A 223,353-nucleotide genomic window follows, 5' to 3' on the forward strand; every position below is an offset into this window, starting at 1 on the left:
ACCTTCCACAAGACGGACGGCACGCTGATCGGCGATCTCGACGATCTGCCGTTCAATCAGCTCACCGATCTGACGACGGTCTGGGACGCCGTGGCGCAGAACAGCGAGAGCTGGGTCTGGGACGTCACGCTCGACCCGGTCTCCGGCCACCCGGTCGCGACCTTCGCGACCTTCTCCAAGCCGGACCCCGCACATACCGATCATTTCTACCGTCAGGGTCGCTGGAACGGCTCGGCCTGGGTGGTCAAGCTGATCGCGGCTGGAGGCGGCTCGCTCTATCCGCTCGACTCCGTGCCATACGAGTATTCATATTCGGGCGGTGCGGTGAGCAATCCGGCCGATCCCAACGTCGTCATCTGTTCGCGTGAGGTTAATAGCGCCGGCGCCGTCGTCACCAATGATCAGGGTGTTCACCACCTCTTCAAGGCGGTGACGGCTGATGGTGGCGACAACTGGACCCTGACGCAGCTCACCTTCGGCTCGGCCAAGCATTTTCGGCCGTTCATCCCCGAGGGCAGCAGCAGGGCGTTCTTCTGCCGCGATCGTCTCCCGGGCGGTTACATCGGCTGGGAAGAGTACGGGACGGTGATCGACAGCATGCCGATCGCGGGGGCTTGATCATGACGAAACGGCGCTGCGCCTCGCGCACCGACTCGATCGACTTTGGTTATGGGGACACGTTCTCCGTCACCTCTGACGCAGACGGAAAAGTCAGCAAGGGCGGCTCGCAAGGCCTACTGCGCGCGATCCGCAATAACGCGATGGAGGTCGGGTGATGATTACTGATACTAAAATGGAGGGGTACACCCCCCTCCATCCAGATTGGGCCGCAGATTGTCCTGGCGTGGCGTCTCGTCGTATCCGGGATGAGTCCCATTTCCAGGACGTGATTCCGCCAAGGCATCCGCTTCCAGCCGCGGTCGATGATGCTGCGGCAGCCCTAGTTGGCGTTGAACTACACGCCTTCTACCAGAACGATGGAGTTGTCCGTCAGCGGTTGACCTGATTATCTAGATAATATTTTAAAACAATATTCTAAATTCATTTGAGGCCGAACATGCTTTACGATCCTGATGATCCGAAGATGGCGGGCTATGTTCCGCTTCAGGCTTTCCGCGATATGGACGCCTCGAAATCGAGTCGGCGCATCCGTGAGAAGAGCGATGTCAGCCCTGTTTCGATGCTTAAGATCAAAGAGCTTTTTGAGGATCTTAATAATTTTGCGGACGACACAGCAGCTGCCATCGGCGGCATCGATATTGGTGAGCTCTACCGGACTGACTCAATCGTGAAAGTGCGTGTCGACTAATAACTCTACATTTATTTTTGATAATATTTTTAGGTGTTTCATGAGATTCATTGATAATGCGAAGGAAGCCCTAATCAAGGGCTATGTCGCCTGGCTTGTCTATATTGGAACTGCGGCGCAGCTCATCTTCGAGTTCGGATTGAACCAGAGCCTACCCAGTTGGACTGTGGTCCTGCTCCTGGTTCTGATTCTGATCGGACGCACCGTGAAGCAGGAAAGCGTCTCGGGCCCGGCTGCGCCGGAAGTCGAGTTCACCGGGGAGCATGCCGGATGAACCCGTTCAAGGCACTCCAGCGCTTCCTGGAATTGTTTTTCAGCAATAAGCCGGAGACCCAGGCTCCCGCTCCAGCATCCAAGCCGAAGCCGGCCAACCAGGTCACGCCGATGACGATCTGCGCCTCTAGTTACCCGTTGGCTGCGTCTGTTTTGTAGGCTAATGTCGGCCGACATGGGCAAGATCTGGGTCAAGGAATTTACGGGCGGTCTGGACGCCCGCCGGCTCGAGGAAACGACGGCCGGCGGTGTGCTGATCCTCGCTCGTGATGGGCACATCAACCGCGGCGGCGAGTTCGAGCAGCGCGCCGCGTTCAAGAAGGTCTACATGCTCCCGGCCGGCGCGACGAAGGGCCTGGCCGCCACCGCGGACAGTCTCTACGTGTTCGGACCCTCGGCGGCACCGGCCGGCATGCCTTCCGGCGTGGCCTACCAGCAGATCGCAGCGCCAGACAGCGCCGACCTGACGAAGGTTCTCTCGGCCACGCTGTTCGAGGGGAAGCTGTTCGTAGCCGCGCGTTACGCCGACGGCGACGTCTTCAATTTCTTCAACGGCGCGCAAGTGACGGCGCTTAAGGCGGGCACGACGCCCGGCGTCTTCGCGTTGACTGTGAAACAGAAGGTCTATGTGGCGTCCGGCGCCAACCTGTTGTTCTCGGCGATCGCCAACGCCACGGATTTCGATACCGGCACGGGCGCTGGCTTTATCGACATGTCCACGCAGGCCCGCGGCTCGGAACAGCTGACCTCGCTTGCGGCCTACCAGCAGTACATCGCCGTCTTCGCAGGCCGGACGATCCAGATCGAGTTCGTCGACCCCGACCCCGCCAACAACCGGCAGGTCCAGGTGCTCAACAACACGGGCACGCTGGCGTCACGGTCGGTCATCCAGTTCGGCGACAACGACGTCTACTATCTCGACCGCTCCGGCATCCGCTCGCTGCGCGCCCGGCAGACGATCAACATCGCCGTGTCGTCCGACACCGGCAACCCGATCGACGACCTCATCATCGCCAAGCTGAAGACGCTGACGGAGGCCGAACGCTCCAACGCGATCAGCGTGATCGAGCCGGACGACGGCCGTCTGTGGGTCGCGCTGAAGGATGAAATCTACGTCTTCAGCTTCTTCACGGGGTCCAAGGTCAGCGCATGGACGACGTACTCGCCGGGCTTCAACATCGACGACATGGTCGAGTTCGATGGTCGCATCTACCTGCGATCTGGCGACGACATCTACGCATATGGCGGCATCGGCGACACCCTCGAATACGACGACAGCGTCGAGGCTGAAGCCTGGTTGCCGTTCCTCGACGCGAACGAACCGACGCAGAAGAAGCGGTTCGATGGCGTCGACGCGGCCTGCCGCGGCACATGGGAAATCCGCGCCAGCTTCGACCCGCAAAACGGCGCGTCCGACAAGGCCGCGACGATCGTCAACACGACCTACGGCGAAGACCGCATCCCCATCGTTGGCGAAGCGACGCATATCGGCCTGCGCTTCAAGGCCAAGGGCCGCGCCGCCGATGGCGGGCCGGCGGTTCTCGGCTCGGTCGTCATCCATCACGACATGTCCGATGATGAAGATTGAACCCGCGACGGCCAGGGACGTCTGGCAAGTCGCCGTGAAGATGCGCAGCGCCGACTACGAAGAGTTCTCGGCCGTCTCGTTCTCTCGCAGCCGCGCCGAGCTCGCCGAGGATCTGGCCGCCCGCTACGGCGACAGGCACGACGTCCTGGTCGCGTACCGGGGCGAGACGCCGGCCTGCATTGGCGGCTTCATCATGGCACGGCCGAACGTCGTCACGCTGTTGTTTTTCGCGACAGACGAGTTCCCCCATATCGGCCTCGGCATCACGCGCTTCATCCGCCAGAACCTGTTCCCCAAGCTCGAACAGGAGGGCGTGCATCGCTTCGAGGCCGTTTCGCTGGCGACGCATAGCGAGGCCCATAAGTGGCTCGGCGTGCTCGGGCTGACGGCAGAGACAGGGCCGATGCTCGACTACGGCCGGGACGGCGAAGCGTTCATCCAGTTCGCCAAGGTGCGCGATGTCCAAGATCACCGATAAGGACGTGTTCGCTGCAACAGCAAACGGCGATGGGACCTACAACGGCTTCAAGCTGGCGCAGTGGCTTTACGAAGCCACTACCGGGAAGCCACTGAGCGACGAAGACGCCAAGAAGCTGGTTGCCGAAGCGCAGGAGAAAGCCAAAGCGAGGCGCGATGTTCGTTCGCCTGGCTCTTGAAGAGGACATCCCGGCGATCGTCGAGCTCGCGCGCCAGAACTGCGAGCTGTCGACGCCCTACCTGACATTTGCCCCGGATCGCGTCGTCGAGACATGCCAGCAATATCTGAACACGGCCAATCCGACGATCTTCGTGTGTGAGGATAAGCGGAAAGTCATTGGGATGCTGGTCGCGACGATCAGCCAGTACCGGCAAGCCGAGGGTTTGTACACGACGCAGGAAGTGCTATACGTGGATCGCGCGCATCAAGGCAGTCGCGCCGCCGTAGTCCTGACAAAGCATCTCATCGCATGGAGCGAACGGCTCGGAGCGATAGAGATCACAGGTGGGAACGACAACGACTACAAATCCGAGCGGACGGCCAGGTTCCTCTCGCACTTCGGATTTGAGCGTGTCGGCTTCTTCATGCGGCGGATGATGTAGATGGGCAAGAAGGGCGGCAACAACGAGGCGGCGCAAGCGCGGGCCGACGAGCAGGAACGCCAAAACCGCATTCGTCAGGGCACGTCCAAGATCAACGAGATCTTCAGCGGCCGCACGATCGGCGACGGCCAGCTCGGCGCCGACGCAGTCTACGATCCGACCAAGACCTATTACCTGTCGGACGGCTCGACTTGGAGCCCAAAGCCGACGAGCGCGTCGACCGGCAGTGCCACGACGCTTACCGGCATGTTCGGATCCGGCGGTGCCGCGCAGGGCGGCGCGCAGGCTGGCAACCCCGCGCACAGCAGCGGTGCATTGGACCGCCCCGAAGAGAGCACCCTATCGGCCGCTGACCAATTTCGGCAGTCGCTCGGCGGCGGGTTGTATTCGGGCGTGAAGCAAACGTCCGGCTTCAACGATGACTACTTCGACAAGCAGAAGCAGTCGTTCCTCGACTACGCGACCCCGCAGCTCGAGGATCAGTACGGCGACGCGCAGAAGCAGCTCACCTTCTCGCTGGCGCGCTCCGGCCTGCTGGACAGCTCCGTTCGCGCCGAGAAGTCGGCCGAGCTCCAGAAGAAGTACGATCTGAACAAGCAACAGATCGCCGACCAGGCGCTCTCCTATTCGACCGACGCGCGCAACAATGTCGAGAAGGCCCGCTCCGACCTCATCACCATGTTGAACGCGACGGGCGACGCGGAAGGCGCGGCCAACTCGGCCATGGCGCGCTCGCAGGCCCTGTCGCAGCCGCAGGCTTTCAGCCCGCTCACGCAGCTCTTCGCCGACTTCACGTCCGGCCTCGGGCAGCAGGCGGCATTCGAGCGCGCGAACTCCATGTCGCAGCAGTACAACCCCGGCGGGCCGCAGATCGGGCGCTACAACACCGGCCTGTTCGGCAACACCAAATCCGTGGTCGTGGGCAAGTAGGGAGGCTGACTTGTGCGATCCGCTCACCATTGCAGGCGTCGTCCTCACCGGAGCCTCGGCCGCGGCGAACTCGGCTGCGCAGTCCAGCGTCCAGAAGGCGCGCGACGACGCGATGGCGGCCGAGCGCATCCGGCAGAAGGGCTTCGACCGCGAGGCCGACGCCACGAACGCGCACGCGCAGAATCAGTACGAGGATTTCGGCGGAAAACAGGACGAACGCGCGGCGAAGCTGGCTGACTACTTCAAGGGCCAGACCGCGGCACCCGTGACCGACGCCGGCCCTGTCGCCATGCCGGCCTCGTCTAGCAATGTGACGAACATCGCCACCGAGAAGGCGTCGTCTGACGCCAGGGCGTTCACGGACAGGCAGGGCGCCTCGCTCGGCCAGCTCCGTTCGTTCGGCGACCTGCTCGGCGAGTACGGCCGCGGCACGGCGCGCGACGCGATCACGATCGGCCAGATCGGCGGGTTCAAGAAGGGCTCGTCCGCGGTGCTGCCGTATGAGCTCGAGGCGGCCAACGGCAAGGGCGGCGGCATGAAGACCTTCGGCGACGTGCTGGGCGGCCTCGGCAAGATCGGCGTGAGCGCCGGCCTTAGCGGCGCATCGCTGCCCGGCCTCGGGGGTGGGGCGACAACCGGCGCCAATTTCGTATCCAACACGGCGTCGCCCTTCGCCTTCGGCTCCGGCGGCTACACTGGCTTCGGCCCTTTCATGAACCCCGGCGCGCAGTCGACCGGCGGCCTCTTCTCCTTGTTCCGGTAGGTGACGAATGGCGTCCCGCAATAACCCGTACCAGCGCGATCCGGCCCTTGCTCAGGCGTTCAACAATATCGCCAGCATGTTCGGGCCGCCGAGCGGCAGTGACGCAGCGGGCTTTGCTGCGGCCGGGCTCAATTCTGCCAAGCGCCAGCAGCTCCAGTGGCTCTTCGAGAACTCGGCCGATCCGACTGCGGCGGCGCGCTCGGCGCTGACCGGCGTCCAGACCTACGGCAACACGCCGGAGGGCTTCATGAAGAGCGACGCAACCACGCGACGCGGCCAGGACGTCAGCGCCTCCACTGCGCGCGAGAACAACATCCGCGACAACGCGCGGGCGATGGCAACGACGCGCTACGGCGCGATTTCGGCAGACCAATACCTGCCGGAGATGCCCGGTTCCGTGGCAAGCATGTACGGGCTGCCGGGAAGCCCCGCGCAGCGCGGCATTGTCAAACTTAACCAGAACCAGATCGCCGTTGGTCCCGACGGCTCGACGGTTTCCGGCATCAACCGGCCGCAGACGATGGACGAGTGGCAGGCGCAGCAGGCCGAACGCATGCGCACGGAGGGCGCGCTGCCCGACACCACGCTGGTCGACATCATTCGCGGCAAGCAGACGCCGGCCTTCACGGTTGGGCCTGACGGCAAGACGCCCGTCTATGTGGATCCCGGCCGGGCCATGCGTGAAGGACTTCCGGCTGTTGCGGCGCCGTCGAGCGCCACGGCGAAGCGCGATACCGGCACGGCGTTCCTGCCCGATGGCCGGCAGGTGCCCGTCACACGCTCGCCGGACGGCATGCAGTGGGTCGACCAGAGCGGCGCGCCCGTGCCGCCGGAAGCCAAGATCACGAACATGGCCACGCCGCAGGGCTCGCTCGACCAGGTCGGTGCGACCACGGCCAACAATTCGGAGGCCAACAAGCGCGGCGCCGAGGTCACGCGGACGCTCAACCTGCTCGACAGCTACGAGAAGCTGATCGACGAGAACCCCGGCGTGAACGGTATTGTCGGTCTTGTCCGCGGCACGGCGCAGAACGCGGCGCAAACCATCGCCGATCTGACGAATGCCTTCGGCAAGGACCAGCAGGGCGTGCAGGAGTTTGCGTCCGAACTGCGCGGCGGCCTCCAGCAGGTCGCGCCCGGCTTGTTCGACCCCAAGATCCCCGAGGCCGACTTCTACAAGGGCGCTCTCGCCTATGCGCTGGCCCGCACGGAGAACCCGAGCGGCGAGGTCAGCCGCCAGGCTTACGAGCGTGCCTTCGAGCGGCTTCAGGGCGGCGGCCTGCTGGCCAACCAGCAGAGCGCGAAGGCGCAGATCGGCGCGTTCCGCAACGTGCTGAAGCAGGAGCTCTCCGGCATCGGCGCGCTTCGCAATCCTGGTCAGGCGCGCACCGACACATCGAACCCGAACGGTGCAGCGGCTCCGACAGAGCGATGGGTTCGCGACGCAAACGGCAACCTGGTCAAGGCGCAGTAAATGGCCGAGCGCATCGTCGAATTTGAAGGTCGACGCATCTCGGTTCCGGCCGACGCAACCGACGCCGAGGTCGCGCAGATCCTGTCGGCGCAGGGCGGCGCGCCCGGCGCGCAGCAGTCCGCGCTACCGACGCCGGCCCCGCAGATCACGCAACCGCCCGCCCCAGCGGCTCCCGGCATCATGGACCGGGCTGGCAGCGCCATGCAGGCCGTTCGCCAGAACCCCGTCGTGGACGCAACGATCCAGGTGCCGTTCGGCGCGGCAAAGGGCGCCGCCGAAGTGGCGATGCTGCCGTTGACCGTGCCGCAGCTCGCGAAGGAAGGCGCCGACTACGGCTTCAAGCCCATCGTCGGCGCCGGCCTCGATGCGGGCGAGAACCTGGTGCGAAGCATCTTCGGCATGCAGCCGCTCGGCCCCGAAGAGCAGGCGCGCCGGCAGCAAGCGGCCGACGAAGCGCAGAAGCGCGTCGACGCGATCAACCCGGTCGTCCAGATCCCGAACGCCGTCCGCGGGCTTATCGAAATGCTGACGCCGAAGGCGCAGACGCCGTCCGGTCGCATCTCAAACCGCGTCGCGCAGGAAGTCGGCGCGATGGCCGTGCCCGTGGGCTATGGCATCAACAAGGCCAAGGTCGGCATCGAAGCGCTGCGCGAAGCCCCGACGGTGCTGTCGCGCATGTTCGCCGAGCCCGCAGCGGTCGGAGGCGCGAAGGCGCTGCTCCAGCGCGAGCTGCCGATCGCAACCGGCGCAGGTGCCGGCGCCGCGGCCACCAACGCTTTCGTTGGCACGGTCAACAAGGACACGGGCCAGTACGAGCCCGGCTGGGCCGATCTGTTCGGCGCGCTCGGCGGGGCCGGCGCGACCGGCCTGACGCGCTCGATCGCTGGCCCCGTCGGCACGGCCGCGAGCGCCGTGATGGGAAAGCCGAAATTCATCGACGGCGTCGTTCGCGACGTCTCGGTCGACGAGATCGCGCGCTCGGCCGGTTTGCAGGCCGACGTCCGCGGCGTCATTGACACCGCTCCGCTCGCGGACGGGATCGACGCCGGCCGCCGCGTTTCGGACGTCGTGCCGGGCTTCCAGGAGAGCCTGGCCGATCGCACCAAGAACGCCGGCCTCGCCGCGCTCGAGTACAGCCGGCAGAGCGGCGACAACGCCGGCCTGTTCACGAACCTGCGCAACGCCAACACCAAGGCCGTCGACACGGCGCTGCTGGACGTCAAGCCGCAGGGCCAGCCCGGCGCGATGCGCGAGACGCTGGAGGCCGAGCGCAACCGGCAGCTCACCGACATCATCATGCAGGCGCAGAAGGCCAGCGACAACGCCGCTGCCGCCGCCCGCGCCGCGCAGCCGGGAATGGCCGACGCCACGACCCGCGGTTCCGTGGCGCGCTCGGCACTTCAGGACGCCGCCGACGCCGCCAAGAGCAAAGTCGACGAGGCGTACCGCCCGATCAACGAAGCGACCGTTCCGGTCGACGTGGCGCCGCTGGCGCAACGCTTCGGCGCTGTAACGGAGAACCTGCCGGTCAACGATCGGCAGCGCTTCCTGCCGAGCGAAGCCCGCGTGCCGCAGCAGCTCGTCGAGCCGGCCGTCCCGCCGACGCCGAGCCCGATCCTCGGCCCCGACGGCGCGCCGATCATGCGCGAGGGCGCCCCGGCGTCGAGCGAAGTGCCGCTGAAGGAGATCACGTCGATCCGCTCCGGCCTGTCGCAGGACCAGCGCATGGCGCAGGCCGCCGGAGAGGCGCAGCGCGGCCGTGTCGCCGGCCAGTTCCAAGGCGAGGTCAACAAGTTCCTCGACGACGCCATGCCGCCGGAGCTGCGCAAGCAGTATGAGGACGCGAACGCCGCGCGCCGCGACTTCGCCGATCGTTTCGAGCGGCCGGGCACGGCGCTCCAGCGCGTGCTCCAGCGCCGCGAGGGCGGCGGCTATCAGCTCGACGACAGCGGCGTCACGCGCAACTTCACGCCGACCGATCAGGGCAACCTGACGGACTTCCGCGACGCGCTGCGGGAGGCCGGCAAGGACACGCGGATGCGCAGCGCCATCGCCGACGAGGTCGCGTCTGAAGCACAGCGCATGGGCATCATGGATCGCCCCGACGCGATGCGGCAGTTCCTGTCGGAGCGCTCGATCGTGCTCAACGAGTTCCCCGAGCTGCGCACCCGGCTCGGCGCAGTGGCCGACACCACGGAGAAGGCCGGCGCGGCGCGAGCGGCGCAGGGCGAGTTCGAGCGCGGCTACGGCACGCCGGAGAAGCCTGGCTCTAACAACGTCGGCCGGTATCTCCAGTACAGTGACGCGAAGTCCGACAGCGCCATGACGGAGATCCTGCGCGCCAAGGATCCCGCCAAGGCCGCCGACGAAATCATGAACTTCGCCAGGAACGACCCGAAGGCGGTCGAGGGCATCCGCACGTCGTTCTGGAGCCGCATGGAGGGCCAGTCGCGCCGCTCGGGCGAGACGACGGCCACGCTCGACGGCACCCAGCCGTGGATGCCGGGCAAGCTGAAGCAGTTCCTCGACGACCCGGCGAACGCAGCCGTGGCCGAGCGCCTGTACCGCGACAACCCGGAACACCTGAAGCGCATCCGCGAGATCGCCGACGCGATCCAGGGCGTCGACGTGCGCAACGCGGCCAAGGCGCCGAACTCGTCTGGCACGCCGCAGGGTCTCCAGTCCGGCCATCTGCCGTCCGGCGAGACGCTGGCGTCGCGCATCTTCGCCGTCGAGCGCGGCGTGGTCTCCCCGGCCTTCGCGGCGCTCAACATCGCCGGCATCATGGCGCGCAAGGCGACCAAGAGCGCGCAGATGAAGGCCGTCAACATGGCCATCGACCGCGCGCTGACCGACCCCGATTGGGCCGCCGCGCTGCTGCGCGAGAATAACCCGGCCAACCGCGCAGCGCTGCGGCAGGGCGCGAAGGGCTGGATGGGCAACGAGGCTTCGACGCTCGTCGATCTGCTCACGTCGGGCGGCGAGGACGACGAGGTCAAGGCGACGATCATGCGCGACGCGCCGCCACGCGGCGAGAAGCCGAAGACGCGGGACGCGACCTATGGCCAGTGAAATTCTGCGCCGCTACGCCGTCGGGGGCGCCACGCGCCCCGATAGCTTCTCCGGCCTGACGCAAGAGTTAACCGGCTCGCTCGCGGGCCTCTTCCAGGGCGCACCGCCCGAAATCCAGAACGTCCTGCGCATCTCGTCGGGATATCGCTCGCCGCAACGCCAGGCCGAGCTCTGGCAGGGCGCGCTGGCGAAGTACGGCTCCGAGGCCGTCGCGCGCAAATGGGTCGCACCGCCCGGCCGCTCGAACCACAACCACGGCCAGGCCGTCGACCTGAAGTACCTCGACCCGTCGGCCCTCGCTTGGGTGCGCCAGAACGCGAGCAAGTACGGTCTGCATTTCCCGCTCTCGAACGAGAACTGGCACATCGAGCCGATCGGTGCCCGCGGCGGTCAGGGCGTGCAGCCAGGATCGGCCGTCCCGATGATGGCGCAGGCCGGCGCCCCGCAGCCGGTCACGCCGGGCTTCCAGATGGACGCCGCGCCGGCCGCTATGCCGGGGCCGGTCTCGCCGCTCGCCGGCATGTTCGCCGCGCAAGCCATCGATCTGGAGCAACAGAAGCGGCGCGAGGAAGAGCAGGCCGCCGAGACACAACGCCGCGCTGCCCTGTTCGGCGGGCCGTCTCCGTTCGGCTAGAGGCCGAGCGTCCGCAGCAGGAAGGCGATGAAAGTCGCCAGATCGTCTCGAAAATAGATCGCCAGCAGAATGGCTGGCGCCGCCAGCGCCAGGCCCTGCAAAACGTAACCTGCTGACATCAGCGCGATTAATAGAACCGAGGCGCGCTTGCCCGAAGTATCAGTCTGCATTGAACCGCCCCTCCAAGAGTGCTCCAAATAGTGCTCCATAGGCCACCATACGGACAAAATTTAGGTCGGCGCCAGAGGAAATTCCTCAATGATTTGATGGTGCTGCGAGAGAGGATTGAACTCTCGACCTCTCCATTACCAATGGAGTGCTCTACCACTGAGCTACCGCAGCCCTTCGTTCTCCAGATAGCTACCCCGGAAGTTACCCCGGCGCAAGCGGGTTCTGGAAAAACCCTTTATTCTCAATCTCGTCGCCCAGCGGAGCCGCTCCTTACCAATGGAGTGCTCTACCACTGAGCTACCGCAGCAGGATCGTGCCGTCTGCGCCCGGCCCTTGAAGGGCTTGCCGGCGCCGCGTCGTTCCGAAGCGGCGTCCTGATGCCACAAGCCCCGCCCCGACGCAACCTGTTCCGCGCATATCCCTGTGTCTGAATTTGAGGGGCTGTGGAATCTTGCCGGTGAGGAGGGGTTCTCTGTCCGCAGATCGCAGCGTGCCGCGCCGCCGCGCGCCTTCAATCGGGCAGCAGCAGGCGCTGGTCGATGCGGAAGAGGCGGCCATCGCCGAGGATATGGGCGCAAAGCCCGAGGCCGAACAGCGGCCGGAAGGCCGCGTCGCGGACATTGAGGCCGCCGGCATAGGCGCCCATCGCCGGCATCACGCAGCGCGTTGCGGAGAGCACGAAGCACCGCCGGCGCAGCGCCCGGCCGCGCATCCGGACCTTGGCGGCGGGATGCAGATGCCCGGCGATTTCCGGAAGCATTGCCGCGTGGCTCGGCTCGTGCCGGAGCGCGACGCCGGAGATTTCGAGTTCGTCCAGCACCGTGCCGCCCATCGCGGCCGAGATCTGAGGATCGTGATTGCCGCTGATCCAGAGCCAGTCGCGGCCGGCCTGGAGGGCGCGCAGGCTCGCAAGGCAGCTGTCGTCGATCCGCGCTTCGGCGCCGCGATCATGGAAGCTGTCGCCGAGCGCGATCACGCGCGCCGGCTGGTAGCGCGCAATCGCCGCACCCAGCAAAGCGAGCGTCGCGGCCGAATCATAGGGCGGCAGCAGGACGCCGCGGGCGGCATAGGCCGAGCCCTTCTCCAGATGCAGGTCGGCGACGACGAGGGTGCGCTCATCCGGCAGGTAGAGCGCGCCGGAGAGATCGGGGACGAGCGCGAGCCGGCCGAGCATGGAGGCCTCGGCCGCGGCGCCCGTCATCTCTCTCGTCGCCAGGTTCACGCCATCGCCTCTTCGAGCATGCTTGCTTCCGCCTCGGCCAGGATCTCGTCGGCCGCCTCGCCACTGACCGCCTCGCGCCCGATCTCGAGCATGACCGAGACCGAGAGCGGCGAGACGTGATCGAGCGGCTGATGCACGATTCGCCCGCTGATCCGTGTCAGCATCTGACCGAGACGGCCGATATCGAGCAAGCCGGTCGCGGCGTCGGCACGCGCGGCGCGCAGCAGGACATGGTCGGGCTGGTGCCGGCGCAGCACATCATAGACCAGGTCGGTCGAGATCGTGACCTGCCGCCCGCTCTTCTCCTGGCCGGGGAAACGCCGCTCGATCAGGCCGCCGATCACGGCGCAGGAGCGGAAGGTGCGCTTCATCAGCGCCGATTCCGCCAGCCATTCCTCGAGATCGTCGCCGAGCATGTCCTGCGAAAAGAGCTCGTCCAGCGAGAGCGCTCCACGCGCGATCGCCGCCGCCATATCGCCGAGCGTCCAGACGGCGATGCCATAGTCGTTGCAGACGAAGCCGAGCGGCTTCAGTCGCGCCCGTTCCAGCCGCCGCGTCAGCAGCATGCCGAGCGTCTGGTGGGCGAGACGGCCCTCGAAGGGATAGGCGACGAGGAAGAAGCGCCCGGTGCGCGGAAAGCTCTCGACCAGCAATTCGCCCGGCTTCGGCAGGCGCGATTTCAGGCGCTGCGCATGCAGCCAGGACGAGACCTCGTCCGGCAGCTTCGCCCATTCCTTCGGCGTCGCCAGGATGGTGCGCACGCGCGCGGCGAGAAAGGTCGAGAGCGGGAACTTGCCGCCGGCATAGGAGGGGATTTTCGGATCGGTGCCGGCGGCGGTGCGCGAGCAGACCACCTCGTTCTCGACGATCCCTTCGAAGCGCAGCACCTCGCCGGCGAAGATGAAGGTGTCGCCGGGCGTCATCGTCTCGGCGAAATACTCCTCGAGTTCGCCGAGAACGCGTCCGCCGCGGCTGAGCATCTGCTGGCCGCCGGGGCGCGCCGGGCGCGAGCGCCCGAGCCGGACCTTGAGCATGGTCGATTCGACGATGGTGCCGACATTCATCCGGTATTGCTGGATGGTCTGGGCGTTGCTCGCCCGGTAGAGCCCGTCCTTGCCACGGCGTAGCTTGGCGAAGCGCTCATAGCTCTTCAGCGCATAGCCGCCGGTCGCGACGAAATCGACGACGGCGTCGAAATCGGCGCGGTTGAGATCGGCATAGGGCGAGGCCGTCAGGACCTCCCGATAGAGCGCGTCCGGCTCGAAGCCGTCGGAGCAGGCGACCCCGAGCACATGCTGGGCGAGCACGTCGAGCGCGCCGATGCGCGGCTCCGGCGTGTCCTGCGCCGCCTCCGCCACCGCATCGAGCGCGGCGCGGCATTCGAGCAGTTCGAAGCGGTTCGACGGTACGAGGAGCGCCTGCGAGGGCTCGTCCATGCGGTGGTTGGAGCGGCCGATGCGCTGCATCAGCCGGCTCGCGCCCTTGGGCGCGCCGACATTGATGACGAGGTCGACATCGCCCCAGTCGATGCCGAGATCGAGCGTCGCCGTACAGACGACTGCTTTCAGCTTCCCGGCCGCCATCGCCGCCTCGACCTTGCGGCGCTGGCCGACATCGAGCGAGCCGTGATGCAGTGCGATCGGCAGCGTCTCCTCGTTCACGCGCCACAGCGCCTGGAACATGAATTCGGCCTGCATGCGGGTGTTGACGAAGACCAAAGTCAGCCTGTGCGCGCGGATCGCGGCATAGATGTCGTCGACGGCATGGGCGGTGATGTGGCCGGCGAGCGGTAGCCGGCGGCTGGTCGCCATGATGCCGATCTGCGCCTTCGCGCCGCCCTGGACGGTGACGAGGCCGGACGGCGTGCCCGAGCCGCCGAGATAGGCCTGGAGATCGGCGGGCTCGCGCACCGTCGCCGAGAGGCCGACCGCGCTCATCTTCGGCGCGAGGCCGCGCAGGCGGGCGAGGTCGAGCGAGAGCAGGTCGCCGCGCTTGGAGGTCACCAGCGCGTGCAGCTCGTCGAGCACGACCCGGCGTAAGGATGCGAAGAACGGTTTCGCATCGCGATGCGAGACCAGGAGCGCGAGTTGCTCGGGCGTCGTCAGCAGGATGTCGGGCGGGCGTTCGATCTGGCGGGCGCGCTTGGCCGGCGAGGTGTCGCCGGTGCGGGTCTCGACCTTGACCGAGAGCCCCATCTCGCGGATCGGCGCCCCGAGATTGCGGGCGATGTCGACGGCGAGCGCCTTCAGCGGCGAGACATAGAGCGTGTGCAGCCCATCGCGCACGCCGCCGCGCTCGGTCAGCTCGACCAGCGAGGGCAGGAAGCCGGCGAGCGTCTTGCCGGCGCCGGTCGGTGCGACCAGCAAGGTCGAGCGCCCGGCCCGAGCCTCTTCCAGCAGCGCGAGCTGATGTGGCCGCACGTTCCAGCCGCGGCTGGCGAACCAAGCCGAGAAGGCAGGGGGAAGGGGGGAGGCGACCGCGTCCATGCGCCGACAGAGATAGGCCTTTTCGAACGAAAAGGGAACGGTAGGCTCGCCTCATTCTGGGGCGATGCGCAGTGACGGCCCGACAATCTCGTGAGGACGTCGGCCTCAGCGCTCCGCGACGACGATCAGCCCCGGCACAGGTTCGCCGCGGTCCATGCGGACGCTCTGTGGCTCGACCAGCATGGGTCTCAGCCGGGCCTGGCTGAGCGCTTCCCTGATCCAGCCTTCGGCATGGGCGAAACGACGATCCCGGCCGACAATGATGCCGGCGCCCTGATGACTCTGCACCGTGAAGGCAAGGAGGCCGCCCGTTTTGAGCACGCGCGCGCTCTGATGGAAACTCGGAGCAAGGTCTCCGAGATAGATGAAGACGTCGGTGGAGACGATGAGATCGGCCGATGCGTCGGGCCGGCTCGCCAGGAAGGCGGTCAGGTCCGCAGTGGCGAGCTTGTCGTAGAGCGGGCTGCCATCGGCGCGCCTCTTGGCTTGCGCTTTGGCGATCATTCGGGGTGAGAGGTCGCAGCCGGCGAGGAACCCTGTCTCGGCGCGGATGGCTTCGCCCATCAGGCCGGTGCCGCAGCCGAGATCGAGGGCGCTTCCGAACTGGAAGGGCCCGCTGGCCTGTGCGCAATGGCGCACCAGCGCCTGCTTCAGCAATGCCGGGCCCTGATATTGCAACTTGCCGACGAGGTGGCTGTCGAAGCGCTCGGCATAACCGTCGAACAGCGCGCCTGAAAAACACTCCGAGGTCGCCTGCTCGGCGGCGAGCGCGCCGATGCGGGCGAGGTCGAGCCTGGCGCCGAGACGGTCGCTCGGATCGAGGTCGAGATATTGCCGCCAGGCGGTCGCGGCCTCCTCATTGTGCCCGAGCGCCTCCTGGGCCAGGCCATAGAGATGCCAGGCAGCGGTGAAACCGTAGTTCTCGGCGAGCGTTTGATCGAGGATGTCAAGCGCCGCCTGCGGATCGCCGGCCTTCAAGGCCTTCTCGGCCCAGGCATAGCGGCGGTCGAGACGATCGTCGCCGGAACTGGCGGAGTACACGCTGCTGCCCTTTTCGATCATGCTGCGGGTTTAACGGAGGTGCATGACACAGGCCAGATGATGAAGCCTTCCGATCTGCTGATTCCGACACCGGCCGGGCTCTACTGCCCGCTGGCCGATATCCATATCGACCCCGTTCGTCCGGTGGCGCGGGCACTGATCACCCATGGCCATTCCGATCATGCGCGCGCCGGCCATGGCGCGGTCCTGGCGACATCAGAGACGTTGGCGATCATGGCGCTGCGCTATGGCGAGGCGTTCACCGGCTCGCGGCAGGTGGCGGCGCCCGGCGAAACCACTCGCATCGGGGAGGTCGATTTCCGCTTCGTCCCGGCCGGCCATGTCCTCGGTTCGGCGCAGATCGTGGTCGAGCACAAAGGTCTGCGCATCGTCGTCTCCGGTGATTATAAGCGCGAGCGCGACCCGACCTGCGCGCCCTTCGAGCCGGTCATCTGCGACGTCTTCATCACCGAGGCGACCTTCGGCCTGCCGGTGTTCCGCCACCCGCCGGCGAGCGCCGAGACCGCCAAGCTGCTCGATTCCGTCCGGCTCTTTCCCGAGCGCACGCACATCGTCGGCGCCTATTCGCTGGGGAAGGCGCAGCGATTGATGGCGCTGATCCGCGAGGCCGGCTACGAGCGGCCGCTCTTCATCCATGGCGCGGTCGAGAAGATCACCGAGCTCTACCAGGCCGAGGGCATCCCGCTCGGCGATGTCAGAAAGATCGAGCCCGGCGACCGCAAGGCCGAGGGACGCAAGGCATTTGCCGGGGAGATCGTCATCTGCCCGCCGAGTGCCATCCAGGACCTCTGGTCGCGCCGCTTCCCCGATCCCGTCACCGCCTTCGCCTCGGGCTGGATGCGGATCAGGGCCCGCGCCCGCCAGAAAGGCGTCGAATTGCCGTTGATCATCTCCGACCATGCCGATTGGGACGATCTCCAGGCGACGATCCGGGAGGTGCAGGCCGGCGAGATCTGGATCACCCATGGCGAGGCCGAGGCGCTGGCGCATTGGTGCGGCACTGTCGGGCTCAAGGGCATGCCGCTGCATCTCGTCGGCTATGGCGACGAGGGCGAGGCCGAGCCGGAGGGAAAGCCGGCGGAGGCGTCCGCATGAACCGCTTCGCCTGGCTGCTCGACCGCCTCGCCTATGAGCCGCGCCGCAACGGCAAGCTCGCGCTGATCGCGGACTATCTGCGCACCACGCCCGATCCCGATCGCGGCTATGCGCTGGCGGCGATGACCGGCGGGCTGGTCTTCCAGAACGCCAAGCCCGGCCTGATCCGCGCGCTGATCGCCGAGCGCACCGATCCTGTCCTTTTCGCGCTCTCCTACGACTATGTCGGCGATCTCTCCGAGACGGTCGCGCTGATGTGGCCGGCTCGGCATGGCGCCAACGACGTGCCGCATCTGCCCGATGTCGTCGCCGGACTGCAAAAGTCCGGCAAGACCGAGATGCCGCGCCTGATCGCCTCCTGGCTCGATGCGCTCGACGAGACCGGGCGCTGGGCCCTGCTCAAGCTGATCACCGGCGCCCTGCGCATCGGCGTCTCGGCCCGCCTTGCCAAGACCGCCGCCGCGAGCCTCGGCGGCATTCCCGCCGACGAGGTCGAGCAGGTCTGGCATGGGCTGGAGCCGCCCTATACCGCGCTCTTCGCCTGGCTGGAGGGCAGGGGCCCACGCCCGGAAGCGAGTGACCCCGCGCCATTCCGCCCGGTCATGCTCTCGCATGCCATCGAGGACGGCGATTTCGACAAGTTCGACGCGGCCGAATTCGCGGCCGAATGGAAATGGGACGGCATCCGCGTCCAGGCCGTTGCCGGCACGAGACCCGATGGCGGCCGCACCGTTCGTCTCTATTCCCGCACCGGCGAGGAGATCGGCGCAGCGTTCCCGGATCTCACCGAGGCGCTGACGCAGGACGGCGCGCTCGACGGCGAATTGCTGGTGATGCGCGATGGCACCGTCCAGAGTTTCAACACCCTGCAGCAGCGGCTCAACCGCAAGCAGGTCACCGCGAAGATGCTCGCCGGGTTCCCGGCCCATATCCGCGTCTATGACCTTCTCGCCGAGGGCGACGAGGATCTGCGTGAGCTGAGCTATGTGGAGCGGCGCGTCCGGCTCGAAGCTTTCCTCGGCAGGCTGGGGAGTACGCGCTTCGATCTTTCGCCGCGCATTCCGTTCGCCAGCTGGGAAGAGCTGACGGTGGCCCGCGCCGATCCTGCTTCCGCCGGAGCTGGAGGCGATGCGGAGGCCGTCGAGGGCTGCATGCTCAAGCGGCTTGATTCGCCCTATCTGCCGGGCAGGCCGAAGGGCTACTGGTACAAGTGGAAGCGCGATGCGCGGCTCGTCGACTGCGTGCTGATGTATGCCCAGCGCGGCCACGGCAAGCGCTCCTCCTTCTATTCCGACTATACTTTCGGCGTCTGGCGGGTCGGCGAGACAGGCGCGGACGAGCTCGTTCCTGTGGGAAAGGCCTATTTCGGCTTCACCGACGAGGAGCTGATCGAGATCGACCGCTATGTCCGCAAGAACACGGAGAATCGTTTCGGTCCGGTGCGCGAGGTCACGCACACGGCTGTGAGCGGCCTCGTCTTCGAAGTGGCCTTCGAGGGGTTGCAGCGCTCGACGCGGCACAAATCCGGTCTCGCCATGCGCTTTCCCCGGATCAGCCGCATCCGCTGGGACAAGCCGCCGGGCGAGGCCGACCGGATCGAGACGCTGGAGGCGCTGCTGCCGGGCTAGATCGCCGCGCGTCCGTTCGGACGCAGTCACGGTGATCTATCTCAGTGCTATCGCATCGGAGTTTTCCGAAAAGCGAAATCCACTTTTCGGTCCGATGCTATAAGTCGTCCGGAGCTTCTCCGGCGTTCCCGGGCGGCGCCAGATCGGGCCTGGAAGGCGACGAATCCGTCGAGTTTCGGGCTCCGGCCATCCTTGCTGACCATTGGCCATTGACAGCTTGGAGTTGCGGGCCTTGAACGTTCTGGGGGAATCGCGCCGGCATCTCGCCGGGCTTCGGCGCGTGGAGGGCATGATGAGCGGGCATCCGACACGGATCGTGATCGCGGACGACCACCCGCTGTTTCGCGGCGCGTTGCGCCAGGCGGTTTCGCATGCATTGGCGGGGGCCGAGGTCAGCGAGGTCGGCTCGCTCGAGGCGTTGGGCCAGGCATTGGCCGAGGCCGCCGATCTCGACCTGATCCTGCTCGACCTGACCATGCCCGGCGTGCAGGGCTTCTCCGGCCTGCTCTTCCTGCGCGCGGCCCATCCCGAGATTCCGGTCATCGTCGTCTCGGCCAATGACGATCCGGCGGTGATCCGCCGCTGCATCGAGTTCGGGGCGCTGGGTTTCCTGCCGAAGACCGCCGAGGTCGCACAGATGGGCGAGGCGATCCGCGCCGTGCTCGATGGCGGGGTCTGGACCCCGCCGGGCGTCGATCTCTCCGCGCCGGTCGATCACGAGACCGCCGACATGGTCCGGCGCCTGGCGACTCTGACGCCGCAGCAGGTGCGCGTCCTGATGATGCTGTCCGAGGGGCTGCTCAACAAGCAGATCGCCTATGAGCTCGGGGTTTCCGAGGCGACGGTCAAGGCGCATGTCTCGGCGATCCTGACCAAGCTCGATGTCGACAGCCGCACCCAGGCGGTGATCGCGGCCGCGAAGATCGCCGGCGCCGGCTGGGCCGCCGCCGGCGCTTCCGCGACGAGCTGACGCCGCGCTTGCGGGGGACGCACGCTGTCGCTACCTGCAAAGGCAGGAGAGGCGCCGTTCAGGCTTGGTTCAAGCGGTGAATGGCTGGTCTCGGCCTCACTTTTCAAGAGGATTTCGGCATGGCCAATGGCGGCATCGAGCGCTTTCTCGGCGGCTCCGTTCTCAGCGTCCTGGTGCGCCTGCTCTTCATCTCGCTCCTGGTCGGCGCGGCGATGGCCTTTCTTGGCCTGTCGCCGACCGGGCTCTATGAGAGTGCGTTGCGCTTCGTGCGCTCGCTCGGCAATCTCGGCTTCGGCGCGGTGCGCGAGGTCGGCGGCTGGGCGGTGGCCGGCGCGCTGATCGTCATACCGCTCTGGTTGATCAGCCGGCTCTTCGCCTCGCGGCGCTAGGCGGGGGTGACCGGAGGTTCTGCGACCTCCGGTCGATCGTCGCAGGTCACGGCAGCACGGCGAGCTTTGCCGTCATGCCGGGGTGGAAGCGACAGATGATATCGACGGCGCCGGCCCTGGTGACCGTGCAGCGGCCTTCGGTACTGGCCGGAAGATCGACATCGAAGGACTTGTCGCGCGCCGTCGCCGTGTGCCGGACGGGGTCGCGATTGATCCAGGAGATGCTGTCGCCGACTCGGACCTCGCTCGGCATCGGCCCGAATTTCATCTTGTCGATCAGAACCGCGTGGCTGCGTGGCTCGGCCCGCGCCGGCCGTACCAGTGCGATGATGGTACCGCCGATCGTCAGCAATGCGCTGCGCCGGGAAGGAAGGGGCGCCATCACTTCACCGTCTGCGCGAGATGCTCGGCATGCGTCTGATGCGCCGTGAACAGCGCCAATCCGCTTTCGAGCAGCGCCTTGAGCTCGCCATTATGCGCGCCCGGGATCAGCGCCGTGCTGAGGGCCTGGTTGACCGTACGGTGATAGGCGATTTCGTTGGCGACATAGGCGCGATCGAAAGCCGCCCCCGAAAGCTTCCTGAGACGCTTTTCGGCCTGCGCCGCCTGCTTGGTCAGGCCCGCGCTGGTCCCATTCGCCTCCGGCTTCACATTGAGACGCTTGACGAGGGACAGGGCCTTCTCGTTGACCGCGGCATGGTCGCGGGCCATCAGCTCGGCGAAATCCCGGACTTCGGCATTTTTCGTCTTCGCCAGCGCGAGTTTGGCGGCGTCGACATCGATCTGCCCGGCCGTATAGGCGATATGGGCGATCTGGGGATCGCTGAGCTGCGAATCATGGGCGAAGGCCGCGCCGGTCGTGATCGCGAGGGCGGCGGCAAGAACGAGCAGTCTGGACATGGTGTGGCTCCGTGGCTTGCCGGGGCATCGATCGCCCCGGCAAGCCATTCGATGGCGCAGCGCAACCAAGGTTCCCGCAGGCGGCGCTCAGTGGTCGAGCGCCTCCAACACCTCGCGCCGTGCCCCGGGGGCGGTGTAGAGGCCGCGGAAGGCGCGGGTGACGAGCGCGCTGCCATGCTTGCGCACGCCGCGCGAGGACATGCAGGCATGGCTCGCCTGCAGCACGACGGCGACGCCTCGCGGCTCGAGTTCGGCCTCGATCGCGTCGGCGATCTCGGCCGTCAGTCGCTCCTGGATCTGCAGACGATGCGCCAGCGCATCGACCAGCCGCGCGAGCTTGGAGATGCCGACGACGCGCTCGCGCGGCAGATAGGCGATATGCGCGACCCCGCTGATCGCCGCCATATGATGCTCGCAGACCGATTCAAGCGGGATGTCGCGCAGCAGGACCAGCTCGTCATAACCGCCGGTCTCGCCGAATGTCCGTCGTAGGATCGCCCCGGGATCCTGCGCATAGCCGGCGAACCATTCCTCATATGCCCGCACCACGCGGGCGGGCGTTTCGAGCAGGCCTTCGCGCGCCGGATCGTCTCCGGCCCAGGAGATCAGAGTGCGTATCGCGGCTTCTGCTTCGGCGCGGGTCGCGCGCTGCGGCGAAAATCCCGGCGGCCGCGAGCAGGAGCACGCCTCCTCCGAAGCCGGAACAGGTGATAGAAGGGATCGAACGGTCACGCTTGGCTCCTCCGAATGCTTGTCGATCCCCGTTCGATGCGCCGGGGCGAAAGAAGTTCCCGGCCCGGAGCCCCCCGGGAACCTTTGTGCGCCGCGCGCATCCAATCGCCGTTTGCAGGAGAACGGCTCATGCTGGAAGTTCCGAGGAGCAGGCCGCTCGCCTGCGAGGCGATGAGCGAGGCGGAACTCGTCGCTCGCGCTCGTCGGCGCGAGCGCGGCGCCTTCCGAGTCATCATGCAGCGGCACAATCAGGGCCTGTTCCGGGTTGCGCGCAGCATCGTCGCCGACGAGGCCGAGGCCGAGGATATCCTCCAGGAAAGCTATGTCCGGGCCTTCGCGGCGCTCGATGGCTTCCGCGGCGCGTCCAGCCTGCTGACCTGGCTGACGCGGATCGTCATCAACGAGGCGCGCGGCAGGCTGCGCCGCCGCCGGCGTGCCACGGTCGAACTCGATCAGGTCGAAACAGCGCAGGCGGCGGGGGCCGCCGTCGTCGCCTTTCCCGGAGGACAAGCGATGGACGATCCGGAAGCCGCCATGGCCCGGGCTCAGATCCGCCTGCTGATCGAACGGGCGATCGACGCTCTGCCCGAGCCGTTCCGGCTCGTCTTCATTTTGCGCGAGGTGCAGGAATGCTCGGTCGAGGAGACGGCCGAGCTGACCGGAATTCGCCCCGAGACGGTCAAGACGCGACTCCATCGCGCACGCCGCCTATTGCGCCTCGCCTTGAACGAAACCCTGGCCTCGACCATGCACGAGACCTTTCCTTTTCTCGGCCGGTGCTGCGAGAGGATCACCGCCGCCGTCCTCGACAGGCTGGCGCCGCTTCAGGGCTGGGAGCCCGGGCCGGGCTGAGCCCGGCCGCCTTTCAGAGCGTCTCGCCGCGTGCGATCTCGGCAGCGTCGCGCCCGACCAGCGCGCTGAGGCGCGGCAGTCCGGCCTTGCGCGCCTCCGTGGCGAGGCCCTGCTTGATCTCGCAGACCAGGCCCGGCCCCTTGAACACCATCGCCGAATAGAACTGCACTAGGCTCGCCCCGGCCCGGACCTTGGCGAAGGCGGTCCGGGCGGAATCGATGCCGCCGACGCCGACCAGCGGGAAGCGCCCCTCGACGCGCAGGAAGGTTTCGGCGAGGAGCCTGGTCGAGGGCGCATAGAGCGGCTTGCCCGAAAGCCCGCCGGTCTCGGCCTTCGCCGCGTTGCGCAGGCTGTCGGGGCGCGCCACCGTGGTGTTGGAGACGATCATGCCGTCGATGCGACGCTTCAGTGCGACGGATACCATGCTGTCGAGCTCGGGTAGGCTGAGATCGGGCGCGATCTTGAGCAGGATCGGCGTCGCCCGCCCTTGCGCACGGACTTCATCGCGCGCCGCGAGCACGCGTGCGATCAGGTCGTCGAGCGCGCTTTCGGCCTGCAGGTCGCGCAGGCCGGGCGTGTTCGGCGAGGAGATGTTGACGGTCAGGAAATCCGCCAGCGGCGCCAGCCGGCGCGTCAGCACCGCATAATCGGCGCTGCGGTCGGCCGAATCCTTGTTGGCGCCGAGATTGACCCCGACGATGCCGCCACGGCGCCGGCGCGCGGCCAGCCGCGCCGCCACCGCCTCCATGCCTTCGCTGTTGAGGCCGTAGCGGTTGATCACGGCCTCGTCCTCCGGCAGGCGGAAGACGCGTGGGCGGGCATTGCCCGGCTGGGGCAGCGGCGTCACGCCACCGACCTCGACGAAGCCGAAGCCGAGGCCGAGCGTGCCGTCGATCGCCTCGGCATGCTTGTCGAAGCCGGCCGCGAGTCCGACCGGGTTCGGGAAGCGCAGGCCGAAGGCATCGACCGCGAGTGCCGGATCGTCGGCGGCCGGGCGCAGCGCCGGCGCCTTGGCCAGAGCCGCCACGGCGAGCTTGTGCGCCGTCTCGGCATCGAGTTTGTGGATCAGCGGCCGTGCGAGGCCGAACAGCGTGCCGATCACCTGATATCCTCCGGAAAGAGATGGCCCGCTGCACCGAGCGGCAATGGCGCGATCCAGCGCGCCTGCTTCGGGTCGAGCATGGCATAGAGATGCGGGAACAGCGCCCCACCGCGCGAGGGCTCATAGCGCAGCCTGTCGCCGAGCCTGGTCGGGTCGACGGCGATCAGCAATAGCCCTGCCTGCCCGGCGAAATGCCTGGCGGCGGTTTCGCGGGCCTGAGCGCCGGTCGAGAAATGGATATAGCCATCAGCGAGGTCGATGGGGGCGCCGGCGAAGACACCGGCGCGTTCAGCCTCGCGCCAGAGTGCCTCGGGGCAGATCTTGTAGATCAGCGAAGGGGGGGAGAGCAGCATGCCCGAGGGCATATCCCCTGTGCTCACCCGGTAAAAGCCCAAACCGGGAGCGTCCGCAAAAACATCGCAGGTGACTGCGGCCGGCTGGAAATCCCGATGCTCCGTCCATATCGGGCTTTGGCCGTTTCGCGACGGACGGCGGTGCGAGGCGGCGATGAAAACGGCAAAAATCAGATTGCAGTCTTATGCGATAGGGGATATTTCCTATGGTATTCCCATGCCGACCATGACAAGGCAGTTTCACCGACCCGGCCGTCGCGACCTCGTCGGATGCGGCGCCGGCCCGTCGATGCCGCCAGGAAAGTGACATTGGCCATGCTGTCCCATGACCAGATCTGGAGCGCGATCGATCAGCTCGCCCAGCGCTATGGCCTGACGCCATCGGGGCTCGCCCGCAAGGCCGGCCTCGACGCGACGACCTTCAACCGCTCCAAGCGCGTCGGTTCCGACGGGCGCGAGCGCTGGCCTTCGACCGAATCGATCGCCAAGATTCTCGCTGCGACCGGAGCGAGCTTCGATCAGTTCATGAACGCGGTCCGGCGCGGCGCGGCACCCACCCACACCATCCCGTTGATCGGCTTCGCCCAGGCCGGATCCGGCGGTTTCTTCGACGATGGCGGCTTCCCGGCGGGAACCGGATGGGACGAGGTCGCCTTTCCCGGTATCGCCGACGAGAAGGCCTATGCGCTGGAGATCGCCGGGGATTCGATGCTGCCGCTCTATCGCGACGGCGATACCATCATCGTCTCCCCGGCCGCGGCGGTCCGGCGCGGCGACCGGGTGGTGGTCAAGACCGTCGATGGCGAGGTCCTGGCCAAGCAGCTCAGGCGGCAGACGGCAAAGACGGTCGAGCTGGCCTCGCTGAACCCCGACCATCCCGACCGGGTGCTGGCGCTCTCCGAGATCGCCTTCATGGCGCGGGTTATCTGGGCGAGCCAATAGGCCGGGGCTCGGCCGGGCGTCGGCCCCGGGGGGAGATGTTCAGGGGCGGGCCTTGTGCCCGGGCAAGGACACCTTGAACACGGCGCCGAGCTCGGACGGCTCGAGATGGATCATGCCGCCATGCAGCCGCACGAGTTCGGCAGCGATGGCGAGGCCGAGCCCGGTGCCGCCCGGGGTGACCGAGCCGCGAAAGGCCTGGAACAGGTTCTGGCGCGCCCGTGCCGGGACGCCGGGGCCGTTATCGGCGACGCGCAGCACGAGTTCGCTGCCCTCGTAGCCGCCGCTGATCACCAGCGACGGTGCCCGACCATCCTCCAACGTGCCGTCCTCCAACGCGCGGATCGCGTTGCGCATCAGGTTGGAGAGCACGCGCGCCATCTGGTCGGGGTCGACATTGGCGACGAGCTCTGCCGGCACCTGGTTGACGAAGCCGATCTTGCCGTTCTCGCTCAGCCCGAGCAATTCGGCCTGTTCGGCGACGAGCTGGCGCAAGACCACCTCGCGCAACTGCGGGGTCGCCTCCGCCGCGCGGCCATAGGCCAGCGTCGCCTGGCAGAACTCGATCGCCCGGTCGAGCGTCGCGATCAGCCGAGGCGCGAAGCTGCGAATCTTGGTGTCGCGGGTTTCGGTCAGGCGGTCAGACATGAGCTGCGCCGCCGCCAGCATATTGCGCAGATCATGGTTGATCTTGCTGACCGCCAGCCCGAGCTCGGCGAGGTGCTTCTTGGCGCGCAGATCACTGGCCAGCGTCGCCTGCATGCGGGCCAGGGCCCGTTCGGCCTCGCCGACCTCGTCGACCCGGTTCGACGGGGTGATGATCCGGTAGGGGTTCTCCGGATCGTTCTCGAACTCCATGACATTGGCGGCGAGATGCCGGATCGGCGTCACGATAAGCCAGTTCAGCGCGAAATAGATCACCCCGGCGCTCAGTGCCGAAATCAGCAGCGAGATCAGCAGCAGGTTCCACGAGAATTTCAGCATCGCCCGGCGCAACGGTGCCTCGTCGATCACCAGCTCGACGAAATCGGCGGCGCCGACGGCTTGCCCGACCACGCGGATCGGCAACTTATGGGCCGGCCGCAGCAGCATGGAGACCGCTTCCATGATCGAGCCCATTCGGCTCAGATTGCGCAGGTCGACCGTCTGCGCGACTTCGGGCGGCATCGCGTCGAGGCTGAGCAGACGGCGTGCTCCGCCGACGCGCGCGGCGATCGCCCGTGCGCCGACGCCGGCGAGGAGCCGTTCCTCGCTGCCCTCCGGCAAGCCGTTATTCGGCGCGCCCTCGAGCACGAGCACGGCGATCTGCGCCGCGGCGAGCCGGTCATTCAGCCAGGAGCGACGGAAGGTCGCGACGGAGGGCAGATAGATCAGCACCTCGGCCAGCATCACGAAGAGCGTCGTCAGGACCAGCAGCTTGGCCGACAGGCCGAGGCGCGTCAGTCCTCGTGGAAGGCTGATCGACAGGTTACGGTGATCGAACTCTCTCTCCGGCATATGGCGCAGTCTATCCGAAGCGCCGCAGGAAGCCGATCAGGCGGCGCAGGCCGGGCCGCGAGGCGAGGGGAGTGTGAACTGACAGCGCGGCGCGCTTCGAGATCTCCGACAATGTCGGCGCGGGCAGGGCGAGATCGGCGACATCCCTGACGTTGAGGCGCTGGCGCACCGCCAGGCTCCAGAGCCCGATCAGTTCGCCTGCCTGCGCGCCGACGATGGTCACGCCGAGAATATGCCCCCTTCGGTCGGTCACGACCTTGATCAACCCCTCGCTGCGGCCTTCGGCCCTGGCCCGCTCGTTCTCGGCATAGGGCCAGCGCAACACCCCGATCGTGCCCTGTAGGCGCGCCTCGGCTTCGGAAAGGCCAAGGCTCGCCAGTTCGGGCTGGCTGAGAGTCAGCCGTGGGAGAGCGGCGCGCGTGGCGTTGACCGGCAGGCGAAACAGCGCGTTGCGCACCACGAGGCCGGCATGGTGCTCGCCAGCATGCCCGCAGGGGGGGGGGCCGGCGATGCGGGCGCAGTCGCCGATGGCGAAGATGCGACGGTTGGCGGTGCGCAGGCCTCGGTCGACCGTAATGCCGCTGTCGTCGGCGCGGATGCCGGCGAGGTCGAGATCGAGCCCGGCGAGCCGTGGCTTGCGGCCGTTCGCGAGCAGCAGATGCGTCCCCTCCACCGCAGTTTCGGCGGCGTTCTCCTCCCGCGGCGCGAGAACGAGGCGAGGGCGGTGGCGGGCGCTCTCTGCCCGTAGCAATTCACGGCCCTCGTGCAGGACGACGCCGTCGCGCAGCAAGGCGCGCCGGATGAGGTCGCAAGCCTCCGGGTCTTCCTGCGGCAGCAGGCCCTCCGGCAGGATCAGCACGACTTCGCTGCCGAGCCGACGCATCGCCTGGGCGATCTCGACGCCCGCCGGTTCGCCGCCGAGGACGAGCAGCCTCTCCGGCCAGCGCGGCGCCACCATGAGCGTCTCGACGGTCAGGAAGGGCAGTTCGGCAAGGCCGGGCACGGAGGGCGCGGCCGGCTGCGCGCCGAGCGCTATGACGAAGCGCCGTGCCCTGATCCGGTGCTCGCCGGCCGCGAGGGTGTGGCGATTGAGGAAATGGGGCTCGCCCCGCAGCTGGACGATGCCGAGCGCAGCCAGGCGCTCGGCCGAGCCGTTCAGCGCCAGCGTGTCGGCGAGCCGCTCGGCCTGTCCGCGCAATTGCGCCGCGTCGACCTGCGGCTCGCCGAGAGACAGGCCGAAGCGGCCGGCTTCGCGGAGCGCCGAAAGTCTCTGCGCGGCAGCGGCGAGCGCGACGCATGCGCTGGAGCCGGTGACGGGTTGTTCGGCGCCGTCGGTGGCGGGTGGCGTCACCAGCACGACGGAGACGCCGAACAGCGCCGCGGTGGTCGCGACCGTGAGCGCCCCGGGGCCGGTGCCGACGACGCAGATGTCTGGGGTCATCGGCCCGGGCCTGGCCAATGCGTGGGCGGTTTCGGTCAACGCCACCTCTCCGGGCTCGCTTTCCTGCTTCTGCTGATGCGTTGCCGGCCCAGCTGAATCAAGGCGCCACGCCGATCTCGGGCAGGAGAGGCCCGGTTGCGGCGGCGGTGGGGGCTATCTGGTCATCGCCACGGACAACAGCAAGGGGTGCCGAGGGCAACTTGCCCTCGAGCACGGGGCCGGCCAGGTCAGGCCCGCTTGCGGGATTCACTCTTGACGAATTCCGAGACCGGCTCGGGACGGCCGAAGAGATAGCCCTGCGCCCGCTGGGCGCCGAGCAGTTGCACCGCCATGCGTTGCGCTTCGGTCTCGATGCCCTCGACCACGACGTTCATCGAAAGGCGGCGGGCCAGCTGGCAGACCGCTTCGATGATCGCCTTGGAGGCTTCGTCGGCGTTGACGTTGCGGCTGAAACTCTGGTCGATCTTCACCTGCGAGAACGGATAGGTGGAGAGATAGGCGAGCGAGGAATAGCCGGTGCCGAAATCGTCGAGCGCGAACTTGATGCCGATGGTGCGCAGTTCGTTGATCAGCTCGAGCGTCGCCTTGTTGTCCTCGATCAGCAGCGATTCGGTCACCTCCAGCGTCAACCGGCCCGGCGCGAGGCCGGCAGCGAGCAGGGCGTCCTTGACGGTCTGAACCAGGCGCACCGGCTCGCGAAACTGCAGCGGCGAGACATTGACCGAGACGCCCACGCCATCGGGCCATTTCGCCGCGTCGAGGCAGGCCTGCGCGATCGCCCAGTCGCCCATCCCGGCGATCAGACCGGATTGCTCGGCTATCGGGATGAAGACGCCGGGTGGCACCATGCCGCGCGTCGGATGCGGCCAGCGCATCAGCGCCTCGCGCGTGACGACCTGCTGGGTGCGAAGATCGATGATCGGCTGGTAGTAGAGCTGAAGCGCGCCTTCCGCGGTGGCCTGGCGCAGATCGACCTCGATCTCGTGGCGGTCGAGCATCTCCTCGGCCATGGCGGGGTCGAAGAAGGTCGCGGTGTTGCGGCCCGCCGACTTGGCTTTGTAGAGCGCGGTGTCGGCATGGCGCAGCAGGTCGGCCGGGTTCGCGCCGTCGGTCGGCGCGAGAGCGATGCCGATGCTCGCGGTGACATAGACGGTCTTGGTATCGAGTTCGAAGGCGCGCCCCATCGCCTCGATCATGCGTTGTGCGATGATGCGGACCGTGTCGACATCGGCGGCAGGCAAGATCAGCACGAATTCGTCGCCGCCGAAGCGCGCCAGCATGTCGCTCTGCCGGATCGCGGCCTTCAGCCTGGCGGCGGTCTGCACCAGCACCTTGTCGCCGATGTCGTGGCCGAGATTGTCGTTGACCTGCTTGAAGCCGTCGAGGTCGATATAGAGCAGTGCGAAGGCCTGGCCGGTCCGCTCCTGCTTCTTGAAGGCCTCGGCGAGCTGGCCATTGAACTCGAAACGATTGGCGAGGCCGGTCAGCTCGTCGAAGCGCGCCATCTGCTCGATCAGCGCCTCGGTCGCCTTCCGCTCGGTCGCATCCTCGGTGAGCATCAGCACGCCGCCTTCGGCGGCTGGCGCGATGGTGACGACCAGCATCCGGCCGTTGCGCGACTGGAATTCGTAGACCGCCGCCTGCTGCATCGCCTGGACCCGGTCCAGCGCGGCCTTGATGGCGCGGACCTGCTCGGCGCTGGCGATCTGCCGCTCGACGAGAAAACGCGCGACGGCGGTGATCGGGGTGCCCGGCAGGGTCAAGGTCTCCGGCATCCCGTAGAGGGCGGCATGCGGGGCGTTGGAGACGGCGAGCTCGAGCTTGCGATCGAACATCGCCAGCCCATGGATCATGGTGTTGAGCGCAGCGTCGAGGGTCAGGTTCTGCGAGTGCAGGGCCGTGGCCAGTGCCTTGGACTGCTTGGTCGCGTCGCTCAGCGCCAGCAGGTTGCGATGCAGCGAGTTGGTGATCGCGATGTTCGCCGCCACGTACAGGAAGGCGAAATAGCCGATATAGTGATAATAGGGATTGTGCGCCTGGATCAGGCCCAGTGCCATCGGCACGCAAAAGGTCAGCAGCTGGACCGTGACGAATTTGGGACGTCCGGCATTGCGCGCGACATAGCCGGAGGCCAGCGCGATCGTCGAGGCGACGGAGGTTATGTGAGCGGCCGGATCATCGGTGTTGGCCAGCGCCACATAGCAGCTGTAGCCGAGCACGGCGCTGAAGACGGTCGCGCCGGCGAAGTACTCGCGATCCCAGCGCCGCGTCTCCTCAAAGCTGTCCTCGGAATGATCGAGCCTGCGGTAGCGGATCACCGTCAGGATGCGTAGCACGACCACCAGCGCGACCGACAGCGTCAGCGTCATGAAGATCTGCGCGCCGGTCGAGAGCCAGCAGAGATAGGGCGTCAGGATGCCGGCGATGCCGCCGGGAATGATCGAGCCCGGCGAAGAGAACAGTGAGGAGACCAGCAGTCTGTAGTCGGCGAGGTCGACCTCGCCGACGCCGCCATGTGCAATGGCAGGTAGCTCCGTCGTCTCGCTGCGCACTGCGAGCGTGCGCTGCCGGTTCGGCGCTCCCGCCATATACTCCTGCCCTTCGACAGCCTCGGGAAGGCGGCAACAGCTCAGTCGTTCGCCCCGTATTTAAACCCGTTTAGACCGGAAAGGTAAAAGTTCCGTGAGATTTACGCGACCGAGTCGCGGGATCGATCGGGGGGGGCCGCCGCCAGGGAAGCGCCCGGCCGGGCGGCCTCAGTGATGTCCGGGGCTACGAGCCTCGGGCTCATCCTGGCGCTGATAGACCCGCGCGAGCATGCGATCCTGCGTCTGGGCGATGCGCTGCAGCTTGGAAATGGCGGCAGGGTGCAGACGCAGCATGCAGTCCGTCCAGATTTCACCGAGATGCTCGAGTTCCTCGCGCAAATCGCCGGCGCGACGGTTGAAGGCCGAGAACAGCGCCGTCTTGGCTGCATGCATCGGCAGGGAGTCGGCAGCGTATTTGCGGATCCAGTCCTCGCCGGTGCCCGTCGGCACCACCGCTTCCAGCCCGCCTGCGGCCATGAATTCCTCCGCGCTCAGCTCCTCAGCCGACAACAGCATCCGCTCGGCGGCACGTGCGCCCATGCGGCGCGACAGGATCGCCACGGCGGTGATCGGGAAATGGTTGAACTTGATCTCGGGGTAGACGAACGAGGCCTGCTGCTCGGCGATCATGATATTGCATGAGCGCGGCGCGTCGATGCCGCCGCCGATCGCCTTGGCGTGGATCGTCGACAGCGTCACCACCAGCCCGTTGAGGCCGCTGGCGTTGCGCACGGCCCCTTCGATCGACAGCCGGGCATATTCGGCCAGCGCGGCCCGGTCGTTCTTGGCCAGGCAGTCCAGATAGAAATCGAGATCGCCGCCGAGCGTGAAGAACGGTCCGGTGCCGCGGAAGGCGAGGAAACGCACGGGCGCGGCGTGATAATCCTCCGGCGCGCCCCAGAGATCCATGATCGCCTGCTGCACCTTACCCAGGCTGTCGAGCAGTTGCAGCGTGAAGACCGGCTTCAGCTCCGGTTTGATCGTGACCCAGAGCGTCCGGATCTCCGCCTCGTAGGCCAGCTGCACCTCCGGCAGGAAGCCGGCGCGGTGCCGGATCGCCTCGATGACCTCCTTGCCTGTCAGTCCCCGAGCCGGCGCGCCGCCGATCGCCGCTGCATAGCTCTGGAACATCCCAACTCTCCTCGTCACTCAACCCGCCGAAAAGGTACGCGAAGTTAATAATGTGTAAACGAAAACTGGCAGAAATGGTTAATTTCATTAAGATTTGTGAGCCCCCTAAGCAGTTCGGGCCGCCCGGCGCCGAGGCGCCGAGGAGGTCGATTTCGAATGGGTCGGAGGCTTTTCGTTCGTCACGCCATGGTTGTGCTGCCGCCGTGTTCGCTACGGTCGCTTGCGCTCGGAACAGTGGGGAATGCCTTCGGCGCGGCCTTCTCGGAGACGAGTTTTCCTGCCGCGAGGCCTGTTCGGAGAGGAAACTGCTCGGCGAAGGAGTGGAGCTGCTGCCTCGCAAAGGCGGCTATTGGCTCAGTCCTCGGCGGGTTCGGCCGCAGTTGTGCCGCAATCGGTCGGCCATGACGGAGCGCGTTTGGTGCGCCGGCGGCTTGTCCGCCGTCGCCCGAGCGGCTAACCATTCACCCACCCGCCGCCTCGCCGTGACGGGGCACTTCCGACGAGCTGACGCCTTGAGCCGCCAGACCGAAGCCGACGAGCAGAAAAGGGCGCGCCTCGCCGCCGCCCTGCGCGAGAACCTGAAACGCCGCAAGGCGCAGGCGCGCGCGCGGCGGACGGCCGAGACGGAAGCGACAGACGAAACGCCGCCCGCCCAGGCCGAAACCTCACGGTCCTGACCAAATCCCTCCCGCCGGCGCTCCCCTGCCGGCCGCGCCAGCAGGACGAGCCAGATGGACCGTATCCGCATCACCGGCGGTCAACGCCTCGACGGCGTCATCCCGATCTCGGGCGCCAAGAACGCGGCCCTGCCGCTGATGATCGCCAGCCTTTTGACCGACGAGACGTTGACGCTCGCCAATGTGCCGCGCCTCTCGGATGTCAGCGCGCTCTCCCGCATCCTCTCCAATCACGGTGTCGATCGCTCGATCGCCGGCAAGCGTGTCGGCCAGACCTCGGAAACCGGCCAGACCTTCGCGCTGACCGCACGCCAGATCGTCGACACCTGCGCCCCCTACGAGCTGGTCTCGACCATGCGCGCCAGCTTCTGGGTGATCGCGCCGATCCTCGCCCGCATGGGTGAGGCGAAGGTCTCGCTGCCCGGCGGCTGCGCCATCGGCACGCGCCCGGTCGATCTCCTGCTGATGGCGCTCGAGCGCCTCGGCGCCAAGATCGATATCGAGAACGGCTATGCGCTGGCGCGGGCGCCGAAGGGCCTTAAGGGCGGCGATATCGTCTTCCCGAAGGTCACGGTCGGCGGCACCCATACCGCCCTGATGGCGGCCGTGCTCGCTGACGGCGTCACCACCATCGAAAACGCCGCGCGCGAGCCCGAAGTCGTCGACCTCGCCGACTGCCTCAACAAGATGGGCGCCAAGATTGAAGGCGCCGGCACCTCCACCATTACCATTCGCGGCGTCGGGCGGCTTGGCGGCACGCATCATGCCGTGCTGCCGGACCGGATCGAGACCGGGACCTACGCGATGGCGGTGGCGATGACCGGCGGCGACGTGCTGCTCGAAGGCGCCCGCGCCGACCTGCTCCAGGCCGCGCTCGACGTGATGGTCGAGGCCGGCGTCGAGGTCTCCACCAGCAATGAAGGCGTCCGCATTCGCCGCAACGGCGCGGCGCTGGAGCCGGTCGACGTCACCACCGACCCGTTCCCCGGCTTTCCAACCGACCTGCAGGCGCAGCTCATGGCGCTGATGACGCGCGCCAACGGCACCTCGCGCATTCGCGAGACGATCTTCGAGAACCGCTTCATGCACGTGCAGGAGCTCGCCCGGCTCGGTGCGAAGATCAGGCTCGACGGCGACGCGGCCTATGTCGACGGTGTCGAGAAGCTGACTGGCGCCCCGGTGATGGCGACGGATCTGCGTGCCTCGGTCTCGCTGGTGATCGGCGGGCTGGTCGCCGAGGGCGACACCATGATCAACCGCGTCTACCATCTCGATCGTGGCTTCGAGGCGCTGGAGGCCAAGCTCGGCCGCTGCGGCGCCCAGATCGAGCGCATCAGCGGTTGACGCCGGCTGGCGTCCCCGCCAGATAGGATGGATGTCCGATCCCGCCGCCGAGCCCCTGAAGCTGATCGCCCTCGACGCCGAGGATCTCGCGGTCGTCTCGGCGCATCTGCAGGATGCGGTGGTGCGCAAGGGCGACATCGCCTGGCTCCCGGCCGAGCAGCGTTTCGCGCTCGCCTTGCGCCGCTTCGACTGGGAAGGTGCTGAGCGCGGCCAGAAGCGCCGTCGCCTCGCGGCGCTGCATTTCGAGCGTGTCACCAGCGCGCGCAGCGTCAAGATCGAGCCCGGCGCCAAGGATGCCGTCTTCAGCCTGCTGGCGGTGACCTTCGCCGAGGCGCAGAGCCCGGCGGGCGAGGTCACCCTGCATTTCTCCGACGGGGCCGCGATCCGGCTCGGCGTCGAATGCATCGAGGCCCAGATGAAGGATCTCGGGCCGATCTGGGAGGCCGCGGCCACCCCGGCCCATCCCGATCCGGGCTGAACTCCTCCTCCGTCCAGGACTTTCCATGCCGATCAGGCTTGATGCACGTGATGCCGGTTTCGAGCAGGGCTTTGCCGCCCTGCTCGCGACCAAGCGCGAGGTTTCCGAGGATGTCGACCAGGTCGCTGCGGCGATCATCGCCGAGGTGCGGACGCGCGGCGACGCGGCGCTGCTCGATTATACCGCACGCTTCGACAAGCTGGAGCTGACGCCGGCGACCTTGCGCGTCACCGAGGCCGAGATCGAGGCCGCTGTCGCCGCCTGCACGCCCGAGCAGCTTGCGGCGCTCGAGACGGCGCGCTCGCGCATCGAGGCCTATCATCTGCGCCAGAAGCCGGCCGATTCCTGGTCGCGCGACGCACTCGGCGTCGAAAGCGGCTGGCGCTGGAGCGCGATCGAGGCCGTCGGCCTCTATGTGCCCGGCGGCACGGCGAGCTACCCGTCCTCGGTGCTGATGAACGCCGTTCCGGCCAAGGTCGCCGGCGTCGAGCGCCTCGTCATGGTCGCCCCGACCCCGCGCGGCGAGAGCAACCCGCTGGTGCTGGCTGCGGCGCGGCTCGCCGGCATCGACGAGATCTACCGCATCGGCGGGGCGCAGGCGGTGGCCGCGCTCGCCTATGGCACGCAGACCATCGCCCCCGTCGCCAAGATCGTCGGCCCCGGCAACGCCTATGTCGCGGCAGCCAAGCGCCGCGTCTTCGGTACCGTCGGCATCGACATGATCGCCGGCCCTTCCGAGGTTCTGGTCCTCGCCGATGCCAGCGCCAATCCCGACTGGATCGCGGCCGACCTGCTGGCCCAGGCGGAGCACGACACCGCCTCGCAATCGATCCTGATCACCGATGACGCGGAACTCGCCACCGAGGTCGAGCGCGCGGTCGCAAGTCAGCTCAAGACGCTGCCGCGCGCCGAGATCGCGGCCGCGAGCTGGGCCGATTTCGGCGCCGTCATCCTGGTCGAGACATTGGAGGCGGCGATCCCGCTTGTCGACCGGCTGGCCCCGGAGCATCTCGAGATCGTCACCGGCAATCCGGAGCGCCTTGCCGAACGCATCCGCAATGCCGGGGCCATCTTCCTCGGCGGTCACACGCCGGAGGCGATCGGCGACTATGTCGGCGGTTCCAACCACGTCCTGCCGACGGCGCGCTCGGCGCGCTTCTCCTCCGGGCTCGGCGTGCCGGATTTCATGAAGCGGACCTCGCTGCTGAAATGCGATGCCGGTGCCTTGCGGGCGCTCGCCGGCGCGGCGGTCGAACTCGCCGAAGCCGAGGGCTTGCAGGCCCATGGCCGTTCCGTGACGATCAGGCTGAACTGAGGCGCCGATCGCGATCGCGCAGATTCGGCGCCGGCAGGGGAGGGCACATGTCCGAAACCAACCGCCTGGTCGGCGTCACGCTCGATGAAGCTTCGCTCGGGCGTGGCGCGCCGGATCAGGAGCATGAACGCGCCATCGCGATCTACGACCTGATCGAGCGCAACAGCTTCGCCCTGCCGGGATTCGATGGCGGGCCCTATGCGGTGCATCTGGCGCTGGTCGAGCGCCGCCTCGCCTTCGAGGTGCGCAGTGCCGACGGGGCGGCGCTCGTCACCCACCATCTCTCGCTGACGCCGCTGAAGCGGCTGATCAAGGACTACGAGATGGTCTGCGAGAGCTATTATGCGGCGATACGGACTGCGACACCGGCGCAGATCGAGGCGATCGACATGGGCCGGCGCGGCCTGCATGACGAGGCCGCGGTCATCCTGGTCGAGCGTCTCGCCGGCAAGGTCGTGCTCGACCGTGAGACGGCGCGGCGCTTCTTCACCCTGATCTACGCGCTGCACTGGAAGGGCTGAACGCTTGGAGCCGGCCCCGCGCAAGCTCCAGAGTGTGCTCTTCATGTGCGCGCTGAACGCGGTCCGCTCGCCGATGGCGGAGGCGATGGCCAAGCATTTCTTCGGCAGGTCGATCTATGTCCAGTCGGCCGGCGCGAAGAAGGGCGAGACCGATCCGTTCGCGCTCGCCGTTCTCGACGAGATCGGCATCGATGCCCGCAAGCACCGGCCGAAATCGATCGAGGAGCTGGAAGAGTGGGAGGGGCTCAACTTCGACCTGATCGTCACATTGTCGCCGGAGGCTCACCACAAGGCGCTCGACCTGACCCGGACCACCGCTGCCGAAGTCGAGTACTGGCCGACGGCCGATCCCTCCGCCGTGCAGGGTTCGCGCGAGCAGGTGCTCGATGCCTATCGTGAGGTCCGCGACGGGTTGATGCGCAGGATCAAGGCGCGGTTGAAAAGCTGAAGCCGAATGCCGGCGCAGAAGCGATGGCCATGCGGCCTGGCGGTGATCCACCGAGCGCCATGGCCGCAGCCGAGGACGGCGTCACGAATAGGTGTCCGGAACCGGGTACACGAGATTGCAGCTGGCATAAGCGCCTTCGCACGTCGCCGAATGGCTAAATGATGCAGGAGGAAATGGCGTCACAATCCATGATGTTCTACAATAAGTTGTAATATTGTGGAGTGCTAAAAACGTTTAATGATTAGTTAATGCATGAATATCATCTGCTTAATAAAAAATCAATACAGCGCCTTCAAGTCATGCATTCGTATCTTATGCCTAGGCGCGCCGAAAGACTGCAACGATATGCGGCAGAACCCTATCCCCTCATGCACTCGATCCGAGGGGCGTGGACGACTGCGCGACGGTCTGGCGATCGCAGCCCTCATCATTTCCTCCGGCCTCATCGCCATGACCGGTCTGCCCGGACGGAGCGACACGCCTAGCCAGGAACTGGCGGCGGTGTTCCCGCCCTGGACCAGCAGCCGCGAGGCCGCGGCGCGCAGCCTCGCGGCGGGCATGCGGGTTCTGCGCAGCGGCGCCCTGCCTTTCGTGATGATCGTCGCAGCGAGCGAGCAAGAGGCCGTCAGACCGGACGGCGCCTTGCTGCTGCTGCGGCTCGAAGGGCTGGCAGGCTGTCTTTCCGGCGGAGCCGCTTCATGATCCTGACCTTGCCCGGCCTGCGTGATCTGACGGCGCGCTGCCTGATCGGCCTTGCCTTCGTCCATGTGCCACTTCTGGCGGCCACGGCGACGATCCTGGGCAATCTCGCCTTCGCCCCTGGTGCCGGCGGCTTCGTACTGGCGGCTGCCGCCCTGTTGGCCTATCGCACGCGCGGAGCCACGACCGCGACCCAGCTCGTCATCGCGACGGCGCTGATCGGGCAGGTCTCGATCTTCGTCGCGAGCTTCGCCGGCCATCCCTGGCAGCCCGACAGCCACATGTATTATTTCGCCGTGCTCGCGCTGCTGGCCGGCTTCTGCGACTGGCGGCCCATCCTCATGGGCGCAGGGCTCACTGCAGCGCATCACCTGGTTCTGCAATATGTCCTGCCCGCGGCCGTGTTCTATCAGGGCGGCAGCCTGGCCCGTGTGCTGCTGCACGCCGTCATCGTCGTGGTCGAGACCACCTTCCTCACTGCCATCGCGGTGATCACCGCCCGCATCCTCGCCGAGAACGACGCCAATCTGCGCCGGGCGGAAGAACTCGTCATGCGCGAGCGCCGCGCCAGCGAGCTCGAGAAGAGGAATGCCGAAGAGATCGACGCACGCTCCCAGGCGATCCGCGAGATCGTCGGTGGCTTCCACCGCGAGATGGAGCATGCCATGGCCGTGCTCGACCGGGCGGCGGAGGCCATGCAGGTGAATGCCCGCGAGCTGACGGGCGCTTCCGAGCAGGCGCGCCAGCAGAGCAGCGTCGTCGCCCATTCCTCCGGCGAGACGACGCGCAGCATCGATCAGACCGCCGCAGCAGCCCAGGAACTGGCGAGCTCGATCGCCGAGATCGGCCGCAGCGTCACGCATTCCGCCGATAGTTCGAAGGCGGCGGCGGCGCTTGCCCGCACCGCGAGCGCCGAGATCGAGGCCCTGGCCCAGACCAGCGAGAGCGTCGGGGCCGTCGTCGAGATCATCCGCGGCGTCGCGGCGCAGACCAGCATGCTCGCGCTGAATGCGACCATCGAAGCGGCCCGCGCCGGCGCGATGGGCAAGGGCTTCGCGGTCGTCGCCAGCGAGGTCAAGACCCTCTCGACCCAGACCGCCAACGCTACCGAGGAGGTGGCGCGCTCGATCGGCGCCATCCAGACCGCATCGCAGCGCTCGCTAAAGTCGATCCGCGCGATCGTCTCGGCGATCGGCGAGGTCGAGACGGTCTCGGTCGCGATCGCCCATGCGGTCGAGGAGCAGAACCGCGCCACGAACGAGATCGCCCATGAGGTGCAGATCTCCTCCGACGGGGCCAATCGCAGCGCCGAGGCGCTCGGCGGCTTCCGGACGGTGACGGCACGCACCCATGACGCGGCCGCGGAGTTGCAGCAATCCTCGGACGATCTGGCACAGCAGGCCTCTAAGATTCGCCGCGAGGTCGCCGAGTTCTGCGAGAAGGTCGCGGCCGCCTGAGGCCGTCTGCCTACCAGCTCCGTCCAGGCCCGACGGTGCCGATGCCGAGCCAGGTGCCGAGCGTGGCGGCGATGTCGGCAAAGCTCTCGCGCCGCCCGATCGGCCCGGCCGCGACGCCAGCTCCGAAGGCGAGCACAGGCACGTGCTCGCGGGTATGGTCGGTGCCCGGCCAGCTCGGATCATTGCCGTGATCGGCGGTGATCACGGCCAGGTCGCCGGGTCTCAGCCTCGCCTCGAGCCTCGGCAGGTCGCGATCGAAGGCTTCGAGCGCCGCCGCATAGCCGGGGATGTCGCGGCGGTGGCCATATTCGGTGTCGAAATCGACGAGGTTGACGAAACAGAAGCCGCCATCCGGCAATGTCTCGACCGCTTCGAGCGCGGCCGAGAACATCGCCGCATTGCCGAAGGGCTTGATCTCCAGCGCCGTGTTGCGATGAGCAAAGATGTCGCCGATCTTGCCGACGGTGACGATGGCACGGCTCTGCTGCGCCAGCCGATCCAGAATCGTTTCGTCCGGTGGCGGTATGGAGAAGTCCTTGCGGTTGCCGGTGCGGGTAAAACCGGACTCGGCCGTGCCGATGAAGGGGCGGGCGATGACGCGGCCGATCCTGAGCGGGTCGACCAGAATCCGGACCTTGCGGCAAAGCTCGTAGAGTCGCTCCAGCCCGAAATGCTCCTCATGCGCCGCGATCTGCAGGACAGAGTCGACCGAGGTGTAGCAGATCGGCTTGCCGGTCGAGATATGCTCCTCGGCCAGCTCGTCGATGATCGCCGTGCCGGAGGCGTGCTTGTTGCCGAGGATGCCGGGCAAGACTCCTTCGCGGATGATGGCGGCGACGAGGTCGGGCGGGAAGGAGTTCTCCAGCGCGGTGAAATAGCCCCATTCGAACGGTACGGGGCAGCCGGCGATTTCCCAGTGGCCGGATGGCGTATCCTTGCCCTGGCTGACCTCGACGCCATAGCCGTACTGGCCCTGCGGCGCTTCCGGTCGCGCGACACCGGCCAGCGGCTTGCCGGTCGAGGCTTGGCAGGCATGGCTCAGCCCCAGCCGGGCAAGATTGGGAATAGCGAGCGGCCCGCTGCGTAGTCCTTCGCGGTCGCCGCGGCCCTCGGCGCAAGCCTGGGCGATATGGCCGAGCGTGTCCGCACCGGTATCGCCATAGCGGGCCGCATCCTCCGCCCCGCCACAGCCGACGGAGTCGAGCACGATCAGGATGGCGCGCGTCATCGTCAGTCCCGCACCGCGGCCGTTTCGGCCGGTTCGAGGTTGAGGGCGGCGGCGAGCAGGGCCCTGGTATAGGGCTCGCGCGGCCGGGCGAAGACCTCCTCGGCCGGGCCTTCCTCGACGACCTTGCCGTTCTGCATGACCAGAACCCGGTGCGACAGCGCCCGTACGACCTTGAGGTCGTGGCTGATGAAGAGATAGCCGAGCTTGCGCCGTGTCTGGAGCGCGCGCAGCAGCTCGACGATCTGAGCTTGCACCGACATGTCGAGCGCCGAGGTCGGCTCGTCGAGCACGACGAATTTCGGATCGAGGGCCATGGCGCGGGCGATCGCGATGCGCTGGCGCTGGCCGCCGGAGAATTCGTGCGGATAGCGGTCCATGGTCGCCGGATCGAGTCCGACATCGGCGAGCGCCTGCGCCACGATCTCGCGCTGGCGCTGATAGCTCAGCCCCTTCTGCTGAACGGTCAGCCCCTCCGCTACGATATCGGCGACCGACATGCGCGGCGAGAGCGAGCCATAGGGGTCCTGGAAGACGACCTGCAGGTCCTTGCGCTTCGGCCGGACGGCGGCGGCCTTGAGCCCGTCGATCCGGTCGCCGAGAAACAGGATCGGCCCTTCCGAGGAAATCAGCCTGAGGATGGCGAGCCCTAGCGTCGTCTTGCCCGAGCCGGACTCGCCGACGACGCCGAGCGTCTCGCCCTCGCGGACTTGCACAGAGATGCCGTCGACGGCCTTCACATGGCTGGTCGTGCGCCGCAGCAGGCCGGTCTTGATCGGGAACCAGACCTTGATCGGTCCGGCTTCGAGCAGCGTTACGGCGCTCTCCGCCACCGGCTCCGGTCGGCCCTTGGGCTCGGCTGCAAGCAGCCGCCTCGTATACTCGTGCTGTGGTCGCGCAAATATCTCCGCTACCGGGCCCTGCTCGACGATCCTGCCCTTCAGCATCACGCAGACCCGGTCGGCGATGCGCCGGACGATGCCGAGATCGTGGGTGATGAATAGCACGGCCATGCCGAGCCTTGTCTGCAATTCCTTGAGCAGGGTCAGGATCTGCGCCTGGACGGTGACGTCGAGCGCCGTGGTGGGCTCGTCGGCGATCAGGAGGTCGGGCTCGTTGGCGAGCGCCATCGCGATCATCACGCGCTGGCGCTGGCCGCCGGAAAGCTGGTGCGGATAGGCGTCGAGCCGGCTTTCGGCATCGCGGATGCCGACGAGGCTGAGCAGTTCGAGCGTCCTTGCGCGCGCCTTGTCGCCGCGCAGCCCCTTGTGCAGTTCTAGGATCTCGCCGATCTGCCGCGCGATTGTGTGCAGCGGGTTGAGCGAGGTCATCGGCTCCTGGAACACCATGGTGATGTCGTTGCCGCGCACCTTGCGCATCGCGTCCTCATCGGCCGCGATCAGATCCTGGCCGTTGAACAGCACCTTGCCGGAGGGGTGATGCGCTGCCGGATAGTTCAGCAGCTTCAGGATCGACAGCGCCGAGACCGATTTCCCCGAGCCGGACTCGCCGACCAGCGCCAGCGTCTCGCCCCTGGCGATCTGGAAGGAGACCTTGTCGACGGCGAGCGTCTCCTGCCCGCCCTGGCGGAAGGCGACGGAGAGGTCCTGGACGGAGAGGAGGGGAGCGGTCACGCGAAGGTCTTCCTGGGGTCGAAAGCATCGCGGACCGCCTCACCGATGAAGATCAGCAGCGACAGCATCATGGCGATCACCACGAAGCCGGCGAGGCCGAGCCAGGGCGCCTGCAGGTTGGCCTTGCCCTGCGCGAGCAGTTCGCCGAGCGAGGGCGAGCCGGGCGGCAGGCCGAAGCCGAGGAAGTCGAGCGAGGTCAGGGTGGTGATCGAGCCGTTGAGGATGAAGGGCAGGAAGGTCAGGGTCGCGACCATGGCGTTCGGCAGGAGGTGCTTGACCATGATGGCGCGGTCGGTGAGCCCGAGCGCCCGGGCGGCGCGCACATATTCGAAATTGCGTGCGCGCAGGAACTCGGCCCTGACCACGCCGACCAGTGCCACCCAGGAGAACAGCAGCAGGATGCCGAGCAGGACGAAGAAGCTCGGCGTGATGATCGCGGCGACGATGATCAGGAGGTAGAGCGCCGGGATCGAGGTCCAGATCTCGATGAAGCGCTGGAAGATCAGGTCGGTCCAGCCGCCAAAATAACCCTGCACCGCCCCGGCGGCGATGCCGATCACCGAGGAGACCGAGGCCAGGATCAGCCCGAACAGGATCGAGATGCGGAAGCCGTAGATCAGCCTCGCGACGACGTCGCGGCCCTGGTCGTCGGTGCCGAGCCAGTTCCATTCGAGGTCGCGGCAGGTCGCGCCGCCCGTGCGCTCGGCGATCGGGCGGCATTGCTCGTCCTTCAGCATCCAGGTTGGCGGGGCAGGGGCCGGCACCGGCAGGTCGAGATTATGCGTGCGGTAGGAATAGCGGATCGGCGGCCAGAGCACCCAGCCATGCGCCGCGATCTCCCTGGCGATCACCGGGTCGCGGTAATCGGTGGTGGCGAGGAAGCCGCCGAACTTCTCCTCGGGATAGTTTACCGCGACCGGGAACAGCGTCTCGCCCTTGTAGCGGACGAGCAGCGGCCGGTCGTTGGCGATGAACTCGGCGAAGAGCGAAAGCACGAACAGCGTCAGGAAAATCCACAGCGACCACCAGCCGCGCTTGTTGGCCTTGAAGCTGTTGAGGCGGCGCCGGTTGATCGGTGAAAGCCTGAGCCAGCCCTGGCGCGCCGCAATCGGCGCGCTTGCAGGGGTGGCGGCGCGCAGGGCCGGCGGCGGGACGTCGAGCAGCGTGTCGCCCATCTCAGGCCTCCCGCGATTCGAAGTCGATGCGCGGGTCGACCCAGGCATAGGTCAGGTCGGTGATCAGGTGCACGACGAGGCCGATCAGCGAGAAGATGTAGAGATTGGCGAAGACCACCGGGTAGTCGCGATTGACGATCGCTTCGAAGGAGAGCAACCCGAGCCCATCGAGCGAGAAGATCGTTTCGATCAGCAGGGAGCCGGCGAAGAGCGCGTGCACGAAGGCGCCGGGAAAGCCGGCGATGACGATCAGCATCGCATTGCGGAAGACATGGCCGTAGAGCACGCTGCGCTCGGACAGCCCCTTCATCCGGGCGGTCAGCACATATTGCTTCCTGATCTCGTCGAGAAAGGAGTTCTTGGTCAAAAGCGTCGAGGTCGCGAAGGCGCCGAGCGCCATCGCCGTCACCGGCAGCGCGATATGCCAGAGATAGTCGAGAACCTTGTCGAGCGGGCCGAGCTGCGCCCAGTTCTCCGAGGTCAGGCCGCGCAAGGGGAAGATCTGCCAGAACGAGCCGCCGGCGAAGAGCACGATCAGGAGGATCGCGAACAGGAAGCCGGGGATGGCGTAGCCGACGATGACGACAGCGCTCGTCCAGGTGTCGAAGCGCGAGCCGTCCTTGACCGCCTTGCGGATGCCGAGCGGGATCGAGATCGCATAGGAGAGCAGGGTCATCCACAGCCCGAGCGTGATCGAGACCGGCAGCTTCTCCTTGATCAATTGCAGCACCGGCGCGTCGCGGAAATAGCTGCGGCCGAAATCGAATGTCGCATAGTCCTTCAGCATCTTCAGGAAGCGCTCATGCGCCGGCTTGTCGAAGCCGAACTGCTTCTCCAGCTCCTTGATGAAGGCCGGGTCGAGCCCTTGTGCGCCGCGATAGGCCGAGCCCGAATCCATGGCCTGCGTCCCAGCATCGCCGCCTGCGCCGCCACCGACGCGGTCGGCCGCGCCACCGCTGTTCGGGTTCTGGAGCTGCGAGATCACGCGCTCGACCGGCCCGCCCGGCGCGAACTGCACGATGACGAAAGAGATCAGCAGGATACCGAACAGGGTCGGCACCATCAGCGCCAGGCGCCGGGCGATGTAAGCCAGCATCAGCGGCAAAGCTCAGGTCGAGAGAAGACGAAACGCGGCATGGACGAGGTGGCGCGCAGTTCGCGGTGAATAGTGTTCATGACTCGCTCTCCGCTGCCATAATGATTGCCGGGAGGTGAGCGAGCAATGCGGGCAATGCCGTTCGTGCCGTCTCCCAGACAATGACGAGATTGATGTCGAAATAGCCGTGCGCGATACGATTGCGCATCCCCTTCATGCTTTTCCAGGGCACATCCGGGTAGCAGTCGAGGAAATCGGCATGGCTTTGCAGCAATCTGGTCGCAGCTTCACCGATGATCACGAGGTTCAGGATAACGGCCTGTTGCGTGCGCTCGTCGGCCAGAAAGTCGGCTTTCTCCATGCCCTCGATATAGCTTCCCGTCTTGCGCGCCGCGTCGGCCATATGCCGTAGATAATCGGCCAGTCTCTGGCGATCGCTCATACCGGCTGCGCCTCGGCCAGCACGTGATGGCGGAAGCTGGGCGGCAAATCTTCGGCGGTCAGAACATCCACGCTGACGCCAAGCAGTTCCTCCAGCGCGACCTGCAAGCCGCCGAGATCGAACAGGGTTGCCCCTGGGAGAGGGTCGATCAGGATGTCCAGATCGCTGTCCTGTCGATCCGTGCCACGCAGGACAGAGCCGAAGATGCGAGGATTGCTGGCGCGGAAACGGCTCATTGCCTCGCGCACCGCGTCGCGGTTCAGAGCAAGAGCGGTCGATGGCTTCATGGCAGCTTCTTACCTGCTTCGTCGTCCGGCGGCACACCCTGCAATCAGCTAGCCCTTCCCGATCCGCTTCGCCTTTTTAGGATCGTACCACCAGATCGCCGGGGCACCGGAGGAGAATTTCGGCTTGGTCTGGGGCCGATCGTACATGTCCCAGAAGGCCAGCCATTCGCTGGCGTTCCACCACATCGGGATCCAGTAGCGTCCGGCCCGCAGCAGCCGGTCGAGGCATTTGGCCGCGACGACGACCTTGGCGTAGCTGTCGGCTTGGCCGATCTTGTCGAGCATCGCGTCGATCGCCGGGCTCGAAATGCCGCCGACATTGCGCGAGCCGCGCGTCTTGGCCGCCTCCGAGCCGTACACGACGCGCAGCGAGTCGCTGGGTATCGCGCTGCCGCTCATCGCGCGGCTGATGATGTCGAAGTCGAACTCGTCGAGCCGGCGCTGATATTGTGCGCCATCGACGATGCGCGAGGTCGCATTGATGCCGAGCCGCTTGAGATTGGCCTGGAAAGGCTGGGTATGCGGCTGCAGCGACGGCGTCGAATCGAGGAACTCGATCTCGAAAGGCTGGCCGTTCGGCAGCTTCAGCACATTGCCGTCGCGCTTGCAGCCGGCGGCGCGCAGCATCTCGTCGGCGCGGCGCAGCAAGGCGCGGTCGCTACCGGAGCCGTCCGAAACCGGCGGCAGGAAAGGCTCGCCGAAGACCTCGTCCGGAACCTTGCCGCGGAAGGGCTCGAGCAAGGCGAGTTCCTCCGGCGAGGGCATGCCCACCGCCTTCGAATCCGAATTCTCGAAATAGGAGGTCGCCCGCGAGAAGGACGAGAACATGATGTTCTTGTTGGTCCACTCGAAATCGAACGCGAGGCCGAGCGCCTCGCGAATGCGCGGATCGGCGAATTTTTCGCGCCGGAGGTTGTAGATCCAGCCCTGCGAGCCGATCGGTTCGGTCTTCGGCAGGGCTTCCTTCTTGACCTTGCCTTCCTTGATCGCCGGGAAATCGTAGCCCGTCGCCCAGATCCGCGAGGTGAACTCCTCCTGGAAGGTGATCACGCCGCTCTTGAACGCCTCGAAAGCGACCTGCCGGTCGCGGAAATACTCCCAGCGCACCCGGTCGAAATTGTTCGTACCGATATTCACCGGCAGATCCTTCGCCCAGTAATCGGGGACCCGGTCGAATTCGATGAAGCGGCCCTGCTCGAAGCGCCCGACCTTGTAGGCGCCGGAGCCGAGCGGCGGCTCCAGCGTCGAGGCCTCGAAATTGCGGGTCGACCAGTACTTCTCCGAGAACACCGGCAGGCCGGCGACGATCAGGTGCAGGTCGCGGCTGCGCTTTGGCGAGAGCTTGACGACGATGAAGCCGTTACCCTCGGCGGTGGCCGATTCCATCTCGTTCAGGATCAGCCGGTAGCTCGGATGGCCCTTGGTCTTGAGGATGTTCAGGCTGAAGGCGACGTCGCCGGCGGTGACCTGCGAGCCATCGTGGAATCTCGCCTCGGGCCGCAGGCGGAAGCGGTAGGTCAGCTTGTCCTGGGAGACGGCGACGCTCTTCGCCAGCAGGCCGTAGAGCGAGCCGGGTTCGTCGCCCGAGCCGGCCATCAGGCTGTCGAAGCAGGCATCCATGCCGGCTGCGCCATCCCCCTGCAGCACATAGGTGTTGAGGGTGTTGAAGGTGTCGAAGCTCTGGTTGCCGCCAGCGCGCTTGATCTGGACGGTGATCGAGCCGCCCTTGGGCGCCTGCGGATTGACATAGGCGAAATGCGGGAAGTCGGGCGGTAGCGCCAGTTCGCCGAAGGTGGACAGGCCATGGATTTCGGCATCCTGCGCCAGGGCCAGCCCGCCCGGCAGGCCCGCGGCCCCGACCAGGGCGCCACCGGCCTCCAGCAGCCCGCGACGAGTGATCCGCACAGCCATTCCGTTCCCCTTGCGATTCGTGCCCTGAATATCCCGTTGGAGCGGGCCAAGGCCAGCACCATGCGCATAGGCCGGCATGGTGACGGCATTTGCATGGCGACCACAAGCAAAAGCCGGGCTTTCGGCCCGGCTTGCAAAGTCACATCGGTAGGAAGGCTGCTGCCGCCCTCACTCCTTCGGCAGCGGCTTGGGCGCGTCGGCCAGCGAGTTGAGATAGGCGACGACGTCGGCGCGCTGATCCGGCTTGCTCAGGCCGGCGAAGGCCATTGTCGTGCCCGGCATATAGGCCTTCGGATTCTTCAGGAAGCCGTCGAGCTGCTCGGCCTCCCACTTCTCCGAAGCCTTGCCCTTCATCGCCGAGGAATAGCCGAAGCCTTCGATGGAGGCCTTGTTGCGGCCATAGACGTCGAACAGATGCGGGCCGACCTTGTTGGCGCCGCCCTTCTCGAAGGTGTGGCAGGCCTTGCAGGCGCCGACGGCCTTTTCGCCCTTGGCCGGATCGGCCTTGGCGAGGCGCACCGCGATCGGCTCCTCGGCCGCTGCGGCCGGGGCCGCAGCGCCGCCGGCGGCCGCCGGCTCCAGGCTCGGCAGGTCGAAGCCGGGGATGGCCGGCTTCTTCGGGGCGAAGACGATGCCGGCGCCCATGTTCAGAGCCATTACGACGAGCAGCGTCGAGAGGCCCGCGCCGGCGATCTTGTTCAGTTCGATATTCATCGTCTCGGGACTCCCGGCCTCGCCGCGCGCGAAGCAAGATAGCGCTCTGGCCGGAGGCTCGCGCACTCCGGCACTCGCAGGCTGCTTAACCGCTTTGCGCGCTGCATTGCAACTCGTATAAGCACGCACCGCTTTGAGACCATTTGACGCTTCCGCCGAGCAAGCCCGCCACGATGCCAAATCCGCTGATCCTGATCCCCGCCCGCATGCAGGCGACGCGCCTGCCCGGCAAGCCGCTGGCCGACATATTGGGCGAGCCGATGATCGTCCGCGTCTGGCGCCGGGCGGTGGAATCGGGGGTCGGCGAGGTCGTGGTCGCGACCGACGAGGCCCGTATCGTCGCGGCGATCGAGCAGGCTGGCGGCCGGGCGGTGATGACCAGCCCCGCGCACCAGACCGGCTCGGACCGCATTAAGGAAGCCGCCGACATCGTCGATCCCGAGCGCCGGCACGACATCATCGTCAATGTCCAGGGCGATTTTCCGACCCTGGCGCCGACCGCCATCGCCGCGGCGGTCGAGCCGCTCGCCGATCCCGCCGTCGATATCGCGACGCTGGCCGGCGAGATCACCGATGAGGAAGAGAAGACGGCGCCGAGCGTCGTCAAGCTGATCGGCAGCGAGGTTTCCCCCGGCCGCATGCGCGCGCTCTACTTCACCCGCGCGACGGCGCCCTATGGCGACGGGCCGCTCTATCACCATGTCGGCCTCTACGCCTATCGCCGCGCGGCCCTCGACCGCTTCGTCAGCCTGCCGCAATCGCCGCTCGAATTGCGCGAGAAGCTCGAGCAGCTGCGGGCCCTCGAGGACGGCATGCGCATCGACGCGATGATCATCGATCACGTCCCGCGCGGCGTCGACACCCCCCCCGACTTGGACCGCGCCCGCGCGTTCCTGACACCAAGCGCCGGAGCCTGAAGACCATGTCTGTCGTCGTATCCTACCAGGGCGAGCCCGGCGCTTTCTCGTCGCAAGCTGCCCTGCAGGCCTTCCCGGATTGCGAACTCCTGCCGTGTCCGACCTTCGAGGATGCGCTCGCCGCCGTCTCCGAGGGCAAGGCGCGCTATGGCATGATCCCGATCGACAATTCGATCGCCGGTCGTGTCGCCGACATCCACCATCTCCTGCCGCGCTCGGGGCTGCACATCATCGGCGAGCATTTCTTGCCGATCCGCTTCCACCTGATGGCGGTCGAGGGCGCGACGCTCGCGACCCTGAAGACGGTGCAGAGCCACATCCATGCGCTCGGCCAGTGCCGCAAGATCATCCGCAAGCTCGGCCTCAAGGCCGAGGTCGCGGCAGATACGGCAGGCTCGGCGAGGCAGGTTGCGGAAGCCGGTGATCTCACCCGCGCCGCGATCGCCCCGCACATCGCCGCCGATGTCTACGGCCTCAACATCCTGATGGAGGATATCGAGGACGAGAAGCACAACACCACCCGCTTCGTGATCCTCTCGAAATATCCCGAGTTCGCCCGTCACGGCTCCGGCAAGACGGTCACGACGCTGATCTTCCAGGTCCGCAACATCCCCGCAGCCCTCTACAAGGCGCTCGGCGGCTTCGCCACCAACGGCATCAACATGACCAAGCTGGAAAGCTACATGGTCGACGGCCATTTCTCGGCGACGATGTTCTACAGCGATGTCGAGGGCCATCCCGACGATCCCGAGCTGAAGCGCGCGCTCGACGAACTCTCCTATTTCTCCAAGGAGATGAAGGTCCTTGGCGTCTATCCGGCGCATCCCTTCCGCGACACCTTCCCGGAGGCCGGAGAGTAACGCCGGCGCCCGCCCCGGGCAGTCGGGACGGCGAATACGGTATCCCAGCGGGTCGCGCTTGCGCCGGCCCCTGGGTCATAGCCTAGGACTTGCTGCAGGAGGCAAGTCATGGCGAAGAAGACGCAGGGCGCCGTCGAGCACGAATGGCTCGCGGCGCATGAATGTGCCAGCCGGATCGGCCTGACGGTACGGGCGCTGCGGCTCTACGAGCAGCGCGGGCTGATCCGACCGCGGCGCACGGACAAGGGCTGGCGGCTCTACGGAGCCGGGGAGATCGCCCGTCTCCACGAAATCCTCGCCCTCAAGCGGCTCGGCTTGTGTCTCAGCAGCATCGTGGCGCTGCTGCAGGGCAAGGCGATCGACCTCGAACGAATCCTGACACTGCAATCGCAGGCGCTGTCGCGGCATCGCGTCCAGGCCGAGCGCGGGCTCGCGCTCGTCGAGACTGCGCGGGCGACGCTCGCTGCCGGCCACACGCTCTCGATCGAGGATCTCATCACGCTCGCAAAGGAGACCAATATGACGGAGCTGACACCAGACAGCGTCGCGCGGCGACGCTATGAGCAGGCGAGGCCGCGCACGGCGGTCAGGCTCGATCCCGCGCTGTTCGAGCGCTATGTCGGCCATTACCGGCACCCGTCGGGCGCGATCATCGCGGTCGAGAGGCGCGGCGACAGCCTGTTCGGCCAGCTTACCGGCCAGCCGGCGCTCGAATTGTTCGCCGAGGCCGAGGACGCGTTCTTTCTGAAGGCCATAGCCGCACAGATCGCCTTCGCGGCGTCCCGCGGCGGGGCCGCGCCATCCCTCACTTTGAGTCAGGAGGGCTTCGACGTCGTCGCATCGCGGATCGACACCGATGAGGCGGCCGCCCAGGAAGCCGCAATCGCCGCCAGGGTCCGTAACAGGACGCCCCATCCGGGCAGCGAGGCAGCGCTGCGCGCCATCATCGTCGAGCAGCGGGAAGGGCGCACCGGCGAGGAGCGGATGAGCCGGGAACTCGCCATCGTCGTCGGCGAACAGTTCCCGTTCGTGCAGGCGGAACTCGCCGCAAAGGGGGATCTGCGCCAGCTGATCTTCAAGGGCGTCGAGCCGTCGGGGCCAGCCGACATCTACGAGGCGCAGTTCGCCAACGGCAAGCTGGAATGGGGCATCGGCCTGGCCGATGACGGCAAGGTCCATGCGCTCTGGCTGACGCCGTCGCGCTGACGGCGGTGCATATCGCCGTCAGGCGCTGGATGTCGGCATCTCGCCGTCGATGGCCCAGGCCTTGAGGATCGTGCTGGCGATCGCGATGTGCTGCGGGCAGCTCAGCCCGTCCGGATGCCGCCCGTCGATCATCAGCAGCGCTTCCTCTCGACTGAACCAGCGCCCGTCCTCGAGCTCGGTGCCGTCGAGCACGATGTCGTCGTTCAGCGCCTCGGCGATGCAGCCGATCATCAGCGAGCTCGGGAAAGGCCAGGGCTGCGAGGCGATGTAGCGCACCGCCCCGGTGCGCAGGCCCGCCTCTTCCCAGGTCTCGCGGCGTACCGCGTCCTCGAGCGTCTCGCCGGGCTCGAGGAAGCCGGCGATGCAGGAATACATCTTCGGCGCGAAACGCGCCTGGCGGGCGAGCAGGCATTTGTCGCCGCGTACGGCCAGCATGATCACGACCGGGTCGGTGCGCGGAAAATGCAGCGCGCCGCATTGCGCGCATTCGCGCCGCCAGCCGCCGCTGACCATCAGCGCCGGGCCGCCGCAATTGGCGCAGAAGCGGTGCCGCGCATGCCAGTCGAGTATCGCCTTGGCCTCGCCGAGCGGCCCGACCTCCTCGGCCGGAACCAGGCGCTTCAGCGCGACGCTGCGCAGATCGCTGACCACCAGGTCCTCGCGCTCGCGTAGCGGGTCGGTGAGCTGGCGCTCGATCAGCCGCCCGAAGCAGGCCTGGCCTTCCGGATGGATGCCGAGAAAGACCTCGTCGAGCGCTTTGCCGACGCCGTCCGCCTGCGCTTCGTCGAACCAGATCGTCAGGTCTTCCGGCCCGATTCGCCGCAGGATCGGCGTCTCGCCCGCGACGATGGCATGGCGCGTGCCTGGACTGGCGCGATAGCGCGCGACCGCATCGGGCTGGTCGCGCTGGTCGCCGCGTCGGTCGAGCGGGTTGGTGGCGAAGCCGGTGAGGGCGGAGCGTTCGCGGGGGCGGAAGGCGTCGTTCATGACACCTGTCCTAGCGCGCTTTCGAATCTTCCGGAACGGCCGAAAGCGAAGAATTCGTATGCGCGCAAATGATCCCCCGGGCGCGCCGCTACTGCCCCTCGCGACCGCGCAGCAGATGGATGATGCCGGAGAAGTCGGTGCCGCCTTCGCCCCAGGCATTGTGGAGGGCGTAGAGCTGCGCCGCAGCAGCGCCGAGCGGCGTCGAGGCGCCCGCCGCCTGGGCCGCCTCCTGCGACAGCTTCAGGTCCTTCAGCATCAGCGCGGAGGCGAAGCCCGGCTTGTATTCGTTGTTGGCCGGCGAGGTCGGCACCGGGCCGGGCACCGGGCAATAGGTGGTCAGCGACCAGCACTGGCCGGACGAGCTCGAGGCGACGTCGAACAGCGCCTGATGCGACAGGCCGAGCTTCTCGGCCAGCACGAAGGCCTCCGAGACGCCGATCATCGAGATGCCGAGGATCATATTGTTGCAGATCTTCGCCGCCTGGCCGTTGCCGGCATCGCCGCAATGCACGACGCGCCGACCCATGGCCGAGAGGATCGGCTCGCCCTTGGCGAAAGCCTCGTCGCTGCCGCCGACCATGAAGGTCAGGGTCGCGCCCTTGGCGCCGCCGACGCCGCCCGAGACCGGCGCGTCGAGCGAGAGGCAGCCGCGCTCGGCGGCGCGCGCATGCGCCTTGCGGGCGCTCTCGACGTCGATGGTCGAGGAATCGATCACCAGCGTCCCCGGCGCCACGGCGGTCAGGATGTCGGCCCAGACGCCGAGCACATGCTTGCCGGCGGGCAGCATGGTGACGACGACCTCCGCCCCTGCCACCGCATCCTTGGCAGAGGCGGCGATGCCGACTCCGAGCTCGGCGGCTGCGTCCTTGGAGGCCTGCGACAGGTCGAAGGCTTTGACCGTATGCCCCGCCTTGACGAGGTTGCCGGCCATCGGCCCGCCCATATTGCCGAGCCCGATGAAGGCGATCGTGGTCATGGTCGTTCTCTCCCTGCCTGTATTTCGGGTCGTCATCCCGGCCGCAGCGAAGCGGAGAGCCGGGATCCATGCCTGAACCGTTCCGGAATGGATCCCGGGTCGGACTATGTCCGCCCGGGATGACCCGGGTTTGCTAGTTCCCCTTGGCCCGTCCGACCAGCGAACGCGCCACGATCATCCGCATCACCTCGTTGGTACCTTCGAGGATCTGGTGGACCCTGAGGTCGCGCACGATCTTCTCGATCCCGTAATCGGCGAGATAGCCGTAGCCGCCATGAATCTGCAGCGCCTGGTTGGCGACCTCGAAGCCGGTATCGGTCGCGACGCGCTTGGCCATGGCGCAGAGCCTGGTCGCATCCGGCGCCTTATCGTCGAGCGCCGCGGCGGCCCGCCAGAGGAAGGTCCGGGCGGCCTCGAGCTCGGTCGCCATGTCGGCGAGCTTGAACTGCAGCGCCTGGAAGTCGGCGATGCGGGTGCCGAAGGCCTTGCGCTCCTGGGCATAGGCGAGCGCCCTGTCGAGCGCGCCCTGCGCCCCGCCGATCGAGCAGGCGCCAATATTGAGTCGCCCGCCATCGAGCCCGGCCATGGCGATCTTGAAGCCGATGCCTTCCGGACCGATCCGATTCGCCACCGGTACGCGGCAGTTCTCGAAGATCACGGCGCGCGTCGGCTGGGCGTTCCAGCCCATCTTCTTCTCATTGGCGCCGAAGGAGAGGCCGGCCGTGTCCTTCTCGACGACGATCGTCGAGATGCCGGAGGCGCCGGCCTCGCCGGTGCGCACCATCACGACATAGATGTCGGAGACGCCGGCGCCGGAGATGAACTGTTTCTGGCCGTCGAGCACGTAATGATCGCCGTCGCGCACCGCCTTGGTCTTCAGCGCCGCGGCGTCCGAGCCGGCGCCGGGCTCGGTCAGGCAATAGCTCGCCAGATGCTCCATGCTGCAAAGCTTCGGCAGGTACTTCTGCCGCTGCTCGTCCGAGCCATAGCGGTCGATCATCCAGGCGCACATGTTGTGGATCGAGATATAGGCCGCGACCGTCGGGCAGCCCGTCGAGAGCGCCTCGAAGATCAGCGCCGCGTCGAGACGCGACAGGCCGGAGCCGCCGACATCGTCGCGGATATAGATGCCGCCCATGCCGAGCGCCGCGGCGGCACGCATCTCCTCGATCGGAAAATGCTTTTCCTCGTCCCAGCGCACGGCATGGGGGGCGAGCGTCTCGGCGGCGAAGGAGGCCGCCATGTCGCGGATGGCGATCTGGTCTTCGGTGAGGGAGAAGGCGGTCATGGCTCGTCATCCAAAACGATGACATAAGCGCCGGCGAAGTCCTCACGAGGGAGAGCTGCGCCGCGCGCGATTATGTCGAGGATGTAGTCGCTCACGCCTCTGCCCATGAGCTCGGCGCGCCGGCGGAAATCCGCGATCAGCGCATCGTCGATATCCGGGATAAGGATATCGTTCGGGCCGAGCTCGATTTCGCTGAGTTTCGGCATGGCGACATCCCCTCCCTTTTGGGCGACCGTACTACCCCATCGTCGGGATGACGAAGCTGGCGCCGTCCTTGATGCCGGAAGGCCAGCGCGCCGTCACCGTCTTGGTCTTGGTGTAGAAGCGGATCGAATCCGGGCCATGCTGGTTGAGGTCGCCGAAGGCGGAGCGCTTCCAGCCGCCGAAGGTGTAGTAGGCGAGCGGAACCGGGATCGGCACGTTGATGCCGACCATGCCGACCTGGACCTTCGAGGCGAAGTCGCGGGCGGCGTCGCCATCGCGGGTGTAGATCGCGGTGCCGTTGCCGTATTCGTGATCGTTGGTGAGCTTCAGCGCTTCGTCATAGCTCTCGGCGCGCAGCACGGAGAGGACGGGGCCGAAGATCTCCTCCTTGTAGATCCGCATGTCCTTGGTGACGCCATCGAACAGGCAGCCGCCGACATAGAAGCCGTTCTCGTAGCCCTGCATCTTGAAGTTGCGCCCGTCGACGAGGAGCTTGGCGCCTTCCTTCACGCCGATGTCGACATAGGACTTGATCTTCTCCATCGCAGCCTTGGTGACGACCGGGCCGTAATCGGCCGAGGTGTCGGTCGAGGGGCCGATCTTCAGGCTTTCCACGCGGGGGATCAGCCGCTTCACCAGCTCGTCGGCGGTCGCCTTGCCGACCGGGACAGCGACAGAGATCGCCATGCAGCGCTCGCCGGCCGAGCCGTAGCCGGCACCGATCAGCGCATCGACCGCCTGGTCCATGTCGGCGTCGGGCATGATGATCATGTGGTTCTTGGCGCCGCCGAAGCACTGCACGCGCTTACCATTGGCACAGCCACGCGAGTAGATGTACTCGGCGATCGGCGTCGAGCCGACGAAGCCGACGGCCTTGATGTCATGGTCGTCGAGGATGGCGTCGACCGCTTCCTTGTCGCCGTTGACGACGTTGAGGATGCCGGGCGGGCCGCCAGCCTCGATGAAGAGCTCGGCAAGGCGCATCGGCACGCCGGGATCGCGCTCGGACGGCTTCAGGATGAAGGCGTTGCCGCAGGCGATGGCGGGGCCGAGCTTCCAGAGCGGGATCATCGCCGGGAAGTTGAACGGGGTGATGCCGGCGACGACGCCTAGCGGCTGGCGCAGCGAATAGATGTCGATACCGGGGCCGGCGCCGTCGGTGAACTCGCCCTTCATCAGACCGGGAACGCCGAGGGAATATTCGACGACCTCGACGCCGCGCTGGATGTCGCCCTTGGCGTCGGGGATCGTCTTGCCGTGCTCGCGGGCGAGCAGCTCGGCGAGCTCGTCATTGTTCTGCGCGATCAGGTCGATGAACTTCATCAGCACGCGGGCGCGGCGCTGCGGATTGACCGCCGCCCATTTCGGCTGCGCCTCCAGCGCGTTCTCGACCGCGGCGCGCAGCTCCTTCTGCGAGGCGAGGGCGACCTGGCCGATCACCGAGCCATCCATCGGCTGATAGATGTCGGCCGTGCGGCCAGAAGTTCCCGCGACATGCTTGCCGCCGATGAAGTGCCCGACCTGACGCATGGCGTCCTCCCGATTGTGCTGCGAAAATTCTGCTTGCGCTTACCCCTACCATTATCGTTTGCGCACGACTATAGGGAGATTAAGCCGCCTGCCGTGCACAAAAGCAGATATGGAGGGAGCGTCATGGAACGGTTCGACTGGGATGATCTGCGCTTCTTCCTCGCCGTCGCCCGCTCCGGCCGCCTGACGGCCGCCGCCCGACGGCTCGGTGCCGATCACGCCACCGTCTCGCGCCGCATCACCTCGCTGGAGGAATCGCTCAAGGCCAAGCTGTTCGAGCGCCGGCCTCAGGGCTACGCGCTGACCGGCCATGGCGAGCAGTTGCTGGCCAAGGCGGAGAGCATGGAGACCGAGGCGCTCGCCATCCAGAGCGAGATCGGTGGTGCCGACATGGCGCTGTCCGGCACGGTCAGGATCGGCGCGCCCGACGGCTTCGGCGCCTCCTTCCTGGCGCCGCGCCTGTCGTCACTGGCCAAGGCCTATCCGGGACTGGAACTCCAGCTGATCGCCATGCCGCGGCTGCTCTCGCTGTCGAAGCGCGAAGCCGATGTCGCGATCACGCTGGCGCCGCCCAAGGAGGGCAAGGTCGTGGCGCGCAAGCTCTGCGACTACCGGCTCGGCCTCTACGCCTCCCGCGACTATCTCGACTCAATGCCGCCGATCACGACGCCCGAGGATCTCTTCGCCCATCGCATCATCGGCTATATAGACGATCTGATCTTCACGCCCGAGCTCGACTATCTCGACGAGGTCGCCAAAGGCCTGCGGGCTCAGATCCAGAGCTCGAGCGTGCTCGCCCAGATGAACGCTGTCGCAGCGGGGGCGGGCATAGGCGTCATCCACCATTTCATGGTGCCGTCCGAGCCGGGCCTCGTGCCGGTTCTTCCCGAAACCGTCTCGATCACGCGCTCCTTCTGGCTGCTCGTCCATGCCGATCTGAAGGAGGTCGCCCGCGTCAGGGCGATCGTCGACTTCATCGTGCGGGAGGCGAAGGCCTCGCGCAGCCTGCTGATGGGGGAGGCGAAGCCGGAGCAGCAGCCGGCGGCGTAGTCGCCGGCTCGTCGGGGTGAGCTTCCGTCAGAACTGCATGGAGGCGCCGAGCACCGGCCCGTGCTGCGTCACGTTCCACAGGAAGCCGCCTTCACGATAGTCCTGATACAGCGCCCGGTAGCCGGCGCGCAGCATGGTCGGCCGGCCGAACAGGGTGGTGCGGTAGCCGAGATAAGCCTGCGCGTTGTAGGTGATCCGCGAGCCGACGCCGAAGCCGCCGATATCGGCCTCGGCGGTCAGGTTCCAGCGCTCGTCGAGGTCGAGTGTCGCGCGCGCGCCGACATAGGGATCGAGCCAGCTTTCGCTTTCCGACCGGCCGAAGCCGGCGACCCGGATGCTGCCGGTCAGACGCGTCCAGCGGACGCCGACGAGCGGATCGAGCGCGAACACCCGCGGTGCTCCGTGAAGCGTGCTGCCGCCCAGCGGGCTTTCGAGGATGCGGTAGAAGGCGCCTGCCGCCAATACGGTCATCCTCGAGCCGATGCCGATATCGAGCCGCCGAAAATTGTCCTGGCTCTCGATGTCGGCATATTGGCCGTTCACATAGAAGCCGAGCTTGCCGCGCTGGATCTCGACGGCTCCCATGAAGCCGAATTTGAGGTCCTTGACGGTGTCGCGGAAGGGTATGTCGACCGCGCGCTTGTGGCCGAGCACCGCGGCATCGCCGTCGAGACTGGTCGCCCAGAGATAAGGCGAGACCGTGATCGCCCACTCCGGCGCGGCCGCCGCCGGCGCTGTCATCGTCGGCGAGGTCATGTCCGCAGCGCCGACCGCCGAGGCGGAGGGGAGCCAGGAGACGAGGCTGAGCGAGGCTGCTCCGAAGAACCGTCCGAAGCGGCTGTGCAAGCGCGCTGATGCCATGATGTCGAGGCCCCCGGCCGAAATAGCTTCTGGTGCGGCGGGCGGTCTGCACAGCTCCGCTGTAGGATTAAACGCCTGCCCCGTTCAGCGCTTCGGGAACGCCAGGGCGGGAGCGGCCATGCCCGGCTTGAGCTCGGCGCTGACGATGGCGTTGGCGTCGAGGTCGAAGCTCTTGAAGTCGATCGCGCGCAGGACAGGATCGGTGTAGGTCTTAACATAGAAGACGCGGTTGGTCAGATCCGCCACCGTTGACCATTGCGTGTATTCCAGCGGCTCCCCGCCTGCCTTGATCCAGCCCTTGGGGATGTCGAAATTGTTGACGATATGCTCGGCGAGTCGAACGCTCTCGATGCCGCTCGGCTTGCGTTCGACGGAGAGCGTGTAGCCGAGTGCGCGCAGGAAACGGGAAGGCGGGGTGGGGTCGCCGGGGATGCCGAGCATGCCCGAGCCCTCGCCGAGCGGCGAAAAGCTCTGCGAGCCGATCTTCAGGGGCGGTGCGTTGTGGGGCGAGAGCTTCACATAGTTGCGCAGATTGGTCAGGTGCCAGTCGAAGGGCGGCGCGTTGGTCATCACGCCCAGCGGATTGTCGTAGAGCTTGAGCTTCCCGTCGATCGGCTCGATCACCAGCGAGGCGCCCGAGGCATCGTGCAGCGTGTAGTGCACCGGTGGCACCATCTTCATCTGCTGCTGCTCGACGCCGATCACCGCCATGCCTTCCAGCGCGGCCTTGACCTCGGCGATGGTGGCGAAGTTCGTCAGCGCCCAGGTCAGCACATCCCAGGGTGCAAGCGACTTCGCCGGGTCGGACTTGCCCGCATCGGCATAGCCGGCAAAGCCTGGAAAGTAGAGAATTCCCCCGACAAGCCCCTTCTCGTTCATGCCGTCGACCAGCGCCGTGACGCCAAGCGCGTTCAGGCCGACGGCGGCATATTTGCTGGTCCAGCTGGCGGCCGGCTTGCCGTCAGCGCCGCTGCTGGCGAGCTTGTAATTTCGCGGGATCATCATGGCACGCGATTCGAGCTCGAAGCCGAACTCCATGGTCCGGCCATAGACGGCGCCATTATCCGAGGTCGGAATCAGGAAGCTCGTGCAGGCCGATGCGGCCTGGGAGGTGAGCATGCTGGCCGCGAGCAAGAGCGTGCCGAGAGAGCGCAGCCGCTGTGCTGGTGACCGCGCCGATCTGGCAGAGTCTTCGATCATGGACGGCATCCCCCGAATCGTAAGCTGAGCCGAAGGTGGCATGCCGCCGCTTGCCCCGGAAGCGACGGGCGACGATGTCGGCATGCCGTCAGCGCAAAGCAGGCGGCGCTGGCCCGGAGCTGTGGGATGAGCTTGCGAAGGGAAGGGCGGATGCTAGCCCCAGACCTGCCTGCTCCTGCCGCATGCCTCGATGGTGAGCCGCAGAAGCGAGGCGTCAGGCGGCCTGAACGCAGACTCGGTTGCGGCCTTCGCGCTTGGCGGCGTAGAGCGCGCGGTCGGCGGCGACCAGCGCCTGGTCGAAGCTGACATTCTCGTCGATCTCGGCGACGCCGATCGAGGCGGTGAGGGCGACTTGATGCTCGCCGAGCGTCACCGTTTCATGGGAGACGTCGAGCCGGACATGGTCGGCCCGGCGCATCGCGGCCTTGGCGTCGAGGCCGGGAAACAGGATGGCGAATTCCTCGCCGCCAATCCGGGCGAGGAGGCTGTTGCTCCCCTCGATCGACTGCGAAAGACAGCGCGCCACGCCGGCCAGGGCGCGGTCGCCGAGGTCATGGCCGTGGCTGTCGTTCAGCTGCTTGAAGTCGTCGATGTCGAGGATGGCGACCGCGCTTTTCTGCCAGCGCGCGCGCGCTTCGGCGATCAGGGCCGGCGCATGCTCGAAGAAATGGCGGCGGTTGAACAGACCGGTCAGGGCGTCGCGCGAGGCGAGATTGCGCAGTTGCTCGATCTGCTCCTGTGTCTCGGCGTTGCTTGCGATCCGGCACTGCAGCTCTTCGGGCACGAAGGGCATCGAGATGAAGTCATGGGCGCCGGCCTTCAGGAAGCCGACGGAGACCATGCGGTCATTGGACGAGGAGACGCCGATCACGCGCAGGCCGCTGGCGGAGAAGCGGCGCCGGATATGGCGGGTCAACGCATACCCGTCCATGCCCGGCATGTTGTAGTCGGTGACGACGAGGCGGACATCGGGGTTGGCTTCCAGATACGCAAGCGCCTCGGCGCCGGAGCTGGCCTCGACGACGTCGTATTGCTGCACGGTCAGCATCCGGGCGAGCAGGCCGCGGGTCGCCTTGACGTCGTCGACGACCAGGATCCGGGTTCGCCGGTTGGCCAGTGCCCGCCTGACGGTGCGGACCACGGTCTCGAGGGCGAACTCGCTGTCCTTCGGGACATAGTCGATGACGTCGCGCTCCATGATGCGGTTGCGCGTCTCGAAATCGAAGGTGCCGGTGTGGACGATGGTCGGGATGCCGCGCTGGACCGTGAAGTCGATCGCCTCGCCCCGCGGCGCGTCCGGCAGGTTCAGGTCGACGACCGCCAGGGTATAGGCCGCGATGTTCTCGGTGACGGCCTCATGCAGTTCGTTGAGCGAGCGGCAGGCGACCAATTCTAGGCCGATCTCTTCGGTCAGGCGGCGACAGAGGGCGATCGAGTAGGTCTTGGAATCCTCGACCACGAGGATCTTCCGGTCGTCTGCGGTGGCCTCTTGCGGGAGGCGGTCGGTGGCGCGGTAGGCCATTGGGCTCGGGCGTCCTTGATCGAAGCCGTCTGCTGGTAACGGCGTCGACCCTAATCCAGGCGGCGGAAGGCGAATGCCATCGCGGTAAACATCCGGCGGGCATGTTAATTTCCGCTTAACTAACGCGGTCCGCGCGCAGAAATCCAGCGCTGAGCCTCCCGCCTCTCGGTTTCGGTGCCGGGCTCAGATCCGCCAGGGCAGGATCTGAGCCGGCAGGCGCCGTCCGGCGAGATCGAGCCCGAGCATCGCCAGGAGGATCACGGCCGAGGCGCTGATCGCAATGGCGGCGGCCTCGCCGGCGAGACCCGCCTCCTTCAGGCTGAACAGCACGACGCCAAGCGTCTCCGTGCCGGACGACCAGAGCAGCGCCGAGACGGTGAGCTCGTTGAAGGCGACGAGGAAGACCATCAGCGCGCTCACCGTCGCGGCCGGCGCCAGGATCGGCGCGACGATGAAGCGCAGCATCTGCCAGGCGCTCACGCCGTCGAGTTTGGCCGCTTCCTCGTGATGGGCCTCGATCTGGGCCATCGCCGCGACCGGCGCCTTCAGCGCCAGCGGCAGGAAGCGGGCGAGATAGGCGAACAGGATGATGAAGGGCGTGGCGTAGAGGCTGAAGCCGACCAGGGGCAAAGGTCTCAGGAACAGCAGGATGCAGGCGATGGCGAGCACCACGCCGGGCAGCGCATAGGGCAGCTCGATCACCAGCTCGACGGCTCGCCTGAACCGACCGAGCCGCCGCTCGAGCGTATAGGCGAAGGCGATCGAAAGCAGCGCCAGCAGAAGCGCGGCCGTCCCGGCGAACAGGAAGGAGTTGCGGAAGGCGCGCACCGTCACATCCTGCCGCAGCAGCACCTCGGCGAATTTGTCGAAGGTCAGGCTCTGCCAGGAGAGAGCCACGCCCAGCGCCGGCGTCAGCGCCTCGCCGAGCAGGGCGAGCAGCGGCAGGCCGAGCTTGAGTGCGAGCAGCAGCCAGAGGCCGCCTGCGACGAAGGGGCGGGCACGGCCGAGCTGCCAGAAGGGCTGCAGCGGCCGCTCGATCTCGACCTTCCCGCCGCCCTGACGCATCGCCAGCATGCCGGCGAGGATGCCGAGCCCGGCGAGCAGCGCGACCAGGAGCGAGAGCGCTGCCGCATCCGGCAGGCCCTCCGGCCCGAAGCTCGAGAGCCGGCGATAGATCAGCGTCGGCAGGGTGAGATAGTTGACCGGCAGGCCGAGCAGGGCCGGAATTCCGAAGTTCCCGATGCCGGCGACGAAGGCGAGCAGGGCGGCGGCGACGATCTGTGGCCGCAGGACCGGGATGAGGATCCGCGTCGCGATCACCCGCGAGGAAGCGCCTTCCATCTGGGCGGCCTCGACCAGCGAATGCGGCACGCTGCGCAGCCCGGTCCAGAGCGTGATCGCAACCAGCGGCGCATGGTGGAGCGCCATGACCAGGATGATGCCGCCGCGGCCGAGCAGCGGGTTCGGCGTGCCGGGCGAAGGCGACAGGCCGATGAGGGCCAGGAGCGGCGAATGCGGAGCGAGCAGGCTCAGGAAGGCGAGAGCCGCCACCTGCGGCGCGATCATCATCGAGAAGACCAGCCCGAAGGCGAGCGGGCGCTTGCCGCGCAGATCGGTGACGGCGAGCAGCAGGGCGAAGCAGCCGCCGACCAGCAGCGCGCCGAACGCCGAGAAGGCCGCCGTCTCGAGGCTGTGCAGGGTCGCATTGACCGCGGCGCGGCCGCCGATCGCCTCCAGCACGGCGCCCGGCGCGAACTGGCCGCCGGGGGCGAAGGCCGCGAAGGCGAGGCGCAGGAAGGGCAGGGCGCCGAGCAGCACGGCGACCAGCGTGATCGCGGCGGGCAGGCCAAGCCCGGCCGGGAGGCGCAGCCTCGGCCGGGCGAGACGCAAACGGCTCTGCCGCAGCCGGGGCCGCGGCAGAGCGGATGAAGGGGCGGCGAGCGTCATGCGCGCGCGCCCCGGTCCGTTACGCGGCAGGGCTTCACTCGAAGATCGCGCTGAACCGCTTGCGGGCGGCCGGCTCCTCGGCGAGCGCCTTGGCGGCGTCGAAGGGCATGAGCTTGATCGCATCGCGGGCGGGATAGCCGGCCGGGAGGGCAATCTGCGGATGGGCGGCGACATAGCCCTGCTTCAGCGCGAGCTCCTGCCCCTCCTTCGAGATCAGGAAGTCGACGAAGGCCTTGGCGGCGTCCGGGTTCTTGCTGGCTTTCAGGATCGCGACCGGCTCGCTCACCGCGGAGACGCCCTCCTTCGGGAAGACGAAGGCGACCGGGGCGCCCTTGGCCTTCTCGCGGATCGGCATGAAGTCGACGATCATGCCGTAGAGCTTCTCGCCGGTGGCGACCTGCCGCAGAATGTCGCCATTGGCGCCCGCCGCGAGCGCGCCGTTCTTCTGCAGGTTCTCGTAGAAGCCCCAGCCGCCGGGCAGGTTGCCGGTGAGGGTGATGGTGTGGATCATCGCCGCGCCCGAATTCAGCGGGCTCGGCATCGCCAGCAGGTTCTTCGCCTCCGGCTTGGCGAGATCGAGCCAGCTCTCCGGCTTCATCGTCGCCTTGGTGTTGTAGACGATGCCGGTGGTGATCAGCTTGGTGGCGAACCAGAACTTGGCGGGGTCGTGCATGCCGGCCGGGTAGGCGGCGGTGTCGGCCTTGTCATGGGCGAGCAGCCGGCCCTCCTTCTTGAGGCCTTCCATCGTCACCGCATCGGCGATCAGCAGCAGGTCGGCCTGTGGTGCTCCGGCTTCGAACTCGGCCCGGAGCTTGGCCATGACCCGCGGCGTTCCGTCGCGCACGAAGCTGATCTCGACCTTGGGGTATTTGGCCTTGAAGGCGTCGATCGTCTGCTGCGCATCGGTGTTGGGCTGGCTGGTATAGAGCACGAGCTTGCCCTCGACGGCGCCTGCCTGCGTGGCGGGAAGGGCGAGGCCGAGCGCGAGCGCGGCGGCGAGTGCGAATGAGCGCATGGAAGTCTCCGTGGGCCTTGGGAGGGAGGACCTGAGGGTGGAAGGCTTGCGTCCGCGCTCCGCCTTGCGGTGTCGGAGCCTTCTTGGCCTGCCGGTTAAGCCGCTTAGACGACACATCTGTGACAACGCCGCGAGCGCCCGGGGAAGAACGGCGGGAAAGCGGCGCGGGCAAGCCGTCACGGCGGCTTCCACCTTGTCGGAAATGCGCGAATTTCACTCATCTGGACGGCTTGTTTATCGGGGGGCTTTTCGACTAGGCTCCGGCCGAAGGCGCCCATAATCGCCTAATCTAAACGTTTTAAATGGGAGGTTTCCGATGAGAACGATGCGTAATCTGGTGAGTGGAGCCGCTCTGGCCGCGCTCGCCGTCGGCTGGTCCGGAGCCGCCCTCTCGCAGGAGACGGTGACGGTCTGGTTCACCAAGGGTTTCTACAAGGGCGAGGACGACGCGCTGCTCGCCGTCGTCGACAAGTTCCAGAAGGCGACGGGCGTCAAGGTCGACCTATCACTCTACGCGACCGAGGATTGCGTGACCAAGTCGGTCGGCGCGGTCCAGGCCGGCACGCCGCCAGATGTCGGCTTCTGCACGACCTATGATTTCCGCACCACCGGCCAGTGGGCCTTCGAAGGCAAGCTCGAGGACGTCACCGACGTCATCGAGCCGATGAAGAAGGAATTCCAGCCGCAGGCGCTCGCCACCACCTTCCTGATGAACGGCAAGACCAACAAGAAGGCCTATTACGCCTTCCCGGTCGAGCAGCAGATGATGCACATCACCTATTGGAAGGACATGCTCGAGGAGTTCGGGTTCAAGGAAAGCGATATTCCGAAGACCTGGAACGGCTATTGGGACTTCTGGTGCGACAAGGTTCAGGGCGCGGCGCGTGCCAAGGGCAAGCGGATCTATGGCATCGGCCACCCGCTCGGCGTCGCCGCTTCCGACACCTTCTATTCCTTCCTGACCTTCGCCAACGCCTATGGCGCGCAGGTCGTCGACGAGAGCGGCAAGATCGTTCTGGACGAGCCGAAGAACCGGGCCGCGATGATCGAGGCGGTGAAGTCCTATGCCAACATCATGCAGCGCGGCTGCACGCCGCCCTCCTCGGTGAATTGGCTCGACCCGGACAACAACGTCGCCTTCCATAACCGCACGACGATCGCGACCCATAACGCGACGATCTCGATCGCCGGCAAGCATATGGACGACATGAACAACCCGGCGCTGACCCAGGAACAGCGCGACGCGGCCAAGAAGAACTATTACGACAATATCCGCACCGCCGAGTTCCCCAAGAAGCCCGACGGCAGCAACATGACCAACCTCGCGGCGGTCAAGACCGCGGTGGTCTTCGCCGATGGCAAGAACAAGAAGCGTGGCAAGGAGTTCATGGCCTTCCTGATGAAGGACGAGAATCTGCGTCCCTTCGTCGAGGGCTCGGCGGGGCGCTGGGTCTCGACCACGCTCGCCGGCATCGAGGCGCCGTTCTGGTCGGATGGCAAGGACCCGCATCGCGCGGTGGTCTACAAGCAGTACAAGGACGGCACCGTGCCGTTCCAGTTCGTCTACAACTACAAGTTCACGGCGGTGAATGCCGAGAACGTCTGGGCCAAGGCCGTCAACCGCGTGCTGGTCGACAAGGTCTCGCCCGAACAGGCCACCGACGAGATGATCGCGCGCATCAAGCAGATCGCCGGCTGAAGACTGGCCTCGCTGCCTGACAGACAAGGCATCCCGCGGCGATCAGGGCCGCGGGATGCCGACGCGTTTCAAACGGCCGGAGCGCAGAGGGAGACAAGAAGATGACCGCCGCAACGATGGCAACCTCCACCCCGGCTTCGGCCGACGCGACCTCGGGACAGGCGCGCGACCGCGTCTTCTGGGGCGTGCTCATGCTCGCGCCCTATATCCTCGTCTTCGCCGTGATGGTGGCCTACCCGGTCGCCTACGGCCTGTGGATCGGCCTGAATTTCGAATCCTACAAGGCACTGTTCGCCGATCCGATCTTCCTCCGGACGGTGGTCAACACCATCATCTTCCTGTTCGTGGCGGTGAACCTGAAGTTCCTGATCGCGCTGTTCCTGTCGGGCTTCTTCGTCCAGCAGCGCGCCTGGGTCCGCTTCATGCTGGTGCTCTTCATCCTGCCCTGGGCGGTGCCCTCGATTCCGACCATCCTGTCTTTCCGGGTGATGCTGAATCCCGAGAACGGCATGATCAACCAGCAGCTTTTCCAGTGGTTCGGCATCATGGAGGGGCCGGGCTGGCTGACCGATCCGACGCTCGCCTTCGCCTCGTCGATCCTCGTCCATATCTGGAAGTCGCTGCCGTTCTGGACGCTGATCCTGGTCACCGGCCGGCTCGCCATCGCGCAGGATCTCTACGAGGCCGCCAGTGTCGACGGCGCCAATAAATGGCAGCAGTTTCGCTTCATCACCTGGCCGTCGCTGGCAACGCTCTACGTCACCTCGACGCTGCTCTCGATGATCTGGACGCTGGGGGATTTCAACAGCGTCTACCTGCTCACCGGTGGCGGGCCCGGCGACCTCAACCACGTCCTGGCGACGCTCGGCATCCGCTATATGCGCAACAATAATCTCGACCTCGGCATCGCCTCGATCATCGTCGCCATGCCGCTGATCCTGCCCATGGTCTGGTTCATGGTGAAGCGTCTCTCGAAGGGAGCCGAATGATGAAAAGGCTCCTCGACGAGGGCAAGCTGATCCTGATCGCGATTCCCGTGCTGATCTGGACGCTGCTGCCGATCTACCATCTCTTCGTGCTGTCGATCTCCAACCAGGAATCGATGCTGGCCGGCAAGCTCTGGCCCGACCAGCCGACGCTGCAGAACTTCCAGATCGTCTTCAAGCAGCAGCACTACTACCTGACCAATTTCTGGCTGCAGCTGTTCAACAGCTTCCTGATCGCGATCACGACCGGATTGCTCACGCTGTTCATCGCGACCTGCGCCGCCTTCGCGATCTCGCGGCTGAAGGCGCCGGGCGGCCGCTCGATCATGAATTTCGCGCTCGCGACCTATCTGATCCCGGCCGCCTTCCTCGCCATCCCGATGTACAAGGCGATGGGGACCTTCGGACTGCTGAACACGCGCACGGCCCTGATCCTCGCCATGGTGGCGCTGGCTTCACCCTATGCGATCTGGGTGCTGAAGCAGGCTTCCGACAAGCTGCCGAAGGAACTCGACGAAGCCGCGATCATGGACGGCGCGACCTCGCTCCAGCTCTTCCGCATGGTCTACCTGCCGCTGATGAAGCCATCCATGGTGGTGATCGGCATCTATGCGCTGCTGCTCGCCTGGAACGAGTATCTCTACGCTTTCCTGCTGCTTTCCAGCGAGAAGGAGTTGCCGCTCGCCGTCGGCCTCGGCCTGTTCCTCTCGGCCGACGACGCGCCCTGGAACCTCTTGATGACGGCCGGTCTGATCTACGCCATCCCGCCGGCGGTGATCTATTACGGCTTCCGCAACAACATGGTCTCTGGGTTGACCGCCGGGGCGGTGAAGAGCTGAGCCTTGTCCGCTCAGTGCGGGCCGACGAGACCTGCGGAGCGATCCAGCCGACCTGACGCAGGGCTGGATTGCTTCGCTTGTGCTCGCAATGACGCGCGGCAGGCGCCATATTGGCGGGGAATCCGGCCGCATATCCCGAGGGTAGAGAGATGACCGCTTCCAAGCTCGAACAGCTCCGCGCCATGACCACCGTCGTCGCCGACACCGGCGACATTGAGGCGGTGCGGCGGCTGAAGCCGGTGGATTGCACCACCAATCCGACGCTGATTCTGAAGGCGGTCGAGACACCGGCCTATGCCGGCCTCGTCGACGAGGCGATCGCCTGGGGCAAGCGGCAGGGCGGCGCAGGCGCGGTCGAGGCGGTCTGCGACCGGCTCGCCGTCACCTTCGGCACCGAATTGACCAAGATCGTTCCCGGCCGCGTCTCGACCGAGGTCGATGCCGACCTCTCCTTCGACACCAAGGCGACGATCGAGAAGGCGCGTGCCATCATCGCGGCCTATCAGGAGCGCGGCGTCGGCCGCGAGCGCATCCTGATCAAGATCGCCTCGACCTGGGAGGGCATCCAGGCGGCACGCGTGCTGCAGGCCGAGGGCATCGACTGCAACCTGACCCTGCTCTTCGCCTTGCCGCAGGCGGTCGCCTGCGCCGATGCCAAGGCCTTCCTGATCTCGCCCTTCGTCGGCCGGATCCTCGACTGGCACGTCAAGGCCGGTGGCGGCCCCTACACGGCCGAGACCGATCCGGGCGTCGTCTCCGTCCGCAGCATCTACAGCTACTACAAGGCCCATGGCATCGACACGGTGGTGATGGGCGCCTCCTTCCGCAACACCGGCGAGATCGAGGCGCTGGCCGGCTGCGATCGGCTGACCATCGGCCCCGGTCTGCTCGACGAGCTCCAGGCCGCGACCGGCGAATTGCCGCGCAAGCTCTCGCCCGAAACCGTCGGCAAGGCGCCGGAACGCCTCGTCCTCGACGAGAAGGCCTTCCGCTTCGCCCTGAACGAGGACGCGATGGCGACCGAGAAACTGGCCGAGGGCATTCGCGGCTTCGTCAAGGACCTGCGTGGCCTGCGCAAGCTCGTCGCGGCCAAGCTCGAACAGGCCAAGGCGGCGTGAGCGCAGAAGCTCTCGCCAAGGTCGCCGTCGTCACCGGCGGCGCCAAGGGCATCGGCCGCGCGGTCTGCGAGCGGCTCGCCGATGACGGCCTTCTGCCGGTCGTGTGGGATCTGGCGGAAGGCGAGGGCGGCCATGGCTTCGTCGCCTGCGACGTCGCCGACGAGGCGCAGGTCGCTGCCGCTCTGGCACGGACGGAAAGCGAGCATGGGCCGGTCGCCGTGCTCGTCAACAATGCCGGGCTGACCGGCCCCTCGACCACGGTGGCGCAGACGCCGCTGGCGCAATGGCAGAAGGTCCAGGCGGTCAACCTGACCGGCACCTTCCTATGTTCGCGGGCGGTTGCGGCCGCGATGGCGCCGCGCGGCTATGGCCGTATCGTCAACATCGCCTCGCTCGCCGGCAAGGAGGGCACTCCGACGCTGTCCGCCTACAGCGCCGCCAAGGCCGGGGTGATCGCCCTGACCAAGGCGCAGGGCAAGGAACTCGCCGGCAGTGGCGTGCTGGTCAATGCGGTCGCGCCGGCGGCGATCGAGACCGAGCTGCTGCAGCAGATGAGCGAAGAGACGGTCGCGACCATGATCGGCAAGAGCCCGCTCCGGCGGCTCGGCACGGTCGAGGAACTGGCCGAGCTCGTCGCCTGGCTTGCCAGCGAGAAATGCAGCTTCTCGACCGGTGCGGTCTTCGATCTATCGGGCGGCCGCGCGACCTACTGAGCCTGCGAGATCGCGTTCTCGACATTGACCTTCTGCACCAGCGCGGCGGGGCTGGCCGGGCCGTCATGGCGGAAATAGGCCCGCCCGCCGGCCGCTGCCGCCTGCAGCACCTGCTGCTGGGCCTTCGGCAGCCGCTTGGTGTCGCCAAGCGCCGTGAAGGCTTCCGGCGAATGCTGCGATCCGCTGCGTCCGTCGAAGACGACGACGCCCGCACGCGTCACGATGATGTCGCCTTTGCGCAGCGTCGGGTCGTGCAGATACCAGTAGGGATCGGTCGCCGGATCGAGCTTGACCGCTGGCTCCGCCGGCCTGGTCGACGCCGCCACTGCGCGCGGCTTCTGCCGTTTCGGTTTCACCGTCACCTCGAAGGGATCGCCGCCGCCGATCATGGCCGGCGGTGTCGGGCGCGCGCCGAAGATGCGCGCCAGATCGTCGAAGAAGCCGGCAGCCTGTGCCTGGGGCACCATGGCAAGGCCCATGGCCCCCGCCATTCCCATCGCCAGTACCATCCGCCGTGACATTGTCGTTACTCCCTGCCTGCTCCTTGAAACGAAGTGCGAGCCGAAAGGTTCAATGGCACCGGCAGTCGCGTTCTCGCGGCGACGCTTCTGTCTGGAGATGCAGAAGCCAGATGGAACGCCGCTGCTGCTCGCTGGCGGCCCGGTATCCGCCTGTCCGGCGGCTGACGATGCGGCCGATCTCCCGGAACTGTCGATTTCAACTCTTCGTGTGAGGTGGCGTCTGCCACCGCCACGCCATGTTTCGGGCAGTCCGTCGCGCGATGACCCGACTTGCTGTGTCCATGCTCGCGCTCTTGGCGGCCGGTGCGGTGGTCGCCCAGACCTCCCTGTCGCTGCGGCCAGGAGCAAGCGAGGTCGGCTTCGTCGCGCGCCGTTTCGGCGTGCCGACCGCCTCGGGCCAGTTCGAGCATTATGACGGCGTCGTGGCGCTCGATTTCGCGCGGCCGGAGCGCAGCCGCATCCGCATCACCATCGAGACCGCGTCGCTGCACACAGGCACGGCCCTCGTCGACGATTTCATCAAGGGCGACAGCATGCTCGACGCCGCCCATCACCCGCTCGCCAGCTTCACCTCGGACAGCGTGACCCGGACAGGCGAGCGCAGCCTGACGATCCAGGGGCGGCTGACCATCCGCGCAGTCACCCATCCGGTCGCGGCGACCGCCGTCGCCGAGGACGATGTCGGGATGGCCGAGCGCAGCGGGCGCCTGCAGTTTCGGGCCAGCGCTGCCTTCTCGCGCTCGGCCTTCGGCATCGGCCGCGAGGTCAATGTCGTCGACGATCAGGTCGAGATCGCGATCAAGGGGCGGCTCGGGCAATGACCGCGGCGGTCGCGAGGCCGCCGCGCTGGCATCCGGTTCTCGTTGTCCTGCACTGGCTGACGCTGGCGCTCATCGTGGCCCAGTATAGCCTCGCCCGCCTGATGGGCGATGAGAGCCGGGATTTGCTCGGCCGGTTCGTCCTGTATCAGTGGCATAAATCGATCGGGCTGACTGTCGCCCTGTTCGTCGTGATGCGGCTGAGCCTGCGGCTCGTCATCCCGGATCCGGAGCCGTTGCCGGCCAGCGCCTGGCTGCGCCGGGCGGCGCTGGCCGTGCATGCCGGACTCTATCTGTGCCTGCTGGTGTTGCCCGTGACCGGTCTGCTGACGGTCGCGGCTGCGCCGATCCAGATCCCGACCCTGTATTTCGGGTGGCTCGCGATCCCTCATCCCATCGGCCCGGACAAGGCGACCTATGAGCTGATGCGCAGCCTGCACGGGCTGGTTTTCGACAGCCTCGTCGTGCTGGGGCTGATCCATCTCGGCGCAGCGCTGGTCCACCAGTTCGCGTGGCGGGACCGGCTGCTGCGCCGGATGTGGTTCGGCCGGGCCGGCTCAGGCCTGCCCTGAGCCTTGCGCCGCGATCGCCTCGGCCCGGATCATCGACAGCGTCTTCGCCGGCGTGATCGCCTCGGGGTCGAGCAGGCAATGGATGATCGCCGGCTTGCCCGAGCTCACTGCCCGCTCGAAGGCCGGCGCGAACTGCTCGGTCGTCTCGACGCGCTCGCCATGGCCGCCGAAGGCCTTGGCATAGGCGGCGAAGTCCGGGTTCTTCAGCGTCGTCGCCGAGATGCGGCCGGGATAGTGCTTTTCCTGGTGCATACGGATGGTGCCGTACATGCCGTTGTCGACGACGATGACGATCACCGGCAGCTCGTATTGCACGGCGGTCGCGAAATCCTGGCCGTTCATCAGGAAGCAGCCATCGCCGGCGAAGGCGACGACGGTGCGCTCCGGAAAGAGCCGCTTGGCGCCGATCGCCGCCGGCACGCCATAGCCCATCGAGCCGGAGGTCGGGGCGAGCTGCGTCGCGAATTTGGTGAAGCGGTGGAAGCGGTGCACCCAGGTCGCGTAATTGCCGGCGCCATTGCACATGATCGCATCGGCCGGGAGGTTGCGGCGCAGCCAGGTCACCATCTCGCCGGGGTGGAACTTGCCCGGCACCGGCGCCGGCTGCTCGCTCCAGGCGAGATAGGCCTCATGCGCTTCGGCGGCAGCGCCGGCCCACGGAATCTCCTGCGGCGGGTGCACCGTCTCGAGCGCGGCGCAGAAGGCGGTCGGCGTCGCATTGATCGCGAGCGATGGGCGGTAGACCCGGCCGAGCTCTTCGGGATCGGGATGGACATGGACCAGCGGCCGGCCCGGATTGGGGATGCCGAACAGGGTGTAGGACTGGCTCGGCATTTCCGAGAGGCGCCCGCCGACCAGCAGGACGAGGTCGCTCTCCTGGATGCGCTTCAACAGCTTCGGATTGGGGCCGATACCGAGATCGCCGCCGAAATTCGGATGGTCGGCCGGGAACAGCATCTGCCGGCGGAAGGAGACGAAGACCGGCAGGTCGAAGCGCTCGGCGAAGCGCTGGAAGCGCTCGATCGCCTGCGGGTTCCAGCGCGAGCCGCCGAGGATCGCGACCGGCTTCTTCGCCGCCCAGAGCCGCTTCTGCAGGTCGATCGTCTGCAGCAGGGAGGGATGCGTCTCGGTGACCTGATAAGGCTCGGCATCGGCGACGTCGGCGAGGTCGGTCAGCACGTCCTCGGGTAGCGCGATCACCACCGGGCCGGGCCGTCCGGAGGTCGCGACATGGAAGGCGCGGCTGATGATCTCGGGGATGCGCGCGGCATCGTCGATCTCGGTCGCCCATTTCGTCATCGTGCCGAAGACGGCGCGGTAATCGAGCTCCTGGAAGGCCTCGCGCTCGCGCATGCCGCGCTCGATCTGGCCGACGAACAGGATCATCGGCGTCGAGTCCTGGTCGGCGATATGGATGCCGGGCGAGGCGTTGGTGGCGCCCGGCCCGCGCGTCACGAAGCAGATGCCGGGCTTGCCGGTCAGCTTGCCGGCGGCTTCCGCCATCATCGCCGCGCCGCCCTCGGCTCGGCAGATCGTGACCTTGAGATTGGCGTCGTGCAGCGCGTCGAGCACGGCGAGATAGCTCTCGCCCGGCACGCAGAATGCGTCCGTCGCGCCATGAATCAGCAATTGATCGACGAGGATCTGCCCGCCGCTCCGTTCAGCCATGTCGTCCACTCCAGGTGGGGTCGTTGAGGATTTCGTCCTTGTGCTCGCCGAGCCGCGGGCTCGGCCGGCCGGCGACCTGTCGCACGCCGTCGATCACGATCGGCGAGGCGACGGTCGGGATCGCACCGGCCTTGGCGGCGGCGCTCGGCAGCTCGGCCTTGATGCCGCGTGCGATCACCTGCGGATCGGCGAAGACCTCGCCGATATCATTGATCGGCCCGGCCGGGACGCCGGCGGCTTCCAGCGCCGTGAGCAGCTCGCTTTTCTGCCGCTGGGCGGTGAGCGAGGCCAGGAGCGGGATCAGCACGGCGCGGCCGGTGACGCGGCCCTTATTGTCGGCATAGGCGGGATCAGTGCCAAGATCGGCCTGCCCCAGCACCTCGCAGAGCCGGCGATATTGCCCGTCATTGCCGGTGGCGATGATGATGTGCCCATCCGCGACGGGGAAGACTTCGTAAGGCACGATATTCGGATGGGCGTTGCCGAGCCGAGCGGGCGGCTTGCCCGAGACCAGATAGTTCAGCGCCTGGTTGCCGAGCACCGCGACCTGCGTGTCCATCAGGGCAAGATCGATCGTCGCACCTTCGCCGTTCTGGTCGCGCCGGCGCAGCGCGGCGAGAATGCCGACCGTGGCGTAGAGCCCGGTGAAGATATCGGTCTTGGCGTAGCCGGCCTTTGTCGGCTGGCCGTCGGGCTGGCCGGTGATCGACATCGAGCCGGCCATGCCCTGGATCAGGAAGTCGTAGCCGGCGCGCTCGGCATAGGGCCCGTCCTGGCCGAAGCCGGTGATCGAGCAATAGATCAGGCTGGGATGGAGCTTGCGCAGGCTTTCGGCATCGAGCCCGTATTTGGCGAGCCCGCCGACCTTGAAGTTCTCGATCACGATATCGGCGTGACCGGCGAGCTGGCGCACCAGAGCCCGGCCTTCCTCGCTGCGGAAATCGGCGGTGATCGAGCGCTTGCCGCGATTGCAGGAATGGAAATAGGCGGCCGAGAGATGCTCGTCGCCGACGCCCTCGACGAAGGGCGGGCCCCAACTGCGGGTGTCGTCGCCTTCCGGGCTCTCGACCTTGACGACGTCGGCGCCGAGATCGGCAAGCAGCTGGCCGATCCAGGGGCCGGCGAGGATGCGCGCGAGCTCGAGGACGCGCAGGCCGGCGAGGGGAGGGGTGTTGGACATCGCTGCCATCCTGAACGCCGTCATCCCGGGCGGCCGAAGGTCGTCCCGGGATCCATCGAAGGGCATTGCGCTCTACGATGGATCCCGGAGCTGCGCTTCGCTCCGTCCGGGGTGACGGGGGAGCGTGTGGATCAGAAGAACGCCTGCAGACCGGTGACAGCCCGGCCGAGGATCAGCGCATGGACGTCATGCGTGCCCTCATAGGTGTTGACCGTCTCGAGGTTCGCCGCATGGCGCATGACATGGTACTCGATCGAGATGCCGTTGCCGCCGTGCATGTCGCGGGCCTGACGGGCGATGTCGAGCGCCTTGCCGCAATTATTGCGCTTCACCAGGGAGATCATCTCCGGCGCCATCTTGCCCTCGTCGAGCAGGCGGCCGACGCGCAACGAACCCTGCAGGCCGAGCGTGATCTCGGTCACCATGTCGGCGAGCTTCTTCTGGTAGAGCTGTGTCTGGGCGAGCGGCTTATTGAACTGCTTGCGGTCGAGCCCGTATTGGCGGGCGCGCTGGAAGCAGTCTTCGGCGGCGCCCATCGCGCCCCAGGAGATGCCGTAGCGGGCGCGGTTGAGGCAGCCGAACGGCCCCTTCAGCCCCGAGACGTTCGGCAGCAGGTTCTCTTCCGGTACGATCACGCCGTCCATGACGACTTCGCCGGTGATCGAGGCGCGCAAGGAAAGCTTGCCGCCGACCTTCGGGGCCGAAAGACCCTTCATGCCCTTTTCGAGGATGAAGCCGCGGATCTGGTTGTCATGCGCGGCCGACTTCGCCCAGATGACGAAGACATCGGCGATCGGCGAGTTCGAGATCCACATCTTGGAGCCCGTCAGCTTGTAGCCGTCGGCGACCTTCTCGGCCCGGGTCTTCATACCCGCCGGGTCGGAGCCAGCATCGGGCTCGGTCAGGCCGAAGCAGCCGACCCATTCGCCTGAGCCGAGCTTGGGCAGGTACTTCTTGCGCTGGTTCTCGTCGCCATAGGCGTAGATCGGGTACATCACCAGCGAGGATTGCACCGACATCATCGAGCGGTAGCCGGAGTCGACGCGCTCGACCTCGCGGGCGACGAGGCCATAGGAGACGTAGTTGGCGCCGGCGCAGCCATATTCCTCGGGAACGGTGACGCCGAGCAGGCCGAGCTCGCCCATCTCGTTGAAGATGCCGCGCTCGGTCTTCTCCTCGAGATAGGCCTCGGCGACGCGCGGCTGCAGCTTCTCCTGCGCGTATTGGCGGGCGGTGTCGCGGATCAGGCGCTCATCCTCGCTGAGCTGCTCGTCGAGCAGAAAGGGGTCTTCCCAGCTGAATTGTGCGAGCTTGTGGCTTGCCATGTCTTTCTTCCTTCCCCGTCCTGTTCATACGATCGTCATGGCCGGGCTTGACCCGGCCATCTCGGAAACCAGTTGGCTGGTCACGAGATTCCCGGGTCTGCGCTTGGCTTCGCCAGGAAATGACGCCTAGTCCTCACGCGTCCACGTCGAAGCTGACGCCCTGCGCCAGCGGCAAGGTGGTGCCGTAGTTCAGCGTGTTGGTGGCGCGGCGCATATAGGCCTTCCAGGCGTCCGAGCCGGCCTCGCGGCCACCGCCGGTCTCCTTCTCGCCACCGAAGGCGCCGCCGATCTCGGCGCCGGACGGGCCGATATTGACGTTGGCAATGCCGCAATCCGAGCCCTCATCGGAGACGAAGATCTCGGCCTCGCGCATGTTCAGCGTGAAGATCGAGGAGGACAGGCCGGCGCCGACCGCGTTCTGCATGGCGATCGCCTGGTCGAGGCTGCTGTACTTCATGACATAGAGGATCGGGGCGAAGGTCTCGCGCTCGACCGGGCCGGTCTGCGTGGGCATCTCGACCAGCGCCGGACGGACATAGAAGCCGCCGGAGCCGACATCGACCTTGTCGCCGCCATGGACCTTGCCGCCGGCTGCCTTGGCCTCGGACAGCGCCTTCTGCATGCCCTGATAGGCGGCCTCGTCGACCAGCGGGCCGACCAGCACGCCGGCTTCGCGGGGATCGCCGATCTTCACGCTCGCGTAGACCTTGGCCAGCTTCGGGATCAGCGCGTCATAGACGCTCTCATGCACGATCAGGCGGCGCAGCGTGGTGCAGCGCTGGCCGGCCGTGCCCATCGCCGCGAAGGCGATGCCGCGCAGCGCGATGTCGAGATCGGCCGAGGGGGCGACGATCGCGGCATTGTTGCCGCCGAGCTCGAGGATGGCGCGGGCGAAGCGCGCCGCCAGCTTCTGGCCGACTTCCTTGCCCATGCGGGTCGAGCCTGTGGCGGAGACGACCGGCACGCGATGATCCTGGACCAGGATGTCGCCGATCTCGCGGCCGCCGATCAGCACCTCGGAGAGGCCGGCGGGAGCCTCGGGGCCGAAGCGCTTCATCGTCTTCTCGACGATCGCCTGCACGGCGAGCGCCGTCAGCGGGGTCTTCTCGGAGGGCTTCCAGACGACGCTGTCGCCGCAGACGAAGGCGAGCGCCGCATTCCAAGACCAGACCGCGACCGGGAAGTTGAAGGCCGAGATCACGCCGCAGACGCCGAGCGGGTGCCAGGTCTCCATCATGCGATGGTTCGGACGCTCGGTGGCGATGGTCAGGCCGTAGAGCTGGCGCGACAGGCCGACGGCGAAGTCGCAGATGTCGATCATCTCCTGGACCTCGCCGAGGCCTTCCGAGGTGACCTTGCCGGCTTCCAGCGTCACCAGCAGGCCGAGATCGGTCTTGGCGGCGCGCAGTTCCTCGCCGAGCAGGCGGACGAACTCGCCGCGCCGCGGCGCCGGCACCTTGCGCCAGGCAAGATAGGCGGCCTGGGCCCGGCCGATCGCGGCCTCGGCCTCGGCCGGAGAGGTCTCGCGCAGGGTCGCGACGGTCTCGCCGGTGATCGGCGAACGGGCCGAGAGTCCGGCGCCGGCATAGGCGGAATCGGGCACGCCGAGCCGCTGGAGGAGGGCGAGAGCGTCTTTGGGAAGGGAAGTGGTCATCTCGTACCTGTGCCTGGCGCTCCTGCCCGGCGCGGGGAGAAGCGCATGAAACGGACCGCCGTCCCGGTCCGCGTCGGCCGCGGCGGAAGGCGATCGTCGAAAAGCCTGTCAGTTCCGGCGGAGAATGCCCTCTTTCGGCGGCGCGGGGCAACCGATATGTTCTCATATCTTGATGAGGTTTTCTCATGACATCTGAGATCGTGCCCGGACGCCTTTCGGTGCCCTCCCTCTCGGCGCTCGCCGCCTTCGAGGCGGCGGCGCGTCATGGCAGCTTCACCCGCGCCGCCGAGGAGTTGAACCTGACGCAAGGGGCGGTCAGCCGCCAGGTCGCCCTGCTCGAGCAGAGCCTCGGCCTGAGTCTGTTCGAGCGCGTCAAACAGCGCGTCAGCCTGACGCCGGCCGGGGCGGCCTATGCGGCCGAGGTCCGAGATGGCCTGTCCCGGCTGGCCGCCGCGACCTTATCGGCCATGGCCTTTCGCGGCGCGGCCGGCCTGCTGCATCTCGCCATTCTGCCGACTTTCGGCACGCGCTGGCTGATTCCGCGGCTGCCGCGCTTCACCGAGGCGCATCCCGGCGTGACCATCAATTTCTCGACGCGGATCGTGCCTTTCGACTTCGCCCATGACCCCGCTGATGCGGCGATCCATTTCGGGCATCCGGTCTGGCCCGGCGCGCGGCTGCACCGGCTGATGGGCGAGGAGGTCGTGCCGGTGGCGGCGCCGGCGCTGGTGGCGCGGGCGGGGCTGACCGAGGCGGCCGACCTGCTGCGCCAGCCCTTGCTGCAGCAGTCGACGCGGCCGCGCGCCTGGGCGGATTGGCTGGAGACACAGGGCCTGCCGCCGGAGCGGGCGCTGATGGGCCCGCGCTTCGAGCAGTTCGCCATGGTCGCTCAGGCCGCTGTCGCCGGGCTCGGCATCGCCATCGTGCCGCGGCTCCTGGTCGAGGACGAGCTGCGCTCCGGTGCCCTCGTCATTCCCGTTGACCGGCCGGTGCGGGGTCCCGAGGGCTATTACCTCGTCTATCCCGAAGCCAAGGCGAGCCTGCCGACCGTGATCGCCTTCCGCGACTGGCTGCTCGGCGAATGCGAGGGGACGGGCTAGCGCCTCTCGACAAGCGCCGAAGGCCGAGCCAATCATGCGAAAAGGTCACGAACCTTTCCTCTTTCGTCGCAGGTCCTCGAATGCCCTCCGCTCCTGAAACCGCCGATGTCGTGATTGTCGGTGGCGCCGCCATCGGCTCCTCCGTCGCCTATCATCTCGCCGCCGATCCCGGCTTCAAGGGCAAGGTCGTGGTGATCGAGAAGGACCCGACCTATCGCTATTCGGCTTCGGCTCTGTCCGCAGCCTCGATCCGCCAGCAGTTCTCGAGCGCGGTCAACATCCGCATCTCGCTCTTCGGCATCGGCTTCCTGCGGGATATCGGCGCCCGTCTCGCCGTCGATGGCGAGGTGCCCGCCATCGATCTGCACGAGGGCGGCTATCTCTATGTCGCCAGCGGTGAGGGCGCTCCGATGCTCGAGGCCAATCAGCGCCTGCAGCAGGTCGAGGGCGCCGACATTGCCCTGCTTTCGGCCGAAGCGCTCGGAGCCAAGTTCGGCTGGCTCAATACCTCGGATCTCGCCTGCGGCACCTATGGCGTCAGCGGCGAGGGCTGGTTCGACGGCTGGGCCCTGCTCCAGGCCTTCCGCAGGAAGGCGCGCTCGCTCGGTGTCGAATACCGCCAAGGCGAGGTCGCCCGCTATGTCGTCGAGGGCGGGCGGGTCACCGGCGTCGCGCTCGCCGATGGCAGCCGCATCGCCTGCGGAACGGTGGTCAACGCCGCCGGCTCGCATGGCGCGAGACTGGCGGAGACGGCCGGCGTCGCGATCCCGGTCGCGCCGAAGAAGCGCTATGTCTTCACCTTCACCTGCAAGGGCGAGGTCGACAACTGTCCGCTGCTGATCGACACCTCCGGTGCCTATTGCCGGCCGGAGGGCAAGCGCGGCGCCGAGGGGCAGATGTTCATCTGCGGTGCCTCGCCGGTGGACGGGCAGCATGATCCCGATTGGGATGAGAATGCTGCCGATGTCGAGGATGTCGACTGGTCGTTCTTCGAGGAAACGGTCTGGCCGGCGCTGGCCCATCGCATCCCCGCCTTCGAAGCGATCCGGCCGGGCCGGGCCTGGGCCGGCCCCTATGACATGAACGGGCTCGACGGCAACGCCATCGTCGGACCTGCGGCCGGCCTGCCCAATCTCTACCTCGCCAACGGCTTTTCTGGTCACGGCCTGCAGCAATCGCCAGCGGTCGGGCGCGGCCTGGCCGAGTACATCGCGCATGGCCGCTATCTCAGCCTCGACCTTGCCGATCTCGGCCATGAGCGCATCGTCACCGGCCGGCCCTTGCGCGAGGCCAACATCATCTGAGGAGTTCCGCGGTGATCGATACCGCCTATGCCGTCACCATGGCGCGCTACAACGCCTGGCAGAACGAGAATCTCTACGGCGCGGCGGCGACGCTGAGCGATGCGACGCGCAGACAGGATCGCGGCGCCTTCTTCGGCTCGATCCACGGCACTTTCTGCCATCTGCTCTGGGGCGACCGGATGTGGCTCTCGCGTTTCGCCGGCACGCCGAAGCCGGCCGTCCCGGGCAGCGAATCCGCCCGCATGATCGCGGATTGGGACGAACTGGTCGCCGAGCGGCAGGCGACCGATGCCCTGATCGGCGACTGGGCGGCCGGGCTCTCTGCGGAATGGCTGGCCGGCGACCTGACCTGGGTGTCCGGTATCTCCGGCCGCGAGCTGACCCGGCCGAGATCCCAGCTCGTCGTACACTTCTTCAACCACCAGACCCACCATCGCGGCCAGGTCCACGCAATGCTGACAGCTTCTGGCGCCAAGCCCGGCGATACCGACCTCGTACTGGTCGACATGCGCGGTTGAGCAAGGCCGTTCGGCGGCAGCTGGGTGTCTGATCGTCATATCGGGCTTGCGTTCGGGTGATCTTGCGCAGGGCCGGGCGGTTTGCGCAGGATTTGCCATCCAATCCGGGGATACTTTCATGCCAGACATCTCGACCCTGCTGGCTTTCGCTTTGGTGGCGCTGGGCATGGTGCTGACGCCCGGCCCGAACATGATCTACCTGATCTCGCGCTCGATCGCGCAGGGGCCGATGGCGGGCATGGTCTCGCTCGGCGGCATCGCGCTCGGCTTCCTGTTTTATGTCTTCTGCGCCGCCTTCGGCATCACTGCGCTCGTCTTCGCGGTGCCCTATGCCTATGACGCGCTGCGGCTGCTGGGGGCTGCCTATCTGCTCTGGCTCGCCTGGCAGGCCGTCCGCCCGGGCGGACGCTCGCCCTTCCAGGTGCGCGAGCTGCCGCATGACGGGCCGCGCAAGCTCTTCATGATGGGTTTGCTGACCAGCTTGCTCAATCCGAAGATCGCGATGCTCTATCTCGCTTTGCTGCCGCAATTCATCGATCCGGCCGCGGGCAGTGTGCTCGGCCAGTCGATTCTGCTCGGGCTGATCCAGATCGTGGTCAGCGTCAGCGTCAACACGCTGATCACCTTCGCGGCCGGCGGCATCGCTGTCTTCCTGCGCACGCGGCCGCTTTGGTCGCTGGCCCAGCGCTGGCTGATGGGCACGGTGCTGGCGGGCTTTGCCCTGCGGATGGCTTATGAAGCGAGGCGCTGAGGCGAGGTCAGCCGCAGCGCCTCGTTTTCGATCGGCGGACCGTTTTCGCGAGCCTCCGTCAGAGAGCGGCCGATCTCGGCGAGCATGCGTCCGAGCGCCTGGAAATCGCCCTTGCGTGCCGAGGTCCTGCGCCAGGCCAGGCCGATCGAGCGGCTCGGGCCGGGCGGCGCGAAGCGGTAGAGCCTGACCGGCATATCCGGCCGGAACTCGATCGGCAGCGCCATGGCCGGCAGAAGCGTCGTGCCAAAACCGTTCGCCACCATCTGCATGATCGTCGACAGGCTGGAGGCGCCATATTGTCGGCGCGAGCCCGGTCTTGCCGGCCCGCAGAAGCTCAGTGCCTGGTCGCGCAGGCAGTGGCCCTCCTCGAGCAGAAGCAGATTCTCGCCGGCCAGCGCCGCTTCCGGCGTCAGCGCCAGGCCATCGCCGCCGGGGAGGGCGGGCAGCGCCAGCAGAAAGGCATCGTCGAACAGATGCAGGGTCTCCAGGCCGGGCCGCTCGATCGGCAGCGAGAGCAGGGCAACGTCGAGCCGCCCGTCGACGAGGTCGTCGAGCAGGGTCGCGGTCTGGGTCTCGCGCAGGCCGATATCGAGCGCGGGATAGCTCTCCTGCAGGCGCGGCAGCGTCGCCGGCAGCAGATAAGGCGCGATCGACGGGATGACGCCGAGTTCGAGGCGCCCGGTCAGCAGCTTCGGCCGGTGCCGGGCATGGTCGATCAGGTCGGTCGCTTCGATCAGGATGCGGTTGGCCCGCTCGGCGATGTCGTGGCCGGCCTCGGTGAGGGCGATGGCGTTGCGGCGACGCTCGATCAGCTGCGTGCCGAGGAAGCGCTCGAGCTCCTGGATCTGCAGGGAAAGCGCCGGCTGGCTGACATGGCATTCGGCAGCGGCCCGGCCGAAATGGCGGTGGCGCGCCACCGCGGCGAAATAGCGGAGCTGTTTCAAGGTGAACATGACGATAGGATAAACCTATCGTGGCTTGCCGCAAACGGTATTGGACATCATCGTCGCAATGTCCTGTTAGTTCCTCCAATTCCAGCGTGCCCGCCCTTCCGGCCGGCCTGCTGGTTCTTGATGGCTGCAGGTGGAGGACAAGATGTCGAAGAACCCGATCATGCGCACGAGCGCCGGCGCGCCGATCCCGGACAACCAGAACTCGATCACGGCCGGTGAGCGCGGCCCGGTCCTGATGCAGGATTACCAGCTGATCGAGAAGCTCGCCCACCAGAACCGCGAGCGTATCCCCGAGCGCGCCGTCCACGCCAAGGGCTGGGGCGCCTACGGCACCCTCACCATCACCGGCGATATTTCCAAGTACACCAAGGCCAAGGTCCTTCAGCCCGGCACCGTCACGCCGATGCTGGCACGCTTCTCCACGGTCGCCGGTGAGCTCGGTGCCGCCGATGCCGAGCGCGATGTGCGCGGCTTCGCGCTGAAGTTCTACACCCAGGACGGCAACTGGGATCTGGTCGGCAACAACACGCCGGTCTTCTTCGTGCGCGACCCCGTGAAGTTCCCCGACTTCATCCACACCCAGAAGCGCCATCCGAAGACCAATATGCGCTCGCCGACCGCCATGTGGGATTTCTGGTCGCTCTCGCCGGAGAGCCTGCATCAGGTCACCATCCTGATGTCCGATCGCGGCCTGCCGACCGATGTGCGCCATATCAACGGCTATGGCTCGCATACCTATTCGTTCTGGAACGACAGCGGCGAGCGCTACTGGGTCAAGTTCCACTTCAAGACCATGCAGGGCCACAAGCACTGGACCAATGCGGAGGCGGAGACCGTCGTCGGCAAGACCCGCGAGTCGACGCAGGAGGACCTGTTCAACGCCCTCGAGCGTGGTGAGCATCCGCGCTGGAAGGTGCAGGTCCAGATCATGCCCGAGCTCGATGCCGAGAAGACCTCCTACAACCCGTTCGACCTGACCAAGGTCTGGCCGCATGCCGAGTACCCGGTGATCGACATCGGCGTCATGGAGCTCAACCGCAATCCGGAGAACTATTTCGCGGAGATCGAGAACGCCGCCTTCTCGCCCTCGAACATCGTGCCGGGCATCGGCTTCTCGCCCGACAAGATGCTGCAGGCCCGCGTCTTCTCCTATGCCGACGCGCATCGCCACCGGCTCGGGACGCATTACGAGAACATCCCGGTCAACCAGCCGAAAATCCCGGTGCACCACTATCATCGCGATGGCCAGATGAACACTTACGGTGGCATCAAGACCGGCAATCCCGACGCCTATTACGAGCCGAACTCCTTCGGCGGCCCGGTCGAGGAGCCGTCGGCCAAGGAGCCGCCGCTGCGCATCGACGGCAGTGCCGATCGCTACAACCACCGCATCGGCAATGACGACTATGTCCAGCCGCGCGCGCTGTTCAACCTGTTCGACCAGGGCCAGAAGGACCGGCTCTTCGCCAACATCGCCGCGGCGATGGGCGGCATTCCGCAGGCGATCGAGGAGCGCCAGCTGGCGCATTTCGACAAGATCCATCCGGACTACGGCAATGGCGTGCGCCGCGCGCTCGCCAAGGCCGATGGGCGCGAGCGCCCGGCGATCTCGGTGACCCCCGACACGCCGCAGCGCGCCGCCGAGTAAGGCCGGCCGGCTTCGAGGCGCCGCTAAGGCGCCTCGTCACATCCAGGGCCCGCCGGCTGTCCGGCGGGCCTTTTGTTTTTTCGCTTTCCGGCGCGGCGGGCTTCACAGGCTGGGCGCGATCGGAAAATCCGGGTCCGCATGGTCGGCGGCCGAGGCCTCGCGGCGCTCGATATCCGTGACCCTGGCGCCGCGCGGTCCCTTCCGCGCCTCGGCGACGAGCGCCTCCAGCGTATCCGGCGCTCCGGCCAGCAAGGCCTCCACCGTGCCGTCGCTGCGGTTGCGCACCCAGCCGGCCACCCCGGCGAGGAGCGCCCGCTCGCGCAGCCATTGCCGGTAGCCGACCCCCTGGACCACGCCCGAAACGATGATGCGAAGCGCCGTCATCCCTGCATCCTTCGCTGTGGAATGCCGCTCTTGGCGCATGATCGGGAGCGAAGACGGCCATGGGAAGGCGAAGCGGGCCGGGCGTCCTGCCGGAAAGGCGGGGGCTGTCCGGCGCGAATGCCGGTTCCCTGCGCTTGCGCCGATGCACTAGCTTCGGCTTCCCACGCATCCGGAACCACAGAGAGCCCCCGACCATGACCGACATGACGCCCGAGGAAACCAAGGTCGCTGCCTGGCTCGGCGAGCGCAAGCAGGCGATGATCGACCTGCTGCGCGAGATGGTCGACACCGATTCCGGCTCTTATGACAAGGCGGGCGTCGACCGGGCCGGCCAGGTTCTGGCCCGCTTCCACGAGAAGAACGGGCTTGCCGTCGAGGTCCTGCCCGATGCTCGCTATGGCGACGCGGTCAAGGCGCGCCTGGCCAATCCCGGCGCCAACGACCAGCGCCCGGTGCTGCTGCTCGGCCATCGCGACACCGTCTTCCCCGAGGGTGAGCCGACGCGCCGGCCCTTCACCATCCGTGACGGCCGCGCCTATGGACCGGGTGTCGCCGACATGAAGGCGGGGCTGGTCATCGAGGCCTTCGTCGCTGCCGCCTTTTCGGCCTGCGGTGGTCTGAAGGCGCCGCTGATGATGCTGACCACCAGCGACGAGGAGATCGCCTCGCCATCCTCGCGCCCGGTGATCGAGGCGGCGGCGCGCGAGTCGCGCTGCGTCTTCAATGCCGAGCCGAGCCGCCTGCCGGCTGGCACCGAGTTCGTCCGTGACCGCCGGCAGTCGGTCACCTCCGGCCGCAAGGGCGGCGTCTTCATGCGCGCCGATTTCCAGGGCAGGGCCGCCCATTCCGGCGCGAATTACGAGAAGGGCGTCTCGGCCATCGTCGATCTCGGCCACAAGATCCCGAAGATCCAGGGGCTGACCGATCTCGAAGCCGGCGTCACCGTCAATGTCGGGCTGATCGGCGGCGGCCAGACCGTCAACACCGTCGCCCCGCACGCCTGGTGCGAGATCGACCTGCGCTACCGCACCAAGGCGCAGCGCGACGCGCTGGTCGACGCGATCCGCGCCATCGTCGAGACGCCGGTGGTCGAGGGCTCCTCGGCGCAGCTCATCATCAAGGGCGAGTTCCTGCCGCTGGAGACGACGGCTGAGTCGGCCGAGCTCTACGAGGCCTATCGCGATGCGGCCGCCGGTTTCGGCATCGCCGTCACCGCCGAATACACCGGCGGCTGCGCCGATTCCGGCTTCACCGCCGCCCAGGGCTGCCCGACCCTGTGCAGCGTCGGCCCGGTCGGCGGCATGGCCCATACGCCGGACGAGTTCTTGGAAGTCGAGAGCATCGTTCCGGCGGCGCAGACGCTGGCGCTCGCGGTGATGCGGACTGCGGCCAGGATGGAGTGAGGCCCGCCGCCAGCGAGAAGTCCTTCCAGCTAGTCATGCTCGCTTTCGTGGCGAGTATCCACGTCTTGAACACCGCGCTTGCTGAAGGGAGACGTGGATGGTCGGGACAAGCCCGACCATGACGGCGGGGGGCCTGGAGTTTCCGGGGCTGCGCTTCGCTTCGGGCGAGAATGACGGCGTAGAAAAAGGGCGCCGCTTTCGCGGCACCCTCTGTTTTTCGCGATTGAGTAGAACTCAGTTCAGCGCAACCCCTGCCGGACGAGCTTCGCTCGCCGCGGGGAACTCGCCGAGCATCAGCCCGGCCGGCCCCACCGTCAGCGGCACGCTTTCGCCGTCGCGGACCGTGCCGGCGAGCAGCAGTTCTGCCAGCGGGTCCTGCACCGATTTCTGGATCACCCGCTTCAGCGGGCGCGCGCCATAGGCCGGGTCGTAGCCCTTGTCGGCCAGCCAGTCGCGCGCCTCGTCGGAGAGCTCGAGCGCGATCTTGCGATCGGTCAGGAGCTTGCCCAGGCGGCCCATCTGGATATCGACGATCGCGCCCATATCCGACCGCCGCAGGCGGTGGAACAGGATGATGTCGTCGATCCGGTTCAGGAACTCCGGGCGGAAGGCATGGCGCACCACGCCCATCACCTCGTCGCGGACGGCGTCGCTGTCCTCGCCCTCGGGCTGGTTCACCAAGTACTCCGAACCGAGATTCGAGGTCATGATGATCAGGACGTTGCGGAAGTCGACCGTGCGGCCCTGGCCATCGGTCAGGCGTCCGTCGTCGAGCACCTGCAAGAGGACGTTGAACACGTCCGGATGCGCCTTCTCGACCTCGTCGAACAGCACGACCTGATAGGGCCGGCGCCTGACGGCCTCGGTCAGCGCGCCGCCTTCCTCATAGCCGACATAGCCCGGAGGGGCGCCGATCAGCCGGCTGACCGAGTGCTTCTCCATGTATTCCGACATGTCGATCCGGACCATCGCGGTCTCGTCGTCGAACAGGAAGGCGGCGAGTGCCTTGGTCAGCTCGGTCTTGCCGACGCCGGTGGGGCCCAGGAACATGAAAGAGCCGATCGGCCGGTTCGGGTCCTGCAGCCCGGCCCGGGCGCGCCTGACCGCCTTGGAGACGGCCTCGACCGCCTCCTCCTGGCCGACGACGCGCTGGGCGAGGCTTTCCTCCATGCGCAGCAGCTTGTCCTTCTCGCCTTCCAGCATCTTGTCGACGGGCACGCCGGTCCAGCGGCTGACCACCTGCGCGACGTGATCGGGCGTCACGGCCTCCTCGACCATGCCGGACTGATCGCCATTCGCCTCGATCTCGGCGAGCACCTTCTCGAGCTGCGGGATCTCGCCATAGGCGAGCTCGCCGGCGCGCTGGTACTCGCCCTTGCGCTGCGCCTGCGCCAGCTCGGTGCGGGCGTTGTCGAGCTTGGTCTTGATCTCGGCGGCCTGGCCGAGCTTGTCCTTCTCGGCTTTCCAGCGCGCGGTGATCGTTGCGGAGCGGGCCTCGAGCTCCGCGAGCTCGGCCTCGAGCCGCCGCAGCCGCTCCTGCGAGCCGGCATCGCTCTCCTTCTTCAGCGCCTCCTGCTCGATGCGCAGGCGGACGATCTCGCGATCGATCGAATCGAGCTCCTCGGGCTTGGAGTCGACCTGCATGCGCAGGCGCGCCGAAGCCTCGTCGACGAGGTCGATCGCCTTGTCGGGCAGGAAGCGATCGGTGATGTAGCGGTTAGACAGCGTCGTCGCCGCGACCAGCGCCGAGTCGGTGATCCGGACGCGATGGTGCTGCTCGTACTTTTCCTTCAGCCCGCGCAGGATCGAGATCGTGTCCTCGACCGTCGGCTCGTCGATGAAGACGGGCTGGAAGCGCCGCGCCAGCGCCGCATCCTTCTCGACATATTTGCGGTACTCGTCGAGCGTGGTCGCGCCGATGCAATGCAGCTCGCCGCGCGCCAGCGCCGGCTTCAGCAGGTTGGAGGCGTCCATCGCGCCGTCGGTCTTGCCGGCGCCGACGAGCGTGTGCATCTCGTCGATGAACAGGATGACGCCGCCCGCCGCGGCCGAGACCTCGGAGAGCACGGCCTTCAGCCGCTCCTCGAACTCGCCGCGATATTTCGCGCCGGCGATCAGCGCGCCCATGTCGAGGGCGAGCAGCTCTTTGTCCTTCAGGCTCTCGGGCACGTCGCCATTGACGATGCGTAGCGCCAGGCCCTCGGCGATCGCGGTCTTGCCGACGCCGGGCTCGCCGATCAGCACCGGATTGTTCTTGGTCCGGCGCGACAGCACCTGGATCGTGCGGCGGATCTCCTCGTCGCGGCCGATGACCGGGTCGAGCTTGCCCTCGCGCGCTGCGGCCGTCAGGTCGCGCGCATACTTCTTCAGCGCGTCATAGCTCTGTTCGGCCGAAGCGGAATCGGCGGTGCGGCCCTTGCGGATTGCTTCGATCGCGGCATTCAGGCCCTGCGGCGTGACGCCAGCCTTGGCCAGCACCTTGCCGGCCTCGGTCTCCTTCTCGATCGCCAGCGCGAGCAGCAGCCGCTCGACCGTGACGAACGAGTCGCCGGCCTTGTCGGCGGCCGTCTCGGCCGTGCCGAAGACGCGCGCCAGGGCCGGCGTCAGCTGCGGCGCGCCGGCGCCGGAGCCGCTGACCTTGGGCAGCTTGGCCAGCGCCGCGTCGACCATCTGCTTGGCCAGGCGCGACTGGCCGCCGCTGCGGTCGATCAGGCCCGCGGCCATGCCTTCGCCGTCGTCGAGCAGCGCCTTCAGCACATGCTCGGGCGTGAACTGGGGATGACCCTCGCGCATCGCGATGGTCTGCGCGGCCTGTAGGAAACCCTTCGCCCGATCCGTGTATTTCTCAATGTTCATCAATAAACCTCCGCCCGCCGGTCGCGCCCCGTGGCGGCGGAGCCGGCTGCCTTTCGTCAGGATGGAGCCCCCTGTCGGGCGACCCCTCGTCCAGACAGATAGGTGTTGCATCGGGGCAACGTAAGGGGGGCGTGTCCGCTTTGGGATTGACGATCGACGCCGCGCCCGCCCAGCCTTGGGCCATGGTTGGAACCCGGCGGCAACAGGCGATTCGCAAGGCGCTCCGGGCGCTGGCGCCGGGTATCCCCCTGAGCGATGCCGAGGCGGTACTGGCGCTCGCCGGCCGCAATCAGATGAAGGCCCTGCCGCCGTCGACGGCGCTCTGGCTGGCGCTCGGCAGCCATGTCCGCCACAGCCACACCGATTACGACCGGTTGCTGGCCGAAGGCTATGAGCGCGATGCGGCCCGCTTCTTCGTCATCGACCAGACCGACGACGTGCTCTCGGGCTGGGGCTGCCAGCGCTCCGTCGCCGATGGCGACGAGGATGGCGGCGAGGGCAACGCGTCCTGACCGGTCCGATCCGGGGATTTCATCGATCCCTGCCGGTCGCGTGCTGGATCGCTGGCCCCCGGCTATGCCAAGGTCCGGCCTCGCCGCACCACCGAGGACAAGATCATGCGCGTCGCATCGCTCTACCGCTATCCAGTCAAGGGGCTCTCGCCGGAGCCATTGACGAGCGCGGCGCTCTCACCCGGCGGCTACTTCCCGGGCGACCGGCTCTTCGCGATCGAGAACGGGCCCTCGGGTTTCGATCCGGCCGAGCCGGTGCACCAGCCCAAGATCAAATATCTGATGCTGATGCGCAACGAGTCGCTGGCGCGGCTCAGGACACGCCATGACGATGCCGGCGGCGAACTCACGATCTCGCAGGAGGGCCGTGAGGTGCTGCGGATCTCGCCGCATAGCCCGGAGGGGCATGACCGGCTCTCGGCCTTCTTCGAGGGCTTCATGCCGGAGGAGCTGCGTGGCCGACCGCGTCTGCTCGCGGCGCCGGAGGGCTATCGCTTCACCGATTCGCGCTCGGGCTTCGTCTCGATCATCAATCTGGCGAGTGTTGCCGATCTCGCGGCGCGGATGGGCGCGGAGATCGACCCGTTGCGCTTTCGCGGCAATGTCATGGTCGAGGATCTGCCGGCCTGGGCCGAGAACGACCTGGTCGGACGCGAACTGGAGGGGCCGGGGGGCTTGCGCCTCTCAGTGATCAAGCGGATCGAGCGCTGCGCCGCCACCAATGTCGATCCGACGACCGGCGCCCGTGACCTGCAGATCCCGAAGGCGCTGCTGCAGGGCTATGGCCATGTCGATTGCGGGATCTACTGCCGCGTGCTCGCAGGTGGCGTGATCGCGAAGGGCGCACGGCTCGAAATCGCCGCAGTGGCGCAGGTCGCGCCGGCCGGCATTCCCTGACATGAAAAAGGGCCCTTCCGGGCCCTTTTTCTCAGCTTTCTGCGCAGACCGCCGCGGCGGCCCGGCTCATTCGGCGGCGCCGTCGCTCTCGGAGCCGAGCGCATCCATCACTTCCCGCGGCGAGCGGCGCCGGCGCGTGCGCTTGGGCTTCTCCTGCTCTGCGGCCTCGACCGTTTCGGCGGAAACCGGCTCGGCGGCGGCCTCCGGGGGGGCGGTCTCGCCCTCGCTGGAGGTGATCGCGATCGGCAGGCGCGTCGGCGTCGTCAGGAAGGCCGGCAGGGCGGTCGCGACCTCCTGCTCCTCCGTCACGGCCGCGACTTCGGTCCGGCGCTGGCGCTCGCCACGCGGCTGACGCTCGGGGCGGGGCGGGCGCTCGGCCTGGATCGGTTCCGCGACATAGTCGGGCTGCTCGGCACCGGGCTGCGCTTCCGGTCGCGGTGCATGGGCGGCCGGCTGGCCGTCCTGGCGCTCGAAGCGGCGTTCGCCGCGCTCACCGCGCTCCTGGCGGTCATTGCGGTCGAAGCGGCGGCCGTTGCGCTCCGGGTTGCGGTCGAAATTGCGCTCGCCACGGTTCGGCCGGTCGAAACGCTGGCCCTCGCCTTGCTCGCCCTCCTGGCGCGGCGCGGCATGGCCGTTGACGCCGCCATTGCCGTTATAGCTCTGGCGCTCGGCCGGCTGGCCACCGGGCTGGAAGCCGGCGTTCTCGTCCTCGCTCTCTTCCTCGGCCTCGTCCGGATCCTCGTTGAAGGCGCGGTTGGGCGGGAAGCTGTGGCCGAATTGCTGCGCCATCTGCTCCTGGGCGGCGAGCAGGATGCGATAGTAGTGTTCGGCGTGCTGGAAATAGTTCTCTGCGGCAACCGGGTCGCCCGAAGACTGGGCATCCCTGGCTAGCTGAAGATACTTTTCCGCGACATGCTGGGCGGTGCCCCTGACCTTGACGTCGGGACCGTTGGATTCGTAGCTCCGCTGCAACGGATTTGGAGCTTTGCGGTTGCCGCCATTGTTGTTGTTATTGTTGTTACGGCCGCGCATGCGCCGGTTCTGACCTGGTCTCATTCGCGTCAATCTCGCGTTCTGTTCATTCGAGGCAACCGTGCAAGGGCGTCACATACGAAGTGACGCGCGGCGGGTTGCGACGCCGCGCTGAGGCAATCCGACCTGGAAGGGCTCTGCGCCGATATGGATCTTCACGCGCTCTTTCCAACGGAGCTTCTTTGGCTCCAGACCGAGCGGCGCTCTCGCACGCTCGAAGTCTCGATCTCGCTGTGTCAGTTAGCGTCGGTCCTGGCAGTAATCCAAAAGCCAGACCGTTTCGCTGGTCCTCGCTAAAGGCTATGTGCTGACGACACCGTCTTCAAGACAACCCGTGCATAACCGGTTTCTGCCGCCCTTCCAAGCAAATTCGCTCGGGTGACTGTGAAAGTTCACAGTTCCGCTGTGAAGACCAGCGCGCGGACATGGCCGCCGAGATCGCGATGCGACTGCAGATGCCGCAGTCCCGCAGCCTGCATCAGCGCGCAGACATCGTCTTCCTGCCCGGCCCCGATTTCCAGGATCGCCCGGCCCTCGGGAGCCAGGCGCGCCGGCAGCAGCCCGGCGAGGGCGCGATAGGCGTCGAGCCCGTCTGCCCCGCCATCCAGCGCCAGATGCGGATCATGGTCGCGCACGGCAGGTTCGAGCAGGGCGATCTCGCGGCTGGAAATATAGGGCGGATTCGACAGGATGAGGTCGAATTTTCCGCACAGCCCCGCATCCCAGCGCGCCAGGCGGAACTCCGCCCGATCGGCGACCCCGTTGCTGACGGCGTTGCGGACGGCGGTCGCCAGCGCGTCCTCGGACAGGTCGACGCCAGTGCCGCGGGCCAACGGAAACTCGCTCAGTGCTGCGATCAGCAGGCAGCCCGTGCCGGTGCCGAGATCGAGAAAGGCGAGCGCCTCCTGGCGACGCTCGCCAAGATGCTGCAGGGCCGCCTCGATCAGCGTCTCGCTATCGGGCCGAGGTTCGAGCGTGCCGGTCGACAGGCGAAAGCTCAGCCCCCAGAATTCGCGGGCGCCGAGCACGCGCCAGAGCGGCTCGCCGGCGAGCCGTCGTGTCAGCGCCGCCTGAAGCCGGGTGGCCGAATCAATATCCAGCCGATCGCCTGCGCCGGCGAGATCCTCGATGAGGATGCGCGCTTCGAAGCTCCAGTCGGCGACCCCTGCCTGGCGCAGCGCTCTTGCGAGCACCTTGCGCGTCTCGGACACGGCTGCGCCCGCCGTCACGGGGACAGCGGGCTCAAAACCGTCGGCGGGATGGCCGGTGCGCGGCAAATCGATCCTTGGCGTCGGCCTTCGGCCGGCTCAGTTGCCCTGCATCTGCTCCTGGACGCAGGCGTTCATCTTGGTGCGGAGCGCGGATTTGCTCTCCTTAGCGCCGCGGAACTGAAGCTGGCAATCCTGGCGTGCCTGCTTCTCGGTCTTGGCCTTCTGCAGATGCGCGGCATCGCCGCCGAACACCTTGCGTGCGGTCTGCGAACCGGTCTGGGCCTGGGCCAGGGCCGGCGTCAGGGCGATCGCTGCCGCAAGGACCATGCTGCTGAACAGGGTCTTCATCTCTATCCTCCCCTAGCGACGTTACCGATAGCCAAGTAACGCACGGTCCGGCGGAAGGTTTCACGCTGCCCCTTGCTCTGCGAGCAGCTCGGCCTGGCGGGCAGCGGTCAGGGCGTCGATGATCTCGTCGAGCACCAGCCCCTGCATCATCTCGTCGAGCCTGTAGAGCGTCAAATTGATGCGATGCTCGGTGACGCGGCCTTGCGGGAAATTGTAGGTCCGGATCCGCTCCGAGCGGTCGCCGGAGCCGATCTGCGAGCGCCGGTCGGCCGAGCGCTCCGCGTCGGCGCGGCTGCGCTCCATGTCGTAGAGCTTGGCGCGCATCAGTTCGAAGGCGCGCGCCTTGTTCTTGTGCTGCGAGCGCTCGTCCTGGACCACCACCACGATGCCGGACGGAAGATGCGTCAGGCGCACCGCCGATTCGGTCTTGTTGACGTGCTGGCCGCCGGCGCCGCCGGCGCGCATCGTGTCGATGCGCAGATCCTTTTCATCGAGCGACACGTCGACCTCGCTGGCGAGCGGCAGGGTCGCGACGGTGGCGGCCGAGGTATGGATGCGCCCGCTCGCCTCGGTGTCGGGCACGCGCTGCACGCGGTGGACGCCGGATTCGAATTTCAGCCTCGCATAGACACCTTTGCCGGAGATCTCCGCGATGACCTCCTTGAAGCCGCCGACCGTGCCTTCGCTCTCGGAGAGAATGTCGAGGCTCCAGCCCTTCTGGGCGGCATAGCGCTGATACATGCGCAGCAGGTCGCCGGCGAAGAGCGAGGCTTCGTCGCCGCCGGTTCCGGCCCGGATCTCGAGGATGACGCCGCGCTCGTCTGCGGCGTCCTTGGGGAGCAGCGCGATCAGGATCTCGCGGCTGCGTGTCTCGATCTCGGCGCGCGCAAGGTCGCGCTCCTCATAGGCGAGGTCGCGCATCTCGGCATCGGTCGCCGGATCGTCGATCATGGCGAGCGCCTCGTCGAGCCCGGCCTGCGCCTTGCGCCAGGCGGCGATGGCGGCGACCACCGGGTCGAGTTCGGCCAGTTCCTTGGCGAGCTCGACCACGCGGACCGGATCGCTCGCGTGGTTGATCGCGTCGCTGGCCGCGGCATGGCGGGCGACGATGCCGTCGAGGCGGTCTTGCGGGAGGAGGAGGGACATGGCGCTGATGCGATCTTGCTGGACATAGGGGCCGGCGCGGCCGGCAAGCACGGTTAGCGGGCGTCGCTAGACCGGTACCTTCATCTCGGCGGCGAGCGCCGAAAGCAGCGGGCGCAGGCTGGCGGCGCCGTCCGAGGCGGCGAGCCAGGCATCGAGACGTTGGCGCGCCTTGCCGGCATCGAGTGCCCGCAGCATCGCCTTGACCGGCCCGACCGAGGCCGCCGACATCGAGAACGAGCGGTAACCGAGCGCGATCAGCGCCAGTGCCTCGATCGGCTTGCCGCCCATCTCGCCGCAGACCGTGACCGGGCAGCCGGCCTTGTCGGCATGGTCGACGATCGCGCGCAGGGCCCGCAGCCCGGCGGCGCAGAGCGGATCGAAGCGTTCCGAGACGCGCCGGTTTTCGCGATCGGCCGCGAACAGGAACTGCATCAGGTCATTGGTACCGACCGAGAGGAAGTCCGCCTCGCGGGCGATCTCCGGCAATTCGAAGAGCAGAGAGGGCACCTCGACCATGACGCCGAGCTGGAGGCTGGACGGGGCCGGGCGGCCGTCGCGCTCCAATACGGCGAGCTCGCGGCGTACGATCAGCCGGGCCCGGAGGAACTCGTTCACGGTCGCGATCATGGGCAGCATGATCTTCATGTCATAGCCCGCACCGGCGCGCAGCAGCGCCCGGACCTGGGCGCGCAGCAGGCGTGGCTTGTCGAGCCCGATGCGGATCGCCCGCCAGCCCAGTGCCGGGTTCTCCTCCTCGACGCGCTCCATATAGGGCAGCACCTTGTCGCCGCCGATATCGAGGGTCCGGAAGGTTACGGGCCGGCCATTGGCCGCGGCCAGCACCGCGCCGTAGAGCGTCTGCTGCTCAGCGGTGGTCGGCATGTGCTGCGCCACCATGAATTGCAGCTCGGTACGGAACAGCCCGATGCCACCGGCATTGGTCTCGTCCAGATTGGGCAGGTCGACGAGCAGCCCGGCATTGATCTGCAGGCTGATGCCGACACCGTCCTTGGTCACCGCCGGCTGCGTCTTGAGCTTGCGGAACTGCTCCTGCTTGCGGGCGCGCAGGCGCGCCTTGTCCTTGTAGGCGTTCTCGACATCGGGCTGTGGCCGGATCTGCACCTCGCCGGCCTGGCCGTCGACAATGACCGCGTCGCCCGCCTCGATCAGCGCCGTCGCATTGGCGATCTCGCCCACGGCCGGAATGCCGAGCGCGCGCGCCACGATCGCGATATGGCTGGTCGGACCGCCCTCCTCGAGCACGAGGCCGCGCAGATGGGCCCGGTCATAGTCGAGAAGGGCCGCCGGCCCCATCGAACGGGCGATGAGAATGGCGTTTTCCGGCAATTGTTCGCGGGCGACGCCGTTCGGCTTGCCGACCAGCGTGCGCAGCAGCCGGTTGGCGAGGTCGTCGAGATCGTGCAGGCGCTCGCGCAGATAGGGGTCGGTCTGGCGCTGCATCTTGGCGCGCGTATCCGATTGCACGCGCTCGACCGCCGCCTCGGCGGTGAGGCCGGTCATCACCGCCTCGCGCATGCGCCGCAGCCAGCCCTGATCATGCGCGAACATGCGGAAGGTCTCGAGAACGTCTCGATGCTCGCCGGTATGGGCGACATCGCCGCGCTCGATCAGTTCGTCGATCGCCACGCGCATCTGCGCGATCGCTGCCTCCAGCCGCGAGACCTCGAAGGCAGGATCCTCGGCGATCAGGTCGGTGATCGCGACGCGAGGCTCGTGCAGCACGGCGTAGCCGAGGCCGACGCCGTCGGCCAGCGTCGTGCCGACGCCGTGGATCGGGCGCTCGAGGCCGATCGCGGCGCCGGGCCGGGACAGGGCCTTCAGGCCGCCGGCCGCGATCATCTCGGCCATGATCATAGCCGTGGTCTGCAGCGATTCGGTCTCGTCCTCGCTGTAGATGCGCGAGGCGCGGTTCTGGATGACGAGCACGCCCATCACCGCGCCGCCGCGCAGGATCGGCACGCCCAGGAAGGAACGGTAGATCTCTTCGCCGGTTTCGGGGCGGTAGGAGAAGGCCGGGTGCGATTGCGCGTCCGAAAGCGCGATCGGCTCGGCCTCGCTGGCGATCAGGCCGACCAGGCCCTCGCCGGCGCGCATCGTGGTGTGGTGGACCGCCTCGCGGTTGAGGCCTTCGGTGGCATAGAGCTCGAGCGAGCCGTCTTCACGCAGGACATAGACCGAGCAGACCTCGGCCACGAGATTGCCGGCGATCAGGACGACGAGCCGGTCCAGCCGCTCTTGCGGACTGACCGGCGCTGCCATCACCTCGCGGAGACGGCGTAGCAGAACGCCCGATCCCCCGAGTGCGCCTCGCATCAAATGCCCTCCGCCCGCCTCCACAGCCTATCAGGCCGACATGTCGTTCCAGACCTGGCTCGTCCTGCCAGCGTGGCAAGAAGAAGCGATCCGTGCCTGCTTCTAGCGAGGTGAAGCGGTATTCGGCAAGAGCTTGGCGCCGTCCTCTTGCCTGAAACCGGCGCGCACTTCGCTCATTACTGCATCATTTGCTGCCGGCGCCGGCTTTTTGGCCGGTTTTGCCGTCGTTTTTTTTGTCGTCGGGCGGCTTGTCGCATTTGGCTCGGCTGCTGCCCGGCGGGTTCGACTCGTCCGCCGCGGTGGCTCCGGCGGCACGAGGCTGTCATCGCTGCCGGCGCCGGTCAGCGCGGCGAGATAGCGCGAGGTCCACCAGCCGATATCGCTCGCGGCGATCGTGCCGTAGAGCCGCTCGAAGCGCCGCATCCGCTCCGATTGCGGCATGGCGAGCGCGGTGCGGATCGCTTCGGCGACCTCATGCGTGTCGTAGGGATTGACGATCAGCGCCTCGCGCATCTGATGTGCGGCGCCGGCGAAGCGCGACAGCACCAGCACGCCGGGATCCTCCGGATTCTGCGCCGCGATGTATTCCTTGGCGACGAGGTTCATGCCGTCGCGCATCGGCGTCACCAGCCCGACCTGGGCGCGCCGGTAGAAACCGGCCAACGCGCTGCGCGAATAGGCCTTCTTGACGACGCGAATCGGCGTCCAGTCGAATTCGCCGAGCGCGGCATTCAGACGTCCGGCGACCTCGTCCGATTGCCGGTCGAGCTCGGCATATTCGGGGACGTCGCTGCGCGAGGGTGGCGCGATCTGCAGCAGGCCGACATTGCCGCGATGTTCGGGATGGCTGCGCAGGAACTGGCCGAAGGCCTCGAGCCGCTGGACGATTCCCTTGGAATAGTCGAGCCGATCGACGCCGATCACCAGCTTGCGGCCGCCGAGCGGGCCGGTGGTCGCACGGATCGGTTGGGTCGCGGCGCGCACCGAGGCGACTGCGAGCTTGCGAAACGATTCGACGTCTATGCCGATCGGGAAAGCGCGGACGATGGTTTCGCGCGGCCCGGCCCTGACCCGCTCGCCGTCGCGCTGGGCGCCGCGCAGCGCGACCAGCCCGCCGATCAGATTGTCGGCGTCGGTTTGCGTCTGCATGCCGATGAGATCATAGGCCGTCATCGTGCTGATCAGGGTGGCGCTGAAGGGCAGCGCCCCGAAGACTTCGGCAGACGGCCAGGGAATGTGATGGAAGTAGCCGATTCGGTTGGTGACGCCGCGCCGCCGCAGCTCCGCCGCCAGCGGGATCAGGTGATAGTCGTGGATCCAGATCACGTCGTCGGGCTGCAGCAGCGGCAGCAAAAGCCTGGCGAACCGGCGGTTGACCGCGAGATAGCCGGTATAGTCGGAGCGGTCGAACTCGGTGAGGCCGAGCCGGTAATGCATCAGCGGCCACAGCGCCCGGTTCGAGAAACCCAGATAGTAGCTCTGACGCTCGGCCTCGGTCAGATCGGCGATGGCATAGGAGACTTTGCCGACGCGGGCCGGTTCTACGCGGGAGGAGGGCTCGGCGCTCGTGCTCCCGCTCCAGCCGAACCAGAGCCCGCCATGCGCTTCCAGAGCGGAGCGGAGTGCCACCGCGAGCCCGCCGGCTGCCACTTTTTCGCCACGTTCTGGCATGGTGACGCGGTTGGAGACCACCACAAGACGCATAATGCCTCACTTTCGTTGACGAATGCCGCTTTGGCGCGGGAACAGAACGCGCCGGCAGACGTAATGTTTCGTGTGCACGCCGGCCTTCTTGGCCGGATCGCGTCGCCGCCGTGACCGGATCATGGCGACGGTGGGAAGCTGAACCCTGAATGTGGCGAGCCGACGGACGGTCGTCCTTTCGCCCGTTTCGTCCTCTAGCAAGGCCGCCATGTCGCAAACTCAGAGCCCAGAAGCTGCAGAGCTGCACGCGCCGCTCGCAGCACGTACCGCATCAATAGCATTGTTTCTTGATTTCGACGGAACCCTGGTCGAGATCGCGCCTTCGCCTGAGGATGTCCGCCTCGACCGGCGCATGCCGGGTGCGCTGGATGCGCTGAGCCAGCGCCTCGGTGGCGCGCTGGCGCTGGTTTCCGGCCGCCCGGTGGCGTTTCTGGACGGGATGACGGCGCCTTTCCGCTTCGACGCCGCCGGCCTGCACGGCGCGCAGATTCGCCTCGGCGGTGAGGAAGCTCCGCTGGCGGCGCCCTCCGAGGCGCTCCGCACCGCGACGCGGGCCATGGTGCGTTTCGCCAACGCGAATGTCGGCGTCATCGTCGAGGACAAGCGCCAGTCCGTCGCGCTGCACTGGCGGCTGGCCCCGGCTCTGGCCGATGAGGCGATGGAGCTGATGGCACGCCTGGCAGCCGAGATCGGCCCCTCGATGCGGCTGCAGCACGGCAAGGCCGTTGCCGAGCTCGTGCCGGCCACTGCGAGCAAGGGCGCAGCCATTGCCTGGCTGATGCAGCAGCCCGCCTATTGCGGCCGCCAGCCGGTGTTTATCGGCGACGACATCACCGACGAGAACGGTTTCGCCACCGTCAACGATGCCGGAGGGCTATCGATTCGGATCGGGGAAGGGCAGACTTGCGCCCGGCACCGGCTCGCCTCGCCGACTGCGTTGCACCGTATCCTGCTCGGCGCTGCGGATGGCGGCGAGCTCACGCTCGAAACCTTTCTCCAGAACTGATCCTTCCACCAAGACCAGCTGCATCAGGGATAGGCATGACTGTCACCACCGTCGCCCCGCCGGGCGTGGCCTCGCTCGATCTGGGCGTCATCGGCAACTGCTCCATCGCCGCGCTGATCGACCGCCAGGCCCGGATCGTCTGGGGCTGCTTCCCGCGCTTCGACCGCGATCCGGTGTTCTGTTCTCTGATCGACAATCGGATCGAGGATGGCGATGCGATGCCGGAAAAGGGCGTCTTCGCCATCGAGATGGTCGGCATGACGCGCTGCGAGCAGAGCTATCTCGACAACACCGCGATCCTCTCCTCGGTGCTCTCCGACGACCACGGCAATGCGTTGGAGATCCTCGATTTCGCGCCGCGCTTCGTCCGCTATGAGCGCTTCTTTCGGCCGCCTCAGCTGGTCCGTCGCGTCAGGCGGGTCTCCGGCCGCCCGCGCATCCGTGTCGTGGTGAAGCCGTGCCTCGGTCTCGGCGAGGTGCCGGACGAGATCACCCGCGGCTCCAACCATGTCCGCTTCGTCGGAGCCGACCAGACCATCCGCCTGACCACGGACGCGCCGATCTCCTATGTGCTGGAGAGCATACCTTTTGCGGTCGAGAAGCCGTTCTCCTTCTTCATCGGCTCGGACGAGGCGCTGCGCGCCGAGATCGAGACGACCTCGCGCGAGTTCCTCGACAAGACCACCGATTACTGGCGCGACTGGGTCCGCTCGCTTTCCATCCCCTTCGAATGGCAGCGCGAGGTCATTCGCGCTGCGATCACGCTGAAGCTCTGCTCCTTCGAGGAGAGCGGGGCCATCGTCGCGGCGCTGACCACCTCGATCCCCGAGGCGCCGGGTACGCAGCGCAACTGGGACTACCGCTTCTGCTGGCTGCGCGACGCCTATTTCGTCGTGCATGCGCTGAACCGCCTCGGCACGACGCGGACGATGGAGGATTATCTCGGCTTCATCACCAACATCGTCGACACTTTCTCGGAGAATGGTGCCGAGCATCTGCCGCCGCTCTATCCGATCACCCGCGGCGGCGAGCTCCGTGAATTCGAGGTGCCGAATCTCGCCGGTTATCGCGGTCACCAGCCGGTGCGTGTCGGCAATGGCGCGGCGACGCAGATCCAGAATGACGGCTATGGCGCGGTCGTGCTCGCCGCCACCCATTCCTTCTTCGACCGCCGGCTCATCCAGCCGGGCAAGGAAACGCTCTTCAGCCAGCTTGAGCGTATGGGCGAGCGGGCGATCGAGCTCTTCGACAAGCCCGATGCCGGCCCCTGGGAGCTACGCGAGAAGCAGGTCGTCCACTCCTTTTCCAGCGTGATGTGCTGGGCCGCCTGCGACCGGCTTGCCCGCATCGCCGGCACGCTCGGCCGGGCCGACCGCAAGGAGTACTGGCGCGGCGAGGCCAGGCGCCTGAAAGGCATCATTGCCGACCGGGTCTGGAACCAGGAGAAGGGACATTTCGTCTCGACCTTCGACGGGACCGATCTCGACGCGACGCTGCTGCTTTTCGCCGAGCTCGGTTTCGTCAAGCCGGAGGATCCCCGATATATCGCGACTGTCGAGGCGATCGGCCGCGAGCTCGGCCGCGGCGACCTGATCCTGCGCTACGGCACGCAGGACGATTTCGGCTTCATGCACACCGGCTTCCTGATCTGCGCCTTCTGGTATGTCGATGCGCTGCACGCGATCGGCCGCAAGGACGAGGCCAAGGAGCTGTTCGGGCGCATCCTGCAGCGCCGCAACAGCTTCGGCCTGCTCTCCGAGGACGCCGATCTTAAGACCGGCGAGCTCTGGGGCAATTTCCCGCAGACCTATTCGATGGTCGGACTGATCAATTCGGCGATGCGGCTCAGCAGGAATTGGGAAGAGGCGTTCTAGCCAAGTCGTCATTCTCGGGTGGAGCGAAGCGGAAACCCGAGAATCTCCCGCGAGAGAGCGCTATCGGAACCTTCTTCGGCCTGCGATCCTCGGGGCAGGCCCGAGCATGACGCGCGGGCGCTATCCGCGCTTCAGCAGGAACACCGCCTGCGCGCCAAAGAGGTTCCAGAACCACCAGGGCGCGCTGACGCCGACCTTGCCGCCGGCGACGTCGAGCGCGACCGCCCGTTCCTTGACCGCGCCGATCGTGTCGCAGAGCACGACGAAGTCGCGGATCGTGCAGAAATGGATGTTCGGCGTGTCCCACCAGGAATAGGGCAGGGCCTCGGTCACCGGCATGCGGCCGAGGAAGAAGACCTGGCTGCGCATGCGCCAATGCCCGAAATTCGGGAAGGAGACGATGGCGCGCCGGCCGATGCGCAGCATCTGCTCCAGCACCAGCCGCGGATTGCGCGTCGCCTGGATGGTCTGCGAGAGGATGACGTAGTCGAAGGAATCGTCGGGATAGTCGGCAAGATCGGTGTCGGCGTCGCCCTGGATCACCGAGAGCCCGCGCGCCACGCAGCCGGCGACGCCTTCGCGCGACAATTCGATGCCGCGGGCGTCGACGCCGCGGGTTTCGGCGAGCAGCGCCAGCAATTCGCCGTCGCCGCAGCCGACATCGAGCACGCGCGAGCCTGGCGTCACCATCTCGGCGACGAGGCGCAGGTCGATGCGGTTGGTGTGGTTGTCCGCCGCCGACATGCTCACAGCCCCCGCGCCCGCGCCGCCGCGCCGATGAAGCCGCGCGTCGTCGCGAACAGGTTCGGCTCCTCCAGCAGGAAGGCGTCGTGGCCCTTGTCGCTTTCGAGCTCGACGAAGGAGACCGAGGCGCCGGCCGCGTTCAGCGCATGCACGATGGCGCGCGAATCGCTGGTCGGGAACAGCCAGTCGGAGGTGAAGGACGCGACGCAGAAGCGTGTCTTCGTGCCGGCGAAAGCCTTGGCCAGCACGCCGTCATGGTCGGCGGCGAGGTCGAAATAGTCCATCGCCCGCGTCACGTAGAGATAGGAATTGGCGTCGAAGCGTTCGACGAAGCTGACGCCTTGATGGCGGAGGTAACTTTCAACCTGAAAATCGGCGTCGAAGGTGAAGGTCGGCGCGCTGCGCTCCTGCAGCCGGCGGCCGAATTTGCGGTGCAGTGCCGGCTCCGAGAGATAGGTGATGTGGGCGCCCATCCGCGCTACCGACAGGCCCTTGGCCGGGCGCGTATTCTCGTCGAGATAGCGCCCGCCGCGCCAGTCGGGATCGGCCATCACCGCCTGGCGTCCGACCTCGTGGAAGGCGATGTTCTGGGCCGAATGCTTGGCTGCGGTCGCAAGCGGCACGGCCGAGAACACCCGCTGCGGGTAGCTTGCCGCCCATTGCAGCACCTGCATGCCGCCCATCGAGCCGCCGACGACGCTGAACAGGCTGTCGATGCCGAGCGAGTCGAGGAGATGCGCCTGTGCCCGCACCATGTCGCGGATCGTCACCATCGGGAAGGACAGGCCCCAGGGCTTGCCGGTCTCCGGATTGGTCGAGGCCGGACCGGTGGTGCCCATGCAGCCGCCGAGCACATTGGCGCAGATCACGAAGAAGCGGTCGGTATCGACCGGCTTGCCGGGGCCGACCATCGCCGTCCACCAGCCGCCCTTGCCGGTGATCGGGTTGCGGCTGGCGACATGCTGGTCGCCGGTCAGCGCATGGCAGATCAGGACGGCATTGGAGCGGTCCGCATTCAGTTGCCCATAGGTCTGATAGGCGATCTGCCAATGCTCGAGCACCGCGCCGGAATCGAGCTGGAGCGCCCGTTCGGGACCGAATTGCACGAGCAGGCTGGAAGGCCGGTTGGCTTCGGTCAGCGCATCGGCCAGAGCCTGGTCTTCCTGGATCGTCCGGTTTGGCATTCCGATTTGTCTTGTCGCCCGGCCTGTTCGAAATAGCGGACCTAACCGATGGCGTGCCGCTCGTGCCCTGTCAACGCGCGGATGCGCGCTGACGGCTTTGCCAAGGCGGACCGGCGCAGATATGAGACCAGTGAAACCTCAGCCCTCACCCTGAGGAGCGGATATTGGTCCGCGTCTCGGAGGCGGTTCCAGCGCGTTCTGGAGCATCCTTCGCGGCTCCTCGGGACGAGGGCTGGAGGCCGTTCCTTCTGGAGGTTGGTCGAACCCCATGGCCGAAGCCGCTCCGACGACCCTTGCCGATCTGCGCAGCGAGATCGATCGCATCGACGCTGCCATGCACGGCCTCCTGATGGAGCGCTCCTCCATCATCGAGACGCTGATCGCGATCAAGAAGACGCAGGTGTCCGGCTCCGCCTTCCGCCCCGGCCGCGAGGCCGACATGATGAAGCGCCTGGCGCTGCGCCATCAGGGACTTCTGCCGCTCGACACGGTCGAGAGCATCTGGCGCATCATCATCGCGACCTTCACCTTCGTGCAGGCGAATTACTCGGTCCATGCCGACATCTCCGGCGGCGACGCGCCGATGCGCGACAGCGCCCGCTTCCATTTCGGCTTCACCGTGCCTTACGTCCCGCATGAGGACGCCCGCGCCGTGATCCGGGCGGTGGCCGAATCGGCCGGCGATCTCGGCATCTTCCGCATGGACCTCGGCGCCAGCGCTGGCGTCTGGTGGCGCGATCTGATCGGCGAGGACAAGCCGAAGATCATCGCCCGCCTGCCCTTCATCGAGCGTCCGGACCATCCGGCGGGGACCCCGGTCTACTGCATAGCCAAGCCCCTGGCGGATGCCGCCATGCGCGAGATCGTGCTCTACGCCGCCCGCGTCGAGCGCTGGTCGGAGGCGCTGCGCACCGGCCTCGCCCAGCATCTCGCCGAGGTCTCGGCCAGTGCCGCCGACGGCTCGCATCTGGCGCTGCTCGTGGCGGCGTCCGGTGAGACCCCGGTCGGAGCGATCCGTGCCGCGCTCGAGCCGGCCGGTCTCAAGGAACTTGCCGAGATCGGCAGCCACGCCGCCCGCTTCGCCTTCAAGTCCACGCGCTCCTGAAATGAACCCCGATCGCTGAACCCTCTTCGTCATTCCGGACAAGCCGCGTAGCGGCGCCGATCCGGGATCCATGCCTGAAGCGTCTCGGCATGGATCCCGGGTCTCCCTCAGGTCGCCCGGGATGACTTTGGTGGTTCGAACAAACGCCTGAAACCGAAAGCCCGCGCCATGACCACGCCCTCCCGTCCCGTTCCGCGTCCCGGCGTCCTCGACATCGAGGCCTATGTTCCCGGCAAGTCGTCGGCCCCGGCCGGCGTCAAGCTGCACAAGCTCTCCTCCAACGAGACCCCGCTGGGTCCGAGCCCGAAAGCGGTCGCCGCCTATGGCGCGCTCGCCGGCAAGCTCGAACTCTATCCCGACGGCTCGGCGACGAAGTTGCGCGAGGCGATCGCCGGCCGCTACGGGCTCGATCCGAACCGCCTCGTCTGCGGCACGGGATCGGACGAGCTGCTGCAGCTGATCACCAAGGTCTATCTCGGCGAGGGTGACGAGGGCGTCTTCACCGAGCACGGCTTTCTCGTCTACAAGATCGCCATCCTCGCCGCGGGCGGCAAGCCGGTCGTCGTGCCCGAGAAGGATCTGAGGACCGATGTCGATGCGATCCTGAAGGCGGTGACACCGAAGACCAAGATCGTCTTCCTCGCCAACCCCAACAACCCGACCGGCACCTATCTGCCCTTCGACGAGGTCAAGCGCCTGCATGCCGGCCTGCCGCCGCATGTGCTGCTGGTGCTCGATGCGGCCTATTCCGAATATGTCCGCCGCAACGACTATGCCTCCGGCCTCGAGCTCGTCGCCGAGAGCGAGAACGTCGTGATGACGCGCACCTTCTCGAAGATCTACGGCCTCGCCAATCTGCGCCTCGGCTGGCTCTACGGACCGGCCGATGTCATCGATGCGCTCAACCGCACCCGCGGCCCGTTCAACGTCAACGGCGCCGCGATCGAGGCCGGCGTCGCGGCGATCGCCGACGAGGCGCATCTTGCTGCCGCGATCGCGCATAACGACAAATGGCTGGCCTGGGTCACGGCCGAGCTGGAGAAGCTCGGCCTCTCCGTCACGCCCTCGGTCGGCAATTTCATCCTGATCCATTTCCCGAAGCTCGCCGGCAAGACCGCCAAGGAGGCCGATGCCTTCCTGTCCGAACGCGGCCTGATCCTGCGCTCGGTCGCCTCCTATGGCCTGCCCGACGCGCTGCGCATGACCATCGGCAGCGAGGAGGCCAACCGCCTCGTCGTGGCGGCGCTCGCCGACTTCCTGGGCAAGGCCGCGTGAGCGCGCCCGAGAGCTTCGCGCCGCGCCGCGACGAGCCGCTCTTCGGGCGGCTCGCCATCATCGGCATCGGCCTGATCGGTTCCTCGATCGCGCATGCGGCGAAGGAGCTCAATCTCGCCCGCCACATCGTGCTGAGCGACGCCAATGCCGATGTGCGCCGGCGGGCCCGCGAGCTCGATCTTGGCCACGAAGTCGCTGAAACCGCCGTCGAGGCGGCGCGTGAGGCTGATCATGTCGTGCTCTGCGTTCCGGTCGGCGCCTGCGGCGCGGTGGCGGCGCAGATCGCCGGCGTGCTGAAGTCCGGCGCGATCCTGTCCGATGTCGGCTCCGTCAAGCATGCCGTCGTCGAGGCGGTCAGCTCGCATCTGCCCGAGGGCGTGCATTTCGTCCCGGCCCATCCGGTCGCCGGTACCGAGAATTCCGGCCCCGATGCCGGTTTCCCCAGTCTCTTCCTCAACCGCTGGTGCATCCTGACGCCGCCGCCCGGCACTGATGAGGGCGCGATCGCCCGCACCCGCCAGTTCTGGGAGGGCATGGCGGCGATCGTCGAGGTGATGGGCTCGCAGCATCACGACCTCGTCCTCGCCATCACCAGCCATCTGCCGCACCTGATCGCCTACAATATCGTCGGCACCGCCGAGGATCTGGCGGCGGTGACGCAGTCGGAGGTGATCAAGTTCTCGGCCGGCGGCTTCCGCGACTTCACCCGCATCGCGGCGTCGGACCCGACGATGTGGCGCGACGTCTTTCTCGCCAACAAGGAGGCGGTGCTGGAGATGCTCGGCCGCTTCAACGAGGACCTCGCGCTGCTCACCCGCGCCATCCGCTATGGCGACGGCGAGACGCTGCACAAGCACTTCACCCGCACGAGGGCCATCCGCCGCGGCATCGTCGCGCTCGGCCAGGAGAAGGCCGAGACGGAGAAGCTCAAAAAGGGCTGAGGATGCCCCGGGAAGGGGAGGTCAGAGCCGCTGGCGCAGGCCGTTGTGCAGGCCCGGACGCCTGCCATAGTTCGGATCGGCCTGATCGTAGATCGTCGCCACCTGCTCATACATCGCCTGGAAGCTGTCGTCGAAAGTGACGTCCATGCCCGGCTTGCGGCCGATTTTGCGCGTGAGCTGGGTGGCGTTGCCGTTCGGCTTGAACAGCGGCTTGCCGTAATGGTGCAGCACATAGATGTTCGAGGTCAGCGCGCAGACGGTTTCCTCCTGATAGGGCGAGATGCCCTGGACATAATCCATGTCGAGGATGGCGTGCAGGCATTCATGGATGATGGCGCCGCGGTGCCGCTGGGAGATGGCGGTCGATTTCAGCATGGACGAATGCAGGATCATGCTGTCCTTGCGCGGGTTGTAGGCTGCGTCGGCCTGGGACGAGGCGAGATAGGCATCGTCGATCTCGAAGCCGATCTCCTGCCTTCGGATGGCCGCCTTCAGCCGCGTGAAGCGCTCGGCGTAGACATCATAGCCCTCGATCCGAAAGCGGATGTTCGGAACCGCTGCGCTCGACAGTACGATCGAAACCAAGGCCCGCAACGTTGCTTCGGACATGACAGGCTCCCGGGGCTGGGCGGGGCGTTTCCACGCGGCCTATGGCAGCAAAGAGCTTACTCCGTTTCGCTTGCTCTGCTCAGTGCCGTTTTAGGCGGGAAGGCTTCACCCGCAGCTTGCCAAGAACCGGGTGGGCTGGTACAGCCCCGTCCGTCGCCGCAATAGCTCAGCTGGTAGAGCACCTCATTCGTAATGAGGGGGTCGGGGGTTCGAATCCCTCTTGCGGCACCATCCGCCATCTCAGGCTGTTGATCTCCTCCGCCCCATCTTATGGATGCTCTGGCTTGTTGCCGGAAACCGGGGCTCTGCTGCCCTGGTGGGTGGCGACGCGCCTTTTCCCAAGCTCCCCCGGATGAGCTATATTGCGAGCGGGCAGTCTCCATCGCCAGGAGGCGGCGGAGAAATGCTCGGCCTTCCAGAAGGGGAGGACGCCATGGGACGCAAGTTCATCGATTGCCGTGCATTCCCGAGCGAGATGAAGTGCTCGATCGCGATCAGCGCCGACACGGAGAACGAGCTGTTGGAGGCCGCTGTCCAGCATGCTGTTGCCGTGCATGGCCATAAGGACAGCCCGGAATTGAGGGGGCAGCTCAGGGGCATCATCAAGGATGGCATGCCGCCTGCGACGATACCGGGCCGCGCCGCCTGAGTCTGGAGACCCTGAGAGCCTTCGCCCTTCGGGCCTCCAAACATAAAGCCGCTTGACGCTTCATTGCCGCACCGGGTGCCATCGCCGGGTGAAGCGGCGCCTGGAAATCCGTGCGCCTGCGCCGCGGTTGCCAGGGCGCGTGGTCCGCCGAATACTGCGCCTCCCGGACCAAGCATGGAGGCGCAAGCGATGACGCTGTCGATCAAGACCGAGAATTCCCTGCTCAAGCAGGACGAGATCGCCTTCGTCGCCGGGACGCATTACCCGGCCATCGTCGAGGCCGACGACAAGGCGCTCGCCGAGATGCGCAAGCGCATCCGCGACCTGCAGGAGAAGGAGCGGACCTTCGTCCGACAGATGCGCCGCAGCATTCGCGGCAAGGCCGATGCGCGCGGCGCGAGCTTTCCGGGGGAGGTCGAGCGTCCGTCCCGCCGCAAGCAGGTCTGGGCCCAGGCCGCCAAGCGGCTCAACCGGGAGACGGCGCGTCGCCGGGCGATCGCAGCCCATGAGGAGATGAAGGAGGCCGCCCGCCGGGCGCTCGCGCTCAAGGCCGGCAGCAAGGCCAAGGCTCAGCCGGTCGACCGCTCCGCGGACGGCGGCATGATCGCGATCGAGAGCCGCAAGCGCCGCTTCAGCGTCAACCGGGCCAAGGTCGGCAGCGTCTCCCAGGCCGGCAAGCGCGCCCAGGCCAGGCGGGACGCGAAAGGCGCCTAGATCGCCGCGCGTCCGTTCGGACGCGGTCAGGGTGATCTATCTCAGTGTTATCGCGTCGGAATTGTCCGAAAAGTGGAGTCCACTTTTCGGTCCGATGCTTAAGGCGCCATCAGGGTAGGACGGTGCCGGCTTTCGGCCGGCTCCGTTCAGTTTCTCACTGCGCTGCGCTGACGGCCGCCGCGACGGCGAAGCCGCAGACGATCATCGCCGCCATCCGGTAGGAATGCCGCCGCAGGCGTGCCGGCAGGCTTGCGCCGAGTACGGTCCAGCCGAGCCCGGCCAGGGCCGACAGCGCGACGAAGCTCAGCAGGCCGAGCGCCGGTACGTCCGGCAGCAGGGACGGGATCGAGATCGTCCCGACCAGCATCGCCTTCGGGTTCAGCAGGGTGGTGACCAGCACCCGCGCAAAGGCGCCGGAGCGTGCCGGGATCTCAGGGACGACGGGCAGCGACCAGAGCTTGCGGGCCGAGATCAGAAGCCAGACGGCGGCCATCGCCTTCATCGCCGGAAAGGCCTGCGGCACGTCCCTGAGCAGGCTCGCGACCGAGAGGAAGAAGCCGATGGCGAGCGCATAGCCCAGCGCTTCGGCCAGCGGCAGCAGCTTCGCCTGCCGCAGGCCCATAGCCGCGCCGGAGGCGGCCAAAATCGTGTTGGTCGGCCCCGGCGTCAGCAGGATCGCCGCGGAAGTCAGCAGGAAGGTTGTGATCTGCAAGGGGGGCCTCGGGATAGCGGTCGCAATCTGCTACCCCGCGGCCGCCACCGGTACTTTGACTTGCCGCAAGGCGGCTTGGCTTTCCTTGCGGAAGTTGCGGGAGCCCAGCCGTCGCGACGGGACGGCTGGGCCCGGACGGCTCAATCCTCCGCCGTCACCGCGACCTGCGTCGCCTTCGGCTCCAGCCCCGGCTTGGGCTCCTTGGGCGCGAACAGCTTCATGATGAAGACGAAGAAGGCTGGCACGAAGAAGATCGCGAGCACCGTCGCCGAGATCATGCCGCCGAGCACGCCGGTGCCGATCGCGTTCTGGCTCGCGGCGCTGGCGCCCGTCGCGATGGCGAGCGGCACCACGCCGAGCGTGAAGGCCAGCGAGGTCATCAGGATCGGCCGGAAGCGCAGATGTGCCGCCTCGATCGTCGCTTCCATCAGCGGCTTGCCCTCGGCGTGCAGGTCCTTGGCGAACTCGATGATCAGGATCGCGTTCTTGGCGGAGAGCCCGATGATCGCGATCAGTCCGACGAGGAAGTAGACGTCGTTGGGCATGCCGCGCAACGTCACCGCCGCGACCGAGCCGATCACGCCGAGCGGCACCACCATCATCACCGAGAGCGGGATCGACCAGCTCTCATAGAGCGCCGCCAGCAGCAGGAAGACCAGCAGGATGCTGAGTCCGATCAGCAACGGCGCCTGCGAGCCCGACTGGATCTCCTGCAGCGACTGTCCGGTCCATTCATAGCCGAAGCCCGGCGGCAGTTCGCGCGCCAGCCTTTCCATCTCGGCGATGGCGGCACCCGACGAATAGCCCGGCGCGGCCTGGCCGGCGATGCGCACCGCCGGATAGCCGTTATAGCCGACGACCTGCGAGGGGCCCTTCGACCATTCGATGCCGGCGAAGGAGGAGAACGGCACCATGCCGCCATGGGCATTGCGGACGTTCAGGCGCAGAAGATCGGCGGTCTGCATGCGCTGCCCTTCATCGGCCTGGACCGTGACCCGCTGCATGCGCCCGGCATTCGGGAAGTCGTTGACATAGGATGAGCCGAGATTGGCCGAGATCGTCGCATTGATGTCGGCGAAGGCGACGCCGAAGGTGTTCGCCTTCTCGCGGTCGATGATCAGGTTGACCTGGGCGGCATCGGCGAGCCCCTCGACGCGAAGGCCGACGAGAACCGGGCTCTGGGCCGCCGCGGCGAGCAGTTGCGCGCGCGCCGCCGAAAGCGCCTCCTGGCCGAGGCCGGCACGGTCCTGCAGGCGGAAGGTGAAGCCGCTCGAATTGCCCAGGCCCTGGATCGGCGGCGGCGACAGTGCGAATGTCTGCGCATCCTTGATCTGGAACATCTTGCCGTTCATCCGGGCCGAGATGGCGGTGGCGGAATCGTTGGGGCCGCGCTCGCTCCAGTCCTTCAGCGTGATGAAGGCCAGCGCCGCGTTCTCGCCGGCGCCGGCGAAGCTGTAGCCGGAGATGCCGACCATGCGCGAGACGGCGGGCTCGGCGAGCGCGATCTTCTCGATCTGCTTGAGCACGTCGAGCGTCCGGTTGGCACTGGCCTCCGGCGGGGCCTGCACGTCGACGATCAGATAGCCCTGGTCCTCGTTCGGCAGGAAGGCGGAGGGCAGCCGCATGAACGACCAGCCGAGCCCCGCGAGCAGGGCGAGGTAGATCAGCATGTAGCGGCCGGTGCGGCGCGTGATCCCCGAGACGATGCCGCTATAGCCATGCGACATCCGGTCGAAATTGCGGTTGAACCAGCCGAAGAAGCCCTTCTTCTCCTCGTGATGGCCCTTTGCGATCGGCTTCAGGAAGGTGGCGCAGAGCGCCGGCGTCAGGGTCAGCGCCAGGAAGCCCGAGAACAGGATCGAGACGACCATGGTCAGGCTGAACTGCTGGTAGATGATGCCGACCGCGCCGGGGAAGAAGGCCATCGGCACGAACACCGCCGTCAGCACCAGGGTGATGCCGACGATCGCGCCGGTGATCTGCGTCATCGCCTTGCGGGTCGCCTCTTTCGGCGAAAGCCCTTCCTCGGCCATGATGCGTTCGACATTCTCGACCACGACGATGGCGTCGTCGACCAGGATGCCGATCGCCAGCACCATCGCGAACATGGTCAGCACGTTGATCGAGAAGCCGGCGGCGAACATGATCGCGCAGGTGCCGAGCAGCGCGACGGGCACGACCAGCGTCGGGATCACCGTGTAGCGGAAGTTCTGCAGGAACAGGAACATCACCACGAAGACCAGCGCCATGGCCTCGAGCAATGTGTGAACCACCTTCTCGATCGAGACCTCGACGAAGGGCGAGGTGTCGTAGGGGATGTCGTATTTCAGGCCGGCCGGGAAGAAGCGCGCGAGTTCCTCCATCTTGGCCTGTACCGCCTGCGAGGTCGCGAGCGCATTGCCCGTCGGCGAGAGCTGTACGCCGATCGCGGCGCTCGGCTGGCCGTTCAGGCGCGTCGAGAAGTTGTAGGATTCGCCGCCGACCTCGATCCGGGCGACGTCGCGCAGCCGGACCGACGAGCCGTCGAGATTGGCGCGCAGCACGATCGAGCCGAACTGCTCGGGCGAGGTCAGCTGCCCCTTGACCAGCACGGTGGCGGAAAGCTGCTGGTTGATCGGGTTCGGCTGGGCGCCGATGCGGCCCGCCGCGACCTGGGCGTTCTGGGCCCGCACGGCAGCGATGACGTCGGCCGAGGTCAGCTTGAGCCCGAGCATCTTCTCCGAATCCATCCAGATCCGCATCGAGCGCTGGGTCGCGAAGAGCGTGGCGCTGCCGACGCCGGGAATGCGCCGGATCTCGCCGAGCACGTTGCGATTGAGATAGTCGCCGAGGCCGATCGCGTCGACCTTGCCGTCGGCGGAGGTCAGCGTCACCAGCATCAGGAAGCCGGTGCCGGCCTGCTCGACGCGCATGCCTTGCTGCACCACGGTCTGTGGCAGGCGCGGCTCGACCCGGCTGATCCGGTTCTGCACCTCGACCTGCGCCTCGCCGATCTTGGTCCCCGGCGCGAAGGTGACGGTCAGGTTGATCCGGCCGTTCGCCTCCGAGGTCGACTCGAAATAGAGCAGGCCCGGGACGCCGTTGAGCTCCTCCTCGATCGGCCGCGTGACGCTCTGGTAGATGTCCTCGGGCGAGGCGCCGGGATAGTTGGTGCTGATCGTGATCTGCGGGGGCGCGACATTCGGATACTGCGCGATCGGCAGCATCGGAATCGTGATGACGCCAGCGAGCATGATGAAGATCGCGACGACCCAGGCGAAGATCGGGCGGTCGATGAAGAAGCTCGGCATCGCGTTCAGCCCTGCTTTTCGGTGGCGGCGGCAGGGTCGGCGGCGGCCGGCTTCCACGGCATGCCGGTGAACTTGGCGCCGGGGCGGATCTTCTGGAAGCCTTCGACCACGACCTGATCGCCGGGCTTCAGCCCGTCCTCGATCACCTGGCGGTTGTCGAGCGTACGCCCTGCTCTGACCGGAAGAAGCTCCAGCGTACCGTCGGCCTTCAGGACATAGAGCTGCGCCTGGCCGCTGCCATCGCGCTGGATCGCCTGCAGCGGGACGGCGATGGCGTTGCTCTGCGCGCCCTGCTCGATGACGACGCGGACATACATGCCAGGCAGCAGATCGCCTTCAGGGTTGGGGAACTGGCCGCGCAGTGTCACCTGTCCGGTGGTGACGTCCACCGTGGCCTCGGAGAACAGCAACTGGCCGCGATGCTTGTAGGTGGCGCCATTGTCGAACAGCAGCTGCACATTGGCGGCGCCCGGATTGGGTCCGGTCAGCGCGCCGAGCTTGAGCGCTTGCCGCAGGGCGAGCAATTCACCGGCCGACTGGGTGAAGTCGGCATAGACCGGGTCGAGCTGCTGGATCGTCGCCAGGATATCGGCGGCGCCGGTGCCGACGAGGGCGCCTTCGGTGATCAGGGCACGCCCGATCCGGCCGCTGATCGGCGCCCGGACTTCCGAGTATTCAAGGTCGAGCTGCGCTGCGTCGAGACCGGCGCGGGCCGCGGCGACGTCGGCGTCGGCCTGGGCCAGCTGCGCGACCGCCGTTTCCTGCTGCTGGGTGCTGGCGACTTTGCGTTCGAGCAGCTCGACGATCCGGTCCGAGTGCTGGCGGGCCTGAAGCTGGCTCGCCTCGGCCCGCTTCAGCGCCGCTTCGGCGCTGGCGACCCGCACACGGAACGGCGCCGGGTCGATCCGGTAGAGCACGTCGCCCTGCTTGACCATGCTGCCCTGCTGGAAGACGCGCTCGACGACGATGCCGGAGACGCGCGGGCGCACTTCGGCAATGCGCGTCGGCGCGATCCGGCCCGGCAAGTTGTTGGTCACCGGCAAGGTCTGCGGTTCGGCCGTGACGACGCCGATGGCGACCGGCGGACGCTGCGCGCCAGCGCCTTGCGCCGGCTTCTGCTCTTCGGTGCAGGCGGCGGTCAGCAGCAGCGCGCCGAGCAGCAGGCCGCGGCCAAGATGCGAGATCGGGAGGGTCATGCGGGGATCCGGATGGGGGTACAAATGGAGAAGGACGGAGGTCTGGTCTGCTGCGGCCGATCCGCTGGCTAGGCCGCCGGTAAGGCCGGGGACTGGTCGACCAGCCAGCCGAGGTCGGCGACGATGCGCTCGCGCTCGTCCGCCGACCAGCTATGCAGCTCGAACCATTCCATCATCATCAGCCCCTGGGCGGCGAGGAAAGCGAGCATCGCGCCGCGCGGATGGGTGGACTGGCTGGCGATCTCGGCGATTTGGTCGCGGTTGATCGCCTGGATCGGCTCGCGCAGCTCGGCATCCTGGGCCAGTGCGGCGCACAGGTTGAACGCCACGGCGCGTTCCAGGTCGGAGCGATGCCGGGCAGCCGAGGCGATCCGGCCGCGGATCAGCGCATCCGGCTCGCCTGCGAGCGCATCGACGAATGTCTGGATATAGGCGGTCTCGACGGCGACGCGCCGTTCGATAACGGCCCGGATCAGGGCGCGCTTGGTCTTGTAGTCATAGAGCACGCTCGCCTTGCTGATCCCGGCCTCGGCCGCGACGGCTTCAAGCGTCAGGCGCGCTGCGCCGTCCCGGCTCACAACCTTTTCGGCTGCGTCGAGGACGGCTTCCCGGTCGATGGTGCGATGGCGGCCCATGGCTCACTTTGATAATAACCGACCGGTTGGATATAAATTAGCTTTGCGCTATGTCAACCCGTGCGGCCCGGCGATGGCCCATCGTCTCCGATGGTCGAAAGCCAGGCCATGCGGCGAAATGCGAGCGGCAAGGAGCGGAATCCTGCGGTCAGGTTGCTTTCACGATGCTAAGAACGACATCCGCCTCGTCGAGGAGGCAGGGGTGCTGAGTGTCAGTCAGCACGGCCGCTCCTATCTCGCTTTGCGCTGGAAGCTGACCGAGGAGGTTGTGGGTGTGGTCCACACGGCGGTCCGCTTCGGCTTGACCAAGCTCTGGCAGGAAGGGCATCCAAGGGGGCGGCACAGCTCTCATATCAGCTTTTCGCGAAGCCACGAGCCGGCTTCATGGGTATTCGCCCTCGGTCTGGAGGCTTGTCCGCCGCGCTTGCAGAGGATCACCTTCAACAAGCGCTATCTGCCGATCTTCGAGACCAGCCGGCTGGAGTGGGCCTGCCAGAAGGGCGGCAGCCATATTTTTATCCCGCCGGGCAGCCTCGCCGAGGCGCTCGCCCTGGTCCGCGAGGGTCTGAAGCGTCCGGTGGTTTCAGGCTAGGGGCCGCGTCCTGCGTCATGCCCGTTGCCTGTCACGGCTCTGCTATCGGCGCTGCCGGGGCTGCGCGGTCCAAGACAAAGGCGCATGCGCAGCAAGGTTTTTTCGCACTGGCCGCGCGTTGCCGCGGCGGCCGGCTCGCCCTATCCCTTGGGAAAGGGTGAGGACCAGGGCGGAAAGCGTATGGCGGGCGAAACCAGCATCGGCAGCTTCGACTATGTCATCATCGGCGCGGGCTCGGCCGGCTGCGTGCTGGCCAATCGGCTCTCCGCCGACCGCCGCAAGAATGTCCTGATCGTCGAAGCCGGCGGCAAGGACGACTGGGTCTGGTTTCACATCCCCGTCGGCTATCTCTACGCCATCGGCAATCCACGCGCCGACTGGCTGTTCCAGACCGAGCCGCAGCCGGGCCTTGGCGGCCGCTCGCTCGCCTATCCGCGCGGCCGCGTCGTCGGCGGCTGCTCGGCGATCAACGCGATGATCTACATGCGCGGCCAGGCGGCGGACTATGATGGCTGGCGCCAGCTCGGCCTCGAAGGCTGGGGTTGGGACGATGTCCTGCCGCTTTTCCTCAAGCACGAGGACCATGCCGCCCCCGATGGCCGCTTCCATCGTGCCGGCGGCGAATGGCGCGTCGAGCATCCGCGCGTGCGCTGGGACATTCTTGATGCCGTCCGCGACGCCTGCGAAGCCGCCGGCATCCGACGCATCGACGATTTCAATACCGGCGACAATGAGGGCGTCTCCTATTTCCAGGTCAACCAGAAGCGCGGCCGGCGCTGGAGCGCGGCGCGCGGCTTCCTCGAGCCGGCGCTGAACCGCGACAATCTCCGGGTCGAGCTCGGCGTCACCGTCGAGCGCATCGTCGTCGAGAACGGGCGCACGACCGGCGTGGTCCTGCTGCGCGCCGGCGAGCGCTATCTCGCGGAAGTCTCGGGCGAGGTCATCCTCAGCGCCGGCGCGGTCGGTTCTCCCGCCATCCTCGAGCGCTCCGGCATCGGCGATGGCGCGCGTCTGCAGGAACTCGGCATCGAGACCGTGCAGCACGCGCCCGGCGTCGGCGAGAACCTGCAGGATCATCTGCAGCTGCGGCCGATCTACAAGGTCGACGGCGTGCGCACCCTCAACACCGACTATGCCAAGCTCTGGCGCCGGCCGCTGATGGCGCTGGAATATGCGGCGCGCCGCACCGGGCCGCTGACCATGGCGCCATCCCAGATGGGCGCCTTCGCCAGATCGGCGCCGCGCTACGCCACCGCCAATCTCGAATTCCACTTCCAGCCGCTCTCGCTCGACAAATGGGGCGACGGTCTGCACCCGTTCGGCGCCTTCACCGCCAGCGTCTGCAATTTGCGCCCGACCAGCCGCGGCAGCGTCCATCTCAAGAGCCTGGACCCCAACGCCGCACCGGCGATCTCGCCGAATTACCTCGCGACCGAAGAAGACCGGCAGGTCGCGGTCGATGCGCTGAAGCTCGCCCGCCGCATCGTCGCGCAGGCACCGCTCGCCCGCTTCAATCCGCAGGAATACCTGCCCGGCCCCGGCCATGACACGGAGGAGGCGCTGGCCGAGGCCGCCGCCCGCATCGGCACGACGATCTTCCATCCGGCGGGTACGGCCAGGATGGGCCGCGACGACGATCCGATGGCGGTGCTCGACCAGCGCCTGCGTGTGCGCGGCGTCGCGGGCCTGCGGGTGATCGACGCCTCGGTGATGCCGGCGATCACCTCCGGCAACACAGCCGCGCCGACCGTGATGATCGGCGAGAAGGGCGCGCAGATGATCCGGGAGGATGCGCGCTAGGCCCATCCTTGGACCGGGGCGAGGCGCGATCGGAAGCGTTCTCGGTCGTGCGCCGGGCGGGCGCGGCGCCGGCCGCCGGTCCAACCGTCACGGCCGGCCTCCGATCACGCCGGAGTACCCATTCTTGCGAGCGAGGGCGCCTCGGCTACCCCATTCGCTCCGCCGAAGAATAGAATGACGGCGTGACAGCTGTTCGAGGCCGGTTCTGCCGGGAATATTTTGCGGTTCTTTGCCTGCGCGCCGTTGATGCCGTGGGCAGGAAATCTCGTCGTGCTCGCCCGTAGTTGATCGGGAGCTGCATATTTCGGCCCGATTACCTCCAATGAGGGCTTTCGTTGAAAAATCAGGTCGTTATCGTAGGCTGTGGTCGAATATTCGGAGATTGTTTGGCTTTGATTTCGCAGGGCAGGCAAATTCGAGGCGCCCCTTCCTCCTCCGCCTGGGTGCTATTCGCAACACTTGGCGAGCAAGTTCCTGCATGATCGCTTTTCAGATTGCGTCGAGACGGGAGGCTGTCGAAGAAATGGGGTCGAGGAGGAGCGCCATGGCCTTGGGTTACTCGGATTCCCGGCTACGTCGCACGTCGCTGCGGTTCCTGCTGCTGACGGGGACGGCGTTGAGCCTGGGGGCGGTGACCAGTGCCCAGGCGCAGGACGCGACCTGGCTTGCCGCGCCCGGCACGAACGAATTCTCGACCGGAACCAATTGGAGCACGAATACCGTTCCGAGCGGGACGGGCTTCTTCGACACTTCGACGGTTCTGGGTATCACCAATTCCGGCAACACCTCCCTGGGTGGCATCACTTTCAATGCCGGCGCCAGCAGCTTCACCATCACGAATACGGCCACTTTCCCGAATGCGTTGACCTTCACCGGTGCCGGCATCGTCAACAATTCAGGCGTGGCGCAGACCTTTATCAATCAGGGGCAGTTGGATTTCCGCGGTTCGAGCTCCGCTGGGAATGCGTTCATCACGAACACCAACAACGCCAGTGTCGAGTTGGCATTCTACGATACGGCCACGGCCGGGAATGCGACGATCACGAACAACAGGGATCTCGTCTTCGTCGGTTCGAGCACGGCGGGCAATGCGACGATCACCAATAACGCCAATACCTATTTCTATTTCTCCAGCACGGCCGGCAATGCGCAGATCACCAATACCGCCACCGGCGTGATGCTGTTTCAGGACACCAGCAACGCCGGGACCGCGACCTTCACCAACGGCAACCGGCTGGAATTCCTGGGTACGAGCTCGGCCGCCAACGCCACCATCACCAACAATCACTACCTCGCCTTCTTCACCGCCAGCACGGCGGGCAATGCGACCATTACCAATACCAATCTGGCCGAGTTCCGCGACAACAGCACGGGCGGCAACGCGGTCATCACCAACAACAACACCCTGTCCTTCCTGCACAACAGCACGGGCGGCAACGCGACGCTGCTGACCAATGCCGGAGCGACCACCAGCTTTGCGGGCAGCACCGGGCCGAATGGCGACGGCAAGCTCAGCATCGGCTCGATCGCCGGCGCCGGCGCCTATGTGCTCGGCGGCAACGAGCTGACGGCCGGCAGCAACAACGCTTCGACCGAGGTCAGCGGCGTGATCAGCGGGGTCGGCGGATCCCTGGTCAAGACCGGCGCGGGAACGCTGACGCTCTCGGGCAGCAATACCTATTCGGGCGGCACCACGATCGCGGGCGGGACGGTGAGCGTCTCGGCCGAGGCCAATCTCGGCGATGTCTCGGGCGCGCTGACCCTGAATGGCGGCGTGCTCCAGGTGACCGGCACGATGCTCACGCAGCTGGCGCGCAGCCTTAATTTCGGGGCGAATGGCGGCGGTTTCGATATCGCCGCAGCCGGCAACACCTTCACGGTGGCGCAGTCCCTCACGGGCCCGGGCTCGCTGTCGAAGTTGGGAGCCGGCACGCTGCTGCTCACCGGCGCGAACAGCTATACTGGCGCGACGACGGTTGCCGGTGGGACCTTGCGGGCCGGCAGCGCCGGCGCCTTCTCCTCGGCCTCGACCTTCACGGTGCAGAGCGGCGCGACGCTCGACCTCGCCGGCTTGAACCAGACCGTCGGCTCGCTCGCCGGCGCAGGCACGATCACGCTGGGCGCCGGAACCTTGACGACCGGGGCCAATGGCGGCTCGACCACCTTTTCCGGGACGATCGGCGGAACCGGAGGCCTGACCAAGACCGGAGGGGGGACCTTCACGCTCGCCGGGGTGAGCAGCTATTCCGGCGCGACGACGGTTGCCGAAGGCATGCTGCGGGCGGGTAACGCCGGCGCCTTCTCCTCGACTTCCGCCTTCACCATTGCTGGCGGCGCAATGCTCGGTCTCGGCGGGTTCAACCAGACCATCGGCTCGCTCGCCGGCGCCGGCGCGATCGATCTCGGCACGGGAACCTTGACGACCGGGGCGAACGGCGCCTCGACCAGCTTCTCCGGCTCGATCGGCGGGACCGGCGGCCTCGTCAAGAACGGTGCAGGCACCTTCACGCTGACCGGGGTCAACAACTATACCGGTGCGACCACGGTCAATGCCGGCAAGCTTGTGGTCAACGGCGCGCTCGCGAGTACGGTGACGGTCAATGGCGGATCGCTCGGCGGTTCGGGCACCGTCGGCGGCATCGTCGCCAGCGCGGGTTCCACCATCGCGCCGGGCAACTCGATCGGCACGCTGACCGTCAACGGCAACATCTCCTTTGCCGCCGGCTCGATCTATCAGGTGGAGGTCAACGCGGCCGGTCAGGGCGACAGGATCGACGTGCTCGGCATGGCGACGCTCTCCGGCGGCACGGTCCAGGTCCTGGCCGAGAACGGTAACTACGCGGCGGCGACGCGCTATACGATCCTCACCGCCGGCGGCGGTGTCACCGGCCAGTTCTCCGGCGTCACCTCGAACCTCGCCTTCCTGACGCCGACGCTGAGCTATGGCGCGCAGAACGTCACCCTGACGCTGGTCCGCAACGAGCAGAGCTTCGGGCCGGAAGGCTCGGGCCGGCCCTATATCGCGGCGACGCGCAACCAGGGCTTCATTGCGAACGCGGCAGAGCGTCTGGGAGTCGGCAATCCGATCTATGACAACCTGATCTCGGCGACGGCGGCCGAGGCACGGGCCGGCTTCGACCTGCTTTCGGGCGAGGCTCATGCCCAGGGCGTCTCGGTCGCGATCGGCGAGAGCCGGCTGGTGCGCGAGGCGGTGCTGGGGCGCCTGCGCGGCTCGCTGCTGACGCTGCCCGGCGAGTCGGTTGCGGCCGGGTTCTCCGCCGATCTGCCCACGGCCAAGGCCCCGGTGCTGATGCCGGCGCCGCGCTTCGACGACCGCTTCACCATCTGGGGCGAGGCGGTGGGCGCGCATGCCAATACGGATGCGGACGGCAATGCGGCGAGCCTGTCGCGTCGGACCGGTGGTGCCATTCTCGGCGCCGACATGAAGCTCTATGACAGCGGCGCGAGCTCGCTGCGGGTCGGCGTCGCCGGCGGCTACACCCGCTCGGATTTCGATGTCGACGCCAGGCTCTCCTCCGGCCGGCTCGAAAGCGGCCATGCCCTGATCTATGCCGGTGCGCGCTTCGGCGGCTGGCGGCTCGATGGCGGCCTCGGCTATTCCTTCGGCGAGACCAGCCTGACCCGTCAGGTCCGGATACGCGGCTTCGGCGACACGCTGCGCTCGGAACGCGATACGGATCTGCTCCAGGCCTTCGCCGAGCTCGGCTATGCCTTCCGCTTCGAGCGTTTCGCCATCGAGCCCTTCGCACAGTTGGCACTGCTGCGGGTCTCGAGCAGTTCGTCCTTTGAGCGGGGTGGGCCGGCGGCGCTGCAGGTGCTCTCGGGCGAGCAGAATCTCGGCTTCACCACGCTTGGCCTGCGGGCCGAGGCGCAGCTCGGCGCGATGCCGCTCTTCGCCCGCGGCCTGCTCGGCTGGCGCTATGGCTTCGGCGAGCTCACGCCGCAGGCGACGACCGGCTTCGTCGCCGGCACCACGCCGGCCCGGGTGTTCGCGACCCAGATCGACCGCAATGCGCTGGTCGCCGAGGCCGGGCTCGACTGGCGCGTCAGCAAGGCGACGACTGTCGGTCTCGCCTATTCCGCGGCGATCGGCGAGCGTACCCGCGACCATGCGCTCAAGGGGCGTTTCGAGGTCAGGTTCTGAAAGGGCAGGGGGCGCGAACCGCGCCCCCTCTCATTCGGCTTCGAGCACCAGCTCCAGAGTCATCAGCACCGGGTTGTCGCCGCGCCTGAGCGATCCTTGCGCCATGCCGCCGGTATAGTCGACGAGCGCGATGGCGATCCCGGCTTCCGGCCTGCCATCGCGGCCCGGCGCGACGCTGCCGGCGGTGATCGCGATTTCGGTGGCGAAGGGCTCGGTCGCGCCGCCGTCGAGGAAGCGCGCGCCGATCGTCGAGCCGACGCCGCCATGGATCCTGGCGCGGGCGATGCCCCGATCGGAGCAGAAGCCTTCCAGCGCCGCGAAGACATCCTGGTTCGGACACAGGCGCAAGACGAAGAAGCGGTCCTGCGGGGAAGGGACGAAGCCCGGCTGCGGCGCCGGTATGAACAGCTTGAAATTGGTCTCGGGGTCAGGCCGGGCGACGAAGCCCGCACCGTCGATCCCGACCGCCTCGACCGTGACCGGCTCGGCGAGAAAGCTCTGGTCGGGCAGGATGTGCCCGCCATTGCGGCGCCCGTCGGCCTCGCGCCAGAGCGCATGGCCGTGGAAGAAGGGCGCGCCGTCGCGCGTGCCGAAGGTCAGCGCTCCCGTCTCGATCCGCGCCACGCCTTCCGGCCGGAAGGTCTCGCTATAGAAGGCGGCGTGCTCGGATGTCTGCGACAGGGCCGGCATCACATAGGCGAAGGGTGAGAGTGCCAGGCCGGCCGGCAGGCGCAGCACGCCGCTGCCGAAACCCTGCGCCGCGAAGGCCTCGCTGATCGCATCGAGCAGCATCTGGCCGGGCTTTAGCTCAAGGGTCAGTCGCTGCCCGCGCGCCTGCGCCCATTGCACGCGCTCAGGATTGGCCGGTCCCGGCTGGCGGATCGTCCTCATGTGCCGGAGCCCGGCGCGCGCACGAAATCGAGCAGGCCGCGCTTCTCCAGCTCGTCGCGGACGAGGCGTTTCGGCACCTTGCCATAGCCGGATTTCGGCAGTTCCGCGAAGAAGAAGAAGCGCTTCGGCATCTTGTAGCGCGGGATCTTCTCGCCGAGATATTCGGCGAGCTCCGCCTCGCTCGGGCCCTTGCCGCGGGCAACGCAGACGGCGATGCCGATCTCGCCCCAGACCGCATCGGGCACGCCGAGCACGGCCGCCTCCGCGATCGCGGGGTGGGTCAGGATCTTCTCCTCGATCTCGCGCGGATAGATGTTGGAGCCGCCAGAGATGTACATATCCGAGGCCCGGCCGGTGATATAGACGAAGCCCTCTTCGTCCATATGGCCGAGATCGCCGGTGCGGAACCAGCCGTCGCGGAACGACTTCGCATTGGCCTCGGGGTTCTCGTAATAGCCGGCGAAGACCGCCGGGCCGATCACGCAGATCTCGCCGGTCTCGAACGGCGAAAGCTCCTTGCCCTCGTCGTTCTGGATCTGGACCTGGATGCCGGTGCGCTCGACGCCGCAGCTGCCGATCCGGGCCTGCGGCCCGTCCTCGGCCTCGTGCAGATAGGGCGGCAGCACGGTGATGTTGCCGGTGACCTCGCCGAGCCCGAAATACTGCACCAGTACCTTGCCGAGCTTCTTCAGCGCCGTCTTCTGGTCCTCGCGATACATCGGCGCGCCGGCATAGATGACATGGCGCAGCGAGGAGTGATCATGCTGGTCGACGGCCGGATGCTCGACCAGCATCTTCAGGATCGTCGGCACCGTGAAGATGTTGGTCACCCGATGCGTCGCGATCAGCCGGAAGGCCTCGTCGATATCGAAGCGCTCGGTCGGCAGCAGGATGCTCGGCGCGCCGCGTGCCGAGAGCACGAGCTGGTGCACGCCGGCGCCATGCGAGAGCGGCGCGACGACGAGCGAGGCGTCCGCCTCGGTCGAGCCCGGCACGAGGTCGGCGAGATGGTTGGTGATCACGAAGCCCATCTGGCCATGGGTCAGCACCGCCGCCTTGGAGCGCCCGGTGGTGCCGGAGGTGAAGAAGAACCAGCAGGGATCGTCGCGCTCGACCATGGCGTCGGCGACGTGCGCGCCCTCGTGCCCCGCGATCGCCTCGCCGACCGTCGTCTCGCCGAAATCGCCGGCTCCGATCCGCCAGGTGAACTGCAGCGCCTTGCTTTCCTTGGCGACGGCCGCGGCATGCTCCGGGAAGTCGCCATGACAGAGGAAGCCCTTGGCACCGGAGGAGGTCGCGAGATAGGCGACCTCGTCGGGCATCAGCCGGAAATTGGTCGGCACCCAGACCGCGCCGAGCCGGAAGGCCGCGAACATCGAGAAGAACATCTCGTCGCAGTTCTTCGAATGCACGAGGATGCGGTCGCCCTTGCCGATGCCGCGGGCGGCAAGCGCCGCGCAGAGCGCATGCACGGCGGCGTCGATCCGGCCCCAGCTCCATTGCCGCTCACCCCAGATCAAACCCGGCCTGTCGGCGAAGCGCTTGCCATTGCGCGTCAGGAAATGCGCGAGGTTCATCACCCGCGTCGAGACGGGCTTCAGCCCGCCGAGCGGGCCGGATGCCTCTCCGGAAGTCGTCATCAATTCGTCTCCGCTGGCTGTTTCGGGGCGCGTGCCGGCGCCTCTGGCGGCACGTGCAGGAGTTGGTTCCGGCCCAGCATCGCGGCGAGGCGCTGCTCGACCTGCTTGGCCTCGTGCCGCAACTGCACGGCGAGCTCTTCCTGTCGCTGCGGCCGCATGCGCGCGTCGATCGCCGCGATGCTGAGCGCGCCGGCGACGCGCCGGTCCGGGAAGCGCACGGCGACGCCGATGCCCCAGGAGCTGGCGACGATGCGGCCGGGATTGAGCGAGAAGCCCTGCGCGCGGGCCTGCGCGACGTCGGTGCGGAGGCTCGCCGGGGTATAGCTCGGATAGCTCTCCGCCAGGATGGAGCGATTGGCCTCGATCATCGCCTCGACCTCGTCGTCGCCAAGGGCCGCCAGCATGGCGAGCGAGCCGGCGCCGATGCCGAGCGGGTGCTGGTCGCCGGCCTGCAGCGCATGGGTGCGCACCGGCCAGGTGCCTTCCTCGCGGTGCAGGCAGACCGCGAAGCGGTCGCGCCTGACCGAGAAGAAGCTGGTGTCCTGGGTCATGTCGGAGAGCCGGCGCAGGCTCGCCAGGGCGAGATCGAGCAGGCCGTGCCGGCTACCGGAGAGCAGGCCGAGCACGAAGGCTTCCTCGCCGAGATGATAGCGCCTGGTCGCATCCGCCTGCTCGACCAGCCCGGCGCGCATCAGCGCCAGCAGCAGGCGCCGCACCGTCGGCTTGCTCAGTCCGGTCTCGATGACGATCTCGCTCAATGGCAGGCCGGCTGCGCTCTCGCGACCGACGAGCGAGAGCAGGCGCAAGGCGCGGTCGACGCTTTGCGATCCCTGCAAATCTGCCGTCGGCATGGCTCCTGCTCGCATTTCCTCGCACTCACGGGTCCATTATACGGACCTTCGATTTACTCCTAAATCTGTAGTTCGACATGGTTACGATTGCAACGACCCTCGATCTGTGTATGGTCCAGCCTGAAGCAGTGGTCCAAAAAGGCCACGATATGGACCTGAAGCCGGCGCTAGATTCGGCAGATCGGGCGGAATGGGGAGGGCGGCCTGATGGCCGATGCCAGCACGAGAGACGGCGCCGACGCCGTCCTGGACAGTCTCGATCATGAGCCGGCGCGCACCGGCTCGCCGCTGGTGCGGCCGCTCGAGATGGTCGCTGCGGCTCTGCTGGTCATCATCATCACCCTGCTGCTCGGCGGCGTCACCTCGCGCTATGTGCTGTCGATCCCGGTCGTCTGGATCGATGAGGCCGCCTCGATCTCCTTCCTCTGGCTCGCCATGCTCGGCGCCGCCATCGCCATCGACCGCAACGAGCACCTGCGTCTGACGCTGTTCGTCGGCATGCTGCCCGAGAAATGGCGCGGCCCGGTCCACGCCTTCGGCCTGCTCGTGGTCGCGACCTTCCTGCTGGTGATGACCTGGCCCGCGATCGACTATGTCATCGAGGAATCCTACGTCACCACCGCCGCGCTCAATATTCCCGCGAGCTGGCGCGTCTCGGCCATCGCCTTCGGCATCATCGCCATGCTGGCGCTGGTGCTGAGCTATGCCGTGCGGGTCTGCAGCTTCCGTGACCTCGTCATGGCGGGGCTGCTGATCGCCGCAGTCGCCGTCATCTGCTATCTGATGACGCCGGTCTTCAAGACGCTCGGCTATCTCAACATCCTGATCTTCCTGATCGGCGTCGTCGGTTTCTGCCTGGTCGCCGGCATCCCGATCGCCTTCTGCTTCGGCATGGGCGCGCTCTGCTTCCTGGCCTTCAGCACCTCCGTGCCGATCTTCGTGATGATCGGCCGCATGGACGAGGGCATGTCGAGCCTGATCCTGCTCTCGGTGCCGATCTTCGTTCTGCTCGGCTGCGTGCTCGACGCCACCGGCATGGGCAAGGCGATCGTCGATTTTCTCGCCTCGCTGCTCGGTCATATCCGCGCGGGCATGTCCTATGTGCTGCTCGGCTCGCTCTTCCTGGTCTCGGGCATTTCCGGCTCGAAGGTCTCGGACATGGCGACGGTCGCCCCGGCGCTGTTCCCGGAGATGAAGCGCCGCGGCTACCAGCCCAAGGAGCTGATCGCGCTGCTCTCGACCGGCGCCGCCATGGCCGAGACGGTGCCGCCCTCGATCGTGCTGATCGTGCTCGGCTCGGTCGCCGGCGTCTCGATCGCCGGGCTCTTCACCAACGGCCTCGTCGTCGCCACCGTGCTCCTGCTGGTGCTCGCCATCCTGGCGCGCTGGAAGGCGCGCGGCGAGGTGCTGCAAGGCGTGCGCCGGGCGCCGCTCGCAGTGATCGGCAAGACGGCGCTGATCGCGACGCCCGCGCTCGTCCTGCCCTTCCTGATCCGCGGCGCGGTCGGCGGCGGTGTCGCCACCGCGACCGAGGTCTCGACCATCGCCGTTCTTTATGCGCTGATCGTCGGCGTCGTGCTCTATGGCGGCATCGGCTGGCGTAAATTCTACGGCATGCTGGTCGAGACCGCAGCGCTCTCCGGCGCGATCCTGATGATCCTCGGGACCGCCTCGGCCATGGCCTGGGCCCTGACCCAGACCGGCTTTGCCCGCGATCTCGCAACGCTGATGACCGGACTGCCCGGCGGCTGGGTGACCTTCATGGCCGTCACCATCGTCGTCTTCATGATCCTCGGCTGCGTGCTCGAGGGCTTGCCGGCGATCGTCTTGATGGCGCCGCTGATGTTTCCGATCGCCAAGAATCTCGGCATCAACGACGTCCATTATTCGATGGTGGTGGTCACAGCGATGAATATCGGCCTGATGACCCCGCCGATCGGCATCGGTTTCTACATCGCCTGCAAGATCGGCAATGTGCAGCCGGACGAGGCGATGGGCGCGATCTGGCCCTATCTGCTGGCGCTGGTAGCCGGTCTGCTGATCATCGCCTATGTGCCATCCTTCTCGACCATGTTCCTGTGATCGTGATGCTGCATGCTTCGCCATGTCGTCATTGCGAGAAGGCTCTGCCGGCGAAGCAATCCGGAGGGATTGCGCGAGACCTCACGGATTGCTTCGCTTGCGCTCGCAATGACGACGAAACCTGACCGCCTATAACGACAAAAGCTTGGAGGAAACGCCAATGTCGATCTCACGCCGTACCATCCTGCAGGGCGCCACTGCCGCCGCGACGATCGGAACCTTCTCGATCGCGCGGGCGCAGACGCCTGAATTCACCTACAAATACGCCAACAACCTGCCGCTCGCGCATCCGATGAACGTGCGCGCCAACGAGGCGATGGAGAAGATCAAGGCCGAGACCAATGGCCGCGTCGTCATCCAGATCTTCCCGAACAACCAGCTCGGTTCCGACACCGACATGCTGAACCAGGTTCGCGCCGGCGGCGTCGAGTTCTTCACGCTGTCGCCGCTGATCCTCTCGACCCTGGTGCCGAATGCTTCGGTCAGCGGCATCGGCTTCGCCTTCCCGAACTATGACGCGGTCTGGAAGGCGATGGACGGCGAGCTCGGCGCCTATGTCCGCGGCCAGATCGCCAAGGCGAACCTGCATGTCATGGACAAGATCTGGGACAACGGTTTCCGTCAGATGACCTCGTCCAAGGGGCCGATCAATTCGCCGGCCGACCTCAAGGGCTTCAAGATCCGCGTGCCGGTCTCGCCGCTCTGGACCTCGATGTTCAAGGCGTTCGACTCGGCCCCGGCCAGCATCAACTTCGCCGAGGTCTACACCGCGCTGCAGACCAAGATCGTCGACGGCCAGGAGAATCCGCTCGCGATCATCGCGACCGCCAAGCTGTTCGAAGTCCAGAAATATCTCTCGCAGACCAACCATATGTGGGACGGCTTCTGGTTCCTGGCCAACCGCCGCGCCTGGGAGCGCCTGCCGCAGGACCTGCGCACGATCGTCGCCAAGCATATCGATGCCGCCGCCATGAACGAGCGCGCCGACGTCGCCAAGCTCAATGCCGGGCTGCAGGCCGAACTGACCTCGAAGGGCATGGTCATCAACGAGACCAAGCCCGACGAATTCCGTGCGGCGCTCCAGAAGGCCGGCTTCTACGCCGAATGGAAGGGCAAATATGGCGACGAGGCCTGGGCCATCCTCGAAAAGGCTGTCGGCGGCAAGCTCGCCTGAGCCTGCTGGCTCTGCCGTCATTGCGGCTGGAGCGAAGCGGGACGCCGAATCCATCGCGGAGCGCAACGCTCTTCGATGGATCGCCGGAACTGCCCGGCTTCACCGCTTCTCCCGAATGGCGGTGCATCGACGTTCAGGGCGTGGCGCTTTGGCGCCGCGCCCTTTTTGCTTGCGATCGCCTGCCCCTCTGCTTGCTCTCCGTCCCATATCCCCCTACCGTCCGGTAGGTAGTTGAGAGCGCGAAGGCGGCGCCAGGGAGGATCGCGATGACGGCAGCGGAGAGCTTCGGGGCTGATGGCGCGGGGCAGCGCCGCTCGCCCTATTTCAGCGAGGAGCACGAGGCGTTGCGCGACCAGGTCCGCCGCTTCGTCGAGACCGAGGTCAAGCCGCACGGACTCGCCTGGGAAGAGGCCGGCATGGTGCCGCGCGCCGTGCTCGAACGCATGGGTGCGCTCGGCTTCTTCGGCATTCGCTACCCGGCCGAATATGGCGGGGCGGAGATGGACACGCTCGCGACCGTGATCCTCGCCGAGGAGCTCGGACGCTCGACCTTTTCCGGCTTCGCGATCACGGCGCTGGTCCATACCGACATGGCCTCAGTCCATCTCTTCAATGCCGGCAGCAAGGCGCAGCGCGACAAATGGATGCCGGATGTGGTCGCCGGCAAGGCGATCTGCGCGGTCGCCGTCACCGAGCCGGATGCCGGCTCCGATGTGAAGGGCATTCGCACCACGGCGCGGCGCGATGGCGACCACTACGTGCTGAACGGCGCCAAGATGTTCATCACCAATGGCGTCCATGGCGATCTCTATTGCGTCGCGGCCAAGACCGATGCAGCGGCGAAGCCCTCGCAATCGGTCTCGATGTTCCTCGTCGAGAAGGGCATGCCGGGCTTCCGCGTCGGCCGCGCGCTCGACAAGCATGGCTGGCGCTGTTCCGACACCGCCGAACTGATCTTCGAGGAGTGCCGCGTTCCGGCCGAAAACCTGCTCGGCGGCGAGGGGCGCGGCTTCTACGCGATCATGAGCAATTTCCAGAATGAGCGTACGGTGATCGGCGCCATGGCGATGGGGGAGGCGCAGGCCGCGATCGAATTGACGCTCGACCATGTCCGCACGCGAAAAGCCTTCGGCGCGCCGCTCTGGGAGAAGCAGGCAATCCGCCAGAAGCTCTCCATGCTGGCCGCCAAGGTCGAGGCCGGGCGCCAGCTCGTCTACCACGCCGCCTGGCTCGACGTGCAGGGCTTCGACGCAACGCGCGAGGTCTCGATGGTCAAGGCCTATTGCGGCGAGCTGGTCAACGAAGTCATGTATGCCTGCGTCCAGTTCCATGGCGGCATGGGCTTCATGCGCGAGAGCGCGATCGAGCGCATGGCACGCGATGCCCGCGTCCAGGCGATCGGCGGCGGCGCCACCGAGGTGATGCTGGAAGAGGTGGCCAAGCGGCTGTGACGGCGCCAGCGATCCGAACAGGCCGGGCAGGGCCGGAGGGCGGCTCGCGCCGGCTGATCCTCGACATGGCGGCGCGCCTGCTGCGTTCCGGCGGGTATCACCAGACGAGCTTGCGCGAGATCGCCGAGGCTGTCGGCATCCGCAAGGCGAGCCTCTATCACCACTTCGCGTCGAAGGAGGAACTCGTCGAGGCGGTGGTCAATGACGGCGTCCGCTTCGTCGACGAGGCGGTGGCCGCGGCGCTGGCTGCAGCGGCGCAGGCGGGTCCGCGCCAGCGGCTCGAGGCGGCGATCGCGGCTCATCTCGCTGCGCTGCATGGCCATGGCGACTATACCAGCGCAGCGATCAAGGTTTTCACCTTCGGCAGCGGCCCTGTGCCGGAGAGCGTGCGCCTGTCGCGCCGGCTCTACGAGGATGTCTGGCGCGGCCTCCTCGCCGAATTGCGGGAGGCCGGAGGGATCGCGCCCGGCCGCTCGCCCGAGGCGCTGCGCCTGTTCCTGCTCGGCGCCTTGAACGGCTCGATCGACTGGTACCGGCCCGAGCGTTTCGATATCGCCGCGCTCTCTCGCGAATTCGCGGCCTTGGTCGCGCCTAACGGCGTCGACGCCGCGAAATAGCGTCGGTTTTCGCCATTTTCGACGATTTTCATTGAAGGCGCCGCCTCGCCTTAACCTTGCCTTGAGATTCGCCGCCGACGATGCCGCATGGCGCGCGACAACCTGTTTCGATTCGGTGGCGAGTTTCTCGATTCCGCCCGCGAGGCGGTGTTTCGGCAGGCCCGCCTTGCGGAAACGTTGCGGCAATGTCGTCTGATCTTCCTGGTTTCGGCGGTCCTCAACACGCTGTTCCTGGTCAGCGACTGGCGCTTCCACGGCACCTCGCATTTCTTCGTCGCGGTCCCGGCACGGCTCGTCGTGGTCGCCGCTTCGCTGCTTTGCTATGGGCTGGTGCGCAAGGCGACGCGCTTCGAGGAGGCGCAGTGGATCCTGATCGGCTGGGAGGTCGCGACCGCCTTGGCCGTGGCGCTGCTGGTCTCCTCGCGCAGCGATCTGGCGCTCTTCGTCGTGATGATGCTGCCCTCGATCTTCTATCTGGTCGCGCCGACCGCCTTTCGCTGGACGATGACGCTGGGGGGCGGCTGCAGTGCCCTGATGCTTGCCGGCTATCTCGGCCGTGGCCCGTTCCCGACGACGCTGCCGGGGCTGGTCCTTGTCCTGGTCATGCTGAATTTCGCGCTCGGGCTGGTGGTGATCCATGGCAACCGCCTGCGCCGGCTGGAATGGACGGCGACCCAGGCCGAGCGCGAGGCCAAGGATGCGCTCGGCGTCAGCCAGGCGATGATCGAGCGTCTGTTCATGGCGGTGCCGATCCCGCTGGTGGTGGCCTCCCGTGAGGACGGTCGCTTCCTGCGCAGCAATGATGCGGCGAAGCGCTATTTCGGCCGCGAGCAGCTTGCCACGGCACGGGTCTCGGACATCCTTTTCGCGGAGCGTGACCGGCGCGAGATTCTGGGCAGGCTGGAGCAGCAGGACCAGATCTCCGGCTACGAGGCGCAGATGCGGGACGGCGCGGGGGCCCGGCGCGATGTCCTGATCACCGCGACCGGCGTGCCGATCGATGGCGCGCTCGCCGTGTCGCGGGCATCGTCGACATCACCGATCGCAAGGCGGCTGAGGCCCGCGCCAGGTGGCAGGCGACGCATGACGACCTGACCGGCCTGCCGAACCGCCTGCTCTTCCAGGAGCGTCTGCAGCAAGCGCTCGATATCATGGCCGAGACAGGCGGCACGGTCAGCCTGTTCCTGATCGATCTCGACGACTTCAAATCGGTCAACGATACGCTTGGCCACGATGCCGGCGACGAATTGCTTTTCCAGGCGGCGGCGAGGCTCGCCGGCGCGCTCGGCCCGGCCGACATGGTCGCCCGCCTCGGTGGCGACGAATTCGTCGTGCTCTCGCAGCAGGCGCTCGATGTCGCCGGCGCTCGCCTCAAGGCCGAGGCCCTGCTCGAGGCGCTGCGCGAGCCCTGCGAACATGCCGGACAGATGATCAGCCCCCGCGCCAGCCTGGGCATCGCGCTCGCGCCGGAACATGACCGCGACGGCGGCGAGCTAAGGAAGGATGCCGATCTCGCCCTCTATCGGGCCAAGGCCAATGGCCGCAACATCGCGGTCGTCTACGAGCCCGCGATGCAGGCTGCGATGACCCGGCGGGTCGCGATCTGCCGCGATCTGGTGCAGGTCCTCCGGGAAGACCGTATTCTGCCCTTCTACCAGCCGCAGGTCGGGCTCGCGGACGGCAAGGTCGCGGGCTTCGAGGCGCTGGCGCCACCCGCAACGCGGCATCATCCCGGCTGCTGCCTTCCAGGAGGGCTTCCAGGATGTCGAGATCGCCGCCGGGATCGGCGATGCGATCGTCGCCGCGGTCCTGCGCGACCTGCGCGATTGGCTCGATGCCGGGCTCGAGCCGGGCATCGTCTCGGTGAACCTCTCCGCCGGCATTTTCCGAGATTCGGGGTTACCGGAACGCCTGCTCGGCAAGCTCGCGGCCGCAGGCGTGCCTACACGCTGCTTCGGCATCGAGGTCACGGAAAGTGTCTTGCTGGCCCGCAGCGCCGGCGAGGCCGAGCGCACCTTGCGGGCGCTGCGCGCCGCGGGGCTGCATGTCTCGCTCGACGATTTCGGCACCGGCTACGCCTCGCTCACCCATCTCAAGCGCTTTCCCGTCGATACGATCAAGCTCGACCGCAGCTTCGTCGGCCAGGTCGAGGAGGAGGGCGACGATGCCGCGATCGTCCGCGCGATGATCGCCCTTGCCACCGATCTCGGCCTCGGCATCGTCGCCGAAGGCGTCGAGACGGCGGGGCAGGAGGCCTTTCTGCGCCGCCATGGCTGCGCGCAGGCGCAGGGCTACCGCTATGCCCGGCCGGTCGCGGCGGCCCGAGTCCCCGCGCTCCTGAAGCAATCGACCCTGCTTCCCAAGCTCGCCGCCATGCGTGACGACAGCGCAGCAGCCTGAGTCAGCGCGCTGGCGGCGTCGTGCTTTTCATGGCCGTATGGGGCTCGTCCGAGTTCCGAAGCGAGTCGAATCCGTATGCGCGCCTTCTATCATCCCGAGCAATCGCTCCACGATCCCCAGCAGTATATGCGCTTCGGCCGTGTCGTCCCGCCGAAGGACCTGCCGGAGCGGACCGAAAAGCTGCTGGCAGCGCTGGCGCGCCACGGCGTCGCCCCGGAGACGCCGCAGCAGCACGGCACGGCACCGATCCTGGCCGTCCATGACGAAGGCTTCATCCAGTTCCTGGAGACGGCCTGGGCGCGCTGGCAGGACCTGCCGGCCGAACGCGGGCCGGAAGTCTGGCCTGCGACCTTCCCCTATTGGAGCGGCAAGCCGGACGAGGACAAGCGCCCGCCCTGCCGTCCGACCGGCTTCCTCGGCCAACTCGGCTGGTATCTCGGCGATCTCTCGGTACCGATCGGCGAGCATTGCTGGCGCTCGACCCTGCGCTCCACCGAGACCGCCGTCTCCGCCGCCGACGCGGTGCTCGCCGGTGAGCGTGCCGTCTATGCGCTTTGCCGTCCGTCCGGCCATCATGCCCGGGCCGACCGCTCCAGCGGCTTCTGCTACCTCAACAACTCGGCGATCGCCGCGCAGCGCCTGCGCAGCCGCTTCGGCAAGGTCGCGATCCTCGATGTCGACGCCCATCATGGCGACGGCACCCAGCAGATCTTCTATCGCCGCGACGACGTGCTGACCGTCTCGATCCATGCCGACCCGTCGAACTACTACCCGTTCTTCACCGGCTATGACGATGAGCGCGGCAACGGACCGGGCGAAGGTTTCAACCTCAACCTGCCTCTCGTCCATGGCGCCGCCGGGCCGGAGATGGAAGCTGCCATCGACCGGGCCGGGCGGGCGATCCGCGACTTCGGCGCCGAGGCGCTGGTCCTGGCGCTCGGCTACGACGCCCATAAGGACGATCCGATCGGCGTGCTGAAGCTCGACGCCGCCGACTTCGGCGGCATCGGCCGCCAGGTCAAGGCGATGGGGCTGCCGACCCTGGTGGTGCAGGAGGGCGGCTATGCCATCGAGGCGATCGGCGATTGCCTCGATGCGTTCCTGGGTGGGTTCAAGTAGCGCTCCTTCTCCCCTCGGGACGAAGGTCCCGGTAGGGGATGAGGGCGGTTCGACCGGGTGAAACGAGAAAAGGGCCGCCTACGCGACCCTTTTCTCATCCGTCAGCGCTACGCGCTGCCATCTTGTCCCGCCGCATGTCCGGCGTTTCCGACGTGCGCATCCAAAAGTGCCAATCTCGGGCAAGCCCGAGATTGGTGGGAGAAGGTAGATTTCGCTACTCCGCCGCCTCGCGGCGCGGCAGCACCCAGTCCGGCCGAGCCCAATGGCAGGTGTAGCCGGCCGGATAGCGTTCCAGGTAGTCCTGATGCTCCGGCTCGGCCTCCCAGAAATCCCCTTCGGGCTTCACCTCTGTGACGACCTTGCCCGGCCAGCGGCCGGAGCTGTTGACCGCAGCGATCACCTCCTCGGCGATCTGCTTCTGCGTCTCGTCGACATAGTAGATCCCCGAGCGATAGCTGGTGCCGAGGTCGTTGCCCTGGCGATTCAGCGTCGTCGGGTCGTGGATCTGGAAGAAGAACTCGACCAGCTGCCGGTAACCGATCCTGGCGGGGTCGAAGACGATCTCGATGCCCTCGGCATGGCTGCCGTGATTGCGATAGGTCGCATTCTTCACATCGCCGCCGGTGTAGCCGACACGGGTCTTCTCGACGCCGGGGAGCTTGCGGATCAGGTCCTGCATGCCCCAGAAGCAGCCGCCCGCGAGTACAGCACGTTCCGTCATGTCAAACCTCCTTGCTGCCGCCGAGATAAGCATCGGCATCCGAATTCGCCATGGCGCTCGTCATGTCGCCGCCTTGGTTTTCCCACGGCAGCCCTGATCGCTTGAAGAGGCCGTCGGGAGACGGCCTCTTGCATCGCGGTTGAGCCAAGGCTCTGCGGCGGCGAGGAGCCCGAGAGCTCAGATTACCGCCTCGATCAGGAACGGGCCTTTCCGCGACAATGCGCCCTTGAACAGCCTGGTGAACTCCTCGGCCGTGGTGGCGCGCCCGGCCTCGACGCCCATGCTCTTCGCCATCGCCACCCAGTCGAGCGCCGGCTGGTCGAGATTGAGCATTTGCGTGGCGTTCTTGCCGAAATCATTGACGCCGACGGCGCGCATCTCGCCATGCAGGATCGCATAGGTCCGGTTGGCGAAGATCACGGTGACGACGTCGAGATTCTCGCGGGCCTGCGTCCACAGGCCCTGGACCGTATACATCCCGGAGCCGTCGGCCTGCATGCCGATGACCTTGCGGTCAGGGCAGGCGACCGCCGCGCCGATCGCCAGCGGGATGCCTTCGCCGATCGCGCCGCCGGTGAGCTGGATATAGTCGTGCTGCGGCGCGTGATGGCACTGCGCATAGAACATCCGGCCCGACGAGATCGATTCATCGCAGATGATGCTGTTCTCGGGCAGCAGGGTCGAGACGATGGTGCAGACCTTGTCGGCGTCGAGCGCTCCGGTCGGGAGCGCTCCGTTAGCGGCAGCCGGTTCGGCGATGAAGGCCGGCGCTACGGCGCGGGCCGATAATTCGTCAGCCAGAGCCTCGATCGCGCCGGGCAGGTCGTCGCCGGGCGCAGCCAGCGTCTCGACTGCGCAGCCGTCATGGATCAGCCGGCCGGGCTTGCCGGGATAGGCGAAGAAGCCGACCGGCACCTGGGCGCCGACCAGCACCAAAAGGTCGACGTTCTCAAGCTGCTTCAGCGCCATGTCGATCGGGTAGGGCACCTTCGGCAAAGCGACGCGGCCGGCGCCGCGCTCGATGCGCCCGTTCGACATCTGGCCGAAGACGCGCGCCCCGGTCGCGGCGCAGATCCGCGCAGCCGTCTCCATCGGTCCCTCGCGCAGCGCGAGGCCGGTCATCATCAGCGCGGCGCGCGAGCCGTGCTTGCGCAGCAGCGCCGCGATCTCGCGCACCCGTGCCGGATCGGCGCTCTTCAGGGTGGGAACCGTGGTCGGTGCGAGCGTCGCCGGCTCGACGCTGCCCCAGGCGCAATCGGCCGGTAGGATCACCGTGGTGACGCCCGGCAGGGAGAGCGAGGCGGCATAGGCCTCGCCGATCGCCGGGCCGACATCCTCGGGACTCTCGATGCGTCGGACGAAATGCGACATCGGCCAGGCCAGCCCCTCGATGTCGCTGGTCAGCGGCGCGTCATGCTGGAGATGGTAGGTCGCGTGGTCGCCGACGACGTTGATCATCGGAGTCCTGGCGCGCTTGGCGTTGTGCATGTTGGCGAGGGCATTCGCCATGCCCGGCCCGCAATGCAGCAGGGTCGCAGCCGGCTTGTCGGCCATGCGGGCATAGCCGTCGGCGGCGCCGGTCACCACGCCCTCGAACAGGCCGAGCACGCAGCGCATCTGCGGCTTGCGGTCGAGCGCCGCGACGAAGTGCATTTCGGAGGTGCCGGGATTGGCGAAGCAGACGTCGACGCCGTTGATGAGGAGAGTGTCGCAGAGGCGATCGGCGCCGTTCATTCGGGAAACCTCGTCCATTTGGCGCTGCGCGCCGGGGAGGCGAGGGGATGAAATATCCCCCCTGCTGTCAAACAAGAGAAATTCATTGCCTCCCCCAGCGTCGTTGATGCCGGCTTGACTGATTTGCATAGGCATTTAACTTGCCTTGGAACAAAGCTTGCATCGTGCCACGACGAGGCTGGGTTCAGCTCCGCCCGCGCAAGGCCGGCGCAGATATCAGGGGAAGGGTTTCGAATGACGGATATGAAGCGTATCGGAGCGGTGGCGGGCCTCGGGCTCGCGGCGCTCCTGGCGGCGGGCGGCGCACAGGCGCAGACCAAGCTGACGATCGGCATGTCCGGCTGGACCGGTTTCGCGCCGCTGACGCTGGCCAAGGAAGCCGGCATCTTCGCGAAGAACGGCCTCGACGTGACGATCAAGAAGATCCCGCAGAAGGACCGTCACCTCGCCATCGCTTCGGGCGATATCCAGTGCGCCGCGACCACGGTCGAGACCTGGATCGTCTGGGACGCCGCCGGCATCAAGACCAAGCAGATCTTCCAGCTCGACAAGAGCTATGGCGCAGACGGCATGGCGGTGCGCTCGTCGACGGGCTCGATCAAGGATCTCAAGGGCAAGACGGTCGCCGCCTCGGCGCCGGGAACCTCGCCCTATTTCGCCCTTGCCTGGTTCCTCAAGGAGAACGGCATGTCGGTGAAGGACGTCAAGGTCGTCAACATGGAGCCGGGTCCGGCGGCCCAGGCCTTCATCGCCGGCCAGAACGACGCCGCGATGACCTATGAGCCCTATCTCTCGGCAGTGCGCGAGAAGCCCGATTCCGGCAAGATCATCGCCACCACGCTCGACTACCCGATGGTGATGGACACTTTCGGCTGCACGCCGAAATTCCTGAGCGAGAACGACGCTGCCGCACAGGCGCTGACCAAGAGCTATTTCGAAGCGCTCGAGATGATCAAGGCCGAGAAGGACAAGGCTTATGGCATCATGGGCGCCGACGTGAAGCAGTCGGGCGAGCAGTTCGGCAAGTCGGCGGGCTTCCTGCGCTGGTCTGATGCCGAGGGCAACAAGAAGTTCTTTTCCGGCGACTGGCAGGCCTTCACCAACAAGGCGGCCGATCTCCTGCTCGAGATCGGCCTGATCAAGACGAAGCCCGACATCAACACGCTGGTCGAGACGAAATACGTCGCCGGCAAGTGAGCGATGAAATCCTGCCGGATGTGCTGACCGCCGGTCTGCGTGTCGTGTTCTGCGGCACGCAGGCCGGGGCGGCTTCCGCCCGGCGGGGCGCCTACTATGCTGGACCCGGCAACAAGTTCTGGAAAACCCTGTTCGAGACCGGGCTGATTCCTCAGCCGCTTGGCCCGGCGGATTTCCCGGATCTGCCGCGATACGGCATCGGCTTCACCGATGTCGCGAAGGGGACCTCCGGGCCCGACACGGCATTGATGCGCCAGCATTTCGACATCGCCGGCTTCTTGGCCAAGCTTCGTCTGCACGCGCCGGCGGTCGTCGCTTTCAATGGCAAGCGTGCTGCTCAGGCAGCGCTGGGAGAGAAGAGGGGACTTAAGCTCGCCTATGGTCTCCAGCCATCCCTCCTTGTAGGAAGCCGCGTCTTCATTCTGCCTTCCACCTCCGGCGCTGCATCCGGCTTCTGGTCCATCGAGCCCTGGCACGAACTCGCGGCACTCGTGAAAGAAACGAATTCCTGACGATGAAACCCCTCCAGCCGGTCTCCGGCGGCGTCCGCATCGGCTACGGCGTCGCCTTCTTCGCGCTTTTCGTCGCCTTCTGGTCGGTCGCGACCTTCGGCGGCTTCGTCCAGAAGCTCTTCCTCGCCGACCCGCTGACCATGGTCGCGGAGGGCTGGAACCTGCTCACCGTCCACGGCTTCATGTTCGATATCGGCATGACGATCTGGCGCGTACTCGGCGGCTTCGTCCTTGCCGTTCTGGTGGCGCTGCCGCTCGGCATCCTGATGGGCGCCTACAAGCCGGTCGAGGCCTTCCTCGAGCCCTTCGTCTCCTTCGCGCGCTATCTGCCGGCCTCGGCTTTCATTCCGCTGCTGATCCTCTGGGCCGGCATAGGCGAGACCCAGAAGCTGCTCGTGATCTTCATCGGCTCGGTCTTCCAGCTGATCCTGATGATCGCGGTCTCGGTCGGCGGGGTCCGGCGCGATCTGGTCGACGCCGCCTATACGCTGGGGGCGAGCGACGCCTCGGTGGTGCGCCGGGTGCTGCTGCCCAATGCCGCGCCCGAGATCGCCGAGATCTTCCGCCTCGTGCTCGGCTGGGCCTGGACCTATGTCATCGTCGCCGAGCTGATCGGCTCCTCCTCCGGCATCGGCCACATGATCGTCGACAGCCAGGCGCTGCTCAACACCGGGCAGATCATCTTCGGCATCATCGTCATCGGCCTGATCGGCCTGATCTCCGATTTCCTGTTCAAGGCGGTCAACCAGCGCCTGTTTCCATGGGCGCAGGCATGAGCAAGCTTCTGATCGACCAGGTCGGCAAGGTCTTCCCGGCGCGCGGCAAGGGCGAGCCGACGCGCGCGTTGATGCCGACTTCGCTGAAGGTCGCCGACAACGACTTCATCACGATCCTCGGTCCTTCCGGCTGCGGGAAGTCGACGCTGCTGCGCATCATCGGCGGGCTCGAGACGGCGAGCGAGGGCAAGATCCTGCTCGACGGTGCGCCGGTCACCGGGCCGGGAGCCGATCGCGGCTTCGTCTTCCAGAGCTACACGCTCTTTCCCTGGCTGACCGTGGTCGAGAACATCGCCTTCGGCCTGCGCGAGAAGGGCGTGCCGGAACGCGAGCGGCTCGACATCGCCCGCAAATGGGCGGAGCGCGTCGGTCTTTCCGGCTTCGTCGATCATTTCCCCAAGCAGCTTTCCGGCGGCATGCAGCAGCGCACCGCGATCGCAAGAGCGCTGGCCAACGATCCAAAAATCCTGCTGCTCGACGAGCCCTTCGGCGCGCTCGACAACCAGACCCGCGCCCTGATGCAGGAAATGCTGCTCGGCATCTGGGAGCGCGAGCAGAAGACCGTGCTCTTCGTCACTCACGACATCGAGGAGGCGATCTTCGTCGGCTCGCGCGTGGTGGTGATGAGTGCGAGGCCGGGCCGGATCAAGGCCGACATCGCCATCGACCTGCCGCATCCGCGCCCCTACACGATCAAGACCACGCCGGACTTCGTCGCGCTCAAGGAGCGGCTGGTCGAGGAGATCCGTGTCGAGGCCGTGCTGGCGGCCGAGGGACACTGAGGCGGGCGCCGCGGCCGTACCGCGCTGCGCTTGCGGAGGCGGAGGGCCCGGCGGCACTGGCGACAGGCGAAGCTCGCCCCCATCTTTCCTGCAAATGGGGCTGGCCGCCGCGATATGCGGTCCGGGTAGAGCAGAATTGCATTGGCCCACCTCCCGCAAGGCGGGGCGCCATTGCCATCTTCGCCTGCAAAGGGGCACTGCCATGAGGTGGGGCCATGCGCGCACTGATTGCAAGGATGCTGTCCCGGCTGGTCCGGGAGCCTAGGATCGACGTCGTCTTCGCCGATGGATCGCTGCATTCGGCCGGGTCGGGCTCGACCGCGGCCGTCAGGTTGCGGATCGCCGATCGCGAGACCGAATGGCGGCTCGCGCTCGATCCCGAGCTCGCCCTGGGCGAGGCGGTGATGGATGGCCGCGTCATCGTCGAGCGCGGCACACTCTATCAATTGCTCGAGGCCCTGGTCTGCGGGCTCTCGCGTCAACCGCCCTCGGCCTGGGCCGGGGCATTGGGGCGGCTGCGGACTTCGATCCGCCGCATCAAGCAGCACAACACCCCGAGCTGGGCGAAGAGCAACGTCCACCACCATTACGATCTCAAGCGCGCCTTCTTCGAGCTCTTTCTCGATACGGACCAGCAATATTCCTGCGCCTTCTTCGAGCGGCCGGACGCCACGTTGGAGGAGGCCCAGGAGGCCAAAAAGCGTCGGATCGCCGCGAAGCTCGCACTGGAGCCCGGCCAGCGGGTTCTCGACATAGGCAGCGGCTGGGGCGGGCTCGGCCTCAGCATCGCCCGCCAGACCGGCGGCCACGTCACCGGCATCACCCTGTCGGAGGAGCAGTTCGCGCGTTCCAGTGAGCGAGCCGCCGAATCCGGCCTGCCGGTCGAGTTCCGCCTCCAGGACTATCGCGACGTGAAGGAGCGCTTCGACCGCGTCGTCTCGGTCGGCATGTTCGAGCATGTCGGTGTCGGCTACTATCGCGATTACTTCCGCAAGATTTCGGAGCTGCTTGTCGATGATGGCGTCGCGCTGATCCATACGATCGGGCGCGCCACGCCGCCGGGTGCGACCAACCCCTTCATCGCCAAGCACATCTTCCCCGGCGGCTATATCCCGGCTCTGTCGGAGATATCGGCCGCCGTCGAGAAGGAAGGGCTGGTCATCACCGATGTCGAGGTGCTGCGCCTGCATTACGCCCAGACGCTGAAGGCCTGGCGCGAGCGCTTCCTGGCGCGCCGCGGCGAGGCTGTCGCAATGTATGACGAGCGCTTCGCTCGGATGTGGGAATTCTACCTTGCGGCCTCGGAAGCGAGCTTCCGCTATGACGGGCTGGTGGTCTTCCAGCTCCAGCTCGCCAAGCGCCTCGACACCCTGCCGATGACGCGCGACTACATGGTGCCGGACGCAGTCGTCGGGGCCAGGCCGACATAGCGGGCACGCGGCCGGATCAGTCTTCCGGTCTCGTTCTGCTCCAGCGCATGGGCGAGCCAGCCCGTGCAGCGGGCGGCGGCGAAGATCTGGAAGGGTGCATCCGGCCGCAGTTCGAACCGCGCGGCGAGCGCCGCCAGCGCGAAATCGATGTTCGGCTCCTCACCCGTCAGCGCGCCGATGGCGGCCTGCGCCTGCGCATAGCCTGACGGTGCCTCGAAGGCTGCGAGCAGCGCCCGCGCCCTGGGATCCCCGTCGGAATAGAGCGGGTGGCCGAAACCGGGCAGCCCCGCGCCGGTTTCCAGTCGCGCGGCCACGGTCGCCTCCAGCCCGTCGCGTTCAATGTCCCGCATCAGCGCCAGCACGCGCGGCGCGACGCCGCCATGCAGGGGGCCGGAGAGCGCGGCGAGACCGGCCATGGCGCAGGCGGCGAGCGAGGCGCCGGTCGAGGCAGTGACGCGGGCCGCGAAAGTCGAGGCGTTGAGTTCATGATCGGCGAGCAGCACCAGCGCCCGCCGGATCGGCTCGGCGCCGTCGGCCTCGCAGCCCCAGGCTCGTGCCAGCCTCGCATGGATCGGCCCTGCGCCCGGCCCGCCGGCGATGGCGTCGACCAGCGCGTCGAGCACGGCGGCAGCTTCGAGATAGAGCGCCTTCTTGGCGCGGCCGGCCATTGGCCGGTCGCTCGCGGCTCGTGCGGCGATGACCGCGAAGACCCGCGCCAGCGGCTCGCCCGGCGGCACGAGCGTCGCCAAAGGGGGGAAGCGCTGCGTGCCGCAATCCCAGAGCAGGCGCGCGATATCCTCCAGCCTGGCGCTCTCGGCGAGGCGCACCGCATCCTGCCCGCGATACCAGAGCCCGCCGCGCTCGATCGTGGTGATGCCGGAGGCGAGTACCGGCTCGCCATAGGCGATCGTGTCCTCGGCGATCGCGGCCGGGCGCCGGCCGCGTGCCTTGCGGTGCTCCAGCCGGGCGACATCCTCCGCCCGGTAGAGGCTGCGGCGCGAATCTTCGCTGTCGTCGCGCGCTTCGATCAACCCGCGGCTGACATAGGCATAGAGCGTCTGTGGCTTCAGGCGCAGCCGCGCCATCGCCTCCTGCGCGGTCAGCCAGTCCTGCATGCTCTGCCTCCCACCGATATATATTGATTATATTGTTCAAGATTGATTGCTGCAATGCGGGAGGCGATCTTCGCGGTTACTGTTCCCGAGGAGTTTCCGATATGTCCGATGGTCTCGATGACGTCGTTGCCGCCCATACCGTGCTCTCGGAGGTCGATGGCGCTGCTGGCCGCCTGGTGATCCGCGGCCACAGCCTCGCTGAGCTTGCGGGCCGTACCAGCTTCGAAGAGATGGCGGCGCTGATGCTCGATGGCCTGCTGCCCGGCCTGCCGCAGGGGCCCGACCTGACGGCAGCGCTTGGCCAGGCCCGCGCCGATCTCTTCGGCATCGTCGAGCGCACCGCGCTGTCGGATGATCTCGGGCCGGTCGAGGCCATTCGCGCCTGGACCGCGCAGATCGCCGATGGCGAGGATGGTGAGACCGCACTGAAGCTTCTCGCCGCACCTGCCGTCTTCACCGCTGCTGCCGTGCGCAGGCAGCGTGGGCTTCCCGCGATCGTCCCCGATCCGTCGCTGTCGCAGTCGGCCGATACGCTGCGCATGCTGCGCGGCGAGGTGCCGACGACGGCGCAGGCCGCGGCGCTCGACAGCTATCTCGTCACCGTCGCCGATCACGGCCTCAATGCCTCGACCTTCGCTGCGCGCGTCGTCGCCTCGACCCGGGCCGGGCTGGTCTCGGCGGTGCTGGCCGGGATCAGTGCCCTGAAGGGGCCGCTGCATGGCGGCGCGCCGGGGCCGGTGATCGAGATGCTCGACGCTATCGGCGAGCCCGCAAATGCCCGTCCCTGGCTGGAGGCAGCCTTGGAACGCGGCGAGCGCCTGATGGGCTTCGGTCATCGCATCTATCGCGTCCGCGATCCGCGCGCCGATGCGCTGAAGCAGGCGATCACCCGGCTCGGCGCCGATGCTGGACGCCTGCGCCATGCCGAGGCGGTCGAGCAGGCGGCGCTCGCCATCCTGCGCGAGCGCAAGCCGGGCCGTTCGCTCGAGACCAATGTCGAGTTCTACACGGCGCTGCTGCTGGAGGCGCTCGGCTTCCCGCCGGAGGCCTTCACCTGCGTCTTCGCCCTCGGCCGCACCACAGGCTGGCTCGCCCATGCCCGCGAGCAGATCGAGACCGGCCGCTTGATCCGGCCGCAATCGGTCTATGTCGGTCCGCAGCCGAGGCGGGCGGCGTAGGTTCCGGTAGGGCGTGGGGCACCCTTCTCCCGTGTGGGAGAAGGGCAGGGATGAGGGCCCGCCCTTACCGATAGAGGTCGCAGCGGCGCCGTTGCATTCCAATAACTAGCGGCGGTCCCTCACCCCTACCCCTCTCGCATCCGGGAGAGGGGATCCCGCGCCTGCCTATATTGACGTCAACCAGATCGCGAAGAGCTCCGCCTGACCGCCGCTCACGGCAAGCTCGACACGACCGGGCGCATCCAAAACCCCGCTGTCGCCGGCGGGTAGCGCCGTGCCGTTCACCAGCCAGTCGCCGCGACGGGCGACCAGCACCAGCAGGCCCTCGGCTGCGCTGAGCGAGCCTGCGCCTGACAAGCGCTTGACCCGGTGCCGCCAGCGGCCGCGCCGGCTCATCACGTTGAGATCGTCGATCGGCCCATCGACCAGCAGCCCCTCGACCGCCCGGTCGGCGGCGAAAGGGCAGGGCGCGCTGGCGCGGTCGAGTTTGATACGCTCGCCATCGCCGAAGGCGAGGGTAATGCCCGAGCCGGTCAGCACCGACAGCGTCCGGTCGATGCCGGGAAAGGACGAGAACGGCCCGTCTGCGCCCACATGGGCCATGCTGATGCGCCAGTCGAAATCGGCGAGCGAAGCGCCTTCGGGCGAGACGGCGATTTCGGTCGTCGTCCCGCCGCCGTTCTTCCAAGGCATGGTCCGGCAGTCGGCGGCGCGGATGATGCGCATGGATCGGTCCTTCGAATTCAAGCGGCCACCCTTGTCATTCCGGGGCTCCGCGCAGCGGAGAACCCGGAACCCACGACTGGGCGAGCCCGACCTGACCATCACGTTGCACCCCGTCATAGGTTTCGGGTTCGCCCTTCGGGCGCCCCGGAATGACACTCGGGTTCAGCCCAGGATGCCGGGCAGCTTCAGCCCCTTCTCCCTGGCGCAGTCGAGCGCGATATCGTAGCCGGCATCGGCGTGGCGCATCACGCCGGTGGCGGGGTCGTTCCAGAGCACGCGCTCAAGGCGCTTGGCCGCTTCCGGGGTACCATCGGCGACGATGACCACGCCCGAATGCTGCGAATAGCCCATGCCGACGCCGCCGCCATGGTGCAGCGAGACCCAGGTCGCGCCGCCGGCGGTGTTGAGCAGGGCGTTGAGCAGCGGCCAGTCGGAGACCGCGTCCGAGCCGTCCTTCATCGCCTCGGTCTCGCGGTTGGGCGAGGCGACCGAGCCGGAATCGAGATGGTCGCGGCCGATCACGACCGGGGCCTTGAGCTCGCCCTTCGCCACCATCTCGTTGAAGGCAAGGCCGAGCCGGTGGCGGTCGCCGAGGCCGACCCAGCAGATCCGCGCCGGCAGGCCTTGGAATTGGATGCGCTCGCGCGCCATGTCGAGCCAGTTGTGCAGGTGCTTGTCGTCGGGCAGCAGCTCCTTGACGCGTTGGTCGGTGCGGTAGATGTCCTCCGGATCGCCGGAGAGCGCCGCCCAGCGGAACGGGCCGATGCCGCGGCAGAAAAGCGGGCGGATATAGGCCGGCACGAAGCCCGGGAAATCGAAGGCGTTGTCGACGCCCATATCCTTGGCCATCTGGCGGATATTGTTGCCGTAGTCGAGCGTCGGCACGCCCATGCGCTGGAAGTCGAGCATCGCCCTGACATGCTCGGCCATCGACTTTTTCGCCGCTTCGATCGTGCCGGCCGGGTCGCGCTCCCGACGCTCTTCCCATTCTTCCAGGGTCCAGCCCGCCGGCAGATAGCCGTTGAGCGGGTCGTGGGCCGAGGTCTGGTCGGTGACGACGTCCGGGCGGATGCCGCGGCGGACCATGTCCGGGAAGATCTCGGCGGCATTGCCGAGCACGCCGACCGAGACGGCTTTGCCTTTGGCATGGGCAGCTTCGATGATCTTCAGGGCCTCGTCGACGCTGTCCGCCTTCTCGTCGAGATAGCGGGTGCGCAGGCGGAACTCGATCGAGGACGGCTTGCACTCGACGGCGATCATCGACGCGCCGGCCATGGTCGCGGCGAGCGGCTGGGCCCCGCCCATGCCACCGAGACCGCCGGTCAGGATCCATTTGCCCTTGAGGCTGCCATTATAGTGCTGGCGGCCGACCTCGACGAAGGTCTCGTAGGTGCCCTGAACGATGCCCTGCGTGCCGATATAGATCCAGGAGCCGGCCGTCATCTGGCCGTACATCATCAGCCCGGCCTTATCGAGATGGTGGAAATGCTCCCAGTTGGCATAGGCCGGGACGAGGTTCGAATTCGCGATCAGCACGCGCGGCGCGTCCGGATGCGTCCTGAAGATGCCGACCGGCTTGCCGGACTGGACCAGCAGGGTCTCGTCGGCCTCGAGCGAGCGCAGCGAGGCGCAGATCCGGTCGAAATCCTCCCAGGTGCGGGCGGCGCGGCCGATGCCGCCATAGACCACGAGCTCGCCCGGCTTCTCGGCGACATCCGGGTCGAGATTGTTCATCAGCATGCGCAGCGGCGCCTCGGTCAGCCAGCTCTTGGCCGAAAGCGTGCTGCCATGGGGCGAGCGGATGACGCGGCTGTTGTCGATGCGGGTCATGGCTTGGTCCGTTCGAGCTTGGTGGCGGCGGCGAGCGCCGCCTCGATCATGGCGGAGAGGGCGGATTGCAGGCTGGCGGCGCGGGCCGCGTCGAAGGTCCAAGGCGGAGCTTCGTCGGCGAGGTAGGCGCTGAGCGCGATTTCCATCTGGAGCGCGTGCACATGGTCGGCCGGGTGGCCGTAATGGCGGGTGATCCAGCCGCCCTTGAAGCGGCCGTTGACGACCTGGGTGAAGGCGCTGCCGGCCATGGCCGTCACCGCGGCAGCTTCGACCGCGGCCGCGGCACTCTGGCCGGAATTGGTGCCGAGGTTCAGCGTCGGTAGCGCGCCCTCGAACAGACGCGGGATCACCGATTTGATCGAGTGGCAATCCCAGAGCAGGCAGAAGCCGTATTGCGCCTTGGCGTGCTGGATCTCGGCCGCGAGCGCCGCGTGATAAGGGCGGAAATAGGCCTCGCGGCGGCGGGCGATCTCGGCCTCGTCGGGAGGCGTCTGCCAAATCGGTGCGCCGTCGAAGGTGGTGGTCGGCACGAGCTCGGTCGTCGCCTGGCCGGGATAGAGCGAGACGCCGGCCGGGTCGCGATTGAGGTCGATGACGAAGCGCGACAGCCCGGCCTCGACGATCGTCGGCTGAAAGCGCTCGGCGAAGTCATAGAGCCGGCGCATGTGCCAGTCGGTGTCCTCGACCAGTTTGCCGCGCGCATTGAGCTGCGCCGAGACCTCGGCCGGGATGGCCGTGCCGGGATGCGGCATCGACAGGACGAGCGGCGAGGACCCGCGCGTGACGGAGACGATGTCGGCGCTCATGCGTTGTCTCCCAAGTCATGCTCGGCCTTATGCCGAGCATCCACGTCTTGAACACCACGCTCGATCAGCGAAGACGTGGCTGGTCGGGACAAGCCCGACGATGACGGAAAAGGCGAGTTCCTCACGCCGAAAGCTCCGCAAAGCTGTCCACCCCCGCGGCTTTGCCGAGCGCGCCCGAGAGCACGAGCTCCGTCGCGGCAGCGAGGTCGGGCGCGAGATAGCGGTCTTCGGCCAGCGGGGCGATCCTCTGGCGGATCAGCGCGAGCACCGGCTCGAGCCGCGGCGAGGTCTTCATCGGCCGGTGATGCTCGATCGCTTCGGCCGCGGCCATCAGTTCGACCGCGACGATGCTCGCCGCGTTCTTCGCCATTTCGATCAGGCGGAAGGCGCCATGCGTCGCCATCGAGACATGGTCTTCCTGATTGGCCGAGGTGGGAATGGTGTCGACCGACGCGGGATAGGCCCTCTGCTTGTTCTCGGAGGCGAGCGCGGCGGCGGTCACCTGCGCGATCATGAAGCCGGAGTTGAGGCCGGCATCGCGGGCGAGGAAGGGCGGCAGGCCGCTCATCACGGGGTCGACGAGCAGCGCGATCCGGCGCTCGGCGAGGTTGCCGATCTCGCAGACGCCCATCGCCAGCATGTCGGCGGCGAAGGCGACCGGCTCGGCGTGGAAATTGCCGCCCGAGACAATCTCGCCGGGGCCGAGCACCAGCGGGTTGTCGGTGACGGCATTGGCCTCGATCGCGAGGGTCGCGGCGGCATTGCCGAGGAGGTCGCGCACCGCGCCCATCACCTGCGGCTGGCAGCGCAGCGAGTAGGGGTCCTGAACCTTCGAGTCGCCGAAGCGGTGGCTCTCGCGGATCTCGCTGCCGGCGACGAGGTCGAGCAGCAGGGCCGCGACCTTGATCTGGCCGGGCTGGCCGCGCAGTTGCTGGATGCGTGGGTCGAAGGGCGTGTCGGAGCCTTTGAGCGCATCGACCGAGAGCGCGCCGGCGATCAGCGCGGCATCGAAGACGCGGGCGATGCTGGCGAGCCCGGCCAGCGCCAGCGAGGCCGAGACCTGCGTGCCATTGATCAGCGCGAGGCCTTCCTTGGCGCCGAGCGCCAGCGGCGCCTGGCCGATGCGCTTCAGTGCCTCGGCGGCCGGCAGAACCTCGCCTTTCAGCCGGATTTCGCCGACACCCATCAAGGCCGCGGTGAGATGGGCGAGCGGGGCGAGGTCGCCGGAGGCGCCGACCGAGCCCTTGGCAGGCACCACCGGCAGCGCGCCGGCCTGGAGTGCGCCGACCAGCGCCTCGACCACGTCGGGCCGCACGCCCGAGGCGCCGCGCGCCAGGCTCGCCGCCTTCATGGCGAGGATCAGGGCGACGACCTCGTCCGGCAAAGCGGGGCCGGTCCCGACCGCATGCGACAGGATCAGGTTGCGCTGCAAGGTCGCGAGATCGGCATCGGCGATGCGGACGCTGGCGAGCTTGCCGAAGCCGGTGTTGACGCCATAGGTCACGGTGCCCTTGGCGACGATCTCGTCAACGATCGCCTGGGCGCCGGCGATCGCGCCGGTCTCGGAAAGAGCGATGGCGGCGCCGTCCAGGACATGGCGCCAGTCGGCGAGGCGAGCCTCGCCGGGAGTGAGCGAAAGCGTGGTCATTGGCCGTTCCGGATGCGGGTGTGAAGCGGGTTGAAGCCGATGCGGTAGGCGAGCTCGGCCGGGCGCTCGATCTCCCAGATCGCGAGATCGCAGGCCTTGCCGGTCTCCAGCGTACCGGTCTGGTCTTGAAGTCCTAGGGCGAGCGCCGCATTCCGGGTCATGCCGGCCAGCGCCTCCTCTGGCGTCAGCCGGAACAAGGTGCAGCCCATGTTCATGGTCATGAGCGGCGAGGTCAGCGGCGAGGTGCCGGGATTGGCGTCGGTGGCGAGCGCGATCGGTACGCCATGCTTCCTGAGCATTTCGATCGGCGGCTTCACCGTCTCGCGCAGGAAGTAGAAGGCTCCGGGCAGGATCACCGCGACGGTGCCGGTTTTCGCCATGGCGACGACTCCGGCCTCGTCGAGATGTTCGAGATGGTCGGCCGAGAGCGCGCCCATGCCGGCGGCGAGCGCGGCCCCGCCGAGATTGGAGAGCTGCTCGGCATGGATCTTGATCGCCAGCCCCTTGGCCTTGGCCGCGGCGAAGACACGCGCGGTCTCTTCGGGCGAGAAGGCGATGCCCTCGCAGAACACGTCGACGGCATCGGCGAGGTCGCCGGCCGCGACGGCATCGAGCATCGGCCCGGCGACGAGGTCGATATAGTCGCCGGAACGGCCCTTGAACTCGGGCGGCACGGCATGTGCGCCGAGGAAGGTGGTGACGACCCGGACCGGGCGCTCGCGGCCGAGCCGACGGGCGACGGCGAGCACCTTCACCTCGCTTTCGGTGTCGAGCCCGTAGCCCGACTTGATCTCGACGGTGGTGACGCCCTCGGCGATCAGCGCGGCGAGGCGCTTGTCGGCACTGGCGAAGAGCTCGTCCTGGCTCGCCGCGCGCGTCGCCTTGACCGAGGAGACGATGCCGCCACCGGCGCGGGCGATCTCCTCATAGCTCGCGCCCTTGAGACGCAGCTCGAACTCATGGGCGCGGTCGCCACCATAGACGAGATGGGTGTGGCAATCGATCAGCCCGGGCGTGATCCAGCGGCCCTCGCAATCGATGGTCTCGGCCGCCGAAAAGGTCGGCGCCGTCGCGCGCGGGCCGACATGGACGATGCGCCCGTCCCGTGCTGCGATGAGCCCGTCCTCGATTGCGCCATAGGCGGAGGAGGCACCTTCGGCCATCGTCGCCACTCGCGCATTCAGCCAGAGCCGATCGCAGCTCAAAGACGTTTCCGCCGCCATTGCCCGTCGCGCCCTCTCGACTTCGCTTTCGTTCCGGGTAAGCTAGCCAATTGCATATGCAAAAGGCAAGCGTTTAATTGCATATGCAATTAGAGAGGTGGATGGCATGGCGGTCAGGCAGGAACTGTATCTCGAGGAAGCGTTGCTGCCGGAGGGATTTGCCCGGGGCGTCACGTTGCATGTCGAGGACGGCGTCATCGCCTCGGTCTCCCGTGATGGCGCGGCCCCGGCGGCAGCGACACGACTGTCGGGGTTGACCTTGCCCGGACTGCCCAATCTGCACAGCCACACCTTCCAGCGCGGCATGGCCGGCCTGTCCGAACGGCGCGGCGCTTCCGAGGATTCGTTCTGGACCTGGCGCGAGGTGATGTATCGCTTCCTCGACCGGCTCGACCCTGAGGACGTGCAGGCCATTGCCGCCCAGGCCATGGTCGAGATGCTCGAAGGCGGCTTCACCGCGCTCGCCGAGTTCCACTACCTGCATCACGACAAGGATGGTCGCGCCTACGCTGACATCGCCGCGATGGGCGAGGCGATCGCCGCGGCGGCGGGCGAGACCGGCATCGGACTGACCCTGCTGCCGGTGCTTTATCGCTACGGCAATTTCGGGGGGGCGCCGGCGGCGCCCGGCCAACGCCGCTTCCTCAACGACCGCGACGCCTATCTGCGGCTTCTGGAAGGCAGCGAGAGGGCGGTCGCATCCTTGCCGGATGCGCGCGTCGGCGTCGCGCCGCATTCGCTGCGGGCGGTGGCGCTCGACGATTTGCCCTGGATTGCGGGGCTCAGGCCCGAAACGCCGGTTCACATTCATGTCGCCGAGCAGATGCGCGAGGTCGAGGACAGCATCGCGATCACCGGCCGCCGCCCGGTCGAGCTCCTGCTGGAGAGCGTCGCCGTCGACGAGCGCTGGTGTCTGATCCATGCGACGCATCTGAGCGATGCCGAGCGCGACGCCATGGCGCGCAGCGCTGCGGTGGCGGGCCTGTGCCCGATCACCGAGGCCAATCTCGGCGACGGCATCTTCGACGGCGTGCGTTATCGCGGCGCCGGCGGGCGCATCGGCGTCGGTAGCGACTCCAATATCGAGATCGGCGCAGGCGGCGAATTGCGGCTGCTGGAGTATTCGCAGCGCCTGCGCGACCGGCGCCGCGCGCTCTGGGCCGAAGCCGGCACCCCGGCCGGCGTCAGGCTCTGGCAGGATGCCTGCGCCGGCGGCGCCCAAGCTTGCGGGCGGGCCATCGGCGTCATCGCCCCGGGAGCGAGGGCCGATCTCGTGACGCTCGCTGCCGACCATCCGGCCGTGGTCGGAAAGTCCGGCGACTTCGCGCTCGACAGTGCGGTCTTCGCGGCGCCCGCCCTGCCGGTCGAGACCGTGATCGTCGGTGGAAAGCCTGTGGTCAGCGGCGGCCGACACATTGACCGGGCGCGCATCGCCGCGCGCTATGGCGCAGCCATCCGAAATCTGCTCGCCTGAGCCGGAAAGAGCCCATGTCCGCAAGCCAGATCGACGCCGTAGCTCTCGATGGCGTCGGTCCGCTCTATGACCAGATCCGGCGCGCCATCCGCGATCTCATCCTGAACGGGGTCTGGCCGCCGGGCACGGCGGTACCGCCCGAGCATGCCCTGATGGAGCGGCTCGGCGCTTCGCGGATGACCGTGCATCGAGCTCTCGTCCAACTCGCGCGTGAAGGGTTGATCACCCGTCGGCGCCGCTCCGGCACGATCGTCGCGAGCCCGCCGGCAAGCCACGCCATGCTCGACATCCTCTCGATCCCCGAAGAGGTGCGCGGTCTCGGCCATGCCTATGCGCTCACCGTCCTGCAGCGTCGCGACGGGCGGGCGCAGCGGCCTGTCGTGAGCCTTTTCGAACTCGGGCGCGCGGTCGATGTCGTGCACCTCTCCGTGCTGCATTGGGCAGACGGCGTGCCGCATGTTCTGGAGGAGCGCGTCATTCACCTCGCGACTGTTCCGGCGGCCGCGCAGGAGGACTTTTCCACCATCCCGCCGGGCGACTGGCTGCTGCAGAACAGTCTCTGGTCGCAGGCCGAGCATGCGATCAGCGCCGTCGCCGCGACGGCCGAACAGGCCGAGCTTCTCGCCATCGCCGAAGGCGATCCCTGTCTGCTGGTCGAACGGCGCACCTGGAACCAGGGCGAGCCGGTCACAGCCGTCCGCCTGCTCTATCCGGGCGGCCGGCATCGCTTCGTCGGACGTTTCGGCCCCTACGGCAAAGTCTAGCTCCTGCGGCGGCAGGTCGGTCGGATGAGCGGCTGCGGGCAGTGTTCAGGCCGCCCGCTGCGCCGCGTCTCGTTCCTTCGCTGTCCTTGCCTTCGCTGTCCTCGTCCTTGGCTCAGCAGGCGTAGCTTACGCGCCGTCCCCATTCGTCGCGGCCGACGCAAACCCGGTCGCGGGTGGTCGCATTGCCGATGATGGCACCGCCGACGCCGCCGATTGCAGCGCCCGCCGCCGCGCCTCCGGCGCGGCCGGTGGCAAGCCCGCCGATGACGGCGCCCGTGCCGGCACCGATCAGCGCGCCGGTCGCCGTGTTTTCCTCACGCGCCGTACAGGCGCCGAGGGATACAGCGGCCAAGGCGACGATGATGAGCTTTTTCATGGCTGTGGTCCTTGCTTTGAGCCGGAGGCTGGGAGGGCTGCCTCGCCTCCTCGGCTGGTGTCGTCTTTCGCCGGGGCATGCTCCGACCCGCTCCGGGCAGCCACCGCAGGACGCGGCGACGGCCCATCACCTGCGGCATCAACGAGCCGCGCCGGCAAAGGTTCCAGGGCCCGCGGGCAGCGGCTCCCGAACTGCAATGCCGGCCTCTTAGCCTAACTGACCGTCCGGCTGGCCGATTCTTCGAATTTGTCTCTCCTGCCGTGGAACAGCGATCAGGTTGCGGCGTTGATTTGGCAGGCCGGTTCGTACGGGCCCATGAGTTCTATGGAGGGAAGAATGAGCGCAACGATGACCGCTGCGACCACCGCGAATCCGCTGATCGCCGGAGCGCGCGTCGCGGGTACCGATGTCTACAATACCGCAGGAGAGCATCTCGGCTCGATCTACGACGTCATGCTCGACAAGGCGACGGGCAAGGTCGCCTACGCGATCATGTCGTTCGGTGGCTTCCTCGGTCTCGGTGAGAAGTATCACCCGGTCCCGTGGAGCATGCTCGACTACGATGTCGATCGCGGCGGCTATGTCGTGCCGCTGACCCGCGAGAAGCTCGAGGCGGCGCCGATGTATGACAGCGACGGCGAGCCCGACTGGCACGACAAGGACTATGGCAAGCGCGTGCACGACTACTACGGCACCATGCCCTACTGGATGATGTGACGGCCGAGGTGGCCTTCGCTTCTCCAAGGCGCAGGTCGCGGCGATTGCTATCCCCCCAGCCGGATCGCCGCGACAGCGTGATGCGGGCCGAAAGGCCCGCATCTTTTTTAGGGCGATGGCCAGCGCTCGGGGCAGGCCCCTGTCGCGCTGGCCCAGCACGGCCGCAACGGCCGCGAACGGCAAAACCCAGAGCGATCGAGGAGACGGGAATGCAGATCCGCTACGGCTATCGCATCGAGATCGTCTGTGACCGGCCGACCACGCTGGTGACCATGCTCGACATCCACCCCTCGCGGCGCCACGATCTGCTCGAGCCGGACGAGATGCGCGTGACCGCCCTGCTGGACACCGGCGCTTCATTGCCGGTCGAGCGGCATTTCGACTCGTTCGGCAATATCTGCCGCCGCATGGTCGTGCCGGCAGGCGGCGTTCGGCTCGAAGCGAGCGGTTTGATCTATGATTGCGGTAGGCCGGACGTCACGGCGCCGGATGCGCGCCAGCTCTCGCCGGCCGAGATTCCCGCCGAACTGATGGGTTTCCTGCTCGGTAGCCGCTATTGCGAGACCGACAAGCTGATGGATACGGCCTGGTCCCTGTTCGGCCATCTCCAGCCGGGTTGGGGCAGGGTGCAGGCGATCGTCGATTTCGTCCACAACCACCTGACGTTCGGCTATGCCTTCGCCCGCAGCACGCGCACCGCCGCCGAGGCCTATGAGGAGCGCATCGGCGTCTGCCGTGATTTCGCGCATCTCGCAGTTGCCTTCTGCCGCTGCCTCAACATCCCCGCGCGCTATTGCAACGGCTATCTCGGCGATATCGGCGTGCCGCCGAATCCGGCGCCGATGGATTTCAACGCCTGGTGCGAGGTCTGGCTCGACGGGCGCTGGTACACGATCGATGCGCGGCACCATCAGCCGCGTATCGGCAGGGTGGTCATCGCCCGCGGCCGCGACGCCACCGACTTGCCGATGCTGAACTCCTTCGGCTCCCATGTCCTGCAGCGCTTCGAAGTCGTCACCGAGGAGGTTGGGGCAGGCGCTCGCCAGATCTCGGCTTCGCCGGCATCGCCCCGCCTTGTGCCCGGCGACAGGGGGGGGCATATCGCCGCCTGATCATGGAGAAACTGTCGGAACTACCGGTAGAGCCCGACACCAAGACGCAGCCACGCCGCTTTCGCGTCATCGGCAATGCGCGCGCCGGCTCCGTCCTGGAGGCGGGGGTGGGGAATTTCGCGCGCCGCATCGAGGCGGCTTTCGCCGCGGCCGGCTGCTATGCCGAGGTCGAGCTTTTGCCGCCGCGCGCGATCGAGGAGCGTCTGCGCGCCGCGGTCGACGATCGAGCGGTCACGCCGGTGATCGCCGGCGGCGACGGCACCGTGAACGGCGCCTTGCCCGTGCTGCTGGAATGCCCGAGGCCGGTCGGCATCCTGCCGCTGGGCACGGTCAATGTGCTCGGCCGCGATCTCGGCCTGCTCGGCACCATCGAGGAGCAGGTTTCGGCGCTGTGCCGGGGCAAGCCGGTCGCCATGGATCTCGGCAGCATCAACGGGCGCCCCTTCCATTCGATTTCCGGCATGGGCTTCTTCAGCCTGATGGCGCGCGAGCGCGAACAGGCCCGCCGGCGCTTCCCCTTCAGCCGCGCCATCGCCTTCGCCTTCGCGGCGGGGCGGTCGATCCTGTTCACCCGTCCGATCCGCATCGAGTTGGAGATCGGCGGCGTGCAGCGTCAGGTCGAGGCCGACGCCGTGCTGGTCACGGTCAACCAGTTCGATGGCGCCGACTGGCGGCGCAACCGGCTCGATGGCGGCCAGCTCGAAGTCCATATCCTCGACACCGGCGGCCTGCTCTCGCGGACCAAGGCGGCGCTCTCGATGCTGACCGGCAGCTGGCGCACCTCGCATAATCTCGTCTCACTGACCGCCGAGGCGGTGACGCTGACCCGCCGTGACAAGAGGCGTGGCCATGTCACCTTCGATGGCGAGGTCGAGCGTCGCGCCGGCTCGCTCGATTATCGGTTGCTGCCGGCCGCGTTGCAGGTCATCGCTGCGCGGCCGGCCGAAATCTGAACATGCTTTCGTCATAGGCAGCCGCCACTTCCGCCTGGATAGCTCTCGATGTTCCTCCTGCAGCCGCGTTTCCTCCTGCCGACCGCCGCGGCTTTCGGCTTCCTTGGTCTTGCGATCTTCGTCATCGCCGGCCGCGATTTCGCCTTCGACAGCAGGCTGGTCATGCTGTTTCGCGACGCGGCCGATCCCTCGACGCCGCTTGGCCCGGCCTGGTTCCGCGAGATGATGCGCGACGTCACCGCGCTCGGCAGCTTCGTCGCGCTCGGCACCATGATGGTGGTGGCAGCCCTGACCTTGCGACTATGCGGCCATTGGCGCCTGGCGCTCGGACTCATCCTGACGGTGCTCTCGGCTGTCGCGGCCAGCACGCTGCTGAAGATCGGGATCGGCCGCGAGCGCCCCGACATCGTCGAGCACGCGGCCCTGACCTTCACGGCGAGCTTTCCGAGTGGGCACGCCTTTCTCTCGGCAGTGGTGCTGCTCGGCATCGCCGGCTTCGTCGGTATCGCATCGCGCCGGGCCGATATCTCGCGGATCTGTCTCTGGGTCGCCTGGATCCTGATCATCGCGATCGGCGTCAGCCGGATTTATCTCGGTGTGCACTGGCCGAGCGACGTGCTCGGCGGCTGGTGCCTCGGCATCACCTGGTCGAGCGTCGCGGTGGCCTGGCTCGGCCGGCTCGCAGCCGGCGCCGAGGCGCGCGAGGCCGGGGCGACCGGCATGGAGCGCGGCGTTTCCCCGGGAACCGTCGGCGAATAGGCGCGTTCCAGTCATGGCGCCGCGCGAGAGCGGCGCTTTCTCATGATTGGAGCCCTGTTTCATGACCATCTCGCGTAACCTGCTCTTCCTCCTCGTCGGCCTGCTCGTCGCCGGCCTCGCCGCGACGGGCTATGCGCTCTACCAGGAGAAGAAGCAGCCGGAGGGCGTCGAGATCTCGGTCGGCAAGAACGGGCTCTCGATCAGGGAGAAATAGCAGAAGCGGTGGGCCGCGCCGGGGAGCCCCTTCGGTCTGCTGCGGTTCAGGCCGCGACCGGCGCCGCCTCGATCACGCGATTGCGGCCTTCGCGCTTGGCGGCATAGAGCGCGTCGTCGGCCTGCTTCAGCAGGCCCTGAAGCGAGACCTGCATGGCCTTCCCACTGGCCAGGCCGATGCTGGTGGTGACCTTGATCGTCCGGCCGTCGTCCAGCGTCAGCTCCAATTGATCGCAGGCTGCGCGCAGCCGCTCGGCGACGCCTCTTGCATCGTCGGGAGAGATCTCCGGCAGCAGGATCGCGAACTCCTCGCCGCCCATCCGCCCGAACAGGTCCTGTGGCCGCAGCACGGCCGCGAGTTGGCGCGCGATCGCGACCAGCGCCGTATCGCCTGCCGCATGACCATGCTCGTCATTGATGCGCTTGAAGCGGTCGATGTCGAGCATCAGCAGCGAGGCCACACCGTCCCGGGCCGCGCTCTCGGCCAGAGCGGCCTCGCTGCGCTGGAGGAAGGCACGCCGCGACAGCGTCTTGGTCAGCGTGTCCTCATTGGCGGCGCGGTTCAGCTCGCGCAGCAGAACCCGGCGCCCGCTGTTGATGCTGGAGACCATGATCGGCCCGAGCGCCAGGAGCGCCAGGCTGAGGCGATGGGAGATCACGGTCGGCAGGAATTCGGCCGAGCTCGGCGGCAGGCTGGTCGCCAGCGCCGTGCTCTGCCACAGGCCGGTCGCGAAGGTGAGCAGCGCCGTCGGGAAGATGCCGTAGCTCAGCGCACACCAGAGCAGCGCCGGAACCGGGACCGACGCCGCGCCGGGGCCGCCGATCAAGGTGCCGATCCCGATCGAGGCAAGCAGGGTGGCCAGCGGCAGCAGCGCACGGGCCGAGCGCCAGATCGCGCCGACTCGCAGCCTCAGGGTCTGCAAGGGCGGGGCGGTCAGAGCCAGCGGCAGGATCATCAGATTGCTGGCGAGCTCGCTCGTCAAATAGAGCTCGATGGCGTGCCTCAGGCTGCCGCCGTAGAAGACGACGATGCTGCCGCTGCCGACGATGGCGGCTGCGACCGCCGCGGCGACACTGATCAGCAGCAGGAACAGCAGGGATTGCGGGCGCTGCAGCCGGCGGTCGACCGGGCTGATGCGGCGAAAGAGCAGGAAGCCGGCAATGACGCCGGCGAGATTGGCGGCCGTCAGCCAGAGCGTCAGCAGGAAACCGCCGCCCATTGAGAGATCGGCGGCGAGATAGCCGCCTGCGATGGCAAGCCAGGCTGTCGGCGTGGCGAGGCGCGGATTGCGCACCAGGAGACCGATCAGGACTGCGTTGGCGATCCAGAACGAGGCGAGGAAGCCGGCCGGGCGGGTGAGATGCCCAAGGAGCGCCGAGCCGAAGGTCACCACCGCAACGAGGGCGAGCCGGCGCAAGGCGAGCAGGCGTGGCGAGGCGGTCTTGCCGGAGCCGGCGGCGTTCGCGCTGGGCGAGAGAGAAGAAACCCGGCTGGCGGTCATGGTGAGTGGGATCGTGCCCGCAAAAGGTTAAAGGCAAGCTGCCGCCTTGCGGCGAAAACTCGTCCTGACCTCGGCCGAGCATGCGCTGGCGGCGCGACCGCCGGGCATTTCGACAAGCGCTCCGGCATGGCCTTGGCCGGCCAAAGACGCTAAGACCAGCTCCTCTTCCGATCAGGCGCGAGGTTTCTCGATGAATGCTCCCTTCAAGAATTTGATCGCCGGCGAATGGGTCGGCGCGCAGAACGCCTCGCGCAACATCAACCCGTCCAACACCAATGACGTCGTCGGCGAGTACGCCCAGGCGACCGTCGAGGACGCCAACAATGCCGTCGCCGCCGCCAAGGCCGCCTTCCCGGCCTGGAGCCGCACCACGCCGCAGGAGCGCTACGAGATCCTGAAGAAGGCCTCCGACGAGATCCTCGCCCGCAAGGAAGAGCTCGGCCGCCTCTTGTCGCGCGAGGAGGGCAAGACCCTCGCCGAGGGCATCGGTGAAGCCGGCCGCGCCGGCCAGATCTTCGCCTTCTTCGCCGGTGAATGCCTGCGCCTCGGCGGCGAGAGCATCGCCTCCGTCCGTCCGGGCGTCGGCGTCGAGGTGACGCGCGAGCCGGTCGGCATCGTCGGCATGATCACGCCCTGGAACTTCCCGATCGCGATCCCGGCCTGGAAGATCGCGCCCGCCCTGGCCTATGGCAACTGCGTCGTGATCAAGCCGGCCGATCTCGTGCCCGGCTCGGCCTGGGCGCTGGTCGACATCATCCAGCGCGCCGGCCTGCCCAAGGGCGTGCTCAACCTGGTGATGGGCCGCGGCTCGGTCGTCGGCCAGGCCTTGCTCGAGCATAAGGATATCCACGCGATCAGCTTCACCGGCTCGGTCTCGACCGGTCGCAAGGTCGCGGCGGCCTGCATCGCCTCGAACCCGATGAAGAAGGTCCAGCTCGAGATGGGCGGGAAGAATCCGCTCGTCGTGCTCGACGACGCCGATCTCAAGACCGCGGTCGAGGCGGCCGTCCAGGGCGCCTTCTTCTCCACCGGCCAGCGCTGCACCGCCTCTTCGCGCCTGATCGTCCAGGCCGGCATCCATGACCGCTTCGTCGAGGCGGCGATCGAGCGTCTCAAGGGCGTGGTGGTCGACGACGCTCTCAAGGCCGGCACCCATATCGGCCCGGTCGTCGACCAGAGCCAGCTCGACCAGGATCTGAAATATATCCAGATCGCCCGCGACGAAGGCGCCAAGCTGGCCTGGGGCGGCGAATTGCTGAACCGCGAGAATCCCGGCTTCTATCTCCAGCCGGCCCTCTTCACCGAGACCACCAATGCCATGCGCATCTCGCGCGAGGAGGTCTTCGGCCCGGTCGCCAACATCATCCGCGTCAAGGATTATGACGAGGCGCTGGCGCTCGCCAACGATACCGATTTCGGTCTGTCCTCGGGCATCTGCACGACCTCGCTGAAGCATGCGACGCATTTCAAGCGCAACAGCGAGGCGGGCATGGTGATGGTCAACCTCGCCACGGCGGGCGTCGACTACCATGTGCCGTTCGGCGGCCGGAAGGGCTCGAGCTACGGCCCGCGCGAGCAGGGCGCCTATGCCCGCGAGTTCTACACCACGGTGAAGACCGGCTACACGCTCGCCTGAGCCGGGGCGCCGTCCGGGACATCGAGGCCGCGCCGAAAGGCGCGGCCTCTTTTTCATGGCGGATTGGTGGTTCGCTCAGTCCTCATCCTGAGGAGGCCCGAAGGGCCGTCTCGAAGGATGCTTGGGGAGGCTCCAGAAGCATCTGGTCCATCCTTCGAGACGCCGCTTCGCGGCTCCTCAGGATGAGGTCGATGGATATCTGCTGAAGCTTCGCTCCCCGCCGCTCAATCGAACAGCGCCTGCTCCAGGTCGGCGATGCTGGGCAGGAGGAGATGGCTGAGTGGGCGCAATGTCTCGGCGCTGCCGGCCCCGGTCAGCACGGCGATGCGCAGGCCCGCCCCGGCTGCCACCGCCATATGCATGTCATGGGCGGAATCGCCGATCACCGCGATCGCATGCGCCGGCAGCCCTGTCTTGCGGCAGAAGCTCTCGACCATGCCCGGCTTCGGCTTGGCGCCATGGCCGGAATCATAGCCGCAGAGGAAATCGAGCCGTCCCGCGATGCCGAAGCGCTCGGCCGTGGCGCAGACGGCGGCCTCGCTGTCGCTAGAGGCGATACCGAGCGCGAGGCCGCGCCACGACAAGCCGGCGAAGAGGGGGGCGAGATCACAGACCGGCACGACATCGGCGACGCCGGCCTGGAACAGGGCGTCCAGCCGGCTGGTCAGCTCGGCGACGGGGAACTTGCTGCCCGCCTCGTGCCAGGCCTGCGCGACCTCCCTTGTATTGCCGGCCGCGAGCAGGCCGTCCGAGATCGAGAACCCAGTTGACGGGTCGACCCCGGCGAGGGTGAGAAGATGGACTTCCAGCGCCGGATCGCCCTGAGCCGCCAGCCGGCCGGCGCGCAGATTGATCGGCGCCCAGCTCGCCTGGTAATCGAGCAGCGTGCCGTCCTTGTCGAACAGGATGCCGCTTATCGCCGGGCGCGCGCTCATGAGACGGGGATCACGTCGACCTTGACGTCGAGCTTCTGGCTGCCCGGCCCGACCAGCACGCCGTCGAGCGGGGAGACATCGGCATAGTCGCGGCCGGTGGCGGTGATGATGTGGTCGTCGCCGACAATCAGGTCATTGGTCGGGTCGAGGCCGATCCAGCCGGTCTCCGGCCCGCACCAGATCATCACCCAGGCATGGGTCGCGTCGGCGCCTTCGAGGCGGGGCTGGCCCGGCGGCGGGATGGTGCGCAGATAGCCGCTGACATAGGCCGCGGGCAGGCCGAGGCCGCGCAGCCCGGCGATCATGATGTGCGCGAAGTCCTGGCAGACGCCGTGGCGCTGGGCGAAGGCCTCGCGGATCGGTGTCGAGACCTCGGTTGCTTCGGGGTCGTAGCGGAAGTCCCGGCGGACCCGGCCCATCAGCTCGCAGGCCGCTTCGAACACCGGGCGGTGCGCCTGGAAGCTCTCCTGCGCATAGCCGGTGATTTCGGCTACGGTCGGCACCAGCCGGCTGGGATAGAGGTATTGCGCTGGCGAATCCGGGGCGAGGCTCTGGGCCGCGAGCCCGAGCGAGGCGACCTCTTCCCAGGCGCGCGTCAGCGCCGGGAAGGGCGTCGCGGCACGGTTGACCTCGACACGCGACATTGTCTCGATCCGCAATTCGCGATGCGGCTTGGCGATGGTCAGCGTGGTCGTACGGTTGCCGAAGAAGCAGATCCCGTCCTGGCGCTCGGCGGCACGAGGCGTCACGCTGAGCTGGCTCACGACGACGTGCTGGCCGTCGCCCTCGCGCGGCAGCACGCGCAGGATACAGCGCGCAAAGGGCACCGGCCGTGCATAGGCATAGCTGGTCAGATGGCGGATTTCGTAGATCACCCGGCTGCCGTCACGCGAGCTGCGTCATCCGCGACCCTTCCGGATGCGCGTTCTGTAGAAAGTAGCGGTCGGCCACGGCGTTCGACAGGCCCATCAGCAATTGCTCGAACAGGAGGATGCTGGCGCGGTCGAGCCGGCTCGCCTCGGCCGTGCGGCACTCCGCGGCAAGCCTGAGCGCCAGCCGGCGCGGTTCCTCCAGCATGCCGTCGTCGCTGAGTGTCGGTAAGGCCGCGATCTCCTGGTCGAGCCGCTCCACCTGGAAGGCGACCGAGCGCGGATTGTAGGGATCGAGCATGACGAGATCGAGAACCGGCTGGAGCGAGGCTCCGAGCAGATAGCGCGAGCGATAGGTGATCTGCGAATCCGTCAGGTCGAGCAGGGCATCGAGGCAGTTGCCGGGCGTGCCGCTCTCGGCGAAATGGCGGGCATAGCGGCAGGTGGTGACGCCGCGCTCGAGCCGCCGGCCGATGTCGAGGAAACGCCAGCCGGCGCCGCGCACCATGTTCTCCTGCGACAGGCCGGAGAACGCGGCAAGCGATTTCAGGGCGCTGTCGGCGACCTCGAAGGCCTCGCCCTCGCTCACCGGCTTGCGCGGTGCGGTGAGCTGGCGCTGCAGATCGCCGAACAGGCGCCAGGCATCGACCGAGAGCCGCTCGCGGATCACCGAGGCGGTCCGGCGGGCTTCGCGCACGGAAGAAGCGGCGGAGCCATATTCGTCCAGCCCGTAAAGGGCGCTGGTCGCCTGGCTCGCGATCGCCCGGCCGCGACCGGCGGGCGCTGCGCCCCAGGCCACCAGCAGATTGGCGAGGCGCTTGATCGTCTCGGCATGGCCGGGCGCCTGGTCGTCGGCATTGATCAGCCGGCCGAGCACGGCCCGCACCAGCCGGAGCGTCGCCTCGGTCCGCTCCAGATAGCGTCCGAGCCAGAACAGGTTGTCGGCGGCGCGGCTCGGCAGGATGCCGACGATGCGGCGGATCGCGATCTTGTCGGGGCTCGGCAGCAGCGTCATCGGCTCGACCGGTCGGTCGGAGGTCACCCAGACATCGCTGGAGCGCACGGCCGAGCGCATCGTCACGGCGCGCGCATCGGTCTCCTCGGAAATGCGGCAGAAGCCGCCCGGCATCACCTGCCAGCCATCGGGCGTCGCCGCCGCGAAGACGCGCAACGTCATCGGGCGTGGCTGCAGCCGGCCCTCGTGCAGGACCGGCATGGTCGAGAGCCGGACCACCTCCTGGCCGACATGGTCGAGGCCGCGCTGTTCGATCGCAACGCGCAGCCGCTCGCGCTCGGTGCGGTCGAGATCGGCGACCAGCACGGGCTGGTCGTCGAGGTTGCCGCCATTGGCGCGGAAAGCCGGCGCGATGCTCATCTCGTCGAGCCGGTCGAGCACGATCTGGCGTTCGCGCGGCTGGCCGCACCACCAGGTCGCGATGTTCGGCAGGATCAGCTCCTCGCCGAGGATGTCGCGGGCCAAGGCCGGCATGAAGCCCATCAGGGCGCGGGCTTCGACCACGCCCGAGCCGAGCCCGTTGGCGACGACGACATTGTCCTGGCGGATCGCCTCGACGAGGCCGGGCACGCCGAGCGCCGAGGCGGCGTTGAGTTCGAGCGGGTCGGCGAAGTCGCCGTCGATGCGGCGCCAGATCACGTCGGCGCGCTTGAAGCCGCCGATGGTGCGCACATGCATCAGCCCGTCGCGCATCACGAGGTCGCCGCCCTCGACCAGGAGGAAGCCGAGATAGCGCGCGAGATAGGCCTGCTCGAAATAGCTTTCGTTGAGATGGCCCGGCGTCAGCAGGCAGATGCGCGGTTCGACGCGCTTGGCACGGGCGACGAGCCCGGCCCGGAAACCCTGGAAGAAGGCGGCGAGCCGCTCGACATTCATCGTCCGGAACAGGTCCGGAAAGGCGCGGCCGAGCGCCAGCCGGTTCTCCAGTGCGTAGCCTGCGCCCGACGGCGCCTGCGTCTTGTCGCCGAGCACCCACCAGCGGCCATCCGGCCCGCGGCCGAGATCGGCGGCGTAGAGCTGCAACTGCCCGGCGCCGTTCGTTCCCTGCAGGGGGCGCAGATAATCGGGGCTGCCGGTGATCGCCGCAGCCGGCAGCGCGCCGTCGCGGACCAGCCGGCCGGGGCCGTAAATGTCGGCAAGCACGGCATCGAGCAACTGCGCACGCTGGGCGACACCGGCGGCGATGACCTGCCATTCGGCACCGGTGATGACCAGCGGGGCATGGTTGAGCGGCCAGGCCCGCTCGCCGGCGAGCGGGTCGTTGGCATCGACGTCGCCATGGACGCGATAGGACACGCCGGTGTCGCGGACATGGCGGTCGGCGAGGCCGAAGCGGCGCTGCAACTCGTCGGCGGAAAGCCCGGCCCATTCGGTCAGGAACGGTTCCCATTGCGGGCGCACGGTCCCGTCCGGAGCCATCAGCTCGTCATAGGCGCCGGGCAGCGGGCGATAGCCCGTCAGCAGCGCATTGCGCCGCTCACTCCGTGACCGCGCCGAGTTCAACCTGCCTTGCAGCGCCATGGCGCGCACTCAAATGCCGATCGGGCGACGCAAATCGAGGGTCATGGGGAACTCCGGATTGCGCGCTTCGGCGGGAATCGCCAGGGGACCGGGACTATGGCCGATCGCCTCGAAACGAGCGAGTCTTCTCGCCTCGGCCTCATAGGAATTCACCGGCGGCGTTTCGTAGTTGCGCCCGCCGGGATGGGCGACATGGTAGACGCAGCCCCCGAGCGAGCGGCCGGCCCAGCTATCGACGATGTCGAAGGTCAATGGTGCATGCACGGGAATCGTCGGGTGCAGCCCCGAGGCCGGCTGCCAGGCCTTGAAGCGCAGGCCGGCGATGCTGGTTCCGGCGGCGATCTCGCACATCGGCAGTGCCCGCCCGTTGCAGGTGATGATATGCCGGCCCGGTATCAGACCGCTCGCCTTGACCTGCAGGCGCTCGACCGAAGAGTCGACATAGCGCACCGTACCGCCGATCGCGCCCTCCTCGCCCATGACGTGCCAGGGCTCGAGCGCCTGCCGCAGTTCCAGTTCGACGCCGCCCTGACTGACCTTGCCGAAGAACGGGAAGCGGAACTCATGCTGCGCGGCAAACCAGCCGGGATCGAAGGCGTAGCCGGCGCCGGCGAGGTCATCGAGCACCTCGCGGAAATCCTGCGCGACCATCTCCGGCAGCATGAACCGGTCGTGCAGCGCCGTGCCCCAGCGCACCGGCCTACCGCGCTGCGGCACGCGCCAGAACCAGGCGACCAGTGCCCGGATCAGCAATTGCTGGGCGAGCGACATCCGCGCATCCGGCGGCATCTCGAAGGAGCGGAACTCGATCAGCCCGAGCCGGCCGGTCGGCCCGTCCGGCGAATAGAGTTTGTCGATGCAGATCTCGGTGCGGTGGGTGTTGCCGGAGACGTCGACGAGGAGGTTGCGATAGAGCCGGTCGACCAGCCAGAGCGGGATCGCCGGCTCGCCCGGTCCGGGCGTCTGCGCCAGCGCGATCTCGAGCTCATAGAGCTGGTCGTGCCGGGCCTCGTCGATGCGCGGCGCCTGGCTCGTCGGGCCGATGAACAGGCCGGAGAACAGATAGGACAGCGACGGGTGCCGCTGCCAGTAGAGCACGATGCTCTTGAGCAGGTCCGGCCGGCGCAGGAAGGGGCTGTCGGCCGGGGTTACGCCGCCGAGCACGACATGGTTGCCGCCACCGGTGCCGGTATGGCGCCCGTCGACCATGAATTTCTCGGCGCAGAGCCGGGATTGCCTTGCCTCCTCATAGACGCCGCGGGTGATCGCGACCGCTTCCGCCCAGTTCCGCGCCGGATGCACATTGACCTCGATCACGCCGGGATCGGGTGTCGCCTTGATCACGTTGAGGCGTGGATCATGCGGTGGCGCATAGCCCTCGATATGCACCGGTTGGCTGCTGGCTTCGGCGACTTCCTCGATGCTGGCGATCAGGTCGAGATAATCCTCCAGCCGCTCGACCGGCGGCAGGAAGATGCAGAGCACCCCGTCGCGCACCTCGATGCTGAGCGCGGTCCGCACCGCGTCGGCTGTGAGGTCTTGCTCGACGATGTCCTGCCGGGTGGCTGCGCTTGCGCTTTCGACAGGGCGCGAGGGCTGGATCGGGCTCGCGGGAGGTGCGGCTGCGAGGGCACTGCTTCTCCCTGGCGGAGGCGGAGCAGCGGCCGGGGAGCCCGGCAGATGGCCGCGCGGTTCCAGCGGGTCCTGCGGGTGGATATGCGGATAGTCGCTCTTCGGCAGATGCGGCAGCGAGCCGAGCGGCAGGCGATAGCCGACCGGAGAATCGCCTGGCACCAGGAAGAGCCTGCCGCGCCGGAGCTTCCATTTCTCCGAGCGCCAGCGGCGGTCGTCCGCCGCTGCCTGCCAGCGCTGCACCGGAATGACATAGCCGCTCGGCTTGTCGAGCCCGCGCTCGAAGACGCGGACCATGCGGGCGCGCTCCTCGGGGTCGGAGAGCTTCGGGTCGAGCGGGTCGACATTGGCGGGGAGCTGTCCCTCCTTGATCAGCCAGTGCCCGGTATCCTCATAGGCCGGCAGCACATGGTCGGGGCCGATGCCGAGCCGCTCGGCGAGCCCTGCCGCCAGCGCCTCGACGGCGGCCGGTGTCGGCACGGCCTCATGCTCGCGGTCGCTGCCGGTGAGGGCACCGGGCTCGCGCGCGATCAACGCCGCATTGCGCCAGATCGGCTCGCCATCCTGGCGCCAGTAGAGGGCGAAGGCCCAGCGCGGCAGGCTCTCGCCCGGATACCATTTGCCCTGGCCGTAATGCAGCATGCCGCCGGGCGCGAAGCGCTCGCGCAGCCGCCGGATCAGCAGATCGGCGCGCTGACGCTTGGTCGGGCCGACGGCGGCGGTGTTCCATTCCTCGCCCGACTGGTCGTCGATCGAGACGAAGGTCGGCTCTCCGCCCATGGTGAGGCGGACGTCCTGGGCCTGGAGGTCGGCCTCGACCTGCTCGCCGAGCGCATCGAGCCGCGTCCAGGATTCGTCGGAGAAGGGCAGGGTGATGCGCGGCGCCTCATGGATGCGCGTCACCTCCATCTCGAAGCCGAACTGCGTCTCGGCATAGCTCGCCATGCCGCTGACCGGCGCGGCCGAGCGGTAATGCGGCGTCGCCGCCAGCGGCAGATGGCCCTCGCCGGTGAGCAGGCCCGAGGTCGGATCGAGCCCGATCCAGCCGGCGCCGGGAATATAGACCTCGGCCCAGGCGTGCAGGTCGGTGAAGTCCTTGTCGGTGCCGCGCGGTCCTTCCAGCGGGTCGATATCCGCCTTCATCTGGATCAGGTAGCCGGAGACGAAGCGGGCAGCGAGGCCGAGCCGGCGCAGGATCTGGACGAGCAGCCAGGAGCTGTCGCGGCAGGAGCCGGCCTTCAGCGCCAGCGTCTCCTCCGGCTCCTGCACGCCGGGCTCCATCCGGATGCCATAGGCGATCATTTGCTGAAGGCGCGCATTGAGATCGACGATGAAGTTGACCGTGTTCATGCGTTCTCGCGGGATCGTCGCGACGAAGGCGCTCAGCAGCGGCCCGGCCGGTTCGGTGACGAGATAGGGTGCGAGCTCGTCATGCAGCTCCTCGGGATAGGCGAACGGGAAGTGTTCGGCCTCGCTGGCGACGAAGAAGTCGAACGGGTTGATGATCGAGAGCTCGGTGACGAGATCGACCTCGATGCGGAACTCGGTGACCGGCTCGGGGAAGACGTAACGCGCGAGCCAGTTGCCGTTCGGGTCCTGCTGCCAGTTCACGAAATGCTGCGCCGGCGTGACCTTGAGCGAATAGCTCTGCACCGCCGAGCGGCAATGCGGTGCTGGACGAAGCCGGATGATCTGCGGCCCGAGCGTCACCGGCCGATCATAGCGGTAATGGGTGACGTGATGCAGTGCAGCGATGATGGCCAAGGGCGGGCGCCTGCTTCGGGTTCGCCGGGCCGAGCAGCCCGACCCGCCCACGATAAACGGGGAGCCGGCCGGGACAAGCCTGCCGCTGCGCAAGAATGTGCCGGAAGCCCGATCAGTTTGCGCAAGTAGCGGGCAGTCGGGACAGGCCTATTGGATACATTGCGGGGCGCTGGACATCCGCCCCGCTCTGGCTCCACATTGCGCCCCAACGGGCGCCGGGGCGCCCGCAAAACCGCACAATGGGGATTTCCATGCGTCACGTCGCGAAACTGATGGCGGCTTCGGCCTTCGCCGTCCTGATGGCCTCGACCGCCCAGGCCCAGACGCCGAAGGACACCATCGTCATGGCCAAGCAGATCGACGACATCATCACGCTCGACCCGGCCGAGGCCTTCGAATTCTCCGGCGTCGAGGTGGTCACCAATCTCTACGACAAGCTGATCGGCGTCGACCTCAAGAACAACAACGCGCTGATCGGCGAGCTTGCCCAGAGCTGGACGGTCAGCCCCGACAATCTGACCTACACCTTCAAGCTCCGTCCGGGCGTGAAGTTCCATTCCGGAAATCCGCTCACCGCCGCCGACGTGGTGTATTCCTTCCAGCGTGCGGTGACGCTCAACAAGTCGCCGGGCTTCATCCTCACCCAGTTCGGCCTGAACAAGGACACCGTGCTCGACAAGGTGAAGGCTGCCGACGACCACACCGTGGTCATCACCGTCTCCAAGCCCTTCGCGCCGAGCTTCTTCCTGAACTGTCTGACCTCCGGCGTCGCCTCGATCGTCGACTCCAAGCTGGTCAAGGCCAATGAGAAGGATGGCGACTGGGGCAATGGCTGGCTGAAGCTGGCCTCGGCCGGCTCCGGCGCCTACAAGGTCCGCGCCTATCGCCCGAACGAGCAATATGCGCTCGACGCCAATGAGAGCTGGTACAAGGGCGCGCCGAAGACCAGGCGCGTCATCGTCCGCCATGTCGCCGAGCCGGCCTCGCAGCGCCTGCTGCTGGAGAAGGGCGACATCGACATCGCCCGCAATCTCTCCAAGGACCAGCTCGCCGCGGTCAAGGGCAACGCCAATGTCGAGATCGTCCAGGGCGACAAGGGCTACATCCTCTATCTCGGCCTGAACCAGAAGAATCCGAACCTCGCCAAGCCCGAGGTGCGCGAAGCCTTGAAATGGCTGGTCGACTACGACGCGATCGAGAAGAACATCGTCGAGGGCACCTACAAGAGCCACCAGGCCTTCCTGCCCAAGGGCTTCCTCGGCGCTATCGACGACAAGCCCTACAAGCTCGACGTCGCCAAGGCCAAGGAACTGCTCGCCAAGGCCGGGCTGCCGAACGGCTTCACGGTCACGATCGACACCCGCTCGGTCAACCCGATCACCGACATCACCCAGGCGATCCAGTCGACCTGGGCCCAGGCCGGCATCAAGCTCGAGATCATTCCGGGCGACGGCAAGCAGACCCTGACCAAGTACCGTGCCCGGACCCATGACATCTATATCGGCCAGTGGGGCCCGGACTATCTCGATCCGCACACCAATGCCGAGACCTTCGCGATCAACGAGAACAATGGCGAGGACGCGAAGTCGAAGACGCTGGCCTGGCGCAACGCCTGGGACATCCCGGAGATGACCAAGGTCACCCAGGCCAATGTGCTCGAGACCGACGCGGCCAAGCGCGCCGCCGTTTATGGCGAGCTGCAGCGCGAGCACCAGAAGGTCTCGCCCTTCGTCATCATGTTCCAGCAGGTCGAGGTCTCGGCGCAGCGCAAGAACGTCGACAATTGGGTGATCGGGCCGAGCTCCGACACCAATTTCTACGCGCCGATCGCCAAGAACTGAGGCATCTGCCGCCGCCGGAACCCGCCGTAGCCCGATAGGAGGCTGCGGCGGGTTTTCTGCTTTGTCGCCGGCGGTGCCTGCGAAGCCCCAAGAACAACAAGAAGAACGGAGCCGCCAATGGCCTCGATCACCGCCTCGACCCCGTCCGCACCGCCGCGGGCCAAGAGTCGCGCCCTGCGCTGGGGCAGGATTCTCGGCCGCGAGCTGACCACGGTTGCGATTACCATCTTCGGCCTGCTGCTCGTCACCTTCCTGATCGCCCGCGTCATGCCGATCGACCCCGTCCTCGCCATGGTCGGCGACCGGGCGCCGGCCGATGTCTACGACAAGGCGCGGCTCGAGCTCGGTCTCGACAAGCCGCTTTGGGAGCAGTTTGCGATCTATGTCGGCAAGGTCTTCCGCGGCGATCTCGGCACCTCGGTGCTGACCGCGCAGAAGGTCACGGACGATATCAAGACGGTGTTTCCGGCGACGCTGGAACTGGCGACGCTCGGCACGCTGATCGGCGTCGTGCTCGGCGTCCCGCTCGGCATCCTCGCCGCCGTCAACCAGGGTCGCTGGATCGACCAGGTTGCCCGCGTGATCGGCTTGGTCGGCTATTCGATCCCGGTCTTCTGGCTCGGCCTGATGGGACTCCTCTTGTTCTACGCCAAGCTCGGCTGGGTCGCAGGTCCCGGTCGTCTCTCGATCGCCTATCAGGATTTCGTTACGCCGGTGACCGGCCTCGTCATGCTCGATGCCGCCATGCAGGGCGAGTGGGAGGCCGTCGTGGACGCCTTCTGGCACCTCATCCTGCCGGCTTCCGTGCTCGGCCTGCTCTCGGTCGCCTATATCAGCCGCATGACCCGCAGCTTCATGATCACCGAGCTGCAGCAGCAATATGTCGTCGCGGCGCGGGTGAAGGGTCTCTCGGAATGGCGCGTGGTCTGCGGCCATGCGCTGCGCAACGCATTCGTGCCGCTCGTCACCGTGATCGCGCTCTCCTACATGCACCTGCTCGAAGGCTCGGTGCTGACCGAGACGATCTTCGCCTGGCCGGGCCTCGGCCGCTATCTCACCAATGCGCTGCTCAACGCCGACATGAACGCGGTGCTCGGCGGCACGCTGGTGGTCGGCGCCGTCTTCATCGGCGTCAACCTGTTCTCCGACATCCTCGGCCGGCTGGCCGATCCGCGGGCACGCTGAGGAGGATGGCCATGACCGATCAGACCGCCACCTCCGCCGGCTGGCATTCCTGGCTGACCACGACCTCGCCGGAATCGCGCCGGCAGGCCCGGCTCGGCCAGCTCTACCGGCAATGGCTCGCCTTCAGGAAGAACCCGGCCGCCATGGTCGGCCTCCTGATCGTCCTCGCCTTGCTGCTCCTCGCGGCCTTCGCGCCGCTGGTCGCGCCACATGACCCGCTGGCGCAGGCGCTCGATCAGCGCCTGCTGGCGCCCTCCGCCAGGAATTGGTTCGGCACCGACGCGCTCGGTCGCGACATCTTCAGCCGGATCGTCTACGGCACCCGCGTCACGCTGGTGATCGTCATGCTCGTCGTCATCACGGTCGGGCCGCTCGGCCTCCTGATCGGCTGCGCCGCCGGCTATTTCGGCGGCTGGGTCGACACCGTGCTGATGCGCATCACCGATGTCTTCCTCGCCTTCCCGCGCCTCGTCCTGGCGCTCGCCTTCGTCGCCGCGCTGGGGCCGGGGCTGGAGAATGCCGTCATCGCCATCGCCTTCACCGCCTGGCCGCCCTATGCCCGTGTTGCCCGGGCGGAGACGATGCTCATCCGCAATGCCGATTACATCTCGGCGATGCGCCTGCAGGGTGCGAGCCAGCTGCGCATCGTGCTGAAGCACGTCGTGCCGATGTGCGTGCCCTCGCTGATCGTGCGCACCACCTACGACATGGCCGGCATCATCATCATCGCAGCCGGCCTCGGCTTCCTCGGCCTCGGCGCCCAGCCGCCGATCCCGGAATGGGGCGCGATGATCTCGACCGGCCGCGAGCAGATCTTCGACCAGTGGTGGGTCGCGACCTTCCCGGGTCTCGCCATCTGCGTCGTGGCGCTCGGCTTCAACCTGCTCGGCGATGGCTTGCGCGACGTTCTGGATGCGAGGTGAGCACCAAGATGAACGCAAGCTCTGATCAAATCCTGCTCGCGCTCGACGATCTGCGCGTCGATTTCCACACCCCGACCGGCATCGTCAATGCGGTGCGCGGGCTCTCCTTCACGCTCGGCCGCGAGCGGCTCGGCATCGTCGGCGAATCCGGTTCCGGCAAGTCGATGACCAGCCGTGCCATCCTCGATTTGATCCCGCATCCCGGCGTGGTCACGGCGAAGCGGATGGAATTCCGCGGTCAGGATCTGACGGCGATGGACAAGGGCAGCCGTCGCAAATTGCGCGGCCGCCATATCTCGATGGTGATGCAGGACCCGAAATTCTCGCTGAATCCGGTCCAGACCGTCGGCGACCAGATCGCCGAGGCCTATCGCGTCCACCACAAGGCGAGTGCGCGCGAGGCCAAGGAGCGCAGCCTCGCTATGCTCGAGGCGGTGCAGATCCGCGAGCCCGCCCGCGTCTACGGGCTCTATCCGCACGAGGTCTCGGGCGGCATGGGCCAGCGCGTGATGATCGCGATGATGCTGATCGCCGAGCCGGACATCCTGATCGCCGACGAGCCGACCTCGGCCCTCGACGTCACGGTCCAGCTCCAGATCCTCAAGATCCTCGACGATCTCGTCACCAGCCGCGGCATGGGGCTGATCTTCATCAGCCACGATCTGCATCTAGTGAAGTCGTTCTGCGACCGTGTCATCGTGATGTATGGCGGCAAGGCGATGGAGACCCTGCCGGCGAGCGAGCTCGACCGGGCCCAGCACCCCTATACGCGCGGGCTGCTCGGCTGCCTGCCCGATCTCGACCATCCCCGCGACAAGCTCGCGACCCTCACCCGCGACCCGGCATGGCTGGCATGACCACACAACCCGCCATCACCGTCGAGAAGCTCAACGTTTCCTTCGGCGATTCCCATGTCGTGAAGGACCTCTCCTTCGCCGTCTCGCCGGGCGAGAGCTATGGCATCGTCGGCGAATCCGGCTCCGGCAAGTCGACCGTGCTGCGTGTGCTCGCTGGCCTCAACCGCGAGTGGAGCGGCGAGGTCGACATTCTCGGCAAGCGCCAGCCCAAGATCCGCGACAAGGCCTTCTACCGGGCCGTGCAGATGGTCTTCCAGGACCCTTACGGTTCGCTGCATCCGAAGAAGACCGTCGACGATACGCTGGCCGAGCCGCTCGCCATCCACGGCCTCCGCGATGCGGAGGCGAAGATCACCCGCGCCATGGCGGATGTCGGCCTGCCGGCCTCCTTCCGCTTCCGCTTCCCGCATCAGCTCTCGGGTGGACAGCGCCAGCGCGTCGCCATCGCCCGCGCTCTGGTGCTGGAGCCGACAATCCTCCTGCTCGACGAGCCGACCTCGGCGCTCGACGTCTCGATCCAGGCCGAGGTGCTGAACCTGCTGCAGGCGCTGCGCCAGGAGCGCAAGCTCACCTATATCCTGGTCAGCCACGATCTCGCCGTCGTCGGCCATATGTGCGAGCGGCTGCTGGTCATGCAGTTCGGCCGCGGTGTCGAGGAGATGAGCGCCGAAACGCTCGCCGCGCGCACGCCGCGGACGGACTATGCCCGGCAATTGCTGATCGCGAGCGAGGGCTTTCGCCGGGCGGGGTAGCAGCGTCCTCCCCGTCTCCCCTTGCGGGAGAAGGGGCTCGAAGGGCCGGATGAGGAGTCGCTCCGACCTTGCCGCGTCATGGTCGGGCTTGTCCCGACCATCCACGTCTTCGCCGGTCGAGCTGTCATGATCCAAGACGTGGATGCTCGCCACAAGGGCGAGCATGACGGAGAGGTCGCGAGGCCCCTCGCCCTAACCCTCTCCCGCAAGGGGAGAGGGGATAGGTCGCGGCACCCCGTTCCCCAAAGCGTTTGGCAAGCTGCGTGCTTGGTCGCATTGTCGTCGCAGGATTCGGCTCCACTGGGCCGCCCAGGAGTATGCCGTCATGGACGCCATCGCCGAACGCCTGCTGAAGCCGGAGGCTGCACCCGAGCGCACGCCGGTGCCGCCCTTCGATCTGGTGATCTTCGGCGCCGGCGGCGACCTCGCCTTGCGCAAGCTCTTCCCGGCGCTGGCGCAGCGCAATGAGGAGGGCGTTCTGCCGGCCGAGAGCCGCATCCTCGGCATCGTCCGCAAGCAGGAGGATCTCGAAGGCATTCCGCGCGAGATCGCCGGCAAGCTCGCCGCGGCGGGCTTGTCGTCCGAGCGCATCGCCGCCTTCCAGCGTCGCCTGACCATGGTGCTGCTCGATGCGGTGAAGCCCGAGACCTATGGCGCGCTGAAGGAGGCGCTCGGCGAGTCCGAGCATGTCCGCTCCTTCTATCTCTCGACGCCGCCGGACCTGTTCATCCCGATCTGCGAGAACCTCGCCAGCTCCGGCATCCTGACGCCGACCTCGCGCGTCATCCTGGAGAAGCCGCTCGGGCGCGATCTTCACTCGGCGCGGGCCATCAACGACGCCGTCGCCCGTATCCTGCCGGAAAGCCGGACCTACCGGATCGATCATTATCTCGGCAAGGAGACGGTGCAGAATCTGCTCGTCCTGCGCTTCGCCAACACGCTGTTCGAGCGCTCCTGGTCGAGCCGCGACATCGACAATGTCCAGATCACGGTGGCCGAGACGGTCGGGCTCGAATCGCGCGCCGGCTATTACGACAAGGCCGGGCATCTGCGCGACATGGTCCAGAACCACGTGCTGCAGCTGCTCTGCCTCTTCGCCATCGAGCCGCCCAACCTGCTCGAGGCCGATGCGGTGCGTGACGAGAAGGTCCGCGTGCTCAAGGCGCTCAGGCCGATCGTCGGCCCCGACGTCCAGCGCTGGACCGTGCGCGGCCAGTACGGGCCGGGCGTCATCGAGGGCCAGAGGGTCAAGGGCTATGCCGACGAGCTCGGCCATGCCAGCAACACCGAGACCTTCGTCTCGATCCGCTGCGAGCTCGACACCTGGCGCTGGGCCGGCGTGCCGATCTATCTGCGCACCGGCAAGCGCATGGCGCAGCGCTATTCCGAGATCGCCGTCACCTTCAAGCCGGTGCCGCACTCGATCTTCGGCAATCCCGGCGATTGCGGCCGCCTCGACGCCAACCGCCTCGTCATCCGCCTGCAGCCCAATGACGGCGTGCAGATGCAGTTGATGATGAAGGTGCCGGGCTCCGGCAAGCTCAAGATCGTGCCGCGCCAGCTCGATTTGCGCTACGAGACCGCCTTCGACGTGCGCACGCCCGACGCCTATGAGCGCCTGCTGACCGATGTCATCCGCGGCGACCAGACCCTGTTCATGCGCCGCGACGAGGTCGAGCAGGCCTGGACCTGGATCGACCCGATCCTGGCCGGCTGGCAGGAATACTATCCCCAGCCGCATCGCTATGCCGCCGGCTCCTGGGGCCCCTCGCAGGCGATCGGCCTGATCGAGCGCGAGGGTCGTTCCTGGGCCGACCCGGAGTTCGGCGAATGAGCGCTGCCGGTCCGCTCCAGCGCCATCGCTTCGAGACGCTGGCCGATGCCTCCGGGGCCTTGGCCGAGGCGGTCGCGGTCAGGCTGCGTGCGCTCGTGGCGGGACAGGGCAGGGCGCTGCTCGCCGTGCCAGGCGGCTCGACGCCGGCCCGCTTCCTCGCCGCTCTTGGCGCGCATGATCTCCCCTGGGAGAAAATCACCTTGCTGCCGACCGACGAGCGCTTCGTCGCCCCCAGCGATCCCGCCTCGAACGAGCGGATGATCCGTGCCGCCTTCGCGCCGCTGCGCGACGGGCGCGCCGGCTTCGTCTCCTTCCACAATGCCGGCGACGATCTCGCCGCTGCGGCCGCCAGCCTCGACCGTCTGCTGGCCGGCCTGCCGGCGGTCGATGTCGTCGTCAGCGGCATGGGCACTGACGGCCACATCGCCTCGCTCTTTCCCGGTGACGAGCGCGGCTTGTCGGCCGGTCCCGGCGTCCACGCCATCGCCGCGAGCCCGCCCGACCTGCCGCCGCGGCTGTCGCTTTCGCCGGCGCGATTGCAGGGCGCCGGCCATGCCTGCCTGCTGATCTCCGGCCAGGAGAAGGAGCAGGTGCTGGCTTCGGCGCTCGAACTGCCCGGCGCCTTCCCGGTCGGGCTGCTGCTCGGCCGCCCGCAGGGGCTCGACGTCTACTGGGCGAAGGCCTAGAGGCAGATCGAGCTCTCCGAGACCGGGCTCGTCATTCCGGACAAGCGGCGAAGCCGCGCAGCTCCGGAAACCATCTAGGGCTTCAGCGCTCGACGATGGATTCCGGCGCTCCGCTCCGCTCCAGCCGGAATGACGGGGTGTTTCAGAGGATAGAGATTGGGCGTCAGCCAAGACGCGCGAGAGGAGCAACGCATGTCCACCGCCCCCGAAATCGCCCGCTTGGCAGCCTGTGGCGTCGTGCCCGTCGTCGTCATCGACGAGGTTGAGATCGCCGTGCCGCTGGCGCAGGCCCTGCTCGCCGGCGGCATCGACGTCATCGAGATCACCTTGCGCCGCCCGGCCGCCATGGCCGCGCTGGAGAAGGTCGCGCGCGAACTGCCGGAAATCCTGCCGGTCGCGGGCACGGTGGTGACGCCGCAGCAGGCGGCCGAGGTGCAGAATGCCGGCGCCCGCGCCGTGGTCAGCCCCGGTTTCACCGAGAGCGTCGACGAAGCCATGCGCAAGACCGGCCTGCCCTGGCTGCCCGGCGTCGCGACGGCCTCCGACTGCATGCGTGCCGTCTCGGCGGGGCGCCTGCACTGCAAGTTCTTCCCGGCCGAGCAGGCCGGCGGCGTGCCCGGCCTCAAGGCGCTCTCCGGCCCGTTCCCGCAGATGAAGTTCTGTCCGACCGGCGGCGTCTCGCTCGCTAATCTCGGCAATTACCTCGCCTTGCCGCAGGTGCTCTGCGTCGGCGGCTCCTGGCTCGTCCCGGCCGACGCCGTGAAGAACCGCGATTGGGCACAGGTGACCAAGCTCGCCCGCGAAGCGCGCGAGAAGGTTGCGGAGCTGCGCGGCTAGTCCGCCAGACCGAGGCGGCTGAACGCGAGTTCCTGCGCATAGGTCCGGATGTCGCCGGGCCAGCTTGCCGCATGATCCCTGAAGCCGGCCTCGTCGCCGGCGAACAGGGCGCGTGACGCCTCCTCGAAGCCTGGCAGATCCCCGGCCATCGCCGACATGAAGCGATAGGCGGTCTCGCGGGCGATACGCGCCTGCGTCTGCCCGCCATCGCCGCGCCGAGCTTCGTCGACGAGCCGGCGCAGCGCCTGCGAGGCTCCGCCCGGCTGGGCCGAAAGCCAGTCCCAATGCCGTGGCAGCAGGGTCACTTCCCGTGCCACCACGCCGAGCTTCGGCCGGCCGCGCCCGCGCGGCTCCGCGCCGCCGAGCCGCGCGACGATTTCCGCCTCGGAGCCGCGCAGATCGAGATCGACCACCCGTCCCGTCGCATCCTCGAAGGTCAGCATGCTCGCATCCGGACGCTCGGCCAGCCGGGCGCGCACGGCGAGCGCGACCTGCGCCAGCGGCCCGCGTGCCAGCAGGGCCTCGCCATCGAAGGCGGTGCAAGGGCGGTCGGCGGTGTCGGTCATCGTCGGGCTCCGTTGTTGCGAGCTAATTACCCGGATGAAATTCCTTGAGTCAATATTGCCCGGGTGATATTTGGCGGTCGATCACGACAGGAGAGGTCGATGCTGACTGAGGACAGGAAGGCCGCGGTGGCGGCCTATAAGGAGCGCAAGGTCGTCGCCGGGATTTATCTCGTGCGTTGCGGCGCGACGGGAGCGTGCTGGGCCGGGCAGGCGCCCGATCTCTCGACCATAAAGAATCGTGTCTGGTTCACGCTGCGCCATGGCAGCCACCGCCAGCGCAGCCTGCAGGCGGCCTGGAACGCGCATGGCGAGGGCGCATTCTCGTTCGAGGAAATTGAACGGCTGGACGAAAAGGCTCTGGAAGCCGGCCGCGAGCGCGTCATGAAGGCGCGGCTGGCGCATTGGTGCGCGGAATTGGGGGCGGATGGGTTGTGAGAGCCGCTCCGTCATGCTCGCTCTGGTGGCGAGCATCCACGTCTTGAAAACCGCATTTGCCGAACGAAGACGTGGATGGTCGGGACAAGCCCGACCATGACGTGAACGGCGTCAGCTCGTCAGCCGTTCGATCACCATCTCGGCGATCGCCAGCGAGCTCGTCAGTCCCGGGCTTTCGATGCCGAGCAGGTTGACCAGCCCCGGCACGCCATGGATCGCCGGCCCGTCGATACGGAAATCCGGCATCGGTTCGCTCGGCCCGTGCAGCTTCGGCCTGATCCCGGCATAGTCGGCGACGAGCGCGCCATCGGGCAGGCCCGGCCAATAGGTCCGGATCGCCGCATAGAATTTCTCCGCTCGCGCCGGATCGACGATCAGGTCCTGGTCGTCGGCGACCCATTCGACATCGGGGCCGAACTTGACCCGGCCGGCCATGTCGATCGTCGCATGGATGCCGAGGCCGGCCGCTTCCGGAATCGGGTAGACCAGATGGCTGAAGGGCTGCTTGCCGAGCAGCGAGAAATAATTGCCCTTGGCGAAATACTGCTTCGGCACATGCCCCGCCGGGAAGCCTTCGAGCTTGCCGAGCAGGCGCGGCGCGCCATGGCCGGCCGCGTTGACGACAGTGTTCGCGGTATACGTCGCCGGCTCCTCGCCGCCGAAATCGACGCTGAAGCCATCGGCCTCGCGGCGCCAGGCCAGGATCGGCGTATTGAGCGCGAGCGAGCCGCCCGCCGCCTCGCATTCGCCGAGCAGCGAGAGCATCAGCGCATGGCTGTCGACGACGCCGGTCTCGGGCGAGAGCAGGGCGATTTCGCAGGTGACCTCGGGCTCCAGCGCCCTGGCCTCGGCGGCGTCGATCCAGCGCAGCGAGGCGACGCCGGAGGCTTCGGCGCGCGCCGCGATCGTCTCCAGCGCCGCGCGCTGGCCGGCATGGGTGCCGACGATCAGCTTGCCACAGGCCTTGTGGGGCAGGCCGCGCTCGCGAAGGTAGTCGTAGAGCAGCTTGCGGCCGTCGACGCAGACCTGCGCCTTTAGCGACCCCGGCGGATAGTAGATGCCGGCATGGATGACCTCGCTGTTGCGGGCCGAGGTCTGGGTGCCGATGCCCTCGGCCGCCTCGGCGATCACGACCTCGCGGCCGGCGAACGCAAGCGCGCGGGCCGTCGCGAGGCCGACGACGCCGGCCCCGATGACGAGACAGTCGATGTCGCTCATGCGATCCGTGCTCAGCCCGCCCGCTGCGGCATGGCGATCTCGACCAGGCTCGCCCAATAGGTCATGCCGACCGGCAGCGCCTTGTCGTTGAACTCATAGGCCGGGTGGTGCAGCCCGGCGGAGTCGCCATTGCCCATGAAGATATAGGCTCCGGGCCGCTCCTCGAGCATGAAGGAGAAATCCTCCGAGCCCATGGTCGGCGGCACCTCGGTGTCGATCGCCTCCTTGCCGAAGACGTTCTTCGTCGCGCTGGTGACGAAATCGGTCTGGCCGGCATGGTTGAAGGTCACCGGATAGCCGCGCTCGTATTCGATCTCGAAGCTCAGGCCGAAAGCCTGGGCCGTGCCGGTGACGATCTCGCGGAAGCGCTTCTCGGCGAGGTCGCGCATCTCCGGCGAGAGCGAGCGCACCGTGCCCTTGATCACGACATGCTGGGGGATGACGTTGAAGGCCTCGCCGGCCTGCAACGCCGTCACCGAGACGACCACGGAATCGAGCGGGTCGGCATTGCGCGAGGCGATGGTCTGCAGCGAGGAGACGAGCTGGCAGGCGCCGACCAGCGGGTCGACCGTCTCGTTCGGCTTGGCGGCATGGCCGCCGCGGCCTTCGAGCTTGAGCAGGAAGCGGTCGGCCGCGGCCATCATCGGCCCCTTGCGGATCGCGAACTGGCCGATCGGCAGGCCCGGCATGTTGTGCAGCCCGTAGACCTCCTGCACGCCGAAGCGCTCCATCAGCCCGTCCTTGCACATCTCCTTGCCGCCGCCGCCGCCTTCCTCGGCCGGCTGGAAGATCATGATGGCGGTGCCGTCGAAATCGCGGGTCTGCGCCAGATATTTGGCGGCGCCGAGCAGCATGGCGGTATGGCCGTCATGGCCGCAGGCATGCATCTTGCCGGGCACGGTCGAGCGGTGCTCGAGATTGGTTTCCTCATGGATCGGCAACGCATCCATGTCGGCGCGCAGGCCGATGACCTTGCCGGAGCCCTGGCCCTTGCCCTTGATCACGCCGACGACGCCGGTCCGCCCGATGCCGGTGACGACCTCGTCGACCCCCCATTCCCGGAGCTTGTCGGCGACGATCCCGGCGGTGCGGTTCACGTCGAAGAGCAACTCGGGATGGCGATGAAAATCGCGACGGATCGCGGTGATCTCGGGCTCGATCGCCGCGATGAGTTCGGATTTGGGCATCGTATCCTCGGGCCGTTGGCGGCAACTTCACAGAAATCGGGTTGCCTGATGCGGCAAGCTAGCGCGAGCGGGCGCACCCTGTCCAAGCCGATTGCGGCATGAGGGGGAAGAGGCGCGCGAATGGCGCCACCACGCAATCCGCTTGATCCCGGCGGCCGTCGGTCCTTGGATGTCCGGCCTGTCGGGGCGCTCGCGAGAGGCGCCGCGAATTAGCGAGGACGTCATGGAAATCAAGCGAAGCGGATCGCAGCCCTCGGGCAAGGGCCCGGCGGAATACTTCACCGGCCAGGTCCGGATCGACCCGTTGTTCAATCCGCCGGATCCCGCGCGCATCGCCACCGCGCACGTCACCTTCGAGCCGGGCGCGCGCACGGCCTGGCACACGCACCCGCTCGGCCAGACCTTGATCGTCACCGCCGGCTGCGGCTGGGCTCAGCGCGAAGGCGGGCCGGTCGAGGAGATCAGGGCCGGCGATGTGGTCTGGTTCCCGCCCGGCGAAAAACATTGGCACGGGGCCACTGCGGCGACCGCGATGAGCCATATCGCCCTGCAGGAGCGCCTCGACGGGGAGACCGTCAAATGGCTGGATCACGTTACGGAAGAGCAGTATCGTCGCTGAGTTCGGGGGGTGCTTCCGAGCTTTCGGCAGGCGCTTTCGAGAGGATGGAACGCGCGTCGGCTTCGTGCGTTCGGGCTGAATCGCCATCGCTTTGAATGGGAGGCCGCCATGCGCCGCCTGATCGTTCTCGCCGCTTCTTTAGTGTTTTTTTCGAGCTTCATGGCCGATGACGCGCCGGCACAGGCCCTGAGCGACAGGGCGGTCCATGGCGGCGGCGTGCGAGGCGGCGGTTTCGGCTATGGTGGCCGCGGCTTCGCCGGAGCGGGTTTCGGAGGCTATCGGGGCGCTGTCTATCGCGGTGGCGGCTTCTATCGGGGTGGGGTCGGCTGGGGCTATCGGCCGGCCCGCTGGTATGGCGGCGGCTATTATGGGCGGCCCGCCTATTGGCGCCGCGGCTACTACAACAATTACTGGGGCTGGGGGGCAGGCGCACTGGCTGCCGGGGCGCTCATCGGCGCCGCCGCGACCTATCCCTATTATGGCTCGTCCTACTACTACGACACGCCCGGCTACTATGGCGGCGACTATTACGGCGGGCCCTACTATGCGCGGCCCTATTACGCTGCACCGGTCTATGCGGCGCCGATCTCGAGAGGGATCGGCGGCTATTGCCGGACGCCGGTCCGGACCTGCCAGCTGATCAACCCAGCTGAACTCGGCGGCGGGTGCTCTTGCCGTGTCGCTGGCGGGCGGGCCCGCGGCGTCGTCGTTCCCTGACGATCGTGCAGGGAGCACGACGAGCGCCTGGGCTCCCGGCTTTAAGTGGTTTCAGAGCCCGAATTGCTGGCGCCAGCTCTCGATGTCCTCCAGCGCGACATTGGAGCCGCACAGGACCAGCGCGACGCGATCGCCCGGCTTGAAGCTGTCCTTGCGCGCCAGCGCCGCCGCGACCGTGCAGGAGGCGGCCGGCTCGAGCAGGACGCGGCCGTTCTGCAGCACCCAGAGCAATTCGCGCACGGCGTCGGCATCCGGCACCAGCACGATCTCCTCGAGGAAATCCCGGGCCGCCGCCATGGTCCGCTCGGTGGCGAAGGGAGCGCCGAGCGTGCGGGCGATCGAGGTCGGGCGGATCGGCACCGGCTTTCCGGCTGCGAGCGCCTGCGTCATCGTCGTCGCGCCCTCCGTCTCGACGCCGTGGATGCGCACCGCCGGGTCGAGCCCCTTCAGCGCCGCCCCGACACCGGCCGAGAAGCCGCCGCCGCCTATCGAGATGAAGACATGGTCGAGCCGGCCGCCGGCGTCCGCCGCGAGTTCGAGGCCGACCGTGCCATGGCCGGCGATGATCGCAGGGTCGTCATAGGAATGGACATTGGTCATGCCCTTGGCTTCGTACTCCTCGGCCTTGGCGAAGGCGGCGATCGAATCCTCGCAGAGCTCGACCTCGCCGCCCGCTTCCTTAGTCAGGCGGATGTTCAGCGGCGCGACGTTCTTCGGCATCAGCACCAGCGCCTTGATGCCGAGCAGGCTCGACACCAGCGAGACGGCGATGGCGTGGTTGCCGCCGGAGACGGTGACGACGCCGCGGGCCTTTTCCGCATCCGAGAGGCCGAGCAGCTTGTTGTAGCAGCCGCGTACCTTGAACGAGCCGGCGAGCTGCAGGCTCTCGACCTTGACCACTGTCTCGACGCCGAGCCGCTCGGACAGGCCGGCGCTGAGGAAGGTCGGCGTCCGCCTGACCTTGCCGGCGATGCGGCTGGCGGCGGCCTGGATGTCGGCGAGGGTGACGTCGAAGGACATGGCGGACTCACGAGAGGACGTTGCTCGGTCGGCACAACAGCGCGTCGGGCCCGGCCTGGTCAAGCGCGGCGCGCGCATGGCCAGGGCATTTCGGGCGGTGCCGGAGGGCGGCCGTCATGCGTTCGCACGGGCGCCGGCGGGCCATCGCCGGCGATTGACCTTGCGCGGTGCCGGCGTAGCCTGCCTCCCGGCTCATGCCTGTCGGCCAGTCCCTGGAGAAATCTGCCCGTGCGTTACACCCCGAAGGAAATGCTGGCCAAGCTGGTCTCGTTCAACACCGAATCGCAGCGCAGCAATGTCGAACTGATCCATTTCTGCCGCGACTACCTTGCGGCCCACGGTGTCGAGAGCACGATCGTGCCGAGCCCCGATGGCTTCAAGGCCAATCTCTACGCGACGATCGGCCCCAAGGCGGATGGCGGCGTCGTCCTTTCCGGCCATACCGATGTCGTCCCCGTCGAGGGGCAGGACTGGAGTTCGGACCCGTGGACGCTGACCGAGCGCGACGGCAAGCTCTATGGGCGCGGCAGCTGCGATATGAAGGGCTTCGACGCCATCGCGCTCGCCCTGGTGCCGGATATGCTGGCCGCCGGGCTGAAGCGGCCCGTCCATATCGCCCTGTCCTATGACGAGGAGGTCGGCTGCATCGGCGCCCGCTATCTGATCGACGCCATGGCGGCCGCCGGGGTCAAGCCTTCGGCGGTGATCGTCGGCGAGCCCTCGATGATGCAGGTCGTCACCGGCCACAAGGGTGGCACCCGGATGAAGACCACGGTGCGCGGCCATGCCGTGCATTCCAGCCGCGTCGACATCGGCGTGCCCGCCGTGATGGTCGCCGGCAAGCTGATCGCCTGGCATGACGAGGTCATGGAGGAGAACAAGGCCAAGGTGCAGCCGGGCGTTCCCTTCGAGCCGCCTTACTCGACGCTGCATGTCGGCGTCGTCGAGGGCGGCACGGCGGTCAACATCACCGCCGAGCATTGCGCCTTCAGCCACGAGGTCCGCGTCATGCCGGGCGACGACAGCGACTATGTCGCCCGCTATCGCGCGAGGATGGCCGAGCTCGAGGCGCCGATGAAGGCGATTGCGCCGGAGACCGGCATCGCCATGGAGATCACCTCCTACACGCCGCCGCTCGCGCCGGAGAAGGAGGGGGCGGCCGAAGGGCTGGCACGTCGCCTCACCGGCGACAATGGCAGCCATGTCGTGGCCTATGGCACCGAGGGCGGGCTGTTCCAGGCGGCGGGCTGGTCGACCGTCGTCTGCGGCCCCGGCGACATCGCCCAGGCACACCAGCCGGACGAGTTCATCACCGTCGCCCAGCTCGACGCCGGAACCGCGTTCGTTCGTGCGCTGATCGCGGATCTGGCCCGCTGACGACGCAGGGCGAGGGGTGTTTGCGCGGGAAAGTGGCCACGGACTCGCACGAACGTGCGTTGCGACGTTTTGTTTCGCAATAAAGTTCGATCCGGGGCGAAGCGTGCGGCGCACACTGGACGCGGGCTTCGAAGCACCTCTAATCTGCCGCCTTCCTCGGATCGTCGCCAGTCTGTGCGGCGATCCGGGTCCCGCTCCTGGGGAGGAGCGGTAACAACAAATCGGGAGAACGCGCTTCATGTCCTTCAAGACCCATTGCCTGGCGGCCGTAGCGGCGCTGGCTCTGATGTGTGGTACGGCTCAGGCGCAGACGCTGCGCTATGCCAACCAGGGCGAGTTGAAGTCGCTCGACCCGTATACCGTCAACGAGACCACCACCAACGCCCATCTCGGTCACCCCTATGAAGGGCTGACGGCGCGCGGCAAGGATCTCAAGATCGAGCCCGCCCTTGCCGAGAAGTGGGAGATCTCCCCCGACGGCCTGAAGTGGCGCTTCTATCTGCGCAAGAACGTCAAGTTCCATGGCGGCGAGGATTTCACCGCCGATGACGTGATCTTCTCGGCCGAGCGCGTCCGCTCGCAGGGTTCCAACTTCACCACCCGCGTCCCGACCAGCGCCAAGTTCGTCAAGGTCGACGACCATACCGTCGACATCATCCTGACTGCGCCGAATCCGATCCTGAACGCGCAGTGGGATACTTGGTACATCATGTCGAAGAAGTGGGCGGAGGCGAACAACGCCGTCGCCCCGACGCCGGCCGCCGCGACCACGCCGAGCCACGCCTCGCTGAACGCCAACGGCACCGGCCCCTACAAGATCGAGAGCCACCAGCCGGGCGTGAAGACCGTCTTCAAGCTCAACGAGAACTACTGGAAGAAGATCGAGGGCAACATCAAGGAGATCGTCTTCACGCCGATCGCCTCGGATGCGACGCGCGTCGCGGCCCTGCTCTCCGGCGAGGTCGACGTGATCGAGCCGGTTCCGATCCAGGACATCCAGCGCGTCAACGCCTCGGGTAACGCTCAGGTCCTGACCGGGCCGGAGCTGCGCACCATCTTCCTCGGCATGGACCAGACCCGTGACGAGCTGCTGGAATCCAGCGTCAAGGGCAAGAATCCCTTCAAGGATGTCCGCGTCCGCCAGGCTTTCTTCCAGGCGATCGATATCGAGACGATCAAGAGCCGCGTCATGCGTGGTCTCTCGACGCCCTCGGCCCTGATGATCGCGCCGGAGCTGTTCCCGCATGCCGGCTTCACCCGCGCAAAGTTCGACACCGAAGCCTCGAAGAAGCTCTTGGCCGAAGCCGGCTATCCGAACGGCTTCGAGGTCGGCATGGACTGCCCGAACGACCGCTACGTCAATGACGGCCAGATCTGCCAGGCCGTGGTCGGCATGCTGGCGCGCGCCGGCATCAAGGTGAACCTGAATGCCCAGCCCAAGGGCCAGTACTTCGCCAAGGTGCTGAAGTCCGGTGGCTACAAGACCTCGTTCTACCTGCTCGGCTGGACGCCCGGCACCTTCGACAGCCACAACGTCCTGCACGACATCATCGGCTGCCGCGATGTCGCCGGCTCCTCGCGCGGCGAGTCGAATCTCGGCAATTACTGCAACAAGAAGGTCGACGAGCTGACCGACAAGATCCTTGTCGAGTCCGACACCGCCAAGCGCGACGCGATGATCAAGGAAGCCTACAAGATCTCGGTCGATGAGTTCGGCTACATCCCGCTGCACCAGCAGGCGCTGGCCTGGGGCGTGTCGAAGAAGGTCAAGCTCGCTCAGCGCGCCGACAATTCGGTGCTGCTCTATTACGCCACCAAGGAGTGACGGCGTGCGGTGCGCGGCCTAGGCCGCGCACCGTTCTTCCCGTCGACTCACCCGCGCCGTCATCCGGACAAGCGGCGTAGCCGTGTCGATCCGGGATCGATCGGGGGCGTTGCGCTCCACGATGGAGCCCCGGATTACGGCTTTGCTGTTTCCGGGGTGACGACGCGTATCGGTGACGGAGGGCTATCCGGCTCGCCGGTGCCGACGGGTTTCGCGTTTAAAGAACCAAGGCGATCATGCTCGCATTCATTCTGCGTCGGTTGTTCCAGTCGCTTCTCGTCATGCTGGCGGTGGCGCTGATCGCCTTCGCCATGTTCCGCTTCGTCGGCGACCCGGTGAACCAGCTCGTCTCGCTCGACACGCCCCAGGAGCAGGTCGCGCAGATCCGCCAATCGCTCGGGCTGGACGAGCCGGTCGTCGTCCAGTTCGCGCGCTATATCTACAATGCGGCGCGGCTCGAATTCGGCGTCTCCTACCAGTTCCGTCTGCCGGTGATCATGCTGCTCGGCGAGCGCGCCCCGGCGACGCTGGAGCTCGCCTTCATGTCGGCGCTGTTCTCGCTGCTCGTCGGCATACCCATGGGCGTCTACACGGCGCTGCGCCGCGACAGCTGGCTCGCCAAGCTGTTCCAGGCCGTATCGCTCATCGGCATCAGCCTGCCGACCTTCCTGATCGGCATCCTTCTGATCTACCTGTTCTCGGTGACGCTCGGCTGGCTGCCCTCCTTCGGGCGCGGCGAGGTCGTCAAGATCGGCAACTGGTGGACTACCGGCCTGCTCACGGCCTCGGGCTGGAAGGCGCTGATCCTGCCTTCGATCACGCTCGGCCTGTTCCAGATGACGCTGATCATGCGCCTCGTCCGGGCCGAGATGCTGGAGGTGCTGCGCACCGACTACATCAAATTCGCCCGGGCGCGCGGCCTCAAGACCCGTGCCATCCATTTCGGTCACGCCCTGAAGAACACCTTGGTACCGGTCATCACCATCGCCGGCCTCCAGCTCGGCTCGATCATCGCCTTCGCCATCATCACCGAGACGGTGTTCCAGTGGCCGGGCATGGGCCTGCTCTTCCTGAAGGCGGTTCAGCAGGTCGATATCCCGATCATGGCGGCCTATCTGATCCTGATCTCGTTCCTCTTCGTCACCATCAACCTGATCGTCGACCTGCTCTACGCCGCGGTCGACCCGCGCCTGCGCGCGACGGTCGGCGCGCATTGAAGGCGGGAGACAAAGCCATGGCCGCCCAGACCCCGCCCTCTACTCCCGCCGCCCCGTCGAGCGAGCCGCCCTCGCTCTGGGCCCGCATCCTCGACAGCGACATCCTTGCCAGCTTCCTGCGCTCCAAGGTGACGATGGTCGCCGCCGTAATCGTGCTCGTCATGTTCATCGGCGCTGCCTTCTCGCCCTGGATCGCGCCGACCAACCCCTTCGATCCGGCCAGCGTCTTCCTCTCCGATGCCAATATTCCGCCGGCCTGGCAGGCCGGTGGCGATCCGAAGTTCATCTTCGGCACCGACGACCAGGGTCGGGATCTCTATTCGGCGATCCTCTACGGGCTGCGCGTCTCGCTGATCGTCGGAGGCCTCGGCGTGGCGCTGGCGGCGACGATCGGTATCACGCTCGGTCTGCTCGCCGGCTATTTCGGTGGCCGGGTCGACTCGCTGATCATGCGCATCGCCGACGTGCAGCTCACCTTCCCGGCGATCCTGATCGCCCTGCTGATCGACGGCGTCGTGCGCGGCATCTTCCAGGGCGCCAACCGCGAGGACACGGCGCTCTATGTGCTGGTGATCTCGATCGGCCTCAGCTTCTGGGTGCAATATGCCCGCACCATCCGCGGCTCGACCCTGGTCGAACGCAACAAGGACTATGTCCAGGCGGCACGGCTGGTCGGGCTGCCGGCGCCGCTGATCATGCTGCGCCATGTCCTGCCGAACGTGATCGGCCCGGTGCTGGTCATCCTCACCATCAATCTCGCGCTTGCCGTGATCACCGAGGCGACCCTGTCCTTCCTCGGCGTCGGCCTGCCGCCGACCCAGCCCTCGCTGGGCACGCTGATCTCGATCGGCAACCGCTACCTGTTCTCGGGCGACTGGTGGATCGTCGCCTTTCCGGGCCTGACGCTGGCGATCCTGGTGCTCGCTGTGAACCTGCTCGGCGACTGGCTGCGCGATGCCCTCAATCCGAGGCTGCGATGAGGCGAAACCTTCTGCGCGCGGTGCCTACGAGACAGGCAAGTGCCACTTTCCGCCATGTGCTGCGCGCAGATTAGACCCGTGACAGACAAGGGGCCCAGCCCTAACATCTCGCCCTTCACCGGCCTTGGAGCAGGGCCGCGACCGGGAGGTTCTCTACGATGAAACCGCGTATGTTTGCCGTCGCTGCCGCACTGATCGGGGTCTCGGCGCTGGCGCTCGGCGCCGCCGAGGCGAGGCCGCTGAAATGGGCCTCGGCCGGCGATGCCCTGACCATCGATCCACATGGCCAGAATGAGGGCCTGACCACCACGGTCAACCAGCAGATGTATGAAGGCCTGACCGAGCGCGACCATGCCGGTAAGCTGCATCCGCTGCTGGCCTCGTCCTGGAAGGTGCTGCCGGACGATCCGACGATCTGGGAGTTCAAGCTGCAGGAGGGCGTCAAGTTCCATGACGGCTCGCCCTTCACCGCCGACGACGTGGTGTTCTCCTATGAGCGCGCCATGCAGCCGACCTCGGACTTCAAGGGCTACCTGACCTCGGTCGAGAAGGTCACGAAGGTCGACGACTTCACCGTCCGGATCAAGACCAAGGGGCCGAACCCGCTCCTGGTCAACAACACCTCCGCCATCCGCATCATGAGCAAGGCCTGGGCGGAGAAGAACAACGCCACCAAGGCGCAGGACTTCAAGAACAAGGAAGAGAATTACGCCGTCCGCAACGCCAACGGCACCGGCCCCTTCATCCTCGTCTCGCGTGAATCCGACGTGAAGACGGTGATGAAGCGCAACGACAATTACTGGGCCAAGGCGAAGGTGCCGCTCGAGATCACCGAGCTCACCTATGTCCCGATCAAGCAGGATGCGACCCGTATCGCGGCGCTGCTCTCGGGCGAGGTCGACCTCGTCCAGGACGTGCCGGTGCAGGACATCGCCCGGCTGAAGAGCCAGCCCAAGGTCCGCGTCACCACCGGACCCGAGAACCGCACCATCTTCTTCGGCATGGACGTCGCGTCGAAGGACCTGAAGGGCGACAATGTCGAGGGCAAGAACCCCTTCGCCGACAAGCGCGTCCGCCAGGCGATGAACATGGCGCTCAACCGCCAGGCCATCCAGCGCGTCGTGATGCGCGGTGAATCGATCCCGACCGGCATCATCCTGCCGCCCTTCGCCAATGGCTGGACCAAGGAGCTCGACGCGGCGCCGGCAACCGATGTCGCCAAGGCCAAGGCGCTGCTCGCCGAGGCCGGCTACCCCAACGGCTTCTCGGTGACGCTGCATTGCCCGAACGACCGCTACATCAATGATGAGGGCATCTGCCAGGCGGCCGTCGGCATGTTCGGCCAGATCGGCGTCAAGGTGAACCTGGTCTCGCAGTCGAAGTCGATCCACTTCAACCTGATCCAGAAGAACCCGCCGGAGACCGAGTTCTATCTCGTCGGCTGGGGCGTTCCGACCTTCGACAGCGACTATGTGTTCTCCTACATGTACCATAGCCGCACCGGCTCGCAGGGCAGCTGGAACGCGACCGGCTATTCCGACAAGGATGTCGATGCGCAGATCCAGTCGCTCTCCAAGGAGATCGACATCGCCAAGCGCGACGCCGCCATCGCCAAGATCTGGGCGAAGGTGAAGGACGAGACGATCTACCTGCCGATCCACCATCAGACGCTCAGCTACGGCATGAACTCGACGGTGGACGTGCCCGTCGACGTTCAGAACCAGCCCAAGTTGAAGATGGTCTCGTTCAAGGGCTCGTAGCGGTCTGGGAGGAGGGCTTGTGAACCCTTGCCGTCGTCCCGGAGAAGCGGTGAAGCCGCGCAGCTCCGGGATCCATCGTAGAACGGAACGCTCTATGGCGGATCTCGGCGCCTCGGCCGGGATGACGGCGCGAAACCTTGGTTTTCCTCCGGTGTTTGGAAAGTAAGGCGCTATGCTCGCCTATATCCTGCGCTCGCTGATGCAGGGGCTGGTGGTGATGGTCGCCGTCGCCTTCATCGCCTTCTCGATGTTCCGCTTCGTCGGCGATCCCGTGGTCAACATGCTCGGCCAGGAGGCGACGCTGCAGGATCGCGCCGAGCTGACGCAGCGCCTCGGCCTCAACGATCCCGTGCCCGTGCAGTTCGCCCGTTTCATCGCCGATGCGGCGCAGGGCGATTTCGGCATCTCCTATCGCCAGGGCCGCAAAGTCTCCTCGCTGATCATCGAACGCCTGCCGGCGACGGTCGAGCTCGCCGTGCTCTCGGCGATCTTCGCCTTCGTGGTCGGCATCGCCTTCGGCGTCTATGCCGCGATCCGCCGCGACGGCTGGCTCGCCAACCTCGTCATGTCGATCTCGCTGATCGGCGTTTCGCTGCCGACCTTCCTGATCGGCATCGGCCTGATCTACATCTTCGCGGTCGAGCTGCGCTGGCTGCCCTCCTTCGGCCGTGGCGATACCGTGCAGATCGGCTGGTGGTCGACCGGGCTTTTGACCACGAGCGGCCTGAAGTCGCTGGTCATGCCGGTGCTGACGCTGGGCTTCCTGCAGCTCACCTTGATCATGCGCCTCGTCCGCTCCGAGATGCTCGAGGTGATGCGGGCCGATTTCATCCGCTTCGCTCGGGCCCGCGGCATTCCCGAGCGCCGCATCGAGTTCCGCCACGCTCTGCGCAACACCATGATCCCGGTGATCACCATCGCCGGGCTTCAGCTCGGCGGGGTCATCGCCTTCGCCATCGTCACCGAGACGGTGTTCCAGTGGCCGGGACTCGGCGCGCTCTTCGTCAACGCCGTGCAGTTCGTCGACGTGCCGGTGATGTCGGCCTATCTGCTCTTCGTCGCCTTCGTCTTCGTGGTGACCTCGCTCCTGGTCGATCTGGTCTATGTCGCCCTCGATCCGCGTCTGCGGTCGGGCTCCGCGGTTCCGGCGAAGTGAGGCGGCGATGAGCGACGAACATCTGCCCGTGATCCCGCCCAGCCGCCTCGCCCGGTTCTGGGATTCCGATCTAGCCTATTCCTTCCGCTCCTCGCCGGTCACGGTGGTGGCGAGCATCATGGCGCTCCTGCTCGTGCTGGCCGCGGTCTTCGCGCCGCTGATCGCGCCTTATGATCCGTTCGATCCGGCCTCGCTCGACCTCTCCGACGGGTTCTCGCGGCCGATGCAGCCCAACGAGATCACCGGCAAGGTGTTCTGGCTCGGCTCGGACGGCCAGGGACGCGACATCTTCTCGGCCATTCTCTATGGCTCGCGTGTTTCGCTGCTGGTCGGGGCGGCCTCGGTGGTCTTCTCGCTGATCATCGGAGTCGGCCTCGGCCTGGTCGCTGGCTATGTCGGCGGCCGCACCGAGGCGCTGATCATGCGCATCGCCGACATCCAGCTCTCCTTCCCGGCGATCCTGGTGGCATTGCTGGTCTTCGGCGTGGCGCGCGGGCTGATTCCGCCGGCAGCGCAGGAACAAGCGACGCTGTTCGTCCTCGTCATTGCCATCGGTCTCGCCAACTGGGCGCAATATGCCCGCACCGTGCGCGGCTCGACCCTGGTCGAGAAGAACAAGGTCTATGTCGATGCGGCGCGCCTGATCGGGCTGAAGGCCTGGCCGGTGATGCTGAAGCACGTCCTGCCCAATGTCGCCGGCCCGGTGCTGGTCATCGCCACGATCAATCTCGCGCTCGCCGTGATCGAGGAGGCGACCCTGTCCTTCCTCGGCGTCGGCATGCCGCCGACGCAGCCCTCGCTCGGCACGCTGATCCGCTTCGGCCAGCAATTCCTGTTCTCGGGCGAGTGGTGGATCCTGCTGTTCCCCTCGCTCGTCCTGATCCTGCTCGCACTGTCGATCAACCTGTTCGGCGACTGGCTGCGCGACGCGCTCAATCCGAAGCTGAGGTAAGAGATGAACCGCCCCCCAATTCTGTCCAGGCCTTCGGAGCAGCGATGACCCAGCCCGTCATTTCGGTGAACGAACTGACCGTCGAGTTCGTGACGCGGCGCGGCACCTTGCGCGCCCTCGACAAGGTCTCGTTCGACGTCGCCCGTGGTGAGGTGCTCGGCGTGGTCGGCGAATCCGGTGCCGGCAAGTCGGTGACCGGATCGGCCATCATCGGTCTGATCGATCCGCCCGGCCGGATCGCCGGCGGGCAGGTCCTGCTCTCGGGCGAGCGTGTCGACAATCTTCCGCCGGATGCGATGCGCAAGATCCGCGGCAAGCGCATCGGCATGATCTTCCAGGACCCGCTGACCAGCCTCAACCCGCTCTACCGGGTCGGCGAGCAATTGATCGAGACGATCCAGACCCATACCGATCTCAATGCAGCCGATGCCCGCAAACGCGCCATCGCCCTGCTTGACGAGGTCGGCATTCCCGCGCCGGAGCGGCGCATCGACGGCTATCCGCACGAGTTCTCCGGCGGCATGCGCCAGCGCGTCGTGATCGCGCTCGCCCTCTGTGCCGAACCCGAGTTCATCATCGCCGACGAGCCGACGACGGCGCTCGACGTCTCCGTCCAGGCCCAGATCATCGCCCTGATCAAGCGGCTCTGTCAGGAGCGCGGCACCTCGGTGATGCTCGTCACCCACGATATGGGCGTGATCGCCGAGACCGCCGACCGCGTGGCGGTGATGTATGCCGGCCGCGTCGCCGAGATCGGTCCGGTCCGCGACGTGGTCAAGCAGCCGCTCCACCCCTATGCCGTCGGGCTGATGGGCGCGATCCCCTCGATCGAGGGCGATGCCGAGCGGCTCGTCCAGATTCCCGGCTCGATGCCGCGCCTTTCCAACATCCCCAAGGGCTGCGCCTTCAACCCGCGCTGCTCGAAGGCCTTCGACCGCTGTTTCGTCGAGCGGCCGGAGCTGATCGATGTCGGCGGCCGTCAGGTCGCCTGCCACCTCTACGACCAGTCGAAGGCCCCGAACGGCCAGAACCCGACTGACAAAGCGGAGATCGCCGCGTGACCCAGGACGTCTCTTCGGCCCCTTATGTCCAGGTCCGTGACCTGAAGCGCGTCTTCGACGTTTCCAAACCCTGGCTCAACCGGGTGATCGAAAGCGCCCCGAAGCAATATCTCAAGGCGGTCGACGGCGTGTCCTTCGATATCCGCAAGGGCGAGACCTTCGCGCTTGTCGGCGAGTCCGGCTCGGGCAAGTCGACCGTGGCGCGCATGGTCGTCGGCCTGTTGCCGCCTTCCGGCGGCACCGTCTCGATCGACGGCGTCTCGATGACCGATCCTGCCGCTGCCCAGGAACGCCAGCGCCTGCGCCGCCGTATCCAGATGATCTTCCAGGACCCTTATGCCTCGCTGAACCCGCGCTGGCGTGTCGGCAGGATCATCGCGGAGCCGATCCGTGCCTTCGACCTGATCCAGGGGGATCGCGAGATCGAGGGCCGCGTCGGCGAGTTGCTCAGCCTGGTCGGCCTGCATCCGGACGACGGCAAGAAGTTCCCGCATGAATTCTCCGGGGGCCAGCGCCAGCGCATCGCGATCGCCCGCGCGCTCGCCTCCAATGCCGAATTCATCGTCTGCGACGAGCCGACCTCGGCACTCGACGTCTCCGTGCAGGCGCAGATCCTCAACCTGATGCGCGATCTGCAGCAGAAATTCGGGCTGACCTATCTCTTCATCTCGCACAATCTCGCCGTCGTCCGGCACATGGCGACGCGGATCGGCGTGATGTATCTCGGCCGCCTCGTCGAGGTCTCCGAAGGCAAGCAGCTCTTCACCGCGCCGCGCCATCCCTACACGAAGATGCTGCTCGATGCGGTGCCGGATCTCGCCATGGTCGGCAAGCCGCGCGAAGGCGTGAAGGGCGAGATCCCGAACCCGATCAGCCCGCCATCGGGCTGCACCTTCCATCCCCGCTGTCCGCTGGTCTTCGACCGCTGCCGGGTCGAGAATCCGCCGGCCATCGACGGCGTCGCCTGTCATGCGGTGAACCGGGGCCGGGAGGCGGCTTAGGGGGGGTAAGAACCACCTCGGCATTCCGGGGCGACGCGAACCAGCGAGCCCGGAACCCATGAACACGACGATCCAGGGCGGCGTGCCGCGATCGCGGTGCGCCGTCCTCTACCTTGATGTTCCCGGGTTCCGGGCCCAGGCCTCTCGGCCTGTCCCGGAATGACGAGGCAGCTCCGGCGCTACTGCCCAGCAGGCAGTTTCGGCGCCTTCGGCCGCCGGCTGAGCGGCGCGACGGGGCGCTCGGTCCGGTACTGGCCGCGGGCGATCGCCGTGAAGAGCAGGGCGACGGCCGTCAGCGTCATCAGCCACCAGGTCTGGAACGAGGCGAAGCCGAGCGCCGCCAGCGAGAAGGCGGTGGCATAGGCCGCGACGCCGCCCGCTGCGAGAGCGCCGGGCATGCGGCCGGCGGCGGTGATGGCGAAATACAGGGCGAGCGCCGCGGTGGCCGCACCGACCAGCCCGAGCTCGTACCAGGTTTCGAACAGGATTGTGGTCGGCACTTCCAGCGGCAGCGCGCCGGTGACGCGGCCGCGCAGCACGGTGTCGAGCCCGTGCCCGGTGATCAGCTGGATTGGTCGGCTCGAGATGATATCGGCCCAGATGTCGAGCCCGACGGCGACCGTGCTGAAGGCGTTCGGCGAAAGCCGCAGGATCGGCGCCAGCAGGAAGGGCAATAGCGGCGCAAGCAGCATCAGCCCCGCGACGACGCAGCCGACCAGCCTGGCTCCGACGCGCCGATCGGCACTGACCGCGCCGAAGGCGATGGCGCCGAACAGCATGGCGGCCGCCTCGCCATCCTCGAAGCGCGTCAATGCCAGCAGGCCGACGACGAGAGCGAGGCCGAGCGCGGTCAGTCCGCGCTCGCGCGACAAGAGCCAGGCCAGGGCGGGCCAGGACATGATCAGCACGACGCTGACACCGCGCTCGACGCTGCCGGCCTCGTTGGCGGCACGCGAACCCGCCGGGCTCAGCGCCTCGGTCAGCAGCAGGCCAAGCGCCAGCAGCGCCGCGAGCCCGGTGCCGAGAGCGGCGAGATTGAGGTTGGAGGCGCGCATCCGTTCGGGCAGGGCCGCCGCCCCCGCAAAGCCGAGCAGCACGGCGAGAAAGAGGTTGCCCGCCTTCTCGCTGGCCGAGCCCGTATAGGGGCTCCAGACCAGCGACAGCACCGCCCAGGCCACCAGCGCCAGCAATGTCAGCCCGGCGAGGCCGGATAGCGAACTCTTCAGATTATTGCCGAATTCGGAGGGGTTCTCGATCAGCGCGGCGATGACCAGCAGCACGACCCCGATCGGCGCCAGCACCACTGCGGCGCGGCGCGAGACCAGCGATGCGAGCGGCAGGGCGAGCGCCAGCGTCGCGAAGCCGATACGGCGCAGCAGCAACGCCGCGGAGGCGGCGGGATCGAGCGGGATCTGGGCGTTCGGGCGGGTCATCGGCGGTACGCGTTCGAGCACGAGGCCGCGTCTCCGGAGGGATCGCCGGCGCCAGCCTTTGCTACCTTAGCGTTTGTCGCCGCGGCCGACTGTAGGTGCGGTGCAACAGTGCCGCTGCATCTCGGCGGCGCAAATGCTGGCCGATGCGGCGAATGCGCACTGGCCGAAGGCCGGATTCCGTGAGATGAAAGGTCGACATGACCACTCCGCTTGCCGCGATCGTCTACGCTTCCGGCTTCCCCATCGACGAGTTGATGGCGGAGGTCGCCGCCTGCCTCAGGCAGGGCGAGGTTCGGCTCGGTGGCGTCGTCCAGCATAATCAGGACGATTGCAGCAGCGGCTGCGCCAGCATGGTGCTGGAGGATCTCGCCTCCGGCCGGATTTTCGCGATCAGCGAGGACCGCGGCGCCGGCGCGACCGGCTGCCGGCTCGATGCTGCCGGGCTCGCCGCCGCCGGCGGGGCGGTCGCGAGCGCGATCGACGGCACCGTCGATCTGCTGATCATCAACAAGTTCGGCAAGCAGGAGGCGCTCGGCCAGGGTCTGAGGGCCGAGATCGCCGCCGGTTTCCTCAGCGGGCTACCGCTCCTGACCGCGGTGCGCGAGGACATGCTCGGCGCCTGGGGCGAGTTCGTCGGAGAGGCCTGGCAGCGTCTGCCGCCCGAGCGCGCCGCCATCGAAGGCTGGGCGCTGTCCTGCCTGCGCCAGCCTGCCTGACCGCCTGCGCGGAGCTTCGTGATACCTTGCCGACCGGTGGCGACTTCCTCGACGACTACCTCGTCCGCCCTGACCCCGCGGCGGCGCGACTCGGCGCCACCGTGCGCGGCATCGACCAGAGCGGGGCTGCGGTCGAGACCCGGGTCGTCACCGAGCGGGCACTGACGCTCTATCTCAACGCCCAGGAGATCGTCACCATGATGACGATCGGCGACCATCCCGATTATCTGGCGCTGGGCTATCTGCTCAACCAGAACATGCTTAAGCGCGGCGACCTCGTCGAGGCGGTCGACTATGACGAGGAGCTCGAGGTCGTGGTGGTGCGCACGCCCGAGCGCACCGATTTCGAGCAGAAGCTGAAGAAGAAGACGCTGACCTCGGGCTGCGCGCAGGGCACCGCCTTCGGCGACCTGATGGAGGCGATCGACGAGATCGAGCTGCCCGAGGCCGAGCTGCGCACCAGCTGGCTCTATGCGCTCACGCGCAAGATCAACACCACGCCCTCGCTCTATCTGGAAGCCGGCGCGATCCATGGCTGCGTGCTCTGCGAGCGCGACAAGCCCTTGGTCTATATGGAGGATGTCGGCCGCCACAATGCCGTCGACAAGGTCGCCGGCTGGCTGTTCCGCCATGATGTCGACCCCGGCAGGATGATCTTCTACACCACCGGCCGCCTGACCTCGGAAATGGTGATCAAGACGGTGCGCATGGGCATCCCGATCCTGGTCTCGCGCTCCGGCTTTACCGAGTGGGGCGTCGAGCTCGCCCGCAAGGCCGGGCTGACCCTGATCGGCCGGGCACGCGGCAAGCGCTTCATCGCGCTCTCCGGCGAGGATCGCATCGTCTTCGACCAGGATCCCGAGACGGTCGAGGAGGAGGGCGGCAAGCATCGTCGCAAGGGCGCCGGCGGCGATGACTGAGCCACACCCTCCGACGCTCGGACTCCTGCTGGCCGGCGGACTCGCCCGCCGCATGGGCGGCGGCGACAAGCCGCTGCGCACCATCGCCGGTCGCACCATCCTGGCGCATGTGATCGAGCGCTTCGGCTCGCAATGCGACGGGCTGCTGATCAACGCGAATGGCGACCCGGCGCGCTTCGCCGAATACGGCCTGCCGGTCGCCGGCGACAGCGTGCCGGATTTCGCCGGCCCGCTCGCCGGAATCCTCGCCGGTCTCGATTGGCTGGCGCAGAACCGTCCGGGCATCGACTGGATGGTCAGCGTCGCCGCCGACACGCCCTTCATCCCAAAGGACCTGGTCGCGCGGCTGCATGCGGCTCGCAGCGCCACCGGCGTACCGCTGGCCTGCGCCGCCTCGGGCGGCTGGACGCATCCGGTGATCGGGCTCTGGCCGGTTACGCTGCGCGAAGCGCTGCGCCATGCGCTGACCGTCGAGGACGAGCGCAAGATCGACCGCTGGACCGCCCGCCACGGCGTCGCCAGTGCCGAATGGCCGAGCGAGCCGGTCGATCCCTTCTTCAATGCCAATCGCCCGGAGGACTTGGCCGAGGCGGAGCGACTCCATGCCCGGCTCGGCACTGCTTGATCGCCTTTGGCGGAGTGACTAGCTTCAACTGATAAGCTCTGCCTATTGGCATGCTCTCGTGGGGAAGCAGCATGAAGTCCTTCGTCTTCGCCGTCGTGTTCGCCGTTGCCGCCGCCTATGGCGCCAGCCTGGTGCTTGCTCACTTCCAGCGCCCGGTCGAGGTCGCCTTCGCGACCAGCGGCGTCCGGCTCTAACCCGCCAGCAAGGCCTTGAGCTTTGCGAGATCGCGCGACACCCAGGCGGCGTCGCGCGCGAACTCGTCCTCGCTCATGCTGGGGCGCCGGTAGAGCGTGAAGACCAGCTCGCAGCCATCGCCATTTGCGAGCAGCCGCATCGGATTGTGCATCGGCTCGCCATCGTCCGGGATGACGCTGTGGTCGAGCACGCCATGATCATTGTGGCGGCTGAAGCGCAGCGTCATCGGCCCCATCGGCGTCCGGGCCCGCCAGTCGTGCCCACCGGCGGGCTCGAATCCATCGCCCAGCCCGGAAGCCCATTGCGGAAAATTGGCCGGCTCGGCCAGGAATTCATAGACTTCCGCGAAAGGGCGCTCGATTCCGATGCCGATATGGCGCGCCGGCTGCACTGCCATGGCGAGTCTCCTCCATTGTCTGGAACATAGGGCGAACGGTAGTGCCTGCCGCCGGCCGGCGCCAGAGGGTGCGGGCGCTTGCAAGCCGGGCTGGAGCGTGGTCCGGTCGCTGCCGCTGGATTCGCCGCATGCGCATCGCTCGCGGGGAGCGCTGTCCTGGCCGGGATCGGCGGCATGGAAGGACAGTGGAATCTGGGTCGATGAGCGATACCGCCGAGCTTTCGAGAAAAATCGTTCGGATCACCGGCTATGGCACGGCGTTCGTCGCTGGCGTGCTGGCGGTTGCGGCCGTGACGCTCTGGCTGCTCGATCTGTTCTTTCCGGCGCCGCTGACGGCGCCGAAAGCACCGCCTGCCGCCGTGCTGCATCCGGCCGGGGAGGCGGCCCTTTCGTCTCAGCCTTCGATCGCGAGCGCCCCCGGCTCTGATCCGCGGCCGGATCAGTTGCCGCGGATCAGGGCCGAGCTCGCTGCTGAGATCGCCAGCGGTGCCGTCACGGTCGATCCTTTCGGCGGCTATATCGCGATCCGTGTTGCCGCCTCCGGCAGTTTCGAGCCCGGCGGCGCCGCATTGCTGCCGGGCTTCACCGCCACCGGACGTCGGATCGCAGCGGTGGTCGAGCGGCAGCCGGGCGCGGTGCAGGTCGTCGGGCATACCGATGACCGGGCTCCGCCTAGGGGAGGCCGGTACAAGGACAATCAGGCGCTTTCGAGCGCCCGTGCGAGCGCCCTCGCCGAATTGCTGCGCGGCGGGCTCAGCGACGGATCGCGGCTGAGCGCCGAAGGGCGGGGCGGCCGCGAGCCGATTGCCGCCAATGCAACGTCCGACGGACGCAGCCGCAACCAGCGTGTCGAAGTGCTGCTGGTGCGGGCGCCGTAAGGGCTGATGCCTATTCGATGACGATGCGCGGCGCCGCCCGCACCGGGCCGCTCAGCCCATCCCGGACCTGCCGCGCGATCGCGAGATAGGCTTTCGCATGGGCGCTGTCCGGGTCGCTCGCGACGATCGGTCGGCCGCCATCGGAGGTCTCGCGGATCGGCATCGCCAGCGGGATCTCGCCGAGGAAGGGCACGCCCTGCCGCTCGGCCTCGTGCCGGGCTCCGCCATGGGCGAAGATGTCGGAGCGATGGCCGCATTCCGGGCAGACGAAATAGCTCATGTTCTCGACGATGCCGAGGATCGGCACCTCGACCTTCCTGAACATGGCGACGCCGCGGCGGGCATCGAGCAGAGCGAGGTCCTGCGGCGTCGAGACGATCACGGCGCCGGCGAGCGGGGTCTGCTGCGCCATGGTCAGCTGGGCGTCGCCGGTGCCGGGCGGCATGTCGACGACCAGCACGTCGAGCTCGCCCCAGGCGACCTCGCGCAGCATCTGGGTGATCGCCGAGATCACCATCGGCCCACGCCAGATCATCGGTGTTTCCTCGTCGATCAGGAAGCCGATCGACATGATCTTCAGCCCATAGGCCTCCATCGGCGCGAGCGTGCGCCCGGAGACCAGGCGCGGCTTGCCGGAGATGCCGAAGATTTTTGGCACCGAGGGGCCGTAGATATCGGCGTCGAGCACGCCGACCTTGAGGCCGAGCGTCGCCAGCGCCACCGCGAGATTGGCTGTCGTCGTCGATTTGCCGACGCCGCCCTTGCCGCTGGCGACCGCGATGATCTGCTTGACGCCGGGCACGCCGGCGGCCTTCGGCACGGCGCCGCCCGGACCGGCCTGCGCCTGGCGGCGGGCCTGGGTCGCGGCCGACGCTCCGGCGGAGGGCGCCTTGTCGGCGGTCAGGCCGACGAGCACCTGCCGTACGCCCGGCAGGCCGCTGACCGCGCTTTCGGCGGCTTTGCGCACCGGCTCCATCGCCGCCGCCTCGGTCGCGTCGATGCCGATGGCGAAGATGATCTTGCCGTCGTCGATCAGGATGTCGCCGATCCGGCCGGAGGCGGCGAGCGATTGCCCGCTCGCCGGCAGCTTCACCAGTTCGAGCGCGCGCAGAATGTCGTTTCGGGAGAGGGCCACGGTCGCGGGCTCCGGTTGCTGCAGGCTGGCGGCGTCAGGCCGCCGCTTTGCGGATATGGAAGACGAGCAGACCGTCCTCGGCGCTGCTTTGCTCGATGCTGTCGCCGGTCTCGCGCATCAGGTTCGGGATGTCGATCGCGGCCATCGGATCGGTGCATTCGACCAGGAAGAGCGCGCCGGGCTCGGCCCCTTTCAGCGCCTTGCGGACGCGCAGGGCGGGGAGGGGGCATTTGAGGCCCCGCAGGTTGAGCGGGATCGAGGTCATCGGCGCAGCCTGTCGAAAACGATGCATCTCATATGACGGCTTTTCGTGCCGGGGCAACTGCGGCCCTTCAACGCTCCGCCGTGGCGAAGTGCTGCGAGTGCCTTGCCAAGGCCGCAAGCTGCGACATGATCGCGGCATGAGAACGCTTTGGACCGCCCTTTTCGCGCTGCTCACCCTCCTGTCTGCCGCCACCTCCGCCCAGGAACTGCGCGGCCATGGCGGCCCGGTGCGGGCGGTCGCCGTCGCCCCCGATGGCGGGCGGGCGCTGACCGGCTCCTTCGACCAGTCGGCGATTCTCTGGAACCTTGGTGCCGGAAGCGCCGAGACGGTGCTGCGCTTCCATCAGGGCGCGATCAATGCCGCGGTTGCGATCAAGGGGATCGGCTTCGCCACCGGCGGCGAGGACGGCAAGATCGCGCTCTGGCAGGGCGCAGCCGCCGAGCCGGCGAAGGTCTTTGACGGGCACAAGGGGCAGGTCGCGGCGCTGGCGCTTTCGCCGGACGGCACGCGGCTCGCTTCCGCCTCCTGGGACGAGACGGTGCGGATCACCGCGCTCGCCGATGGCGCAGTGCGGGTGCTCGAAGGCCACAAGGGGCCGGTCAACGGCGTCGCCTTCCTGCCGGGGGGCGGGCTCGTCTCCTCGGGCTATGATGCGAGTTTGCGGATCTGGCCGGCCGAAGGCGGCGTGCCTGTCGTCGTCACCGTGCCGGCGCCGATGAACGGTGTCGTCGTCGCGCCCGATGGCGAGATCGCGGTCGCCGCCGCCGATGGCCGGCTGCGCCTGTTCGGGCCGGATGGTTCGGCGCGGGCCGAGATCTCAATCGGCGAGACACCGCTGATCGCGCTCGCCATCTCCGCCGATGGCGCGACGATCGCGGTCGGCGGGCTGCGCGGCCAGGTCGCCCTGATCGAGCGCCAGACGCGGGCGATCCGCGCCACCCTGATCGGGCCGGGCCTGCCGGTCTGGTCGCTCGCCTTTCTGCCCGATGGGCGTGAGCTCCTCTCCGGCGGGGCCGACCGGCTGGTCAGGCGCTGGAATGCGGTGACCGGCGAGCATGTCGGCACGGTCGTGCCGCGGGCCGGGGAGGATGCGCTCGCGGCCTTCAAGGGCGAGCGCGGCGCCGAGGTCTTCCGCGCCTGCGCCGCCTGTCACACCCTGACGCCTGCCGATGGCAACCGCGCCGGACCGACGCTGCACGGCATCTTCGGCCGCCGCATCGCCACCGCCCCGGGCTATGCCTTCTCGGCGGCGCTGAAGGGCATGGACATCGTCTGGAGCAAGGAGACGGTGTCCAGATTGTTCGAACTCGGCCCCAATGCCTACACGCCCGGCACCAAGATGCCCGAGCAGACCATCGGCTCGGCGGCCGATCGGCAGGCGCTGGTCGATTGGCTTGAGAAGGTCACGCGCTGAGCAAAAGAAAAGGCGGCCCTCAGGCCGCCTTCTTGCCCGCATCGAACGGGATCTCGATGTCGACGGCGAGGGTCGAGACCTTGGCGCCGCGCTCCATTTTGACGGTGACCTTCTCGTCGTCGATCTGCACATGCTTGGCGATGACGCGCAGGATCTCTTCGCGCAGCTTGGTGACGAGATCGGAACCGCCGACCGTGGCGCGTTCATGGGCGAGCAGCACCTGCAGCCGATCGCGCGCGGCAGGGGCCGACTGGGAGCGGGAAAACAGGCGACGGAAGTTCATGCCGCTTTCCTTCCGAAGATCTTGCCGAAGAAGCTGCGCTTCTCGCCGGGGACGGCGACCGGCAGGGCCTCGCCCTTGAGGCGACGGGCCGCCTCGAAATAGGCGATTGCCGGAGCGCTGCGATTGTCGGCCAGCGTGACGGGCGAGCCGACATTGGAGGCGCGCAGCACGTCCATGCTTTCCGGAATGATGCCGAGCAGCGGGATCGAGAGGATCTCGAGGACGTCGTCGACCTTCAGCATGTCGCCGCGCTCGGCCCGGACCGGGTCGTAGCGGGTGAGCAGCAGGTGCTTCTCCATGCGCTCGCCGTTCTCGGCCTTCAGCGTCTTGGAATCGAGCAGGCCGATGATGCGGTCGGAATCGCGCACCGAGGAGACTTCCGGATTGGTCACGACGATGGCGACGTCGGCATGGCGCATGGCGAGTGTCGCGCCGCGCTCGATGCCGGCCGGGCTGTCGCAGATCACCCAGTCGAAGGCGGATTTCAGGGCTGCGATGACCTTCTCGACGCCTTCCTGCGTGAGATTGTCCTTGTCGCGGGTCTGGGAGGCCGCGAGCAGGTAGAGCGTCTCGACCCGCTTGTCGCGGATCAGCGCCTGCGCCAGCTTGGCTTCGCCCTGGATCACGTTGACGAGGTCGTAGACCACCCGCCGTTCGGCCCCCATGACGAGGTCGAGATTGCGCAGGCCGACGTCGAAATCGACGACCACGACCTTCTCGCCGTTTTGCGCGAGGGCGGCGCCGAGCGCGGCGGAGGAGGTCGTTTTGCCGACGCCGCCCTTGCCCGATGTGACTACGATGACCTTGCCCATGGACCTCTCCCGTTGATGTGGATGCGCCGTCATTTCAGGCGAGTGCTCCGACCTTGAACGTTTCGCCTTCCAGCCAGAACTGGACGGTCTTGCCGTGGAGGTCGGCCTCCAGGTCCTCGGCCGTCTTGTAGTAGCCGTCGATTGCGACGAGCTCGGCTTCGAGCTTGCGGCAGAAGATGCGCGCCGAGGCGTTGCCCATCGTGCCGGCCATAGCCCGTCCGCGGAGCGTGCCGTAGATATGGATCGAGCCGCCGGCGATGACTTCGGCCCCCGATGCGACCGAGCCGACGATGGTCACGTCGCCTTCGGTGAAGATGATCGACTGCCCCGAGCGCACCGGCTGGGTGATGACGATCGAAGGCGTCGCCTTCACGGGCTGCGGCTCGGCGGGAACCAACTCTTCTGCAGACTCGGCGCTTTCGACGACCACGGCTTCCTTCGCCTCCTCGGCGGCCGGAGCCTCGAAATCCGCAGCCTCGCGCCCGCCGGACATGGCCGGCGGCAGATCCGGGCTGAGCCAGGACGGCCGCGCGCCCTCGATGCCCATGATCCGTACCTTGCGCGCCGAAAGCTGGGCGACCAGATCGCGCAGCTGCTGGCGGTCGATCTCGAGGCCTTCGACGTCGAGCACCACCGGCCGCCGCAGGAAGAAGCCGGCGGAGCGGGCGGCGAGATCGTCGAGCCGCGTCAGCCAATCCTCGAAGGGCAGCTCCGGGTTCAGCGTCAGCGCGAGATAGGATCGCCCCTTGAGGCGTATCGGCCGAGATTGGGTTAACACGTTGGTCATCTTGGTTAATTTTGCGTTTCCCGGATGTAGCCAGGGAATGGTTAACAAGCGGTAAAACATTCGCCGCTGCCCCATCGGAACAGGCGTGGCGGAAATTGTACGGCGAGCGGAAAATCCCTTTCCGATCATGGCGTTGGGAAATGTCTGCGCGCTGTTGAAAACCCGCTTTGGCGGGTAGGAGGCCTGGCCGGCCGGCGGTCCGCAGGGGGCGTCCCTGAGCGCGGCCGATCGGGCGGTCTGGCCGTCCGGAAGCCCGATTTTGCGGGCGTGGCGCGTCCTTGGAGGGGCGCGATCGGGCGCGCTCGGAACGGCGGTCGAGTCGGGACGGCGCATCGGCCGATTCGCGTGCGTGGCAGGCTTGCAAGCCGCGCGGCGATCGACCGCCCCTGCAGGTGGCGGACAAGGGCGTGCAGAGCGGCTATCTCCGCGGATCGATCGGAGAGAGCGATGTTTGCAGGATGCCCCACCCCGTCAGAGGCGCTCGCCGTGGCTCAGGCGGTGTTCGCCTCGCGTTATGCCGGCGCCGCATTCGCCTTCGCCGCGGGTTCGATCATGCGCGGCGAGGGCACGCGCCTCTCCGATCTCGACCTCGTGGTCCTCTACGACCAGCTTGAGGCGGCCTGGCGCGAATCGTTCCTGGCCGAGGGTATCCCGGTCGAGGCCTTCGTCCATGACCGCGAGACGCTGGGCTGGTTCATCGAGACCGATATCGCGCAGGGCAATCCCAGCCTGCTGCATATGATCGCCGAAGGTGTGGTCATCGGCGACGCTCGCGACCGCGCAGCCGCTCTGCAGCGGGATGTCGCGCGACGGCTTGCCGAGGGGCCGCCGCGCCTGCCGCCCGCCAGGCTCAACGTCCTGCGCTATGAGATCACCGACGCCATCGACGATCTGCGTGGCGAAAGGAGCCCGGCCGAAACCCTGGCGATCGGCGCCATGCTGTATCCGCGCCTGGTCGAGCTCGCCCTGCGCCGGCGTGGGCGCTGGAACGGAGCCGGGAAATGGGGGCCGCGCCGGCTCGCCGAGGCGGATGCCGGCCTCGCCGGGCGCTGCGACGCCGCCTTTCGCGCCCTTTTCGCGGCTGGCGCCTGCGAAGAGGTTATCGCCCTGGCCGAGGAGGAGCTGGCGCCTCATGGCGGACGCCTGTTCGATGGCGATTACCGCCGCGCTTCTCCGCTCTGCCGCGCCTAGATTTGGCTGTCCCGTGGGCCGGAGCGTGCTATCAGGCTGGCCTATTGCAGCGGATCCTCGCCGCGTTCGGCGCGCTCGCGCAGATAATCGTCGGTGGTGCGCACCGGCGGGCGCTGCGGCGCCAGATGCGGGTCGAAGCTCTCATTGACCACGACCTCGACCCGGCAATCCTCGCACATGCGCAGGATCGAGGCGCGCTTGGCGCCTTCGCCGGCGAACATCCAGTGCCGGTTTTCCAGTTTGGCGGCGATCTTCTCGATCGTGCTCTTGACCCCGAAAGCCTTGCCGCAGGCGATGCAGTGGAATGGCTCCTCCTGCTTCAGGACCCTGCGGCCGGCCTTCCAGGCGTCGAAATCGATTTGCGGCGCGAGCGTGATCACCTTTTCCGGGCAGGTCGCGGCGCAGAGCCCGCATTGCACGCAGAGATCTTCCTGGAAGCTCAGCGTCGGCCGTTCGGGATCGTCGCCGAGCGCGCCGACCGGGCAGGCCGAGACGCAGGCGAGGCAGAGCGTGCAGCCATCGGTGTCGAGATTGACTGTGCCGAAGGGCGCGCGGGCCGGCATCGCCACGCTGCCGGCCGGCTCGGGAGCCGCGGCGTGCAGTTCCTCGACGATCTGGCGCAGCAGCGGCCGACCGTCGCCCATCGGCCGGAACCGGGCCGGCTGCGGCGCGACCCGGCCGGGCAGGATGCTGGCGAGGGCTGCGCCGAGCGCCTCGGGGTCGTCGGTTTCGATCAGCGCCGCGCGCGCCTCGCCGAAGCCGAGTGCGTCGGAGAGCGCATTGGCATAGTCGAGATTGCGCTGGAGGCCCGAAAGGTCGTGCTTCGGCTTCGCCCGCGAGAGCACGCGCACCGCCGCGGCCCCGAAGGCGAGCGCGGCCGCGAAGCTCTCCATGCCGAGCTGGGTCGTCTCGTTGACGCGCAGCGGCAGGACGCGCGCCGGCAGGCCGTCGCCATGGCGGGCGAGGGCGTCGATCAAGGGTTCGCCATGCTCGGCGTCGTGCAGCAGCAGAATGGCGTCCTCGCCGCCGGCCTCGGCATAGGTGACGAGCAAAGTGCGCAGTTTGCGCAGCAGCGCGTCGGTCGGCGGCAGGGCGTAGGTCACCGCGCCGGTCGGGCAGACCGCGGCGCAGGCGCCGCAGCCGGCGCAGATCTCCGCGGAAATCGCGACATGGTCGCCGGCGGGGCTGATCGCGCCGGTCGGGCAGAGCTCGAGGCAGCGCGTGCAGCCGGTCCGGCTGGCGCGCGAATGGGCGCAGAGCCCCTCGTCCAGGGCGACATAGCGTGGCTTGTCGAATTCGCCGACGAGCTGGCTCGCGGCGAAGATCAGGCGCTCGACCGCGGCAGGATCGCGCGGGTCGGCACGCAGATAGCCGGCGCGCAGATCTCCGGCGGGAAAGAGCGGGGTGCCGCCGCTGATGTCGATGACGACGTCGCAATGCGAGACCGCCCCGTTGCGCGGGGCCTCGAAGACCAGCCTGGCCCGCGAGGAGGGGGAGGGGGCGGCATAGTCGTCGACGCTGAGCTCGAAGGCGCCGAGCCAGCCGGTCGCGCGGCCGATCGTCCCCTTCAGCACCGGGAAATTGTCGAGCCGCGGCGGCGCGATCTCGCCCGGCCGCGTCAGCAGCACGGTGACGTCGAGATGCTCGGCGAGGCGCTGCGCCAGCGCGATCGCGCCGTCGTCGCGGCCATAGATCAGCGCCACGCCCTTGCTGGTGAGCGTGGTGAAGCTGGCCGGCGGCAGCGGCTCGCTCGCGGCGGCGAGCAGCGCCGCCATTTTCGGGCCGGCGGATTTCGCCTCCCGCGACCAGCCGGCGGCCTCCCGGATATTGGCGAAGACGAGGTCGCCGGCGTAATCGAGATCGGCTGCGACCTCCTCGAACAACGGCGCCTCCTGGGTGCAGGCGACGGTGATCGCCTCGCTCTTGGCGAGCATGTCCTGGAAGCGTTCGATCTGGCTGCGGCAGAGATGACGGTGCTGGCTGATGCCGGCGCCCTTGCAGCCGCGCTGCAGGGCGGCGCCGTCGAGCGGCATCGTATCCTCGCACGAGCAGACCATCAGCGTGCGTGCGACTTCGGTCATCGGGGCCGTATTCCTCGAAAGCTGGCGAGCGCGTCTTTCGTCGCCCTTGCGATAATTCATGCTTATATGGAATTGGAACGACTCCAAAGAAGCAAGCCCGCTTCGAGCGGTCTCGGGGATGCGGGAGAGATGGCGGCAGGGGTGGCTAGACCGGACGATCTCAGGCGCGAACCGGTGCTGCCGCCGGGGTTTTCGCTGGTGACGCTGCGCGAATCCGGCGACGCCTTCGGCCATGCCCAGGCGATCGCCGATGAGGCCGGCGCCGCGACCTTGGTCTGGGTGCGACGTTTCGACATCGTCGAATTCGCGGTCGTGCTGGAGCCCGACGCGATTCTCGCCGAGGCCCGGCTCGCCCACTACCTTGCGATGAATGCGCTCGCTGACGCGCTCGCCATCCATTCTCCGCCGGAGCGGCCCGTGCTGTTCCGCTGGCCCGACGCCCTGACCTATGATCTCGGCCTGATCGGCGGCGGCCGGCTGGCCTGGCCGGCCGATTGCCCGGAGAAGCAGGTGCCGGACTGGCTCGTCTTCGGCGCCATGGTCCGCGCCACCACAATGTCGCCTTTCCAGCCCGGCCAGACCGGCGTCGGCATGGCGGAGGAGGGCTTCGAGGAGGTCGATGCGGTCGACCTGATCGAGGCCTTCGCCCGCCATCTCATGCTCGGAGTTAGCCGCTGGCAGGCGGAGGGCGCCAAGCCGACGGTCAGGCGCTGGCTCGACCGGCTGGAGAAGGTGACGGGTGTGCGCCACGGCATCGAGCCCAACGGCGATCTGGTCGCGACCTCGCAGCATGGGACAGAGCGCAACGGCCTCGTCGAGGCGCTCGCCAGGGTCGACTGGCTGGATCGCGAGAGTGGCGGGCCGAAGCTGTGATGGGCAATGGCCGCGAGGCCTCGTGTTCGCTCCTCAGGATGAGGGGTTCGTCGTGAGCGCGCCTCTCAAGCTGCCGCGGGCGATCAGGCTCGATCCTTCCGACGGCTTCGTCTTCCGCCGGGCCGCCGAGCCCGGCGAATGGCTCGTCAGCGGTTCCTTCCTGTTCGATCCGCAGCGCGTCGCCGCGCTCGACGCCAAGGGGCGCTCCGCCTTCCGCTCCGGCTTTCTCGGCATCGACAGTTTTGGCTGGAGCACGCTCGCGGTGGTCACGGAAGCGACGCCGGCGGAATATGAGCAGGCCTTGGTGCTGCTCGCCGGGCGCTTCGTCGAGAAGCTCGGCGCTCCCGGTCTTTCTGCTGCGCGGGACGCGGCCGCCGAGGAGCTCGCCTTCGCCGCCTCGCTCTGCGATCATCCCCCGCAGACCCTCCTCGCCTTGCACCGGACGCTGGAGGAGGGCGAGATCCGCGAGCGCTTCCGCATACTGGTGCCGCGTGGCGACCGGCCGAAGGACGCTTTCCGTGCCTTCGAGTTCGTCGAGGTGGAGGGCGAGGACGAGATCGTGGAGCGGGTCGATCTGATGAATCTCGGCAAGGGCGGCACGCCATGACGCATTTCTGGGCGAGCTCCGGCCATCTCCTGCTCGATCGCGAGCCGGGCGGCGGCCTCCTCGTCACCGACGACTTCCTGAAGGCCTATCTGGCGCGTCCGGAAGTGCTGCCGCCGGACGAGGCTTGCGATGCCGAGCGGATGCTGCACACCAGGCTGATGGCGACGCCGCAGGCCGAGGTCGCGGCGAGCGAGATCGCGGCGCTGGCCGATGCCGATGCCCGTGAGAACTGGCGCTTCCTGCTCGGCTGGCGCGACCGGCTGCTTGCGGCGCCGACGCTGGAGGCCGCCTATGCCGGCATCATCCGGAAGGGCGTTTCCGGCGTGCCGCCGCTCTTCCTCGACCAGCTCGTGCACGTCATCCTGCGCGCTGCGCTCGACGAGGAGGACGATCCCTTCGTCGTCCGCGCCGCCGAATGCCTGTTCCGGCCGCAGCGCGTCACCGTCCACGAGAACACCATCCTCCTGGCCGATGCCGAGATGATCGAGGGCCATGAGGCCGACCGACACGCCTCGCCTCTGCTCGCCATGCTGGGCGGACCGGCCGCGACCGCGCTCGACCTCCTCAAGAGCACTAATTCGGCGCAGTATTGGCAGCGTTCGGATGCCTTCGACATGGTGCTCGATCTCGGCGGCAAGCCCTCCGGACGCGCCGCGCTCGGCCAGGCCTTGCGCCACTGGATCCGCCAGATCCACGGCTTCGACGTCGCGATCGAGGCGGTGGAGAGCGTCAAGGATGCCGATTGGCGCTGGTTCATCGGTCTCGACGCGCAGGCGACGGCGGTCGGCAACGCGCTCTGGCGCGGCGAGAGCCTGGAGCCGGAGGCGGCCTCGCGGCTGATCGCGCTCTATAGGCTCGACCTGCCGGCCGAGGTGCCGGTCGTGCCGGCGGCGAAGGGGCGGCCGGTCTATCTGCTGGCGGCGATGGGGCAGGACAAGGTCCTGCGCCTCAAGCCGCAGAACCTCGTCGTCGGCCTGCCCCTGGCCGAGCGCGAGATGGCGAATTGAGGAGGCTGCGATGACCCAGCTCTATCATGAGGTCGGCATCGTCGTGGAGCGCCGCGCCATCGACTCGCCCTGGGCCGACCATGCCTGGGCGCCGATCGCGGTGCTTCCCGAACCGCCCGATCTCGCACCCTGGGCGAAGCTCACCGGCACGCCGGAGCGCCAGCAATTCTACCTCGGCCCGGCGACCTTGACGCTGCATTCGGTCGACACCGCGCATTTCCGCGAGAACTTCGAGAGCGGGCAAGCCAAGCTCTGGGTCGCGGTCCGGCCGACCGGGTTCGAGCCGGCGCTCGAAATGGTCGGCGTCACCGCCGACCCGTTCGAGGGTGAGGTCTTCTGCGAGAATGTCGACGATGTCGTCGAGGCGGTGCCGATGCCCGCCGCGGTCGCCCGGTTGGTGCTGGCCTTCTTCGAGGAGCACCATGTCGAGCGCGAATTCGTCAAGCGCAAGCGCTCTGAGCATGACCCGCGCAAGGGCGGTCCGCGGCCGCGTCCCGGCCTCGAACGCGGAGAGGGCTGATGTCCGCCCGCGGCGAGGACGACGGGGATGACGGCTTCCTCGGTCGCTGGTCGCGCCGCAAGCGCGCCGCCGCTGAGCCGGTGGCGAAGGCCGCGTCGGAGCCCGCCTTGCCGCCCGCGCCTGAGCCCGAACCGGTCGAGCCGCCCTCGCTCGACCTGATCGACAAGGATTTCGATCTCGCCCACTGGCTGAAGCAGAACGTCCCCGAGAGCTGGAAGCGCGCCGCGCTGCGCCGGGCCTGGGAGAGCGATCCGGCGATCTCGGGCTATCTCGATCCGGCCCGCGACTACGCGCTCGACTGGAACACGCCGGGCGGCGCCCCAGGCTATGGCCCGCTCTCGGCTTCCGACAATGTCGAGGAGATGATCGCCAACATTTTCGGCAAGCAGCCCGAGCCACCCTCCGAATCGGCCGCAACGGGTCCGGCCATGCTGCGTGATGATGCCGCAGATCATCGACTTTCGTCTAAGGAAGATGAGGCTGGTGCTTTGGGTGCGCCGCAACCGGACGAAGCAGAGCCGCCGCAGGAGCTGCTGCCAGTTCGCCGTAGCGATGCGCCGGAAAGCGCGGGAACCGTCGAAAAACCCGGTGAATTGCAGCCATTGCCGACTGCAGGTGTTGCTGCAGTGCGGGATCAATCCTGGTCGCAGCCCCCTGCGGCCCGACCGCGCAGGCGCGGCGGGGGCGCGACGCCGCTCTGACTTTCAGTTGAGAACAATTGAAATCTGCGGTGATAAGGGAGCATTATCACCGGCGCTCGAGCGCGCCTGAAGCGCGTCGGCAGGGGAGGTGGCATCGTCCATGCGGGACCAGGCTCTTGAACGGGCAATCGGAGCGGCTGGCGGCGTCAGGGCCCTGGCGCGTGCGCTCGGGGTTTCGCAGCCGGCGATCTCGAGCTGGAAGCGCGTGCCGGCCGACCGGGTGCTCTCGGTCGAGGCGAGTACCGGTGTCCCGCGCAGCGAGCTTCGGCCCGATCTTTACCCGCAGGAGCCGATCATCGTCCGGCAGGCCGTTCCGGAGCTCGACGAACTCGACGCCGCCCGTGCCGAGGAATGCGAGCTGATCGGCGCCCTGCTCTGGCGCGCGCCGACGGCCGAGACGCTGGCGGCGCTGCAGGGCCTGCGCGGCGACGCCTCGCCGCTCGGCATGGCTCATTTCGCGCTGGCCGAGGCTGCGGCCGAGACGACCCCGGAGGCGGTCCGCGACGAATTCTTCGAGCTCTTCATCGGCGTCGGCCGCGGCGAGCTCCTGCCCTATGCCTCTTATTATATGACCGGCTTCCTGCACGAGCGCCCGCTGGCGCTGGTGCGCGAGGATATGGGCCGGCTCGGCCTTGCACGCGACGAGCGCGCCGGTGAGCCGGAGGACCATATCGCCGTTCTGATGGACATCCAGGCGCAATTGATCCGCGGCGAGGCCACCGGCGAAGGCATCGACGAGCGCTCTTTCTTCGAGCGTCACATCCAGCCCTGGGGCGAGCGCTTTTTCGCCGATCTCGAGGTTGCCAGGACGGCGCGCTTCTACCGCGCCGTCGGCCGGGTCGGCAGCCTCTACCTTTCGATCGAGACGCAGGCCGCGAGCCTGCCCGCATGATGATGCCCGGCGCGGAGGAGACGACGATGTCGCAGAAGAGCAAGGAAACGGGGCTCGACCGCCGCAACTTCTTCAAGGCGCTCGGTGCGGGCGCCACCGCGGCCGTCGCGCCCGTCGCCGTGTCGCCGGCCGCAGCGGTCGACCCCGGCAAGGAAGAGACGAAGTCCCGCTATCGCGAGACCGACCACATCAAGAATTACTACCGCACCAACCGGTATTGAGGAGGCTGGCGTCATGCTGATCAAGCGAAAATCCGCCGACGTCCAGCGCGGCCGTCTCCAGTCCGCCCTCGGCGGCCTTGCCGCCGGCGTGATGGATCGCCGCTCCTTCCTGCGCCGCTCCGGCCTGGTGGCGGGCGGCGTCGCGGCTGCCGGCGCCCTGCAGATCGGCGCCGTCCGCAAGGCCGAGGCCGCGAGCCCCGGCCCGGCGACCGGCACCAAGATCGTCAAGAACATCTGCACCCATTGCTCGGTCGGCTGCACCGTCAAGGCCGAGGTCGCCAATGGCGTCTGGGTCGGCCAGGAACCGGCCTGGGAGAGCCCGATCAACCGCGGCACGCACTGCGCCAAGGGCGCCTCGGTGCGCGAGCTCGTCCATGGCGACCGCCGCATCAAGTACCCGATGAAGCTGGTCGATGGGAAATGGCAGCGCCTGTCCTGGGACCAGGCGGTCGGCGAGATCGGCGACAAGATGATGGAGATCCGGGCCAAGTCCGGCGCCGATTCCGTCTACCTGCTCGGCTCGGCCAAGTTCTCGAATGAAGGCTCCTATCTGTTCCGCAAGTTCGCGGCCTTCTGGGGCACCAACAACGTCGATCACCAGGCGCGCATCTGCCACTCGACTACGGTCGCGGGCGTTGCGAACACCTGGGGCTACGGCGCCATGACCAACTCCTACAACGACATCCGCAATTCGAAGACCGTGCTCTTCATGGGCTCGAATGCCGCCGAGGCGCATCCTGTCTCGATGCAGCACATCCTGGCGGGCAAGGAGACCCAGCGCGCCAACGTCATCGTCTTCGATCCGCGCTTTACCCGCACCGCGGCGCATGCGACCGACTATGTCCGCTTCCGCTCCGGCACCGACATCGCGGTGATCTGGGGGCTGATGTGGCACATCTTCCAGAATGGCTGGGAGGACAAGGCCTTCATCGCCAGCCGCGTGCACGGCATGGACGACGTCCGCAAGGAGGTCGAGAAATACGATCCGAAGACCGTCGAGGACATCACCGGCGTCCCCGGCGAGCAGATGAAGCGGGCGGCCCAGACCTTCGCCACGGTCAAGCCCGCCACCTTCGTCTGGTGCATGGGCGTGACCCAGCACTCGGTCGGCACGGCCAACGTCCGCGCCATCTGCAACCTCCTGCTCGCGACCGGCAATGTCGGCGCCCGCGGCACCGGCGCCAACATCTTCCGCGGCCATTGCAATGTGCAGGGCGCCACCGATTTCGGCCTCGATGTCTCGAACCTGCCTTGCTATTACGGGCTGGTCGAAGGCGCCTGGCGCCATTGGGCCCGGGTCTGGAACGTCGATTACGACTATTTCGTCTCGCGCTTCGACGAGGTTCCGGCCAAGGGCGGCCGGCCGGCGCGCACCCGCAAGCAGAACATGGAGCTTTCGGGCCTCACCTCGACCCGCTGGTTCGACGCCACCAACCTGCCGGCCGAGCAGGTCGACCAGCAGGACAATCTCAAGGCCATGTTCGTCATGGGCCATGGCGGCAACTCCATCCCGCGCATGACCGATCTGGCCAAGGGGCTGGAAAAGCTCGACCTGCTGGTGGTCTGCGATCCGCACCCGACGAATTTCGTCTCGCTGGGTGGCCGCAAGAACGGCACCTATGTGCTGCCGATCTGCACGCAGTTCGAGACTTCGGGCTCGCGCACCTGTTCGAACCGCTCGCTGCAATGGGGCGAGAAGATCGTCGAGCCGATCTTCGAATCCGCCAGCGACTACGCGGTCATCTACAAGCTTTCGCAGAAGCTCGGCTTCGCCGAGGCGATGTTCAAGCCCTATGAGATGGTGCAGGGCAAGATCGGTCCCGAGCCGACCGCCGAGTCGATCCTCAAGGAAATCAACCGCGGGGGCTGGTCGACCGGCTATACCGGCCAGTCGCCGGAGCGGCTCAAGCTGCACATGGCCAATCAGGACAAGTTCGACCTGGTGACGCTGCGTGGCGCCAAGGGCTCCCCGGTCGAGAATGATTTCTACGGCCTGCCCTGGCCGTGCTGGGGGACGCCGGAATTCAAGCATCCGGGTTCGCACATCCTCTACAACACCTCGCTCGAGGCCAGGGATGGCGGCGGCACCTTCCGCCCGCGCTTCGGCCTGACGCGCGAGCGCACTTTGCCGGATGGCAGCAAGGTCAACGACACCCTGCTGGCCGAGGGCGGCTCGTTCTCGCTCAACTCCGAGATCAAGGACGGCTATCCCGAGTTCACCATGGGCGTGCTGAAGAAGCTCGGCTGGGACAAGGACCTGACACCGGCCGAGCTGGAAGTCATCACCGGCATCGGCGGGAATAATATCGATGCGGTGAGCTGGTCGATCGACCTGTCGGGCGGCATCCAGCGCGTCGCGCTCGAGCATGGCTGCGTGCCCTATGGCAACGGCAAGGCCAGGGCCAATGCCTGGAACCTGCCCGATCCCGTGCCGACCCATCGCGAGCCGATCTATTCGCCGCGCGTCGACCTCGTCGCGAAGTGGCCGGCCCGGCCCGACGAACGCACCTTGCGCATCCCGAACCTGCACACCTCGATGCAGAAGGCGGCGGTCGAGAAGGGCATCGCCAAGGCCTTCCCAATCGTCCTCACCTCCGGCCGCCTCGTCGAATACGAGGGCGGCGGCGAGGAGACGCGCTCGAACAAATGGCTGGCCGAGCTGCAGCAGGACATGTTCGTCGAGATCAACCCGGCGGATGCCAGCGAGCGCGGCATTCGTGACGGGGCCTTCGTCTGGGTCTCCGGTCCGGAGAACGGCGCGAAGGCCAGGGTCAAGGCCCTGGTCACCGACCGGGTCGGCAAGGGTGCGGCCTTCATGCCCTTCCATTTCGGCGGCTTCTTCCAGGGCGTCGACCAGCGCGGCAACTACCCGCCCGGGACCGACCCGATCGTGCTCGGCGAGTCCGTCAACACGGTCACCACCTATGGCTACGACCCGGTGACGGGCATGCACGAAGGCAAGGCCACGCTTTGCCAGATCGCTGCGGCGTGAGGAGGCACTGAACCATGGCCCGGATGAAATTCCTCTGCGACGCCGACCGCTGCATCGAATGCAACGCCTGCGTCACCGCCTGCAAGAACGAGAACGACGTGCCCTGGGGCATCAACCGCCGACGCGTCGTCACCATCAACGACGGCAAGCCCGGCGAGCGCTCGGTCTCGATGGCCTGCATGCACTGCACCGACGCGCCCTGCGCGGCGGTCTGCCCGGTCGACTGCTTCTACACCACGGCGGATGCCGTGGTGCTGCACAACAAGGACCTCTGCATCGGCTGCGGCTATTGCTTCTACGCCTGCCCGTTCGGCGCGCCGCAATATCCGAAGCTCAGCAATTTCGGTTCGCGCGGCAAGATGGACAAGTGCACCTATTGCGCCGGTGGTCCGGAGGTCGATCTCTCGCCCGCCGAGTTCCAGAAATACGGCTCGAACCGCCTCGCCGAGGGCAAGCTGCCGCTCTGTGCCGAGATGTGCTCGACCAAGGCGCTGCTCGCCGGCGATGGCGAGATCATTGCGCAGATCTACAAGGAACGCGTGGTCAAGCGCGGCTACGGTTCCGGCGCCTGGGGATGGCAGACCGCCTATCGGGAAACCATCGCCATCTGACTTCTGGGGGGAGGGGCGCGTCACGGCCGGAAAGGTCGGATGCGTTCCTCCCGCAGTCCCGCCATGCCTTCGCGAAAGGACGCCGCAATGCCGCTCGGTGCTCATCTCCGCTTCCTGTTCAGCGGGCTCCTGCTTGCGCTGGCGCTCGCCGTCGCGGCTCCCGCCGGCGCCCAGCAGGTCAACCCGACCGCCAATTCCGTTCGGGAGCAGCAATTCCTCGAGGTGCTGAAGGGCAACCCTTCCGCCGAGCTGCGCGGCAGGGTCTCCATCCCCGACACCAGGGCCGCCACGCTGGAGCGCCCGGCCGGGCGCGACTGGCGCAGCTTCCACCAGGGCACCATGACCCGCATCGGCGCCGTCGCCGTGCTCGGCATGCTGGTCATACTGGTGGCCTTCTACCTGTTCCGCGGCAGGATCAGGATCGCCGCCGGTCCTTCCGGACAGACGATCACGCGCTTCAACGCCTTCGAGCGCTTCATGCACTGGCTCACCGCTGGCTGCTTCATCATCCTGGCGCTGTCGGGCCTGAACGTCACCTTCGGCAAGGCCTTGCTGCTGCCGCTGATCGGGCCACAGGCCTTCACCAATCTCTCGGTGGCGGCCAAATGGTCGCATAACTTCCTGGCCTGGCCGTTCATGCTCGGCGTGGCGCTGATGTTCCTGGTCTGGATCAAGGACAACATCCCGAATCTCGGCGATCTGCGCTGGCTTGCTGCGGGCGGCGGCCTGATCGGCAAGGGCCATGCGCCGCCGGCCCGGCGCTTCAATGGCGGCCAGAAGGTGATCTTCTGGGCGGTGGTGCTCGGCGGTGCCGCGCTCTCGGTCTCCGGCGTCTACCTGCTGTATCCGAGCTTCTCCGGCGGCGTGCTCGACATGCAGTTCTGGAACATGGTCCACGGCATCGTCGCCGTGCTGATGATCGCCGTCATGCTGGCGCACATTTATATCGGCTCGATCGGCATGGAAGGCGCTTTCGACGCGATGGGCTCGGGCGAGGTCGACCTCAACTGGGCCAAGGAGCACCACGCGCTCTGGGTCGCCGAGGAGGTCGAGAAGGGCCGGGCGCCCGGGGCGAGGCTGCAGCCGGCGGAGTGACAATCGGCGCGCTTGACCCGCACATGCGATCCGCAGGATGACAGCCGGGCGCTTTTTGCGCCCGGTTCTGTTTTGGAGATGTCATCCTCAATGCGCGTGATCGGGCTGGCGGGTTGGAGCGGAGCCGGCAAGACGACCCTTCTCACCCGGCTGATTCCGGAGTTTTCAGGCCGCGGTATCGCCGTTTCGACGATCAAGCACGCCCATCATGCCTTTGATCTCGACACGCCCGGCAAGGATTCCTGGGCACATCGCCAGGCGGGCGCCTCCGAGGTGCTGATTTCCTCGGCCAAGCGCTGGGCGCTGCTGCACGAAGCGCGCGACGAGCCGGAGGCGACGCTGCCGGAGCTGCTCGCCCGACTCTCACCGGTCGACCTTGTCATCGTCGAAGGCTTCAAGCGCGATCCGCACGCCAAGCTCGAAGTGTTCCGCGCCGCGAACGGCAAGCCGCCGCTGCACCCGCAGGATGCAAGCATTGTGGGCGTGGCGAGCGATACGCCCTTCCCGCAGGCTGGCCGCCCCGTGCTCGGGCTCGATGATGTCCCCGGGATCGCCGATCTTCTGTTCGCCCGCGCCCAGCCATTGGCGCAGGTTCTGGCGCTGGCGCGCGAGGAGGCCTGAAATGGCGCAGCTCAGTGAAGATGCCAAGGTCTTCGGCGGTCCGTTGATGACGATCGAGCAGGCGGCCGCACTGGCGGCGGAGCGCATCGGCGCCGTCGCCGAGATCGAGACCGTGCCGCTCGCACTGGCCGATGGCCGTGTCCTGGCGGTCGACATCGCCGCGCCGCGCGACCTGCCGCCCTTCGCCAATTCGGCTGTCGATGGCTATGCCGTGCGCTTTTCCGATCTCGCCTCGTCCGGCGAGACCCGGCTGCCGCTCTCCGGCCGGGTCGCGGCGGGGTCGGATGCGGCCGGGATCGCGGTCGCCGGCTTTGCGATCCGCGTCTTCACCGGCGCGCCGATGCCTGCCGGCGCCGACACCGTGTTCATGCAGGAGGACGTCGCGCTGGAGGAGGGCTTCGTGCGCCTCCCGGCCGGGCTGAAGCCGGGCGCCAATGCCAGACCGGCCGGCGAGGACGTGGCCATGGGTGCTCCGGTGCTGGCGGCCGGGCGTCGCCTGCGTCCGCAGGATCTCGGCCTGCTCGCCGCTCTCGGCCTCACCGAGGTCGCGGTGCGGCGCCGCGTCAGGATCGCGGTGTTCTCCACGGGTGATGAATTGAACGAGCCCGGCACGCCTTTGCCGCCGGCCGGGATCTACGACGCCAATCGCAGCGTGCTGCGGGCTCTGGTCGCCCGCGCCGGTGCGGAGGTGGTGGATCTCGGTATCCTCCGTGACGAGCCGGCGAGCCTGGGCGAGCGTCTGCGCGCCGCGGCGCGCGATTGCGATCTGATCCTGACCTCGGGTGGCGTCTCGACCGGCGAGGAGGACCACGTCAAGACGGCGGTTACGCAAGTCGGCGAGCTCGCCTTCTGGCGCATCGGCATCAAGCCGGGACGCCCGGTCGCGATGGGGCTGATCGACGGAAAGCCCTTTCTCGGCCTGCCGGGCAACCCCGTCGCGGTCTTCGTCACCTTCGCTTTCGTCGCACGCGCGGTGATCGCCCTGCTCGCGGGCACGACGCCGGCCCGCCCGCAGGCGCTGCCGGTCAGGCTCGGTTTTCCCTATCGCAAGAAGGCCGGCCGGCGCGAATATGTCCGGGTCTCCCTGGCGCCGGGTGCCGATGGTATCGCCGTCGCCCGCAAGCATCCGCGCGACGGCGCCGGCATCCTGACCTCGCTGACCGAGACCGACGGGCTGGTCGAACTGGCCGAGGAGCTGACGGGCGTGGCGGAGGGCACGATCGCCCCCTTCTTCGCCTATGATCTGCTGACCGGCTGAGAGCCTCTTCGGGGTTTCCCGGAGCGCTCATCCTTCGAGGCGCTGCTTGGCGGCTTCGGGATGAGGGCTCGAATTCCCAACGGGTTCCGAACCCGCGGCGACAGGTGCCGCGTCGCACTCAGTCGCGGCGGAAGATCGTCGTCGCCAGCCAGCCGAAGAACAGGGCGAGCGCCGCCGTGGCGAGGCCGTAGAGCAGCGGCCGGTCATGCGCGGCGGAGGCCAGGCTCTGCTCCATCCCGGTCTTGATCACCTCGAAATTGGTGGTCTGCCGCGCCAGCGCTGCTCCCCCGGCATAGAGCACGATCTCGATCTCGTAGGAGCCCGTCGGCGCGGTGGCCGGTACCCGGATCGGAGCGCTGAACAAGGTCGGCGACAGGAAGGTGACGCCGCGCTCGTGCTCGGCGTAGAGCCCCTTCGCCTCCATGATGCGGATCAGCGCGTCGCGGTAGGGGCCGATCCCGAACTCGAATTCGCGCGTGCTCTGGATGCGTTGCGCGTTCGCCAGGCCGATGCGCTCGCGTCGCGCGGCGTCCTCCGTGAGGATCTCCTCAATCGGCCGGTTGCTCGAGACGGAGAGGAAGATCGGGCGCTCGGGGAAGCGGCGCTGCTGCCGGTTGACCCAGAGCGGTCCGACGCGTTCCTTCTCGCGCACGATCAGCATGCGCGGCGGGCCGCGCACGGTGACGACGATGTCGTAGGGATCGGCCCGGGCCGCCGTGCGGCCCTCGCGCTCGACGAGGCCGAAGACGGTAAGCTGGTCGCCGGTATAGTTCGAGGTGATGGCGATCCGGTGCGTCGACAGCGCCGCGATCAGCGTCTCGGCCTTGGCGGGCAGGCAGGCGGCGAGGCCGAGCGCCGCGGCGAGCAGCGTCTTGGAGAGCCGGCTCATCGCGCGCTCTCCGGCATCACCACCGAGAAGGGCTCGGCCGGGGGCAGGAAGAGCTCGATCGCGAAGCGCAGGCCAACCGAGAGGATCAGCAGGGCCAGCAGCAGCCGGAACGAGCCGACATTGAGATTGCGCGCCGCGCGTCCGCCGAACTGCGCGCCGACGACGCCGCCAACCAGCAGGAGGATGGCCAGCACGATGTCGACGGACTGGTTGGTGACGGCGTGCAGCACCGTCGCGCCGGTCATGGTGACGAGGATCTGGAACAGCGAGGTGCCGACCACGACGGCGGGCGGAACCCGGAAGAAATACAGCAGCGCCGGCACGAGGATGAAGCCACCGCCGACGCCGAGCACGGCGCCGATGAAGCCGATCACGATCGCCAATGCCGCGATCGGCAGCACGCTGGCATAGAGCTGCGAACGGTAGAAGCGCATGCGCCAGGGCAGGCCCATCCATGCCGGGTGCATGCCCGCACGCCGGCGCAGGCGCGGCGGCTTGCCCTGGCGGTCGCGCAAGGCGGCGCGGATCGCGTCGAACAGCATCAGCCCGCCAATGCAGGTGAAGAGCGTGACATAGGCGATGGTGATGACGAGATCGAGCTGGCCGAGGCGGCGCATCGAGTTGAAGAACAGAACGCCGAGGATGGTGCCGAGGATACCACCGCCGACCAGTACGCTGCCTAACTTCAGATCGAGCGCGTTTCGTCGCCAATAGGTCAGCACGCCGGTCATCGACGATCCCGCGACCTGTGCCGCGACGGTCGCGACCGCCACCGCCGGGGGGATGTCGAGGAAGATCAGCAGCGGTGTCAGCAGGAAGCCGCCGCCGACGCCGAAAAGCCCGGAAATGAAGCCGACCGCGCCGCTCAGACCCAGAACCAGCAGGATACTGATCGGCAATTCGGCGATCGGAAGATAGATTTGCACCCTGCTAAACCCCGTCAGCCGCGCGACGCTTCCCACGCGAAGGCGTCGAAACGGTGACGCTAGAACGAATCCCTTTCAGATTGCTTTGCTCTGAGAGGGTTTCGCTCAGCCGCGGGTCGGCTTTGCCGGCTTTCTGGCGGCGGCCGGCACCTCGTCCCACCCCTTGGCCGGTGCTGCGACCTCGTTGGCGAGCGCCTCGGGAACCTTCGGCTTCCAGGCTTCGACGGCAGCCTTGGCGGTGGCGAGATCGGCCGCAGAAAGACGGCCTGCGACCTCGTCGCGCTTGCGGCCTGCATCCTCGTCACCCTGCGCTGCGGCAATGGCGAACCAGCGATAGGACTGGCCGAGATCGGCCGGCGAGCCAAGACCGCGGCCGAGCAGCACCGCCAGATTGTACTGGCTGTCGCGGACACCGAACTCGGCAGCGCGGCGGAACCATTCCGTCGCGGTCGCGTAATCGGGCTTGCCGCTGGCGCCTTCCGCATAGAGCACGGCGAGATTGTGCATCGCCTTGGCATTGCCGCGTTCGGCGGCGCGCGCATACCAGAGCCGGGCGAGCGAGACGTCGCGGCCGGTGCCGATGCCCTTCTCGAACATGTTGCCGAGGCGGAACTGCGCGGGGGCCAGCCCGGCCACGGCGGCGCGCTCGAACAGGTGCAGGGCGAGCTTCGGATCGCGGCCGGCGCCTGGTGCGTCGGCGGCCCGGGTGGCGAGCTCGTAGACGGCGCGAGCATCGCCGCCCTGCGCGGCCTTGCGCATGCCGGCGGTGCCGAGCGTCGCTGGAATCTCGTTGAGGCCGGTGACGTTGGCCGGCGGCTCGGGCGTCGCGGCGGGCGGCAGTGCGGCGACCATCGGAGCGGCTTCGCCGGCGTCGGCCGCCGCGGTGGGAGCCGTCGGCGCTGCCGCCAGCGCGGGCGTGGTGCCGAGCTGGATCGGTAGCACCGCGTTCTGGTCCTTGGCCGGCGCGGCCGAGGCGGTGGTCTCCGCGACGTCCTTCTCCGCAGCCGCGCGCTGCGGCGCGATCTGGGCCTCGCTGGCGACCTGCTTCTTGGCGTCTCCCGACGACGGTCCGGACAGGATATGGGCGGCGCCCATGGCGAGGACGACTGCGGCGAGGCCGAGCAGAAGCGGTCGCCGGCGCTTTTCCATGATCTCCTTGAGACGTCCACCGGCCGAGGCCGGCTTGCCGGGCTTAGCCGGCTCCGGCGTCACCACGGGTGCGGCGGCCGCTGCCTCGGAAGCCGCCTTGGCCGAACGCCGCGCAGCCGCGATCAGGCTCTGGCGCACGGATTGCTGATCGCCCGCCACGGCAGCGGCCTCGACGCGCGGACGTCCGGAGCCCGGCTCCAGCGGCATGTCGAAAGCGGCGGGCCCGCGCGACGCCACGATCCGCTCGTCCGGTTTGGTGGCGAGCTGGTGTGCCGGCGGTAACGTGGCGGGCTCGGCCGCCGTTCTTGCGCGCGGCGGCAGGGGCGGCGTGCTGCGAGCCGTCTGGCCGCGCTCGCCGCCGAGTTCGGTTTCGAGGCTGGCGAGGCGGGCAATTACCGTCTCGAGGGTCTGATGGACGGCGCTGATAGCGTCCTGGGTCTGGCGTCCCGAGGAGGCATGGGTGTCGCGCAGGCCGGTGACGAGGTTGCTGAGCTCGGCGAAGCTGGCGCCGCGCGGCGGCGCCATGTCGGCCATCGCGGCGCGTGCGGCGCGCTCGGCCGCGGCCGCCGTGTCCTCGCGCATGGTCTGCAGATGGGCGACGAGGTCCTGCAGCGTCCGCTCGATGCCGGTCTCGGCCGTACGGGTCGCGGCCGCCTCGTCGAGCCGATGCGCCAATCCGGCGATCTGCTGCTCCAAGGCGTCGAAGGAATCGGAGCCGGCACCGGGGCGCCCGGCCTCGTCGATCTTGCCGGCGAGCGCCCGCAGCATGTCTTCGACCGGCCGCATATCGACCTGGGCGACAGGGACGTGCGTGCCGTCCTCGACCAGACGGGCAAGGTTGCCGGAGGCGGTGAGCGCTTCGATCCGGCCCGCCAGGGCCTCGATCTGCTTCTCGACATTGGACGGTCCCTGGCGGGCGATCGTCTCGAGTTGCTGCTGCAAGGCGTCGATGCGGCCATCGAGCGGCGTCGCGGAGCGGTCCGCGAGGCCTTCCAGCCGGACCACCAGAGCCTCGATCCGCCCCGAAAGCTCGTCCGATGCCGGGCGGCCCATGGCGTGGAGCTCGTCGAGACGAGCCATGAGTTGATCGACCTGGCCGTCGATGACCGAGGCCTTCATCGAAGGCAGGGTCTCGATCTTGTGTGCGAGCGCTTCGACCTGCCGCGAGAGAGCCGCCAGCGGCGCATTGTCGCCGGCGCGCTCGCGCGAACGGTCACTCAGCAGGGTGTCGCGCACATCTTCGATGGCGAGCGAGAGGTTGCGCAACTCGCGCCCGTCCGGCTGCGCATCGCGCAGGCGTCCGATCTCCGAGGAGAGCGAGGAAAGCTGCTGAGACAGATCTTCCAGGCGCCGGCTGTCGGTGCCGGCGACCGTCAGTTCGCGCAATTCGGCGATCTCGCGCAGCACCGGCGCGATCGCGTTACGATCGCCGCCGCGCGCGACGAGCGCATCGACCTTGGCGGCGAGATGCGCGATCTCGAGTTCGAAGCGACCCAGCCCGTCCTGAGAGCGGTTGTCGGAGAGGCGCGCAATCTCGGCCTCGATCCGCGCCAGAGGCTTCAGGACGGGGTCGAGCCGGTCGCGGACGTCCAGGCGCTCCAGACGGGAGCCAAGTTCGCCGATGGCGCGCTCCAGCGGCTGGTAGGCGGCGCGCTGTTCCTCGACGCGGGTGGCGGGCGAGACTGCCGGCTGAGCCGGGGCGATGCGGGCGCTGAGCTGGCGCAGGTCCTCGCGCAGCCCGGCCAGGGCCTGCGCCGGATTGCCGTTCTCGAAGCGAACGGGTGCACTCGGCTCGCCGTCGAGCGCACGCTGGCGCGAACGGATATCGGAGACGGCGGCTGCCAGCCCGTCGCGGCTGAGGAAGGGGCGCGCGCTCGCAGCCGGTGGCGGGGCGGCAGCCTTGCGGCCGGCCTCCGCCGTCTTGCGCTCGATCTCGGCGATGCGCTCGCCCATCGTCTTGATCGCATCGGCGATGACGTTAGTGGCGCGTTCCTGCCGCTCGGCCGTGGCACGCTCGCCCATGGAAAGACGATTTTCGGTCTTCTCGATCCATTTGGCGATCGAATCGAGGGCGCCGGCCGTCTTGGCCCCGTTGTCGCGGGTGAGGCGCTCGGCCATTGCGGCCTGGGTGATGAAGGCGTCGATCCGCTCGCGCGAAAGTTCGGGCGTCGCCTGGGGGCGAGGAGGGGCCGGGCTGGCGGTCTGCATCTCGCCCTGCGAGAGGCGCGCGAGGCGCTCCGAGAGCGCCGCGATGTCGAGCTGTTCCTGCTGCGTGGGCGGCGGTGGGGTATTGTCTTCGGCTTCGTCGCGGATCTTGTTGTCGAGCCATTCGCCGAGCGTCATGCCGGCGCGGCGCGCAGCGGCCTTCGCCGCGTCGCGGGTGCGCGGATCGACGCCCTTCACGCTCCAGGGCAGGCTAGTCGCCATTGTCACGCTCGCCTACGGGGCCGGTCTTCAATCCAGGATGCGCAGCCCCCTGTGCCGCCGCTTCCCTGCGCGAAACCATGAAACGTGAATCTCCGGTTGCCGCGGAGTTTCGTCATGGTCGCCATGCCGACTTTTCGCAGTCACGGTAAACGGACGGTTAAGAAACCGGCCCCAGAGGTTAATTTTCTGGAAACGGTGGCCTGACGGCCGCCACCGGCGCCCTGCATAACGGTAACTTACCCATGGAGAGGCAAAAATTACCTGACGTAAGGGAGTGTTGCGCCTTATGTCGCGCCGCAATACGGATCGATCCAGCCATCGCAGCCGCCCAGCGCCGTTGCCCTGAAAAACGTCCTTCGAGGATCATATATGTCGCGCCAAAGCTCCGCTCTGGCGGCCGCTTCAGTTCATGACGGCCGCAACCCGCTTCCCGCTGCCGAGACGTCCAATGACGCTGCCGGCGGCTTCACCATCAGCGATCTCGCCCGCGATTTCGGCGTGACGCTGCGCACGCTACGCTTCTATGAATCGCGCGGCCTGCTTTCGCCGGCCCGTTCGGGCATGACCCGGATCTATTCCGGCCGCGATCGCGCCCGGCTCGCGTTGATTCTCAAGGGTAAGCAGCTCGGCTTCACCCTGGTGGAGATTCGCGCCATGCTCGCCAATGAGGAGAGCAAGGGCAGCGAAGGGCAGGAGACGTCGGCCTCGGTCGGCGGGCTGCAGCTCACCCGCTCCCAGATCGCCGAGCAGCTCGAGCTGCTGCGCACCCAGCGTACCGAGATCGAGACTGCGATCGCCGAGCTCGAGGGCACGCTGGCCACGCTCGGCGCCTGAGCTACCGATCGGCGGCGATCAGCCGCACGCTATCGTCGACGCCTCGAACCCCGCCGGGTTCGGGGCGTTTTTCGTTTGTCGGCAGCGCAAAGCTCGGTAGCCTGACCCGGGCGAGAGCCTGCGACCGAAAAATCCCGGGCTCCCCCTTGGCAACGGACGGCATAATAGTTTATATATGAACTATCTCGGGGCGCCGCCGCCAGCTTGAGCCGGCAGGCTGCCTCGCCAGAATGCGACGATCTTGGCAGGGAGGATGCGATGCCGGTCTACAAGGCCCCCGTTGAGGACACGCTGTTCCTCCTGAACGATGTCTTCCAGTTCGAGCGCTACAACAACCTGCCGGGCTTCGCCGACGCGACGCCGGATCTCGTCGAGGCCGTGCTCGGCGAGGGCGCCAAGCTCTGCGAGGAGGTGTTGCAGCCGCTCAACCATTCCGGTGACCAGGAAGGCTGCAAGCGCAACGCCGATGGTTCGGTGACGACGCCGAAGGGCTTCAAGGAAGCCTATCGCGCCTATTCCGAGGGCGGCTGGATCGGCCTCGCCATGGACCCGGACTATGGCGGGCAGGGCCTGCCCTACACGCTCGGCGCGGTGATGAACGAATACGCCTCGGCCGCCAACATGGCCTTCGCCATGTATCCGGGCCTAACCATGGGCGCGATCGCGGCGCTCTATGTCCATGGCTCCGACGAGGTGAAGCGCACCTATCTGCCGAAGATGATCGAGGGCGCCTGGTCGGGCACGATGAACCTGACCGAGCCGCATTGCGGCACCGATCTCGGCCTGATCAAGACCAGGGCCGTGCCGAATGGCGACGGCTCCTATGCCATCACCGGCACCAAGATCTTCATCTCGGCCGGCGAGCAGGACATCACCGAGAACATCATCCATCTCGTGCTCGCCCGCATCGAAGGCGCGCCGGCCGGCGTCAAGGGCATCTCGCTCTTCGTCGTACCGCGCAATGCGATCGGGGCTGACGGCAAGGTCGGGGAGAACAACAAGGTCTCCTGCGGTTCGATCGAGCACAAGATGGGCATCCACGCCAATTCGACCTGCGTCATGAATTATGACGGCGCGCAGGGCTGGCTGATCGGCACCGAGAACAAGGGCCTCAACGCCATGTTCGTGATGATGAACGAGGCCCGCCTCGGCGTCGCGATCCAGGGCCTGGCCCAGTCCGAGGTCGCCTATCAGAACGCCGTCGCCTATGCGAAGGACCGTCTGCAGGGCCGCTCCCTGACCGGCGCCAAGAATCCCGACAAGGCTGCCGATCCGATCATCGTCCATCCGGACGTGCGCCGCACGCTGATGTCGATCAAGGCCTTCAACGAGGCGGCGCGCGCCTTCGTTATCTGGAACGCGATCAAGTCCGACGTCGCCCATCGTTCGGGCGATGATGCCGAGCGCCAGGCCGCCGACGACCAGCTCGGCCTGATGACCCCGGTTCTGAAGGGCGTGCTCACCGATATCGGCTTCGACAACGCCGTGAAGGCCCAGCAAATGTATGGCGGCCACGGCTACATTGCCGAGCACGGCATGGAGCAGTTTGTGCGCGATGCCCGCATCGCCATGATCTATGAGGGCGCCAACGGCGTGCAGGCGATGGACCTGGTCGGCCGCAAGCTCGGCCGCGACGGCGGCCGCGCCATCATGGCCTTCTTCAACGAGGTCGGCACCTTCGTGAAGGAGAACGAGGGCGACGAGGCGCTGAAGCCCTTGCTCGCCCCGCTTGCCGCCTCGCTCGGCCATCTTCAGCAGGCGACGATGTGGTTCATGAACAACGCGCTCGCCAAGCCCGACAATGCCGGCGCCGGCGCGCATGACTACATGCATCTGCTCGGCCTGGTCTGCCTCGGCTATATGTGGGCGAAGATGGCCAAGGTCGCGCAGGACAAGCTCAAGGCCGGCGCCAATGGCGCGACCGAGCGCATGAACGCCAAGCTCGTCACCGCCCGCTTCTTCATGGAGCGCTCGCTGCCGGAGACCGCCGCGCATCTGGCGCGGATCACCTCCGGCTCCGACGCCACCATGGCGCTGAGCGCCGAGCAGTTCTGACGGATCGCCCAACCTGGCCCCGTCATCCCGGACAAGCCGAGAAGCGGCGCCGATCCGGGATCCATCATCGAGATCCGGCACCCTTCTATGGATCCCGGATCTCCGCTTCGCTCCGTCCGGGATGACCCGGGATGACGGAGTGTTTCTTTCGATTACTCTCGGTTCGATCCGGCGCAGTCTGACGCCGAGGCGACGAGCCGAAAACGACCGGCCACTCCGGGAGGAGCACCATGGCAGACGCCTTCATCTACGATCACGTCCGGACACCGCGCGGCAAGGGCAAGGCCGACGGTTCGCTGCACGAAGTCACCGCGATCGAATTGGGCACGCAGACCTTGCGCGCCATCAAGGAGCGCAACACGCTCGATCCCAAGCTGGTCGAGGACGTCGTCTTCGGTTGCGTCGATCCGGTCGGCGAGGCCGGGGCCGACATCGCCCGCACGGTGGCGCTGAAGGCCGGCTACGGCAAGGAAGTGCCGGGCGTGCAGATCAACCGCTTCTGCGCCTCGGGGCTCGACGCGGTGAACCTCGCCGCGGCGCAGGTGATGTCCGGCCAGAAGGAGATGGCGATCGGCGGCGGTGTCGAGAGCATGTCCCGCATCGGCATGGGCGCCTCCGGCTTCGGCATCGCAGTCGACCCGTCAGTCGCGATCGACACCTATTTCATGCCTCAGGGCGTCTCGGCCGACCTGATCGCGACGAAATACGGCTTCTCGCGCGACGATGTCGACGCCTATGCCGTGCGCTCGCACAAGCGCGCCGCCAAGGCCTGGGAGGAGGGGCGCTTCAGGAATTCAGTGATCCCGGTCACCGACGTCAACGGCCTCGTCATCCTCGACCGCGACGAGACCATCCGCCCGGCGACCGACATGCAGGCGCTCGCCGCATTGAAAGCCTCCTTCGTCCAGATGGGCGAGATGGGTGGCTTCGATGCGGTCGCGACTGCGGCGCATCCGGACGTCGAGTTCATCAACCACGTCCACCATGCCGGCAATTCCTCGGGCATCGTCGACGGTGCGGCGGCCGTGCTGGTCGGCTCG

203 protein-coding genes, 2 tRNA genes and 2 pseudogenes (1 of these 207 only partly in view) are annotated in these 223,353 nt (G+C 67.4%); 122 read left to right on the forward strand and 85 right to left on the reverse strand.

Annotated features, from left to right (window positions below):
• From J0J10_RS00950 to J0J10_RS01015, 14 genes and pseudogenes are all read left to right on the forward strand, one after another.
• Nucleotides 1-618 (forward strand): annotated as a pseudogene (locus tag J0J10_RS00950) (BNR-4 repeat-containing protein); the annotation flags it as partial.
• Nucleotides 619-620: 2 nt separating this feature from the next.
• Nucleotides 621-776: a hypothetical protein gene (locus J0J10_RS00955; RefSeq protein WP_291644507.1), complete on the forward strand. Its 156-nt coding sequence runs from the start codon at nucleotides 621-623 to the stop codon at nucleotides 774-776.
• Between the two features lie 281 nt (nucleotides 777-1,057).
• Entirely contained in the window at nucleotides 1,058-1,309 is a 252-nt protein-coding gene (locus J0J10_RS00960; RefSeq protein ID WP_291644509.1) for a hypothetical protein, read from the forward strand.
• Between the two features lie 40 nt (nucleotides 1,310-1,349).
• A complete protein-coding gene (locus J0J10_RS00965) occupies nucleotides 1,350-1,583 on the forward strand; it encodes a hypothetical protein (protein WP_291644511.1) in 234 nt (77 codons plus the stop codon).
• The gene (locus J0J10_RS00970) at nucleotides 1,580-1,741 is read left to right on the forward strand and encodes a hypothetical protein (protein WP_291644513.1); all 162 of its coding nucleotides are present in this window, start codon (nucleotides 1,580-1,582) and stop codon (nucleotides 1,739-1,741) included. The genes J0J10_RS00965 and J0J10_RS00970 overlap by 4 nt, the downstream gene beginning before the upstream one ends.
• A gap of 16 nt (nucleotides 1,742-1,757) precedes the next feature.
• Nucleotides 1,758-3,170 carry a hypothetical protein gene (locus tag J0J10_RS00975; protein ID WP_291644515.1) on the forward strand — a complete coding sequence of 471 codons (1,413 nt, stop codon included), beginning with the start codon at nucleotides 1,758-1,760 and terminating at the stop codon, nucleotides 3,168-3,170.
• On the forward strand, nucleotides 3,160-3,648 hold the full coding sequence (locus J0J10_RS00980; protein WP_291644517.1) for a hypothetical protein: 489 nt from the start codon (nucleotides 3,160-3,162) through the stop codon (nucleotides 3,646-3,648). Before J0J10_RS00975 ends, J0J10_RS00980 begins: the two co-directional genes overlap by 11 nt.
• Nucleotides 3,629-3,826: a hypothetical protein gene (locus J0J10_RS00985; protein WP_291644519.1), complete on the forward strand. Its 198-nt coding sequence runs from the start codon at nucleotides 3,629-3,631 to the stop codon at nucleotides 3,824-3,826. The genes J0J10_RS00980 and J0J10_RS00985 overlap by 20 nt, the downstream gene beginning before the upstream one ends.
• On the forward strand, nucleotides 3,804-4,250 hold the full coding sequence (locus J0J10_RS00990) for a GNAT family N-acetyltransferase (protein ID WP_291644521.1): 447 nt from the start codon (nucleotides 3,804-3,806) through the stop codon (nucleotides 4,248-4,250). Before J0J10_RS00985 ends, J0J10_RS00990 begins: the two co-directional genes overlap by 23 nt.
• The gene (locus tag J0J10_RS00995; protein WP_291644523.1) at nucleotides 4,251-5,180 is read left to right on the forward strand and encodes a hypothetical protein; all 930 of its coding nucleotides are present in this window, start codon (nucleotides 4,251-4,253) and stop codon (nucleotides 5,178-5,180) included. It abuts the gene before it with no gap.
• A 10-nt stretch (nucleotides 5,181-5,190) separates the two neighbouring features.
• Nucleotides 5,191-5,943: a hypothetical protein gene (locus J0J10_RS01000; RefSeq protein ID WP_291644525.1), complete on the forward strand. Its 753-nt coding sequence runs from the start codon at nucleotides 5,191-5,193 to the stop codon at nucleotides 5,941-5,943.
• 7 nt (nucleotides 5,944-5,950) lie between these two features.
• Nucleotides 5,951-7,417 carry a hypothetical protein gene (locus J0J10_RS01005; RefSeq protein WP_291644527.1) on the forward strand — a complete coding sequence of 489 codons (1,467 nt, stop codon included), beginning with the start codon at nucleotides 5,951-5,953 and terminating at the stop codon, nucleotides 7,415-7,417.
• Entirely contained in the window at nucleotides 7,418-10,489 is a 3,072-nt protein-coding gene (locus J0J10_RS01010) for a hypothetical protein (protein WP_291644529.1), read from the forward strand.
• Nucleotides 10,479-11,123: a D-alanyl-D-alanine carboxypeptidase family protein gene (locus J0J10_RS01015; RefSeq protein ID WP_291644531.1), complete on the forward strand. Its 645-nt coding sequence runs from the start codon at nucleotides 10,479-10,481 to the stop codon at nucleotides 11,121-11,123. Before J0J10_RS01010 ends, J0J10_RS01015 begins: the two co-directional genes overlap by 11 nt.
• Here the strand turns inward: J0J10_RS01015 and J0J10_RS01020 are convergent.
• The 5 genes from J0J10_RS01020 to J0J10_RS01040 form a co-directional block, all read right to left on the reverse strand.
• Nucleotides 11,120-11,293: a hypothetical protein gene (locus J0J10_RS01020; RefSeq protein ID WP_291644534.1), complete on the reverse strand. Its 174-nt coding sequence runs from the start codon at nucleotides 11,291-11,293 to the stop codon at nucleotides 11,120-11,122. The two genes, J0J10_RS01015 and J0J10_RS01020, sit on opposite strands and share 4 nt — an antisense overlap.
• 97 nt (nucleotides 11,294-11,390) lie before the next feature.
• A tRNA-Thr gene (locus tag J0J10_RS01025) sits at nucleotides 11,391-11,465 on the reverse strand.
• A gap of 340 nt (nucleotides 11,466-11,805) precedes the next feature.
• Nucleotides 11,806-12,495, reverse strand: a complete 690-nt coding sequence (gene pdeM, locus J0J10_RS01030) for a ligase-associated DNA damage response endonuclease PdeM (protein WP_291645248.1) — start codon at nucleotides 12,493-12,495, stop codon at nucleotides 11,806-11,808.
• 17 nt (nucleotides 12,496-12,512) lie between these two features.
• On the reverse strand, nucleotides 12,513-15,002 hold the full coding sequence (locus J0J10_RS01035; RefSeq protein WP_291644536.1) for a ligase-associated DNA damage response DEXH box helicase: 2,490 nt from the start codon (nucleotides 15,000-15,002) through the stop codon (nucleotides 12,513-12,515).
• 105 nt (nucleotides 15,003-15,107) lie between these two features.
• Nucleotides 15,108-16,043: a methyltransferase domain-containing protein gene (locus tag J0J10_RS01040; protein WP_291644538.1), complete on the reverse strand. Its 936-nt coding sequence runs from the start codon at nucleotides 16,041-16,043 to the stop codon at nucleotides 15,108-15,110.
• Between the two features lie 57 nt (nucleotides 16,044-16,100).
• On the opposite strand from J0J10_RS01040, the gene J0J10_RS01045 reads away from it, so the two are divergent.
• The 4 genes from J0J10_RS01045 to J0J10_RS01060 all read left to right on the forward strand — a co-directional run bounded on the left by J0J10_RS01045 (nucleotide 16,101) and on the right by J0J10_RS01060 (nucleotide 20,146).
• Entirely contained in the window at nucleotides 16,101-17,159 is a 1,059-nt protein-coding gene (locus J0J10_RS01045; RefSeq protein WP_291644540.1) for a ligase-associated DNA damage response exonuclease, read from the forward strand.
• A complete protein-coding gene (locus J0J10_RS01050; protein WP_291644542.1) occupies nucleotides 17,156-18,787 on the forward strand; it encodes a cisplatin damage response ATP-dependent DNA ligase in 1,632 nt (543 codons plus the stop codon). Before J0J10_RS01045 ends, J0J10_RS01050 begins: the two co-directional genes overlap by 4 nt.
• 292 nt (nucleotides 18,788-19,079) lie before the next feature.
• Complete coding sequence (locus J0J10_RS01055; protein ID WP_291636719.1) at nucleotides 19,080-19,757, forward strand: response regulator; 678 nt, start codon at nucleotides 19,080-19,082, stop codon at nucleotides 19,755-19,757.
• 80 nt (nucleotides 19,758-19,837) lie between these two features.
• Nucleotides 19,838-20,146 carry a DUF6460 domain-containing protein gene (locus tag J0J10_RS01060; protein ID WP_291636717.1) on the forward strand — a complete coding sequence of 103 codons (309 nt, stop codon included), beginning with the start codon at nucleotides 19,838-19,840 and terminating at the stop codon, nucleotides 20,144-20,146.
• 46 nt (nucleotides 20,147-20,192) lie between these two features.
• On the opposite strand, the gene J0J10_RS01065 is transcribed toward J0J10_RS01060, so the two are convergent.
• From J0J10_RS01065 to folE, 3 genes are all read right to left on the reverse strand, one after another.
• Nucleotides 20,193-20,528, reverse strand: coding sequence for a cupredoxin domain-containing protein (locus J0J10_RS01065; protein WP_291636715.1), 336 nt, complete (start codon nucleotides 20,526-20,528; stop codon nucleotides 20,193-20,195).
• Nucleotides 20,528-21,046: a DUF4142 domain-containing protein gene (locus tag J0J10_RS01070; RefSeq protein ID WP_291644544.1), complete on the reverse strand. Its 519-nt coding sequence runs from the start codon at nucleotides 21,044-21,046 to the stop codon at nucleotides 20,528-20,530. The genes J0J10_RS01065 and J0J10_RS01070 overlap by 1 nt, the downstream gene beginning before the upstream one ends.
• Nucleotides 21,047-21,133: 87 nt before the next feature.
• The gene (folE, locus tag J0J10_RS01075; RefSeq protein WP_291644546.1) at nucleotides 21,134-21,778 is read right to left on the reverse strand and encodes a GTP cyclohydrolase I FolE; all 645 of its coding nucleotides are present in this window, start codon (nucleotides 21,776-21,778) and stop codon (nucleotides 21,134-21,136) included.
• A gap of 129 nt (nucleotides 21,779-21,907) precedes the next feature.
• Here folE and J0J10_RS01080 point away from each other — a divergent pair, with 129 nt between their 5' ends.
• Nucleotides 21,908-22,630 carry an RNA polymerase sigma factor gene (locus J0J10_RS01080; RefSeq protein WP_291644548.1) on the forward strand — a complete coding sequence of 241 codons (723 nt, stop codon included), beginning with the start codon at nucleotides 21,908-21,910 and terminating at the stop codon, nucleotides 22,628-22,630.
• Nucleotides 22,631-22,643: 13 nt separating this feature from the next.
• On the opposite strand, the gene J0J10_RS01085 is transcribed toward J0J10_RS01080, so the two are convergent.
• Complete coding sequence (locus J0J10_RS01085) at nucleotides 22,644-23,732, reverse strand: quinone-dependent dihydroorotate dehydrogenase (RefSeq protein WP_291636707.1); 1,089 nt, start codon at nucleotides 23,730-23,732, stop codon at nucleotides 22,644-22,646.
• The gene (locus J0J10_RS01090; protein WP_291636705.1) at nucleotides 23,729-24,085 is read right to left on the reverse strand and encodes a DUF952 domain-containing protein; all 357 of its coding nucleotides are present in this window, start codon (nucleotides 24,083-24,085) and stop codon (nucleotides 23,729-23,731) included. Before J0J10_RS01090 ends, J0J10_RS01085 begins: the two co-directional genes overlap by 4 nt.
• Nucleotides 24,086-24,400: 315 nt before the next feature.
• On the opposite strand from J0J10_RS01090, the gene J0J10_RS01095 reads away from it, so the two are divergent.
• A complete protein-coding gene (locus J0J10_RS01095; protein ID WP_291645250.1) occupies nucleotides 24,401-25,027 on the forward strand; it encodes a S24 family peptidase in 627 nt (208 codons plus the stop codon).
• A gap of 39 nt (nucleotides 25,028-25,066) precedes the next feature.
• On the opposite strand, the gene J0J10_RS01100 is transcribed toward J0J10_RS01095, so the two are convergent.
• From J0J10_RS01100 to J0J10_RS01115, 4 genes are all read right to left on the reverse strand, one after another.
• On the reverse strand, nucleotides 25,067-26,521 hold the full coding sequence (locus tag J0J10_RS01100; protein ID WP_291644572.1) for a sensor histidine kinase: 1,455 nt from the start codon (nucleotides 26,519-26,521) through the stop codon (nucleotides 25,067-25,069).
• 10 nt (nucleotides 26,522-26,531) lie between these two features.
• On the reverse strand, nucleotides 26,532-27,962 hold the full coding sequence (locus J0J10_RS01105; protein WP_291644574.1) for a dihydrolipoyl dehydrogenase family protein: 1,431 nt from the start codon (nucleotides 27,960-27,962) through the stop codon (nucleotides 26,532-26,534).
• A 227-nt stretch (nucleotides 27,963-28,189) separates the two neighbouring features.
• Nucleotides 28,190-30,550, reverse strand: coding sequence for a putative bifunctional diguanylate cyclase/phosphodiesterase (locus J0J10_RS01110; protein WP_291644576.1), 2,361 nt, complete (start codon nucleotides 30,548-30,550; stop codon nucleotides 28,190-28,192).
• Between the two features lie 168 nt (nucleotides 30,551-30,718).
• A complete protein-coding gene (locus tag J0J10_RS01115) occupies nucleotides 30,719-31,681 on the reverse strand; it encodes an enoyl-CoA hydratase-related protein (RefSeq protein WP_291644578.1) in 963 nt (320 codons plus the stop codon).
• Between the two features lie 512 nt (nucleotides 31,682-32,193).
• Here J0J10_RS01115 and J0J10_RS01120 point away from each other — a divergent pair.
• The 8 genes from J0J10_RS01120 to J0J10_RS01155 all read left to right on the forward strand — a co-directional run bounded on the left by J0J10_RS01120 (nucleotide 32,194) and on the right by J0J10_RS01155 (nucleotide 38,620).
• Nucleotides 32,194-32,358 (forward strand): hypothetical protein, encoded by a 165-nt coding sequence (locus J0J10_RS01120; RefSeq protein WP_291636695.1) that lies wholly within the window; start codon nucleotides 32,194-32,196, stop codon nucleotides 32,356-32,358.
• Between the two features lie 54 nt (nucleotides 32,359-32,412).
• Nucleotides 32,413-33,702 (forward strand): UDP-N-acetylglucosamine 1-carboxyvinyltransferase, encoded by a 1,290-nt coding sequence (gene murA, locus J0J10_RS01125; protein WP_291644580.1) that lies wholly within the window; start codon nucleotides 32,413-32,415, stop codon nucleotides 33,700-33,702.
• A gap of 31 nt (nucleotides 33,703-33,733) precedes the next feature.
• The gene (locus J0J10_RS01130; RefSeq protein WP_291644582.1) at nucleotides 33,734-34,180 is read left to right on the forward strand and encodes a DUF2948 family protein; all 447 of its coding nucleotides are present in this window, start codon (nucleotides 33,734-33,736) and stop codon (nucleotides 34,178-34,180) included.
• Nucleotides 34,181-34,205: 25 nt separating this feature from the next.
• Nucleotides 34,206-35,495, forward strand: coding sequence for a histidinol dehydrogenase (gene hisD / locus J0J10_RS01135; RefSeq protein WP_291644584.1), 1,290 nt, complete (start codon nucleotides 34,206-34,208; stop codon nucleotides 35,493-35,495).
• Nucleotides 35,496-35,542: 47 nt separating this feature from the next.
• Nucleotides 35,543-36,016, forward strand: a complete 474-nt coding sequence (locus J0J10_RS01140; RefSeq protein ID WP_291644586.1) for a UPF0262 family protein — start codon at nucleotides 35,543-35,545, stop codon at nucleotides 36,014-36,016.
• A 43-nt stretch (nucleotides 36,017-36,059) separates the two neighbouring features.
• Nucleotides 36,060-36,464 carry an arsenate reductase ArsC gene (locus tag J0J10_RS01145; RefSeq protein WP_291636687.1) on the forward strand — a complete coding sequence of 135 codons (405 nt, stop codon included), beginning with the start codon at nucleotides 36,060-36,062 and terminating at the stop codon, nucleotides 36,462-36,464.
• 252 nt (nucleotides 36,465-36,716) lie between these two features.
• Nucleotides 36,717-37,166: a hypothetical protein gene (locus J0J10_RS01150; RefSeq protein ID WP_291644588.1), complete on the forward strand. Its 450-nt coding sequence runs from the start codon at nucleotides 36,717-36,719 to the stop codon at nucleotides 37,164-37,166.
• A complete protein-coding gene (locus J0J10_RS01155; protein WP_291644590.1) occupies nucleotides 37,163-38,620 on the forward strand; it encodes a methyl-accepting chemotaxis protein in 1,458 nt (485 codons plus the stop codon). The genes J0J10_RS01150 and J0J10_RS01155 overlap by 4 nt, the downstream gene beginning before the upstream one ends.
• Before the next feature lie 10 nt (nucleotides 38,621-38,630).
• Here the strand turns inward: J0J10_RS01155 and J0J10_RS01160 are convergent, their stop codons facing one another.
• The 8 genes from J0J10_RS01160 to J0J10_RS01195 form a co-directional block, all read right to left on the reverse strand.
• Entirely contained in the window at nucleotides 38,631-39,848 is a 1,218-nt protein-coding gene (locus J0J10_RS01160; protein ID WP_291644592.1) for a phosphopentomutase, read from the reverse strand.
• A 2-nt stretch (nucleotides 39,849-39,850) separates the two neighbouring features.
• Nucleotides 39,851-41,479 carry an ABC transporter ATP-binding protein gene (locus J0J10_RS01165; protein ID WP_291644594.1) on the reverse strand — a complete coding sequence of 543 codons (1,629 nt, stop codon included), beginning with the start codon at nucleotides 41,477-41,479 and terminating at the stop codon, nucleotides 39,851-39,853.
• The gene (locus J0J10_RS01170) at nucleotides 41,476-42,654 is read right to left on the reverse strand and encodes an ABC transporter permease (protein ID WP_291644596.1); all 1,179 of its coding nucleotides are present in this window, start codon (nucleotides 42,652-42,654) and stop codon (nucleotides 41,476-41,478) included. The genes J0J10_RS01165 and J0J10_RS01170 overlap by 4 nt, the downstream gene beginning before the upstream one ends.
• A 1-nt stretch (nucleotide 42,655) precedes the next feature.
• Entirely contained in the window at nucleotides 42,656-43,750 is a 1,095-nt protein-coding gene (locus tag J0J10_RS01175) for a microcin C ABC transporter permease YejB (RefSeq protein WP_291644598.1), read from the reverse strand.
• A 76-nt stretch (nucleotides 43,751-43,826) separates the two neighbouring features.
• Nucleotides 43,827-44,192, reverse strand: a complete 366-nt coding sequence (locus J0J10_RS01180; protein WP_291644599.1) for a HepT-like ribonuclease domain-containing protein — start codon at nucleotides 44,190-44,192, stop codon at nucleotides 43,827-43,829.
• Complete coding sequence (locus J0J10_RS01185) at nucleotides 44,189-44,479, reverse strand: nucleotidyltransferase family protein (protein WP_291644601.1); 291 nt, start codon at nucleotides 44,477-44,479, stop codon at nucleotides 44,189-44,191. Before J0J10_RS01185 ends, J0J10_RS01180 begins: the two co-directional genes overlap by 4 nt.
• Nucleotides 44,480-44,527: 48 nt before the next feature.
• Nucleotides 44,528-46,390, reverse strand: a complete 1,863-nt coding sequence (locus J0J10_RS01190) for an extracellular solute-binding protein (protein ID WP_291644603.1) — start codon at nucleotides 46,388-46,390, stop codon at nucleotides 44,528-44,530.
• 168 nt (nucleotides 46,391-46,558) lie between these two features.
• A complete protein-coding gene (locus J0J10_RS01195; RefSeq protein WP_291636668.1) occupies nucleotides 46,559-47,104 on the reverse strand; it encodes a c-type cytochrome in 546 nt (181 codons plus the stop codon).
• 173 nt (nucleotides 47,105-47,277) lie between these two features.
• Between J0J10_RS01195 and J0J10_RS01200 the strand changes: the two genes are divergently transcribed.
• From J0J10_RS01200 to J0J10_RS01210, 3 genes are all read left to right on the forward strand, one after another.
• Nucleotides 47,278-48,021 (forward strand): 3-deoxy-manno-octulosonate cytidylyltransferase, encoded by a 744-nt coding sequence (locus J0J10_RS01200; protein ID WP_291644605.1) that lies wholly within the window; start codon nucleotides 47,278-47,280, stop codon nucleotides 48,019-48,021.
• 5 nt (nucleotides 48,022-48,026) lie between these two features.
• Nucleotides 48,027-48,881 (forward strand): prephenate dehydratase, encoded by an 855-nt coding sequence (locus tag J0J10_RS01205; RefSeq protein WP_291636665.1) that lies wholly within the window; start codon nucleotides 48,027-48,029, stop codon nucleotides 48,879-48,881.
• A gap of 108 nt (nucleotides 48,882-48,989) precedes the next feature.
• Nucleotides 48,990-50,087 (forward strand): MerR family transcriptional regulator, encoded by a 1,098-nt coding sequence (locus J0J10_RS01210; RefSeq protein ID WP_291644608.1) that lies wholly within the window; start codon nucleotides 48,990-48,992, stop codon nucleotides 50,085-50,087.
• A gap of 18 nt (nucleotides 50,088-50,105) precedes the next feature.
• Here the strand turns inward: J0J10_RS01210 and nudC are convergent, their stop codons facing one another.
• The 5 genes from nudC to J0J10_RS01235 all read right to left on the reverse strand — a co-directional run bounded on the left by nudC (nucleotide 50,106) and on the right by J0J10_RS01235 (nucleotide 55,072).
• Complete coding sequence (gene nudC / locus J0J10_RS01215) at nucleotides 50,106-51,074, reverse strand: NAD(+) diphosphatase (RefSeq protein WP_291644610.1); 969 nt, start codon at nucleotides 51,072-51,074, stop codon at nucleotides 50,106-50,108.
• Between the two features lie 88 nt (nucleotides 51,075-51,162).
• A complete protein-coding gene (gene mmsB / locus J0J10_RS01220) occupies nucleotides 51,163-52,050 on the reverse strand; it encodes a 3-hydroxyisobutyrate dehydrogenase (protein ID WP_291644612.1) in 888 nt (295 codons plus the stop codon).
• Nucleotides 52,051-52,183: 133 nt separating this feature from the next.
• On the reverse strand, nucleotides 52,184-53,338 hold the full coding sequence (locus J0J10_RS01225; protein ID WP_291644614.1) for an isobutyryl-CoA dehydrogenase: 1,155 nt from the start codon (nucleotides 53,336-53,338) through the stop codon (nucleotides 52,184-52,186).
• Complete coding sequence (locus J0J10_RS01230) at nucleotides 53,335-53,544, reverse strand: hypothetical protein (protein WP_291635218.1); 210 nt, start codon at nucleotides 53,542-53,544, stop codon at nucleotides 53,335-53,337. Before J0J10_RS01230 ends, J0J10_RS01225 begins: the two co-directional genes overlap by 4 nt.
• A gap of 31 nt (nucleotides 53,545-53,575) precedes the next feature.
• Nucleotides 53,576-55,072, reverse strand: coding sequence for a CoA-acylating methylmalonate-semialdehyde dehydrogenase (locus J0J10_RS01235; protein WP_291644616.1), 1,497 nt, complete (start codon nucleotides 55,070-55,072; stop codon nucleotides 53,576-53,578).
• Nucleotides 55,073-55,195: 123 nt separating this feature from the next.
• Between J0J10_RS01235 and J0J10_RS01240 the strand changes: the two genes are divergently transcribed.
• On the forward strand, nucleotides 55,196-56,122 hold the full coding sequence (locus J0J10_RS01240; protein ID WP_291644618.1) for a LysR family transcriptional regulator: 927 nt from the start codon (nucleotides 55,196-55,198) through the stop codon (nucleotides 56,120-56,122).
• Nucleotides 56,123-56,149: 27 nt separating this feature from the next.
• Here the strand turns inward: J0J10_RS01240 and J0J10_RS01245 are convergent, their stop codons facing one another.
• From J0J10_RS01245 to J0J10_RS01265, 5 genes are all read right to left on the reverse strand, one after another.
• On the reverse strand, nucleotides 56,150-56,983 hold the full coding sequence (locus tag J0J10_RS01245; protein WP_291644620.1) for a hypothetical protein: 834 nt from the start codon (nucleotides 56,981-56,983) through the stop codon (nucleotides 56,150-56,152).
• Between the two features lie 84 nt (nucleotides 56,984-57,067).
• Entirely contained in the window at nucleotides 57,068-58,183 is a 1,116-nt protein-coding gene (locus J0J10_RS01250; protein ID WP_465247139.1) for a linear amide C-N hydrolase, read from the reverse strand.
• Between the two features lie 214 nt (nucleotides 58,184-58,397).
• Complete coding sequence (locus J0J10_RS01255) at nucleotides 58,398-59,705, reverse strand: GGDEF domain-containing response regulator (protein ID WP_291644624.1); 1,308 nt, start codon at nucleotides 59,703-59,705, stop codon at nucleotides 58,398-58,400.
• Between the two features lie 183 nt (nucleotides 59,706-59,888).
• On the reverse strand, nucleotides 59,889-61,652 hold the full coding sequence (locus J0J10_RS01260; protein WP_291644626.1) for an ABC transporter permease: 1,764 nt from the start codon (nucleotides 61,650-61,652) through the stop codon (nucleotides 59,889-59,891).
• Nucleotides 61,653-61,686: 34 nt separating this feature from the next.
• On the reverse strand, nucleotides 61,687-62,667 hold the full coding sequence (locus J0J10_RS01265) for an ABC transporter substrate-binding protein (protein WP_291644628.1): 981 nt from the start codon (nucleotides 62,665-62,667) through the stop codon (nucleotides 61,687-61,689).
• A 325-nt stretch (nucleotides 62,668-62,992) separates the two neighbouring features.
• Here J0J10_RS01265 and J0J10_RS01270 point away from each other — a divergent pair, with 325 nt between their 5' ends.
• The 5 genes from J0J10_RS01270 (at nucleotide 62,993) to J0J10_RS01290 (ending at nucleotide 68,022) form a co-directional block, all read left to right on the forward strand.
• Complete coding sequence (locus J0J10_RS01270; RefSeq protein ID WP_291645252.1) at nucleotides 62,993-64,366, forward strand: ABC transporter substrate-binding protein; 1,374 nt, start codon at nucleotides 62,993-62,995, stop codon at nucleotides 64,364-64,366.
• Nucleotides 64,367-64,467: 101 nt separating this feature from the next.
• Nucleotides 64,468-65,355 carry a carbohydrate ABC transporter permease gene (locus tag J0J10_RS01275; protein ID WP_291644630.1) on the forward strand — a complete coding sequence of 296 codons (888 nt, stop codon included), beginning with the start codon at nucleotides 64,468-64,470 and terminating at the stop codon, nucleotides 65,353-65,355.
• Nucleotides 65,355-66,191, forward strand: a complete 837-nt coding sequence (locus tag J0J10_RS01280) for a carbohydrate ABC transporter permease (RefSeq protein ID WP_291635240.1) — start codon at nucleotides 65,355-65,357, stop codon at nucleotides 66,189-66,191. The genes J0J10_RS01275 and J0J10_RS01280 overlap by 1 nt, the downstream gene beginning before the upstream one ends.
• A 149-nt stretch (nucleotides 66,192-66,340) precedes the next feature.
• A complete protein-coding gene (gene tal / locus J0J10_RS01285) occupies nucleotides 66,341-67,309 on the forward strand; it encodes a transaldolase (protein ID WP_291644632.1) in 969 nt (322 codons plus the stop codon).
• Complete coding sequence (locus J0J10_RS01290) at nucleotides 67,306-68,022, forward strand: SDR family NAD(P)-dependent oxidoreductase (RefSeq protein ID WP_291635244.1); 717 nt, start codon at nucleotides 67,306-67,308, stop codon at nucleotides 68,020-68,022. Before tal ends, J0J10_RS01290 begins: the two co-directional genes overlap by 4 nt.
• Here J0J10_RS01290 and J0J10_RS01295 read toward each other — a convergent pair.
• Nucleotides 68,016-68,543, reverse strand: coding sequence for a hypothetical protein (locus J0J10_RS01295; protein WP_291644634.1), 528 nt, complete (start codon nucleotides 68,541-68,543; stop codon nucleotides 68,016-68,018). The two genes, J0J10_RS01290 and J0J10_RS01295, sit on opposite strands and share 7 nt — an antisense overlap.
• A gap of 260 nt (nucleotides 68,544-68,803) precedes the next feature.
• Between J0J10_RS01295 and J0J10_RS01300 the strand changes: the two genes are divergently transcribed.
• Both J0J10_RS01300 and J0J10_RS01305 read left to right on the forward strand, forming a co-directional pair.
• The gene (locus J0J10_RS01300; protein WP_291644636.1) at nucleotides 68,804-69,364 is read left to right on the forward strand and encodes a YceI family protein; all 561 of its coding nucleotides are present in this window, start codon (nucleotides 68,804-68,806) and stop codon (nucleotides 69,362-69,364) included.
• Entirely contained in the window at nucleotides 69,361-69,933 is a 573-nt protein-coding gene (locus J0J10_RS01305) for a cytochrome b (RefSeq protein WP_291644638.1), read from the forward strand. Before J0J10_RS01300 ends, J0J10_RS01305 begins: the two co-directional genes overlap by 4 nt.
• Here J0J10_RS01305 and J0J10_RS01310 read toward each other — a convergent pair.
• From J0J10_RS01310 to amaB, 4 genes are all read right to left on the reverse strand, one after another.
• Nucleotides 69,919-71,601, reverse strand: a complete 1,683-nt coding sequence (locus tag J0J10_RS01310) for a thiamine pyrophosphate-binding protein (RefSeq protein WP_291644640.1) — start codon at nucleotides 71,599-71,601, stop codon at nucleotides 69,919-69,921. The two genes, J0J10_RS01305 and J0J10_RS01310, sit on opposite strands and share 15 nt — an antisense overlap.
• Nucleotides 71,594-72,781, reverse strand: coding sequence for a CaiB/BaiF CoA transferase family protein (locus tag J0J10_RS01315; protein WP_291644642.1), 1,188 nt, complete (start codon nucleotides 72,779-72,781; stop codon nucleotides 71,594-71,596). The genes J0J10_RS01310 and J0J10_RS01315 overlap by 8 nt, the downstream gene beginning before the upstream one ends.
• A gap of 131 nt (nucleotides 72,782-72,912) precedes the next feature.
• Nucleotides 72,913-74,106 (reverse strand): acyl-CoA dehydrogenase, encoded by a 1,194-nt coding sequence (locus J0J10_RS01320; protein ID WP_291635255.1) that lies wholly within the window; start codon nucleotides 74,104-74,106, stop codon nucleotides 72,913-72,915.
• Between the two features lie 133 nt (nucleotides 74,107-74,239).
• Complete coding sequence (gene amaB, locus J0J10_RS01325) at nucleotides 74,240-75,760, reverse strand: L-piperidine-6-carboxylate dehydrogenase (protein WP_291644644.1); 1,521 nt, start codon at nucleotides 75,758-75,760, stop codon at nucleotides 74,240-74,242.
• A 185-nt stretch (nucleotides 75,761-75,945) separates the two neighbouring features.
• On the opposite strand from amaB, the gene J0J10_RS01330 reads away from it, so the two are divergent.
• The 4 genes from J0J10_RS01330 (at nucleotide 75,946) to J0J10_RS01345 (ending at nucleotide 79,433) form a co-directional block, all read left to right on the forward strand.
• Nucleotides 75,946-76,860: a LysR family transcriptional regulator gene (locus J0J10_RS01330; RefSeq protein ID WP_291644646.1), complete on the forward strand. Its 915-nt coding sequence runs from the start codon at nucleotides 75,946-75,948 to the stop codon at nucleotides 76,858-76,860.
• 80 nt (nucleotides 76,861-76,940) lie between these two features.
• Nucleotides 76,941-78,164: an NAD(P)/FAD-dependent oxidoreductase gene (locus tag J0J10_RS01335; RefSeq protein ID WP_291644648.1), complete on the forward strand. Its 1,224-nt coding sequence runs from the start codon at nucleotides 76,941-76,943 to the stop codon at nucleotides 78,162-78,164.
• Nucleotides 78,165-78,175: 11 nt separating this feature from the next.
• Nucleotides 78,176-78,682: a DinB family protein gene (locus J0J10_RS01340; protein WP_291644650.1), complete on the forward strand. Its 507-nt coding sequence runs from the start codon at nucleotides 78,176-78,178 to the stop codon at nucleotides 78,680-78,682.
• Nucleotides 78,683-78,800: 118 nt separating this feature from the next.
• Nucleotides 78,801-79,433: a LysE family translocator gene (locus tag J0J10_RS01345; protein WP_291635266.1), complete on the forward strand. Its 633-nt coding sequence runs from the start codon at nucleotides 78,801-78,803 to the stop codon at nucleotides 79,431-79,433.
• On the opposite strand, the gene J0J10_RS01350 is transcribed toward J0J10_RS01345, so the two are convergent.
• Nucleotides 79,415-80,386 (reverse strand): hydrogen peroxide-inducible genes activator, encoded by a 972-nt coding sequence (locus J0J10_RS01350; protein WP_291635267.1) that lies wholly within the window; start codon nucleotides 80,384-80,386, stop codon nucleotides 79,415-79,417. The genes J0J10_RS01345 and J0J10_RS01350 overlap by 19 nt on opposite strands.
• Before the next feature lie 142 nt (nucleotides 80,387-80,528).
• On the opposite strand from J0J10_RS01350, the gene J0J10_RS01355 reads away from it, so the two are divergent.
• On the forward strand, nucleotides 80,529-82,034 hold the full coding sequence (locus J0J10_RS01355) for a catalase (protein WP_291644652.1): 1,506 nt from the start codon (nucleotides 80,529-80,531) through the stop codon (nucleotides 82,032-82,034).
• A gap of 102 nt (nucleotides 82,035-82,136) precedes the next feature.
• On the opposite strand, the gene J0J10_RS01360 is transcribed toward J0J10_RS01355, so the two are convergent.
• Nucleotides 82,137-82,418, reverse strand: a complete 282-nt coding sequence (locus J0J10_RS01360) for an acylphosphatase (protein ID WP_291644653.1) — start codon at nucleotides 82,416-82,418, stop codon at nucleotides 82,137-82,139.
• Between the two features lie 203 nt (nucleotides 82,419-82,621).
• On the opposite strand from J0J10_RS01360, the gene J0J10_RS01365 reads away from it, so the two are divergent.
• The gene (locus J0J10_RS01365) at nucleotides 82,622-83,821 is read left to right on the forward strand and encodes a M20 family metallopeptidase (RefSeq protein ID WP_291645254.1); all 1,200 of its coding nucleotides are present in this window, start codon (nucleotides 82,622-82,624) and stop codon (nucleotides 83,819-83,821) included.
• 234 nt (nucleotides 83,822-84,055) lie between these two features.
• On the opposite strand, the gene clpB is transcribed toward J0J10_RS01365, so the two are convergent.
• Nucleotides 84,056-86,677: an ATP-dependent chaperone ClpB gene (gene clpB / locus J0J10_RS01370; RefSeq protein ID WP_291644654.1), complete on the reverse strand. Its 2,622-nt coding sequence runs from the start codon at nucleotides 86,675-86,677 to the stop codon at nucleotides 84,056-84,058.
• A 131-nt stretch (nucleotides 86,678-86,808) separates the two neighbouring features.
• Here clpB and J0J10_RS01375 point away from each other — a divergent pair, with 131 nt between their 5' ends.
• On the forward strand, nucleotides 86,809-87,189 hold the full coding sequence (locus tag J0J10_RS01375) for a DUF2293 domain-containing protein (RefSeq protein ID WP_465247140.1): 381 nt from the start codon (nucleotides 86,809-86,811) through the stop codon (nucleotides 87,187-87,189).
• A gap of 105 nt (nucleotides 87,190-87,294) precedes the next feature.
• Nucleotides 87,295-88,086: an MOSC domain-containing protein gene (locus J0J10_RS01380; RefSeq protein ID WP_291644656.1), complete on the forward strand. Its 792-nt coding sequence runs from the start codon at nucleotides 87,295-87,297 to the stop codon at nucleotides 88,084-88,086.
• A 66-nt stretch (nucleotides 88,087-88,152) separates the two neighbouring features.
• Here J0J10_RS01380 and J0J10_RS01385 read toward each other — a convergent pair whose 3' ends face one another.
• From J0J10_RS01385 to J0J10_RS01410, 6 genes are all read right to left on the reverse strand, one after another.
• A complete protein-coding gene (locus tag J0J10_RS01385) occupies nucleotides 88,153-89,118 on the reverse strand; it encodes a DUF4167 domain-containing protein (RefSeq protein WP_291644657.1) in 966 nt (321 codons plus the stop codon).
• A gap of 392 nt (nucleotides 89,119-89,510) precedes the next feature.
• Complete coding sequence (gene prmC, locus J0J10_RS01390; RefSeq protein WP_291644658.1) at nucleotides 89,511-90,329, reverse strand: peptide chain release factor N(5)-glutamine methyltransferase; 819 nt, start codon at nucleotides 90,327-90,329, stop codon at nucleotides 89,511-89,513.
• A gap of 96 nt (nucleotides 90,330-90,425) precedes the next feature.
• Nucleotides 90,426-90,677: a hypothetical protein gene (locus J0J10_RS01395; RefSeq protein WP_291635284.1), complete on the reverse strand. Its 252-nt coding sequence runs from the start codon at nucleotides 90,675-90,677 to the stop codon at nucleotides 90,426-90,428.
• A gap of 60 nt (nucleotides 90,678-90,737) precedes the next feature.
• Nucleotides 90,738-91,823, reverse strand: a complete 1,086-nt coding sequence (gene prfA, locus J0J10_RS01400) for a peptide chain release factor 1 (RefSeq protein ID WP_291635286.1) — start codon at nucleotides 91,821-91,823, stop codon at nucleotides 90,738-90,740.
• Between the two features lie 66 nt (nucleotides 91,824-91,889).
• Nucleotides 91,890-94,157, reverse strand: a complete 2,268-nt coding sequence (gene ptsP, locus J0J10_RS01405; RefSeq protein ID WP_291635288.1) for a phosphoenolpyruvate--protein phosphotransferase — start codon at nucleotides 94,155-94,157, stop codon at nucleotides 91,890-91,892.
• 102 nt (nucleotides 94,158-94,259) lie between these two features.
• Nucleotides 94,260-95,864 (reverse strand): alpha,alpha-trehalose-phosphate synthase (UDP-forming), encoded by a 1,605-nt coding sequence (locus J0J10_RS01410; RefSeq protein ID WP_465247149.1) that lies wholly within the window; start codon nucleotides 95,862-95,864, stop codon nucleotides 94,260-94,262.
• A gap of 277 nt (nucleotides 95,865-96,141) precedes the next feature.
• On the opposite strand from J0J10_RS01410, the gene otsB reads away from it, so the two are divergent.
• The gene (gene otsB, locus J0J10_RS01415; RefSeq protein ID WP_291644662.1) at nucleotides 96,142-96,867 is read left to right on the forward strand and encodes a trehalose-phosphatase; all 726 of its coding nucleotides are present in this window, start codon (nucleotides 96,142-96,144) and stop codon (nucleotides 96,865-96,867) included.
• Nucleotides 96,868-96,902: 35 nt separating this feature from the next.
• The gene (locus tag J0J10_RS01420; protein ID WP_291644665.1) at nucleotides 96,903-98,741 is read left to right on the forward strand and encodes a glycoside hydrolase family 15 protein; all 1,839 of its coding nucleotides are present in this window, start codon (nucleotides 96,903-96,905) and stop codon (nucleotides 98,739-98,741) included.
• 120 nt (nucleotides 98,742-98,861) lie between these two features.
• Here the strand turns inward: J0J10_RS01420 and metW are convergent, their stop codons facing one another.
• Together metW and metX are read right to left on the reverse strand one after the other, a co-directional pair.
• Nucleotides 98,862-99,485 carry a methionine biosynthesis protein MetW gene (gene metW, locus J0J10_RS01425; protein ID WP_291644667.1) on the reverse strand — a complete coding sequence of 208 codons (624 nt, stop codon included), beginning with the start codon at nucleotides 99,483-99,485 and terminating at the stop codon, nucleotides 98,862-98,864.
• 2 nt (nucleotides 99,486-99,487) lie between these two features.
• Entirely contained in the window at nucleotides 99,488-100,669 is a 1,182-nt protein-coding gene (gene metX, locus J0J10_RS01430; protein WP_291644669.1) for a homoserine O-acetyltransferase MetX, read from the reverse strand.
• Between the two features lie 268 nt (nucleotides 100,670-100,937).
• On the opposite strand from metX, the gene J0J10_RS01435 reads away from it, so the two are divergent.
• The 3 genes from J0J10_RS01435 (at nucleotide 100,938) to J0J10_RS01445 (ending at nucleotide 103,990) form a co-directional block, all read left to right on the forward strand.
• A complete protein-coding gene (locus tag J0J10_RS01435) occupies nucleotides 100,938-101,774 on the forward strand; it encodes a chorismate mutase (RefSeq protein WP_291635299.1) in 837 nt (278 codons plus the stop codon).
• A gap of 168 nt (nucleotides 101,775-101,942) precedes the next feature.
• Nucleotides 101,943-103,049 (forward strand): histidinol-phosphate transaminase, encoded by a 1,107-nt coding sequence (gene hisC, locus J0J10_RS01440; protein WP_291635301.1) that lies wholly within the window; start codon nucleotides 101,943-101,945, stop codon nucleotides 103,047-103,049.
• A complete protein-coding gene (locus J0J10_RS01445; RefSeq protein ID WP_291644671.1) occupies nucleotides 103,046-103,990 on the forward strand; it encodes a prephenate/arogenate dehydrogenase family protein in 945 nt (314 codons plus the stop codon). Before hisC ends, J0J10_RS01445 begins: the two co-directional genes overlap by 4 nt.
• 21 nt (nucleotides 103,991-104,011) lie before the next feature.
• On the opposite strand, the gene J0J10_RS01450 is transcribed toward J0J10_RS01445, so the two are convergent.
• The gene (locus tag J0J10_RS01450) at nucleotides 104,012-104,599 is read right to left on the reverse strand and encodes a hypothetical protein (protein WP_291644673.1); all 588 of its coding nucleotides are present in this window, start codon (nucleotides 104,597-104,599) and stop codon (nucleotides 104,012-104,014) included.
• A gap of 155 nt (nucleotides 104,600-104,754) precedes the next feature.
• Here J0J10_RS01450 and J0J10_RS01455 point away from each other — a divergent pair.
• The 3 genes from J0J10_RS01455 to J0J10_RS01465 all read left to right on the forward strand — a co-directional run bounded on the left by J0J10_RS01455 (nucleotide 104,755) and on the right by J0J10_RS01465 (nucleotide 105,962).
• A tRNA-Thr gene (locus J0J10_RS01455) sits at nucleotides 104,755-104,830 on the forward strand.
• 202 nt (nucleotides 104,831-105,032) lie between these two features.
• Complete coding sequence (locus J0J10_RS01460) at nucleotides 105,033-105,248, forward strand: DUF1059 domain-containing protein (RefSeq protein ID WP_291644675.1); 216 nt, start codon at nucleotides 105,033-105,035, stop codon at nucleotides 105,246-105,248.
• A gap of 189 nt (nucleotides 105,249-105,437) precedes the next feature.
• The gene (locus tag J0J10_RS01465; RefSeq protein ID WP_291644677.1) at nucleotides 105,438-105,962 is read left to right on the forward strand and encodes a hypothetical protein; all 525 of its coding nucleotides are present in this window, start codon (nucleotides 105,438-105,440) and stop codon (nucleotides 105,960-105,962) included.
• 154 nt (nucleotides 105,963-106,116) lie between these two features.
• Here the strand turns inward: J0J10_RS01465 and J0J10_RS01470 are convergent, their stop codons facing one another.
• The 4 genes from J0J10_RS01470 to J0J10_RS01485 all read right to left on the reverse strand — a co-directional run bounded on the left by J0J10_RS01470 (nucleotide 106,117) and on the right by J0J10_RS01485 (nucleotide 111,795).
• A complete protein-coding gene (locus J0J10_RS01470; RefSeq protein ID WP_291644679.1) occupies nucleotides 106,117-106,674 on the reverse strand; it encodes a LysE family translocator in 558 nt (185 codons plus the stop codon).
• 140 nt (nucleotides 106,675-106,814) lie between these two features.
• The gene (locus J0J10_RS01475; protein WP_291644681.1) at nucleotides 106,815-109,964 is read right to left on the reverse strand and encodes an efflux RND transporter permease subunit; all 3,150 of its coding nucleotides are present in this window, start codon (nucleotides 109,962-109,964) and stop codon (nucleotides 106,815-106,817) included.
• A 5-nt stretch (nucleotides 109,965-109,969) separates the two neighbouring features.
• On the reverse strand, nucleotides 109,970-111,160 hold the full coding sequence (locus J0J10_RS01480) for an efflux RND transporter periplasmic adaptor subunit (protein WP_291644682.1): 1,191 nt from the start codon (nucleotides 111,158-111,160) through the stop codon (nucleotides 109,970-109,972).
• 68 nt (nucleotides 111,161-111,228) lie between these two features.
• Nucleotides 111,229-111,795, reverse strand: a complete 567-nt coding sequence (locus J0J10_RS01485; protein ID WP_291635318.1) for a TetR/AcrR family transcriptional regulator — start codon at nucleotides 111,793-111,795, stop codon at nucleotides 111,229-111,231.
• A gap of 43 nt (nucleotides 111,796-111,838) precedes the next feature.
• Between J0J10_RS01485 and J0J10_RS01490 the strand changes: the two genes are divergently transcribed.
• From J0J10_RS01490 to J0J10_RS01500, 3 genes are all read left to right on the forward strand, one after another.
• Nucleotides 111,839-112,387 carry a hypothetical protein gene (locus tag J0J10_RS01490; protein WP_291644685.1) on the forward strand — a complete coding sequence of 183 codons (549 nt, stop codon included), beginning with the start codon at nucleotides 111,839-111,841 and terminating at the stop codon, nucleotides 112,385-112,387.
• A gap of 180 nt (nucleotides 112,388-112,567) precedes the next feature.
• On the forward strand, nucleotides 112,568-114,187 hold the full coding sequence (locus tag J0J10_RS01495; protein WP_291645258.1) for a GMC family oxidoreductase: 1,620 nt from the start codon (nucleotides 112,568-112,570) through the stop codon (nucleotides 114,185-114,187).
• Nucleotides 114,188-114,731: 544 nt separating this feature from the next.
• Nucleotides 114,732-118,352 carry an autotransporter domain-containing protein gene (locus J0J10_RS01500; RefSeq protein ID WP_291644687.1) on the forward strand — a complete coding sequence of 1,207 codons (3,621 nt, stop codon included), beginning with the start codon at nucleotides 114,732-114,734 and terminating at the stop codon, nucleotides 118,350-118,352.
• 30 nt (nucleotides 118,353-118,382) lie between these two features.
• Here J0J10_RS01500 and J0J10_RS01505 read toward each other — a convergent pair whose 3' ends face one another.
• The 3 genes from J0J10_RS01505 to J0J10_RS01515 are packed head-to-tail and all read right to left on the reverse strand — an operon-like array spanning nucleotide 118,383 to nucleotide 121,734.
• Nucleotides 118,383-119,243, reverse strand: coding sequence for a PCC domain-containing protein (locus tag J0J10_RS01505; RefSeq protein WP_291644689.1), 861 nt, complete (start codon nucleotides 119,241-119,243; stop codon nucleotides 118,383-118,385).
• Entirely contained in the window at nucleotides 119,240-120,883 is a 1,644-nt protein-coding gene (locus J0J10_RS01510; RefSeq protein ID WP_291644691.1) for an acyl-CoA synthetase, read from the reverse strand. Before J0J10_RS01510 ends, J0J10_RS01505 begins: the two co-directional genes overlap by 4 nt.
• On the reverse strand, nucleotides 120,883-121,734 hold the full coding sequence (locus tag J0J10_RS01515) for an IclR family transcriptional regulator (RefSeq protein WP_291644693.1): 852 nt from the start codon (nucleotides 121,732-121,734) through the stop codon (nucleotides 120,883-120,885). The genes J0J10_RS01510 and J0J10_RS01515 overlap by 1 nt, the downstream gene beginning before the upstream one ends.
• A 207-nt stretch (nucleotides 121,735-121,941) precedes the next feature.
• Between J0J10_RS01515 and J0J10_RS01520 the strand changes: the two genes are divergently transcribed.
• The 8 genes and pseudogenes from J0J10_RS01520 to J0J10_RS01550 all read left to right on the forward strand — a co-directional run bounded on the left by J0J10_RS01520 (nucleotide 121,942) and on the right by J0J10_RS01550 (nucleotide 130,577).
• Nucleotides 121,942-123,816, forward strand: coding sequence for a TRAP transporter large permease (locus J0J10_RS01520; protein ID WP_291635331.1), 1,875 nt, complete (start codon nucleotides 121,942-121,944; stop codon nucleotides 123,814-123,816).
• Nucleotides 123,817-123,976: 160 nt separating this feature from the next.
• Complete coding sequence (locus J0J10_RS01525; RefSeq protein ID WP_291644695.1) at nucleotides 123,977-124,990, forward strand: TRAP transporter substrate-binding protein; 1,014 nt, start codon at nucleotides 123,977-123,979, stop codon at nucleotides 124,988-124,990.
• A gap of 266 nt (nucleotides 124,991-125,256) precedes the next feature.
• On the forward strand, nucleotides 125,257-126,441 hold the full coding sequence (locus tag J0J10_RS01530) for an acyl-CoA dehydrogenase family protein (RefSeq protein ID WP_291644697.1): 1,185 nt from the start codon (nucleotides 125,257-125,259) through the stop codon (nucleotides 126,439-126,441).
• Complete coding sequence (locus J0J10_RS01535; protein ID WP_291644700.1) at nucleotides 126,438-127,058, forward strand: TetR/AcrR family transcriptional regulator; 621 nt, start codon at nucleotides 126,438-126,440, stop codon at nucleotides 127,056-127,058. The genes J0J10_RS01530 and J0J10_RS01535 overlap by 4 nt, the downstream gene beginning before the upstream one ends.
• A gap of 87 nt (nucleotides 127,059-127,145) precedes the next feature.
• Nucleotides 127,146-128,153 carry a PAS domain-containing protein gene (locus J0J10_RS01540; protein WP_291644702.1) on the forward strand — a complete coding sequence of 336 codons (1,008 nt, stop codon included), beginning with the start codon at nucleotides 127,146-127,148 and terminating at the stop codon, nucleotides 128,151-128,153.
• A 35-nt stretch (nucleotides 128,154-128,188) separates the two neighbouring features.
• Nucleotides 128,189-128,557, forward strand: a pseudogene (locus tag J0J10_RS26990) (diguanylate cyclase domain-containing protein); the annotation flags it as partial.
• Nucleotides 128,558-128,786: 229 nt separating this feature from the next.
• Nucleotides 128,787-129,458, forward strand: a complete 672-nt coding sequence (locus J0J10_RS01545) for an EAL domain-containing protein (protein ID WP_291645261.1) — start codon at nucleotides 128,787-128,789, stop codon at nucleotides 129,456-129,458.
• 75 nt (nucleotides 129,459-129,533) lie between these two features.
• Entirely contained in the window at nucleotides 129,534-130,577 is a 1,044-nt protein-coding gene (locus tag J0J10_RS01550) for a histone deacetylase family protein (protein ID WP_291644704.1), read from the forward strand.
• 214 nt (nucleotides 130,578-130,791) lie between these two features.
• On the opposite strand, the gene msrA is transcribed toward J0J10_RS01550, so the two are convergent.
• The gene (gene msrA / locus J0J10_RS01555) at nucleotides 130,792-131,298 is read right to left on the reverse strand and encodes a peptide-methionine (S)-S-oxide reductase MsrA (protein ID WP_291635344.1); all 507 of its coding nucleotides are present in this window, start codon (nucleotides 131,296-131,298) and stop codon (nucleotides 130,792-130,794) included.
• 177 nt (nucleotides 131,299-131,475) lie between these two features.
• On the reverse strand, nucleotides 131,476-133,032 hold the full coding sequence (locus J0J10_RS01560) for an acetolactate synthase large subunit (RefSeq protein WP_291635346.1): 1,557 nt from the start codon (nucleotides 133,030-133,032) through the stop codon (nucleotides 131,476-131,478).
• Nucleotides 133,033-133,275: 243 nt separating this feature from the next.
• On the opposite strand from J0J10_RS01560, the gene J0J10_RS01565 reads away from it, so the two are divergent.
• The 5 genes from J0J10_RS01565 (at nucleotide 133,276) to J0J10_RS01585 (ending at nucleotide 137,729) form a co-directional block, all read left to right on the forward strand.
• On the forward strand, nucleotides 133,276-134,229 hold the full coding sequence (locus J0J10_RS01565) for an ABC transporter substrate-binding protein (protein WP_291645263.1): 954 nt from the start codon (nucleotides 133,276-133,278) through the stop codon (nucleotides 134,227-134,229).
• Nucleotides 134,226-134,741 carry a mismatch-specific DNA-glycosylase gene (locus tag J0J10_RS01570; RefSeq protein ID WP_291644706.1) on the forward strand — a complete coding sequence of 172 codons (516 nt, stop codon included), beginning with the start codon at nucleotides 134,226-134,228 and terminating at the stop codon, nucleotides 134,739-134,741. The genes J0J10_RS01565 and J0J10_RS01570 overlap by 4 nt, the downstream gene beginning before the upstream one ends.
• Nucleotides 134,742-134,743: 2 nt before the next feature.
• Entirely contained in the window at nucleotides 134,744-135,517 is a 774-nt protein-coding gene (locus J0J10_RS01575; RefSeq protein WP_291635352.1) for an ABC transporter permease, read from the forward strand.
• The gene (locus J0J10_RS01580; protein WP_291644707.1) at nucleotides 135,514-136,299 is read left to right on the forward strand and encodes an ABC transporter ATP-binding protein; all 786 of its coding nucleotides are present in this window, start codon (nucleotides 135,514-135,516) and stop codon (nucleotides 136,297-136,299) included. The genes J0J10_RS01575 and J0J10_RS01580 overlap by 4 nt, the downstream gene beginning before the upstream one ends.
• Before the next feature lie 215 nt (nucleotides 136,300-136,514).
• A complete protein-coding gene (locus J0J10_RS01585; RefSeq protein WP_291644709.1) occupies nucleotides 136,515-137,729 on the forward strand; it encodes an SAM-dependent methyltransferase in 1,215 nt (404 codons plus the stop codon).
• Here J0J10_RS01585 and J0J10_RS01590 read toward each other — a convergent pair.
• Nucleotides 137,687-138,844 (reverse strand): citrate synthase family protein, encoded by a 1,158-nt coding sequence (locus J0J10_RS01590; RefSeq protein ID WP_291644712.1) that lies wholly within the window; start codon nucleotides 138,842-138,844, stop codon nucleotides 137,687-137,689. The genes J0J10_RS01585 and J0J10_RS01590 overlap by 43 nt on opposite strands.
• A 101-nt stretch (nucleotides 138,845-138,945) precedes the next feature.
• On the opposite strand from J0J10_RS01590, the gene J0J10_RS01595 reads away from it, so the two are divergent.
• Entirely contained in the window at nucleotides 138,946-140,022 is a 1,077-nt protein-coding gene (locus J0J10_RS01595) for a citrate synthase/methylcitrate synthase (protein WP_291644714.1), read from the forward strand.
• A gap of 165 nt (nucleotides 140,023-140,187) precedes the next feature.
• On the opposite strand, the gene J0J10_RS01600 is transcribed toward J0J10_RS01595, so the two are convergent.
• The 5 genes from J0J10_RS01600 to hutI form a co-directional block, all read right to left on the reverse strand.
• Nucleotides 140,188-140,748 (reverse strand): HutD/Ves family protein, encoded by a 561-nt coding sequence (locus J0J10_RS01600; RefSeq protein ID WP_291644716.1) that lies wholly within the window; start codon nucleotides 140,746-140,748, stop codon nucleotides 140,188-140,190.
• A 162-nt stretch (nucleotides 140,749-140,910) separates the two neighbouring features.
• On the reverse strand, nucleotides 140,911-142,578 hold the full coding sequence (gene hutU, locus J0J10_RS01605) for a urocanate hydratase (RefSeq protein WP_291635363.1): 1,668 nt from the start codon (nucleotides 142,576-142,578) through the stop codon (nucleotides 140,911-140,913).
• Nucleotides 142,575-143,384 carry an N-formylglutamate deformylase gene (gene hutG / locus J0J10_RS01610; protein ID WP_291644718.1) on the reverse strand — a complete coding sequence of 270 codons (810 nt, stop codon included), beginning with the start codon at nucleotides 143,382-143,384 and terminating at the stop codon, nucleotides 142,575-142,577. The genes hutU and hutG overlap by 4 nt, the downstream gene beginning before the upstream one ends.
• Before the next feature lie 121 nt (nucleotides 143,385-143,505).
• On the reverse strand, nucleotides 143,506-145,032 hold the full coding sequence (gene hutH, locus J0J10_RS01615; protein WP_291644720.1) for a histidine ammonia-lyase: 1,527 nt from the start codon (nucleotides 145,030-145,032) through the stop codon (nucleotides 143,506-143,508).
• A complete protein-coding gene (gene hutI / locus J0J10_RS01620) occupies nucleotides 145,029-146,195 on the reverse strand; it encodes an imidazolonepropionase (RefSeq protein WP_291644722.1) in 1,167 nt (388 codons plus the stop codon). Before hutI ends, hutH begins: the two co-directional genes overlap by 4 nt.
• 166 nt (nucleotides 146,196-146,361) lie before the next feature.
• Between hutI and J0J10_RS01625 the strand changes: the two genes are divergently transcribed.
• Nucleotides 146,362-147,729 carry a formimidoylglutamate deiminase gene (locus tag J0J10_RS01625; protein ID WP_291644724.1) on the forward strand — a complete coding sequence of 456 codons (1,368 nt, stop codon included), beginning with the start codon at nucleotides 146,362-146,364 and terminating at the stop codon, nucleotides 147,727-147,729.
• Nucleotides 147,730-147,743: 14 nt separating this feature from the next.
• Entirely contained in the window at nucleotides 147,744-148,493 is a 750-nt protein-coding gene (hutC, locus tag J0J10_RS01630) for a histidine utilization repressor (protein ID WP_291644726.1), read from the forward strand.
• Nucleotides 148,494-148,605: 112 nt separating this feature from the next.
• Here the strand turns inward: hutC and J0J10_RS01635 are convergent, their stop codons facing one another.
• Entirely contained in the window at nucleotides 148,606-148,869 is a 264-nt protein-coding gene (locus J0J10_RS01635) for a glycine zipper domain-containing protein (RefSeq protein ID WP_291644728.1), read from the reverse strand.
• 336 nt (nucleotides 148,870-149,205) lie between these two features.
• Between J0J10_RS01635 and J0J10_RS01640 the strand changes: the two genes are divergently transcribed.
• The 5 genes from J0J10_RS01640 to J0J10_RS01660 all read left to right on the forward strand — a co-directional run bounded on the left by J0J10_RS01640 (nucleotide 149,206) and on the right by J0J10_RS01660 (nucleotide 152,624).
• Complete coding sequence (locus tag J0J10_RS01640) at nucleotides 149,206-149,586, forward strand: PRC-barrel domain-containing protein (RefSeq protein WP_291641101.1); 381 nt, start codon at nucleotides 149,206-149,208, stop codon at nucleotides 149,584-149,586.
• Nucleotides 149,587-149,795: 209 nt separating this feature from the next.
• A complete protein-coding gene (locus tag J0J10_RS01645) occupies nucleotides 149,796-150,698 on the forward strand; it encodes a transglutaminase-like domain-containing protein (RefSeq protein WP_291644730.1) in 903 nt (300 codons plus the stop codon).
• A gap of 2 nt (nucleotides 150,699-150,700) precedes the next feature.
• A complete protein-coding gene (locus J0J10_RS01650) occupies nucleotides 150,701-151,651 on the forward strand; it encodes a diacylglycerol/lipid kinase family protein (RefSeq protein WP_291644732.1) in 951 nt (316 codons plus the stop codon).
• 48 nt (nucleotides 151,652-151,699) lie between these two features.
• Nucleotides 151,700-152,410 carry a phosphatase PAP2 family protein gene (locus tag J0J10_RS01655; RefSeq protein ID WP_291644734.1) on the forward strand — a complete coding sequence of 237 codons (711 nt, stop codon included), beginning with the start codon at nucleotides 151,700-151,702 and terminating at the stop codon, nucleotides 152,408-152,410.
• A 61-nt stretch (nucleotides 152,411-152,471) separates the two neighbouring features.
• Nucleotides 152,472-152,624, forward strand: coding sequence for a hypothetical protein (locus J0J10_RS01660; RefSeq protein WP_291641109.1), 153 nt, complete (start codon nucleotides 152,472-152,474; stop codon nucleotides 152,622-152,624).
• A 46-nt stretch (nucleotides 152,625-152,670) separates the two neighbouring features.
• Here J0J10_RS01660 and J0J10_RS01665 read toward each other — a convergent pair whose 3' ends face one another.
• Nucleotides 152,671-154,125 (reverse strand): GGDEF domain-containing protein, encoded by a 1,455-nt coding sequence (locus J0J10_RS01665; protein ID WP_291644736.1) that lies wholly within the window; start codon nucleotides 154,123-154,125, stop codon nucleotides 152,671-152,673.
• 190 nt (nucleotides 154,126-154,315) lie between these two features.
• Between J0J10_RS01665 and J0J10_RS01670 the strand changes: the two genes are divergently transcribed.
• Nucleotides 154,316-155,761, forward strand: coding sequence for an aldehyde dehydrogenase family protein (locus J0J10_RS01670; RefSeq protein ID WP_291641113.1), 1,446 nt, complete (start codon nucleotides 154,316-154,318; stop codon nucleotides 155,759-155,761).
• Nucleotides 155,762-155,985: 224 nt separating this feature from the next.
• Here J0J10_RS01670 and J0J10_RS01675 read toward each other — a convergent pair whose 3' ends face one another.
• Genes J0J10_RS01675 through J0J10_RS01690 form a run of 4 tightly spaced genes read right to left on the reverse strand, consistent with a single transcriptional unit; the run spans nucleotide 155,986 to nucleotide 163,497 of the window.
• Entirely contained in the window at nucleotides 155,986-156,696 is a 711-nt protein-coding gene (locus J0J10_RS01675) for an HAD family hydrolase (RefSeq protein WP_291644738.1), read from the reverse strand.
• Nucleotides 156,693-157,571, reverse strand: a complete 879-nt coding sequence (locus tag J0J10_RS01680) for a transglutaminase family protein (protein ID WP_291644740.1) — start codon at nucleotides 157,569-157,571, stop codon at nucleotides 156,693-156,695. Before J0J10_RS01680 ends, J0J10_RS01675 begins: the two co-directional genes overlap by 4 nt.
• 10 nt (nucleotides 157,572-157,581) lie before the next feature.
• The gene (locus J0J10_RS01685) at nucleotides 157,582-160,101 is read right to left on the reverse strand and encodes a circularly permuted type 2 ATP-grasp protein (RefSeq protein ID WP_291644742.1); all 2,520 of its coding nucleotides are present in this window, start codon (nucleotides 160,099-160,101) and stop codon (nucleotides 157,582-157,584) included.
• A gap of 9 nt (nucleotides 160,102-160,110) precedes the next feature.
• Nucleotides 160,111-163,497 (reverse strand): transglutaminase family protein, encoded by a 3,387-nt coding sequence (locus J0J10_RS01690; protein WP_291644744.1) that lies wholly within the window; start codon nucleotides 163,495-163,497, stop codon nucleotides 160,111-160,113.
• Nucleotides 163,498-163,748: 251 nt separating this feature from the next.
• Here J0J10_RS01690 and J0J10_RS01695 point away from each other — a divergent pair, with 251 nt between their 5' ends.
• The 8 genes from J0J10_RS01695 (at nucleotide 163,749) to eda (ending at nucleotide 172,412) form a co-directional block, all read left to right on the forward strand.
• Nucleotides 163,749-165,338 (forward strand): ABC transporter substrate-binding protein, encoded by a 1,590-nt coding sequence (locus J0J10_RS01695; RefSeq protein WP_465247141.1) that lies wholly within the window; start codon nucleotides 163,749-163,751, stop codon nucleotides 165,336-165,338.
• Nucleotides 165,339-165,455: 117 nt separating this feature from the next.
• Nucleotides 165,456-166,523 (forward strand): ABC transporter permease, encoded by a 1,068-nt coding sequence (locus J0J10_RS01700; RefSeq protein WP_291644748.1) that lies wholly within the window; start codon nucleotides 165,456-165,458, stop codon nucleotides 166,521-166,523.
• Between the two features lie 11 nt (nucleotides 166,524-166,534).
• Nucleotides 166,535-167,446, forward strand: coding sequence for a nickel transporter permease (gene nikC / locus J0J10_RS01705; RefSeq protein WP_291641127.1), 912 nt, complete (start codon nucleotides 166,535-166,537; stop codon nucleotides 167,444-167,446).
• An 8-nt stretch (nucleotides 167,447-167,454) separates the two neighbouring features.
• Nucleotides 167,455-168,303 (forward strand): ABC transporter ATP-binding protein, encoded by an 849-nt coding sequence (locus J0J10_RS01710; RefSeq protein ID WP_291644750.1) that lies wholly within the window; start codon nucleotides 167,455-167,457, stop codon nucleotides 168,301-168,303.
• Nucleotides 168,300-169,055 (forward strand): ABC transporter ATP-binding protein, encoded by a 756-nt coding sequence (locus J0J10_RS01715; protein WP_291644752.1) that lies wholly within the window; start codon nucleotides 168,300-168,302, stop codon nucleotides 169,053-169,055. Before J0J10_RS01710 ends, J0J10_RS01715 begins: the two co-directional genes overlap by 4 nt.
• A 325-nt stretch (nucleotides 169,056-169,380) precedes the next feature.
• A complete protein-coding gene (zwf, locus tag J0J10_RS01720) occupies nucleotides 169,381-170,889 on the forward strand; it encodes a glucose-6-phosphate dehydrogenase (protein ID WP_291644754.1) in 1,509 nt (502 codons plus the stop codon).
• The gene (gene pgl, locus J0J10_RS01725; RefSeq protein WP_291644777.1) at nucleotides 170,886-171,575 is read left to right on the forward strand and encodes a 6-phosphogluconolactonase; all 690 of its coding nucleotides are present in this window, start codon (nucleotides 170,886-170,888) and stop codon (nucleotides 171,573-171,575) included. Before zwf ends, pgl begins: the two co-directional genes overlap by 4 nt.
• Nucleotides 171,576-171,767: 192 nt before the next feature.
• Nucleotides 171,768-172,412 carry a bifunctional 4-hydroxy-2-oxoglutarate aldolase/2-dehydro-3-deoxy-phosphogluconate aldolase gene (gene eda, locus J0J10_RS01730; protein ID WP_291644779.1) on the forward strand — a complete coding sequence of 215 codons (645 nt, stop codon included), beginning with the start codon at nucleotides 171,768-171,770 and terminating at the stop codon, nucleotides 172,410-172,412.
• On the opposite strand, the gene J0J10_RS01735 is transcribed toward eda, so the two are convergent.
• Nucleotides 172,409-172,978 (reverse strand): DUF2239 family protein, encoded by a 570-nt coding sequence (locus tag J0J10_RS01735; protein ID WP_291644781.1) that lies wholly within the window; start codon nucleotides 172,976-172,978, stop codon nucleotides 172,409-172,411. The two genes, eda and J0J10_RS01735, sit on opposite strands and share 4 nt — an antisense overlap.
• Before the next feature lie 99 nt (nucleotides 172,979-173,077).
• On the opposite strand from J0J10_RS01735, the gene J0J10_RS01740 reads away from it, so the two are divergent.
• The gene (locus tag J0J10_RS01740) at nucleotides 173,078-173,413 is read left to right on the forward strand and encodes a GIY-YIG nuclease family protein (RefSeq protein ID WP_291644783.1); all 336 of its coding nucleotides are present in this window, start codon (nucleotides 173,078-173,080) and stop codon (nucleotides 173,411-173,413) included.
• A gap of 111 nt (nucleotides 173,414-173,524) precedes the next feature.
• On the opposite strand, the gene J0J10_RS01745 is transcribed toward J0J10_RS01740, so the two are convergent.
• Entirely contained in the window at nucleotides 173,525-174,631 is a 1,107-nt protein-coding gene (locus tag J0J10_RS01745) for an NAD(P)/FAD-dependent oxidoreductase (RefSeq protein WP_291644785.1), read from the reverse strand.
• 11 nt (nucleotides 174,632-174,642) lie between these two features.
• Entirely contained in the window at nucleotides 174,643-175,818 is a 1,176-nt protein-coding gene (locus J0J10_RS01750) for a M20 aminoacylase family protein (RefSeq protein ID WP_291644787.1), read from the reverse strand.
• Nucleotides 175,819-176,041: 223 nt separating this feature from the next.
• On the opposite strand from J0J10_RS01750, the gene J0J10_RS01755 reads away from it, so the two are divergent.
• Both J0J10_RS01755 and J0J10_RS01760 read left to right on the forward strand, forming a co-directional pair.
• On the forward strand, nucleotides 176,042-176,437 hold the full coding sequence (locus J0J10_RS01755; RefSeq protein WP_291645264.1) for a (R)-mandelonitrile lyase: 396 nt from the start codon (nucleotides 176,042-176,044) through the stop codon (nucleotides 176,435-176,437).
• Nucleotides 176,438-176,545: 108 nt separating this feature from the next.
• Nucleotides 176,546-177,154, forward strand: coding sequence for a hypothetical protein (locus tag J0J10_RS01760; protein WP_291644788.1), 609 nt, complete (start codon nucleotides 176,546-176,548; stop codon nucleotides 177,152-177,154).
• 51 nt (nucleotides 177,155-177,205) lie between these two features.
• On the opposite strand, the gene J0J10_RS01765 is transcribed toward J0J10_RS01760, so the two are convergent.
• Complete coding sequence (locus J0J10_RS01765) at nucleotides 177,206-178,174, reverse strand: threonine ammonia-lyase (protein ID WP_291637300.1); 969 nt, start codon at nucleotides 178,172-178,174, stop codon at nucleotides 177,206-177,208.
• 228 nt (nucleotides 178,175-178,402) lie between these two features.
• On the opposite strand from J0J10_RS01765, the gene argE reads away from it, so the two are divergent.
• The 9 genes from argE (at nucleotide 178,403) to J0J10_RS01810 (ending at nucleotide 189,503) form a co-directional block, all read left to right on the forward strand.
• Entirely contained in the window at nucleotides 178,403-179,551 is a 1,149-nt protein-coding gene (gene argE / locus J0J10_RS01770) for an acetylornithine deacetylase (RefSeq protein WP_291644790.1), read from the forward strand.
• 238 nt (nucleotides 179,552-179,789) lie between these two features.
• On the forward strand, nucleotides 179,790-181,376 hold the full coding sequence (locus J0J10_RS01775) for an ABC transporter substrate-binding protein (RefSeq protein WP_465247142.1): 1,587 nt from the start codon (nucleotides 179,790-179,792) through the stop codon (nucleotides 181,374-181,376).
• A gap of 236 nt (nucleotides 181,377-181,612) precedes the next feature.
• Complete coding sequence (locus J0J10_RS01780) at nucleotides 181,613-182,593, forward strand: ABC transporter permease (protein WP_291644792.1); 981 nt, start codon at nucleotides 181,613-181,615, stop codon at nucleotides 182,591-182,593.
• Between the two features lie 17 nt (nucleotides 182,594-182,610).
• On the forward strand, nucleotides 182,611-183,573 hold the full coding sequence (locus tag J0J10_RS01785; protein ID WP_291637295.1) for an ABC transporter permease: 963 nt from the start codon (nucleotides 182,611-182,613) through the stop codon (nucleotides 183,571-183,573).
• Between the two features lie 158 nt (nucleotides 183,574-183,731).
• Nucleotides 183,732-185,333: an ABC transporter substrate-binding protein gene (locus J0J10_RS01790; protein WP_291644794.1), complete on the forward strand. Its 1,602-nt coding sequence runs from the start codon at nucleotides 183,732-183,734 to the stop codon at nucleotides 185,331-185,333.
• Nucleotides 185,334-185,505: 172 nt separating this feature from the next.
• Complete coding sequence (locus tag J0J10_RS01795) at nucleotides 185,506-186,489, forward strand: ABC transporter permease (RefSeq protein ID WP_291644796.1); 984 nt, start codon at nucleotides 185,506-185,508, stop codon at nucleotides 186,487-186,489.
• A 7-nt stretch (nucleotides 186,490-186,496) separates the two neighbouring features.
• On the forward strand, nucleotides 186,497-187,441 hold the full coding sequence (locus J0J10_RS01800; protein ID WP_291644798.1) for an ABC transporter permease: 945 nt from the start codon (nucleotides 186,497-186,499) through the stop codon (nucleotides 187,439-187,441).
• 44 nt (nucleotides 187,442-187,485) lie between these two features.
• Nucleotides 187,486-188,502 carry an ABC transporter ATP-binding protein gene (locus J0J10_RS01805; RefSeq protein WP_291644800.1) on the forward strand — a complete coding sequence of 339 codons (1,017 nt, stop codon included), beginning with the start codon at nucleotides 187,486-187,488 and terminating at the stop codon, nucleotides 188,500-188,502.
• Nucleotides 188,499-189,503: an ABC transporter ATP-binding protein gene (locus tag J0J10_RS01810; protein ID WP_291644802.1), complete on the forward strand. Its 1,005-nt coding sequence runs from the start codon at nucleotides 188,499-188,501 to the stop codon at nucleotides 189,501-189,503. The genes J0J10_RS01805 and J0J10_RS01810 overlap by 4 nt, the downstream gene beginning before the upstream one ends.
• Before the next feature lie 179 nt (nucleotides 189,504-189,682).
• Here the strand turns inward: J0J10_RS01810 and J0J10_RS01815 are convergent, their stop codons facing one another.
• Nucleotides 189,683-190,957 (reverse strand): peptide ABC transporter permease, encoded by a 1,275-nt coding sequence (locus J0J10_RS01815; RefSeq protein WP_291644804.1) that lies wholly within the window; start codon nucleotides 190,955-190,957, stop codon nucleotides 189,683-189,685.
• A 176-nt stretch (nucleotides 190,958-191,133) separates the two neighbouring features.
• On the opposite strand from J0J10_RS01815, the gene J0J10_RS01820 reads away from it, so the two are divergent.
• The 4 genes from J0J10_RS01820 (at nucleotide 191,134) to J0J10_RS01835 (ending at nucleotide 193,391) form a co-directional block, all read left to right on the forward strand.
• On the forward strand, nucleotides 191,134-191,652 hold the full coding sequence (locus J0J10_RS01820) for a DUF2478 domain-containing protein (protein ID WP_291637280.1): 519 nt from the start codon (nucleotides 191,134-191,136) through the stop codon (nucleotides 191,650-191,652).
• Between the two features lie 26 nt (nucleotides 191,653-191,678).
• Nucleotides 191,679-192,572 (forward strand): formate dehydrogenase accessory sulfurtransferase FdhD, encoded by an 894-nt coding sequence (locus J0J10_RS01825; protein WP_291644806.1) that lies wholly within the window; start codon nucleotides 191,679-191,681, stop codon nucleotides 192,570-192,572.
• Entirely contained in the window at nucleotides 192,565-193,197 is a 633-nt protein-coding gene (gene mobA, locus J0J10_RS01830) for a molybdenum cofactor guanylyltransferase MobA (protein ID WP_291644808.1), read from the forward strand. Before J0J10_RS01825 ends, mobA begins: the two co-directional genes overlap by 8 nt.
• A gap of 71 nt (nucleotides 193,198-193,268) precedes the next feature.
• Nucleotides 193,269-193,391 carry a hypothetical protein gene (locus J0J10_RS01835; protein ID WP_291637273.1) on the forward strand — a complete coding sequence of 41 codons (123 nt, stop codon included), beginning with the start codon at nucleotides 193,269-193,271 and terminating at the stop codon, nucleotides 193,389-193,391.
• Here J0J10_RS01835 and J0J10_RS01840 read toward each other — a convergent pair.
• Nucleotides 193,388-193,789, reverse strand: a complete 402-nt coding sequence (locus J0J10_RS01840) for an SRPBCC family protein (RefSeq protein WP_291644810.1) — start codon at nucleotides 193,787-193,789, stop codon at nucleotides 193,388-193,390. The genes J0J10_RS01835 and J0J10_RS01840 overlap by 4 nt on opposite strands.
• Before the next feature lie 200 nt (nucleotides 193,790-193,989).
• On the opposite strand from J0J10_RS01840, the gene J0J10_RS01845 reads away from it, so the two are divergent.
• Nucleotides 193,990-194,667 (forward strand): OmpA family protein, encoded by a 678-nt coding sequence (locus tag J0J10_RS01845; RefSeq protein WP_291644812.1) that lies wholly within the window; start codon nucleotides 193,990-193,992, stop codon nucleotides 194,665-194,667.
• Between the two features lie 10 nt (nucleotides 194,668-194,677).
• Here J0J10_RS01845 and J0J10_RS01850 read toward each other — a convergent pair whose 3' ends face one another.
• A complete protein-coding gene (locus tag J0J10_RS01850; protein ID WP_291644814.1) occupies nucleotides 194,678-195,802 on the reverse strand; it encodes an Mrp/NBP35 family ATP-binding protein in 1,125 nt (374 codons plus the stop codon).
• A 34-nt stretch (nucleotides 195,803-195,836) separates the two neighbouring features.
• Nucleotides 195,837-196,067, reverse strand: coding sequence for a sulfurtransferase TusA family protein (locus J0J10_RS01855; RefSeq protein WP_291644816.1), 231 nt, complete (start codon nucleotides 196,065-196,067; stop codon nucleotides 195,837-195,839).
• Between the two features lie 136 nt (nucleotides 196,068-196,203).
• On the opposite strand from J0J10_RS01855, the gene J0J10_RS01860 reads away from it, so the two are divergent.
• The gene (locus tag J0J10_RS01860) at nucleotides 196,204-197,481 is read left to right on the forward strand and encodes a c-type cytochrome (protein WP_291644818.1); all 1,278 of its coding nucleotides are present in this window, start codon (nucleotides 196,204-196,206) and stop codon (nucleotides 197,479-197,481) included.
• A 19-nt stretch (nucleotides 197,482-197,500) separates the two neighbouring features.
• Here J0J10_RS01860 and minE read toward each other — a convergent pair whose 3' ends face one another.
• Genes minE through minC form a run of 3 tightly spaced genes read right to left on the reverse strand, consistent with a single transcriptional unit; the run spans nucleotide 197,501 to nucleotide 199,363 of the window.
• Nucleotides 197,501-197,764: a cell division topological specificity factor MinE gene (gene minE / locus J0J10_RS01865; protein WP_066467971.1), complete on the reverse strand. Its 264-nt coding sequence runs from the start codon at nucleotides 197,762-197,764 to the stop codon at nucleotides 197,501-197,503.
• A complete protein-coding gene (minD, locus tag J0J10_RS01870; protein ID WP_291644820.1) occupies nucleotides 197,761-198,576 on the reverse strand; it encodes a septum site-determining protein MinD in 816 nt (271 codons plus the stop codon). The genes minE and minD overlap by 4 nt, the downstream gene beginning before the upstream one ends.
• Before the next feature lie 34 nt (nucleotides 198,577-198,610).
• Nucleotides 198,611-199,363, reverse strand: a complete 753-nt coding sequence (gene minC, locus J0J10_RS01875; RefSeq protein WP_291645268.1) for a septum site-determining protein MinC — start codon at nucleotides 199,361-199,363, stop codon at nucleotides 198,611-198,613.
• Between the two features lie 447 nt (nucleotides 199,364-199,810).
• Between minC and J0J10_RS01880 the strand changes: the two genes are divergently transcribed.
• Nucleotides 199,811-200,554 (forward strand): nucleotidyltransferase domain-containing protein, encoded by a 744-nt coding sequence (locus J0J10_RS01880; RefSeq protein ID WP_291644822.1) that lies wholly within the window; start codon nucleotides 199,811-199,813, stop codon nucleotides 200,552-200,554.
• Between the two features lie 41 nt (nucleotides 200,555-200,595).
• On the opposite strand, the gene J0J10_RS01885 is transcribed toward J0J10_RS01880, so the two are convergent.
• The gene (locus J0J10_RS01885) at nucleotides 200,596-202,635 is read right to left on the reverse strand and encodes a 4Fe-4S binding protein (protein WP_291644824.1); all 2,040 of its coding nucleotides are present in this window, start codon (nucleotides 202,633-202,635) and stop codon (nucleotides 200,596-200,598) included.
• A 141-nt stretch (nucleotides 202,636-202,776) separates the two neighbouring features.
• Here J0J10_RS01885 and J0J10_RS01890 point away from each other — a divergent pair, with 141 nt between their 5' ends.
• The 12 genes from J0J10_RS01890 (at nucleotide 202,777) to J0J10_RS01945 (ending at nucleotide 214,033) form a co-directional block, all read left to right on the forward strand.
• The gene (locus J0J10_RS01890; protein ID WP_291644826.1) at nucleotides 202,777-203,508 is read left to right on the forward strand and encodes a biotin/lipoate--protein ligase family protein; all 732 of its coding nucleotides are present in this window, start codon (nucleotides 202,777-202,779) and stop codon (nucleotides 203,506-203,508) included.
• A gap of 52 nt (nucleotides 203,509-203,560) precedes the next feature.
• Nucleotides 203,561-204,115 (forward strand): DUF6505 family protein, encoded by a 555-nt coding sequence (locus J0J10_RS01895; protein WP_291644828.1) that lies wholly within the window; start codon nucleotides 203,561-203,563, stop codon nucleotides 204,113-204,115.
• Nucleotides 204,112-205,122, forward strand: coding sequence for a DUF6352 family protein (locus J0J10_RS01900; protein WP_291644830.1), 1,011 nt, complete (start codon nucleotides 204,112-204,114; stop codon nucleotides 205,120-205,122). Before J0J10_RS01895 ends, J0J10_RS01900 begins: the two co-directional genes overlap by 4 nt.
• 10 nt (nucleotides 205,123-205,132) lie before the next feature.
• Complete coding sequence (locus tag J0J10_RS01905; protein ID WP_291644832.1) at nucleotides 205,133-205,642, forward strand: DUF3305 domain-containing protein; 510 nt, start codon at nucleotides 205,133-205,135, stop codon at nucleotides 205,640-205,642.
• Nucleotides 205,642-206,343, forward strand: coding sequence for a DUF3306 domain-containing protein (locus J0J10_RS01910; RefSeq protein ID WP_291644834.1), 702 nt, complete (start codon nucleotides 205,642-205,644; stop codon nucleotides 206,341-206,343). The genes J0J10_RS01905 and J0J10_RS01910 overlap by 1 nt, the downstream gene beginning before the upstream one ends.
• Before the next feature lie 100 nt (nucleotides 206,344-206,443).
• Nucleotides 206,444-207,235 (forward strand): Cro/CI family transcriptional regulator, encoded by a 792-nt coding sequence (locus tag J0J10_RS01915; protein ID WP_291644836.1) that lies wholly within the window; start codon nucleotides 206,444-206,446, stop codon nucleotides 207,233-207,235.
• A 26-nt stretch (nucleotides 207,236-207,261) separates the two neighbouring features.
• Nucleotides 207,262-207,456, forward strand: a complete 195-nt coding sequence (locus J0J10_RS01920) for a formate dehydrogenase (RefSeq protein WP_291637240.1) — start codon at nucleotides 207,262-207,264, stop codon at nucleotides 207,454-207,456.
• 13 nt (nucleotides 207,457-207,469) lie between these two features.
• On the forward strand, nucleotides 207,470-210,448 hold the full coding sequence (locus tag J0J10_RS01925) for a formate dehydrogenase subunit alpha (RefSeq protein ID WP_291637238.1): 2,979 nt from the start codon (nucleotides 207,470-207,472) through the stop codon (nucleotides 210,446-210,448).
• A gap of 14 nt (nucleotides 210,449-210,462) precedes the next feature.
• Entirely contained in the window at nucleotides 210,463-211,059 is a 597-nt protein-coding gene (fdh3B, locus tag J0J10_RS01930) for a formate dehydrogenase FDH3 subunit beta (RefSeq protein WP_291637236.1), read from the forward strand.
• A gap of 87 nt (nucleotides 211,060-211,146) precedes the next feature.
• Nucleotides 211,147-212,154 carry a formate dehydrogenase subunit gamma gene (locus tag J0J10_RS01935; RefSeq protein ID WP_291644837.1) on the forward strand — a complete coding sequence of 336 codons (1,008 nt, stop codon included), beginning with the start codon at nucleotides 211,147-211,149 and terminating at the stop codon, nucleotides 212,152-212,154.
• A gap of 90 nt (nucleotides 212,155-212,244) precedes the next feature.
• A complete protein-coding gene (gene mobB, locus J0J10_RS01940) occupies nucleotides 212,245-212,775 on the forward strand; it encodes a molybdopterin-guanine dinucleotide biosynthesis protein B (RefSeq protein ID WP_291637232.1) in 531 nt (176 codons plus the stop codon).
• A gap of 1 nt (nucleotide 212,776) precedes the next feature.
• Entirely contained in the window at nucleotides 212,777-214,033 is a 1,257-nt protein-coding gene (locus J0J10_RS01945) for a molybdopterin molybdotransferase MoeA (RefSeq protein ID WP_291644839.1), read from the forward strand.
• 118 nt (nucleotides 214,034-214,151) lie between these two features.
• Here the strand turns inward: J0J10_RS01945 and J0J10_RS01950 are convergent, their stop codons facing one another.
• From J0J10_RS01950 to J0J10_RS01960, 3 genes are all read right to left on the reverse strand, one after another.
• Complete coding sequence (locus tag J0J10_RS01950; protein ID WP_291644841.1) at nucleotides 214,152-214,922, reverse strand: TIGR02186 family protein; 771 nt, start codon at nucleotides 214,920-214,922, stop codon at nucleotides 214,152-214,154.
• Nucleotides 214,919-215,848: a sulfite exporter TauE/SafE family protein gene (locus J0J10_RS01955; protein ID WP_291637227.1), complete on the reverse strand. Its 930-nt coding sequence runs from the start codon at nucleotides 215,846-215,848 to the stop codon at nucleotides 214,919-214,921. The genes J0J10_RS01950 and J0J10_RS01955 overlap by 4 nt, the downstream gene beginning before the upstream one ends.
• 105 nt (nucleotides 215,849-215,953) lie before the next feature.
• Nucleotides 215,954-219,424, reverse strand: a complete 3,471-nt coding sequence (locus tag J0J10_RS01960; RefSeq protein WP_291644843.1) for a hypothetical protein — start codon at nucleotides 219,422-219,424, stop codon at nucleotides 215,954-215,956.
• 369 nt (nucleotides 219,425-219,793) lie between these two features.
• On the opposite strand from J0J10_RS01960, the gene J0J10_RS01965 reads away from it, so the two are divergent.
• The 3 genes from J0J10_RS01965 to J0J10_RS01975 form a co-directional block, all read left to right on the forward strand.
• A complete protein-coding gene (locus tag J0J10_RS01965; protein ID WP_291637222.1) occupies nucleotides 219,794-220,258 on the forward strand; it encodes a MerR family transcriptional regulator in 465 nt (154 codons plus the stop codon).
• A gap of 258 nt (nucleotides 220,259-220,516) precedes the next feature.
• Complete coding sequence (locus tag J0J10_RS01970) at nucleotides 220,517-222,313, forward strand: acyl-CoA dehydrogenase C-terminal domain-containing protein (protein ID WP_291644845.1); 1,797 nt, start codon at nucleotides 220,517-220,519, stop codon at nucleotides 222,311-222,313.
• A 230-nt stretch (nucleotides 222,314-222,543) separates the two neighbouring features.
• Nucleotides 222,544-223,353, forward strand: the 5' portion of a protein-coding gene (locus J0J10_RS01975; RefSeq protein WP_291644848.1) for an acetyl-CoA C-acetyltransferase. Its footprint extends 399 nt past the window's final position; the window shows 810 of its 1,209 coding nt (coding positions 1-810); it begins with the start codon at nucleotides 222,544-222,546; its stop codon lies beyond the right edge, outside the window.

The sequence above is a fragment of the Allobosea sp. genome (assembly GCF_017308075.1).
In the GTDB taxonomy this organism is placed as follows: domain Bacteria; phylum Pseudomonadota; class Alphaproteobacteria; order Rhizobiales; family Beijerinckiaceae; genus Allobosea.

What these genes read in the sequence shown, in the direction of transcription:
- J0J10_RS01355 (WP_291644652.1), top strand. Translation starts at nt 80,529, where the DNA reads ATGTCGAAGAACCCGATCATGCGCACGAGCGCCGGCGCGCCGATCCCG.
- J0J10_RS01305 (WP_291644638.1), top strand. Translation starts at nt 69,361, where the DNA reads ATGACCGCGGCGGTCGCGAGGCCGCCGCGCTGGCATCCGGTTCTCGTT.
- J0J10_RS00995 (WP_291644523.1), top strand. Translation starts at nt 4,251, where the DNA reads ATGGGCAAGAAGGGCGGCAACAACGAGGCGGCGCAAGCGCGGGCCGAC.
- murA (WP_291644580.1), top strand. Translation starts at nt 32,413, where the DNA reads ATGGACCGTATCCGCATCACCGGCGGTCAACGCCTCGACGGCGTCATC.
- J0J10_RS01855 (WP_291644816.1), bottom strand. Translation starts at nt 196,067, where the DNA reads ATGACCTCGATCCCGCTCAACCTGCGGGGCCTCAAATGCCCCCTCCCC.
- mmsB (WP_291644612.1), bottom strand. Translation starts at nt 52,050, where the DNA reads ATGACCACGATCGCCTTCATCGGGCTCGGCAATATGGGCGGGCCGATG.
- J0J10_RS01365 (WP_291645254.1), top strand. Translation starts at nt 82,622, where the DNA reads ATGACGCCCGAGGAAACCAAGGTCGCTGCCTGGCTCGGCGAGCGCAAG.
- J0J10_RS01175 (WP_291644598.1), bottom strand. Translation starts at nt 43,750, where the DNA reads ATGCTGGCTTACATCGCCCGGCGCCTGGCGCTGATGGTGCCGACCCTG.
- J0J10_RS01520 (WP_291635331.1), top strand. Translation starts at nt 121,942, where the DNA reads ATGGCCGATGCCAGCACGAGAGACGGCGCCGACGCCGTCCTGGACAGT.
- J0J10_RS01475 (WP_291644681.1), bottom strand. Translation starts at nt 109,964, where the DNA reads ATGCCGAGCTTCTTCATCGACCGCCCGATCTTCGCCTGGGTCGTCGCG.
- J0J10_RS01970 (WP_291644845.1), top strand. Translation starts at nt 220,517, where the DNA reads ATGCCGGTCTACAAGGCCCCCGTTGAGGACACGCTGTTCCTCCTGAAC.
- J0J10_RS01300 (WP_291644636.1), top strand. Translation starts at nt 68,804, where the DNA reads ATGACCCGACTTGCTGTGTCCATGCTCGCGCTCTTGGCGGCCGGTGCG.
- hisD (WP_291644584.1), top strand. Translation starts at nt 34,206, where the DNA reads ATGCCGATCAGGCTTGATGCACGTGATGCCGGTTTCGAGCAGGGCTTT.
- J0J10_RS01925 (WP_291637238.1), top strand. Translation starts at nt 207,470, where the DNA reads ATGCTGATCAAGCGAAAATCCGCCGACGTCCAGCGCGGCCGTCTCCAG.
- J0J10_RS01900 (WP_291644830.1), top strand. Translation starts at nt 204,112, where the DNA reads ATGACGCATTTCTGGGCGAGCTCCGGCCATCTCCTGCTCGATCGCGAG.
- J0J10_RS01670 (WP_291641113.1), top strand. Translation starts at nt 154,316, where the DNA reads ATGAATGCTCCCTTCAAGAATTTGATCGCCGGCGAATGGGTCGGCGCG.
- J0J10_RS01280 (WP_291635240.1), top strand. Translation starts at nt 65,355, where the DNA reads ATGAAAAGGCTCCTCGACGAGGGCAAGCTGATCCTGATCGCGATTCCC.
- J0J10_RS00960 (WP_291644509.1), top strand. Translation starts at nt 1,058, where the DNA reads ATGCTTTACGATCCTGATGATCCGAAGATGGCGGGCTATGTTCCGCTT.
- J0J10_RS01845 (WP_291644812.1), top strand. Translation starts at nt 193,990, where the DNA reads ATGAGCGATACCGCCGAGCTTTCGAGAAAAATCGTTCGGATCACCGGC.
- J0J10_RS01965 (WP_291637222.1), top strand. Translation starts at nt 219,794, where the DNA reads ATGTCGCGCCAAAGCTCCGCTCTGGCGGCCGCTTCAGTTCATGACGGC.
- J0J10_RS01745 (WP_291644785.1), bottom strand. Translation starts at nt 174,631, where the DNA reads ATGAGCGACATCGACTGTCTCGTCATCGGGGCCGGCGTCGTCGGCCTC.
- J0J10_RS01695 (WP_465247141.1), top strand. Translation starts at nt 163,749, where the DNA reads ATGCGTCACGTCGCGAAACTGATGGCGGCTTCGGCCTTCGCCGTCCTG.
- hutH (WP_291644720.1), bottom strand. Translation starts at nt 145,032, where the DNA reads ATGACCACGCTTTCGCTCACTCCCGGCGAGGCTCGCCTCGCCGACTGG.
- J0J10_RS00985 (WP_291644519.1), top strand. Translation starts at nt 3,629, where the DNA reads ATGTCCAAGATCACCGATAAGGACGTGTTCGCTGCAACAGCAAACGGC.
- J0J10_RS00975 (WP_291644515.1), top strand. Translation starts at nt 1,758, where the DNA reads ATGGGCAAGATCTGGGTCAAGGAATTTACGGGCGGTCTGGACGCCCGC.
- hutI (WP_291644722.1), bottom strand. Translation starts at nt 146,195, where the DNA reads ATGGCCGAAGGTGCCTCCTCCGCCTATGGCGCAATCGAGGACGGGCTC.
- J0J10_RS01530 (WP_291644697.1), top strand. Translation starts at nt 125,257, where the DNA reads ATGACGGCAGCGGAGAGCTTCGGGGCTGATGGCGCGGGGCAGCGCCGC.
- J0J10_RS01015 (WP_291644531.1), top strand. Translation starts at nt 10,479, where the DNA reads ATGGCCAGTGAAATTCTGCGCCGCTACGCCGTCGGGGGCGCCACGCGC.
- J0J10_RS01160 (WP_291644592.1), bottom strand. Translation starts at nt 39,848, where the DNA reads ATGACGCGCGCCATCCTGATCGTGCTCGACTCCGTCGGCTGTGGCGGG.
- J0J10_RS01500 (WP_291644687.1), top strand. Translation starts at nt 114,732, where the DNA reads ATGGCCTTGGGTTACTCGGATTCCCGGCTACGTCGCACGTCGCTGCGG.
- J0J10_RS01760 (WP_291644788.1), top strand. Translation starts at nt 176,546, where the DNA reads ATGCGCCGCCTGATCGTTCTCGCCGCTTCTTTAGTGTTTTTTTCGAGC.
- minD (WP_291644820.1), bottom strand. Translation starts at nt 198,576, where the DNA reads ATGGGCAAGGTCATCGTAGTCACATCGGGCAAGGGCGGCGTCGGCAAA.
- J0J10_RS01805 (WP_291644800.1), top strand. Translation starts at nt 187,486, where the DNA reads ATGACCCAGCCCGTCATTTCGGTGAACGAACTGACCGTCGAGTTCGTG.
- J0J10_RS01915 (WP_291644836.1), top strand. Translation starts at nt 206,444, where the DNA reads ATGCGGGACCAGGCTCTTGAACGGGCAATCGGAGCGGCTGGCGGCGTC.
- J0J10_RS01775 (WP_465247142.1), top strand. Translation starts at nt 179,790, where the DNA reads ATGTCCTTCAAGACCCATTGCCTGGCGGCCGTAGCGGCGCTGGCTCTG.
- J0J10_RS01650 (WP_291644732.1), top strand. Translation starts at nt 150,701, where the DNA reads ATGGAGAAACTGTCGGAACTACCGGTAGAGCCCGACACCAAGACGCAG.
- J0J10_RS01740 (WP_291644783.1), top strand. Translation starts at nt 173,078, where the DNA reads ATGCTGACTGAGGACAGGAAGGCCGCGGTGGCGGCCTATAAGGAGCGC.
- J0J10_RS01935 (WP_291644837.1), top strand. Translation starts at nt 211,147, where the DNA reads ATGCCGCTCGGTGCTCATCTCCGCTTCCTGTTCAGCGGGCTCCTGCTT.
- J0J10_RS01595 (WP_291644714.1), top strand. Translation starts at nt 138,946, where the DNA reads ATGTCCGATGGTCTCGATGACGTCGTTGCCGCCCATACCGTGCTCTCG.
- ptsP (WP_291635288.1), bottom strand. Translation starts at nt 94,157, where the DNA reads ATGCGAGGCGCACTCGGGGGATCGGGCGTTCTGCTACGCCGTCTCCGC.
- J0J10_RS01005 (WP_291644527.1), top strand. Translation starts at nt 5,951, where the DNA reads ATGGCGTCCCGCAATAACCCGTACCAGCGCGATCCGGCCCTTGCTCAG.
- J0J10_RS01045 (WP_291644540.1), top strand. Translation starts at nt 16,101, where the DNA reads ATGATGAAGCCTTCCGATCTGCTGATTCCGACACCGGCCGGGCTCTAC.
- J0J10_RS01195 (WP_291636668.1), bottom strand. Translation starts at nt 47,104, where the DNA reads ATGAATATCGAACTGAACAAGATCGCCGGCGCGGGCCTCTCGACGCTG.
- J0J10_RS01735 (WP_291644781.1), bottom strand. Translation starts at nt 172,978, where the DNA reads ATGACCGACACCGCCGACCGCCCTTGCACCGCCTTCGATGGCGAGGCC.
- J0J10_RS01345 (WP_291635266.1), top strand. Translation starts at nt 78,801, where the DNA reads ATGCCAGACATCTCGACCCTGCTGGCTTTCGCTTTGGTGGCGCTGGGC.
- J0J10_RS01185 (WP_291644601.1), bottom strand. Translation starts at nt 44,479, where the DNA reads ATGAAGCCATCGACCGCTCTTGCTCTGAACCGCGACGCGGTGCGCGAG.
- J0J10_RS01180 (WP_291644599.1), bottom strand. Translation starts at nt 44,192, where the DNA reads ATGAGCGATCGCCAGAGACTGGCCGATTATCTACGGCATATGGCCGAC.
- msrA (WP_291635344.1), bottom strand. Translation starts at nt 131,298, where the DNA reads ATGACGGAACGTGCTGTACTCGCGGGCGGCTGCTTCTGGGGCATGCAG.
- J0J10_RS01065 (WP_291636715.1), bottom strand. Translation starts at nt 20,528, where the DNA reads ATGGCGCCCCTTCCTTCCCGGCGCAGCGCATTGCTGACGATCGGCGGT.
- J0J10_RS01225 (WP_291644614.1), bottom strand. Translation starts at nt 53,338, where the DNA reads ATGACCGCCTTCTCCCTCACCGAAGACCAGATCGCCATCCGCGACATG.
- J0J10_RS01320 (WP_291635255.1), bottom strand. Translation starts at nt 74,106, where the DNA reads ATGGCAAGCCACAAGCTCGCACAATTCAGCTGGGAAGACCCCTTTCTG.
- J0J10_RS01145 (WP_291636687.1), top strand. Translation starts at nt 36,060, where the DNA reads ATGTGCGCGCTGAACGCGGTCCGCTCGCCGATGGCGGAGGCGATGGCC.
- J0J10_RS01200 (WP_291644605.1), top strand. Translation starts at nt 47,278, where the DNA reads ATGCCAAATCCGCTGATCCTGATCCCCGCCCGCATGCAGGCGACGCGC.
- J0J10_RS01210 (WP_291644608.1), top strand. Translation starts at nt 48,990, where the DNA reads ATGGCGAAGAAGACGCAGGGCGCCGTCGAGCACGAATGGCTCGCGGCG.
- metX (WP_291644669.1), bottom strand. Translation starts at nt 100,669, where the DNA reads ATGCCAAACCGGACGATCCAGGAAGACCAGGCTCTGGCCGATGCGCTG.
- J0J10_RS01035 (WP_291644536.1), bottom strand. Translation starts at nt 15,002, where the DNA reads ATGGACGCGGTCGCCTCCCCCCTTCCCCCTGCCTTCTCGGCTTGGTTC.
- J0J10_RS00955 (WP_291644507.1), top strand. Translation starts at nt 621, where the DNA reads ATGACGAAACGGCGCTGCGCCTCGCGCACCGACTCGATCGACTTTGGT.
- J0J10_RS01590 (WP_291644712.1), bottom strand. Translation starts at nt 138,844, where the DNA reads ATGCAGGACTGGCTGACCGCGCAGGAGGCGATGGCGCGGCTGCGCCTG.
- J0J10_RS01150 (WP_291644588.1), top strand. Translation starts at nt 36,717, where the DNA reads ATGAATATCATCTGCTTAATAAAAAATCAATACAGCGCCTTCAAGTCA.
- J0J10_RS01245 (WP_291644620.1), bottom strand. Translation starts at nt 56,983, where the DNA reads ATGGCATCAGCGCGCTTGCACAGCCGCTTCGGACGGTTCTTCGGAGCA.
- J0J10_RS01205 (WP_291636665.1), top strand. Translation starts at nt 48,027, where the DNA reads ATGTCTGTCGTCGTATCCTACCAGGGCGAGCCCGGCGCTTTCTCGTCG.
- J0J10_RS01665 (WP_291644736.1), bottom strand. Translation starts at nt 154,125, where the DNA reads ATGACCGCCAGCCGGGTTTCTTCTCTCTCGCCCAGCGCGAACGCCGCC.
- J0J10_RS01265 (WP_291644628.1), bottom strand. Translation starts at nt 62,667, where the DNA reads ATGCGCTCATTCGCACTCGCCGCCGCGCTCGCGCTCGGCCTCGCCCTT.
- clpB (WP_291644654.1), bottom strand. Translation starts at nt 86,677, where the DNA reads ATGAACATTGAGAAATACACGGATCGGGCGAAGGGTTTCCTACAGGCC.
- nudC (WP_291644610.1), bottom strand. Translation starts at nt 51,074, where the DNA reads ATGAACGACGCCTTCCGCCCCCGCGAACGCTCCGCCCTCACCGGCTTC.
- metW (WP_291644667.1), bottom strand. Translation starts at nt 99,485, where the DNA reads ATGTCGGCGGCGGACAACCACACCAACCGCATCGACCTGCGCCTCGTC.
- J0J10_RS01190 (WP_291644603.1), bottom strand. Translation starts at nt 46,390, where the DNA reads ATGGCTGTGCGGATCACTCGTCGCGGGCTGCTGGAGGCCGGTGGCGCC.
- J0J10_RS01755 (WP_291645264.1), top strand. Translation starts at nt 176,042, where the DNA reads ATGGAAATCAAGCGAAGCGGATCGCAGCCCTCGGGCAAGGGCCCGGCG.
- zwf (WP_291644754.1), top strand. Translation starts at nt 169,381, where the DNA reads ATGGACGCCATCGCCGAACGCCTGCTGAAGCCGGAGGCTGCACCCGAG.
- J0J10_RS01750 (WP_291644787.1), bottom strand. Translation starts at nt 175,818, where the DNA reads ATGCCCAAATCCGAACTCATCGCGGCGATCGAGCCCGAGATCACCGCG.
- J0J10_RS01600 (WP_291644716.1), bottom strand. Translation starts at nt 140,748, where the DNA reads ATGCGCATCATCCGCGCCGCCGACTGCCGGACCATGCCTTGGAAGAAC.
- J0J10_RS01350 (WP_291635267.1), bottom strand. Translation starts at nt 80,386, where the DNA reads ATGTTCACCTTGAAACAGCTCCGCTATTTCGCCGCGGTGGCGCGCCAC.
- J0J10_RS01790 (WP_291644794.1), top strand. Translation starts at nt 183,732, where the DNA reads ATGAAACCGCGTATGTTTGCCGTCGCTGCCGCACTGATCGGGGTCTCG.
- J0J10_RS01450 (WP_291644673.1), bottom strand. Translation starts at nt 104,599, where the DNA reads ATGTCCGAAGCAACGTTGCGGGCCTTGGTTTCGATCGTACTGTCGAGC.
- J0J10_RS01360 (WP_291644653.1), bottom strand. Translation starts at nt 82,418, where the DNA reads ATGACGGCGCTTCGCATCATCGTTTCGGGCGTGGTCCAGGGGGTCGGC.
- J0J10_RS01420 (WP_291644665.1), top strand. Translation starts at nt 96,903, where the DNA reads ATGACTGTCACCACCGTCGCCCCGCCGGGCGTGGCCTCGCTCGATCTG.
- J0J10_RS00970 (WP_291644513.1), top strand. Translation starts at nt 1,580, where the DNA reads ATGAACCCGTTCAAGGCACTCCAGCGCTTCCTGGAATTGTTTTTCAGC.
- J0J10_RS01480 (WP_291644682.1), bottom strand. Translation starts at nt 111,160, where the DNA reads ATGACCCTCCCGATCTCGCATCTTGGCCGCGGCCTGCTGCTCGGCGCG.
- J0J10_RS01435 (WP_291635299.1), top strand. Translation starts at nt 100,938, where the DNA reads ATGGCCGAAGCCGCTCCGACGACCCTTGCCGATCTGCGCAGCGAGATC.
- J0J10_RS01105 (WP_291644574.1), bottom strand. Translation starts at nt 27,962, where the DNA reads ATGACCCCAGACATCTGCGTCGTCGGCACCGGCCCCGGGGCGCTCACG.
- J0J10_RS00990 (WP_291644521.1), top strand. Translation starts at nt 3,804, where the DNA reads ATGTTCGTTCGCCTGGCTCTTGAAGAGGACATCCCGGCGATCGTCGAG.
- J0J10_RS01585 (WP_291644709.1), top strand. Translation starts at nt 136,515, where the DNA reads ATGCGCGCACTGATTGCAAGGATGCTGTCCCGGCTGGTCCGGGAGCCT.
- J0J10_RS00980 (WP_291644517.1), top strand. Translation starts at nt 3,160, where the DNA reads ATGAAGATTGAACCCGCGACGGCCAGGGACGTCTGGCAAGTCGCCGTG.
- J0J10_RS01700 (WP_291644748.1), top strand. Translation starts at nt 165,456, where the DNA reads ATGGCCTCGATCACCGCCTCGACCCCGTCCGCACCGCCGCGGGCCAAG.
- J0J10_RS01840 (WP_291644810.1), bottom strand. Translation starts at nt 193,789, where the DNA reads ATGGCAGTGCAGCCGGCGCGCCATATCGGCATCGGAATCGAGCGCCCT.
- J0J10_RS01330 (WP_291644646.1), top strand. Translation starts at nt 75,946, where the DNA reads ATGACATCTGAGATCGTGCCCGGACGCCTTTCGGTGCCCTCCCTCTCG.
- J0J10_RS01050 (WP_291644542.1), top strand. Translation starts at nt 17,156, where the DNA reads ATGAACCGCTTCGCCTGGCTGCTCGACCGCCTCGCCTATGAGCCGCGC.
- J0J10_RS01525 (WP_291644695.1), top strand. Translation starts at nt 123,977, where the DNA reads ATGTCGATCTCACGCCGTACCATCCTGCAGGGCGCCACTGCCGCCGCG.
- J0J10_RS01460 (WP_291644675.1), top strand. Translation starts at nt 105,033, where the DNA reads ATGGGACGCAAGTTCATCGATTGCCGTGCATTCCCGAGCGAGATGAAG.
- J0J10_RS01800 (WP_291644798.1), top strand. Translation starts at nt 186,497, where the DNA reads ATGAGCGACGAACATCTGCCCGTGATCCCGCCCAGCCGCCTCGCCCGG.
- J0J10_RS01235 (WP_291644616.1), bottom strand. Translation starts at nt 55,072, where the DNA reads ATGCGTCAGGTCGGGCACTTCATCGGCGGCAAGCATGTCGCGGGAACT.
- J0J10_RS01945 (WP_291644839.1), top strand. Translation starts at nt 212,777, where the DNA reads ATGGCGCAGCTCAGTGAAGATGCCAAGGTCTTCGGCGGTCCGTTGATG.
- J0J10_RS01510 (WP_291644691.1), bottom strand. Translation starts at nt 120,883, where the DNA reads ATGACGACTTCCGGAGAGGCATCCGGCCCGCTCGGCGGGCTGAAGCCC.
- J0J10_RS01645 (WP_291644730.1), top strand. Translation starts at nt 149,796, where the DNA reads ATGCAGATCCGCTACGGCTATCGCATCGAGATCGTCTGTGACCGGCCG.
- J0J10_RS01550 (WP_291644704.1), top strand. Translation starts at nt 129,534, where the DNA reads ATGCGCGCCTTCTATCATCCCGAGCAATCGCTCCACGATCCCCAGCAG.
- J0J10_RS01295 (WP_291644634.1), bottom strand. Translation starts at nt 68,543, where the DNA reads ATGTCACGGCGGATGGTACTGGCGATGGGAATGGCGGGGGCCATGGGC.
- J0J10_RS01155 (WP_291644590.1), top strand. Translation starts at nt 37,163, where the DNA reads ATGATCCTGACCTTGCCCGGCCTGCGTGATCTGACGGCGCGCTGCCTG.
- J0J10_RS01880 (WP_291644822.1), top strand. Translation starts at nt 199,811, where the DNA reads ATGTTTGCAGGATGCCCCACCCCGTCAGAGGCGCTCGCCGTGGCTCAG.
- minE (WP_066467971.1), bottom strand. Translation starts at nt 197,764, where the DNA reads ATGAACTTCCGTCGCCTGTTTTCCCGCTCCCAGTCGGCCCCTGCCGCG.
- J0J10_RS01820 (WP_291637280.1), top strand. Translation starts at nt 191,134, where the DNA reads ATGACCACTCCGCTTGCCGCGATCGTCTACGCTTCCGGCTTCCCCATC.
- J0J10_RS01785 (WP_291637295.1), top strand. Translation starts at nt 182,611, where the DNA reads ATGGCCGCCCAGACCCCGCCCTCTACTCCCGCCGCCCCGTCGAGCGAG.
- tal (WP_291644632.1), top strand. Translation starts at nt 66,341, where the DNA reads ATGACCGCTTCCAAGCTCGAACAGCTCCGCGCCATGACCACCGTCGTC.
- J0J10_RS01715 (WP_291644752.1), top strand. Translation starts at nt 168,300, where the DNA reads ATGACCACACAACCCGCCATCACCGTCGAGAAGCTCAACGTTTCCTTC.
- J0J10_RS01070 (WP_291644544.1), bottom strand. Translation starts at nt 21,046, where the DNA reads ATGTCCAGACTGCTCGTTCTTGCCGCCGCCCTCGCGATCACGACCGGC.
- J0J10_RS01860 (WP_291644818.1), top strand. Translation starts at nt 196,204, where the DNA reads ATGAGAACGCTTTGGACCGCCCTTTTCGCGCTGCTCACCCTCCTGTCT.
- J0J10_RS01380 (WP_291644656.1), top strand. Translation starts at nt 87,295, where the DNA reads ATGCGCGTCGCATCGCTCTACCGCTATCCAGTCAAGGGGCTCTCGCCG.
- J0J10_RS01960 (WP_291644843.1), bottom strand. Translation starts at nt 219,424, where the DNA reads ATGGCGACTAGCCTGCCCTGGAGCGTGAAGGGCGTCGATCCGCGCACC.
- J0J10_RS01310 (WP_291644640.1), bottom strand. Translation starts at nt 71,601, where the DNA reads ATGGCTGAACGGAGCGGCGGGCAGATCCTCGTCGATCAATTGCTGATT.
- J0J10_RS01950 (WP_291644841.1), bottom strand. Translation starts at nt 214,922, where the DNA reads ATGAGCCGGCTCTCCAAGACGCTGCTCGCCGCGGCGCTCGGCCTCGCC.
- J0J10_RS01485 (WP_291635318.1), bottom strand. Translation starts at nt 111,795, where the DNA reads ATGGGCCGCCATCGCACCATCGACCGGGAAGCCGTCCTCGACGCAGCC.
- J0J10_RS01110 (WP_291644576.1), bottom strand. Translation starts at nt 30,550, where the DNA reads ATGGCGGGAGCGCCGAACCGGCAGCGCACGCTCGCAGTGCGCAGCGAG.
- J0J10_RS01675 (WP_291644738.1), bottom strand. Translation starts at nt 156,696, where the DNA reads ATGAGCGCGCGCCCGGCGATAAGCGGCATCCTGTTCGACAAGGACGGC.
- J0J10_RS01090 (WP_291636705.1), bottom strand. Translation starts at nt 24,085, where the DNA reads ATGCTGCTCTCCCCCCCTTCGCTGATCTACAAGATCTGCCCCGAGGCA.
- J0J10_RS01395 (WP_291635284.1), bottom strand. Translation starts at nt 90,677, where the DNA reads ATGAAGACCCTGTTCAGCAGCATGGTCCTTGCGGCAGCGATCGCCCTG.
- J0J10_RS01765 (WP_291637300.1), bottom strand. Translation starts at nt 178,174, where the DNA reads ATGTCCTTCGACGTCACCCTCGCCGACATCCAGGCCGCCGCCAGCCGC.
- fdh3B (WP_291637236.1), top strand. Translation starts at nt 210,463, where the DNA reads ATGGCCCGGATGAAATTCCTCTGCGACGCCGACCGCTGCATCGAATGC.
- pdeM (WP_291645248.1), bottom strand. Translation starts at nt 12,495, where the DNA reads ATGACGGGCGCCGCGGCCGAGGCCTCCATGCTCGGCCGGCTCGCGCTC.
- J0J10_RS01100 (WP_291644572.1), bottom strand. Translation starts at nt 26,521, where the DNA reads ATGCCGGAGAGAGAGTTCGATCACCGTAACCTGTCGATCAGCCTTCCA.
- J0J10_RS01885 (WP_291644824.1), bottom strand. Translation starts at nt 202,635, where the DNA reads ATGACCGAAGTCGCACGCACGCTGATGGTCTGCTCGTGCGAGGATACG.
- J0J10_RS01270 (WP_291645252.1), top strand. Translation starts at nt 62,993, where the DNA reads ATGCGTAATCTGGTGAGTGGAGCCGCTCTGGCCGCGCTCGCCGTCGGC.
- J0J10_RS01575 (WP_291635352.1), top strand. Translation starts at nt 134,744, where the DNA reads ATGAAACCCCTCCAGCCGGTCTCCGGCGGCGTCCGCATCGGCTACGGC.
- J0J10_RS01115 (WP_291644578.1), bottom strand. Translation starts at nt 31,681, where the DNA reads ATGTTCCAGAGCTATGCAGCGGCGATCGGCGGCGCGCCGGCTCGGGGA.
- minC (WP_291645268.1), bottom strand. Translation starts at nt 199,363, where the DNA reads ATGACCAACGTGTTAACCCAATCTCGGCCGATACGCCTCAAGGGGCGA.
- J0J10_RS01170 (WP_291644596.1), bottom strand. Translation starts at nt 42,654, where the DNA reads ATGGGCGACACGCTGCTCGACGTCCCGCCGCCGGCCCTGCGCGCCGCC.
- J0J10_RS01660 (WP_291641109.1), top strand. Translation starts at nt 152,472, where the DNA reads ATGACCATCTCGCGTAACCTGCTCTTCCTCCTCGTCGGCCTGCTCGTC.
- J0J10_RS00965 (WP_291644511.1), top strand. Translation starts at nt 1,350, where the DNA reads ATGAGATTCATTGATAATGCGAAGGAAGCCCTAATCAAGGGCTATGTC.
- J0J10_RS01540 (WP_291644702.1), top strand. Translation starts at nt 127,146, where the DNA reads ATGGCGCGCGACAACCTGTTTCGATTCGGTGGCGAGTTTCTCGATTCC.
- J0J10_RS01465 (WP_291644677.1), top strand. Translation starts at nt 105,438, where the DNA reads ATGACGCTGTCGATCAAGACCGAGAATTCCCTGCTCAAGCAGGACGAG.
- hisC (WP_291635301.1), top strand. Translation starts at nt 101,943, where the DNA reads ATGACCACGCCCTCCCGTCCCGTTCCGCGTCCCGGCGTCCTCGACATC.
- J0J10_RS01795 (WP_291644796.1), top strand. Translation starts at nt 185,506, where the DNA reads ATGCTCGCCTATATCCTGCGCTCGCTGATGCAGGGGCTGGTGGTGATG.
- J0J10_RS01335 (WP_291644648.1), top strand. Translation starts at nt 76,941, where the DNA reads ATGCCCTCCGCTCCTGAAACCGCCGATGTCGTGATTGTCGGTGGCGCC.
- J0J10_RS01495 (WP_291645258.1), top strand. Translation starts at nt 112,568, where the DNA reads ATGGCGGGCGAAACCAGCATCGGCAGCTTCGACTATGTCATCATCGGC.
- J0J10_RS01685 (WP_291644742.1), bottom strand. Translation starts at nt 160,101, where the DNA reads ATGGCGCTGCAAGGCAGGTTGAACTCGGCGCGGTCACGGAGTGAGCGG.
- J0J10_RS01080 (WP_291644548.1), top strand. Translation starts at nt 21,908, where the DNA reads ATGCTGGAAGTTCCGAGGAGCAGGCCGCTCGCCTGCGAGGCGATGAGC.
- hutU (WP_291635363.1), bottom strand. Translation starts at nt 142,578, where the DNA reads ATGACCCGCATCGACAACAGCCGCGTCATCCGCTCGCCCCATGGCAGC.
- J0J10_RS01920 (WP_291637240.1), top strand. Translation starts at nt 207,262, where the DNA reads ATGTCGCAGAAGAGCAAGGAAACGGGGCTCGACCGCCGCAACTTCTTC.
- J0J10_RS01655 (WP_291644734.1), top strand. Translation starts at nt 151,700, where the DNA reads ATGTTCCTCCTGCAGCCGCGTTTCCTCCTGCCGACCGCCGCGGCTTTC.
- J0J10_RS01010 (WP_291644529.1), top strand. Translation starts at nt 7,418, where the DNA reads ATGGCCGAGCGCATCGTCGAATTTGAAGGTCGACGCATCTCGGTTCCG.
- hutG (WP_291644718.1), bottom strand. Translation starts at nt 143,384, where the DNA reads ATGAGCGCCGACATCGTCTCCGTCACGCGCGGGTCCTCGCCGCTCGTC.
- J0J10_RS01055 (WP_291636719.1), top strand. Translation starts at nt 19,080, where the DNA reads ATGAGCGGGCATCCGACACGGATCGTGATCGCGGACGACCACCCGCTG.
- mobB (WP_291637232.1), top strand. Translation starts at nt 212,245, where the DNA reads ATGCGCGTGATCGGGCTGGCGGGTTGGAGCGGAGCCGGCAAGACGACC.
- J0J10_RS01140 (WP_291644586.1), top strand. Translation starts at nt 35,543, where the DNA reads ATGTCCGAAACCAACCGCCTGGTCGGCGTCACGCTCGATGAAGCTTCG.
- J0J10_RS01230 (WP_291635218.1), bottom strand. Translation starts at nt 53,544, where the DNA reads ATGCCGAAACTCAGCGAAATCGAGCTCGGCCCGAACGATATCCTTATC.
- eda (WP_291644779.1), top strand. Translation starts at nt 171,768, where the DNA reads ATGTCCACCGCCCCCGAAATCGCCCGCTTGGCAGCCTGTGGCGTCGTG.
- J0J10_RS01905 (WP_291644832.1), top strand. Translation starts at nt 205,133, where the DNA reads ATGACCCAGCTCTATCATGAGGTCGGCATCGTCGTGGAGCGCCGCGCC.
- J0J10_RS01060 (WP_291636717.1), top strand. Translation starts at nt 19,838, where the DNA reads ATGGCTGGTCTCGGCCTCACTTTTCAAGAGGATTTCGGCATGGCCAAT.
- J0J10_RS01640 (WP_291641101.1), top strand. Translation starts at nt 149,206, where the DNA reads ATGAGCGCAACGATGACCGCTGCGACCACCGCGAATCCGCTGATCGCC.
- J0J10_RS01835 (WP_291637273.1), top strand. Translation starts at nt 193,269, where the DNA reads ATGAAGTCCTTCGTCTTCGCCGTCGTGTTCGCCGTTGCCGCCGCCTAT.
- J0J10_RS01260 (WP_291644626.1), bottom strand. Translation starts at nt 61,652, where the DNA reads ATGACGCTCGCCGCCCCTTCATCCGCTCTGCCGCGGCCCCGGCTGCGG.
- J0J10_RS01130 (WP_291644582.1), top strand. Translation starts at nt 33,734, where the DNA reads ATGTCCGATCCCGCCGCCGAGCCCCTGAAGCTGATCGCCCTCGACGCC.
- J0J10_RS01515 (WP_291644693.1), bottom strand. Translation starts at nt 121,734, where the DNA reads ATGCCGACGGCAGATTTGCAGGGATCGCAAAGCGTCGACCGCGCCTTG.
- J0J10_RS01710 (WP_291644750.1), top strand. Translation starts at nt 167,455, where the DNA reads ATGAACGCAAGCTCTGATCAAATCCTGCTCGCGCTCGACGATCTGCGC.
- J0J10_RS01560 (WP_291635346.1), bottom strand. Translation starts at nt 133,032, where the DNA reads ATGAACGGCGCCGATCGCCTCTGCGACACTCTCCTCATCAACGGCGTC.
- pgl (WP_291644777.1), top strand. Translation starts at nt 170,886, where the DNA reads ATGAGCGCTGCCGGTCCGCTCCAGCGCCATCGCTTCGAGACGCTGGCC.
- J0J10_RS01020 (WP_291644534.1), bottom strand. Translation starts at nt 11,293, where the DNA reads ATGCAGACTGATACTTCGGGCAAGCGCGCCTCGGTTCTATTAATCGCG.
- J0J10_RS01255 (WP_291644624.1), bottom strand. Translation starts at nt 59,705, where the DNA reads ATGGCCTACCGCGCCACCGACCGCCTCCCGCAAGAGGCCACCGCAGAC.
- J0J10_RS01385 (WP_291644657.1), bottom strand. Translation starts at nt 89,118, where the DNA reads ATGCGCGGCCGTAACAACAATAACAACAACAATGGCGGCAACCGCAAA.
- prfA (WP_291635286.1), bottom strand. Translation starts at nt 91,823, where the DNA reads ATGTCCCTCCTCCTCCCGCAAGACCGCCTCGACGGCATCGTCGCCCGC.
- J0J10_RS01625 (WP_291644724.1), top strand. Translation starts at nt 146,362, where the DNA reads ATGGCGGTCAGGCAGGAACTGTATCTCGAGGAAGCGTTGCTGCCGGAG.
- J0J10_RS01315 (WP_291644642.1), bottom strand. Translation starts at nt 72,781, where the DNA reads ATGTCCAACACCCCTCCCCTCGCCGGCCTGCGCGTCCTCGAGCTCGCG.
- J0J10_RS01910 (WP_291644834.1), top strand. Translation starts at nt 205,642, where the DNA reads ATGTCCGCCCGCGGCGAGGACGACGGGGATGACGGCTTCCTCGGTCGC.
- nikC (WP_291641127.1), top strand. Translation starts at nt 166,535, where the DNA reads ATGACCGATCAGACCGCCACCTCCGCCGGCTGGCATTCCTGGCTGACC.
- J0J10_RS01240 (WP_291644618.1), top strand. Translation starts at nt 55,196, where the DNA reads ATGGAACGGTTCGACTGGGATGATCTGCGCTTCTTCCTCGCCGTCGCC.
- J0J10_RS01780 (WP_291644792.1), top strand. Translation starts at nt 181,613, where the DNA reads ATGCTCGCATTCATTCTGCGTCGGTTGTTCCAGTCGCTTCTCGTCATG.
- J0J10_RS01635 (WP_291644728.1), bottom strand. Translation starts at nt 148,869, where the DNA reads ATGAAAAAGCTCATCATCGTCGCCTTGGCCGCTGTATCCCTCGGCGCC.
- amaB (WP_291644644.1), bottom strand. Translation starts at nt 75,760, where the DNA reads ATGACCACTTCCCTTCCCAAAGACGCTCTCGCCCTCCTCCAGCGGCTC.
- hutC (WP_291644726.1), top strand. Translation starts at nt 147,744, where the DNA reads ATGTCCGCAAGCCAGATCGACGCCGTAGCTCTCGATGGCGTCGGTCCG.
- J0J10_RS01580 (WP_291644707.1), top strand. Translation starts at nt 135,514, where the DNA reads ATGAGCAAGCTTCTGATCGACCAGGTCGGCAAGGTCTTCCCGGCGCGC.
- J0J10_RS01275 (WP_291644630.1), top strand. Translation starts at nt 64,468, where the DNA reads ATGACCGCCGCAACGATGGCAACCTCCACCCCGGCTTCGGCCGACGCG.
- J0J10_RS01095 (WP_291645250.1), top strand. Translation starts at nt 24,401, where the DNA reads ATGCTGTCCCATGACCAGATCTGGAGCGCGATCGATCAGCTCGCCCAG.
- J0J10_RS01250 (WP_465247139.1), bottom strand. Translation starts at nt 58,183, where the DNA reads ATGATCGAAGACTCTGCCAGATCGGCGCGGTCACCAGCACAGCGGCTG.
- mobA (WP_291644808.1), top strand. Translation starts at nt 192,565, where the DNA reads ATGACTGAGCCACACCCTCCGACGCTCGGACTCCTGCTGGCCGGCGGA.
- J0J10_RS01505 (WP_291644689.1), bottom strand. Translation starts at nt 119,243, where the DNA reads ATGAGGACGATCCGCCAGCCGGGACCGGCCAATCCTGAGCGCGTGCAA.
- J0J10_RS01565 (WP_291645263.1), top strand. Translation starts at nt 133,276, where the DNA reads ATGAAGCGTATCGGAGCGGTGGCGGGCCTCGGGCTCGCGGCGCTCCTG.